The sequence below is a fragment of the Siphonobacter sp. BAB-5405 genome, from assembly GCF_002872335.1.
Classification (GTDB): Bacteria; Bacteroidota; Bacteroidia; order Cytophagales; family Spirosomataceae; genus Siphonobacter.
This window is the reverse complement of record NZ_NJAG01000006.1, coordinates 1-230,686: the sequence shown is the minus strand read 5'-3', so window position 1 is coordinate 230,686 and position 230,686 is coordinate 1. Positions and strand designations below refer to the sequence as shown.

At 48.8% G+C, this 230,686-nt stretch carries 183 protein-coding genes, 1 pseudogene and 1 riboswitch (1 of these 185 cut by a window edge); of the genes and pseudogenes, 78 read left to right on the top strand and 106 right to left on the bottom strand.

Translation table 11 applies throughout. The features are described from left to right. The 5 genes from BWI97_RS06185 to BWI97_RS06165 all read right to left on the bottom strand — a co-directional run. Window positions 1–234 carry the beginning of a thiolase family protein gene (locus tag BWI97_RS06185; RefSeq protein ID WP_158242698.1) on the bottom strand. Its footprint begins 885 nt before the window's first position, so the window shows 234 of its 1,119 coding nt (coding positions 1–234); its start codon is at window positions 232–234; its stop codon lies beyond the left edge, outside the window. A gap of 494 nt (window positions 235–728) precedes the next feature. Next, window positions 729–3,314 carry a response regulator gene (locus BWI97_RS06180; RefSeq protein ID WP_094811459.1) on the bottom strand — a complete coding sequence of 862 codons (2,586 nt, stop codon included), beginning with the start codon at window positions 3,312–3,314 and terminating at the stop codon, window positions 729–731. A gap of 678 nt (window positions 3,315–3,992) precedes the next feature. Then, window positions 3,993–5,423: a circularly permuted type 2 ATP-grasp protein gene (locus tag BWI97_RS06175; protein WP_102200383.1), complete on the bottom strand. Its 1,431-nt coding sequence runs from the start codon at window positions 5,421–5,423 to the stop codon at window positions 3,993–3,995. Between the two features lie 213 nt (window positions 5,424–5,636). Beyond that, window positions 5,637–6,110 carry a peptide-methionine (R)-S-oxide reductase MsrB gene (gene msrB / locus BWI97_RS06170; protein WP_233207764.1) on the bottom strand — a complete coding sequence of 158 codons (474 nt, stop codon included), beginning with the start codon at window positions 6,108–6,110 and terminating at the stop codon, window positions 5,637–5,639. A gap of 157 nt (window positions 6,111–6,267) precedes the next feature. After that, a complete protein-coding gene (locus BWI97_RS06165) occupies window positions 6,268–7,203 on the bottom strand; it encodes a phosphatase (RefSeq protein WP_102200382.1) in 936 nt (311 codons plus the stop codon). Between the two features lie 191 nt (window positions 7,204–7,394). Between BWI97_RS06165 and rpsU the strand changes: the two genes are divergently transcribed. After that, window positions 7,395–7,589, top strand: a complete 195-nt coding sequence (gene rpsU / locus BWI97_RS06160; protein ID WP_094811467.1) for a 30S ribosomal protein S21 — start codon at window positions 7,395–7,397, stop codon at window positions 7,587–7,589. Between the two features lie 77 nt (window positions 7,590–7,666). Here rpsU and BWI97_RS06155 read toward each other — a convergent pair whose 3' ends face one another. The 8 genes from BWI97_RS06155 to BWI97_RS06120 all read right to left on the bottom strand — a co-directional run bounded on the left by BWI97_RS06155 (window position 7,667) and on the right by BWI97_RS06120 (window position 14,935). Next, on the bottom strand, window positions 7,667–8,344 hold the full coding sequence (locus BWI97_RS06155) for a phosphatase PAP2 family protein (RefSeq protein WP_094811469.1): 678 nt from the start codon (window positions 8,342–8,344) through the stop codon (window positions 7,667–7,669). A gap of 122 nt (window positions 8,345–8,466) precedes the next feature. Next, window positions 8,467–9,960 (bottom strand): hypothetical protein, encoded by a 1,494-nt coding sequence (locus BWI97_RS06150; protein WP_102200381.1) that lies wholly within the window; start codon window positions 9,958–9,960, stop codon window positions 8,467–8,469. 36 nt (window positions 9,961–9,996) lie between these two features. Continuing rightward, window positions 9,997–11,523, bottom strand: a complete 1,527-nt coding sequence (locus BWI97_RS06145) for a hypothetical protein (protein WP_102200380.1) — start codon at window positions 11,521–11,523, stop codon at window positions 9,997–9,999. A 25-nt stretch (window positions 11,524–11,548) separates the two neighbouring features. Continuing rightward, window positions 11,549–11,734 (bottom strand): hypothetical protein, encoded by a 186-nt coding sequence (locus tag BWI97_RS06140; RefSeq protein WP_102200379.1) that lies wholly within the window; start codon window positions 11,732–11,734, stop codon window positions 11,549–11,551. Window positions 11,735–11,742: 8 nt separating this feature from the next. After that, complete coding sequence (locus BWI97_RS06135) at window positions 11,743–13,008, bottom strand: hypothetical protein (protein ID WP_102200378.1); 1,266 nt, start codon at window positions 13,006–13,008, stop codon at window positions 11,743–11,745. 5 nt (window positions 13,009–13,013) lie between these two features. Continuing rightward, entirely contained in the window at window positions 13,014–13,883 is an 870-nt protein-coding gene (locus BWI97_RS06130) for a DUF4097 family beta strand repeat-containing protein (RefSeq protein WP_094811479.1), read from the bottom strand. Between the two features lie 4 nt (window positions 13,884–13,887). Then, entirely contained in the window at window positions 13,888–14,409 is a 522-nt protein-coding gene (locus BWI97_RS06125; protein WP_094811481.1) for a hypothetical protein, read from the bottom strand. Between the two features lie 4 nt (window positions 14,410–14,413). Then, complete coding sequence (locus tag BWI97_RS06120; protein ID WP_102200377.1) at window positions 14,414–14,935, bottom strand: RNA polymerase sigma factor; 522 nt, start codon at window positions 14,933–14,935, stop codon at window positions 14,414–14,416. 143 nt (window positions 14,936–15,078) lie between these two features. Between BWI97_RS06120 and asnS the strand changes: the two genes are divergently transcribed. The 10 genes from asnS to BWI97_RS06070 all read left to right on the top strand — a co-directional run bounded on the left by asnS (window position 15,079) and on the right by BWI97_RS06070 (window position 27,382). Next, window positions 15,079–16,533: an asparagine--tRNA ligase gene (gene asnS / locus BWI97_RS06115; protein ID WP_102200376.1), complete on the top strand. Its 1,455-nt coding sequence runs from the start codon at window positions 15,079–15,081 to the stop codon at window positions 16,531–16,533. 216 nt (window positions 16,534–16,749) lie between these two features. Continuing rightward, the gene (locus BWI97_RS06110; protein ID WP_102200375.1) at window positions 16,750–17,364 is read left to right on the top strand and encodes a hypothetical protein; all 615 of its coding nucleotides are present in this window, start codon (window positions 16,750–16,752) and stop codon (window positions 17,362–17,364) included. 150 nt (window positions 17,365–17,514) lie between these two features. Beyond that, window positions 17,515–18,603 (top strand): complex I subunit 1 family protein, encoded by a 1,089-nt coding sequence (locus BWI97_RS06105; RefSeq protein WP_094811486.1) that lies wholly within the window; start codon window positions 17,515–17,517, stop codon window positions 18,601–18,603. Between the two features lie 680 nt (window positions 18,604–19,283). Next, entirely contained in the window at window positions 19,284–20,780 is a 1,497-nt protein-coding gene (locus BWI97_RS06100) for a catalase (RefSeq protein ID WP_102200374.1), read from the top strand. 338 nt (window positions 20,781–21,118) lie between these two features. Next, complete coding sequence (gene hemH / locus BWI97_RS06095; protein ID WP_094808458.1) at window positions 21,119–22,177, top strand: ferrochelatase; 1,059 nt, start codon at window positions 21,119–21,121, stop codon at window positions 22,175–22,177. A 63-nt stretch (window positions 22,178–22,240) separates the two neighbouring features. Then, window positions 22,241–23,383, top strand: coding sequence for a cysteine desulfurase family protein (locus tag BWI97_RS06090; protein ID WP_102200373.1), 1,143 nt, complete (start codon window positions 22,241–22,243; stop codon window positions 23,381–23,383). Between the two features lie 44 nt (window positions 23,384–23,427). Continuing rightward, the gene (locus BWI97_RS06085) at window positions 23,428–23,976 is read left to right on the top strand and encodes an NUDIX domain-containing protein (protein ID WP_102200372.1); all 549 of its coding nucleotides are present in this window, start codon (window positions 23,428–23,430) and stop codon (window positions 23,974–23,976) included. 58 nt (window positions 23,977–24,034) lie between these two features. Continuing rightward, window positions 24,035–24,568, top strand: coding sequence for an AAA family ATPase (locus BWI97_RS06080; protein WP_102200371.1), 534 nt, complete (start codon window positions 24,035–24,037; stop codon window positions 24,566–24,568). 321 nt (window positions 24,569–24,889) lie between these two features. Then, the gene (locus BWI97_RS06075) at window positions 24,890–26,605 is read left to right on the top strand and encodes an FAD/NAD(P)-binding protein (protein WP_102200370.1); all 1,716 of its coding nucleotides are present in this window, start codon (window positions 24,890–24,892) and stop codon (window positions 26,603–26,605) included. A 315-nt stretch (window positions 26,606–26,920) separates the two neighbouring features. After that, on the top strand, window positions 26,921–27,382 hold the full coding sequence (locus tag BWI97_RS06070; protein WP_102200369.1) for a bacteriocin fulvocin C-related protein: 462 nt from the start codon (window positions 26,921–26,923) through the stop codon (window positions 27,380–27,382). Window positions 27,383–27,467: 85 nt separating this feature from the next. Here the strand turns inward: BWI97_RS06070 and BWI97_RS06065 are convergent, their stop codons facing one another. The 3 genes from BWI97_RS06065 to BWI97_RS06055 all read right to left on the bottom strand — a co-directional run bounded on the left by BWI97_RS06065 (window position 27,468) and on the right by BWI97_RS06055 (window position 30,834). After that, window positions 27,468–27,845 carry a DUF779 domain-containing protein gene (locus tag BWI97_RS06065; protein WP_094808457.1) on the bottom strand — a complete coding sequence of 126 codons (378 nt, stop codon included), beginning with the start codon at window positions 27,843–27,845 and terminating at the stop codon, window positions 27,468–27,470. Between the two features lie 120 nt (window positions 27,846–27,965). Beyond that, a complete protein-coding gene (locus BWI97_RS06060; RefSeq protein ID WP_094809068.1) occupies window positions 27,966–29,489 on the bottom strand; it encodes an aldehyde dehydrogenase family protein in 1,524 nt (507 codons plus the stop codon). 421 nt (window positions 29,490–29,910) lie between these two features. After that, a complete protein-coding gene (locus BWI97_RS06055; protein WP_102200368.1) occupies window positions 29,911–30,834 on the bottom strand; it encodes an AraC family transcriptional regulator in 924 nt (307 codons plus the stop codon). A gap of 154 nt (window positions 30,835–30,988) precedes the next feature. Between BWI97_RS06055 and BWI97_RS06050 the strand changes: the two genes are divergently transcribed. Further along, window positions 30,989–33,022, top strand: a complete 2,034-nt coding sequence (locus tag BWI97_RS06050; protein ID WP_102200367.1) for a TonB-dependent receptor — start codon at window positions 30,989–30,991, stop codon at window positions 33,020–33,022. Window positions 33,023–33,066: 44 nt separating this feature from the next. Then, the gene (locus tag BWI97_RS06045; RefSeq protein WP_102200366.1) at window positions 33,067–34,173 is read left to right on the top strand and encodes an XdhC family protein; all 1,107 of its coding nucleotides are present in this window, start codon (window positions 33,067–33,069) and stop codon (window positions 34,171–34,173) included. On the opposite strand, the gene BWI97_RS06040 is transcribed toward BWI97_RS06045, so the two are convergent. The 5 genes from BWI97_RS06040 to murF form a co-directional block, all read right to left on the bottom strand. Continuing rightward, a complete protein-coding gene (locus BWI97_RS06040; RefSeq protein ID WP_102200365.1) occupies window positions 34,174–35,079 on the bottom strand; it encodes an S-adenosyl-l-methionine hydroxide adenosyltransferase family protein in 906 nt (301 codons plus the stop codon). Window positions 35,080–35,130: 51 nt separating this feature from the next. Further along, window positions 35,131–36,003: a hypothetical protein gene (locus BWI97_RS06035; protein WP_102200364.1), complete on the bottom strand. Its 873-nt coding sequence runs from the start codon at window positions 36,001–36,003 to the stop codon at window positions 35,131–35,133. Window positions 36,004–36,021: 18 nt separating this feature from the next. Then, window positions 36,022–37,050 (bottom strand): MBOAT family protein, encoded by a 1,029-nt coding sequence (locus BWI97_RS06030; RefSeq protein ID WP_233207766.1) that lies wholly within the window; start codon window positions 37,048–37,050, stop codon window positions 36,022–36,024. Between the two features lie 554 nt (window positions 37,051–37,604). After that, complete coding sequence (metH, locus tag BWI97_RS06025) at window positions 37,605–41,423, bottom strand: methionine synthase (protein ID WP_102200363.1); 3,819 nt, start codon at window positions 41,421–41,423, stop codon at window positions 37,605–37,607. Between the two features lie 616 nt (window positions 41,424–42,039). Next, window positions 42,040–43,326, bottom strand: coding sequence for a UDP-N-acetylmuramoyl-tripeptide--D-alanyl-D-alanine ligase (gene murF / locus BWI97_RS06020; protein WP_102200362.1), 1,287 nt, complete (start codon window positions 43,324–43,326; stop codon window positions 42,040–42,042). Window positions 43,327–43,442: 116 nt separating this feature from the next. Here murF and BWI97_RS27375 point away from each other — a divergent pair, with 116 nt between their 5' ends. From BWI97_RS27375 to lgt, 3 genes are all read left to right on the top strand, one after another. Continuing rightward, on the top strand, window positions 43,443–45,005 hold the full coding sequence (locus BWI97_RS27375) for a VCBS repeat-containing protein (protein ID WP_146010883.1): 1,563 nt from the start codon (window positions 43,443–43,445) through the stop codon (window positions 45,003–45,005). Then, window positions 45,002–45,688 carry an FG-GAP-like repeat-containing protein gene (locus tag BWI97_RS28260; protein ID WP_233207765.1) on the top strand — a complete coding sequence of 229 codons (687 nt, stop codon included), beginning with the start codon at window positions 45,002–45,004 and terminating at the stop codon, window positions 45,686–45,688. The genes BWI97_RS27375 and BWI97_RS28260 overlap by 4 nt, the downstream gene beginning before the upstream one ends. A gap of 71 nt (window positions 45,689–45,759) precedes the next feature. Then, entirely contained in the window at window positions 45,760–46,626 is an 867-nt protein-coding gene (gene lgt / locus BWI97_RS06010) for a prolipoprotein diacylglyceryl transferase (RefSeq protein ID WP_102200360.1), read from the top strand. Window positions 46,627–46,695: 69 nt separating this feature from the next. Here the strand turns inward: lgt and BWI97_RS06005 are convergent, their stop codons facing one another. Next, window positions 46,696–47,079 carry a DUF4870 domain-containing protein gene (locus tag BWI97_RS06005; RefSeq protein WP_102200359.1) on the bottom strand — a complete coding sequence of 128 codons (384 nt, stop codon included), beginning with the start codon at window positions 47,077–47,079 and terminating at the stop codon, window positions 46,696–46,698. 186 nt (window positions 47,080–47,265) lie between these two features. Between BWI97_RS06005 and BWI97_RS06000 the strand changes: the two genes are divergently transcribed. Beyond that, entirely contained in the window at window positions 47,266–47,730 is a 465-nt protein-coding gene (locus BWI97_RS06000; RefSeq protein ID WP_102200358.1) for a nucleoside deaminase, read from the top strand. Between the two features lie 108 nt (window positions 47,731–47,838). On the opposite strand, the gene BWI97_RS05995 is transcribed toward BWI97_RS06000, so the two are convergent. The 3 genes from BWI97_RS05995 to BWI97_RS05985 form a co-directional block, all read right to left on the bottom strand. After that, a complete protein-coding gene (locus BWI97_RS05995; protein WP_102200357.1) occupies window positions 47,839–48,756 on the bottom strand; it encodes an ROK family protein in 918 nt (305 codons plus the stop codon). 110 nt (window positions 48,757–48,866) lie between these two features. Further along, complete coding sequence (locus BWI97_RS05990) at window positions 48,867–49,139, bottom strand: hypothetical protein (RefSeq protein ID WP_102200356.1); 273 nt, start codon at window positions 49,137–49,139, stop codon at window positions 48,867–48,869. Window positions 49,140–49,287: 148 nt separating this feature from the next. Beyond that, entirely contained in the window at window positions 49,288–50,421 is a 1,134-nt protein-coding gene (locus BWI97_RS05985; RefSeq protein ID WP_102200355.1) for a carboxypeptidase-like regulatory domain-containing protein, read from the bottom strand. A gap of 26 nt (window positions 50,422–50,447) precedes the next feature. Between BWI97_RS05985 and BWI97_RS05980 the strand changes: the two genes are divergently transcribed. From BWI97_RS05980 to BWI97_RS05945, 8 genes are all read left to right on the top strand, one after another. Further along, window positions 50,448–51,482, top strand: a complete 1,035-nt coding sequence (locus BWI97_RS05980; protein ID WP_102200354.1) for a quinone-dependent dihydroorotate dehydrogenase — start codon at window positions 50,448–50,450, stop codon at window positions 51,480–51,482. Window positions 51,483–51,619: 137 nt separating this feature from the next. After that, window positions 51,620–54,259: a DNA translocase FtsK gene (locus BWI97_RS05975; protein WP_102200353.1), complete on the top strand. Its 2,640-nt coding sequence runs from the start codon at window positions 51,620–51,622 to the stop codon at window positions 54,257–54,259. Between the two features lie 426 nt (window positions 54,260–54,685). Beyond that, a complete protein-coding gene (locus BWI97_RS05970) occupies window positions 54,686–55,306 on the top strand; it encodes an outer membrane lipoprotein carrier protein LolA (RefSeq protein ID WP_102200352.1) in 621 nt (206 codons plus the stop codon). A gap of 541 nt (window positions 55,307–55,847) precedes the next feature. Continuing rightward, the gene (locus tag BWI97_RS05965) at window positions 55,848–57,686 is read left to right on the top strand and encodes a histidine kinase dimerization/phospho-acceptor domain-containing protein (RefSeq protein WP_102200351.1); all 1,839 of its coding nucleotides are present in this window, start codon (window positions 55,848–55,850) and stop codon (window positions 57,684–57,686) included. A gap of 61 nt (window positions 57,687–57,747) precedes the next feature. After that, window positions 57,748–59,268, top strand: a complete 1,521-nt coding sequence (locus BWI97_RS05960; RefSeq protein WP_146010882.1) for a response regulator — start codon at window positions 57,748–57,750, stop codon at window positions 59,266–59,268. A gap of 259 nt (window positions 59,269–59,527) precedes the next feature. Continuing rightward, a complete protein-coding gene (locus BWI97_RS05955; RefSeq protein ID WP_102200349.1) occupies window positions 59,528–60,355 on the top strand; it encodes a protein-glutamate O-methyltransferase CheR in 828 nt (275 codons plus the stop codon). Between the two features lie 21 nt (window positions 60,356–60,376). Continuing rightward, window positions 60,377–60,943, top strand: a complete 567-nt coding sequence (locus BWI97_RS05950; RefSeq protein ID WP_102200348.1) for a chemotaxis protein CheB — start codon at window positions 60,377–60,379, stop codon at window positions 60,941–60,943. Between the two features lie 9 nt (window positions 60,944–60,952). Further along, window positions 60,953–62,065, top strand: a complete 1,113-nt coding sequence (locus tag BWI97_RS05945; RefSeq protein WP_102200347.1) for a response regulator — start codon at window positions 60,953–60,955, stop codon at window positions 62,063–62,065. 106 nt (window positions 62,066–62,171) lie between these two features. Here the strand turns inward: BWI97_RS05945 and BWI97_RS05940 are convergent, their stop codons facing one another. From BWI97_RS05940 to ahcY, 3 genes are all read right to left on the bottom strand, one after another. Further along, window positions 62,172–62,678, bottom strand: a complete 507-nt coding sequence (locus tag BWI97_RS05940; protein ID WP_094814624.1) for a pyridoxamine 5'-phosphate oxidase family protein — start codon at window positions 62,676–62,678, stop codon at window positions 62,172–62,174. Window positions 62,679–62,738: 60 nt separating this feature from the next. Beyond that, window positions 62,739–64,355 (bottom strand): M1 family metallopeptidase, encoded by a 1,617-nt coding sequence (locus BWI97_RS05935; RefSeq protein ID WP_102200346.1) that lies wholly within the window; start codon window positions 64,353–64,355, stop codon window positions 62,739–62,741. A 93-nt stretch (window positions 64,356–64,448) separates the two neighbouring features. Beyond that, window positions 64,449–65,762 carry an adenosylhomocysteinase gene (gene ahcY, locus BWI97_RS05930; RefSeq protein ID WP_102200345.1) on the bottom strand — a complete coding sequence of 438 codons (1,314 nt, stop codon included), beginning with the start codon at window positions 65,760–65,762 and terminating at the stop codon, window positions 64,449–64,451. Between the two features lie 315 nt (window positions 65,763–66,077). On the opposite strand from ahcY, the gene BWI97_RS05925 reads away from it, so the two are divergent. Continuing rightward, the gene (locus BWI97_RS05925; RefSeq protein ID WP_102200344.1) at window positions 66,078–66,770 is read left to right on the top strand and encodes a cell division ATP-binding protein FtsE; all 693 of its coding nucleotides are present in this window, start codon (window positions 66,078–66,080) and stop codon (window positions 66,768–66,770) included. Window positions 66,771–66,834: 64 nt separating this feature from the next. On the opposite strand, the gene BWI97_RS05920 is transcribed toward BWI97_RS05925, so the two are convergent. The 4 genes from BWI97_RS05920 to BWI97_RS05905 all read right to left on the bottom strand — a co-directional run bounded on the left by BWI97_RS05920 (window position 66,835) and on the right by BWI97_RS05905 (window position 71,921). Beyond that, entirely contained in the window at window positions 66,835–68,094 is a 1,260-nt protein-coding gene (locus tag BWI97_RS05920; RefSeq protein WP_158242697.1) for a capsule assembly Wzi family protein, read from the bottom strand. A gap of 518 nt (window positions 68,095–68,612) precedes the next feature. Continuing rightward, window positions 68,613–69,845: a capsule assembly Wzi family protein gene (locus BWI97_RS05915; protein WP_102200342.1), complete on the bottom strand. Its 1,233-nt coding sequence runs from the start codon at window positions 69,843–69,845 to the stop codon at window positions 68,613–68,615. After that, entirely contained in the window at window positions 69,842–70,144 is a 303-nt protein-coding gene (locus tag BWI97_RS27370) for a hypothetical protein (protein WP_146010881.1), read from the bottom strand. The genes BWI97_RS05915 and BWI97_RS27370 overlap by 4 nt, the downstream gene beginning before the upstream one ends. A gap of 202 nt (window positions 70,145–70,346) precedes the next feature. Then, entirely contained in the window at window positions 70,347–71,921 is a 1,575-nt protein-coding gene (locus BWI97_RS05905) for a PglZ domain-containing protein (protein WP_094814616.1), read from the bottom strand. A 156-nt stretch (window positions 71,922–72,077) separates the two neighbouring features. Here BWI97_RS05905 and BWI97_RS05900 point away from each other — a divergent pair, with 156 nt between their 5' ends. The 3 genes from BWI97_RS05900 to BWI97_RS05890 all read left to right on the top strand — a co-directional run bounded on the left by BWI97_RS05900 (window position 72,078) and on the right by BWI97_RS05890 (window position 74,157). Continuing rightward, window positions 72,078–72,824, top strand: coding sequence for a DUF4905 domain-containing protein (locus BWI97_RS05900; protein ID WP_102200340.1), 747 nt, complete (start codon window positions 72,078–72,080; stop codon window positions 72,822–72,824). After that, a complete protein-coding gene (locus tag BWI97_RS05895) occupies window positions 72,811–73,842 on the top strand; it encodes a LysM peptidoglycan-binding domain-containing protein (protein WP_158242696.1) in 1,032 nt (343 codons plus the stop codon). Before BWI97_RS05900 ends, BWI97_RS05895 begins: the two co-directional genes overlap by 14 nt. A gap of 135 nt (window positions 73,843–73,977) precedes the next feature. Beyond that, a complete protein-coding gene (locus BWI97_RS05890) occupies window positions 73,978–74,157 on the top strand; it encodes a hypothetical protein (protein ID WP_094814610.1) in 180 nt (59 codons plus the stop codon). 113 nt (window positions 74,158–74,270) lie between these two features. On the opposite strand, the gene BWI97_RS05885 is transcribed toward BWI97_RS05890, so the two are convergent. Continuing rightward, window positions 74,271–77,204 (bottom strand): PAS domain S-box protein, encoded by a 2,934-nt coding sequence (locus tag BWI97_RS05885; protein ID WP_102200339.1) that lies wholly within the window; start codon window positions 77,202–77,204, stop codon window positions 74,271–74,273. 62 nt (window positions 77,205–77,266) lie between these two features. Next, window positions 77,267–77,755, bottom strand: a complete 489-nt coding sequence (locus BWI97_RS05880; RefSeq protein WP_102200338.1) for a methylated-DNA--[protein]-cysteine S-methyltransferase — start codon at window positions 77,753–77,755, stop codon at window positions 77,267–77,269. Window positions 77,756–77,942: 187 nt separating this feature from the next. Here BWI97_RS05880 and rsmA point away from each other — a divergent pair, with 187 nt between their 5' ends. From rsmA to BWI97_RS05840, 8 genes are all read left to right on the top strand, one after another. Beyond that, window positions 77,943–78,716: a 16S rRNA (adenine(1518)-N(6)/adenine(1519)-N(6))-dimethyltransferase RsmA gene (gene rsmA / locus BWI97_RS05875; protein ID WP_094814503.1), complete on the top strand. Its 774-nt coding sequence runs from the start codon at window positions 77,943–77,945 to the stop codon at window positions 78,714–78,716. Between the two features lie 35 nt (window positions 78,717–78,751). Beyond that, the gene (gene mgtE / locus BWI97_RS05870) at window positions 78,752–80,113 is read left to right on the top strand and encodes a magnesium transporter (protein WP_102200337.1); all 1,362 of its coding nucleotides are present in this window, start codon (window positions 78,752–78,754) and stop codon (window positions 80,111–80,113) included. A gap of 39 nt (window positions 80,114–80,152) precedes the next feature. Continuing rightward, window positions 80,153–80,605 (top strand): D-aminoacyl-tRNA deacylase, encoded by a 453-nt coding sequence (gene dtd / locus BWI97_RS05865; protein WP_094814507.1) that lies wholly within the window; start codon window positions 80,153–80,155, stop codon window positions 80,603–80,605. A gap of 4 nt (window positions 80,606–80,609) precedes the next feature. Then, window positions 80,610–80,939: a nucleotide pyrophosphohydrolase gene (locus BWI97_RS05860; protein WP_094814509.1), complete on the top strand. Its 330-nt coding sequence runs from the start codon at window positions 80,610–80,612 to the stop codon at window positions 80,937–80,939. A 254-nt stretch (window positions 80,940–81,193) separates the two neighbouring features. Beyond that, complete coding sequence (locus tag BWI97_RS05855) at window positions 81,194–81,577, top strand: response regulator (RefSeq protein WP_094814511.1); 384 nt, start codon at window positions 81,194–81,196, stop codon at window positions 81,575–81,577. A 78-nt stretch (window positions 81,578–81,655) separates the two neighbouring features. Beyond that, window positions 81,656–82,420 (top strand): MBL fold metallo-hydrolase, encoded by a 765-nt coding sequence (locus BWI97_RS05850; RefSeq protein ID WP_102200336.1) that lies wholly within the window; start codon window positions 81,656–81,658, stop codon window positions 82,418–82,420. Between the two features lie 95 nt (window positions 82,421–82,515). Beyond that, window positions 82,516–83,199, top strand: coding sequence for an HAD family phosphatase (locus tag BWI97_RS05845; protein WP_102200335.1), 684 nt, complete (start codon window positions 82,516–82,518; stop codon window positions 83,197–83,199). Window positions 83,200–83,204: 5 nt separating this feature from the next. Next, window positions 83,205–83,414 carry a hypothetical protein gene (locus tag BWI97_RS05840; protein WP_094814517.1) on the top strand — a complete coding sequence of 70 codons (210 nt, stop codon included), beginning with the start codon at window positions 83,205–83,207 and terminating at the stop codon, window positions 83,412–83,414. A 63-nt stretch (window positions 83,415–83,477) separates the two neighbouring features. On the opposite strand, the gene glmM is transcribed toward BWI97_RS05840, so the two are convergent. Further along, a complete protein-coding gene (gene glmM, locus BWI97_RS05835) occupies window positions 83,478–84,869 on the bottom strand; it encodes a phosphoglucosamine mutase (RefSeq protein ID WP_102200334.1) in 1,392 nt (463 codons plus the stop codon). A 239-nt stretch (window positions 84,870–85,108) separates the two neighbouring features. On the opposite strand from glmM, the gene yidD reads away from it, so the two are divergent. After that, window positions 85,109–85,318 carry a membrane protein insertion efficiency factor YidD gene (gene yidD, locus BWI97_RS05830; protein WP_094814521.1) on the top strand — a complete coding sequence of 70 codons (210 nt, stop codon included), beginning with the start codon at window positions 85,109–85,111 and terminating at the stop codon, window positions 85,316–85,318. A 4-nt stretch (window positions 85,319–85,322) separates the two neighbouring features. Here the strand turns inward: yidD and BWI97_RS05825 are convergent, their stop codons facing one another. From BWI97_RS05825 to BWI97_RS05810, 4 genes are all read right to left on the bottom strand, one after another. Next, a complete protein-coding gene (locus BWI97_RS05825) occupies window positions 85,323–86,897 on the bottom strand; it encodes an ATP-binding protein (protein WP_102200333.1) in 1,575 nt (524 codons plus the stop codon). A gap of 50 nt (window positions 86,898–86,947) precedes the next feature. Continuing rightward, complete coding sequence (locus tag BWI97_RS05820; RefSeq protein ID WP_102200332.1) at window positions 86,948–87,961, bottom strand: glycosyltransferase family 2 protein; 1,014 nt, start codon at window positions 87,959–87,961, stop codon at window positions 86,948–86,950. Between the two features lie 100 nt (window positions 87,962–88,061). After that, window positions 88,062–88,394, bottom strand: a complete 333-nt coding sequence (locus tag BWI97_RS05815) for a YbaB/EbfC family nucleoid-associated protein (protein ID WP_094814529.1) — start codon at window positions 88,392–88,394, stop codon at window positions 88,062–88,064. Between the two features lie 91 nt (window positions 88,395–88,485). Beyond that, window positions 88,486–90,480 carry a T9SS type B sorting domain-containing protein gene (locus tag BWI97_RS05810; protein WP_102200331.1) on the bottom strand — a complete coding sequence of 665 codons (1,995 nt, stop codon included), beginning with the start codon at window positions 90,478–90,480 and terminating at the stop codon, window positions 88,486–88,488. A 230-nt stretch (window positions 90,481–90,710) separates the two neighbouring features. On the opposite strand from BWI97_RS05810, the gene BWI97_RS05805 reads away from it, so the two are divergent. After that, a complete protein-coding gene (locus BWI97_RS05805) occupies window positions 90,711–91,943 on the top strand; it encodes a bifunctional 3,4-dihydroxy-2-butanone-4-phosphate synthase/GTP cyclohydrolase II (protein WP_102200330.1) in 1,233 nt (410 codons plus the stop codon). A 286-nt stretch (window positions 91,944–92,229) separates the two neighbouring features. Further along, a complete protein-coding gene (locus BWI97_RS05800) occupies window positions 92,230–92,817 on the top strand; it encodes a hypothetical protein (RefSeq protein WP_146010880.1) in 588 nt (195 codons plus the stop codon). Between the two features lie 95 nt (window positions 92,818–92,912). Here the strand turns inward: BWI97_RS05800 and BWI97_RS05795 are convergent, their stop codons facing one another. The 8 genes from BWI97_RS05795 to BWI97_RS05760 form a co-directional block, all read right to left on the bottom strand. Beyond that, window positions 92,913–93,818 (bottom strand): DUF4249 domain-containing protein, encoded by a 906-nt coding sequence (locus BWI97_RS05795; RefSeq protein WP_094814535.1) that lies wholly within the window; start codon window positions 93,816–93,818, stop codon window positions 92,913–92,915. A 28-nt stretch (window positions 93,819–93,846) separates the two neighbouring features. After that, the gene (locus tag BWI97_RS05790; RefSeq protein WP_102200328.1) at window positions 93,847–96,207 is read right to left on the bottom strand and encodes a TonB-dependent receptor; all 2,361 of its coding nucleotides are present in this window, start codon (window positions 96,205–96,207) and stop codon (window positions 93,847–93,849) included. A gap of 174 nt (window positions 96,208–96,381) precedes the next feature. Next, window positions 96,382–97,707: a DUF4270 family protein gene (locus BWI97_RS05785; RefSeq protein ID WP_102200327.1), complete on the bottom strand. Its 1,326-nt coding sequence runs from the start codon at window positions 97,705–97,707 to the stop codon at window positions 96,382–96,384. A 60-nt stretch (window positions 97,708–97,767) separates the two neighbouring features. Next, window positions 97,768–98,082 (bottom strand): DUF4907 domain-containing protein, encoded by a 315-nt coding sequence (locus BWI97_RS05780; RefSeq protein WP_094814541.1) that lies wholly within the window; start codon window positions 98,080–98,082, stop codon window positions 97,768–97,770. Between the two features lie 15 nt (window positions 98,083–98,097). Next, window positions 98,098–99,093, bottom strand: a complete 996-nt coding sequence (locus BWI97_RS05775; RefSeq protein WP_233207763.1) for a galactose oxidase — start codon at window positions 99,091–99,093, stop codon at window positions 98,098–98,100. A 582-nt stretch (window positions 99,094–99,675) separates the two neighbouring features. Continuing rightward, the gene (locus BWI97_RS05770; RefSeq protein WP_102200326.1) at window positions 99,676–100,389 is read right to left on the bottom strand and encodes a LytTR family DNA-binding domain-containing protein; all 714 of its coding nucleotides are present in this window, start codon (window positions 100,387–100,389) and stop codon (window positions 99,676–99,678) included. Continuing rightward, entirely contained in the window at window positions 100,386–101,564 is a 1,179-nt protein-coding gene (locus tag BWI97_RS05765; protein ID WP_146010879.1) for a sensor histidine kinase, read from the bottom strand. Before BWI97_RS05765 ends, BWI97_RS05770 begins: the two co-directional genes overlap by 4 nt. 37 nt (window positions 101,565–101,601) lie before the next feature. Beyond that, a complete protein-coding gene (locus tag BWI97_RS05760; protein WP_102200324.1) occupies window positions 101,602–102,309 on the bottom strand; it encodes a head GIN domain-containing protein in 708 nt (235 codons plus the stop codon). Window positions 102,310–102,505: 196 nt separating this feature from the next. On the opposite strand from BWI97_RS05760, the gene BWI97_RS05755 reads away from it, so the two are divergent. Next, window positions 102,506–103,393, top strand: a complete 888-nt coding sequence (locus tag BWI97_RS05755; RefSeq protein WP_094814553.1) for a PorP/SprF family type IX secretion system membrane protein — start codon at window positions 102,506–102,508, stop codon at window positions 103,391–103,393. 96 nt (window positions 103,394–103,489) lie between these two features. Here BWI97_RS05755 and BWI97_RS05750 read toward each other — a convergent pair whose 3' ends face one another. From BWI97_RS05750 to BWI97_RS05735, 4 genes are all read right to left on the bottom strand, one after another. Continuing rightward, entirely contained in the window at window positions 103,490–105,103 is a 1,614-nt protein-coding gene (locus tag BWI97_RS05750; RefSeq protein ID WP_102200323.1) for a Na+/H+ antiporter, read from the bottom strand. A 186-nt stretch (window positions 105,104–105,289) separates the two neighbouring features. Beyond that, window positions 105,290–105,589 (bottom strand): hypothetical protein, encoded by a 300-nt coding sequence (locus BWI97_RS05745; RefSeq protein ID WP_094814557.1) that lies wholly within the window; start codon window positions 105,587–105,589, stop codon window positions 105,290–105,292. Window positions 105,590–105,753: 164 nt separating this feature from the next. Then, complete coding sequence (nagB, locus tag BWI97_RS05740; protein ID WP_094814559.1) at window positions 105,754–107,694, bottom strand: glucosamine-6-phosphate deaminase; 1,941 nt, start codon at window positions 107,692–107,694, stop codon at window positions 105,754–105,756. A 159-nt stretch (window positions 107,695–107,853) separates the two neighbouring features. After that, window positions 107,854–108,684 (bottom strand): Fpg/Nei family DNA glycosylase, encoded by an 831-nt coding sequence (locus tag BWI97_RS05735; protein ID WP_094814561.1) that lies wholly within the window; start codon window positions 108,682–108,684, stop codon window positions 107,854–107,856. Window positions 108,685–108,886: 202 nt separating this feature from the next. Between BWI97_RS05735 and BWI97_RS05730 the strand changes: the two genes are divergently transcribed. After that, entirely contained in the window at window positions 108,887–109,702 is an 816-nt protein-coding gene (locus tag BWI97_RS05730; protein WP_094814563.1) for a TIGR02757 family protein, read from the top strand. A 45-nt stretch (window positions 109,703–109,747) separates the two neighbouring features. Here BWI97_RS05730 and BWI97_RS05725 read toward each other — a convergent pair whose 3' ends face one another. The 4 genes from BWI97_RS05725 to BWI97_RS05710 form a co-directional block, all read right to left on the bottom strand. Further along, window positions 109,748–111,214 carry a lipopolysaccharide assembly protein LapB gene (locus BWI97_RS05725; protein ID WP_146010878.1) on the bottom strand — a complete coding sequence of 489 codons (1,467 nt, stop codon included), beginning with the start codon at window positions 111,212–111,214 and terminating at the stop codon, window positions 109,748–109,750. An 84-nt stretch (window positions 111,215–111,298) separates the two neighbouring features. Then, entirely contained in the window at window positions 111,299–112,054 is a 756-nt protein-coding gene (locus tag BWI97_RS05720; RefSeq protein WP_094814569.1) for a zinc ribbon domain-containing protein, read from the bottom strand. Between the two features lie 85 nt (window positions 112,055–112,139). After that, window positions 112,140–113,240 carry a Nif3-like dinuclear metal center hexameric protein gene (locus BWI97_RS05715; protein WP_102200407.1) on the bottom strand — a complete coding sequence of 367 codons (1,101 nt, stop codon included), beginning with the start codon at window positions 113,238–113,240 and terminating at the stop codon, window positions 112,140–112,142. Window positions 113,241–113,286: 46 nt separating this feature from the next. After that, window positions 113,287–113,811, bottom strand: coding sequence for a DinB family protein (locus BWI97_RS05710; protein WP_094814571.1), 525 nt, complete (start codon window positions 113,809–113,811; stop codon window positions 113,287–113,289). A 218-nt stretch (window positions 113,812–114,029) separates the two neighbouring features. Between BWI97_RS05710 and BWI97_RS05705 the strand changes: the two genes are divergently transcribed. From BWI97_RS05705 to BWI97_RS05695, 3 genes are all read left to right on the top strand, one after another. After that, entirely contained in the window at window positions 114,030–114,455 is a 426-nt protein-coding gene (locus BWI97_RS05705; RefSeq protein ID WP_094814573.1) for a response regulator, read from the top strand. A 485-nt stretch (window positions 114,456–114,940) separates the two neighbouring features. After that, window positions 114,941–116,296, top strand: coding sequence for a glycoside hydrolase family 105 protein (locus tag BWI97_RS05700; RefSeq protein WP_102200321.1), 1,356 nt, complete (start codon window positions 114,941–114,943; stop codon window positions 116,294–116,296). 131 nt (window positions 116,297–116,427) lie between these two features. Then, window positions 116,428–117,381 (top strand): helix-hairpin-helix domain-containing protein, encoded by a 954-nt coding sequence (locus BWI97_RS05695; RefSeq protein WP_102200320.1) that lies wholly within the window; start codon window positions 116,428–116,430, stop codon window positions 117,379–117,381. 55 nt (window positions 117,382–117,436) lie between these two features. On the opposite strand, the gene BWI97_RS05690 is transcribed toward BWI97_RS05695, so the two are convergent. After that, window positions 117,437–118,159, bottom strand: coding sequence for a TIGR00730 family Rossman fold protein (locus tag BWI97_RS05690; protein ID WP_094814605.1), 723 nt, complete (start codon window positions 118,157–118,159; stop codon window positions 117,437–117,439). A gap of 234 nt (window positions 118,160–118,393) precedes the next feature. Here BWI97_RS05690 and rpiB point away from each other — a divergent pair, with 234 nt between their 5' ends. Next, complete coding sequence (gene rpiB / locus BWI97_RS05685; protein WP_102200406.1) at window positions 118,394–118,822, top strand: ribose 5-phosphate isomerase B; 429 nt, start codon at window positions 118,394–118,396, stop codon at window positions 118,820–118,822. Between the two features lie 53 nt (window positions 118,823–118,875). On the opposite strand, the gene BWI97_RS05680 is transcribed toward rpiB, so the two are convergent. Then, window positions 118,876–120,285, bottom strand: coding sequence for a DUF6427 family protein (locus BWI97_RS05680; RefSeq protein ID WP_102200319.1), 1,410 nt, complete (start codon window positions 120,283–120,285; stop codon window positions 118,876–118,878). Between the two features lie 292 nt (window positions 120,286–120,577). Between BWI97_RS05680 and rbfA the strand changes: the two genes are divergently transcribed. Together rbfA and BWI97_RS05670 are read left to right on the top strand one after the other, a co-directional pair. Further along, window positions 120,578–120,955 (top strand): 30S ribosome-binding factor RbfA, encoded by a 378-nt coding sequence (gene rbfA / locus BWI97_RS05675; protein ID WP_102200318.1) that lies wholly within the window; start codon window positions 120,578–120,580, stop codon window positions 120,953–120,955. Between the two features lie 79 nt (window positions 120,956–121,034). Then, window positions 121,035–122,246, top strand: coding sequence for an FtsX-like permease family protein (locus tag BWI97_RS05670; protein WP_102200317.1), 1,212 nt, complete (start codon window positions 121,035–121,037; stop codon window positions 122,244–122,246). Window positions 122,247–122,249: 3 nt separating this feature from the next. Here BWI97_RS05670 and BWI97_RS05665 read toward each other — a convergent pair whose 3' ends face one another. Further along, window positions 122,250–123,011, bottom strand: a complete 762-nt coding sequence (locus BWI97_RS05665; RefSeq protein ID WP_102200316.1) for a biotin--[acetyl-CoA-carboxylase] ligase — start codon at window positions 123,009–123,011, stop codon at window positions 122,250–122,252. 170 nt (window positions 123,012–123,181) lie between these two features. On the opposite strand from BWI97_RS05665, the gene rsfS reads away from it, so the two are divergent. From rsfS to BWI97_RS05650, 3 genes are all read left to right on the top strand, one after another. After that, window positions 123,182–123,574 carry a ribosome silencing factor gene (gene rsfS / locus BWI97_RS05660; RefSeq protein WP_094814587.1) on the top strand — a complete coding sequence of 131 codons (393 nt, stop codon included), beginning with the start codon at window positions 123,182–123,184 and terminating at the stop codon, window positions 123,572–123,574. A gap of 164 nt (window positions 123,575–123,738) precedes the next feature. Next, entirely contained in the window at window positions 123,739–125,784 is a 2,046-nt protein-coding gene (ftsH, locus tag BWI97_RS05655; protein WP_094814589.1) for an ATP-dependent zinc metalloprotease FtsH, read from the top strand. A 291-nt stretch (window positions 125,785–126,075) separates the two neighbouring features. Next, window positions 126,076–126,744, top strand: a complete 669-nt coding sequence (locus BWI97_RS05650; RefSeq protein ID WP_369826543.1) for a UDP-2,3-diacylglucosamine diphosphatase — start codon at window positions 126,076–126,078, stop codon at window positions 126,742–126,744. A gap of 326 nt (window positions 126,745–127,070) precedes the next feature. Here the strand turns inward: BWI97_RS05650 and BWI97_RS05645 are convergent, their stop codons facing one another. The 3 genes from BWI97_RS05645 to fsa form a co-directional block, all read right to left on the bottom strand. Continuing rightward, window positions 127,071–129,518 carry an outer membrane beta-barrel protein gene (locus tag BWI97_RS05645; protein ID WP_094814593.1) on the bottom strand — a complete coding sequence of 816 codons (2,448 nt, stop codon included), beginning with the start codon at window positions 129,516–129,518 and terminating at the stop codon, window positions 127,071–127,073. 277 nt (window positions 129,519–129,795) lie between these two features. Then, on the bottom strand, window positions 129,796–130,143 hold the full coding sequence (locus tag BWI97_RS05640) for a hypothetical protein (protein ID WP_146010877.1): 348 nt from the start codon (window positions 130,141–130,143) through the stop codon (window positions 129,796–129,798). Between the two features lie 143 nt (window positions 130,144–130,286). Next, entirely contained in the window at window positions 130,287–130,943 is a 657-nt protein-coding gene (gene fsa, locus BWI97_RS05635) for a fructose-6-phosphate aldolase (RefSeq protein ID WP_102200314.1), read from the bottom strand. Between the two features lie 324 nt (window positions 130,944–131,267). Here fsa and BWI97_RS05630 point away from each other — a divergent pair, with 324 nt between their 5' ends. Both BWI97_RS05630 and BWI97_RS05625 read left to right on the top strand, forming a co-directional pair. Beyond that, window positions 131,268–132,353, top strand: coding sequence for an efflux RND transporter periplasmic adaptor subunit (locus tag BWI97_RS05630; protein ID WP_158242695.1), 1,086 nt, complete (start codon window positions 131,268–131,270; stop codon window positions 132,351–132,353). A gap of 130 nt (window positions 132,354–132,483) precedes the next feature. Beyond that, the gene (locus tag BWI97_RS05625; protein WP_102200313.1) at window positions 132,484–135,591 is read left to right on the top strand and encodes an efflux RND transporter permease subunit; all 3,108 of its coding nucleotides are present in this window, start codon (window positions 132,484–132,486) and stop codon (window positions 135,589–135,591) included. Between the two features lie 477 nt (window positions 135,592–136,068). On the opposite strand, the pseudogene BWI97_RS05620 reads toward BWI97_RS05625, so the two are convergent. Next, window positions 136,069–137,555 (bottom strand): annotated as a pseudogene (locus BWI97_RS05620) (TonB-dependent receptor). Between the two features lie 189 nt (window positions 137,556–137,744). After that, window positions 137,745–138,200 carry a type I restriction enzyme HsdR N-terminal domain-containing protein gene (locus BWI97_RS05615; protein WP_102200312.1) on the bottom strand — a complete coding sequence of 152 codons (456 nt, stop codon included), beginning with the start codon at window positions 138,198–138,200 and terminating at the stop codon, window positions 137,745–137,747. A gap of 120 nt (window positions 138,201–138,320) precedes the next feature. Between BWI97_RS05615 and BWI97_RS05610 the strand changes: the two genes are divergently transcribed. Next, window positions 138,321–139,094, top strand: coding sequence for an AMP nucleosidase (locus BWI97_RS05610; protein WP_094813906.1), 774 nt, complete (start codon window positions 138,321–138,323; stop codon window positions 139,092–139,094). Between the two features lie 84 nt (window positions 139,095–139,178). Here the strand turns inward: BWI97_RS05610 and BWI97_RS05605 are convergent, their stop codons facing one another. The 3 genes from BWI97_RS05605 to BWI97_RS05595 form a co-directional block, all read right to left on the bottom strand. Next, entirely contained in the window at window positions 139,179–140,504 is a 1,326-nt protein-coding gene (locus tag BWI97_RS05605; protein WP_102200311.1) for a tetratricopeptide repeat protein, read from the bottom strand. Window positions 140,505–140,675: 171 nt separating this feature from the next. Beyond that, the gene (locus tag BWI97_RS05600) at window positions 140,676–141,569 is read right to left on the bottom strand and encodes a 1,4-dihydroxy-2-naphthoate polyprenyltransferase (protein WP_094813902.1); all 894 of its coding nucleotides are present in this window, start codon (window positions 141,567–141,569) and stop codon (window positions 140,676–140,678) included. Between the two features lie 157 nt (window positions 141,570–141,726). Then, window positions 141,727–142,278, bottom strand: coding sequence for a glutathione peroxidase (locus tag BWI97_RS05595; RefSeq protein WP_094813908.1), 552 nt, complete (start codon window positions 142,276–142,278; stop codon window positions 141,727–141,729). A 210-nt stretch (window positions 142,279–142,488) separates the two neighbouring features. Between BWI97_RS05595 and BWI97_RS05590 the strand changes: the two genes are divergently transcribed. Then, window positions 142,489–143,388 (top strand): RluA family pseudouridine synthase, encoded by a 900-nt coding sequence (locus tag BWI97_RS05590; protein ID WP_102200310.1) that lies wholly within the window; start codon window positions 142,489–142,491, stop codon window positions 143,386–143,388. 322 nt (window positions 143,389–143,710) lie between these two features. On the opposite strand, the gene argS is transcribed toward BWI97_RS05590, so the two are convergent. After that, a complete protein-coding gene (argS, locus tag BWI97_RS05585) occupies window positions 143,711–145,492 on the bottom strand; it encodes an arginine--tRNA ligase (protein ID WP_102200309.1) in 1,782 nt (593 codons plus the stop codon). A gap of 355 nt (window positions 145,493–145,847) precedes the next feature. On the opposite strand from argS, the gene BWI97_RS05580 reads away from it, so the two are divergent. Together BWI97_RS05580 and BWI97_RS05575 are read left to right on the top strand one after the other, a co-directional pair. Then, window positions 145,848–147,092 carry a hypothetical protein gene (locus BWI97_RS05580; RefSeq protein WP_146010876.1) on the top strand — a complete coding sequence of 415 codons (1,245 nt, stop codon included), beginning with the start codon at window positions 145,848–145,850 and terminating at the stop codon, window positions 147,090–147,092. A gap of 159 nt (window positions 147,093–147,251) precedes the next feature. Then, window positions 147,252–148,466, top strand: coding sequence for a hypothetical protein (locus BWI97_RS05575; protein WP_146010875.1), 1,215 nt, complete (start codon window positions 147,252–147,254; stop codon window positions 148,464–148,466). Between the two features lie 71 nt (window positions 148,467–148,537). Here BWI97_RS05575 and BWI97_RS05570 read toward each other — a convergent pair whose 3' ends face one another. The 3 genes from BWI97_RS05570 to aroQ are packed head-to-tail and all read right to left on the bottom strand — an operon-like array spanning window position 148,538 to window position 150,630. Further along, window positions 148,538–149,110 (bottom strand): MarC family protein, encoded by a 573-nt coding sequence (locus tag BWI97_RS05570; protein WP_102200306.1) that lies wholly within the window; start codon window positions 149,108–149,110, stop codon window positions 148,538–148,540. A 31-nt stretch (window positions 149,111–149,141) separates the two neighbouring features. Beyond that, complete coding sequence (locus BWI97_RS05565) at window positions 149,142–150,182, bottom strand: aminotransferase class V-fold PLP-dependent enzyme (protein WP_102200305.1); 1,041 nt, start codon at window positions 150,180–150,182, stop codon at window positions 149,142–149,144. Window positions 150,183–150,213: 31 nt separating this feature from the next. Beyond that, window positions 150,214–150,630 (bottom strand): type II 3-dehydroquinate dehydratase, encoded by a 417-nt coding sequence (aroQ, locus tag BWI97_RS05560; RefSeq protein WP_102200304.1) that lies wholly within the window; start codon window positions 150,628–150,630, stop codon window positions 150,214–150,216. A 179-nt stretch (window positions 150,631–150,809) separates the two neighbouring features. Here aroQ and xerD point away from each other — a divergent pair, with 179 nt between their 5' ends. Together xerD and BWI97_RS05550 are read left to right on the top strand one after the other, a co-directional pair. Then, the gene (gene xerD, locus BWI97_RS05555) at window positions 150,810–151,715 is read left to right on the top strand and encodes a site-specific tyrosine recombinase XerD (protein WP_094809185.1); all 906 of its coding nucleotides are present in this window, start codon (window positions 150,810–150,812) and stop codon (window positions 151,713–151,715) included. Between the two features lie 125 nt (window positions 151,716–151,840). Further along, window positions 151,841–152,473, top strand: a complete 633-nt coding sequence (locus BWI97_RS05550; RefSeq protein WP_102200303.1) for an RNA-binding domain-containing protein — start codon at window positions 151,841–151,843, stop codon at window positions 152,471–152,473. Between the two features lie 132 nt (window positions 152,474–152,605). Here BWI97_RS05550 and BWI97_RS05545 read toward each other — a convergent pair whose 3' ends face one another. The 7 genes from BWI97_RS05545 to BWI97_RS05515 all read right to left on the bottom strand — a co-directional run bounded on the left by BWI97_RS05545 (window position 152,606) and on the right by BWI97_RS05515 (window position 160,796). Continuing rightward, entirely contained in the window at window positions 152,606–153,187 is a 582-nt protein-coding gene (locus BWI97_RS05545; protein WP_094809183.1) for a DUF4142 domain-containing protein, read from the bottom strand. Between the two features lie 241 nt (window positions 153,188–153,428). After that, window positions 153,429–155,834, bottom strand: coding sequence for a 3-hydroxyacyl-CoA dehydrogenase/enoyl-CoA hydratase family protein (locus BWI97_RS05540; protein ID WP_102200302.1), 2,406 nt, complete (start codon window positions 155,832–155,834; stop codon window positions 153,429–153,431). Window positions 155,835–155,870: 36 nt separating this feature from the next. Then, window positions 155,871–156,341, bottom strand: coding sequence for a DUF2721 domain-containing protein (locus BWI97_RS05535; protein ID WP_094809181.1), 471 nt, complete (start codon window positions 156,339–156,341; stop codon window positions 155,871–155,873). Between the two features lie 25 nt (window positions 156,342–156,366). Then, on the bottom strand, window positions 156,367–156,846 hold the full coding sequence (locus BWI97_RS05530) for a MarR family winged helix-turn-helix transcriptional regulator (protein ID WP_094809180.1): 480 nt from the start codon (window positions 156,844–156,846) through the stop codon (window positions 156,367–156,369). Between the two features lie 97 nt (window positions 156,847–156,943). Then, window positions 156,944–158,218 carry a cation:dicarboxylate symporter family transporter gene (locus BWI97_RS05525; RefSeq protein WP_102200301.1) on the bottom strand — a complete coding sequence of 425 codons (1,275 nt, stop codon included), beginning with the start codon at window positions 158,216–158,218 and terminating at the stop codon, window positions 156,944–156,946. Window positions 158,219–158,340: 122 nt separating this feature from the next. Further along, a complete protein-coding gene (locus BWI97_RS05520) occupies window positions 158,341–158,973 on the bottom strand; it encodes a hypothetical protein (protein WP_102200300.1) in 633 nt (210 codons plus the stop codon). Between the two features lie 221 nt (window positions 158,974–159,194). Beyond that, a complete protein-coding gene (locus BWI97_RS05515; protein WP_199181990.1) occupies window positions 159,195–160,796 on the bottom strand; it encodes a peptide chain release factor 3 in 1,602 nt (533 codons plus the stop codon). A 233-nt stretch (window positions 160,797–161,029) separates the two neighbouring features. Between BWI97_RS05515 and BWI97_RS05510 the strand changes: the two genes are divergently transcribed. Next, the gene (locus BWI97_RS05510) at window positions 161,030–161,542 is read left to right on the top strand and encodes a histidine phosphatase family protein (protein ID WP_094809178.1); all 513 of its coding nucleotides are present in this window, start codon (window positions 161,030–161,032) and stop codon (window positions 161,540–161,542) included. A gap of 209 nt (window positions 161,543–161,751) precedes the next feature. After that, window positions 161,752–161,913, top strand: coding sequence for a hypothetical protein (locus BWI97_RS28030; protein ID WP_165795930.1), 162 nt, complete (start codon window positions 161,752–161,754; stop codon window positions 161,911–161,913). Between the two features lie 182 nt (window positions 161,914–162,095). Here the strand turns inward: BWI97_RS28030 and BWI97_RS05505 are convergent, their stop codons facing one another. Beyond that, window positions 162,096–164,132 (bottom strand): M13 family metallopeptidase, encoded by a 2,037-nt coding sequence (locus BWI97_RS05505; protein ID WP_102200299.1) that lies wholly within the window; start codon window positions 164,130–164,132, stop codon window positions 162,096–162,098. Between the two features lie 265 nt (window positions 164,133–164,397). Here BWI97_RS05505 and BWI97_RS05500 point away from each other — a divergent pair, with 265 nt between their 5' ends. From BWI97_RS05500 to BWI97_RS05490, 3 genes are all read left to right on the top strand, one after another. Then, window positions 164,398–164,907 carry a (2Fe-2S)-binding protein gene (locus tag BWI97_RS05500; RefSeq protein ID WP_094809176.1) on the top strand — a complete coding sequence of 170 codons (510 nt, stop codon included), beginning with the start codon at window positions 164,398–164,400 and terminating at the stop codon, window positions 164,905–164,907. Between the two features lie 45 nt (window positions 164,908–164,952). Continuing rightward, on the top strand, window positions 164,953–167,112 hold the full coding sequence (locus BWI97_RS05495; RefSeq protein WP_102200298.1) for a molybdopterin cofactor-binding domain-containing protein: 2,160 nt from the start codon (window positions 164,953–164,955) through the stop codon (window positions 167,110–167,112). Between the two features lie 188 nt (window positions 167,113–167,300). Continuing rightward, entirely contained in the window at window positions 167,301–168,305 is a 1,005-nt protein-coding gene (locus BWI97_RS05490; RefSeq protein ID WP_102200297.1) for an NADP-dependent oxidoreductase, read from the top strand. A 209-nt stretch (window positions 168,306–168,514) separates the two neighbouring features. On the opposite strand, the gene BWI97_RS05485 is transcribed toward BWI97_RS05490, so the two are convergent. Further along, window positions 168,515–168,751 (bottom strand): hypothetical protein, encoded by a 237-nt coding sequence (locus BWI97_RS05485; protein WP_094809173.1) that lies wholly within the window; start codon window positions 168,749–168,751, stop codon window positions 168,515–168,517. A gap of 338 nt (window positions 168,752–169,089) precedes the next feature. Next, window positions 169,090–169,190: riboswitch (SAM riboswitch) on the top strand. Window positions 169,191–169,369: 179 nt separating this feature from the next. On the opposite strand from BWI97_RS05485, the gene BWI97_RS05480 reads away from it, so the two are divergent. From BWI97_RS05480 to BWI97_RS05455, 6 genes are all read left to right on the top strand, one after another. Then, window positions 169,370–170,515 carry a cysteine desulfurase family protein gene (locus tag BWI97_RS05480; RefSeq protein ID WP_102200296.1) on the top strand — a complete coding sequence of 382 codons (1,146 nt, stop codon included), beginning with the start codon at window positions 169,370–169,372 and terminating at the stop codon, window positions 170,513–170,515. 149 nt (window positions 170,516–170,664) lie between these two features. Continuing rightward, a complete protein-coding gene (locus BWI97_RS05475) occupies window positions 170,665–171,300 on the top strand; it encodes a DUF6624 domain-containing protein (RefSeq protein ID WP_094809171.1) in 636 nt (211 codons plus the stop codon). A 363-nt stretch (window positions 171,301–171,663) separates the two neighbouring features. Then, on the top strand, window positions 171,664–175,968 hold the full coding sequence (locus BWI97_RS05470) for a T9SS type A sorting domain-containing protein (protein WP_102200295.1): 4,305 nt from the start codon (window positions 171,664–171,666) through the stop codon (window positions 175,966–175,968). Further along, window positions 175,965–180,230 carry a T9SS type A sorting domain-containing protein gene (locus BWI97_RS05465; RefSeq protein WP_102200294.1) on the top strand — a complete coding sequence of 1,422 codons (4,266 nt, stop codon included), beginning with the start codon at window positions 175,965–175,967 and terminating at the stop codon, window positions 180,228–180,230. The genes BWI97_RS05470 and BWI97_RS05465 overlap by 4 nt, the downstream gene beginning before the upstream one ends. A gap of 112 nt (window positions 180,231–180,342) precedes the next feature. Next, window positions 180,343–180,786: a hypothetical protein gene (locus tag BWI97_RS05460; protein WP_102200293.1), complete on the top strand. Its 444-nt coding sequence runs from the start codon at window positions 180,343–180,345 to the stop codon at window positions 180,784–180,786. Window positions 180,787–180,870: 84 nt separating this feature from the next. Next, window positions 180,871–181,674 carry a tryptophan-rich sensory protein gene (locus tag BWI97_RS05455; protein ID WP_158242694.1) on the top strand — a complete coding sequence of 268 codons (804 nt, stop codon included), beginning with the start codon at window positions 180,871–180,873 and terminating at the stop codon, window positions 181,672–181,674. 384 nt (window positions 181,675–182,058) lie between these two features. On the opposite strand, the gene BWI97_RS05450 is transcribed toward BWI97_RS05455, so the two are convergent. The 6 genes from BWI97_RS05450 to BWI97_RS05425 form a co-directional block, all read right to left on the bottom strand. Continuing rightward, the gene (locus BWI97_RS05450) at window positions 182,059–183,069 is read right to left on the bottom strand and encodes a low specificity L-threonine aldolase (protein ID WP_102200292.1); all 1,011 of its coding nucleotides are present in this window, start codon (window positions 183,067–183,069) and stop codon (window positions 182,059–182,061) included. Window positions 183,070–183,083: 14 nt separating this feature from the next. Continuing rightward, complete coding sequence (gene purU, locus BWI97_RS05445; protein ID WP_369826540.1) at window positions 183,084–183,914, bottom strand: formyltetrahydrofolate deformylase; 831 nt, start codon at window positions 183,912–183,914, stop codon at window positions 183,084–183,086. Between the two features lie 97 nt (window positions 183,915–184,011). After that, the gene (locus tag BWI97_RS05440) at window positions 184,012–184,740 is read right to left on the bottom strand and encodes a DUF4476 domain-containing protein (protein WP_102200290.1); all 729 of its coding nucleotides are present in this window, start codon (window positions 184,738–184,740) and stop codon (window positions 184,012–184,014) included. A 73-nt stretch (window positions 184,741–184,813) separates the two neighbouring features. Beyond that, window positions 184,814–185,452, bottom strand: a complete 639-nt coding sequence (locus BWI97_RS05435; RefSeq protein ID WP_158242693.1) for an MgtC/SapB family protein — start codon at window positions 185,450–185,452, stop codon at window positions 184,814–184,816. Window positions 185,453–185,600: 148 nt separating this feature from the next. Beyond that, window positions 185,601–187,034: a SusD/RagB family nutrient-binding outer membrane lipoprotein gene (locus BWI97_RS05430; RefSeq protein ID WP_102200288.1), complete on the bottom strand. Its 1,434-nt coding sequence runs from the start codon at window positions 187,032–187,034 to the stop codon at window positions 185,601–185,603. A 111-nt stretch (window positions 187,035–187,145) separates the two neighbouring features. Beyond that, on the bottom strand, window positions 187,146–190,337 hold the full coding sequence (locus tag BWI97_RS05425) for a SusC/RagA family TonB-linked outer membrane protein (protein WP_102200287.1): 3,192 nt from the start codon (window positions 190,335–190,337) through the stop codon (window positions 187,146–187,148). Window positions 190,338–190,798: 461 nt separating this feature from the next. On the opposite strand from BWI97_RS05425, the gene BWI97_RS05420 reads away from it, so the two are divergent. From BWI97_RS05420 to BWI97_RS05405, 3 genes are all read left to right on the top strand, one after another. Continuing rightward, window positions 190,799–191,212 carry a DoxX family protein gene (locus BWI97_RS05420; RefSeq protein ID WP_094809160.1) on the top strand — a complete coding sequence of 138 codons (414 nt, stop codon included), beginning with the start codon at window positions 190,799–190,801 and terminating at the stop codon, window positions 191,210–191,212. Between the two features lie 245 nt (window positions 191,213–191,457). After that, window positions 191,458–192,561 (top strand): sensor histidine kinase, encoded by a 1,104-nt coding sequence (locus tag BWI97_RS05410; protein ID WP_094809159.1) that lies wholly within the window; start codon window positions 191,458–191,460, stop codon window positions 192,559–192,561. Beyond that, entirely contained in the window at window positions 192,558–193,310 is a 753-nt protein-coding gene (locus BWI97_RS05405) for a LytTR family DNA-binding domain-containing protein (protein ID WP_102200285.1), read from the top strand. Before BWI97_RS05410 ends, BWI97_RS05405 begins: the two co-directional genes overlap by 4 nt. A gap of 468 nt (window positions 193,311–193,778) precedes the next feature. Here the strand turns inward: BWI97_RS05405 and BWI97_RS05395 are convergent, their stop codons facing one another. From BWI97_RS05395 to BWI97_RS05375, 6 genes are all read right to left on the bottom strand, one after another. Beyond that, complete coding sequence (locus BWI97_RS05395; protein WP_094809193.1) at window positions 193,779–195,170, bottom strand: efflux transporter outer membrane subunit; 1,392 nt, start codon at window positions 195,168–195,170, stop codon at window positions 193,779–193,781. A 68-nt stretch (window positions 195,171–195,238) separates the two neighbouring features. Beyond that, window positions 195,239–198,397, bottom strand: a complete 3,159-nt coding sequence (locus tag BWI97_RS05390) for an efflux RND transporter permease subunit (RefSeq protein ID WP_102200283.1) — start codon at window positions 198,395–198,397, stop codon at window positions 195,239–195,241. 65 nt (window positions 198,398–198,462) lie between these two features. Then, window positions 198,463–198,756, bottom strand: coding sequence for a hypothetical protein (locus BWI97_RS28025; RefSeq protein WP_199181989.1), 294 nt, complete (start codon window positions 198,754–198,756; stop codon window positions 198,463–198,465). Next, a complete protein-coding gene (locus BWI97_RS05385; RefSeq protein WP_199181988.1) occupies window positions 198,720–199,616 on the bottom strand; it encodes an efflux RND transporter periplasmic adaptor subunit in 897 nt (298 codons plus the stop codon). Before BWI97_RS05385 ends, BWI97_RS28025 begins: the two co-directional genes overlap by 37 nt. Window positions 199,617–199,871: 255 nt before the next feature. Then, complete coding sequence (locus tag BWI97_RS05380) at window positions 199,872–201,209, bottom strand: HAMP domain-containing sensor histidine kinase (RefSeq protein ID WP_102200282.1); 1,338 nt, start codon at window positions 201,207–201,209, stop codon at window positions 199,872–199,874. Continuing rightward, entirely contained in the window at window positions 201,199–201,885 is a 687-nt protein-coding gene (locus BWI97_RS05375; RefSeq protein ID WP_102200281.1) for a response regulator transcription factor, read from the bottom strand. The genes BWI97_RS05380 and BWI97_RS05375 overlap by 11 nt, the downstream gene beginning before the upstream one ends. Window positions 201,886–202,076: 191 nt before the next feature. Between BWI97_RS05375 and BWI97_RS05370 the strand changes: the two genes are divergently transcribed. Continuing rightward, entirely contained in the window at window positions 202,077–204,689 is a 2,613-nt protein-coding gene (locus BWI97_RS05370) for a TonB-dependent receptor domain-containing protein (RefSeq protein WP_102200280.1), read from the top strand. Window positions 204,690–204,923: 234 nt separating this feature from the next. Further along, window positions 204,924–205,250, top strand: coding sequence for a PH domain-containing protein (locus BWI97_RS05365; RefSeq protein ID WP_158242692.1), 327 nt, complete (start codon window positions 204,924–204,926; stop codon window positions 205,248–205,250). Between the two features lie 66 nt (window positions 205,251–205,316). On the opposite strand, the gene BWI97_RS05360 is transcribed toward BWI97_RS05365, so the two are convergent. From BWI97_RS05360 to BWI97_RS05335, 6 genes are all read right to left on the bottom strand, one after another. Beyond that, window positions 205,317–206,927, bottom strand: a complete 1,611-nt coding sequence (locus BWI97_RS05360) for a Na+/H+ antiporter (RefSeq protein WP_102200278.1) — start codon at window positions 206,925–206,927, stop codon at window positions 205,317–205,319. Between the two features lie 149 nt (window positions 206,928–207,076). Next, on the bottom strand, window positions 207,077–208,480 hold the full coding sequence (locus BWI97_RS05355) for a hypothetical protein (protein ID WP_102200277.1): 1,404 nt from the start codon (window positions 208,478–208,480) through the stop codon (window positions 207,077–207,079). Between the two features lie 115 nt (window positions 208,481–208,595). Then, on the bottom strand, window positions 208,596–210,233 hold the full coding sequence (locus tag BWI97_RS05350) for a M20/M25/M40 family metallo-hydrolase (protein WP_094809148.1): 1,638 nt from the start codon (window positions 210,231–210,233) through the stop codon (window positions 208,596–208,598). A 93-nt stretch (window positions 210,234–210,326) separates the two neighbouring features. Further along, entirely contained in the window at window positions 210,327–210,665 is a 339-nt protein-coding gene (locus BWI97_RS05345; protein ID WP_102200276.1) for a DUF805 domain-containing protein, read from the bottom strand. 268 nt (window positions 210,666–210,933) lie between these two features. Next, the gene (locus BWI97_RS05340; protein WP_158242691.1) at window positions 210,934–214,479 is read right to left on the bottom strand and encodes a M43 family zinc metalloprotease; all 3,546 of its coding nucleotides are present in this window, start codon (window positions 214,477–214,479) and stop codon (window positions 210,934–210,936) included. A 482-nt stretch (window positions 214,480–214,961) separates the two neighbouring features. Then, the gene (locus BWI97_RS05335; protein ID WP_094809146.1) at window positions 214,962–215,771 is read right to left on the bottom strand and encodes a glycogen/starch synthase; all 810 of its coding nucleotides are present in this window, start codon (window positions 215,769–215,771) and stop codon (window positions 214,962–214,964) included. A 211-nt stretch (window positions 215,772–215,982) separates the two neighbouring features. Here BWI97_RS05335 and panC point away from each other — a divergent pair, with 211 nt between their 5' ends. After that, complete coding sequence (gene panC, locus BWI97_RS05330; RefSeq protein ID WP_102200274.1) at window positions 215,983–216,822, top strand: pantoate--beta-alanine ligase; 840 nt, start codon at window positions 215,983–215,985, stop codon at window positions 216,820–216,822. A gap of 88 nt (window positions 216,823–216,910) precedes the next feature. Here the strand turns inward: panC and BWI97_RS05325 are convergent, their stop codons facing one another. From BWI97_RS05325 to BWI97_RS05305, 5 genes are all read right to left on the bottom strand, one after another. After that, window positions 216,911–218,371 carry a SusD/RagB family nutrient-binding outer membrane lipoprotein gene (locus tag BWI97_RS05325; RefSeq protein ID WP_102200273.1) on the bottom strand — a complete coding sequence of 487 codons (1,461 nt, stop codon included), beginning with the start codon at window positions 218,369–218,371 and terminating at the stop codon, window positions 216,911–216,913. Between the two features lie 11 nt (window positions 218,372–218,382). Continuing rightward, on the bottom strand, window positions 218,383–221,463 hold the full coding sequence (locus BWI97_RS05320; RefSeq protein ID WP_102200272.1) for a SusC/RagA family TonB-linked outer membrane protein: 3,081 nt from the start codon (window positions 221,461–221,463) through the stop codon (window positions 218,383–218,385). A 704-nt stretch (window positions 221,464–222,167) separates the two neighbouring features. Continuing rightward, entirely contained in the window at window positions 222,168–223,403 is a 1,236-nt protein-coding gene (locus BWI97_RS05315; protein ID WP_102200271.1) for an MFS transporter, read from the bottom strand. Further along, window positions 223,397–223,768 carry a DMT family protein gene (locus tag BWI97_RS05310; protein ID WP_094809134.1) on the bottom strand — a complete coding sequence of 124 codons (372 nt, stop codon included), beginning with the start codon at window positions 223,766–223,768 and terminating at the stop codon, window positions 223,397–223,399. Before BWI97_RS05310 ends, BWI97_RS05315 begins: the two co-directional genes overlap by 7 nt. A 246-nt stretch (window positions 223,769–224,014) precedes the next feature. Continuing rightward, on the bottom strand, window positions 224,015–224,722 hold the full coding sequence (locus BWI97_RS05305; RefSeq protein ID WP_102200270.1) for an ATP-binding cassette domain-containing protein: 708 nt from the start codon (window positions 224,720–224,722) through the stop codon (window positions 224,015–224,017). Window positions 224,723–225,019: 297 nt separating this feature from the next. On the opposite strand from BWI97_RS05305, the gene BWI97_RS05295 reads away from it, so the two are divergent. Next, window positions 225,020–226,615 carry an amino acid permease gene (locus tag BWI97_RS05295; RefSeq protein ID WP_102200268.1) on the top strand — a complete coding sequence of 532 codons (1,596 nt, stop codon included), beginning with the start codon at window positions 225,020–225,022 and terminating at the stop codon, window positions 226,613–226,615. Window positions 226,616–226,626: 11 nt separating this feature from the next. After that, window positions 226,627–227,067 (top strand): Rid family detoxifying hydrolase, encoded by a 441-nt coding sequence (locus BWI97_RS05290; protein WP_102200267.1) that lies wholly within the window; start codon window positions 226,627–226,629, stop codon window positions 227,065–227,067. A 410-nt stretch (window positions 227,068–227,477) separates the two neighbouring features. Here BWI97_RS05290 and BWI97_RS05285 read toward each other — a convergent pair whose 3' ends face one another. From BWI97_RS05285 to panD, 4 genes are all read right to left on the bottom strand, one after another. Continuing rightward, window positions 227,478–228,164, bottom strand: coding sequence for a zinc metallopeptidase (locus BWI97_RS05285; RefSeq protein WP_094809139.1), 687 nt, complete (start codon window positions 228,162–228,164; stop codon window positions 227,478–227,480). 171 nt (window positions 228,165–228,335) lie between these two features. Beyond that, complete coding sequence (gene rfaE2 / locus BWI97_RS05280) at window positions 228,336–228,818, bottom strand: D-glycero-beta-D-manno-heptose 1-phosphate adenylyltransferase (protein WP_094809140.1); 483 nt, start codon at window positions 228,816–228,818, stop codon at window positions 228,336–228,338. A gap of 85 nt (window positions 228,819–228,903) precedes the next feature. After that, window positions 228,904–229,908, bottom strand: coding sequence for a lysylphosphatidylglycerol synthase transmembrane domain-containing protein (locus BWI97_RS05275; RefSeq protein ID WP_102200266.1), 1,005 nt, complete (start codon window positions 229,906–229,908; stop codon window positions 228,904–228,906). 113 nt (window positions 229,909–230,021) lie between these two features. Then, window positions 230,022–230,372, bottom strand: coding sequence for an aspartate 1-decarboxylase (gene panD, locus BWI97_RS05270; protein WP_094809142.1), 351 nt, complete (start codon window positions 230,370–230,372; stop codon window positions 230,022–230,024). Between the last annotated feature and the right edge of the window lie 314 nt (window positions 230,373–230,686).

Sequence of the window (230,686 nt, the reverse complement as noted above, 5' to 3'; positions counted from 1 at the left end):
AGTCGATGGAATCTCGGGTGAAAAACCGGCTTCCAGTAACGCATAGCGAGCCATGTTGCCTCCCGTACCGAGGGCATTTCCAACGATCAATTCATCAAAAGCCAGGTTGGAATACCTGCGTCGAAAGTCCCGCAAGACCTCCGCCATGAGTTGCTCAGGGAGTACATTTTTGTAGTAGCCCTGGGCCTTTCCGGTGGGAAGCCGTAATCCATCCACGATGTACGCTTGTAACATAACTGCGAACCTAGACATTATATGTCAAATTGCACCGACGTCAGTGCAATCATCATTGAAAGAAAGGCCGTATCAATCCTCTGGAAATACTGTTGCAATTCGTCTGTACGTGATGCGGGAAGATGTCTTTGGGGAGTCAATCAGATTCTTAAGACCGAAATGCGAGTGAAGGTGAAATTTTGTGGCAGGCCAACCTACCCGCTCTAACGGATACGAGGCCTTTTCGAATACACGAAGCTGCATTCACCGATCAACTAAATGTAGTTTGACCCGCCCATGGCTGAATTCGTAGAGCCCCTATTCGTTTTCGGGTATCCCCAGCGTATCGCCCTATGTATGAGCCCATTATTGTACCGCTGTTACCGAAGAAAACCTGTAAATCCATTCGTTCGCCTCCCCGCACCAGTAAGTAATCAGGCATTGGGGATGGCAGGAGTAACCCTGGAGTTACTCCCTGTCTTGAACAGACCTGAAAACGCTGGTCCAGGCCCTGCTTACACCGTTGGCAAGAACTCTTTGCGGGCTTCTTCGACCACGGGCAACAGGGTTTCCATTCGCTGGATGACCTCTGTAACAATGGTCTGTACCGTAAATAAATCACCGTTTTTAGCAGCCAGCTCCTGTAGTTTTATGAAAGCAGGAACGACTTCGGTGACTCCAATCATTTGTACGGGCGATTTCAGAGCGTGAGCAATTTTTCCTACTTCAACAATGTCCTGTTGTTGTAAAGCTTCGCTCATTCGTTTAAGCTGTACGGGCGTTTCTTCCAGGAAAACCGTCAATAAGTCGGCCATCGATTCATGATCGCCGCCCGTTACTTCGTGCAGGTAATCCAGATTTATTGTCATTGCATTGGTTTGGCTATTCATTTCAGTTGTGGCGGGAATAAATGCGGGTGTTTGTACTTGTAATTGTTTACGGACGACCTTGTATAAATCACTCATTTGAAAAGGTTTGGAGATGAAGTCATTCATGCCGACCTGCAGACAGTGCTCGCGTTCACCCACCAGGGCGTGAGCGGTCATGGCTACAATCGGGACATCTATTTGCAGCACATTACGAATCTGACGTGTGGTTTCGTACCCATCCATTTCCGGCATTTGAATATCCATCAAAATCAGATCATAGCTCTTTGCCCGGAGCTTTTTCAACGCTTTCACGCCGTTCTCAGCAATTTCGGCCGAGTAGCCCATGCGGCCGAGTACAGCCGTTGCCAGTTTCTGATTCATGGGGTTATCCTCGACTACCAACACGGATATTTTTTTCAACCCATCGTACGACGCGGAATGATAAGAGCCGAAATCTTCCAGCGAGGCAGGTTCAGCAATTTCGTAGGGAATTTCAACGGTAAAAAGTGATCCCCGACCCGGCGTACTTTCCACTTCAATCCGACCGCCCTGCATGTCTACCAGCGAATTGACAATATTCAGGCCCAGTCCGGAACCGCCGTATTGCCGCGTGGTGAACGAGCTTTCCTGACGGAATCGTTCGAAAATATGCGGTAGTACGTCCGCCGCAATACCAATGCCCGAATCTTTCACCGATAAAACCACCCATACGTGCTGGTCTTCGATTTGCTTGCAGCGAATGTTGATTTCAATGCGACCTTTTTCGGTGAATTTAATGGCATTGGAAGCCAGATTCAGCAAAATTTGGGTTAAACGCGTCGGATCTCCCAGGACAACCGGCGGTAGCGTCTGATCGAGTTTTACGTCAAGTTCAAGCTGTTTGTCCAGGGCAGCTGGCTGCAACATGATCCTGATTGACTGAACCAGCGAAATGATACTGAACGGAATTTTTTCAAATTGTAGCATTCCTGCTTCAATTTTCGAAATATCCAGAATATCATTGACGATGGTAAGGAGGTTACGGCTGGCTGTATTTACCGCTTTCAGGTATTCATTCTGCTCGGTCGTCAGCGGCGTGGTTTCCAGCAGGTTCGTAAAGCCGATGATGGAGTTCAGCGGCGTACGGATTTCGTGGCTCATATTGGCCAGGAAATTTTCCTTCATCAACGCCGCTTTTTCAGCCAGTTCCTTGGCTTCATTGAGGCGGGAATGCGATAACAGGCGATCGGTAATATCGACGTAACTGGACACTACATATTGCAAATGCTGCTCCAGATCGAAAATGGGTACTGCCGAACTGAGTAACAGGGTACGCTCGTCGCCAATTCGTAGTTCCAGATCATCAATCTGTGCAGGCTGGCCTTTGCGGGCTTTCCAGTAGGGTCTTTTTTCGGTGGGATACGGCGTTCCGGCAGGAAACTGGAACACGGGCAGCGTATTCAGCAGATCTTCGTACGAATTAAACTCCGAGTGCTGTTTCAGAAGTGTTCGGGTTACCTGATTGGTGTAATAAACCTTCCCGGCTTCGTCATACACCACCACCGCCGCCGGGACGGCATCCAGAATTTCGCGAAGCCGTTTTTCATTGGCCTGTAATTCCATATTAAGATTCGTACGGCTTTGCAGCAGTCGGATCAGCAGATACACCGCTCCCAGAATGATCACTACGGCTACCAGTGTACCGATGATGATACTAAGCAGAGCCTCATTAGCCGAGCGTTCGCTTTCTTCGACCCGATGAGCCAGTGAGGTTTGCTCATCCTCCTGAATCTGAACCAGCAGGTTTCTGATTTCATAGGTCTGATCAAGATACACGCGACCGGAATCCAGTCGGGTCGTTCCGTTTTCGATTTGAGCCTGTAGAAAAAGCTTCCGACCCAGCGTGAGTTTATGCTGTAATTTCTGATTTAGCTCCCGGATTCTTTGCTGCTGATCGACGGTTTTGGCAAAGTCGTTGAGGTCTTTTGACTGATCAATCAGTTCGCGGGCATTTCGGTTAAAATCGGCCAGAAAGTAGGGATTACCGCTCAGGATATGCCCGCGTAAGTCGTTGTCGATATGCGTTAAACGCGTATCAATTTGCTCGGCTTTTTCCAGAATGACGTGGGTATGGGTAATCCAGTTGTTGGTAATGACGAGCCGCCGGATGGTACGGTGCCCGTTAATACCAATCAGAATTTCAATCAGGATCCCTCCGCCCAACATCAACAATATCCAGAATTTCAACCGCATCTGAGTCTAATCAATGGTGTGGTAAATGAGTGCTATCTGGTATAAGACAAACGGAACGATACGTCAGGCGTACCGGTGTTCGGAATTTTTCCCGAATCTATACGAAGCAGAACGATCCACAAGCTATAAAACCATTCCACAATCTGAAATGGCATTGCATCAGGCACTTGTCTAAAAAAGGGGATTGGCTGAGAAGGAACATGTGCCCGTAAAACAGGCCATGTAATCCGATGAAGTATAGAAGTAATTGTGGGCATGTTTATGTGGGCGGCACAAACGCTTTAGTATCTACCAGTAAATTTACTCATTAAAGCTGACTCCGCAAAAGCGTAAAGAGAGCCTACCCGCCTGACAAACGTTAAGTTCTTGTAAATGACGCCTGTATTAGCCGGGTAATCCTTGCAGGGTTAGTACTCAACTAAAGTAACCTGGAAGCAGTTCCCGGGCCACTGAAAAGCTTTCGTAGAGCGTTCGGAGCTTCCTTCGAACGTTTTGATGCATTCTGCTATACGTTACTTTCACCGTAGTTTGCTTTTAAAACTACGGTGAAAGTTTATTCAAAATAAGCTTTGCCTGATGTAATGAAGTAAGGCCCTCACCGTATTTTCGCCTCGCAGCATCCCCAAAAGGTTATACGGGCTTATCTGCACAGGTAAAGGTTCGTATCTGAAAATCCTTTTACCACATCACCCAGGTATCCTTACTGCCGCCTCCCTGTGAGGAGTTTACCACGAGGGAGCCTTTGTTAAGAGCTACCCGCGTCAGGCCTCCGGGAATTACGTTAATTTCATCGCCATACAGGATATACGGACGCAAATCAACGTGGCGACCCTCGATGGCTCCGTCGATCAGACAAGGTACCCGCGACAGGGAAATCGTGGGTTGAGCAATGTAATTACGCGGATTAGCCATGATTTTCTGCCGGAACAGTTCGTGCTCCTCCTTCGTCGCCTTGGGCCCGATCAGCATCCCGTAGCCACCCGCCTCATTCGCTTCTTTCACCACGAGTTGTTCAATGTTCTCCAGCACGTATTTACGGTCTTCTTCTTCCCGGCAGATGTAGGTACGCACGTTCGGAATGATCGGTTCTTCGTCGAGATAGTACTTGATGATGCGAGGTACGTAGGCGTAAATTACTTTATCGTCGGCCACGCCCGTACCCGGAGCATTGGCCAGAGCTACGCGACCTTTCTTGTACGCATCGAAAATGCCCGGAATGCCAATCAGCGAATCCGGATTAAACGCATGAGGATCCAGGAAAGTATCATCGATACGCCGATAAATCACATCGACGACCTGAAAGCCCTTGGTGGTTCGCATTTTCACGTATCCGTCGTGTACGACCAGGTCGCGGGCATCCACCAGCTCCACCCCCATTTGCTGGGCCAGGTAGGAATGTTCGAAGTACGCCGAATTATAAATTCCAGGCGTTAGAACGCATACCGTTGGATCGGGACGCCCGGAGATATGTTGCAGCATCTGCAACAAACGGCTGGGGTAGTCGGATACGGGCCGCACATCGGTACGGGCAAATACTTCCGGAAAGGTCTGCTTAAGTAATTCCCGGTTTTCGAGCATGTACGATACCCCCGAGGGACAGCGAAGGTTGTCTTCCAGCACCATGTATTCACCGTCATCCCCCTTGATAAGATCGGTGCCGGTAATATGGCACCAGATACCCTTGGGCGGTTTTAATCCAATACAGGCCTTGAGAAAGCTCTTGGAAGATTCAATCAAATCCCGGGGCACGACGCCATCATTCAGGATTCGCTGTTCATTATAGACATCGTCGATGAACAAATTAATAGCCTTGATTCGCTGGATGAGGCCTTTTTCAAGCTTATCCCAGTCCTGACTCGGAATGATACGCGGAATGATGTCTACCGGCATGATCCGCTCGGTTCCTTCATTTTCGGAATATACGTTGAACGTAATGCCCATCGCCATCAGAGCCCGCTCAGCGGCCTGATGACGACGCGTCATTTCTTCCATACTGAGCTGTTCACTACGTTGTTTGAAGGCGTCGTATCCTAGCCGCACCTTTCCCTGGGCGTCGAACATTTCATCATAAAACCCTTCGGTCTGGTAGTCATCGTAAGAAAACTGCATAAGTGTTAATCAATATTTTTAAACGCAGGAAAAAAAGGCCAGCTTTAGTAGTATTCATCTACAGAATGGGAAACTTAACAAATATCCTGTAAGAAGTCAAAATGTATACCAAATAATCTTTCGACTACAGCCCATAATACTATATTTAATCCGTAAGGCTTCATCTAAAATTAGTACAAAAAGACCGACTCTGAGGGGAGTCGGTCTTCAGCCTCATCTTCCTTTTTCAAAGGTCAGAGCAGCTGAATTAATTGTGTACTTCGACTTGCCCGGTGCCGGACCGTCGTTGGTTAAATGCCCCAGGTGAGCCCCGCAGCGACTGCAGGCAATCTCTTTGCGTACCATTCCGTAACTCGTATCGGTGCTTTCTTCCAGATTACGGGAATTGACGCCCCGGGAAAACGTCGGCCAGCCGCTGCCGGTATCAAACTGAGCGTCCGTTCTGAAAAGCTCGACTCCGCAGCAGATGCAGCGATAGGTTCCTTTCTCCCGATTATTCCAATACTTCCCCGAAAAGGCCCGTTCCGTACCTTTCTGACGGGTTACAAAATATTGCTCCGGGGTTAACAACCGCTTCCATTCCGCTTCCGTTTTCTCTACCGGATACCGTTTGACGGGATCCTGTCTATCCATAATGAACCACAGCGGCATGGCTGCTAAACCCTTAATCACACGTCGTCTTTTCATTCTGAAAATAATCCTTCAATCCGTTCAAGGTTTGGGAGATTCAAGGGGTATTTCCGGTTAAACCCGGTTTGTAGTTGTTCCGGAAAACCCACCTTGTGTAAGAAAGATACGCAAAACGCGGGCGATTCGTACCGCATTCAGTTTTTTTAACGAATGCTTACTGCCCCTGGCTCATTCGTGACAACATGCCCTCTTTCATGGCGTACAGCGAAACCCGAATTTGCTTGAGTTGATACTTGCGTAACAGAAAAGCAATCAGACAGGATGCTATGACAATCATGTCTACACGGTATTCTTTCATTCCAGGGATCTGCAAACGAGCTTCCCGGTCAAGCGTCAGAAATTTTTCGTAGGAGTCGATGAATGAAGCCATCGGCAACTCAAAACTTACCTGTTCCGTATCCGGCCAATGACCCGTACTCTGCATGGATTCTATATCAATCAACGTTTCAAACGTCCCCGCTGAACCAATGATTTCTTTCGGCTCGTATTGGTGCACCGCGTTGGTAAGGGGTACTAGCTGTTGTTCCAGGTATTCGTAGAGTTTGCTAACGGAATCGGGCAGAATGGGGTCGGCTTGCTGAAAACGGTCCATCAGCCGTTGCCCACCGATTTCGAAGCTCTGTTTCCAGAAAACTTTTTTGGCGTTACAAAGAATGAATTCGACGCTGCCGCCGCCAATATCCACAATGAGTGAGGTTTGCTCATTCAGTACGGTACCGGCCTTCACTCCTTCGTAAATCAGACTGGCTTCCTCTTCGCCCGGTATAATGGTTACGGTAATGCCCGTAGCATTCAGCACCCGTTCGCAGAATTCTTCCTGATTAGCGGCATTGCGAACCGCACTCGTACCCAGGGCTACGATTTTTTCGGGAGCGATGTCGTACTGGTTGGTAATCTGACGGAATTCCCGCAGTACAGCCACGGCCCGATCTATGGCGGCTTCGGTAATTTTTCCCGAAGAAATTCCTCCTTCGCCAATTTTGGCGGGCATGCTGGAGTCATGCAAAACAGTAAAACCGGCCGCCTGCGTTTCGGCAATCAGCAGTTGAAAGGTATTGGTACCCAGATCAATAATGGCAAGACGAGTCATGATAAAAAGCGGTAAGCTCTGGAAAAGGAGCCTGTGGGACGACACAGATCATACAACAATTCGAAAGATATACTTTTCCGAATCGCAATTGTTCGCCAAAGTTGCCAATAAACTCTTGAAAATATAAAATAGAACCGTATATTTGCAATCCTGTTTTGGAGTTGAACCTTTCAAATTGCCGAATAACACACATGATTATCGTTCAAGTTAAAGAAAACGAAAGCATTGACAAGGCCCTCAAACGTTTCAAGAAGAAATTCGAGAAAACGGGCGTAATGCGTGAACTCCGTTCACGTATGGCGTTTACGAAGCCGTCAATCACTCGCCGTCACCAAGTCATCAAGGCAGCTTACCGCCAGAAGATGCAGGAAAGCGAGCAACAATAGTTTGCACGTTAAAGCACGCCTGTGCTTTATGACCGGCATTGTAGCCATCCTTTTGATCGGGGATGGCTTTTTTGCATTTAGACCAGATCGAGTTGCCAGAAGGTATAAAAGGTAGTTCCGCAGATGAACGCTCCCAGCAGTAAGCCCGCCAGAATTTGCCGCGGGGTATGAGCATTGAGTTGCAGGCGGGCACTCATCACCAGGCCCGTCAATACAATGAATATGACCAGCGGAGCCAGTAAAGAGGTTGTACCGAAACGAGCCGTAAGGGCAATCAGTCCTCCGATAACGCCACCCATTCCGGTAGCATGAGCGGAAATTTGCCAGTATAGACTAATGAATGATACGCAGGAAACGGAAAATGTAACACTGGCCATCACCACTGTCAGTTGAGGCAACAGGACCAGATAGCGGAAAGAAGCAAAGGAAAAAATCGTATACAGCAGGACAATGATCAGGTACGGTCCCCGCCGATCTTCGAGCCGCTCCATCGTCAGGCTGCGAATGATTCGTAGTCGATATAACACGTACAGTAAATATCCGGGAATCAGGAACGTAAAGAAAAAGACCAGGAGCAACAGGCCAAACCTGAAACTGAGCTTTACGCCGAAAAAGTCGATGGTTTCCTGTCCATTAAAACTTTCCAGATTAGCAACGGTGAACGGTGCCGTGTAGAAAAGGATTCCACACAATACGGTCGGAATGAGCAAAGGGTGCAGTACAAACGAAAGTAAGCGGGCCAGACCTGTCTTCAAAATTGGTTAAGAGCTAGTGATGATCAATACTAACAAAAGTAAGTACCGAAAAAGCCTTCACCAAAACGCAGGCCCCCGCAAGCCCCGGCGTTCCTGATAATTTAATCCAATTCTTACAATTATTACTTGCGTTTAGCCCAGGCCAGTCCAACCTTCAGATCCACGAAGCCGTAGGCCTTGGAACGAATCGAGTAAGCCCGCTCGTGGTACACCTCGTTCGAATGACGACTTACTTCTTCCTGTTCCCCGGATTGATACCAGCGTTTTTCCTGGTAGGTATTATGGGCGTAAGTAGACAGCGGCAGGCGAACACCGGCTTTCAGTTCGAAAAAACCATTGGAAAACAGGCGACGTTGCGTACCCCAGGCCAGGTACCCATCACGCAAGGTCTGGCGGATGTGGTGATTACTCCAAACCCATTGTTCCCCCTCCCGTAAGCTAAACTCCCTTTGTTCAATTCGATTGCCCAAGCGTTCACTTGAAATACCCAGCGTAATAAAACTTCCCGACAGGTTATCCGACTGCTTCCCCCGAATAATACGTGATTTTAAGTTATAGTAGTACCGGGACTCCAGAGCCACGCTTCCCTGTAACAAACGATCATGAAAAGTATACGGATAGTCCCCGTTGTACGTGCGTTCGAGTTGCTGGTATTTTCCATAAATGCTCAACTCCCCTTGTACGGAAAAGGGCGAGGCTCCGAGTTTGTACTCATACGCAACCGTCGTACGCAGGTGACCAGCATTAGGCGACCAGCGAATGGGATTATTTAAATCCAGTTTCCAGATGGAACGAACGGGTTCAAAGCAGTGAAACAGTTCACAACGGGAAGAAATCGCCTGCGACTGGCCCGCAAAAGCAAAACCTATCAGCGAACGGGTTTCAATGAAAGGTTCCCAGCTACTGGCCCGTAAATAGCGACTGTACAGCTGACTGGACGCCACTCCAGCCCGAATGGTAAAATCAGCGAATCCGCGTTTACCAAACCGTCGCTGCAAGCCATACACCAGAGCCACTTCCTGCGTATGCGAGGGCCGAGAAGCCTGGGGATTAATTGGCAGTTCGGTTTGAATCGGTATCTGGCGTTCCAGCGACAGTCCCAGGTAGTTATCTGAAACGTTATTTACGCTTTTTCCTTCCCGGATACGTCGATTCATGCGATAATACCAGCGAGGTTGCAGCAGTACCCGCAAATTAAGTGGATAAAGGGTTGAGTACAAGCCACCACGTTCACCCCGATTGTACGAAATGCCTCGGGTACTATTCCAGGTCAATGCTGCTTCGGCATTGATCGACCAGGCCGTACTGAGTTTTTGTTCATAGCCTACCCGAACTATATCGGATAACTGCTGAATCGGACTCTGTCCACTTTGCCGGGGAATACTCATCTGGGCACCGTTCAGCGTACGCAGCAAATCAACCGGCACCATGATTTTGAATACGCTCCGGACGGGTACCTGCGTCTGGAAAACGTCTCCGTAGGTATCCAGCAGTTTCTTCTTCGTGCTTCCTACCGTATCCATCTCCGTGGTAAACTGAACGGTTTGCGTAGAATTCTGAGCAAAAAGCGGGTTTATACACGTTCCCAGTAGTAAGAGAAGTAGAAGCTTTTTCATAACAGCGGCGAAAGGGTTGGACAGAGGCGGAATGATTTACTTGCGTTTGGCCCAGGCCAGACCGATTTTCAGATCAACAAAACCATAAGGGTAAAGCGTAGTAAAATCCAATTCTTTCCGACTATAAGGCACAGAAGTGCTTTGCGAAACCAGCTCTTTTACTTCCATCGAACGATAGACTTGCCGTTGTTTAAGACGATTTTCTTTTCGATCGTAGAAAGGCAATCGTAACCCTGTTTTCAGCTCCCAGTAACCGTTGGTAAATAAGCGTCGCTGCATGCCCCACCCTACGTATAGATCGGCAAAGGTTACTGAAATATCTCTGGTGTATGTTCCACTACCTTTCTGATTGGCTACCAGCATTGCCGGTTCGAAGCCTTTGGTTCGCTCTTGTAAATGTTCTGTAGATATCCCCAGATGAAGGAAATTACCAGAAAGATTATCGCCCTGTTTTCCCTGCCGGATGCGTTTGTTCATGTTGTAGTAATAGCGGGATTCCAGGGACAAGCTTGCCTGTATCAACCCGTTTCGGTACCGAAGTTTTTCGCCTAACACGTCACGTACGGTATCCAGCCAGCCGGGCGTTTCATAAAACGTTAGTTTTCGGGAAAATAAACGGGCATGTACGCTCAATTCCGCCTGAATTGAAAAGGGACTCTTACCCAGTTTACGTTCGTACGCCATGGAGCCTCTTACGTTGTGCCCCGTAGAAGATAGGCGAATGGGGTTGTTCAAATCAACTTTCAATAAGGAACGAACCGGTTCAAAACAGTTTAATATTTCGCACTGGGAAGAAGTAGTCTGAGAATTCCTGGTTAGAGCAAAGCCTCCCAATGTACGGGTTTCGATAAACCAGCTCCATTGCTTTTCGAAAGGCGTATCAAAACCCTGATAGAGGACATCTCGTGGAAACCGTTCATGAATGACTCCGGCCCGAATGGAAAAATCGGCAAAGCCATGTTTTTGAAAACGCCGTTGCAAGCCATAGACCAGACTTAGTTCCTGAGAAGCAAAGCCGAGTCCCTGCGTATTATTTAACCAGACATCATCGGCCAGCACGTTCCAGGTCGTTTCCAGCGATACCCCCAGATAGTTATCGGAAACATTAGCTACGCTCTTCCCTTCCTGTATTCGCTGCCCCATTCGGTAATACCAGCGGGGTTGAACCAGTAACCGCACATTATACGGATACAATACGGAACTGGCCTCAGACTGAGCGATGGCCACTTCTGCGTTGATGGACCAATCGGCCCGTATTTTTCGTTCGTAGCCTAAACGCAAAATATCCGTAATCTGCCGGGCCGCGTTCATGTGAAAAGCTTTAGGGACATTCAATTGAGCCGGAACCAAATACTTAGGCAAGCCAAAAGGCACCATAATTTTAAATACGCTCCGGACGGGTACCTGCGTCTGGAAAACGTCTCCGTAGGTGTCCAGCAATCGTTTTCTGGATCTCACTAACGTATCGGTTTCGGTTGAAAACAGAATCACCTGTGTACTATCCTGAGCCAGGAGCGGATGTACACACATCCATAATAGCAGAAGGGATACCAGTTTTTTCATAGCGGCGTGAAGGGATTAAAAGGGGTCATTTGCGTTTGGCCCAGGCCAGACCGATTTTCAGATCGAAGAAGAAGTGAACACTTCCGGGGGCCATCTTCTGACGTTGAGCGTACAGTCGATGATTCGTTTCCACTCGCTCTAGTGCACCTCCTGACGTCGTAGATACGTACCTTTCCTGATTGGATGCGTAAGTGGTCAGCGGTACTTTCAACCCGGTTTTCAGTTCCAGAAAGCCATTGGTAAATAGCCGTCGTTGCAGACCCCAGGCAGATAAGCGTCTGTAAAATGTTGATTATACGTGGAGCGTTGCTTCCATTCCACTACTACGCCCTTCTCTATTCCCGCTCCGTAGTTACGGACGCGTCCCAGCCAGTGCTCCCGCTGCATACCTAGGGTCAGGAAGTTACCCGATAAGTTATCCGACTGTTTCCCCCGCCGGATTCGCCTGTTCAGGTTGTAGTAATAACGGCTTTCCAGAGCTAGGTTTCCCTGAAATTCCTGATGATTCGAATGGCTCCCCTGGGATAATAATGGGCTGGAAGGTTCGAGGTGGTACCGAAACGTCCGTCCGTAAAGCCCTGCCTCTGCCTGTACCGAAAAAGGACTGCTTCCCAGTTTCCGTTCGTAGCCTAGGGACGTTCGTACAAAACTGGCGTCATTCGACACACGAATAGGATTATTCAGATCCAGCTTCCACAAGGAGCGAACGGGTTCGAAACAATGCAAAATTTCGCACTGGGAAGAAGAAGGCTGTGAGAATTTCGTAAAACCTAGCCCAATCAATGTTCTGGTTTCGATGAACCAGGTGATGGGTCTGGCATTGTTGGAACTTAGGCTGAGGGGATTGCGAATCCGGTCGATGCTGATTCCGCCACGCAGTGAAAAATCAACCAGTCCCCGTTTTTTGAAGCGTCGCTGAATTCCGTACACCAGAGCGATGTCCTGATTGCTGTATCCCCCCTGCGACGATCCGTAGTAAGAATCCAGTTTAAAGAGGAAGGTGGATTCCAGCGAAAGACCGATATAATTTTCCGATACATTGTTCACGCTCTTTCCCGTTCGGATTCGCTCGTTCATGCGGTAATACCAGCGGGGCTGAAGCATGAATCGAGCGGAATTTATTAGATACAGACCTACACCCGGTGGGATGGCTACTTCCGCATTGATTGACCATTCTGGTGCCAGTTTTCGCTCGTACCCAATTCTTACTAACCCTACTCGTTCCTGAAAAGTATTGTTAAAGCCCTTCGGAACAATCATCTGGGGATCCAGAGCCGTTTTAGCCGTTCCCAAGGGAACAATAACCTTGAATATGCCGCGAGCCGGAACCTGCGTCTGAAATACATCGCCATACGTATCCAGAAGCCGGTGTTTCGGAGCGGAAGTAGTATCAATGTCTACGGTATACGCTACCTGTGTACTATCCTGAGCAAACAAAACGTGGGTAACGGCAAGCCACAGGAGGGTTAGTAAACGTTTTTTCATCGTAATTAACGGAGGCTGATCGTAGCGAAAGTGGTCTGAACATCAATAAGCCCTCCTTTGCGGGCATGTAAAACCACTTTGCGTAGCGTAGGTGTATTGGTTTGCCAGGTAAAGTTGGCATTACGGGGCAGTTCAATCTGGCCGTATTCGGCCTGCAATTGATAGGTAAAAGGCGTTTGTTCGAGATTCAGTAAGCGGATATTCGTTTTCTGAGCTTTCACTTCGAGCTTTACCAGTTGCCGATCAGCCCGTATCTCGGCTTCCCCACCCTGCGAACGAACGGTACAGCTTCCCTGGACATCGCTTAGTTTCAGATTGGTATACTCCGTATTCAGCCTTACTTTTCCCGACAGATTACTGGCTTCCAGATCACCGTAGTGGCTTTCCAGTTGTACCTCTCCCTGCATCGCTTTCAGACTTATTTTGGAGAACTCCGTACTAGCCTGAAAGTCAGCCTGTAGTCCAGTAACTTTCAATGAACCAAAATTTTGTTTCACCACCAGCGGACACCTCGCGGGCAGCCAGATAACCATACTGGTTTTGAACGAAGAGGTCAGTTTCCCGGAAGCCGGTGCAATCAGGAAGTTTCTCAAAAACAGTCGCTTCCCGGACTTTTCACCCGTAAACTGAAGTGATTCGAGTTCCTTACGAGCTACCGCCCGGTCGGGGTGCCGAGCCGAAAGATTCACGTTGATTTGAATCGTTTCCTTGTCCCAGACCCGAATGTCAATATCGGCCCGTTCGCCCGTAATCGTCAGATTACGAACGGATTCGTAATGCTGTTCAATCGTTCGGGTCGCTACCTGAAGCGTGGTCTGGCCCTGAGCATGCCAGGCCAGGAGTCCGATCAATCCTAGTAATCGCCTTAATTTCATAGCGTTAAATCAGTTCGGCCAGGCGTTTGAGTAATTCGGCCCGCTTTTCGTCCAGTTGGGTCTCCCAGGCCACCACCTGCGGATCATTGTGGTACAGACCCGCCTGCTCATGCAATCGCTCGCTGGCTTGTTTTAATTCCGTTAGTTCCGTACGAATCATCTGAATTTCAGGTTGCTGACAAGTAACTTGTTGTACTTCGCACAGCGTTTCCAGTCGGTTCTGCTGTTGATCCAGACTGGTATTTTTCGAGTCGATCCACTGAGCCGTCTCACTTTGTACAGCAATGCGGGTTTCCTGAGGCTGGTACCAGAGCGTGATTCCCAAAACCAGCACAATACCGGCGGCCAGTGCAGCCATCTGCCAGCCGATGCGACGCGTTTTCCCCGGTAACGCAGGCTCTATACGCTCCCATAAGAATTCGGCAGGCTCGTACTCGGGCAATTCCCGCTGGTAGTCGAGCCGACTTTCAATGGTATTCCAGACCCGTTCATCGGGTTCATATTCGGGTAATACCGGCCATTCCATACGTTTAACTGAGTAAGGCGGGTGATTGTAATAGTTTCCGTAATTTCTGCTTGGCCGCGTGTAGTTGTGATTTGGAAGTACCTTCCGTCACGCCCAGCACCTCCGCCACTTCACGGTGCGAGTAGCCCTCCACTTCAATCATCAGAAACACGGTTCGGCAACCTTCCGGTAAACTCAGCAGAGCCTTTTCGAGGTGAGCGGCCTCAACGCCCGCGTATCCCGTATCGGATACCAGTTCTTCCGGGATTTCCGTACTCCAGAGCTTGCGGTTTTCAATGTGGCGATAGGCTTTTCGAATCACGATTGTCTTGAACCAGCGACCGAACGTTGCCTCTCCCCGAAAATCCGATAGGTGCCGGAACATATCGATGAACGCTTCCTGTAACACATCCTGAGCCATATCAAAGTCGCCCGTCATGCGGTACGCCAGCGAGTACATAGGTTTCTTATACCGATCGTACAGCATCCGCTGGGCGATGCGATCGTGCTGGAGACAGGCTTGAATCAGGTCAGGAAGGTGGTCCATACGGGCATTTTCTGCACAAAAGAGGTCCGGTTTTACAGAAAGGTTGGTTGTGTTCCGGATTTTTTTTCGGCGAGTACGCGGAAGTAGCTAATTTCGCGAATCTATTCTATCGACGGATTTGCCGTCACTCATCGTAGTTTATCATGAAATATCAAATTAAAGATTACCTCCGTCACCACGGTTTTGTGGATCAGACGCTTACGGTTCAGGGATGGGTTCGCACCAAACGGGAAAGCAAGAATGTCAATTTTATTGCTCTGAACGACGGCTCGACCATTAATAACCTGCAGGTCGTAGCGGAAGCGGGCGTGATTCCGGAAGATATTCTTAAACTCGTAACCACGGGTGCCGCCATTGCTGCTACGGGTATTCTCGTCGATTCGCAGGGAGCGGGCCAGACGGTAGAATTGAAAGTTACGTCCATCGAGGTATACGGTACCGCTGATCCGGACGCGTACCCGCTGCAACCCAAACGTCACTCGCTGGAATTTTTGCGGGAAATTGCTCATTTACGTCCCCGTACCAATACGTTTTCGGCAGTATTCCGCGTGCGGCATGCCCTGGCCTTTGCGGTACATAAGTTTTTCAGCGACAACGGATTTTTTTACTGGAACTCTCCCATCATCACGGGTTCTGACGCCGAAGGTGCCGGTGAAATGTTCCGCGTATCAACGCTTGACCCCAAGAATCCGCCCCTGAACGAGGACGGTTCGATCAACTATAAAGAAGATTTCTTCGGTAAAGAGACCAATCTGACGGTATCGGGTCAGTTGGAAGGCGAGCTGGCCGCTCTGGCTCTGGGTAAAATTTATACGTTTGGCCCGACTTTCCGGGCCGAAAACTCCAACACGACACGTCACCTGGCGGAGTTCTGGATGATTGAGCCCGAAATGGCTTTCTTCGATCTGTATGATAACATGGATCTGGCGGAAGATTTCGTTCAATACGTCATCAAGTACGCCCTCGCTAACTGTGTCGAAGATCTGGCTTTCCTGGAAAAACGTTTACTCGAAGAAGAGAAAAACAAACCCCAAAACGAGCGTAGCCCGATGCCCTTGCTGGAAAAACTCCAGTTTGTCATCGATAACGATTTCGAGCGTCTGACGTATACACAGGCTATCGAGATCCTGCTTCAGTCAAAACCGCACAAGGAGAAGAAATTCCAATATCCGGTGGAATGGGGCATCGACCTGCAAAGCGAGCACGAGCGTTATCTGGTCGAAAAACATTTCAAAAAACCGGTAATCCTGACGCATTATCCCCGGGCAATCAAGGCCTTTTACATGAAGCAGGAAGTGGATCGTCCCGAAGACAAAGGACCTACGGTACGGGCCATGGACGTATTGTTCCCCGGTATCGGCGAGATGATCGGCGGTAGCCAGCGGGAAGACAACCTGGAAAAACTCGTAGCCCGGATGAAAGAAGTCGGTATCGAGCCTGAAAGCATGGACTGGTTCCTGGATACGCGTCGCTTCGGTTCGGCTCCGCACTCGGGCTTTGGCCTGGGCTTCGAGCGACTGATTCAGTTTGTAACGGGTATGGGCAACATTCGGGATGTGATTCCTTTCCCCCGGTATCCGAAATCAGCTGAGTTTTAGTCTGAGCCAATCTTTAAAAAAAGGCCGTTTCTTCGCAGAGACGGCCTTTTTTGTTAACGGATCTCTTTTCGAGCGGAATACTACCCGCAGTACCTTCATTATCAAATTGTTAATTTAACAATTCTTAAGTTTTGACCTGCTTTCACTACGTGGCTTTGGGCTATTTTTGAGCCGCCTGCTCTCTGGAACTGGCATAAACCTTCTAACACTACGTACATGAAAAAATTATATCTGCTTGCCCTGTCCTGCCTACTGTTAACACAGTGTAAAAAGGATGAAAACGTGGCTCAGGATGAAACTCGTCCTGGAGAAGAGATTCCGGCCAAAATTGATATTGAAAAGCGAACGGTGGAGATCATGAAGGAAACCGCTCCGCAAGCGATCGGTACCTGGGTACTTCAGGAGGTTCACATCAACGCAACGAAACTTTACGGAGCCCAGCCCTTAGGCATCCAGAAAGACACGGTTTTCAAAGATTTTGCCACGCTCAAGCTCTACCCGGCTACCAGGGCCCGGTACAAGCCCGTCCAGGCTAAGCACCCCGAATTTGAGGGAACCATTACCCTGAAGAACAAAACTTATCCGGTTTACTTTAGCTTACTGGTTAACCCTGACTATCTTTTTCGCTCGGAGGGACCTCAGGCTTTCTTCCTTTTCGACTTTAACTTTCCAGACGGTACTCGAATCCCTGAGGAAGAAGATAAATTGTTGAAAGACCTGGGCGTTGTCGGAGACAACTTTTCTTTCCAGATACAGCCGAAGGCTCCCTTGATGGTCTGGAAAGGCCTCAACAGGGGCGTGAAAGAAATTATATTCAAAAAAGTACAGTAAGCCTCGCTTTACCGATTCCATTGACAGGCCACTTCTCACAAGAAAGTGGCCTTTTTTAGTTTCATTCTAAATATTAAATGAACGCGAGGAAGTAGATTTGCGGACGAAGGCGACCCATTCGGTCGCTGTATACCCAAAATTTGTACCGTTTTGCTTCCTGCATTACTGATCTGTCTTGCCCTTACTCTGGCTACGGTAGTCGTGGGCGTATATGCCGAGCGTAAAATTTCCGGCTTCATTCAGGACCGGCTCGGCCCTACCGAAGTAGGCCCTTACGGATTGCTGCAATTATTCGCCGATTTGCTGAAGCTTTTACAGAAAGAAGATATTGTTCCGAAACTAGCCGACCGCTGGTTGTATCTGGTGGCTCCCTGCCTGATTTACCTGGCTGCGTATCTGGGCTATGCGGTCTTACCGCTCAGTCCCGACTGGATTGGCTCGGCTACGTCGGTGGGTGTTTTCTGGTTACTGGCCATCGTTTCGCTGGATGTATTGGGTATTCTGATGGCGGGCTGGGCTTCCAACAATAAGTATTCCTTATTCGGAGCCATTCGTTCGGTTGCTCAGATTGTCAGTTACGAAATTCCGCTAGGCTTATCCATCCTCTGCGTGGTGATGATCAATCAGACGCTGGATTTACAGGAAATGAGCTTTCAGCAGGGCATTTACTCCCCGGAACCCGTGTATTTTCTGGGTATCAAGAGCTGGGGAATGGACGTAACCACCAACGGTGGTTTTCTGAGCTGGAACATTTTTCGGATGCCTTTATTCTTCGTTGTTTTCATCATTTATTTCATTGCTTCACTGGCCGAATGTAACCGGGCTCCCTTCGATTTACCCGAAGCGGAATCGGAACTCGTCGGCGGTTTCCACACGGAATATTCCGGGTTCCGCTGGGCACTGGTTTTCCTGAGTGAGTACGCCATGATGATGCTGGTGAGTATACTGGGAGCCGTGCTATTTCTGGGCAGCTGGAATACGCCCCTACCCAACATCGGTCCGGTACGACTGGCCGACTGGACCTCCGGCCAGCCCGGCACCTTCTGGGGAAATTGTACGGGGATGTTCTGGATTCTGACCAAAGCCGCCGTACTGATTCTGGTTCAGATCTGGGTACGCTGGACTTACCCTCGCCTCCGGGTCGATCAACTCATGTACCTGGGCTGGAAAGTACTGACGCCTGCGGCTTTGATTTTGGTCGTTTTATCGGGTATCTGGCGACTGTGGATGGTTAGCTAAGAGTATTGATTCTTCTTTTATTGTGATTATTTGATGCTCCATTTCCTATCATACGGCTAGTCTTTTAGGTCGTATGCATTCCACACTGAAGTTTATTAACAATTCACTAGTATTCTAGGGTCACTATTTCGTCCCATAGGCATGCTTGTCTTTTAGTCCGTATGCATTCCATGCCGGCACGAACGCCGCTTACTTCCTCTTGCTCAAAGCCACCGCATTGCCGAGGAAGCAGGCGGCTTTTCGCGATAGGACGGGGCCCGGTTTTTATGCCGTCCACTATACTAACTCGCTAAAACCAGTAACCAATCCCTATTAATAGATGAAAATCCCTCCCGCCCGTAAGCAGCGGAACGACCTACAACAGCCGCAATGCGGTAGCCTTGAGTAGGCTGTTGTTAGTCGTGGAGAGGCTTACAAGCTACCGAACAGCCATGTTTAATGGACCAAGTCCAGTCTAGGTGAATAATGAAGTTCCCTGAATGCAACATGACGAAACGATCGCTTCTCAAATAAGCAAACCTTTTATTCCAATTCATTGATAATGAACAACTACCAACCATAACATAAATTTTAATTATAACTTATCAAAAACATTGATTTTACTTATGTAAATCAGATTTCTACTTTTGTTCCGGTTCTACGAAAGAGCAACTCTTTCTTACTAAGCAACCTTTATCCCCATGGAACAAAACAAGCTAACTACTGCATCCGGCCGTCCTTACGCCGAACACGAAAATAGCCAAAGTGTAGGTCCTCGTGGCCCGCTGTTATTGCAGGATTACATTCTGCACGAAAAAATGGCTCACTTCAATCGGGAGCGTATTCCCGAACGCGTGGTACACGCCAAAGGCTCCGGAGCATTCGGTACCTTCACTGTTACAAACGATATTACAAAATATACCCGGGCCAAACTGTTCAGTGAAATCGGTAAGCAAACGCATTTGTTCTTGCGTTTCTCGACCGTAGGTGGCGAAAAAGGCTCAGCGGATACGGAACGCGATCCGCGTGGCTTTGCCCTGAAATTCTATACCGAAGATGGCAACTGGGATTTAGTCGGTAATAATACGCCCGTATTCTTCATCAAGGATCCCAAGAAATTCAGTGATTTCATTCATACGCAGAAACGCGATCCGTATACCAACATGAAATCGGCCACGATGATGTGGGATTTCTGGTCACTCAATCCGGAGTCGTTGCATCAAGTGATGATCCTGATGTCCGATCGCGGAACGCCTTACGGATACCGCCACATGCATGGCTTTGGTAGCCATACGTTTTCGTTCATCAACCAGGAGAATGAGCGTTTCTACGTCAAATTCCACTTCATCACGCAACAGGGCATCAAGAACTTCACGGCGGCCGAAGCAGATGCCATGAAGGCGAAAGATATGGATTTTGCCCAGCGTGATTTGCTAGAACACATCGATAAAGGTGATTTTCCGAAGTGGAAAATGATGGTACAGATTATGCCCGAAGCGGAGTCGAAAACGTACCACTGGAATCCCTTTGATCTGACGAAAGTGTGGCCTCACGCCGATTATCCGCTTATCGAAGTCGGTGAAATTGAACTGAATCAAAACCCTAATAATTACTTCCAGGACGTAGAACAGGCCGCTTTTGCTCCCGCTCACGTGATTGACGGTATTGGCTATTCGCCCGACAAAATGTTACAGGGCCGTTTGCTCTCGTACCCGGACGCCCAACGGTACCGTTTGGGTGGCAACTACGAGCAAATTCCGGTCAACCGTTGTCCCTATGCCACCAATAATTACCAACGCGATGGTCAGATGCGGGTGGATGGTAATGGCGGACGTAACCCCAACTACTTCCCCAATTCGTTCGATAACACCGTAGCTGATCAATCCTACCGCGAACCCGCCTGGGAACTGGATTCCAACGTGGCTGACTGGTACGACCGCAACGCCGAAGGTGAAAACGATCACTACACACAGCCGGGCAACCTGTACCGCAACGTATTGGACGAGGAGCAGAAAGCTCATTTGGTAGAAACGATTATTGGTGCCCTCGGTAGTGTAGACGGTCCTCGGCGGGACGAAATCATCAACCGCCAGTTGTGCCATTTCTTCCGGGCCGACATCGGGCTGGGTATGCGAATTGCTCAGGGACTGGGCGTAAACGTAGAAGCTGCCATGCCCCGTAAGCACGAGACGGCGTAGTTGGTTTGAGTTGGGTTTGTTCGTTTTAGGTTTGAAAAGGTTTGATGTTTTTCAAGTTTAAGTGTTTAAAGGTTCAAATTTAAGATTTGAGAATGTTTGAATGGTTTCAGGTTTGATACAGGTACATCTTTGACAACCCGTAGTCTCTCCGATGCTCAACTTTAAACAATCAAACTTAAAACCTTAAACGATCAAACACTCAGACTTAAAACCCCTCAAACTAACCCAATTCATTCCCACGCTTTGAGAAACATTTCCGACCTTTGTTGGGTTGAAAGCTTACGAGCAAACGTCATCCGTTTTATTTTACAGATTGACTTAATAGTCGATCCTCAGCCATGCAAGTGTTAGAAGTAACGTCCGTCCCCACTACTCAGAAACTTAAAACCGGTATCCTGCTGGTCAACCTCGGCACGCCCGATAGCCCCAGTGTACCCGATGTGCGGAAATACCTGCGTGAGTTTTTGATGGATGGCCGGGTTATTGATATTCCGACTGCCAATCGCTGGGCTTTAGTCAATTTGATCATTGCCCCGTTTCGGGCACCGAAATCGGCTAAAGTGTACCAGGAATTATGGGAAGAACGGGGTTCACCGCTGAAGTTCTACGGCGAAGATGTGAAAGCCCTCTTGCAGCAACGACTTGGCTCTGATTACGTGGTCGAACTGGCCATGCGGTACCAAAACCCCAGCATTCAGGCCGGACTGGATTCGTTTCAGAAAGCGGGTTTACGCAAAATTATCGTCATTCCCTTTTTCCCACAGTACGCCTCCGCCACTACGGGCTCGGTGTACGAAAAAGTAATGGACATTGTGGGTAAATGGCAGGTGATTCCGGAAATCTCATTTACCAATACGTTCTTCGATCACCCGAAATTCGTCGAGTTTTTTGCCGGAGCCGCCCGAAAGTACATGCAGGAACGGGAATATGATTTCTTCCTGTTCAGCTATCACGGTGTACCGGAGCGGCAGATCCTGAAAGGAGATGCGACGGGTACGACCTGCCAGTTGAATAACTGCTGCGACCGTCTTCATTCCGGTAATCAATACTGTTACCGGGCTCAGTGCTTCGCTACGACGCGATTGCTGGTGCAGGAACTGGGACTGAAAGAAGGCACCTACGCGACCAGCTTCCAGAGCCGCCTCGGCAAAACGCCCTGGATTCAGCCGTATACGGAAGATATGGTCGTGAAACTGGCGAAAGAAGGGAAGAAAAATGTACTGGCTTTTAGCCCCGCATTCGTAGCCGACTGTCTGGAAACGACGATTGAAGTCGGTGAGGAATACAAAGAAGTTTTCGAGAAAAACGGTGGTCAGCACTGGCAACTGGTGGAAAGTCTTAATAACAGTCCCCAGTACATTGATTTGCTCGCCGATTTAGTCGAAAAACAAGTTTAAAACACCCCTTAACCAACGCATCGCCCCGGTACTGCTGGGGCGATTTTTTTGGTAACAATTGCTATGAACCGTCCGATTTACCTCGACTATAACGCGACTACGCCGGTTGATTCCCGGGTGCTGCAAACGATGCTTCCCTGGTTCACCGAGCAATTTGGCAATGCTGCCAGCCGTACGCACCTCTATGGTTGGGAAGCCGCTGAAGCCGTCGAAATCGCTCGCCGTCAGGTAGCCCGCATCCTGGGAGCTACGGAAAAGGAAATCGTTTTCACGAGCGGAGCTACTGAATCAAATAATCTGGCTCTGACGGGCGTATTCGAGGCCTCTTCGAAGAAACATTTCATCACGGTACAAACCGAACATAAAGCAATACTGGATGTCTGTACGCATCTGGAAAAATTAGGTGGCGAAGTTACGTACCTCGCTCCGGATACTGACGGACTGATCACGGCACAGCAAGTCAGCGACGCCTTACGCCCTGACACCGCTCTGGTATCGGTCATGTGGGCCAATAATGAAACGGGGGTCATTCAGTCCATCCGCGAACTGGCCCGTATCTGTAACGAACGCGGTGTACTCTTTCATAGCGATGCGACGCAGGCCGTGGGTAAACTACCCGTATCGGTTGAAGGCATCGATTTACTCAGTCTGTCGGCTCATAAGTTGTACGGTCCCAAAGGTATCGGGGCCTTATACGTTCGGAAAGGTACACCCCTGAGTATTCAGATGCACGGTGGTGGACACGAACGGGGCCGCCGCTCCGGCACGCTGAACGTACCGGGCATTGTCGGCCTGGGTAAAGCCGCTGAACTGGCTCAGCAGACGCTAACCCAGGAAGCGGAACGACTGGCCGCCTTACGGGATCAGCTCGAAACTCAACTGCTGCAACAGATTCCGGGTACGCGGGTGAACGGTTCCCAAACCTCTCGTCTGCCTCAGGTAAGTAATTTAGCTTTTGAAGCAGTCGATGGCGAAGCGTTGTTGATTAATCTCACTCGTATCGCCGTATCGAATGGTTCGGCCTGTACCTCGGCTTCGGTGCTTCCCTCCCACGTACTGAAAGCCATGGGTCTGAGTGATGACCTGGCTCACGCCTCCGTTCGGTTTAGTCTGGGACGCTATACTACTGAAGAAGACATTGCCGAAGCCATTTCGCACGTGGTAGCGATGGTCGCTAAAACTCGAACGGATTTTCTGGTGATGTAAGCCAGATTTTTCCGAATATTGGGGGAGTCTTCTATCCCCAAACCATGGAATATTTTGAACTTTATACGGAGCAGAATTTGCCCCGCTGGCAAACGAAAGCCCGGTCCGACGTACACCGCGAAGGAGACTGGCACCGTAGCACCGAAGTATGGGTGATTAATAATCAGCGGGAACTCTTACTCAATCTTCGCCATCCCGATAAAGACCTTTTCGCAAACCTTTGGGACGTATCCATTGCTGGTCATCTGCAACCGGGCGAAAACTACCGAACGGCTGCCCTCCGGGAAGTACGCGAGGAGCTTTCGTATCCCGTTCCTTCTTCGGAATTACACTTCATTGACGTCTGGAAGATAGACGGCTTCGATGCCCATACCCAATTGTACGATCGGGAGTTCGCGGGTGTCTTTGTCTGGAAAACGCAACTTCCCATTACCGCCTTCATACCCCAGCCGGAAGAAATCAGCGAGCTGCGTTTCGTACCCATCCATCAGGTTCGACAGGCCTTGGAAAACCCAGGTACGGGCCTGAATTTCATTCCGCTGGAAACCATTTTCCTAGAGATTTTAAGCCGGATTGAATCCACTGCGTTGTAACGTTTCCAGCAAAAGTCCATCGAATCGCTACAAACGCTCACTTCATTCGTTTTTTGCTATGGATCTTTCAGAACTCGGAGATCGTATCTGCATTTTGGGGCCTTCCAACAGTGGTAAGTCTACGCTTGCTCAGGCCATTGGTCAGAAGTGTAACCTGGAAGTCATCCATCTCGATCAGTTTTATCATTGGCCCCATACCAACTGGGACGTACGCCCACGCGACGAATTTGTTGCCTTACACGATGCAGCTATCGCGGGTGATCGCTGGGTGATGGATGGGAACTATACCGTTTGTATGCCACAGCGGTTTAAACGAGCAACCGGCCTGATCCTATTAGATGTCTCTACCTTAACCAGCCTGGTCCGCTACTTCTACCGTACTCTTTTTCAATCCAACAGACCTGGCAATCTAGCAGGTGGGCAGGATAGTATTAAGTGGGCAATGCTTCACCATATTTTGGTTGTTACGCCTAAAAATCGGAAGCGATACACGCAATTATTCAATCAGGCGGAACTTCCTAAAATTCGGCTCACCTCCCGCCGGGAAATCAATCAATGTTACCTGGACTGGAGTCTGCAACGGCCCTTGTAGGGTCTTCCAGATAGCAGAAAAGAAGCCTCGTTTCAGTACGCACCCTTTCTGGTGCCCGATTCGGCAGACTTTTTTAAAATTCCGATCCTTCCCTGGTAACGTTTTAACACAAATCAATTTTAAACGTTTATACCATACCGTTCCATTTAATCACTAGAGATTCCTTTAGTATCTTAGCCAAAACGGATTCGTAATTATCCTATTATCTTTCTATTACTACTGTTTATTCCCTGATTATCAGCTAAATTTTATTATTCAGAACACTAGGCGTTGAAATTTGTTAATAACGTATAGAATAGATCTAACTCATTTGTTGAAGCTGTGAAAAAACACATCGCCATTCTGGGGGCTGGACCCAGTGGACTATACGTTTACAAACAATTGGTCGAAAGACACCCCACAGATGTAACGATTGACATCTTTGAAAGCAAACAGCAGTTGGGGGCTGGTATGCCTTATAGTTCAGAAGGGGCGAATGTTGAACATATTACCAATGTTTCCGGTAACGAAATTCCACCGTTGGTCACTTCCGTGCGAGAGTGGATTCAAACCTTACCCGAAGAAACCCTGCAAAGGTTTGGGATTGATCGCCAGAACTTTCACTCCTATCGCGTATTGCCACGATTACTGTTTGGACAGTACCTTTCCGACCAGTTTTCCCTATTGCAGGAGAAGGCACAGCAACTGGGTATCATCACCAACGTTCATCTGGGAAGTTCAGTCACGGATATTATCGATGAGCCCGATCAGCAACGCGTATCGGTGGAAGTCAATGAAAAGGATCGCTTTTCGTTCGATGCGGTGATTATTTGTACGGGTCACGACTGGCCTAAATCGTACGAAGGGAAAATTCCGGGGTACTTCGATTCACCCTATCCGCCCGCTAAACTTCGGGGCGTGTACAACCAGACGATTGCCTTACGCGGGGCTTCGCTCACGGCTATTGATGCCCTCCGTACCCTGGCCCGTGCCAATGGTACCTTCCGTCGTAACGAAGCAGGTAAAGTCGTTTTTGAAAGTGATGCTCCTGATTTTCGGATGGTGCTTCATTCCCGGGATGGGTTCTTACCAGCCATTCGCTTCCACCTGGAAGAGCCGCTGGTAACCCGCGATGCATTGATGGACGAAGCAGCGATTGCTACCAATCGGGCCAGCAACGAGGGCTTTTTGTCGCTGGATTTTGTCTTTGATGAAAACTTCAAGCAATCCTTTAAAACCAAAGACCCCGACTTTTACGACCAAATCAAGGATATGAAGCTGGAAGCGTTCGTGGAAACCATGATGGCCCAATGCGAACAAACCGATCCGTTTGATTTATTCCGGGCGGAATATCAGGAAGCGGCTCAATCCATTCGGCATCGCGAGTCGATCTATTGGAAGGAGATGCTGGCGGCTCTGAGTTTCTCGCTAAACTATCCCGCCAAGTATTTCTCGGCGGAAGATATGCATCGGCTGACGAAAGTACTGATGCCGTTGATTTCGCTGGTGATTGCCTTCGTGCCCCAAAGCTCGGCTGAAGAATTACTGGCGTTGCACGCCGCAGGTCGGCTTAGTCTGATTGCCGTAGGTTCAGACAGTGAAGTAGAGCCTCAACCCGAAGGAGGCATTCGTTACCAGTACACGGACGAAGCCGGGAAGGCCCAATCACAGACCTACACAACGTACGTTGATTGTGTCGGACAACCGCACTTGAACGTGGATTCGTTTCCTTTTGAAAGTTTGAAGCAGGCGAAGTGTGTCAGTCAGGCCCGGCTGGCCTTTCAATCGGCTCAGGCGGGGAAAGAAGCAATGGATGAAAATCCGAAAACCGTCAGTCAGGATAGCCAGGGCACCTACTATATGCAAGTGCCCGGCATTACCATCACCGATGATTTTCAGATCGTCGATCCGCAGGGCGTAGCTAGCGATCGTATCTTCAATATGGCCGTTCCGTACATGGGTGGGTACAATCCCGATTATTCTGGACTTGATTTCGCCCAGGAAGCTTCGGCCCGGATCATCGGACACATTCTGGCTCTTGAACCTGCTTCGGTGTAGGGTTCAATTAATTGGTGCTTAAACAATACAAAAGGCTCAGGATAGGTAACCCTGAGCCTTTTGTATTTATCTTCCATACACAATCGATTCTCACCTATAGAGTTAGCTTTATTTACTGTGATTCTTTTATTATTATCTAATATCTTTATTTGAATCTGTTCGTTCGTTAGAATGAAAGTAAAACCCTGAAGATTATTCAACAAGCTAAATCGCTATTAAAAAGTAACAAAAAAATATTATAAACTTTTGATTAAATTAAGTAAAATTGTTCAAAATAGATAGAAGCAATTGCAAGCTCATCCCCTGATCTCTCTTATGAAAAAAGGTTTTTATATCCTCCTCTCTTCACTTACGCTACTACCATTAGGCTGTTCTCAGTACAACTCTAAGATCTCATTCAAAAATACGCTTCATGAAGAAACTTCTGATCAGTATATAACTCATCTTCAGTCGACTATCGATGAATCGAAACTCAATCAGATGCTATCGCTGAGAAGCCTTCCAGCTAGAAAGAAGTTTTATCTCACTACCTTAAATTCGGCAGAACGCTATTACTTCTGGGTTCGAAAGTTCAATCATTACGCGACTCTGCCCGAAGCTACTACTGAGCAGAAAGCCTTACTCAAAGAATTGGTCGGTCATTTAAAGCCTGAGTTTTTTTCCACGCCATCACAGGCTAACGAGTTCAATGAAGCATACATGGCCCAATGGAACAAAAAGGCATTGTCTGCCTTTGATAAAAGTCATCTGGCAACGCTCACGGGTACGCTGGAGTAAACGTACTGGCTTTTATTCATCAATTCAACATAAAAAAAGAGCTCCGGGTTTTCACCCGAAGCTCTAGCGGACGTTGATGAAGCACTTATACCGCTCCACCAACGGAAACAGGTTCCAGATTTTGCAACTCCTCTTCCGTAAAAAGTCGCGAACGAATCAGAAACCTTACGCCTAACGGAATTTCCGCCGAAAAACTAGCCCCGCGTCCCGGTACTACGTCCAGCGTTAATTGCGTGTGTTGCCAGTATTCAAACTGAAAGTCACTCATGTAAAAATCGCAGCCGTGTACGCGTCCCAGTAATACATCGTGACTGCCAATCTTGAAATCGTTTATTGGAAAACACATCGGCGACGATCCATCACAACAGCCGCCGCTCTGGTGAAACAATAGCTCACCATGCTCTTCCCGCAGTTGATCAATAATGGCTTTCGCCGCATCGGTAATTAAAACGCGAGCAACCATGATAGTTTTCAGTTTGCGATTTTCAGTTTGCAGTTCTATACGTACTACCCTATTTTACTTCGCAAGATTTCTGCGACTAGTAGCCAGCTGAAAACAGAAAACCGCAAACTGAAAACTCGGTTAAAAGAATCCCAACTTATTCTTATCGTAGGAAATCAGCATGTTTTTGGTTTGGCGGTAGTGGCTCAGCATCATTTTGTGCGTTTCCCGACCGAAACCTGATTTCTTGTATCCACCAAACGGAGCGTGAGCCGGATACGCGTGATAGCAGTTAACCCATACGCGGCCCGCCTGAATGGCTCGGGGTACCGTATATAGTTCGTGAGCATCGCGGGTCCAGACGCCAGCACCGAGACCGTATAACGTGTCGTTGGCAATGGCGATAGCTTCTTCCGTATCCTTAAAGGTGGTTACGGACAAGACCGGGCCGAAGATTTCTTCCTGGAAAATCCGCATTTTGTTGTGCCCTTTCAGAATCGTCGGCTGAATGTAGTAGCCGTTTTCCAGTCCGCTATTCTGATGGAACGCTGCTCCACCCGTCAGTACTTCAGCTCCTTCCTGCTTCCCAATTTCAATGTACGACAGAATCTTTTCGTACTGATCTTTCGAAGCCTGGGCTCCCAGCATGGTATCCGGGGCAAGCGGACTACCCATTTTGATCGCTTTGGTTCGGGCGATGACTTTCTCAATAAACTTCTCGTAAATCGACTCGTGTACCAGCAAACGCGAAGGACAGGTACAGATTTCACCCTGGTTGAGAGCGAACAGTACGGCTCCTTCCACGGCTTTATCCAGAAACTCATCGTCCTTGTCCATCACACTCGGGAAAATGATGTTGGGCGATTTCCCTCCCAGTTCCATCGTAGCCGGAATCAGGTTTTCAGCGGCGTATTGCAGGATGAGGCGGCCCGTGGTCGTTTCACCCGTAAAGGCAACCTTTGCCACCCGATTCGACGAAGCCAGCGGTTTGCCCGCTTCCAGTCCAAATCCGTTTACTACGTTTAGTACGCCTTCGGGTAATAAGTCACCCACCAGTTCCATCAAAATCAGAATACTGGTCGGCGTTTGTTCGGCGGGTTTCAGTACGATGGTACAGCCCGCCGCCAGAGCCGGAGCCACTTTCCAGGTAGCCATCAGCAGCGGGAAATTCCAGGGAATGATCTGTCCGACTACGCCAATGGGTTCGTGGATATTCAATGAAACGGTTGTGGAATCGAGTTCAGCCACCGAGCTTTCCTCCGCCCGGATGACCCCTGCATAGTACCGGAAATGATCGACGACCAGCGGTAAATCGGCCGCCAGGGTTTCCCGCAGGGGTTTGCCGTTATCAATGGTTTCTATTTTCGCCAGATACTCCAGATTCTGTTCAATCCGGTCGGCAATTTTCAGCAGCACATTACTACGGGCGGCTACCGACGTTTTGGACCAGATCGGAAAAGCCGCATGAGCCGCGTCCAGAGCCTTTTCTATATCTTCGGCAGTCGAACGGGCTACCTGACAGAACACCTTACCATCAACGGGAGAAATATTATCGAAGTACTGACCACGAGCCGGAGCTACCCATTTGCCACCAATGAAATTTTCGTATCGTTCTTTAAAAGTCGGATGATCCGTCCGAACCGGAGCCTCGAGTGTCGCTTCCATATTAATCGTGTTTAAGAGGTTTACTACCACAAAGTTCGGGTAATACACCATTTTTTGTTGGAATGATCCTATCAAAGCAAGAGAACGATTCTATCAAATTGAGGGGAAGAGGGTTTGAGCAGGTTTCAAGTTTGAGTAGTTTGATAAAGTTTAAGGCTTGAACACGTTTGGGGTGTGAGATAGGTTCATGGGTTTGAAAGAGTTGCCATAGTTTGAAAAAAGTTTGATCAGGTTTGAAGCAGTTTGCAATTGCTTCAAACCTGATCAAATGGTTTAAGTACCAACTCAGAACTATAGCTAATCAAAATGTAAACCTCACGAAACCCACTAAGCCTGATTATAGCACTCAAGCGACTACAACCCTTTCAAACTTTAAACTGCTTCAAACCTGATCAAACCTATTCAAACTACCCAAACACTATCAAACCAACCCCGAAGCTCGATACTGCAACGGCGTCAGCTGGTTGTACCGTTTAAAAAGTTTCAGGAAGTGGTTGAGGTTATTGAATCCGCAGGTTACGCTGATGTCACTGACGCTGCGGCTGGTAGTCTTCAGTAATTGCTGAGCCAGCCGGATGCGTTGCTGATTGATAAATTCCAGCGGCGACAGGCCAAACTGAGCCTTAAACTGCCGGTAGAAATTAGGTTCGCTCATGCATGCCTTATCTGCCAGTTGACGTATGTTGAAGGCCGTGTGCAGGTTTTCCTGGATGTACTGCGTGATATAGGCCCAGCGATTGGTACTGGTCTGCTTTTGTCCCTGATCCAGCAGCAGACGACGGGCCTGCGTCTGGATGAGCCGAATGGTCAGTTCCTTCAGTACCAGATCGGCGAAGAATTCTTTAGCTGGATTGTTTTCGGTGAAAATGTCGATGAGCCGGGCAATCAGTGCGTTGATCGTTGAGGTATTAGAAAAATAAAAACTGCTTTCCGACCACCGCCAACCCGAAGCCGAATCAATCAACGGTACCGTTTCGTTGAGCTGGTTCGTAAATTTTGTAATCTCATCCTGAGCAATCGCCAGAGCCAGACACTGCGTCGGACGCTGAAACGTAGCTTCCGGAAAATCGATTCGCATGGTTTTTTCACTCGGTACCAGTACCGACTCACCGGGGTGATAATCAAAGTCCGGCGTATCATCCAGGTGCATGACTTTTTTACCGCGAATCATGCTGGTCAGTACCGGGTTATGGAAGGTTAGTTCAACGGCCTCGGCCTGAGCATGGGTTTCGTAGATCGTAAGTTCCGCCGTATCCAGCGTATAGGCCGTTCGGTTTTCAACCACCTGATCGAGCCGGCGATTTTTTAAATGACTTCTGAGATCAAACAGTGAATCCGATTTCATAGCATTAAAATCTTAAGGGTGAGAGCTTTATCTCTAATGCCGAAAGATAACGACAATATCCAATTTATTCTATTTATAAGATAAAACGATTTGCATTGATTGAAAGTTATTCCTGTATCAAAATCTATTCACACGGATTGCCCTCCGTCCTCTTATGCGTCTTGCTTTACTTTTTGTTGGTATACCCTTCTTTACGTGGGCTCAATCGGACAGCCTTCGTACGCGAAATCTGAACCCCGTTGAAATCCAGTCCACGCGACTGAATGTGGCCGAAAACCGTAGCCCCTTTGCCGTATCGGTGCTGAGTCAGTATCGCTTGCAGGTGGGACAGCCGCAGCTTTCGTTATTCGATGCCATGGGTGCTATCCCCGGCGTATTTGCCCAGAATCCAGACAACTTCGCTCAGGATTTACGCATTTCCATCCGGGGTTTCGGAGCCCGCTCTTCTTTCGGCATTCGGGGCCTGAAAGTTCTGCTCGACGGCATTCCCGAATCCACGCCCGACGGTCAGGCGAAAGTCAATAATTTCGACGTGGGCAGTCTGGGCCAGCTGGAAGTCATTCGGGGAGCGTCCTCGGCCTTGTACGGAAATGCATCGGGAGGTATCCTTTCCTACACCACTGAAACGCCGACCAGCAACTTCGCCGAGGCTCAGGCCGTTGCGGGCAGTTACGGATTTCAGCGGTACCAGATCAAGGTCGGTCAGAAATGGCAGCGTTCGTCCCTGCTCATCAATGCCAGTCGCAATCAGCAGGACGGGTATCGCGAGTACGCCGCCATGAACAACTGGCTTTTCAACGTAAAATTCCAGCATGAACTCAGTGCTACGGCCAAACTAACCCTTCTGTACAACTTTGCGAAAAACACCGCTCAGGACCCCGGTGGGCTGACGATGCCGCAGGTGGAACAGAACCGTCGGATGGCTCGTCCGCAAAATGTACAGTTCCAGGCGTTCTCGGGAGCCACGCAACACCGCACCGCCGTGGTGTATGATCAGTCGCTGGGTACGAAACACCAGGTACAGGCACGGGCCTTCTGGACCAACCGCGATTTCGAAAATCGGCTTGCTTTTCAGGCGGGTGGCAATGTGCAGTTCGTCCGAAACTTTACGGGCGGCGGAGCCAGCTATCAGTATACCGATCAGTTTGGTTCGGTTTCGTACCGTTTGAAAGCGGGTGTTGATCTTGAAAATCAGCAGGATAATCGCAAACGAAACGACAATCAGGAGGGCCGCAGTGGTGCTGAAACGCTCAATCAGGTGGAAACCTTTCGCAACATCGGAGCGTATCTGTTGCAGGAATTTGGCTTCGGTAAAAACGTAGCCCTGACGGTAGGTACCCGTTACGATGATATTCAATTGAAAGTAAAAGACCGTTTCCTGAATGATGCCGATCAGTCGGGTCGTCGCACCTACCAGCGTTTTAGCCCTACGGCGGGCCTAAACTGGGAATATCAGCCGCAACGCAGCGTGTACGCCAATTTTTCAACCAGCTTTGAAACGCCCGCCTTGACGGAACTCGGCAATAATCCGAGTAACCTGGGCGGTTTCAATCCGGAGTTGGGACCCATGCGGGCTTACAATTACGAGTTGGGTACGAAAGCTACGTTTGGCTGGCTGAAAGTAGACGCCGCCGTTTTTCAGGTCAATGTTCGCGGTGAAATTGTACCGTATCAGCTGACTGAGTTTCCGGGCCGTACCTTCTACCGAAACGCTGGAAATTCCCGCCGGCGGGGTGTGGAACTGGGACTGACGGCAGAGGTTACCGAAGGGCTAACGGCTTTCATTAACTATACGTATTCCAATTTTAAATACCTCAATTATAGTACCACTTCGGGTACGTTCGATAATAATCAGTTGCCGGGTATTCCGCCGCATTCTGGGTACGCCGAAGTACGGTATTTCCGACCCGCCGGTTTCTACGGCATTGTGCAGTTTCGCCGGAACGGTACCTTCTACGCCGACGATGCCAATGCCGTTCGGACGGATGCGTATTCCTTACTCAACCTGCGACTGGGCTGGCAGATCAAGCGAAACAACTGGTCACTGGAACCGTTCGTGGGCATCAACAATCTTCTGAATCAACGCTATTTTGCCAACATACAGATCAATGCCGCCGGAGGTCGCTATTTTGAACCGGCGATGGATCGTACTTTCTTTGGAGGCGTAAAAGTACGCCTGGGGAAATAAGTCGGATGCCCGCCTAGTCCCTAAGTAAGCGGGTCCCTATTGCTATGAAAGAAATAAGAGCCATTCTCGACCACTATAAAAAGATTGATTTTACGACCACAAAGGCCGCTCTGGCGACGGTCGTTCGGGTGGAGGGTTCCTCCTACCGACGGGTGGGTGCCCGTATGCTGGTTACCGAAGACGGCCAGTGGGTGGGTGGCATTTCGGGCGGTTGTCTGGAAGGCGATGCCCTGAAACGGGCCCGTTTGGCCATGTCTACCGGAAAAGCTGCCATGGTCACCTACGATACCACCGACGACGATCCATACCAGATCGGCGTGGGGCTGGGTTGTAATGGTATTATTGACGTACTGCTGAGTCCATTGAATGCGGATGATCCGTCGAATGCGGTGTTACAGCTGGAACCGTTGATTCATCGCCGCAGTCCTTCCGTAGTCGTAACCGTTACGGAAAGTCAGTCGGACACCTTACCGCTGGGTTCGGTTTACCGGTTTGAAGACGCTGATTCGTTCGCTGCCCTTTTCACGGTTCAGGAACTGTTGCCTGCGTTGAGCGAATCGATTCGGACGGCCCTGCATAGTCAGAAGTCGCATACGCGGGAATTTTCGGGCTCTTTTGGCTCGGTCTGCGTATTGCTGGAGGTGATTTTACCGCCCATTCACCTGTTTATTCACGGCGGCAATTATGACATTTACCCGCTGGTACGACAGGCCCGTGAATTGGGCTGGCTAACGACAGTTTTCTGTAATCCGCAGAAAATCAACAAAGTACTTTTTCAGTGGGCGGATGCCGTAGTAGCCAAAGATACCGAAGTACAGCCCGACGACTATACCGCCGTGATCCTCATGGCTCACGACCTAGAGACGGATTACCGGAATTACCATCGCTACGTAACGACCACGACGGTTCCGTACATCGGCCTCTTGGGTCCCCGCAAGCGGTTTGAAAAGATGATTCAGCGGATGGAAGAAGCCGCACAACCCCTGTCGGATCCTCAGCTCCAGCGAACCTACAGCCCCGCCGGACTGGATACGGGAGCAGCGACTCCCGAAGAAATCGACCTTTCCATTCTCGCCGAAATCCGGACCGTATTTTCAAATCGGGAAGGAGGCTTATTGCGGCGACGGAGTCGACCCATTTACAGCGAATAGTTACCGGGAAAGCTCCACGCTCCACTCGCCGCCACTACCGATGTGATGGGTTTCGGCGAAGTTTCCCTGATTCAGGGCAAAGGCAACCTGCAAGAGACTGTTCAGGTACACGAGCGGTTTGCCTTCGGCCACTCCCCCAAACGTTTCCACATAAGGCAGCGTGTCCTCATACACTTTTTGATTTCGATGGAAGATCCGGACGCGTACGGACTGCCCAGCCGTAACGCCCAGTTGTTGAAACAAGTCAGACGGAATATTGGTCCAGACGTTGCCGTATTGTACGTCCAGAATGGGAATGGTCCCTTTCAGCGATTGCCCCTCCCGGCTCGCTTTTTGATACGGTAGCGATACCACCTGCTTCGGTAACAAAGGCCCTACCTGCGGGAAGGAAATCACGCCAGCGGCCAGACGGGCGGCGGTGTAGGCGTATACATCGCGACCGTGAAAAGTATAGGATTTCCCCGAATCTTTCCGTCGGTTGACGGCCTCATTGATTTCCCGTAGTTCCGCAATACCCGCCGATTCAGCCAGAAGCGTCAGTGTTCCGTTATCTGGCGTGACAATGAAATGGCCCGATTTCGTCTTCAGTACGACCGACTTCCGCTCCGTTCCTACCCCCGGATCTACGACGGATACGAACACGGTACCGATGGGCCAGTACCCCACGGTTTGTTCGAGGCGGTACGCAGCTTCCCAGATGTTATAAGCGGGTATTTCGTGGGTTAGATCAAATAGCTTTAACTCGGTGGAAACGCCCATCGCGACCCCTTTCATGGCCGAAACAGCTCCATCCTTCAAGCCAAAATCAGACTGAAAAACGACGATCTTCTGCTGAGCCCAACTAAGATTCACCCAAACAATCAGAGCCCACAGGCATAGCCCCTTCTTTAACAACAATCGTTTCATGCTTCAAACGTTATTCCACGATTGCTAAACTACGCGGTTTTGGGCCGGTAATCAATTCACTTTGGAATACTGAACCGTTTGTAGTTTTGTCATGTGCTCGCGTATATACCGGGTATAGCGGCGGGCTTCCGCTCCGGCCAGGTGCAGGCCATCGGTCGTCTGATACACTTCCTGGGGCAGCGAAATATAGCCGTACTCATGCGGCGGGAAATTTCTCAGGAAGTTGGCCCGAATCAACCTTGGAATCTTCAGCTGACTGGCTTTGCTATACACGGGCATTTCGAAAAAGACTACCTTAATCCCCTTGGCTCTCAGCTCCCGAATTTCCTTTTTCAGGATAGAAAATCTGTTTTGAAAGTGCGTTAAATAGTGCGTAGACGAAAAGTCTGCCATGATGTTTCGAACTTCCCGCTCGTATATTTCCTTAGGCAACGTAAATAAGGCTGTATCCGTTACCGACTGCGTTTGATCGCGATACAATGCTTTTAATACACCTAAGGGCTGATATTTTTTACGAAGTACGGGAACATATTGACGCAACGAATAAAGGGCTGGATGAAATACATCTTCTGTAAAACCAGTATTCGCATCCCGTAACACGATATTCATTTCAATAAGCACTGTCTTGGGTTTTTTAGCCGCCTTTTTTAAAAGATTTAAGCCATCATAAACACTCAGTCCAGACATACCCAGATTGTAATAAGTATGGGGTAAGCTATCCATTAAAAGCCGGGTACTAAGCGACGAACCCAGAATTAAGGTATTCGCCCGCTGCCCCTTTTCGTACAGGTATTCCTCCGCACTAACTAGATTCCGTGCGTATTGATTCTGACCCGTACGTTTGATTCGATCCGTATTAAGATAAATAAAGAGGCTGTATAAAACCAGTAAGAAGGCCGTCGTAAGAATAGAAGTTCTAATCATAGAGGTTCTACGTATGGTTTAGAATTGAAAATAGATAAAGTCTGTACTGGAACCGCTGTTCGTAATAATCATAAAAAGCATACAGCCTAACACATAAGGCTCAACCTGTAGGAGTCGTTTTTGTACCCAAATACGTTCCATCGATTGTTCGCCCCATACATACCAGATATGGTAGGCTATCACAGGCATTGAAAACAGAAGTATTAACGCTACCGGTAATGTATTCAGGGGTCGATTATAATTTGTTGTTAATGCTTTAAAAAAGGCAACGACGTGGGAAAACTCCGGCAATTTAAACAAGAGCCAGCCTAATGTTACCAGACTGAATACAAGCCCTCCTTTAAAAATTTGACTGATACGGGTTTCCCTGATTTTTAGATGAGTCGTTATATAGCGTTCCAGAAGTAACGCTAAACCGTGAAAAGCTCCCCAAACGGCGTAACTCCAGGCGGCTCCGTGCCATAATCCGCCTAATACCATGGTTAGAAATAAATTCAGGCAGGTACGTGCCTCTCCCTTTCGATTGCCGCCCAAGGGAATGTACAGATACTCCCGCAGGAAACTGGACAACGAAATATGCCATCGCCGCCAAAACTCTGAAAATGAGGTACTGATATAAGGAAAGTTGAAGTTGATGGGAAACTGATACCCAAACAGAGCGGCCAGTCCAAGAGCGATGAGTGAGTAACCCGCAAAGTCAGCAAAAATCTGCATGGAGTAGCCAAATAACGCAATCAGCAAGGTAAGCGTAGATTCGGCCTCGAAATAGGGGTACGTAATGATGGATGTATGATCTTTCAGGTTATCGGCGATTACCATTTTGAAAAAATACCCCAGCGTCAGGTTTTTGAAAACGTATTCCCAACGAATCGAATGCAGAAATTTTTCTTCAATCTGCGGCAGAAAAAAATGAGCTTTAACGATGGGTCCAGAAACCAGTTGAGGAAAGAAGGCCTTAAAGAATAAAACGCGTTTGCTATGCTCCACAATCGATTTAGGAATTAGCTGACGGTATGCTGCATTATTCCGGTTCCGGTAGGTATCCACAATCAAACTAATTCCCTGAAAAGTAAAGAAAGAAATACCGATCGGTAAAGGTAAGTTTAGTAAAAAAGATCCTATTTCACTTTGAACTGGCAAAAATGTATGAGCAAATAAGGAACTATATTTAAAGAAAATAAGGATGGATAAATTAGCGACTACGCCCCAAACGCTATGTAAAAGATGGCAATAGGCTGCTCCATGAATAATGAGATAACTGGATATAATATTAATCGTTACTGATCCCAGTAAAAGAAGCACTAATAGCGGCTGATAATAGCCATAAAAGAACAGGCTGGAAAGAATTAAGATGCTAAGTTGCCAGGCAGCTCTTGTGCGTACGGGCAGGTAATACAACCCGAACGTAAGCAAAACCAATAGCACAAAACTGTAACTATTGAATAACATTGGATAGGCGGTGAAGGTGAATTGGTAAGCGAATGTAAAACTTTCTTTGAAATGATCAACAATAGTTACTACTAATTTTAACCATAAACAAAAAGCTCCCTTCTTAGCGATGAAGAAAGGAGCTTTTTTGTGATTAAGATATCCGCGTAAACTTAATAGGCTAACGCCGGAGCTAACCATTTTTCGGCCTCTTCCAGCGTCATTCCTTTGCGTTTAGCGTAATCCTCCACCTGATCTTTCTGAATTTTACCCACGGTGAAATAACGGCTGTCGGGATGACTGAAATACCAGCCACTGACGGAGCTGGCCGGATACATGGCGTAGCTTTCCGTGAGCGTAATACCCAGTTGTTCGGCACCCAGTAAATCAAATAGCGTCCGCTTCTCGGTATGTTCGGGACAGGCCGGGTAACCAGGAGCCGGACGAATGCCCTGGTACTTCTCTTCAATCAAATCCTGGTTTTCCAGTGTTTCGTTCGCAGCGTAACCCCAGAATTCCTTCCGAACGCGTTGGTGCATCAATTCGGCAAAAGCCTCGGCGAGCCGGTCAGCAATGGCTTTCACCATGATGCTGCCGTAATCGTCGTGGTCTTTTTCGTATTTTTCCAACAGGGCTTCGATACCGATTCCGGTTGTTACGGCAAAACCACCGATATAATCTGTATGCACGCTTTCCAGCGGAGCAATGAAATCGGCTAGTGAGTAGTTGGGCAGATTGGCTGCTTTCTGACTTTGCTGACGCAGATGATGTAACGTAGCTAAAGCAGGCGTAGTAATAACTTCTTCGCCCGATCGGTTGGCCCGGCTGATCTGATACTCCAGATGCGTATGCGAGCCGTGGCGTTCGCAGGATACTTCCCGGCTTACGGTCTCGTACGGATGCAGAATAATATCATCCTCGTGACTATTGGCGGGCCAGAAACCCACAACAGCTCTTGCTTTTAGTGACTGGTCATGAATGATTTCCAGCAGGAGATTATTAGCATCTTCAAATAATTTCTTCGCCTCCGCTCCTACGACCTGATCTTCCAGAATAGCGGGGTACTTGCCATGCAATTGCCAGGTCTGAAAGAAAGGCGTCCAGTCAATGTACGGGGCAATTTCCGACAGGGAATAGTCTTCAAACACCCGCGTACCCAGGAATCGGGGTTTGGTAGCCTGGAAGCTCTCCCAGTCGATGTTTACCTTATTCTGACGAGCCGCTTCAATGTTGACAAAATTCTTGTCCGATTTGCGTTTGGCGTGATCTTCGCGAAGCTTGGCGTATTCGGCTTTGATGCTCGAAAGTACCGCCGCTCTTGATTCGTCGCTCTGCGTCAGACGTCCGGCTACGGGTACTGAACGGGAAGCGTCGAGTACGTGAATAACGGGTCCGGAGTACTGCGGATCAATTTTTACGGCCGTATGAATTCGGGACGTCGTTGCTCCGCCAATGAGCAGGGGTACGTTAAAACCCTGCCGTTCCATTTCTTTGGCCACGCCCACCATTTCATCCAGACTCGGCGTAATCAGGCCCGACAATCCAATAATATCTACGTTGTGCGTCTTGGCCGCTTCCAGAATTTTATCCGTTGGCACCATCACGCCCAAATCGATGATCTCGTAATTGTTACAGCCTAGTACTACGCCCACGATGTTCTTGCCAATATCGTGTACGTCGCCTTTCACCGTTGCCAGCAAAATACGTCCGGCTGTAGATCCGGCTTCTTTACTGGCTTCAATGAAGGGTTGGAGGTAGGCTACGGCTTTTTTCATGACCCGGGCCGATTTAACGACCTGCGGCAGGAACATTTTTCCGGCTCCGAACAGATCCCCTACTACGTTCATCCCGTCCATCAGCGGACCTTCAATCACCTCAATCGGGCGAGCGTATGCCTGACGACATTCTTCGGTATCTTCATCAATGAAATCGGCGATGCCTTTCACCAGAGCATGGGCCAACCGCTCTTTCACGGGCAGTTGCCGCCAGGAGTTATCCGGTCCCGTTTCTGTTTTCCCCTTGGCTTTCACCGTTTCCGCAAACGTTACGAGGCGTTCGGTGGAGTCGGGACGGCGGTTGAGCAAAACGTCTTCCACCAGTTCCAGAAAGTCTTTCGGAATTTCATCGTAGATCGTTAGCTGACCAGCGTTCACAATGCCCATATCCATACCGGCTTTGATGGCATGGTACAGGAAGGCCGAGTGAATGGCTTCGCGGACGGGTTCGTTCCCCCGGAAGCTAAACGATACGTTGGAGACCCCACCCGAAACTTTCGCGTGCGGCAGGTTTTCTTTGATCCAGCGGGTTGCGTTGATAAAATCGACGGCGTAGTTGTTGTGCTCATCGATTCCCGTAGCAACGGTCAGAATGTTGGGGTCGAAGATGATGTCTTCGGCGGGGAAGCCGACTTCGTCCACCAGAATCCGGTACGCCCGTTCGCAAATTTCAATCCGGCGTTCGTAGCTGTCGGCCTGACCATTTTCGTCAAAAGCCATCACTACAGCGGCGGCTCCGTACCGTTGCACCGTGCGGGCGTATTCTTTAAACTTCTCTTCGCCTTCTTTCAGGGAGATGGAGTTCACAATTGCTTTTCCCTGTACGCATTTCAAACCCGCCTCGATCACTTCCCACTTGGAAGAATCGACCATGACGGGTACCCGGGCAATGTCGGGTTCGGCAGCGAGCAGATTCAGGAAGGTGGTCATGGCGGCCGCTCCGTCAATCATCCCTTCATCCATGTTTACGTCGATGACCTGGGCTCCGGTTTCTACCTGTTCCCGGGCAATACTCAGGGCTTCGTCGTACTTGTTTTCCCGAATCAGACGGGCAAATTTCTTCGAACCAGTTACGTTACAACGCTCTCCGATGTTCAGAAACAGTACCTTTTCCTTCGTTACCTCAATCGGTTCCAGACCGGATAGTTTCAGTACGGGTTCTTCGACGGGAATGGGTCGGGGCTGGTGCGTAGCAGCAATTTCCGCAATGCGGCGAATGTGGCCGGGCGTCGTACCGCAGCATCCACCGATAATATTCAGTAGTCCGTCGTTCAGGAAGCCATTGATCGTTTCACCCATTTGCTCGGGCGTCTCGTCGTATTCACCCATTTCATTCGGCAAACCCGCGTTGGGGTGGGCCGAGGTAAAAAAGGGTGATTTATCGGCCAGGGTCTGTACATACGGCCGCATCAGATCGGCTCCCAAGGCACAGTTTAGCCCTACGGAAAGCAGCGGCAAATGCGATACGGAGGTAAGAAACGCTTCCGTCGTTTGTCCGGAAAGCGTACGACCCGAGGCATCGGTAATGGTACCGGATACCATGATCGGTACTTCAAATTTGGGTCCTTGCGGGATATGTTCGGGCCAGGGCGACTTTCCATGGGTCACGTCCTGATAGTAGGTATCAATGGCAAACAGAGCCGCCTTGGCATTGAGCGTATCGAAGATGGTTTCGACCAGCAGAATATCACTGCCGCCTTCGATCAGGGCCTTGGTTTGTTCGTAATACGCACCCACCAGCTGATCGAAAGTGATGGCCCGGTAACCAGGGTTGTTCACATCGGGCGAGAGGCTGGCGGTACGGTTCGTAGGTCCCATCGAACCAGCTACGTACCGGGGTTTGTCCGGATTGCGAGCCGTAAATTCATCGGCAACTTCACGGGCGATACGGGCCGACTCGTAATTGAGTTCGTAGACCAGCTCTTCCATGCCGTAATCGGCCATGGCAATCCAGGTACCGGAAAAAGAGTTGGTTTCCACGATGTCTGCTCCGGCTTCGTAATACTCGGCGTGAATCGTTTTGATAATGTCGGGTCGGGTCAGTACGAGCAAGTCGTTATTTCCCTTCAGGGGATGGGGCCAGTCGGCAAAGCGAGAGCCCCGATAGTCTTCTTCTTCCAGCTTATACCGCTGAATCATCGTACCCATGGCTCCATCGAGCACGAGAATACGATTGTTAAGAAGGCTGCGAATGTCGGGTTTTTGAATCGTTGTCATCGGTTGCGAAACGATGCCGGATCGGAGTCGGCGTTGTGTCCAGAAAGTATGAAAAGATAAACGTGCAAAGATAGGTAGAGTTTACCGTTGTGCGTTTTGAGTTTTGAGTTTTGGGTAGCAGCTACCGATAGCGAATTGATTTATAGTGCTCCGGGTCATTACAAAGTTTCGTCGCAGGTTTCCTTTTCATGGTTTTTAACCCCGTTTTCCCAACAAGCTGTTCCAAATTTGCGACCCGAAAGATCAACGCACTTCGCGTCACCGACGTTAAACCATTCCACCCCGATCATTCCATGACGGTTTAAATCGGGGTGAGCGAGTCAAATATTACTTTATAAACCGCCAGCTAACCCCGAAGGGGTTCACTTTGATTAGCCCCGTATGCAATACGGGGAATCGTCCCGCCCGGTAGGCACAGCCTACCAACTTTTGCGTCCGTAGCAAATGCTACGGACAACCCGTCCCGCTATCTTTGCCGGTTTTACTCTAGAAAAACTGAAAACTGAAAACTGAAAACTGAAAACTGAAAACTGAAAACTGAAAACTGAAAACTCAAAACTCAAAACTCAAAACTCAAAACTCAAAACTGAAAACGGCTGCGGCCGCCGCTCAAAACTCAAAGCCCTCCCCCAATCATCCCCAGCGTACTTTCCAGCCCCATACCGCGGGAACCTTTGATGAGGAAATGCGTATCCGTCATGGGATGTTCCTCCAGCCAGACGTGTAGGCCGAATTTATCGGGGAAGTAATACGCCCGGGGCAAATATTTCAGGGCGTTCTGCATGAGCGGTCCCGCCAGAAGTACGTAGTCAAAGTGGCATTCGGCAATCAATTTTCCCATCAGCTCGTGCTCGTGGGGCCCTTCTTCGCCCAGTTCGAACATGTCGCCCAGAATGACCAGTTTTTTCTTCGCATCCAGGGCTTCGAAATTTTTCAACGCAGCGGCCATTGAACTTGGGTTGGCGTTGTACGCATCCAGCCAGATGGTATTCGAACCTTTCTGTAAAATCTGGGAGCGGTTATTTTCGGCCACGTAGCCCGCAATGGCCGCGTGCATGTCTGCTTCCGCTACGCCAAAGTATTTCCCCAGCGTTAGAGCAGCCCGCATATTGATGAAGTTGTAGTCCCCCATCAGGTGCGTTTCCACGCGTTGTTCGCCTATTTCATATACTACGTTCGGATTGGTTTCCAGCAACTGAACGTCGTCGCGGTAAGGAATCAGGTTGAACTTCTTTGCTCCCCGTTCTTCCAGCATACTCGCAAGCGTTTCATCCTGAGCATGAAAAAAGATCAGGCCGTTGGTCTGTACCAGAAAATCGTAGAGTTCTCCCTCTCCTTCGCGTACGCCCTGCAAGCCACCGAAACCCTCCAGGTGCGACTTTCCAATATTGGTGATGAGGCCGAGACCGGGTTCGCAGATGTTCACCAATTCTTCAATATCGCCTTTCTGGTTGGCTCCCAGTTCTACGATAAGCACTTCTGTACCCACCGGCATGGAAAGCAGGGTAAGCGGCACGCCGATGTAGTTATTGTAATTACCGGGCGTAGCGAATGTCCGGAATCGTTTCGCCAATACACGGTGGGTCAGCTCTTTAGTTGTCGTCTTGCCGTTTGAACCACCAATGCCGATGACGGGAATGGTCAGCGTACGCCGATGATACAGAGCCAGCCGTTGCAGAGTCTGAAGCGTATTCGGCACGACCAGACAACGTTCATCGGTCGCATATTCGGCATTATCCATCACTACATAGGCGGCTCCGTTGGCCAGGGCCTGGGCGGCAAAGGTATTCGCGTCAAATTTTTCCCCTTTTAACGCGAAAAACATCGCTCCGGGCTCAATTTTGCGGGTATCAATCGAAACACTGCTGCAAGTCAGGTACTTTTGATAAAGGTCTGCAATCATGTATAGATCGTTTAAGGTGTCAGGTTGGGAATTCGTAGCTCTCCCGGCTAAAACTCTCCACCCGAAACGCTAAATGTATTTTCCATTCGTTGTTGAACTGATGTGACAAAGATGCAATGAAAAACCGTTACCTGCTGACGGGCCTGGGGCTGCTCGTTTCATTTCTTTCTTTTGAGGCCCATGCTCAGAAGTTTTCCTTTGAACTGGATACTGCGGTGCAGGTTTCCGTACAGGGTCGAATCCTGCCCAATGCCTGGGCCGGAGGGCTGAATGCTCCGCAGTTTTCCAAGATGCATTTAAATCAGGATCAGGTCGAGGATTTAGTAATTTTTGATCGAACCAGTCGAAAAGTTTCCACCTTTCTGGCCCAGCCCACGGGTAATGGCTCCTACACCTGGCGACACGCTCCCCTTTACGAGGCGTACTTCCCCGAACTAGACAGCTGGATGCTCCTCCGCGATCTCGATGGCGATGGACGCAAGGATTTGTTTGCCCACACACCGTCGGGAATTAAAGTGTATCAGAATCTAGCGGCTCCTTCCGGTTTTCGCTGGCAGTTGCTGTTCGATCCGTTATACACCGAAGGATTTTCGGGTCAGGTAAATATGCAGGTGCCTTCCACGGACGTCCCTGGAATTGATGATGTGGACGGGGACGGCGATCTGGATCTGGTCATCTTTGACATTGCGGGCGACTTTGCGGAATACCACCAGAACATGAGCATGGAACGAACGGGCAAGGCCGGTTTGACTTTCAAGAAAATCGGGTTTTGCTGGGGAAACTTCATCAAGCGACAGTACGGCGATGCCTGCTTCAATATGAATTGCGAAACTGGCGAAGGCGATTGTCCGGCCGTCCAGAACAATCCGGGGGGTCGCCCGCTGCACGCAGGCAACAGCATTTTACTCTGGGATTACAACGGAGATGGCGTAAAAGATTTCTTCTACAGTTACATCGAAGATTCCCACGTAGCGTACATGCCCAATGCCGGTACGCGGGAGAAGGCTCGATTCACGCAGGCTGACTATTTGTTTCCTTCGGTGAAACCGATTGATATGGGCGTATTTCCGGCCACGTTTCTGGAAGACGTCACATTTGATGGGAAACCCGATCTGCTGGCTGCTCCGAATGTCTACTCCAACGATCAGCTCAAGGCCAATGACTTTCGCCGGACCGCCTGGCTTTACGAAAATACGGGTTCGGGACTGATCTTCCGGAAAGAGCATTTTTTACAGGAAGATATGGTGGACCTGGGCGAAAATACGACTACTGCTCTGGCCGACCTGGATGGTGACGGCGACGCCGATTTGCTGGTGGGATACGCCGGGTTTCGCTCCGGACCAACGTACCGGGGTGGCATCGCTCTGTTCCGGAACGTTGGTACCCCTCAACAGGCCAAATTCCAGCTTGAAACGGATGATTACCTGGGGTTGGCCACGCAGCTACAGAACCGCCAGAATCAGTTGGTTACCAATGTCAACGTTTTTTCAGTGACGTCACCGGCGATGGTATACCCGATCTGGGTTTTATGGCTCAGACGCCAGCCGGCTCTATCGTTCGGTACATTCCCAACCGAGGTGGTAAGACCGGAGCTTTTCAGCTCAACCCGGACGAGCTTACGGCCTTACCCCTCCCGAATGACCTTTACGCGGGTTCGGTTCCTCTGTACATTGATGTGAACCGGGACGGACGCATTGACCTGCTGATCGGCACCTACTACGGTGGCATTCAGTATTACCGCAATACGGGTACGTCTACCCAGCCCACGTATCAGCTTGAAACGAAGTCGTACGGTGGCCAGACCGATGATTTTAACAACCGGGGGTTCTCACTAATCGCGGCGGATGTCAACGGCGACGAACGACTGGACCTGCTGACGGCCTATGACAATGGTTCACTGAAAGTTTTCCATGATTTCCTTAATCAAACGACCCTTTCGGCGGATTCCAGTTCGGTAAAATCGCCCGCCAATGCGGTTACAAGCCTTAAAATCGGCAGTGTCCCTTCGCTGGCCGTAGCGGACCTCAATCAGGATGGCTTACCCGACATTGTGGCTGGTACGAATACCGGTGGCCTGCGGTTGCTACTGAATCGTTCGGAGAAGTTGCTGCCTTCGCCCGATACGGGCACGGAGACTGTACGGGTCGGACCCAATCCCACGGATCGTTACGTAACGGTGACTACACCTTCCGAAGCAGAAGTAAACCTGTATAGCCTGCTCGGTCAGTGGCTGGGCAAAGCCCGTTCTAACGGTACCAATCGTTATGAACTTGATTTTAGAGGATTGCCTACTGGCGTGTATCTGGTTCAGATTCAAACGGCGAGTTCCGGAAAAATTACCCGAAAGATCATCCTTCGCTAGTGAATAATTCACTAAAGCCAACTCATCCTCAGAAATAGGCTCTATTTTTACCGCCTGAAACTAACTTTTACATGTTCAACTATATTGTTTGGAACGTAAACCCAGAGATTTTCCACATCGGCTCATTTTCGGTTCGGTGGTATGGATTACTGTTTGCTCTGGGTTTCCTGGTCGGTCAGCGAATTATTCTGCACATTTTTCGGAAAGAAGGTTTACCCGACGACTGGGTTGATACCCTGACCCTGTACATGGTACTGGCTACGGTGGTTGGAGCCCGGGTTGGACATTACGTTTTCTACGAGTATCCCATGTTTTTTGCCAATCCCTGGAAGTGGTTCAAGGAAATGCTGTTGCCACCGTACGCGGGTCTGGCCAGTCACGGAGCCATGGTGGGTATTATCACGGGACTTTACCTATTCGCCCGTTCCAAAAAAATCAATTTCTTCTGGATTTCTGACCGGATTGTCATTACCGTGGCCCTGGCAGGTTGTTTCATTCGTCTGGGCAACCTGATGAATTCGGAAATTGTAGGAAAGGTTACGGATATACCCTGGGCCTTTATCTTCCTAAACAACACCGAATTTTCGCAGGAACCCCGACACCCGGCTCAGTTGTACGAAGCCATTTCCTGCCTGATTCTTTGTGTTGCCTTGTATTCCATCTGGAATCGCTATAAAACCAGTCTTCCGCAGGGTATACTCACGGGACTTTTCATGGTCGTCGTATTCGTGCTGCGTTTCGTGTACGAATTTTACAAAGAGAACCAGGTAACGTTTGAAGACCAGATGACCTACAACCTCGGTCAGATACTCAGTATTCCGGCTGTGTTGTTTGGTTTGCTTGGGATCTGGTGGGCCATTCGTCGTCGCGAAACCCGAATTTTCACCAATGAAGCCTCCGCAGCCCAGGCTCGTCAGGAGTTTTCTAAACCCAAGTAAGAGGGTTTTCTTAACAAGAAGAGCCATCAACCGACGGTTGATGGCTCTTCTTGTTTAAACTGATGGCTACTACTTTACGATCCGCCAGTTGAAAGGATATTGATAATACTCACCGTTGTTTGCTTTGATTGCCGCAATGACTACAAAGACAATGTCCAGCACCGCAAAGACGGGTAAAATGATTAGCCCAACACCGCAGGTAAGTATCCCCAGAATGATACAACCGACAAAGGCGATTGACATGAGAATCTGAAAATTCAGGGCTTCTTTGCCGTGGTAGTCCACGTACGTAGAACGTTCCCGGTAGATTAACCAAACGATTAGAGGCCCAAGAAACGAAAGTCCACCCAGGAAACTAGCCACGATGCTACTCAGGTGAGCCAGCATGGCCCAGGTACGAGCATCGGAATCACTCATGGGTGGTTGCGAAGGAGGCAGGGGTTGATAGTCCATTGTCGTATTTAATAGATAGGATAAAAGTTGAATTACAGGCAATTCTAGGTATTTTCTAAAGAAGCCCCAAATCCTGTACCATCCATACGCGTTGAAGAACGGATGAATGGATTTTAACTTTCATCAATGGTCTGAAAACCGTCTGTATTTATTTTAGTTGTATAAACTGTTTACAAATTTTTAGCCATGAATCAGTATATTCAAGAAGCCGTTAAGCTTTCCTTTCAGGGCCAACGGGCCGGCCTGGGTGGTCCCTTTGGTGCCGTTATTGTAAAAGATGGGGTAATCATTGGACGCGGACACAACCGCGTGACCTCCAGCCATGACCCCACGGCCCACGCCGAGATTGTTGCCATTCGGGAAGCCTGTGCGTATTTGGGCACGCACCAGTTGTCGGGTTGTGAGCTATACACTTCCTGCGAACCGTGCCCCATGTGCCTGGGAGCCATTTTCTGGGCTCGCCCCGATCGCGTGTATTACGCCTGCACGCATGAACAAGCCAGCGATGCTGGTTTTGATGACTCTTTTATTTATGAGCAGGTAGCCCTGCCGCCATCCGAACGTAGTCTACCTATGATTCACCTCCCTACGGAAGGTGCTCAGGAAGCCTTTGATGAATGGAAAATGAACGAAGCGAAAATTCACTATTAGGAGCATCCGAACGTATCGAACTGACTCCCTACGCCGTGGCATGAACATGGAGGATCAGCCAGAAGTACAGTCACAAAAAAGGCCAGAACGCGGGTTCTGGCCTTTTTTTTATAAATAACTATTCTGCCGGGCTACGAGCAGGGCTCCTCTCACCACGGCTTCGTCCTGCAATTGAGCCAGGGCTATTTTGGGTAAGGGAAGAAAGGCTTCCATGACGTACGTAGAAAGCTTTTGGTCGATCACCTGACTTAATTTTTCCGTCAATTCAGGAACACCTCCACTAAGTACAATTAAATCGGGGTGAAACAGGTGCACGACGTGAGACAGAGCAAAGGCCAGTTGGTCCGCCGTTTCATTGAGCATTTGCTCGGCCAGCGAATCGCCGTTTGCCAGGGCCTGAATCAGGTAAGAAACGCCCTGTCCGGCTGCCACCGCCTGAGCCAGCGGACTATCGGGTTGTTTAGCGACTTCTTCTTCGATGCGTTGAATAATGGCTCGTACGGAAGCGACAGATTCCAGCGTAGTACCGGAGCGATCAAGCCGGATCTTACCGATTTCTGATTCACCGGGTCGGGCTCCGTGATAAATCTGTCCTTTCTGAATCAGGCCGCCCCCGATGCCATGCCCAAGTTTCAGATAAAATACGGTAGCGTAGTTTTTACCCGCTCCCTGAATAGCCTCGGCTAAAGCAGCCAGGTTGGCGTCGTTCTCTACCCAGGACGGACAATGCAGGTGATCTTCCAGCCAATCGGATAAATCAAAATTTTTCCAACCTTCAATGCGGTACGACTGGATGGTTTTCCCCTGCCGCCAATCTACCGGCCCCCCAAAACCTACGCACATGGAAGAAAACCGATAACGGGTCTGCAAATCATCAATGACTTCCTCGATCTGGGTTCTCAGATCTTCCGCGGTATTCCCCGGCACTACATCCCGGCGTATGTGTTCAGTAATGGTGTGTGTTTCATCTGCTACGGCTAAATGAATCTTGCCCGAGCCAATTTCAATCCCCAGAAAATACTTCATACGTCGATAATAAATGCTAAGCAGGGCACGAAACCTTGGCGGCCCGTACCCCTTCGATGCGTTCTAATAGGAACGTCTAAATTAAAGTGCTTTTTTTGAAAAGCACCTATTTATCGACTACAACGCATACCGAGCACCTCTTCGTAGTCCTCGTAACCGGGAAAAAATACGTTGTTTAAGCTAATGATCTGGCTCAGGGGAATCTCTACACCCGTGGCCAGTTCCAGGAATTCCCCGGTTTCATTTTTTACAACGTTTTTAAAGGGAGCTCCGGTAGCCTTGTACTCCCGGTATTCGTTGAAATACTCGAGCTTGTTTTTATGACCTACGGCTTTGGTTAACAATTCTACGTAGGCTGGTGCTAAGGTTTGATACGTTTCCATAAGACAATTGGTTTTCAATGAAGTCTGAGCAAAAGACTCTTGTTTCTACCGTGTAAAAAGCTCGACCAGGAGATCGGTGAAGGCTTCCATTCATATAACATTTGCGTTCTTAAAAACATTCAGGTCTGTAGCGATTCCCACCTTACGTCTACGGATACGGCTGAAAATCAAAGGGCAACGAATCGCCTGTTTTTTCGTAAACAAAATAACCGGATACGAGCAGATCAAGCGACGGGAAATACTGCCCATTTGCCTGAATGCGGACCATCTGGCTCAGTAATTCAATGACACTCGTCTGCGGACGCTGCCTCATTCCGGGCAGAATATTCAGATCCATTTCCTTCGTGTACGTTACCTGGATAGCTCCCGGAAAAGTCATGATACTTTGCTCAGGGGTGTGCAATCGTTTTACCAGCACATCCTCGCTTCGCAAAGGCTCGTCCAGCACCTGAAGGCCATTATAGCGAAGCACTTCGCATCGGCTTAGCTTTTTACCCGCCAGGGCCAGAGCGTTCATGGGAGATTGGGCGGGATTCACAATTCGCTGTACGATAAATCCTTCGGAAGCCAGCGTACCGCTATGCAGACTTCGCAAAAAATGCGTGAGTGATCCGTAATAGGCCCGATTGCGGTTTCGTTTCCAGCGGGTCATTGTTTCGGAGCTCGTCGTGGGCAATTCTTCGTACACCGGATAGCCCAGGTATGAAACGTACCCCTGCGTGTGGTGATAGGAGAAACCTTCAAGCTGGTATTTAATGCGGTAACCCAGAGCCTGATTTTCAATAATCAAAGGTTCGCGGGCTCCGGCCGTCAGCCATTGCTTGGTGGAATCTTCGGTAATCCAGAGTACGTCGGAATTCACAATGGTACACTGCCGGGCGTTTTCGGTTGCCCCCAGAAACATACTCACAAAGCGTTCGTATCGTTGTTTCCAGTGCTTATCGCGTTTCGTTTTTACCTTTACCTCAGCCAGTAATTCGGGATTGGCTTTAAGTAGAATCTCCAGCGAAGTCGACCGGTTATCGGTTGGAATCGTTTGCGTCCGGGTTTGGTAGCCCACGTACGAGACGACCAGTTCGAGCGTACCCCCTGGCAGTTGCGTCAGCGTAAATTCGCCCTGCTCATTCGTGGTGGTACCCCGGGTGGTATTGGCCAGAAAAACGTTCGCAAAAGGTAAGGGTTTACGGTCGTCGGCGTTCAGTACGCGACCGCTCAGGGTTTGCTGAGCCCCGGCCGTAAAGGAAAAAGTCAAGAAAAGGATCAACCCAAGCAGCGGTTTCATAGCTGCAAAGTGCGTATTTTTGTCCCATGTACCAAGCTCTGATTCGCCCGTTGCTCTTCTGTTTCGATCCTGAACAGATTCACCACTTTTCGTTTAACTTCCTGAAGTTTAGCTTTAAAATACCGTTTGTTCCTGCATTAAGCCGGAAAATCTTTACGGTAACGGACCCGCGACTGGAACGGGAGGTATTTGGTATCCGCTTCCCCAATCCCGTAGGTCTGGCGGCTGGTTTCGACAAAAATGCCGAATTAGTAGACGAGCTTTCCTGCCTTGGTTTCGGTTTTGTGGAGATCGGTACGGTAACGCCCCGCCCCCAGCCCGGCAACGACCGTCCGCGACTGTTTCGCCTGAAGGCCGATCAGGGCCTGATTAACCGCATGGGTTTCAACAATAAAGGAGCCCGAACTGCCGCCGAAAAACTCCGCCGACGCAAAAGTCGCGTACTTATTGGTGGAAACATTGGTAAGAATAAGGTGACGCCCAACGAAAAAGCCGTAGACGATTACCTGACCTGCTTCCATGAACTGAACGATACGGTTGATTACTTTGTCGTGAACGTGAGTTCGCCCAATACGCCGAACCTTCGGGCTTTGCAGGAGAAGGAACCGCTGACCGAGCTGTTACTGACGCTGCAAGCCGAAAACCTGAAACAGAGTCGGCCCAAGCCCATTTTGCTCAAGATCGCTCCGGATTTGACGAATAGTCAGCTCGACGACATCATCGACATTGTACAAACCAGCCGGATTGCAGGGGTCATCGCGACGAACACCACCATTTCCCGCGAGAATTTGCAAACGCCGCCTCAAACGATCGAAGCCATTGGAGCGGGTGGACTTTCGGGCAAACCCGTACGGGAGCGTTCGACAGAAGTGATTCGCTATCTGCATCAGCAGTCGAAAGGCAGTTTCCCGATCATCGGCGTAGGTGGAATTCATTCCCCCGAAGATGCTCTGGAGAAGCTACAGGCCGGGGCCAGCCTGATACAAGTGTATACAGGATTCATTTACGAAGGTCCTGCTCAGGCCAAGCGTATTTGCAATTATTTGCTTGACAATCAGTAATAAATAAAATATTATAGAACAGAAGTGGATTTCAACAGTTTACTTTTGTAAATTTTGGAACCTAAACGGACGTACCTTTTCTGGGTATACGCCAATCTGGCTCTGGGCTTGCATTCTGATTTATTGTTTCGTGATACATGGCAAAAAAGGTAGATTCTTCTAAACAACCTCTCCGCAAACCCGCCAGTAAGCCTTCAAAAAGCCTTCGGGCAACGATTGCCGGCCCGAGTACGCGGCTGGTCATCGGAGGACTCACGGTGTTACTGGCGGTGCTGCTCTTTCTGGCTTTCTTTTCTTACCTGATTTCGGGCGAAGCCGATCAAAGTGTAGTGGGAGCTGCGTTTAAAACACCCCTGAAAGATTCGGGTCAGAAAGTACAAAACTGGCTGGGACTAACGGGAGCTATCGTGGGTCACTTTTTTGTATTCCAGTGGTTTGGCCTTGCTTCCTTTCTCATTATTCCCGTGCTATTGGTAGCGGGAATCAAGCTTACGTTTTCCCGCGAGATTTTTCCGCTCAAACGGCTTACCTATCAGGCCATTTTTTACATGATCTGGGTAAGTGCCGTATTGGGTTTTGTCGTACTATGGTCCGATTCACAGAGTAATCTCAGTACACTTTCGGGCGGTATTGGACTCTTAATCAATCAGTTACTGTACAATTTGATCGGATGGGGTTCTATCGCAGTAATTGCGGCGGCCTTGTTTGTGTTCGTCATTTACTTTTACCGGGTTGATTCCCTGGAGCACGTTGCCGAAAAAGTAGAAGGCATGAAAGTACCCCGCCCGACGGTGAGCAATCCATTCAAGAACTTATTCAAGGAAATAGAAGAGCTGGATGAGGACGAAGAAGAGGAAAAACCCGTCGAGAAACCGGCTCCGGTGAAAGAAGAGCCCAAACCGATACTTCGGAAACCCATTCCGGTGATTACCGAACCCGATGAGCCGGAGGAAGAAGCGGATGAAGAAGAGCAGGAATATCTGCAATTACAGAAAGTAAACCGACTCGCCGAAGACGCTCGCCGCGTACTCGAAACGCCAATTCCACTGCCCGTAGAGGCCATTCCCGTGGAAGAACCGGTCCTGGAGGAAGTCGTAGCGTATACACCTCCCGCCCCCGTGGCCAAAGTGAGCCGGGAAGTACCGAAAGAGAAAACCTCGGAACCTGACTTTATCATTGAGACGGCTCCGGCTGAAGAGATTTTGCCTCCGAAAAAAATAGAAAAATTAGATACGCAACCCAACGAAAACCTAATTAAAGAGCTGGGTCTGTACGATCCTACGCTCGATCTGGCCCGGTACCAGTACCCCAGCGTTGAGTTGTTGCGGGAGTATACGACCGATAAAGCTCAGGTTTCGGAAGAAGAATTAAAAACGAAGAAGGATACCATTTTACGTACCCTCAGCGATTACGGCATCAGCATTGCCAGCATCAAGGCTACGCCGGGGCCAACCGTAACGCTGTACGAAATTGTTCCTTCGGCGGGGGTCAAGATTTCCCGGATTAAATCGCTGGAAGATGACATTGCCCTCTCACTGGCAGCTTTGGGCATTCGGATTATTGCTCCCATGCCGGGGAAAGGAACCATCGGGATTGAAGTACCGAATAAAAACCGCGAAATGGTGAGTATTCGGGCGGTGGTAGCCAGCGAGAAATTCCAGAAATCCACGGCTGAACTCCCGGTTGTACTAGGCAAGACCATCTCCAACGAAATCTTCGTTACGGACCTAGCCAAAATGCCTCACCTGCTCATTGCCGGGGCCACGGGTCAGGGTAAGTCGGTGGGGATGAACGTGATTCTGGCTTCGCTGCTGTACAAAAAACACCCGGCCCAGCTCAAGTTCGTACTGGTCGATCCCAAGAAAGTGGAGTTGAGTCTGTTCAGTAAGATTGAGCGGCACTTCCTGGCGAAACTCCCCGGTACTGAAGACGCTATTATTACCGATACCAAGAAGGTAATTTACACGCTCAATTCGTTGTGCGTGGAGATGGATTCGCGGTATGAACTGCTGAAAAACGCCGGTTGCCGCAACCTGAAGGAATACAATCAGAAGTTCATCGAACGTCGCCTAAATCCGGAGAAAGGTCACCGCTTCCTGCCGTATATCGTGCTGGTCATTGATGAGTTGGCCGATTTGATGATGACGGCTGGTAAAGAAGTAGAAACGCCCATTGCCCGTCTGGCTCAGTTGGCCCGGGCCATTGGTATTCACCTGATTGTGGCGACGCAACGGCCTTCCGTGGATATTATTACGGGTAAAATCAAAGCCAACTTCCCGGCTCGTTTATCGTTCAAAGTAACCCAGAAAGTCGATTCCCGTACCATTCTGGATACGAACGGAGCCGATCAGCTGGTGGGTCAGGGCGACATGCTTTTCCTGCAGGGTTCAGACATGACGCGTTTGCAGTGTGCCTTCGTCGATACGCCGGAAGTGGATGCCGTCTGCGACTTCATTGGCGAACAACAGGGCTATTCTGATGCTTATCTGTTGCCCGAATTCGAAGGTGATGAAGCCGGTAACGACGAAAAAGACGTGGATCTGGCCCAGCTTGATCCGATGTTTAAAGACGCCGCTCGCCTGATCGTCATTCATCAGCAGGGCTCTACTTCGCTGATTCAACGAAAAATGAAACTGGGATACAACAGGGCCGGTCGGATCATGGACCAGCTTGAAGCCACCGGTGTAGTAGGTCCGTTTGAAGGGTCCAAAGCCCGGGAGGTACTCATTCAGAGTGAAGAACGCCTGGACGAACTCTTCAAGGAACTGCGGTTGTGAGATACCCTCGAATCGTTTTGAAAGCGTGGCTGGTAGAAATACCGGTCACGCTTTTTTGAGAACATTTTCCTTCGCTAAGCTACTACCCGGGCCACCCCTTCTCTTTGGCTTCTGCATCTAACTTTCGAATACTTTTTCGCAGGAAGAGGATCAGTAAGTACAGCACGTACAGACCTATTCCGGCCAAACAGACATTAAATAGTAACACAAGCCAGGTAATCATACCGAATGAAGAATGGAATACACTCATGAGGTGTCTGTTGAAAAATTGAAGTTCGAATGAAACTAATTATAAATCAGGAAAACACAAGCGACATTTCTTCAAACTAGAACATGTCTCGCTGGTTCACAATTTTTAACAGGGACTGCCCCCCTTCTCCGGCAGGGTTCTTTTATCTTTGAAGAAGTCTATGAACGCATCAAGCCATGAAAATTCTTAAAACCGTACTTATACACGCATTTCTTTTCAGTACTTTCTTTACCCAGGCTCAGGACCCCAAAGCGGCCACCATTCTTGATGGCGTAAGCAAAAAATACAAAGCTTTGAATTCGTTTAATGTAGGCTTTACGTACGGAGCAGCGGGCGAATCGCACAAAGGCGATCTGACGACCAAGGGCGGCAAATACTATTTAAAACTGGCCGGGCAGGAAGTATACAACGATGGAAAAACCGTGGCGACTTACGTGAAAGAAGCCAACGAGGTCAATTTATCCACGAATGATCCGGCCAGCAACGAATTTAGCCCGGCTACTATTTACAACATTTATAAGAACGGTTATCAGTATAAGCTGGTCGAAGAACGGAAAGACGGAAACGCTGTCATTGACCTGACGCCTACCAATAAATCAGCTCACATAGCGAAAGTACGGATGACCGTTCATAAAAACGACTCGTCCATCAAAGGCTGGCAGCTGACCGATAAATCGGGTAAAGTCCAAACCTTTAAGATTACAAAGTTCACGCCCAATGTCGCCGTGAACGATCAGACGTTTAGCTTCAACAAGAGTAAGTACCCGGGCGTAGAAGTGATTGACTTACGCGATTAATGCTTCCCGTCTATTGCAAAACATCGGCTGACCCTGCGGTTAGCCGATGTTTTTTTTAGGATCAGTCTGATTGAATGATTAAAACAAGTCCAGGAAGCCGAATTCCCGAGGCTATTACTACGAATCCGTGGGGGTTTGTTAGGTGCTTGTCAAATCCAGTTTAACTTCTTCGAGGGGTTCCAGAGCTTGCCTGCTGGCCGAAGTAGTAGGAATGATAGACTATTTCTGGTTCAAAGAGTACGTCATCATTTTCAGGGTGAGCGGCCCCTCTTCCGCCACTGGTATGGAATGATGGATCAGGCCTCTATTTCTGAAACAACCTTATCTTTAGTATCGACGGAAATCCCTCAGTTAAACTCAATCTAATCTTTACTGGCTTCTGTTTTCTTTCAAATCCAGGAATTGGTCACTGGTTTATGCCATTTTTATTGAGTTTTTGTTAAAATACCTGATTGTGCCCCTGTGAGAAAAGGCGGCTGAAGGCGTAATTTGCCCCTGCTAAGCAATCCGCCGTCTTCACCCTTACCGCTTGGCTCCTAGTATGCTTAAACTAACCGCCCGAAGCCGCGTCAACCTTATGTTTGTCGTAGGCCTCGCCCTTTTGATTACTGCCGGTTTTGTCACGTACAGCACCTTCCTCAAGCAGGCCAACGATTCAGATTGGGTAAGTCATACCTATCGAAATCTGAATCAACTGGAGAAAAGCCGCGACCTCATTCAAAAAATGCAGGTAGCCCAGCGGGATCACCGACTCAATAAAGAAAATACGCACGCCCTTTCGGATTTTAGTGCAGCCCGAACCGAGATCGAGTCGAATCTGAAGACGCTTAATCAGCTCATGGCCGATAATCCGGCCCAGGTGATGCGATTGGCGACTGTAGAAGATCAGCTTAAACAATTGTATACATTCTGGACTTTGCCGGAAAATGCCATTCACAGCATTCAGACCGTCAACAGAGAGAGTAACCAGATCAATGCCGTCCGTACCAATCTTGATCATCTCGTTACTGTAGAGCAGAATCTGCTTACAAACCGCGAAAATCAGCGGGAGTCTGCATTCCGCACCGCCGGTACTACCATTCTGGTAGCCATGACGCTGGCTATTCTCATCGCCACTTTACTGATTCTTGTGGTCTTTCGGGAACTGAAACAACGCGAGCAGGCTCAGCTTGAACTCAACTCCCGCCTGAACGATCTTTCGCAGCTTAACGAAGAAACGGCTCAGAAAAACTGGCTCCTCACGGGTGTTTCCAAAATCAACGATAGCTTACAGGCCACCCACGATCTGGATTCGCTGGCTCAGTGCATCGTGAAGGAAGTAGTAGCGTATCTGGAAATTCCAGCCGGGGCCCTATACGTACTCAACGAACAAAGTCTGATTCAAAAAGCGGCGGTAGGTCTGCCGCTCCACACTCCCACCGAATGGCCGCTGGGTTCGGGGCTATTGGGAAAAGCGGCGGCTTCAAAACACCTCCAGCGTATACAGAATGTTCCACCGCAATTCTGGCAACTCCAGTCCAGTACGGGAGCTTCGCTACCCGGTGAAGTGCTTTTTCTGCCCCTCTGGAATGGTTCCAACCTCAAAGGTATACTTGAACTGGCTAGCTTCGGTACGTTCAGTGCGTCCAGCCTGTTGCTACTGGAAACGGCGGGCGATAACATTGCCGTCGCCCTGGATGCCAGTATGACCCAGGCATTTAATGGCAAGCTGCTAAGTCAGGTCCAGTTGCAGGCGGATACGTTGCTGGAGCAACAGGAAACGCTGAAACAGGCCAACGAGGAGCTAACCCGACAGGCAGAAGTACTACAGGCTTCAGAGGAAGAACTGAAAGTACAGGAAGAAGAACTTCGGCAGATCAATGTTGAACTGGAGGAACGAAACGAAGCCATCGAATCAACCCGCCAGGCTCTGACTATCAAGGCCCGCGAACTGGAGCAATCCAGTCAATACAAATCCGAGTTTCTGGCTAATATGTCGCACGAGCTGCGTACGCCCCTCAATAGCGTATTGATTCTGGCTCGCCTGCTGGCCGACAATAAATCCGGAAATCTTACCGAAAAACAGATCGAACACGCTCAGGTCATCTTCCGGTCCGGAACGGATTTACTTAATCTCATCAATGATATTCTGGATCTGTCGAAAATTGAAGCCGGTAAAATCGATATCCTGGTCGAAGAAGTGAAGACCGCCCGTATTCTGCGGAATATGCAGGATTTGTTTTCCGTACTGGCCGACGACAAGGGCATCAACTTCCGAATTACGACGGGTGATCTGGCTCCCGACTCCTTTTTCAGCGATTACCAGCGAATCGAACAGATTCTTAAAAATTTACTGTCTAACGCCTTCAAGTTCACGCCCGGGCGGTTCCATACAGCTTGACGTTCAACTGATTCAGCCACAACCAGACTTTTTCAGTCAAAAATTAAGTGAGGCTCGTGAAGTGCTGGCCTTCAGCGTAGAAGACTCGGGCATTGGTATTCCGCTCGAAAAACAGCAACTTATTTTTGAGGCCTTCCAACAGGCGGATGGCTCGACCAATCGAAAGTTTGGGGGTACAGGGCTGGGCTTGTCTATTTGCCGGGAGCTCTCCCGGCTGCTGGGCGGCGAAATCCGCGTAAATAGTGAAACGGGTCGGGGGAGTACCTTCACGCTGTATCTCCCTGCTCAGGGCATGATCATGCCCAAAGACCGCACCCGTACGGTCGTAGCCGAGACCAAACCTGCGTTGTTTAGTCTTGAAAAACCGCAGGAACAAACGCAGGTTACCGATGATCGGCAGGATTTGGTTCAGGGTGATCATCCCTTGCTCATCATCGAAGACGATGCCGTGTATGCCGAACGTTTACGCGACTTATCGCAGGCCCGGGGCTATAAAACTGTAGTGGCTTTAACGGGTGCGGAAGGTCTCTATTACGCTCAGACATACCGCCCTACCGCTATTCTACTTGATATATTCCTGCCGGATACCGACGGGTGGAGTTTACTCAAAAGCCTGAAAAATGATCCGGTCCTTCAATCGATTCCGGTGCATATCATTTCGGCTGGCGATGAACCCCGTCATAACCTGCAGGGAGCGGTGTCTTTCCTCAATAAAGCGGCTTCACGGGAGGACTTTGAAGCCATCTTCGCCCGAATTGCTGAACATTTACCCAGCAGTGAAAAAAAAATCCTGGTACTGACGGGCACCCAGCTTCGCAGCCAATCGCTAACGGGCTGGTTAGCCGAACGGAATTTCCAGATCAATACCCAGTTCGTTACGAGTCTTCCGGAGGCTCTGTTACGCTTGCAGCACCAGGAATTCCACTGCCTCCTCATGGACGCCGGCGAAGCTTCCGAGGCCGTACTCGCTACCCTCGACCAGTTGCATGGGGCCTTGGGTACGCATCAGATCCCTTTCATTCTCTTTTTGGATCAGGACTTGTCACCCACGGATGAATCGCGGTTCAAAAAAGTTTCCGATGTCATTATCCGGAATTCGCCGCTGGCCAAGGATCGATTGCTGGACGAACTGGAACTGTTTTTGTTTAAAGTAGAAAGCCAGCCCGTAGTACCTAAAGCGAACGTTGTAATGGCGGAAAAGGCTCTAAAGGGCAAGAAGATCCTTTTGGTAGACGATGATATGCGAAATGTTTTTTCCCTGAGTACACTTCTGGAAGAATATGAGATGGATACTATTACTGCCGGAGACGGCCGTGAATCCCTGGAAGTACTCCAGAACAACCCGGATACGGACCTGATTCTGATGGATGTGATGATGCCCGAAATGGATGGTTATGAAGCCATCCAACATATTCGGGCCAACCCCCAGTTTCAGGAATTGCCTATCATTGCCCTAACGGCCAAAGCCATGCAGGGGGACCGGGAGAAAAGCATACAGGCCGGAGCTTCGGATTACATTAGCAAGCCTGTAGACACTAAACAACTGCTATCGCTGTTACGGGTCTGGCTGTCGCGGGGTTAGGCTTGGCGACGATTTTTTATACTACAACAGATCTGTTTTTTGTCCCGTAGATGCGAAAATAGTCCTGTGGTACGCTATCAACTACTAACCAATACCTATCTACAATAGCCACTACTCGGTGACCCGGAGCAGGCTCTCGTTAATCGTGGTGAGGTTCCGCTGGGCTACCTGCCAGCCGTACTTACGGGAACAAACTAAACCTATTTAGGGCAACGACATCAGTAAAGATTCGTTTTACGTTAGCAATCGATGATTAGGTATGAGTGACGGGATTGACATTTTACCCCACGAAATTGACGAGATCATCCAGGTGATTCGGGAACAATATGGCTACGACTTTATGGATTATTCCCGGGCATCCTTTACCCGGCGAGTCAAACACTGCATGCAGCGAGCGGGCCTCAAAACCATGTACGAATTACGTTATCACCTCATCAACGAACCCTCTTTTTTCGTTTGGTTCCTGCAAACCCTGACGGTCAACGTCACTGAAATGTTTCGCGACCCGGCTTTTTACCGGCAACTTCGCGACACCGTGATTCCCCGGCTGGCCTCCTACCCGATCATCAAAATCTGGCACGCGGGTTGTGCGACGGGCGAAGAAGTCTATTCGATGGCCATTATTTTAAAAGAAGCTGGCCTGCTCGACCGCACGCGTATTTATGCGACGGACATTAACCCGGCGAATCTGGAAAAAGCCCGCAAAGGCATCGTTCCGCTTAGTGCGATGAAAGAGTATACGGCCAACTACATTCGTTCGGGTGGCACCGAGGATTTTTCGTCGTATTACGAAGCTCATCCTGATCACGTGGTTATTCGGCCTGATTTGTTACAGAAGGTACTTTTTTCCCAGCATAATCTGGTAACCGATCAGGTATTCAATGAATTTCAGCTGATCTGCTGTCGAAATGTGCTCATTTACTTTAACAAAAACCTGCAAAACCGAGTCCTGCATCTGCTCTACGACAGTCTGGTTCCACTAGGATATTTGGCCCTGGGCATGAAAGAATCATTACTGTTCATGGAAATACGACCTGAATTTGAGGGCGTTAGCGAAGCCAGTAAAATTTTTCGCCGAAAACATTAATTGATTCGCTCACGACCAAACATGAATTCCCTTGCTCCCGAAATTGTTGTCGTTGGCGGCTCAGCCGGTAGCGTGTCGATCATCATTCAACTGCTTGAGCAGCTTCCTGAGACTTTTCCCTTTGCGTTGGTGCTGGTCATTCATCGGCAGAAATCCGTACCCAGCGAAATGGATAAAGTTTTCGGGTTTTCCAGCAAGATGCGAGTCATCGAACCTAACGATAAAGATTTTGTAGTACCCAATCGGGTTTATCTGGCTCCGCAGAATTATCATTTGCTGCTTGAACAGGATCGTACCTTCAGCCTTGATTATTCGGAAGCCATTCATTACAGTCGCCCCGCCCTCGATCCGGCCTTTGAAAGTGCCGCCGATGTATACGGGCCACGAGCCGTAGGCATTTTACTGAGCGGAGCCAATCAGGATGGATCTCAGGGACTCGCCTATCTGGTTCAACGGGGTGGCCGGGCTCTAATCCAGGATCCGCAAAGCTGCGAGTTTCCTGCCATGCCCCTGGCCGCTCTGCAAGTTGTCTCCCAGGCTGAAGTCGTAAAGCCTGCTGACCTTAATAACCGTCTTTTTTCTCTATAAATTTATTCTATGACCGACGTTCAAACTGACTTCACCATCCTTTTAGTCGATGATCGGGAAGAAAACCTGATTTCGCTGGAAGAAATGCTGGCCCAGGAAAATCGGGTATTCTTACGGGCACTTTCGGGTAATGAAGCCCTTAAGCTGATCCTGCGAAATCCGCAGATCGGACTGATTTTACTGGATGTACAAATGCCGGAAATGGATGGCTTTGAAGTAGCCCGTATTTTAAAATCGAATCCCAAAACCCGCGATGTATCCATCATTTTCGTGACGGCTCTTAATAAGGAGCAACAGTACGTCTTGAAAGGATACGATGAAGGAGCGGTAGACTATCTGCAAAAACCCCTCGACATTCAGGTAACGCAGGCCAAAGTCAGCGTTTTTGAAAAGCTGTACCGGTATCAGACGCAGCTTAAGCAAACCGCTGATGCTCTCCGAAAAACCAATAAGCAGCTCGAAAACTTCGTCTACATCGTTGCTCACGACTTAAAATCGCCCCTTAACGGAGTCATCGGAATGCTTTCGCTGATGGAAATGCAAAACGAGGAGGAAGGTTTAACACAGGAAGAACTTCGCGAATATCTCGGACTCTCTCAGAAAGCTTCGTATCACCTGTCAGGCATGATTTCTGAGATTTTGGATTATTCCCGGAAGAGTCTTTCCGAACAAACCATCGAGGAGGTAAATGTACAGGAAATGGTAATGCAGATTTTCCAATTACTCTTTCCTCCGAAAACGATTCGTACGGTCATTGCCGGTACTATGCCGCGTTTCCAGACCCGGAAACTGAAACTTCAGCAGGTGTTTCAGAATCTGATCAGTAATGCGATTAAGTACAATGATAAACCTCAGGGACTGGTTGAAGTGGGCTATACGGAAAAATCGGACTTCTATGAATTTTACGTTCGTGACAACGGTCCAGGAATCAGTTTGAAAGATCAGTCCAATTTGTTTGAACTCTTTGGAGTCAGTCAGGCCCCCACGCAAACCCGCGATGACAAAACGGGTGTTGGGCTAAATATTCTGAAAGTGCTCGTGGAGGAACAGGGTGGTAAATTCCGCATCGACTCTACCGTGGGTGAGGGCAGTACTTTCTTTTTTGACTGGTATAAATCCTAAACTAAGTACCGTGCAGAAACACGGTTTATTGCGTTTCTACACGGTACCTGTTTAGTTTTTCTATAATCTACTACTACTCGTTTATAGAAATAAAAAGCTTTGTGCTTTACAAAGTTACCTTACCGTGTGATCCGTCGTTATAAGGTGTTCCGGTAATGGCGGCTTTCAGCATTTTGAAGCCATTGACCAGTTTATTCGAGGAACTATCCCAGAATTCAGCTTCATCAATACTAATTTTCAGCAAGGACAGTTCTGGATCGTCGATCCCATCCGGAAACCAGGCTTTCAGAACGGGCGTATAAAGCTCCTCCATCTTGGCCTTGTCGGTTACCAGTTTGGCCCGACCCTGTACGCTTACGTACGTATTTTCTTCCGGATTGGCGTAGGCTACGCAGACGCGATGCTCCTGTTCAACTTCATCGGTTTTACGGGAATGCTCCCGGGTGAAAAACCACAGCGTACCGTCGTCTTCCAATGCAGTCGTAGCCATCGGACGACTTCGTAGGCCGTCATTTTCGGTGTAGGTAGTCAACATCGCTACCCGTACGTCTTTGATTTTATCTTTGAGCAGCTTGATTTGCTCTTCGTGCGTGAGTTCTTTTACATCAGACATGGCTAAAATCTCTATTAGTACATGGAAATTAAGCAGAAAATCCCGTACCAAGACCCTGCATTATTCCAATGGTAAATGACTGCCGAAGATGTAAAAACGATCCGTATCCAGCCGGAACTGCTGACCATCTTCCTTTTTCAGATACACCGTTTGCCACTCGTTCGTGGGGTGTAGCGTTTCGTAGCGGTCCCCAAAGGTTACCCGAACGGGCATTGTAAAACCGGGTACTTTCGTACGCCAGCGGTAGGTCAGTTTAAAGCGTTTGGGATTATCAACCGACGTAAATTCAAAAACGGGTGGATCAGCATGAAACAGGTACTGATTGAAAAAAGCGGTACAGTCAATCGCCAGCTCCTGATTGAAAAAACGCACCAATTCCTCAGTTGTAATAGCCTGATAAGCAAAACGTTCGGGGATTTTCCGCAGGGTACGGTACCACAGGGAATCGTTATTAACCACCTTTCGTAGCGTATGTAAAACCCAGGCCCCCTTATACGCTTGATCCTGGGTTCCGGGTAACCATTCTACACCTGAAGGCCCAATCAAGGGTTCGGTATTCTTGATCAGTTTTCGATACTCTTTGAGCCGTTCGAGTGCCGTTCGATAATCTTTCGTTCGTTCCAGATAGAGAATTTCCGCGTACGTAGCGAAAGCTTCCGAAATCCAGGCGTCGGCCTGATCCCGGTAGGAAACGCTGTTTCCGAAATAATGATGGGCACTTTCGTGGACAATCGTATAATCGAAATCATACGTTGGTACATTCCGGTAAAAGTTCGCGTAGGGAATTACTCCCTGCGGAGCCATTCCCTGAAAAGGCGTTTCCACCAGTCGGTATCCATCCCGCCAGAACGGGTACTTCCCGAAAATCTTTTCGTAGGTACTCAGCATGGTTTTTACCTGCTGAAAATGCGTACGGGCCTTTTCTACGCGGTCCGGCATAACGTAGTACTCCAGTGAAAGTCGAGATCCATCCAAAGCTTCGTATTCATCCTGAATGCGTTGAAAATTACTAACGTGCAACGTGACGCCAGCCGGCTGAATGGGATAGCTCACTCGCCAGTTGTACGACCAGTACCCATCCGGTCGATTTTTGTACACGCTCTCCAGGCGTCCGTTCGATACACCAGTCAACTCTTTGGGTACCACCACGTGAATTCGCATGGAATCTGCTTTATCCGAAAAGTCATCCTTGCAGGGCCACCACAGCCGTCCGCCCGTCTGTTGGGTCGAAGCGGTGATCCAGCTTTTACCGGACAAGTTTTCCCGCCAGTCAAAACCGCCCACCTGACCGGCACCGGCAATAGCCTGAGGCTTGCCCCGGTACGTTACCTGAATGGTGGTGATTTTTCCTTTTCGCAGCGGCTCGGGAAAATCCACCCAGACCACCGATTCATTCCGCAGGAATTTCAGCGTTTGAGCATCCTGCGTTACCTCTACTATTTCCAGATTCGGTACCAGATCCAACTGAATCCGAAACAGATTCTCCAGAGCTTTGAACCGAATGGTTACAGTTCCCTGAATGGATTCCGTCACTGGATTCACTTTCACATTCAGGTCATAAAAGCCCACGTCGTAATTCGTTCGAAACCGATTCAGCCCATTGCTGACTTGCGGCGTTGGTTGACCAGACGCCAGACCATATCCGAAAAGCAAGAGTCCGAAGAATACCTTTTTCATAATGTCGGTAGAAGGGTTCCGCTGACTGCAAATAAAAAACAAAAGCCGGGCGTTTGTGCAAACGCCCGGCTTTTCCGTGTACTGAACGGCTAATTAGTAGCGATACAGATCCGATTTGAACGGACCTTCTACCGTTACACCAATGTAATCAGCCTGCTCCACGTCGAGTTTTTCGAGTTGAGCTCCAATGTGATCCAGGTGCAGAGCCGCCACTTTCTCATCGAGGTGCTTCGGCAGTACGTATACTTTTTTCTCGTATTTGTCCGTATTGGTCCAGAGTTCAAGCTGAGCCAGCGTTTGGTTCGAGAACGAGTTCGACATTACGAAGGAAGGGTGACCCATCGCTACGCCCAGGTTTACCAGACGTCCTTCGGCGAGTACGATCACTTCTTTGCCATCGATCGTATACAGATCGACCTGAGGCTTGATTTGTGATTTCGTTGAGCCGTAGTTCGCGTTCAGCCAGGCCATATCGATTTCGTTGTCGAAGTGACCGATGTTACAAACAACCGCCTTATCTTTCATCGCCTTGAAGTGACGATCTTTGATAATATTGATGTTACCCGTAGCCGTTACGAAGATGTTCGCCCGTGGGGCGGCGTTATCCATCGTTACTACTTCGTAACCGTCCATAGCAGCCTGAAGGGCACAGATCGGGTCGATTTCCGTCACCAGTACGCGGCAACCCGCTCCCCGGAGTGATTCCGCAGAACCTTTCCCTACATCACCATATCCAGCTACTACGGCCACTTTACCGGCCAGCATCAGGTCCGTACCGCGACGAATCGCGTCTACGAGTGATTCCTTACAGCCGTATTTGTTATCGAATTTCGATTTCGTAACCGAGTCGTTTACGTTGATTGCGGGGAGGTACAACGTTCCTTTGCGGAAACGTTCGTACAGACGATGTACACCCGTCGTGGTTTCTTCCGACAGACCTTTGATACCGTCGATCAGCTCGGGATAGTTGTCGAAAACCATGTTGGTTAAATCGCCACCATCGTCAAGAATCATGTTCAGGGGCGTACGCTCGGCTCCAAAGAACAACGTTTGCTCGATGCACCAGTTGAATTCTTCTTCGTTCAGGCCTTTCCAGGCGTATACCGATACACCTGCGGCAGCGATGGCCGCAGCGGCGTGATCCTGCGTAGAGAAGATGTTGCAGGAAGACCAGGTTACTTCAGCACCCAGTTCAACCAGCGTTTCAATCAAAACGGCCGTTTGGATAGTCATGTGCAGACAACCCGCGATGCGAGCACCTGCCAGGGGTTTCTGCGGGCCGTATTCTTTCCGGATGGCCATCAGACCGGGCATTTCGGCCTCAGCCAGGCGAATTTCTTTGCGACCCCATTCGGCCAGGGAAATGTCTTTTACTTTGTAAGGGATGTACGTTTGCGTAGCTTCCATATGTTAGATCAACGATCTGGGATAGGTAATGTAAAGTTGGATTAAAACCGCGAAAATCCGTACGAACGAAGCATCAATCACTATTTAACTTTCTGACGATCAGCTCCGTGTTCCGTTCTCTTCGCAGTGGGCTGCTTACATTACGGTCATTATCTGAGTAAGAACTCAATTTCGTACAAAATTAGTCCCTATTGATCGGCTTTCCAAAGTAGTTTCCTAATATTGACCCTCATTCCCTGCATACCTGATTTTGGGGGTATATTTAAACTATCGGACCGAGTCGGTCGTTTTACAAGACAAAAGTTCAGATTTATAATGATTCCGTTTGTCAACCAGCCTGTGGTACAGGTTTTAAATACAGATGTTTACCAGTTCGGTGAAAAACAAGTACTGGAAAATATCAATTTTGCCATTCAGAAGGGCGAGTTTGTGTACCTCATTGGCCGGACCGGCAGTGGGAAAAGTTCATTGCTCAAGACCCTCTATGCCGATCTTTCCCTGGTGAAAGGCTCGGTACAGATCGCAGGCTACGAACTCAATTCCATTCGTCGGAAAGACATTCCTTTTCTTCGTCGGAAGCTGGGCATTGTTTTTCAGGATTTCCAGCTGTTCATGGATCGTAACATTGCTCAAAACCTGGAGTTTGTGCTTAAAGCAACGGGCTGGACGGATTCCATGAAGATGAAAACCCGGATTGCCGAAGTTCTGATACGCGTTGGGTTGAGCGGAGAGATGAATAAAATGCCTCACCAGCTTTCGGGTGGCGAGCAGCAACGCGTCGTCATTGCCCGGGCCCTGTTGAATGATCCGGAAATACTACTGGCTGATGAGCCGACGGGAAACCTCGATCCTGAAGTGTCGGAAGACATTATGCGTCTCTTTCTCAGCATTAATAAATCGGGGATGTCCGTACTGATGGCTACCCACGATTTTGATCTGATCCGCAAGTTTCCCCAGCGGATGTTACGCTGCGAAAACGGTAAAGTTGTCGAACGCGATTATCTATAGGAAGTATCTTCAAAAAAAGAGAGCGAATCCTCTGGGATTCGCTCTCTTTTTTTGAAGATACGATTTATAAAAATCCTGACTTCCGTAGGCTTATGTAAGCTCCCAGCGTATTTTCATAGAGCTCGCCCCTATCGTAAGCTATCGCCCCACTCAGTTCGCCACCTTTCAGCCACGGTAATCGCGTACCTACTCGCAGTAGGCCGGAGAACTGTTGCAGGGATTTATCGAAAGGCAATACATACGAACCGCGGTTTCGACTAAAGGAAAGTTTCATTTCCCAGGAAGTGTTCCGTTTAAATGTTCCGGCTAAGCCCGTGTGAAAAACCTCTACCCGATTGTTTGAAAAACCTAACGCATACCGACGAACGCCGGGCTTTAAGTCGGCATCGGGCGTCACAAAGGGAGTACCTATGCCCCGGCCAAAGTACGTCCAGCCATCCTGGTACTGGCTGTTGTTGAAGTAATTGTCTTTCCCACGCTTTCTGGGATCGTTATCCACAAATTGATCACCACCCTGATTGATCGTACTTAACCATTCAACCGTCACCTGCTTGATTGAGAAGGCTGCGTAACTAGGCATTTTGCTTTTCCAGCGAATTCCATTGAAGCTATCCGCGGTGGATAATTCATAAAACAGCGACCCATCTTCAAACATAATCTGCCGGTACAGGAAGACGTCAAAAGCAGCAGGCCTCCATTGCAGAGCCATATCAATCGTTCCCAAGTGGTTACCAATTCGATTCTGGTCGAATACAATCACTTTTCCAGGGTTAGCGACGGCATAGTTAGCCATGCTTTGTCCGGAAAACACACCCCAATAACCTAACCATGATTTTTCGAAATGTCCATAACGGGCCATGTCTCCGGGATCGTTTATAAAGGCCGGGGCATAGCCAGCCCATTGTACGGAGTGGTTAACCCCCGCGTGCAGGACGATGGGCCAGTTTTTCGTACCCAAACGCACATAGAGGCCCTTCTGGTGCAAATAAGCGTTTTGAACAAACGGGCGACTATTCTCAAACCAACCGTGAGTTAGGTAAGCTTTCATGTGCAACCATCGGCCGATTACGGGAATAAAGTCGTATGTACCAATACGAATCTGCGGAATAGGCAGGGCGTTTGTAGAAGAAACCATGGAACCCATGCCCAGCAGGGTATCAGACAAACCAACGTATTCACGTTTCCGCCCACCGTAAAGTTCCCATTTTTTGTATTTCAGTCGTAAATACCCTTCGTTAACAATCCCTTTAAATTCGGGATTATTGGTCTGCCCCATGACTTCAATGGCTCCCTCCAGCCACCAGCGATCGGAGCGTCGGGACAAAGGTATCTCATACTGTACCCCAGCCGAAGCCAGCATTCCCTGCGGTTTGGTAGGAATTACTCCGTATTGGTTCGCATGCAGCCAAAAAGCGGTTCGATCCGACGTAGATAAAGCCGTTGTCGCTAGTTGTACAAAATAAGTTCCTCCATGCCGACGAGTACTGTCCTGAGCATAAAGTAGGTTGCAGGTAAAGGCTGTTAAAAGAAAGCTAAGGCCAAAAAACTTATACATTAAGATAGGTTAATTCTACAAAGCGTCAGATCTATTCTCCGTACTTTTTCTAAAAAGTACTACTAAAAATGTCCAAGAATACTGTGGATTTAACGCCAAATATCTATTAATAATTATATAAATCAAAATAATTAAAGCGGGTATCGCTTTGACTAATCACCCTCGAAGTAGATTTTTCTATCTATTTATTGAAGTATTCCTTTTTTGTAACGCAGAAATCTGCCCATACCTAATAAAACCGCCAAAGCGATTGCTTTGGGCGGTTTTATTATTTTTTCATTAATCATTTATCGGCCGAATATCCCTGACTTCCGAATACTTAAATAACCACCCAACGTATTATCATATATTTCACCCCGGTCGTAAGCAACAGATCCGGAAATTTCACTTCCTTTCAACCAGGGCATTTTTACCCCCACTCGAATTAAGCCAGAAAATTGCTTCAGTGGACCATTGTAGTAGGGACTCGTATCGTAAGTGATGTTGTTGTACGTACCAAAGTTTAAACTATAAGACGTACGAATCTCCCAGGTGGTACGTCGCTTGTATTGACCGGCCAAAGTCATATTGATTACCTGTACCCGGTTGTTAGGCATTCCACGTACATTCGTTCGTACCTCTTTTTTCAACTCACTATCAGGTTGTATGAAAGGTACGCCAATGGAACGGTCAAAATAAGTCCAGCCATCCTGGTACTGACTGTGATTAAAGTAGTTATCAATGCCTCGTTTCTGTGCATCATCAATAATAAATTCATCTCCACCCTGGCTTACCGTGCTTAACCATTCGAGCGTTACGCGTTTCAAGTGGAAATCAGAGGCCTGCTGTACTTTATTCAAATAGCGTACGCCGTTCAATCCATCATCGATATTAACCAAATAGAAAAGAGATCCATCGTCAAACATACTTTGCCGATAAAAGAATAGGTTATAGTTACAATTTTTAACTTCCATTCCTACATCAACTGTTCCTAAATGGTTACCAATCCGATTTACATCAATGGAAATAAAATCGTCTATAGGATATCCTTTATAACCGTAATGTACCTGCATACTTTTCGCCAATACCACGCCATTCCAGTAAGCAAAGGCTGATTGATTGAATTTTCCATGCTTGGACAACAAACCTGGGTCGTCGGCCAAACTGGGAGCGTACCCACCCCACTGTGCAAAATGACTTAAGCCTCCATATAAATTGATGGCCCAGTCTTCCTTCCCAAATTTAAGATACAGACCCTTTTGATGAAGAAAAGCGTCCTTCGTAAAGGAGTTATAGTTTTCAAACCAGCCGTGCGTATAGTAAGCTTTGAATTTGAGCCATTTTCCTACGAGCGGTACGGGGATGAATGTTTTCGTCCCAAAGTGAATCTGGGGAATCGGCAAAGCATTGCCTGACCAATTCAGGGAACCCATACCCGTTAGCGTATCCGACAAACCCACAAACTCCCGCTTTCGTCCTCCGTACAACTCCCAGTTCTTGAAATTCAACCGTAAGTAACCTTCGGTGAGAACCCCATTCAATTTGGGTTTTGAGTCTGAGCGATGCCTTCCAGACCAGCGTCAATGGACCAGCGATTGGCTCGCCGTGAAAGTGGAATTCGGTAATATACCCCTGCAGATAATAAACCGCCTTGGGGTGTGGTTGGGATCGTTCCGTATTGGTTCGTTTGAAGCCAGAAAGCCGTTCGATCTGAACTTGATAATGCCGTAGTTGCTGCCTGCACAAAGTACGTACCGAAACTACGCGTACTATCTTGAGCAATGACAGGGTTCCATCCGATACAAAGGCATAGGATACTTAGGAAGGTAAAACAACGCATAGATTTCTGAGGGTGGTATATATATTCGTTAATAAGCTGGGGGTTTATGACATCTTATTAAACTGTGCAAAGTAAGATAAATTTGTCAGTGTATTTAAAGTTATATGCTTACTATACATAAATAATTTTTACGGAAAAGTCTTAAAAAGCAATAAAAGCCACCTGAGTTAACGGGTGGCTTTTATTGCTTTTTAAAGGTAATCTACTTTGCTTTCAATTGTACAACCGGTACAATCACTTCTTCCAAGGAAACGCCTCCGTGCTGGAACGTATCCTTGTAGTAATTGACGTAGTAGTTGTAATTATTGGGATACGCGAAGAAGTAATCCTCTAGTGTGAAAACATACGCTGACGAAACATTGTATTTCGGCAGACCAAAGGCTTCGGGGCGACGGCATACGAGCACGTGATCTTCATCGAAATTCAGGTTTTTCCCCTGTTTATACCGCAAATTCGTATTGACAGAACGGTCACCAATGATCCGTACGGGCTTTTGTACGCGAATCATACCGTGGTCGGTCGTCAGTACCACCCGGCCGCCTTTCTCGGCGATTTTCTTGAGAAATTCCAGCAAAGGCGAATGCTGGAACCAGGAGTTGGTTAGACTGCGATAGGCAGATTCGTCCGCCGCCAGCTCTTTAATCATGGCTGAGTCTGTACGAGCGTGCGAAAGCATATCCACGAAGTTGTACACGACGGCAACTAAATCATTCGTGGCGATATTATTAAAGTTTTCAACGAGTGCTTTTCCCTGATTAACGTTCAGAATTTTGTGATACGACATTTTGATGTTGCTCAGGCGGCTTTTCTGCAACTGCATTTGTAGAAATTCTTCCTCATGCACGTTGAGTCCTTCTTCATCGTTTTTCTGATCTCCTTCAATATCGTGTACCCACAAACGCGGATACTGTTTCTCAATCTCGCTGGGCAGCAAACCCGAAAAAATCGAGTTACGGGCAAAGGAAGTCGTCGTTGGCAAAATGGAATAGTAATGGCTTTCCTCCTCCACCGTGAAATACTCCGTCAACTCACGTTCGATCAGTTTCCACTGATCGTAGCGGAAATTGTCAATCAGAATGAAGTAGAGCGGATTGCCGGGTTGCAAATGCGGAAACACCTTTTTCCGCAGGAGCATGTTCGACAAAATGGGCTTATCGGCTTTGGGCTCGTTAATCCAGTCTTCGTAATTGTCTTCGATGAACCGGCAGAAGTTTGCATTAGCTTCTGATTTCTGCATGTTCATCACCTCTTCCATGCTCTTATTCGGCGTGGCGTCGATTTCCAGTTCCCAGTACACGAGCTTCTTGTAGATATCGGCCCATTCTTCGTGACCGATCCGGTCCTGATACTGCATGGAAAGCTGCCGAAACTCCTGCTGGTAGCTCAGATTGGTTTTTTCTTCCACCAATCTTCTCGATTCCAGAATTTTACGAACGGAAAGCAGAATCTGATTGGGATTCAGCGGTTTAATCAGGTAATCAGCAATTTTAGATCCGATGGCCCCTTCCATGATGTGCTCCTCCTCGGATTTCGTAATCATCACCACGGGCAGGTTCGGCCACTGCTGCTTCAACTGGGCAAGGGTTTCGAGACCCGTCAAACCCGGCATCATTTCATCCAGAAAGACAACATCGAAGGTATTATTTTCCAATTGTTCCAACGCATCCGCTCCGGAATTGACGGGGGTTACATCGTACCCTTTCTGGGTAAGGAAAAGAATATATGGTTTAAGAAGATCAATTTCGTCGTCGGCCCACAGGATGGAATACTTTTGCATACGTATAATCGAAGATTTATAATCAGTTGAAAGAAAAACAAAAGACAGTTGGTGATTTACCAGCAAGATAGGTAAGGTGACTTATTTTTTACCCTACTTCTGTAACGGATGGCAAAACCATAAGATTGTAAAATCAAAATTTTTATTCCAAGTCGTATGACTTCTCTGAACGTTGAGCATTCCATTTATAAAATTCTACCGGACTATTCGCAGCCCATGCTTGGTATTGAACTGCGGGATGCGGATCGTAAAACCGCTTTTGTACAGGCTTTGCAGGTACAGAATGAGGATTTTTCCACTTTAGTACGCATTGAAATTCCCTGGTGGACGAACGTACTGGGATGCTTTCAGGGAATTTTTCTCCTTCATACCTTCGGAGAGCCCAGCGTACCGAAACCTACTCACCTCGAAGCTTTCGACGCTCGTACGGGGCAACAACTCTGGTCCAGTACTGAAACCGTTTGGCTGGAAACCTTAGGATCAACGCTTCGGGTAAAAATTTCGGCCGAAGAAGAACGGTTTCTGGACTTGCGAACGGGCCAGTCCGTACCTATCTTTCCGAATAAGATCAGGGAAGAAACGGCTCGCTTTCCGGTTCACTACGCCGAGGGCAGTTCACACCTGTTTCCGTTACAAAAACTTATTCGGCATCTGACCGGTCAACAACCCATCGGTGCGTGCGATTACCTCGAATTTCAGGATTCGATCATTTTTTCTTACTATTTTTACGAATCCGAAAAGCTAAAAAATGATCTTTTGGTCGTTAGTAAAGCTGGAAACGTACTCTTTCACGAGTCGCTTCAGACCGGTGAAGGCCTGGGTCATACCACCTTTATCGTTTGGCGTAACCAACTCGTATTCATTAAAGATCAAGTTTATCTCTGCTGGCATGCGGTATCTTAATTGTTTCTTCCTTGGATTTTTTGGTCTGATTTCGCTAGACAGCTCAGCCCTTACTACCCCTGTCGACTCCATTGGTACCGAATGGAAAAACGGTAAAACCCTGATTGTTTACAAAGTGACATCGGGACAAACGCTGTATAGTTTATTAAAAAAATACAACGTTACGCTCGACGAGTTTAAAGCAGTCAATCCGGATTTTTCCGGTAATCTGCGTTCGCAGGAAACGGTATACATTCCCCGCAACTGGAAGCGTCGCGAAGAACCGACTGTTGTATCCTCTACTTCCGGTAAAACCCACAAGGTAGAACCGGGCCAGACGCTATTCAGTATTGCCCGCAAATACGACGTAGGTACGGCTGACCTCAAACGCTGGAACAACCTGTCGGCGGATGGTACGGTCAAACTCGATCAGGTCTTGTACGTGAGCGAACCTACAAAAACGGAAGTGGCACCAGCTACTAAACCCGAGGTTCGTAAGCCGGAAGAACCCCGCAAACCCGAGCCTACCAAGGACAAGCCCGAGGTGGCCAAAGCTCCCGTAATGGTTACGAAACCGGAGGCACGCGAAGAACCCCGCAAGCCCGAAGAGCCCAGAAAAGAAGAACCGAAAAAGCCCGATTCAACCAAGGCAAAGCCTGAACCCACCGCCACCAAACCCGTAACGGTGCCCAAGCCTGAAACCGAAGTACTGACGCCCGTTCGTACGGAAAACGAGCCCGTGCCGAATGCCGGTACCGGAGCGAAGAAAGTAGTAGAAATGGGTCTGTGCGAATTGATTGACGCTCAGGATAAAACGGGAAAATACCTGGCTCTCCACCGGTCCGCTCCCATAGGAACCATGCTGACCGTACGGAACGAAGCCAATAACCAAAGTGTGATTGTAAAAGTAATTGGTAAACTGCCCGATACGGGTTTGGCGGATCGCGTGGTCGTTCGGCTTTCGGCCCGGGCCTTCGAGAAACTCATGCCTACGGATCGACGAATTCGGGCTGAAGTTAGTTACCTGGCCGTGCAGTAGTTTTCAGGATTTGATTTCGCTGGAATAAGTTACCCCTTTACAGCTTATTCAGTCTTCGGACCCATTGAAAACTAGGCCATTCGTGGAACCTTTTCAAAATTTTGTCGTTACTACACATATTCTAAACTCACGTGTATGATCAAAAGACCCGAACGTTCGAAATACGTAACTCCCGGTGCCATTGTGTTCAATATCATTTTCATTCTGGCGTATCCGATTATTGCGGCTTTCTATCTTGTATTTAATATACTTGTGTGGGTTCTTTCCATTCCTTCGCGGATGTGGGCCTACGTAGCCAAGCGAATTCGTAGTTAGTTCGGAATAAAGCATTCAATAAAAAGGCGTTAGTTAATCAGCTAACGCCTTTTTTATTGAATCTCCCTGCAGATTATGTACTACAGCATGCGGATTCATTTCTGAATAGCCCATCACTTCAGACCTTGTAGCACCTGGGCGTATGTTTCTTTAAAATGCGTAAACTCGGTTTCAATGGGCGGAAAATCCGTCGTAAACGTACTGAAATTGCCCACCTTGGTTTTTAACTCCAGCGTTTTTACCACTTCATGCAAGCGTGTGATGCCCAGCGTACCCGCATTGCCTTTCAGCGTATGAAGATTGGATTCAACCATTTGAAAATCTTCACTCGCAAAGCCTTCCTTGGCCGCAGCAATCTGTTCCGTTGCTTCCTGTTCGAATTCCGCAAATACCTGTTCAACCATTTCCTTACCCGCCAGTTCGGCCAATTGATTCACTACGCCAAAATCGTACAAGTCACTGAGTTCATTCGTAACGGGCGGTTCAGGCACTACGGGTTCAGACACGGCATTCGTAGCATTCGTTTTCGCTTTCTCGATTCCAACCCGATCTACCCATTCCTTGACCTTGAGCACCAGGATTTCAGCCCGGATGGGTTTGGATACGTAATCGTTCATACCCTGACTCAGGAAACGTTCCCGGTCTTCCTTCATCGAATAGGCCGTCATGGCGAGAATAGGCGGCAATGCTTCGGCAAATTGCTTCCGTAAGGCCTGCGTTGTTTCCAGACCATCCATATCCGGCATCTGAATATCCATCAAAATCAGGCTGTACGGATCTGTTCCAATTGTTTGTTCCACCAGTTGAATGGCTTTCCGGCCAGAATCGGCCGTTTCTACCCGACAACCCGCTTTTAGTAGAATTTCGCTCGCCACTTTACGGTTCACGGCGTTGTCATCCACCAGTAAGATATGAGGCTGTTCTTTGGCCAGATAGCCCACAATCTGGAACTCGTCGGCGTATTTTTTCTCCTGCAAGGGAGCAATCATTGTTTCCTTGAGTTCCACCGTAAACCAGAACGTACTGCCCTGCCCTACTTCCGATTCGACTCCCATCTCTCCTTTCATCAGGCGGGATAATTCCCGGGAAATCGCCAACCCAAGACCCGTACCACCGAAGGATTTCCGGGTTGTATTGTCTAATTGCTGGAAAGCTCCGAAAAGCTGTTTCAGACCGTCCTCTGAAATACCAATTCCACTATCCTCAACCTCCACACGTATTTTGTGCCATTTGCCGTGCGTAGCCAGATTCATAACCCGAACCTTCACGGAGCCCTGTTCCGTAAACTTGAGGGCGTTGGAAGTCAGGTTGGAAAGAATCTGTAACAACCGGGTTTCATCAGCGATGATGTACTGTGGCAAGTCCGATCCCAGCTCGTACGTAAGCGTATTATTCCGGTTTTTGGCCGTTTGTCCGAACAGACTGATTAATTTATCGAAGACGCTACGGAACTCAAACGGTGCTTCGTGCAGGACCATTTTTCCGGCTTCGATTTTGGACAAATCCAGAATGTCGTTCAGAATATTCAGCAGTGTTTCCGAGGACTTCTTAATCGTATGCACGTATTCCCGCTGCTCCTCTTCCAGTTTGGTCGTACCCAGCAGGTCAATCATTCCGATCACCCCATTCATGGGTGTACGGATTTCGTGCGACATATTCGCCAGAAAACGCTCTTTTACTTTGAGTGAACGTTCGGCTTCTTCCTTCGCTTTGAGCAATTCGCGGGCGGAACGTTTCAGGGGCGTAATATCCCGGGCAATGCCCGCTACTTCCTCAATCGTCCCATCGGCCAGCAAAATCGGATTCAGGTATACTTCCAGCCAGATGTCATCGCCGTGCCGGATATGCTCCATGTGCACTTCGTACGACTCGGCTTTACCCCGAAAAGCAATTTTGTACTTTTCTTCCATGATCTTTCGGTTGGAAGAATCCATCAGTCGCCAGGCAAACTGGTCAGTCGTAACATTAACCTGCGGGGGCATATTGAGCTGACTTTGAATCAGCTTCATGTAATTGTCATTGAACGAAGTCAGCTGCAACCTGCGATTGACCGTCCACATCAGGTGACTCGACGACTCGAAAATGGCGTGTAACCGGGCCGTTTGTTTCCCCAGTTCGGCCTCCGCCTGTTTGCGTTCGATGGCAACGGCTACCTGACCCGAAATAAATTCGAGCAGTTCCAAATCCCGGATGTCGTACTTGTTGGCCCGCTCGTAGGATTTCACCCCAATAATTCCCGTAATCCGGTCACCAATCCGAAGCGGTACGCATAACATGACCTTCGGAATTTCGCCGTAGATGTACAACACCCGTTGCCGGGCCAGATCGAGAATTTCATTTTCCGTAAGCATCAGGGGCCGATTGGCCACAATGGCGTACTCCGTAAGTCCATTACCCAGTTTACGCTTCGTAAACCGAATATTTTTGTTGAAATATTCATCGACGTAATACGGAAAGTACAGGTAACTTTTGGTCGGATCGTATAGTGAAATGAAGAAGTTCTTGGTATCAATAACTTTTCCTAGTTCTTCGTGGATGAAATGATACAAATCATCCAAACTTCGCGTACTCAGCGTGGAATTGGCAATCTGGTAGTACAGATTCTGGGCATTCTCCGCCCGGTTTTTGGCCGTCGCGTCGTGAAAGATGCACCGAAATACAATCGGCTTTCCCTGCTCGTCGTACCGGCAGTTGACCGATCCCGACAGGTACACCCGCCGGCCGTCTTTACGCCGGTATACCGCTTCAAAATCCGGAATCTGTTCGCCGTTTTTGACGCGTTCAAACTTACTGAGCGTTTCTTCCATGAACTCCGGGTGAATGACATCCCGTAAATTCATCTGATTCAACTCGGCGGACCGATAGCCGATCGTATCTTTCCAGGCTTTGTTGACGTACAGAAAACGACCCTGTAAATCAATCATCTGGATCAAATCCGTCGTATTCCGGATCAAATCCTGTAACTCCGAGGAAGCCGAACTCAACGGCAATCCCGGCGAGGTTTGGCGAAGCGAAGGTCCCGCTTCCGTACTCAAGGTTTTACTCATTCTGTATCGATGCCTTGGACTTTCGTACCGACGTAGCGGTCAGAAAATCAATTCTTTCCCTATTAAAATAGCCAGAGCTGTCCCGTACCCGAACACTGTTGCTCATGCTGCAACAGCCAGCGTTTTCGCCAGATTTCCCAGGCGTACCCTACGGGCTTGCCGTCCGTACCGATTACGCGGTGGCAGGGTACGATGAGAGCAATCTGATTTTTGGCATTTGCCGCCGCAACGGCCCGCGTTGCTTTTTCATCCCCAATTTCGCGGGCCAGGTTGATGTAAGAGACCGTCTCGGCGTAAGGTAATTCCCGCAGGCGTTGCCACACCGTTTGCTGAAACGCCGTACCGGTCCATTGTAAGGGCAGGTCAAAATCCCGGCGTTTACCCGAAAAATATTCGGTCAATTGATGCTGTGTTTCCTCAAGCAGAGTCGTAAAAACCTGACGCCCCTTTTCAGGAACGAAGCGAACCACCTGCAAAGCTTCTGCCGAGGAACCTAGTTCCATCCAGCCCAGCGGTGATTCGTAATAAGCCACATACGCCGAGGATGCCATCGCATTTACGGATTATAACGTGCTTTTTTCGATAAAACTACAAAAAATCAGGGTAATTTTGAGCCATTGATTCAGCCGATTTGCCCGACCTTTCGAAAAATGGAAAGCGTTTTCGGAATAGTCACTACCTGAATACAAAGACGCCCGAGCGAGCCCTGAGCCCTACGGGCGGTTAACTGCCTTTTGAATGAAAGTAAAAGCAAAAAAGCACTTAGGACAACATTTTCTCCGCGATTTACACGCTTGCGAGCGGATTGCTGATTTGCTGTCGGGATACCAGGATTACCGGACCGTACTCGAAATTGGTCCCGGAATGGGTGTGCTTACGCAGTTTCTTTTGCGTAAACCCCAATTTGAAGTACACGTGGTAGAAATTGACCGGGAATCGGTGGATTATCTGCACGAACATTTTCCGGACCTTTCCCCCCGCGTTCATAACTACGATTTTTTGCGATGGGATTTGCGGACGTTCTCTCCTGAGTCTTTTGGACTGATTGGAAATTTTCCGTACAACATCTCCAGCCAGATCTTTTTCCGCGTACTCGAATACCGCAATCAGATTCCGGAAGTAGTTTGTATGCTGCAGAAGGAAGTGGCTCAACGCATTGCTTCGCCGCCGGGTAGCCGTGATTACGGCATCCTGAGCGTATTGCTTCAGGCTTTTTACGACATCAAGTACCACTTCACGGTGCCGCCAGGAGCCTTCGATCCGCCACCAAAAGTACAATCAGGCGTTATTCGTCTGCAACGTAATGCAGTAACCCAGCTCGACTGCGATGAGAAGCTGTTTTTCAACGTAGTCAAAACGGCCTTTAACCAGCGTCGTAAAACCCTACGAAACGCTCTCAAACCCATTGGCGTGATCTTCGATCATCCACTTCTGGAGAAACGGGCTGAACAGTTGGGCGTGGCTGAGTTTGTTGACATTACGCAAACCATCGAACGGGCTAAAAAGGCCTAGCTTTCCGCTTTTATTCGTCTTTTGGATCTGATTGTATGGCTTTTGAGCTTACCAAAGAGTACGTAGAACGACTAAGCCAGGCCGTGGAGCTTCGCGATGAATCGACCATCCGGCTGGAACTGAGTGACCTCTTTGCCGCTGATATTTCCGTTTTACTCGACGAGCTGGAAGGCCCGGAAGCTCATTATATCCTTACGTTACTGGATACCGAAACCGGAGCCGAAATTCTGGCTGAATACGATTCGGATTCCCGTCGGGAGCTTTTGAAATACTTTGACTCGGCCGAGATTGCCCGTTACGTCAATATTCTGGATTCGGACGATGCGGTGGATTTGCTCAAAGAACAGTCCGTACGGATTCGGGAGGAAGTCATTGCCCTGATTGAAGACCGCGAACAGGCCCGTTTTATCCTCGATCTGCTGCCCTACGAACCCGATACGGCGGGCGGTCTGATGCAGAAGGAGCTGGTGAAAATCAACGTACGCCAAACAGTAACCGAGTGCGTAGAGGAAATTCGTCGGCAGGCGGAAGACGTGGAAAAGGTATACACCGTCTACGTAGTGGATGACGATCAGATTCTATTGGGGATTGTTTCACTGAAAGACATCATTCTGGCTAAACGGGGCAGTAAGATTGAGCAAATCTACGACGACGATGTCATTTATGCCTCTACGTACGACTCCGCCGAAGACGTCGCCGAATTGATGTCCCGGTACGATTTGGATGCTCTCCCCGTCGTAAACGTACAGAAACGGCTGCTGGGGCAAATTACCATTGATGACGTGGTGGACGTAATTACGGAACAGGCTCAGGAAGACATCGCCGCTATTACGGGGGTCTCCGAAGAAGTCGAAGAGGATGATTCCGTCTGGAAGATTACGCGTTCGCGTTTACCCTGGCTGGGTATCGGCATGATTGGTAGTTTGCTGGCAGCCAAGTTTCTGGGCATCTTCGAGCACGACCTGCTGATGATGGTACCGGCTCTGGCGTTGTTCATTCCCATTATCGGTTCAACGGGTGGAAACGTAGGTATTCAGTCCTCCTCGTTCATGGTTCAGATTCTGAGTGATAAATCGGCCCTGAGCGGTGAGTTCTGGCCGCGTATGCTCAAAATTCTGACGGTTGCCGTTTTGAAGGGAGTACTGATTGCGGCCTTTGTTTTTCTCATCACTTACCTGATTCTTTCGCACTCCCTTAAACTTTCGATGGTCGTATCCATTTCGCTGATGGCGGTAGTACTGCTGTCTTCGTTTACGGGAACGGTAACCCCGATTATTCTCAATCGGTACGGAATCAATCCTTCCGTAGCTTCGGGACCCTTTATTACTACGGCCAATGATTTTCTGGGGTATAGCGTGTATTTCGGCATTGCCTACTTGCTGTATCATTACTGGTAAGTATCGTCCACTGCTTCCATTAAAAACGTACTATTTATCATGATTGCCGTTCTTCAACGCGTTTCGCAGGCTTCCGTCACGATTGATTCCCGCATCAAGGGAGAAATTGCTCAGGGCTTACTGATTTTACTGGGCATCACCCATACCGATACGGAAGAAGACCTGGAATGGCTGGCCCGCAAGATTGTGGGCATGCGAATTTTCGGCGATGAAGAGGGCAAAATGAACCTCGACCTGAAAGCGGTACAGGGAAGTATTCTGCTCATCAGTCAGTTTACGCTGTTTGCCAGTACGAAAAAAGGCAATCGTCCGAGTTATATCGACGCCGCCCGTCCGGAAGTGGCTATTCCTTTGTACGAAAAGATGATCGTTCAGCTGGAAAAAGAACTGGGTCAGCCCATTGCGACGGGCGAATTTGGGGCCGACATGAACGTCTCCCTGCTCAACGACGGTCCCGTCACTATCATTATTGACTCTAAAAACCGCATCTAATTCCATGACGCTGGAAGAAGCCCAAAAAACCGTAGATCAGTGGATTACCACCGTGGGAGTACGCTACTTTAACGAACTGACCAACACGGCCCTGCTGATGGAAGAAGTAGGTGAAGTCGCCCGAATCATGGCCCGCCGATACGGGGAACAGTCGGAGAAGGAGTCTGACAAAAACAAGGACCTGGGCGACGAACTGGCGGATGTACTCTGGCTGGTGATTTGCTTGGCGAATCAAACGGGTGTAAATCTGACGGAGGCTTTCGAAAAAAACCTCGACAAGAAGAACATCCGTGACGCGACCCGTCACCTCAATAATCCTAAATTACAGGAATAGATTTTCGCTTTTCCAGGGTATCATTCCCGTAGAAAAGTCCTATAAGAAAGAACGTTGCTTTGGTGAATGATTTTTTTCGTACGTTTCAGCGTTCCCTGTAGCGGACAAGCCATTGTCTGTCACCTCTTTATCCCAGATCGATTCGGAGAGCGACATACAGTACAGGATAATTCCTTAAGGATTTCTTAAGCTTGTACCGGAATTAACCGTTATTTCGCTTTATCAATTCGTATAGAAACCCAATTTTTCCGACAATGGCCTTCAAACGCGTCCTGATTGCTGAAGATAGCTCCGTCATTCAAAACCTCGCTAAGAAAATTCTGGAATTCCAGAACTTTGAAATCACTTCCGTTAAAAATGGGGAGCAGGTATTGCAATTGCTTGATAAAGAATCTTTTGACATTGTCCTGCTGGACATCAACATGCCCGTAATGGACGGCATGGAGTGTGCCCGTCAGATTCGCCAACTACCCGATGCCCAAAAGGCACAAACCCCGCTGGTGGCCATCACCGGTAATGCCCGTAACTACTCTCCGGAAGAGTTCAAGTCTGCTGGCTTCAACGACATTCTGATTAAGCCCCTCAACTTTGATGCCCTCGTTGCCAAAGTTCGCGAGTTTACGGGCGGCGAAGTATAATTTTTTTAGCGTGATTGGCTAACATCGTTCTTGAACAGAAGGGAATTCATCATTCTCTTCTGTTCAATAGTATTGGGTATGCAGGTAACTTTTCTCGGTACGGGTACTTCGCAGGGCGTTCCGGTCATTGGCTGTGACTGTCCGGTTTGCCGTTCGCTTGATTTTCGGGATAAACGCCTTCGGGTGTCCATGCACGTGGAAGCTGAAGGTCGTAGTCTGGTTATTGATACCGGCCCGGATTTCCGTACGCAGGCCCTCCGTGAACGTATCATGCATTTGGATGCCGTTGTCTTTACCCACGCTCATAAAGACCATACGGCGGGTCTGGACGATGTACGTCCCTTCAATTTCCGGCAAAATTCCGATATTCCGCTGTACGGACAGGCGGCTGTCCTGGAGCAAATCAAAGTAGAGTTCGCCTACGCCTTTGCCGAGCATAAATACCCCGGTACGCCCCGCTTACAATTGCATCCGATTGAAAACAAACCTTTTGAGATTCTGGGTTTGCAACTGACTCCCATCGAGGTGATGCATCACAAATTACCCGTGTTTGGTTACCGGATCGGGGATTTTTCATACATCACGGATGCAAATTTTATTGCTGAATCAGAACTGGACAAGCTTCGCAACAGCAAGGTTCTGGTGATTAATGCCCTGCATAAAGGTCCCCGACACCTCTCCCACTTTGTTCTGCCGGAGGCTCTGGAGATCATTGAAAAGTTAAAGCCGGAAGTCGCCTATCTCACGCACATTAGCCATTCAATGGGCCTTCATGCTCAGGTCGAAGCCGAATTACCTCCGCACGTGCATCTGGCCTATGATGGGCTGAAAATCAACCTTTAAGAACTTTTTTCGGATCTGGAAAAGGCTTTCTCCCGCGGTTTGACTACTTGGTTGGTACTACTTTTTTGCCGTTTTTGTCAAAAAATTCTGTTTGTATGAGTATTCAACAACCTGATCCAACCTTACGGGCTGCTTTATTTGATATGGATGGCGTCATCGTGGATAATATGGCCTACCATGAAACAGCCTGGCGTTTGTTCTGCGAAAACCACGGATTTCCCTTTAGCCGGGAAATGTATTATACCAACCTGAACGGAAAAAACTCCTTCGATTCGTTTGCGTATTTGCTCGGCCGCGACCCCTCGCCGGAAGAAGTACGGCAGATGTCTGACGAGAAGGAAGAAATGTACCGCAATAGCTACGGTCCAGTACTTGAACCAGCCGAAGGACTCATCAGCTTTCTGAATATTCTTCATGAATACGGCGTGAAATGTGCCGTAGCAACGTCAGCCCCCATCGAAAATGTGCAGTTTACCCTGGACGGCACGGGCCTTCGTCCGCTTTTTGATGTGGTCGTGGATGCTTCAATGGTACAGAATGGCAAACCCGCTCCGGATATTTATCTGAAAGCCGCCGAATTAGTGGAAGTTCACCCGAGTAATTGTGTCGTATTTGAAGATGCCTTACTGGGCATTCAGGCCGGAAAAGCAGCGGGAATGAAAGTAGTGGGCGTTTCGACCAGCCACAGTAAGGATGAACTGGCCCCACTCACTAGTGCAGTCATTGCTGACTTCCGGGAAATCAACTGGGAACAGTTTGAATTCGTACTCGCTCATTAATCCCTATGAAGCCTTCTGAGACGTATCTGGCATTCATTCATGATGTACTCATTACCGTGCACAGCGGCATTCACGAACTACAGGGTCGGCTAGCCTTCTGCGACCCCGCTGAACGGGATTACATCGAAGGCCGGATTTTCAGTTATAACGAGTTTTTGCAAACGCTCCAGACCAGTGCCCGGGAGTTTGGCCTGTCCGAAGAGATTGGTTTGTAAACACAAGGGACGATGCTTAGTAAGCATCGTCCCTTTCTATTAGCAGTGACTAACGTCCGCGATTTACAGCGTGGCTACTACTTCTTTAATATCCTGAATGATCTTCTTGGCCAGGTTTTCGGCCTTGGTCATAAAGTCAGATTCCGAATAAATGCGGATGATGGGCTCGGTATTCGACTTGCGAAGATGTACCCATTCATTGCCAAATTCAATTTTCACACCGTCTTCCGTATTGATGGGCTGACGGGTATACTTCTGCTGAATTCGCTCCAGTACAACGTCTACGTTCAGCTCCGGCGTTAATTCAATCTTGTTTTTCGAGATGTAATAATTCGGGTACGCCCGCCGCAGAATCGATACAGACTTGCCGAATTTGGCCAGATGCGTCAGGAATAGAGCGATACCAACCAGGGCATCACGACCATAATGCAACTCGGGATAGATAATGCCTCCATTGCCTTCGCCACCGATCACCGCTTCTACCTCTTTCATTTTCGTTACCACGTTTACTTCGCCGACCGCCGCGGAATGGTGCGTACCACCAGCTTTCTGGGTTACGTCCCGCAGAGCAATGGTTGAAGAAAGATTGGAAACGGTATTGCCAACCTGGTTTTTCAGAATGTAGTCCGCTACGGCTACCAGCGTGTACTCTTCGCCGAAAGGCTCACCATCTTCCGAAACAAACGCCAGTCGATCTACGTCCGGATCTACAGCAATCCCCAGATCGTATTTGCCCGTCCGCATTTCCTTGCGAATATCCGTCAGGTGTTCGGGCAGAGGCTCGGGGTTGTGAGCAAAGTAGCCGGTAGGTTCGCAGTGAAGTTTAAGAATATCTTTAACTCCCAGGGCTTCCAGCAGCATGGGTACGGCGATGCCCCCCGAGGAGTTTACCGCATCAACAGCAATGCTGAAATCGGCAGCTTCGATGGCAGCTTTGTCTACCAGCGGCAGGGCCAGAATGGCTTCGATGTGCTTTTTCAGGTACGAATCGTCTACGCGATAGCTACCTAATTTTTTCACTTCTACAAAAGAAAACGCTTCAGCTTCAGCCAGTGCCAGTACTTCGGCTCCGTCTTCAGCGGAAATGAACTCACCTTTTGCATTAAGCAATTTCAACGCATTCCACTGAATGGGATTGTGGCTGGCCGTTAGAATGATTCCACCGGCAGCTGATTCCAGAGGGACTGCTATTTCAACGGTGGGCGTGGTAGATAAACCTAAGTCGACTACGTGTAAGCCAAGTCCCTGTAAAGTAGCTGATACTAAACGAACCGCCATTTCTCCGGAAAGACGAGCGTCCCGGCCAATGACAATCTTTTGATTTTCAGGAAATTTACGCTTTAGCCAAGTTCCGAAGGCGGCGGAAAACTTAACAATGTCAACGGGAGTAAGGGCTTCACCCACGTTTCCACCAATGGTTCCCCGGATTCCGGAGATAGATTTAATCAACGTCACGATGCTCTCAATTTTGAGGAAGAACTGTTGGGGATATAAAGCAAAAGTAACAAATTAATTCCTTCTGCTAGCCATTTTCTACGATAGAATCCAATTATAAATCGAACGGATTTTTGCCTTTTCGTATTACGTAAATGGGCGGATTTCTACGACCCACAATACTCGGTGGCATCCGTAAAACTATTCTCCATCCAGCGGATTTACTCGTAAACCCGGGATTATTTTAATAAATAAAATTGATGCGACGTTTTTTTATTGTTTTGATCCGGATTTACCAGGGAGCTTTGTCCCCGTATCTGGGCAACTCGTGTCGGTATACGCCGACCTGCTCGCAGTACGCCATTCAGGCTATTGAAAAACACGGCCCCTGGAAAGGTGGCTGGCTGGCTCTGCGGCGAATCTCCCGTTGTCACCCCTGGGGCGGCCACGGGCATGATCCGGTACCATGACACGCTAGGAAGCACTGGGAAGATAAAAAGTGAACCGAGCCCCTTCACCGGGCTGACTTTCCGCGAGGATTGTCCCCCCCTCGTGCTCTACGATTTTCTTACACAAAGCGAGGCCAATACCGGTTCCCTCGAACTCCGAACGACCGTTGAGTCGCTGAAAAACCTGGAAGATTCGATCTTTGTATTCGGGATCAAAGCCAATTCCGTTATCCTGTAAAGTAATCTCAACCCATTTACGGGCCGTAGATAATCCCTTTTGCCGGACCTGCGTAAGGGATAACGACTGAGCGGCAATCCGAATGATCGGTGGCCGCATCGTATCGGTAAACTTGAGCGAATTGCCAATCAGATTGGAAAACAACTGCCGCATTTGTACGGGTACACCGTAAATTTCAGGGAGTTCATCCCATTCGATAGTCGCTCCTTTTTCAGCAATCTGGGCATCGAAGTCCTCCAGGATTTCCTCTACGATGGGATTGAGTGGCACTATTTCGCGATTTTGCCCCTGTCGTGTTACCCGGGACAAAATCAGCAGGGCGTCAATCAAACTTCGCATCCGATCAATGGCCTGAAGCGTACGCCGCATATAATTCTCCACCTCTTCGTCCTGTTGCGTACCTAATCGTTGTTTTAGGCGGGAAATGAATGCTGAAATCTTTCGCAGCGGCTCCTGAAGATCATGGGAAGCGGCGTAGGCAAACTGTTCCAGCTCGCCATTCGATCGTTGTAGTTCTTCAATTTTCTGTCGCAGGGCTGATTCGTACTGTCGTAACAGCGTGATATCGGCAATACTGCCGACCAGATGCGTCACCTTCTCTTTTTCATTGACTACGGGGCGACCTACCACCATCAATACTTTCTCCTGCCCTTCCTGCGTCATCACGCGGTGTTCGAGGCGGAAGGCCTGCCTGGTATCAATGGCTTCCTGCACGGTACGCACTACTAAGTCGTCATCGCGATGGTCCAGAAACGTAAAAAATGAGGTATAGTCCGCACAATCTTTCTGAAAGGTTTCCCGGGTATGCCCCATCACTTCGTACAAACCATCCGAACAGATCAGCTCGCCCGTCACCAGGTTTTTTTCCCAGCTGCCAAAGTGAAAAGCCTGCTCGGTGATCCGGTGCATTTCCTGTTGCTGGAGCAGCCGGGTATAGGCCAGATGCGTTTCCGTAATATCTTCCGAAACGCCAATGGTTTCCAGGGGGTTGCCCTGGGCGTCACTCCGGAAAATGGTTACGCGGGTTCTAAACAGCCGTTCCGTCTGATTTTTATGCAGTACCAGCGTTTCATATTCCACAAACTGTTTTTTCCGCGTAATCAATTCTTCGATCCGGGCGGCCCGCTGGTTAAACAGACTTTCCGACAGAATGATGGCGTGTAAATCCCCACCCCGATCAGCCAGGTCTTTTTTACTGTAACCCAACAGTTCCGTAAAGCGATCATTGATGTAAATGATCTTTTGCGTGGTCAGGTCCTGTACATGAACGATATCGGGAAACAGCAGATCCAGTTTCTCCAGCATCTGAATTTGCTCGGGAAACTCGGAAGGATACTGATATAAGGCCGATTCGCTGTGCATGGACGTTAAAGAAGAATATAGAAACTTTCAGCGTCAGCCATGTATCGCTTTCACGGAAGTTCTGAATAGTTCTTTATCCCTTGAAAAAAGTATGCCCTTATGATACTCTTCTCATACAGGCGTACGGGCTTGTTCTGCTTGCGTAGTCCATCGAGAGCCCGTCTTTTGCGGTGCCAGATTCGACCCTGTCCGTAAAAAGCAAAATGGGCACGAATAATGGCCCAGCAGAGAGCAAAGTGTCCGCTCAGCACGTACCGAACGCCCGCCAGTCCGTCAAGTATCAGCCGCAGCAGAATGATTCCGTACAGATTTCGGGCGGGCCGGTTTTTATACAACATCGCCAGACTGTTCCGGAAATTGAGAAAGGTTTTGCGGGGATTCAGGTAGTCCAGCGTTCCCCCACCCACGTGATACACCGTCGAACCGGCCGTAGCCCAAACCTCATACCCCGCCAGCTGCATTCGCCAGCAAAGGTCGATTTCTTCCATGTGGGCGAAGAAATCGGCATCAAATCCACCTAATTCCCGGTACACCGCTGCCCGTACGAACATGCAGGCACCGCAGGCCCAGAAACAGGGTTCATCGGTATCGTACTGGCCCTGATCGCGTTCACGGGTCTCAAACAAACGGCCCCGGGTAAAAGGATAACCCAGAAAATCCAGATGTCCGCCCACGCCGCCGCCGTGCTCGAAATGTTCCCGGTAGTTGTAATCGCGAATTTTGGGCTGTACTGCCGCCACCTGCGGATGCTGCTGCAGAAGACGCAAGGGTGCCACGAGCCAGCCCGACGTCACTTCAACATCGGAATTAAGCAGACAATAGTACTCGGCCGGAATCTGTCGGAGGGCTTCGTTGTACCCTCCGGCAAAGCCGTGATTGACGGTATTGCGAATGAGCCGAACTTCCGGAAAGTGCGTTTGTAACCAGGTTACGGAGTCGTCCGTGGATGCGTTATCAGCGACGTATACGGCATGACCATCCGCGTAAGCCAGTACGGTAGGAAGAAATTTTTCCAGGTAGGATTTCCCGTTGTAATTCAGGATAACAATGGCCAGAAGGTCCATACAGGTTTGCCCAGCCAGGCAATGGATACAAAATGGGGAAAGAATAAAAAGAGAAAAGACCAGAACGTCTTTTCTCTTCCTTGACTCGGATAAGACCGGATTATTTACCGAATAAGCCTTCCATACCGGGAATATTGGGCAGCAAACCATCGGTAGCCTGCTTGAGGTGATCCGCCACGCGGGCTTCTACCGCTTCGAGGGCTTTGTTAGTAGCGGCCACGATCAGGTCACGGAGCATTTCCGTTTCTTCGGGTTTCACCAGATCCGGATCAATCTCCAAATGAACGAGTTGTTTGCGTCCATTCACGGTTGCTTTTACCAGCCCCGCCCCGGCTTCAGCCGTTTCGGTGATGGAAGGAAGGGTTTCCTGAGCGTCTTTCATGCGGGCCTGCATTTCTTTCATCTTGCCCATCATGCCTAGCATATCAAACATGTGTAGTCGTTCGGTTTGAATGTAACTGATTACAAAGGTAGAGAAAACGGGTACAAAATCGTGCCCAACACCCGCGACGCCCCGATTCCCCTTAACGAATGAGGCGGAAAACGCCCCGTTTGGTAAACGAATCGCCTAGCTCATTCCGAACATCCAGGCGGTACGAATAGCTGCCCTGCGGAGCGGGTTTCCCGTTGATGGACCCATCCCAGCCTTCGCTTTCGTCTTCCGTAGAAAAAATAGAATTACCCCACCGGTCGAATACCGTCAATTTTAAAGCGTTGACGTGTAATACTTTCGGCAGGAAAACGTCATTCTGGGAGTCCCCATTGGGTGTAAAAGCATCAGGTACGTAGACCTGAAAAAACTCCTGAATGGGAATTGAATTGGACCAGCTGATGTGGCCGGATGCCGAGGTGGACTGAATCCGATATTCGTAATCGGGCGAAATAGGAAAGCCGAGACTGCTTACACTAATGCTTGTGGCTTTGGCGACGTTACTGGAAGCCACCACATTCCCCTGAGCATCCAGAGCCTGTACGGTGTACTCGCTAAGGTCTTCAGTAAAGGGGTTATTGCTTGTCCAGAAAAGCTCGCCGCCTTTTTGACTCAGGTAAATAGTACAGACAGCAGCCGACGGATTTGACCAGGTTTTACAGGCACTTTCGTACGAAATCTGATAACAGTATGAGCGTTGCAAGGGATTGATCTGCCTGTCTTTATACGGATTAACAATCGTTGTATCTGGTTCAATTTTCTCCAGCTTACTTCCAGCTTCGGCTCGTAAAATTTCATAGTCCAGAATCTTACCTCCCGGCGACTCCCAGGTCAATACAGCGGCCTTTCCGGCCAGTGTGGCATACGCCTGGGTGATGGGATCTGGCTTTACGGTAGACTCGATTTCCTCGCAAACCTCGTTGGATATGGAATTGATGTTATTGACCCGGGCCGTTACGCGGTAGCAATACGAGGTGCCGCATTCCAGTTCGGATTGATCAATGAGCTGGGTTTGGGTGCGATCTGTAATGACCGGAAAAGTCGTTGTACCATTACTTACCGTATACGATTCGAAAGCAGCCGTGGCTTGTGGATAGGCCGACCAGTTTACCTCCATCTGCTTTGCTTTTGCTACTACCGTGATGGGTAAAGTACAAATTTCATCCGAACCGCTGGAACTCGCACAGCCCCCTACCGAACGGACCTGAAAACAGTACTGTTTTGTGGGGTTAAGATTGGTAATCCGTTCTGAGGTTAGATTATTTTGAATCTGAATGCCTGTGCTAACGTAAGTACCACCCACTTCCTTCTGAAAAATTTCCTGCGTTGTAGAAACGGGTCCGGCAAACTGAATGGTCGCTACGGTTTTGGTTGCTGACAGCTCCAGTAAGGTTACGATGGGTTTGGGTGACTGGTTGAGCTTGCCGGGGTCAATGAACTTGCTGACTTTAGAACTACTGCATATATTCCCTTCATATGTACCCTGAACCGAAATTGCAACGCCTGTACCGGCATTTTTGTAGATATGCACTTTCGTTAGGGGCAAATCTTTCTTTAGTACTTTTTCTGTATTTCCATCCCCCCACTCTACTGTAAATTCGTCGTAAGGATTTCTGGAACTATCTTTAGGAATCACCAGGGTAACTTGCTCAATTTCACAGGCATCGACTTCGAAGTTAGGATCAGGATTACCCAGCACCTGTACCGTCTGACAAGCATACGATCCCGTACCCGACGCACTTCCGACCATAATCAATCCGTACGTACCCGCCTTTGCATACGTATATGATTTATTAACCTTGTCGAAGAGTGGAGCACTTAAGTCTACTTCTGCTGATTGGTAATTAAAATTATAAGCGGTAAGACTCGGGTTGTTATTGGCGGTAACATCTTCCACTTGAATCGTAGTACCCTTGCAGATTTTCAGTATCCGGTCCGAAGTTCCTTCCGCAATCATGGTAGTTCCCTGGCTGCTAGATACCTGTAATCTGCCTTTGTAATCTTGCGTGCCATTTACCAGTTTGGTCGGACACTGAGCCCAGCCTTCCCATACAATTCCTAAAAGCAGTAAAAGTATACGTATCCGCATCTGAAGTTTCTGGTCTTTCTATGAGCTATTGGTCAAATTTCAATGAATCCTGCCATCATTCCAAAATAGGACTGTAGTTTTGAGCATTCATTCACATTTCTCGAAGAAACCTAACACCCAAAAAGGGTGTTGACTGTGGTCAGAACGTAAGAAAGATTCTCAGACGTATAATTTAGGCAGAATTTGCCAAACTTCTGATTTCACAGATTCCCATACATTGCCAAGCAGCCATGGAAGAAAGTCCCATCGTATTAGACAGCATCGAAGAGGCCATTGAAGACATTCGGGCCGGTAAAATTATCGTCGTCGTCGATGACGAAGACCGTGAAAATGAAGGGGATATGATTTGTGCCTCGGAGCTAATCACGCCCGAAATCATCAACTTCATGACCAAGGAGGCCCGCGGGCTGATTTGCGTACCCCTCACGGAAGCCCGCTGTCAGGAATTACAACTGGATATGATGGTGGGCCAGAATACGTCCAACCATGAAACGGCCTTTACTGTCTCCGTCGACTTGCTGGGCAACGGCTGTACCACGGGTATTTCAGCTTCCGACCGGGCCAAAACGATTCGGGCCCTGGTAGACTCGGACACGAAACCCGAAGATCTGGGTCGTCCGGGCCATATTTTTCCCCTGAAAGCCAAAGCCGAAGGCGTACTCCGCCGCCCCGGCCACACCGAAGCAGCCGTCGATTTTGCCGTACTGGCGGGCTTGAAACCTTCGGGCACCCTGATTGAAATTCTGAACGAAGACGGTACCATGGCCCGCCTCCCCGAGCTACGGAAAATTGCCGATCGTTTTGGAATGAAGCTGGTGAGTATCAAAGACCTGATCGCCTACCGTCTGCGAACCGAAACACTGATCAAACGCGAAATTGGCGTGGATATGCCCACCGAATGGGGCCATTTTAGCCTGATTGCGTATACGCAGGTCGCTACCGGCGATACGCACCTGGCTCTGGTAAAAGGCGAATGGGAAGAAGGTGAAGCCGTACTGACACGGGTGCACAGCTCCTGCGTTACGGGCGATATTTTTGGCTCCTGCCGCTGCGATTGCGGGGAGCAGTTACACCGGGCCATGCAGATGGTCGAGAAAGAAGGGAAAGGTGTCGTGCTGTACATGTTTCAGGAAGGTCGTGGCATTGGACTATTGAACAAACTCCGGGCGTATAAATTGCAGGAAATGGGTCGGGATACGGTGGAAGCCAATCTGGAGCTGGGCTTTCAAATGGACCAACGCGACTACGGCATCGGGGCTCAGATTCTGCGGGATTTAGGTATTACCAAATTGCGACTGATGTCCAACAATCCGAAAAAACGGACGGCTCTGTCGGGTTACGGCGTTGAAATTGTAGAAACCATCCCCATTGAGATTCCTTCCAATCCTTATAACGAGCGTTACCTGACGACGAAACGCGACAAAATGGGTCATTTGCTGAATGGGCTCAAACCGCTGATTTAAGCTTAATTCTTCACTTGCTTACAAAAGCCTTTCTTTAAGCGGAAAGGCTTTTTTTTATGGCTTTCCTGCCCTTACCAACTCTTTAGTTCGACTCATGCTTAAATCGCTGATTTCTAGCGAAAAAACAGAGTATTTATTTAGATGAATCCAAAATATTTCCACACATTTGTTGGATTAATTCAAAAAAAACTTCAAACAGTACAAAATCAAAACAAAGATTATTGGGTGAAACCACTGAAGTACGCGTTAAAATTTTCTTCAATCCGAATACTTAAAAATGATTGCCATGAAAACCTTTACCTCATTAAAATTTACTTTGGTTTTTTTTTGTAGCCTTTTTGTTCATTCTGTTCTTGCCAGGCAGCAGCCCAACTGGTATTCCGGTAAAGTTGAACTACAATCGGGCGAATGGCTAACGGGCGAGCTACACTTCAATACTGACCTGGGTTTGCTGGAATTTAGTATGGATGGCGTAACCAACGTTCTTTCCGCTCAGAAAGTAGCCTCGTTTTATTACTACGACGAAGAAGCCAATCGGATGCGGACGTTTATCGTCGAATCCTTCGCTCACCGGGACCGCATGGTACCGACCTTTTTTGAAGTACTGGTCGATGGGCGGATTCGGTTACTGGGTCGCGAGCAAGTACTGAAGGTGCCGTTTCACGACGAAAAACAGAAGAAGAATGTATACTACTTTCAGCACCCCAACGGACAGATTGTGAAATACAAAGGCCGGCTCCGGCAGATTTACAAAACGCTGCCTAACCAGCAGGACGAAGTTAGCTTTTTTGTGAATCGGGTAAAATGGTACCGCTACGACGAAGAAAAACCCATCGTTGAGCTGTTCCGGTACTGCAATTCGCTTTCCGAATAGTCTTTGCATCAACCGTCTATCCAACCCAAAAGAAAAAGCTTTCCAGCGAAACTGGAAAGCTTTTTCTTTTCGTAGCAACGGGTACCTGTACCGACTTAAGGTTTCGGACGGGCATTTTCCTTGCGGAATACCGTACTAAACCGGCTAATCGACGAACCACCGAACCAACCCAGTGCTCTGGGACCATCCGTACGCGTATTAAGAATATTAGTCGGTACGTTTGACGGGGCCGTAGCAAACAGCCCCTGGTTACTGGACTCTTCCCGTACCGCCCGGATGAAGCTGTACGTAGACTGGGTGATACTGAGCAACTCTACCCGAATGGAATCATTTTCCTGGAAGAGTCGGTCGGAGTTGATCGAACGCCGAACGGGTAACAGAAAGATAAGCCCATCCGTAGCCGCTCCGGGACTAAATCCGGCGTCGTAGGCAATCGACAGGTCGCGGGCCGATCGGTCGTACCGCTGGCCATTTTTGTAGGTTTTGATCCAGTAACAATCACCGGCTCCGGTAAAGTCGCGGGCGTAAAATTCCGCTACATAGCCTTCTTTCGGACTGTCATCCGCTACAAACGTTGGCTTATCGTAGTAATAGGTCAGCGAATCGATGGTCGGTACCCGTTTAATTTCCGTTTCGGCCTGATAGGTTTCGCTGGCGTAAGCAACGTTCAACGTATATTTTCCGCCCAATCGGCCCATCTTCTCGGAAGCCGCTGGTTTCCAGACGTAGTTACCGTCCTGTTTTTCATCCACAAAACGGTAGGTCTTTCCCAGATCATCGGAAACAGTTACCGTCGCTCCCGTCGCGGGCAAAGCCCGGTTGTTGTTAAAATAATTTTGGGAAAGCGTCAGCCGAATGGTTTGTGGCGTAGCGTCATCGTTAATCCAGCCTTCGACCACCAGACGGGTGGGACCCGTTTGCGTACGCAGGTCAATCACATCCTCGCAGGACATGAGCAAGCTGCTCAGGGCGAGTAAAAGGTATAAGGGAAAGGATTTCATACGTTTATAGCGAATACTTCGAATGCGTTTAAAACTTTACGTTGTAGGTGATCGATGGCACCAGCGAACCCAGCACGGCAAAACGAATAGCTTCGGTTTGCAAGCTGTTGTCCCCATTTTGCCGGGCATACACGGAGAATGGATTTCGCCGTCCGTAAACGTTATAAATCGAGTACACCCACTCGGCTTCTCCTTTGCCAAACAGCTTTTTACGAATTTTCTGTGTTACCGCTAAATCCAGGCGATGGTACCAGGGAATCCGGTTGGCGTTCCGGGTATCGAAATAATTATCACCCACGGCAATACCATCAATCTCAAAACGGTCCGTTGGATATGTGGCAGGCGTTCCCGAAGAAGCCGCGAAGTTGGCCGAGAAGGACCATCGCTGGTTAAGCTGATAAAGACCAACCGCCGTCAGGTTGTGCGTTTTATCGAAGCGGGTGGGAAACCAATTGTTCTTGTTGATGCCTTCCACCTGCCGCTCCGTACGAGCCAGCGTATAGCTGATCCAGCCCGTGAGTTTACCCTGATTTTTCTTCAGGTAAAATTCCGCTCCGTATGCCCGACCTTTTCCGTAGAGCAAATCCCCTTCCAGAAAACGATTGAGCAGCAGATCGGAACGCCGCACGTAATCGATCTGGTTTTCCAGGTTTTTGTAATAGCCTTCAATACTAAACTCGTACGCGTTGTTTTTGAAGTTCTGGAACCAGCCTAACGCAACCTGATCGGCTAATTCGGGCTTGATATTGCTCGACGATAAGGTCCATACGTCGAGCGGTGAAGAAGCAGCCGTATTCGAGAGCAGGTGCAGGTACTGAGCCATCCGGTTATAACTCAGCTTAATTGAAGAGCGGGGCGAAACTTCAATTTTAGCCGAAAAACGCGGTTCCCAGTTACCGTAAGTTTTCAGTACGCCACTTTCAACGCGACGACCGGGCAATTGCGGTTCCAGCCGCTCCCCGGGTTCTGTAGGTTCGTAGGTAATCACATCACCGGGAGCCAGACTCCGGAACAACGAATACCGCAGACCATACTGTAATGTAACCCGACTGCCCAGCCGCTGTTCGTTCGCCACGTACAGGGCCGATTCGTCCCCGTACCGCCCTTCCAGACTAATATCCGTCCGCTGACCCGCTGAAATACCAAAGGCTTTTCCGGGAGCAGAATTATAATAAATATACTGCCCACCGAATGTAATCTGATTGTCGGGCGTGAGGAAGTACGTAAAATCTGCTTTCCCACTCAGGTTTTTAATTTGAGAATTCCATTGAAAAGCGTCTTTGGGATCGTCGCCAGTACCAAGGGAGTACTTGTAATTGGAGTAGTAACCCGTAAGATTCAGGAACAGGCGGTTACTGAAGATGTGATTCCACCGTCCCGAAACCGTTCCGTTGCCCCAGTTGAATCCAAACTGTTTACTACCAAAATTATCCCGTCCGAAATATCCCGACAGATACACCGTGTTGTTGGCATTAATCTGGTAATTGGCCTTCGCCGTGAGATCGTAAAAGTTGAAGATCGTTCCTTTCAAATCGCCCGTCAGGAACGGTTTGGCGAGTACATCGGCGTAGGACCGTCGGCCCGCGACGATAAATGAACCTTTGCCCTTAAATACGGGTCGCTCGTACGAAAGCCGACTGAAGATCAACCCAATACCTGCATTAATCTCCTCTTTCTTTGCATTCCCCTCCTTCATTCGAACGTCGAGAATGGAAGAAATACGTCCGCCGTAATTAGCCGGGATTCCTCCCTTCACGAGCTTGACGTCTTTAACGGCATCGGGATTAAAAACGGAGAAGAAGCCGAATAAGTGCGAAGCATTGTAAACGGGTGCCTCATCCAGCAGGATCAGGTTTTGGCCCACGTCGCCGCCCCGTACATTGAACCCGGAAGCTCCCTCGCCCACGGTCGATACGCCGGGCAGCAACTGAATACTGCGAACCAGATCGACTTCACCGAGTAAGGCAGGCATTTGACGAATCGTTTTGATGTCCACCTTATTGACGGACATTTCAACCGACTTTACGTTCTCGTCTTCGCCCTGACTTCGGATGACGACGTCCTGCAACTGCACGCCCTCGTCTTTGAGTTCAAGGTCCAGTTTCACGTCCTGCGTGGTCAGGTCCACCTGCTTTTCCTGACGCTGATAACCAACGTACGTGTAAACCAGCGTGTACTTGCCTTTCGGCAGCGTAATGGAGTAAAAACCGTAGGTGTTGGTAGTGGTACCGGTACTCTTTTCTTTCACAAATACCGAAACGCCGATGAGTCCTTCGCCGTTGGCAGCATCTTTAATGTAACCGGAAATGGTTGCTTTTTCATTGGATTGCCCCCGGGCGTTCGGTAGCAGCAGGACGCCCAGCAGCCAGATAAGAAGAAAATGTTTCATAGGGTAGAATTGAAGACCTGTCGTTTATGGCTTAAAAACGACAAACTGTATTCAAGGCTTGTTTAACGCTGCAAAGATGCTCGGGAAATGGCTGAATTTGCCCTTTTTGTGATAACCGGGGCATAAGTCCTACCGTTGGAAAACAAAAATCCCCAGCTGAAGCCGGGGATTTTCTTAGTTGGATTGCGTAAAGTATAAACGAAGCCTTACCCGATCCGACGTATAATTTCGATTCCCTAAAGCCGTTCGGGAGAAATTCAGGTATTGCTGAGCTCCTACGGGCGGCGTCAGAACCAGGGGTGCATTCTGGACTTTTCTTTTCAAAATTAGATTAAAGTAGTTAGTCACATTAAAGGTATAGTGATCCTTCAGTGCCCAGCCGCTATTGTCGCTCACATACGTAGCCGATACAGGCGTTCCGATGCCCTGCACATTTTCCACGGGCTGATTGGTTAGAATGTCGTTAACGGCATTCGTCTTATACAGCACCAGCGTAGAAGGCGGGTTTGTGTTATCGCGAACATCCGTACGAATAGGATCGAATACCAATTCCGCCCGGTTTACACCCAGTAAGGTAAAGTACGGTTCCAGGGTTTCGGTCAAATAGGGAAATTCAACGCGGGTACGGAGCGGACCACTCTGCGTGATATACGCCATGTTATTGGTCAGGGTGCTATTCACAGACGTCGGTCCCGGTTTTAAGTTAGCCAGCGGCGTTCCGGTGAAATTGCTCGAATAACGGCTATAATGCATGAACGTAAAAGGAATATCAACGGATTCAGCCGTGGGCGTCAACAGGTTATCATCGTGAAAGTACACCCGTAAATAGCTTCGGGGTACGCTAAGTCCTACGATCACGTTTCCCTTCGAAGATCCTTTCAAAGCCACACCTGGCAACAGATTATGCAAGGTCTCGCTGCTGTTAATCGTATTGTTTTGTAAGGCATTAAACAACTGGACGCCTAAGGTATCCGAAAAACGCTGCCGAACACTGGGTGTTGTCCCCCGCCCCGGAGCAAAACTTGCCTGAGCCAACGGCTTGGATTGGTACTGAACCGAAGTGTTGGTATTGTAATAGGCAAGGGTCGATACTAGTGGTGTAGTGGTTTGATGCGTACTAATCTTGAACGTCTGTACACTATCTCCGTAGGACAAAGACAAGGGCAGTACCAGCACCAGCGAATCGTACCGGGCTCCCGACCGCGTATTCAGCGTACTACTAACATAGGTAGGACTCATAAACGCGACGAAGTCCTGCGTACCGGTATTGGCATCTGTCCAGCGACCTACATATACACTGGAATCAGCCGAAGTAACAGCTGAATCGCTTACCGCTACCGTAGATAGTTTTACCGTAAAGGTATCGACCATGACTACGGACAGGTTTTCATTCGGAATGATTTCGGAGCCCAGTGTCAGATCTCCCTTCTGGCATCCGCCTAACGAATAAAGCCCGCTTGCTATAAAGCCTAACGAAAGCCAGGTTTTCCAATTCTTCATTGAATAGTTATATCGAATAAACAGGGAGCGGGCATTTGATCCCGCTCCCGTTCTAATTCCTTAAGGTACTTCTACGCCAATGCCTTTTAATTCTTCGACCGTAAGTGAAGGAGGTAATTGGCGGTTGCTGATTTTTTCAACCACCAGATCTCCCGCCTTTCGGGCCTGCTCAGCGTTGGCAAAACCCTTCTCTCCCACGATACCCGGAATCATTGGCTGGTGAATAAAGGGCTTTCCTCCCTGTTCGATCTGATACCCCCATCCTTTTGCGGTTTCAAACACGCGTACTTCATAGGCATACGTCATTCGCCAATAGTATACGCCTGCCACCAAAAGGAGTATTCCCAACAACCACCAGATACGTTTGTTACGCATAGCTTTACTTTAGTCCTACTCAACTACTTCGCGAGCAGCAGCAGGATTAAAGGAATAGATATCGTCTAATCGGGTTGTAGAAGCAGCACCCGTCGCAATGTATCCTAAGTTTTTCATGCTGAAGCTTACCGCCCGTGAACGGCCACTGGGAGCAGCTCTAAACTTATTGTTCGTGTTGGTGTACTCATAGTCTGATGCCCAAGTATCCGTAGCCGCATCATAAGTCCATACTTTCGAATCGCCATTTACACCCATTAACAAATAACCCCGGTTATTGATAACAAAGGAGCTGGCATAACTACGCATGATGGCTGACTGGTCCGTCGTGAAATCTTTCTTCTGGGTCCAGATTCCATTGGAGGGATTGAATTCCCACCAGTCACGTAACGTCTGAGCATTACCCGTACCCGTACCCACGTAAACCAGGTTGTTGATTACCATGGCTACCGCACCTTCACGTTTGGCACCCGGGAAACTGTTTTCCTTCGTCCAGGTTGCCGAAGTGGGATTGTAAGAATACAAGTCGTTCAGGTTATTACCGTCGAAACCCGTTCCTACGTAGCCTTTGTTATTGACACTAAAGGAAACCGTTCCTACACGGCCCGTTCCCATATAATCCGCAATCTTGGTCCATTTATTGGCCGTTGGATCATACGAATAGAAATCCTTCACATATACACCACCCTGCAGCTGGCCTAAGCCTACGTAACCTTTGCCCGCAACGGCAAAGCCACTAGCACCCGTCCGACCGGCACCGGGGAAATTAGCTTTCTGGGTCCAGGTACGTCCATTGTACTCCCATAAATCAGCCAAGCGGTTATTATTGTTATCCGAACCTGTTGAAATGTAAGCGGCTGTATCAATTACAAAGCTGGCAGCACCACTACGGGCTACGCCTTCGAAAGGAGATTCAGCCTTCCAGTTGCCCATCACGCTTTCATCGTTGTTGCTATCCTTGCAGGAAAAGCCCAGGACAGCCAGACCGGCAATGGCAATTAAGGAACGGTTCATTGACCGGAATCCGCGAGAAGTACTACGCACAGAGGTGGGATTTGAAAAAAGAGACATCATAGAAAATTCAAACCGTTTCATGAATGATTAGCGGTATGAGAATAAAGTTTGATTAATGAATCCGTGGAGGTCTGTTTGTCGTCCGTATTCAAAATGACCTTCCATGTTCTGATCCGGAATTATTTAAAATGACTGCTTACGTCTGATTCTTGTTGGGGTAGTTTCGGTTGGCGTACCAGCTTTTCTGCCCAATAAAAACGCAAAAATAGAGGTCTATTTCTAGGAAATAAAATGGCTAGTCGAAAAGCTGAACCAAACGCGAAGCTTTTTCACCGTTCTCGTTCAGGTGCTTTTTCCAAAAAACCCTGATTTCAACGATAAAAACCGCAGTCTTCGCGATTCAAAGCCGTATTTCCCTTCCTATTTCCCAATTATTTAAATCCTGAAATCATTCCGATTTTTCGCTTTATTTTTCGGAAAATCACCCGAAAAGCCGCTGTTCGTTTAAAAGAACTTCATTACTAACGGCCTGTCGCCCGCCTATCGTGTATGCCCGAAACGAATCTTAGCAATATTTTCTGGCTACGCGTGTTTACTCACCTGCAAGGTTTCGTAAATCTGTGGTACGTACTGTTCACTCATGGGTATACTGTTTCCAGCAACGGTGAGTTTCAGTTTACGTATGGCATCAACCCGCTCGGTAGCCACAATGTACGAGCGATGTACCCGCAGAAAAGCCGGCGACGGCAGTAGCTCTTCCAGATTCTTGAGCGTCATCCGGGTAATGACCGGGCGGGCGTGTACAGTCGTATGAATCTTTACGTAATCTTTCAGTCCTTCAATGTACAGAATGGTAGGAATCTGAATTTTCACCAGTGAATAATCGGCGTGTACGAAAAAATGTTCCTCCTGCGACGGCCCTGTACTGGGGGTGCGGGCGAAATAATCCTTGGCCTTTTCGGCCGCCTGCAAAAATCGCGTCAGCGGTACCGGTTTAAGCAAATAGTCCAGCACGCTGAGGTTGAAACCTTCTAGGGCGTACTGTTCATAGGCCGTTACAAAAATGACCTGTGGCCGCTGTTGCAGCGATTTCAAAAACTGGGTCCCCGTCAATCCGGGCATCTGAATGTCCATAAACACCAGATCGACGGCCTCTTTCTGGAGTACTTCCAGCGTTTCCAGGGCATCTTCACACGTGGCTACCAGTTCCAGATAGGGCACTTTCCGAATGTTATCGGCCAGTAATTCCAGAGCCAGCGGTTCGTCGTCTACGGCTACGCAGCGGATTTTATTCATGACAATTCAAGGGTTAACTGAACGGCGTACCAACCCTCGTTTTCCCGAATCTGAAGGTCATGATTGGGATACAGCAGGTTGAGCCGACGTTCAACGTTTTTCAACCCGATACCCGAATGATGATCTTTAGGGTCGTCGGGTTGCATACTGACTTTATTTTTTACCAGAAAATACAGCATTCGCTCGCGAACGTGCAGCTGTAACTGAATGGCCGGGCGGGAAATCATTCCAATTCCGTGCTTGAACGCATTTTCCACGAAGGGAATCAGTAACATGGGCTCGATGGAATAATTACCGGCAACGGCTCCCAGATCCAGGTCAATCTGTACTTTCTTTCCCAGTCGCAAGGTTTGCAGATCGATGTAACTCCGCAGGTACCGAATTTCCTGATCCATCGGCACTTTGGCTTCGTCCGATTCGTACAGCATGTACCGCATCAGTTCCGCCAGCTGAATGGTAGCGGGCTCTACGGACTCAGGTTTGAAACGGGCCAGCGAGACGATGCTATTAAGGATATTAAACAGAAAATGCGGACTGATCTGCGAACGCAGGAAACTCAGTTCGGACTTCAGTCGCTCGTTTTCCCGTTCCTTTTCCAGCTGCTGCCGCCGATGAAAATCATTCAGGACCTTGTACGTGGTGCTTAGCGAAAAAATGAATAGTACGGGAAAGATCGTCCCGGTGATGAAGCGGACGTCGGTCAAATCGGCCCTGAACGCCAGTGAACGCAGTTCCAGCGAAAGCAGGACCATCACCAGTCCACATGCCGCCACCACCAGCAGATACATACTCAGCCCTTTTTTCTCCAGAAACCGGGGAATCAGAATGCGGGTATTCAGGTAAAAGAAGAGTACGGCCAGTCCGTTTAAAGCTGCCATGTACACGGGGTCGGGCGGTTGATGAAACCGGGGTACGTGGACGGTATGCGAACGGAAAAGCAGCGGCCAAAACACAAACAGGCACCAGAATACGGCCTGTAGCAGCATTCGTCGGGCTTCTGAAATTCGTATCGTAAACGGAGTGGTCATGTCCTCAATACCGCCAGTGATTTTGTCATAATCCTGTTTTCGGAGGCCGAAAACCCAGATCCAGCGATGAGTCCGCTGGTTTTCTCGACGTTTGAAAAGCCGAAGCCTTTGCAACCCAATACCGCATAAGTGGGCACTGCGTTGCAAAGGCTTCGTATAAATTTTAAATTTTTGTTTTGAAGGACTATTTATCCTGCGAAACCGTACTGCCCCCGGACAGATCCAGATTAGTACGAGGATTACCCCGATAGCGTAACGAACTGGCTCCACTGGCTTTACCTATGAGCTGTTCCGTTACCGAAAGCTGGGCTTCACTGGCTCCGGACAAATCAATTTTGGCCTGTTTGCTGGGGTACTGATAGGCTCGAAGTTTAGAGGCTCCGGAGCATTCAACGTCGAGTTGTTCGGTAGTACCTTCCAGATCGAGGCGACTGGCTCCCGAAAGATCGGCCTGCAGGCGTTCGGTATTCCCGGTAAAGGCTAGGTCCGAAGCTCCCGAAAGCTCGAATTCCAAATCCTCTTCGTCCTCAAAACCCCAGATGCGGGCGTTGACAGCTCCCGAAAATTCGGCTTTCTTCAGTTCCGGCATCGTGATTTCAATTTCCATCGGATGTTTCCGGCTGCGGCTCCAGTGGTTGTAACTAATCTCCAGATTGTCATTCACCTTCTTCACGCTCAGATCCTGAACGTCGCTGCGATGACCTCGGGCGACAATTCGGTACGTGTTTCCCCGTACGACCCGTACCTTAAAGGCGTTACCCATCCGAAGACGATCGAAATTCGTTAGGCCGTATTCCGCGGTGGTTTCGTCATACGGGCCGACGTCCTCCCAGCGACTACAGGAGAACAGAGTAGTTACAAACAAAAACAGTACAAATGCATACGATTTCATGGCATGAATTGATTGAGCGTTGAAGCAGCAAAATTTCTCTTCTCGCTGTTTCTTTACCACCTTATTCGGATGAATCCGCACATTCGGTGCACCAACGGGAATAAAGTACGCCTGCGTTGTCTACTTCTTCGAAAGACGATTCTGTATTTCTCGCTTGCCTTCCTTACTTTCGCTTTCCATACTCACCTAACCAACGATGCGATCACTTCTATTTTTGATCTTCCTGCTGGTCTGTCAGATGGCTTCGGCCCAAATGGAAGGCACCTACAGTAGCTATCCCTTCAGTCAACTAGCCATTAATCCAGCATACGCGGGTACGCGTGATGTAACCAGCATGACCTTTCTCAACCGACGTCGTTCGGTACAGTTCCAAAACACGTATAGTTCGCAGTATTTCACGGTGGATAGTCCGGTGGGTGAAAACTGGGCTCTTGGTTTCCAGGCCTTCCGTGATCCGTATTCGGTAGCTTCCGTGGGCTTCTACGGGACGGCCGCGTATCGGCACCGGATCTCCGAAAACGAAATTCTTTCGGCGGGCGTACAAATGGGGATTACGCAAGTCGTACTCCCTAACAATTTTGTGGGCAATAATGCGTATCCCTTCACTTTGGGCTTCGGTGTTCAGTACAAAACGCCCGTGTACTACGTGGGGCTGTCGACTCAGAATTTAGTAAATCAAACGCACTATTACTCTACGGCTAAACCAATCTTCCTGACGGCTGGCTACGTATTCTCGCTGACGGAAGAATGGAAATTAAAAGCGGCCACGCTGGTACGCGGCCAGAATCCCGGCCTTGGCTTTCAAACGAAAGCGGATGTCAATGCGACGTTCTGGTATAAAAACGTAGGGGTTGGCGTCTGGTACCAGAGTACACTTCAGACCCTGGGCGGCAGAGATGGCATTTTAGGAACGGCGGAAGTACAACTCGGCGATCGTTTCCGGGTCGGAGCCAGTTACGATTTTAACGCTCCTCACAGCGGCGATTTCAGTTTCAGTACGCAGGAAAGTACGATCTGGCAGTTTTTTCTACGGTACGAACTTGATAAGGGTACGGGAAAGGTGGGCCAAATGCGGTACTTCTGATGCCCTGATCCAGGCGAGCCTTTGCGGGGTTCAAAGGTAAGAAGCCAGGGCGAAAACCCTGGCTTCTTACCTTTGCAATTGATTGGAATCCCTAAGCTATTTCACCAACTCAATTTGAAGACGGGTTTCTTCAATATCCAGTTCCGATTCGATTTTCCGGAGTACCTCTTCGTTGCTTTTACCCTCGCGGTGTAATTGCTGAAGAATACTACGCTCTACCTCGATCACTTCTAATTGTACCCGGGAAAACAGGTTAAAAATCCGCAAAGCCGGCGTTTCAGCAAATTTCTGCTCTTTCTCAGGTAGGGGAAGCTCCGTATGTTGCAAGCGTTCAAACCGATTTTGGTAGCTGCTCTTGATGCGTTTGAGCACCACGTCATCCACGTCACTCATGTTCTCCTCAATATGCGTCATAACCGCACTTAGTACCCGACTGCGTACTTCGTATTCCTCGGCCAGAATGGAGTATCGGGGCATTTTCAGTTTACGGATCACCCAGGGTAAAGTTAGGCCCTGAGCCACCAGTGTTACAATAATCACGCAGAACGTCAGAAAAATAATCAGATTCCGGTTAGGGAACAGATCTCCATTAGGCAACGTAAGGGGAATGGACAAAGCAATAGCCATCGATACGACTCCCCGCATGCCCGACCAGCCAATCACGACCAGATTACGCCGATCAAAAAGTTCGCGTTGGTTATTCCGGTTAAAAAGCTGGCGGGGCAAAATGGCGGCGGGCGTGAGCCAGATAAATCGCACCAGAATCACCACTATACTCACCACCAGACCATAGCCAATCAGTACCCAGATTCCATGCGTAGTCAGTGATTCCAGCTCTGCCAGTACCATCTTCATTTGTAAGCCCAATAGAATGAAAATTAATCCATTCAGAATAAAACCCACAAATTCCCAGACAGCATAGGTTTGTACCCGAGAATCGGTCGTAAACATATCCGCCGAACGGTACGATAAATACAGACCCGTGGTTACCACGGCCAGTACGCCTGAACCATGAAAGTGCTCAGCCAATAGATATGAAGCAAAGGGCGTTAAAAAGGTAAGAGCTACATCGGCCAGTGCTTCCGTTACGAATTTTCTGTGAATCAGGTACAGCGTATAACCAATGCCCAATCCAACCCCTACCCCGATACCGACTACCAGCAGGAATTGGTAGCCGGCTTCCCAAATATTGAACGCCCCGGTAAGAATGGCCGCCAACGCGTAACGATATACAATCAATCCGCTGGCATCATTGAGCAAACTTTCTCCTTCGAGAATACTGATAATCCTCGGACTCAGGCCCAATCCTTTCGTAACCGAGGTAGCGGCTACAGCATCGGGCGGTGACACGATAGCACCCAGTAAGAACGCTTCGGCCCAGCTAATCCCATCGATGAGGCTGTGTACGGCCCAGCCGACGCACAAGGTTGTAAAGACGACCAGACCAACGGCAGCCATGGTGATGGGTCGAATATTGGCTTTGAATTCGTGCCAGCTGGCCTTCCAGGCGGCTTCGTAAAGTAGCGGCGGCAGAAAGACAAAAAAGACCAGTTCAGGATCCAGAATAATGACGGGTAGGCCCGGAATAAAGCTAATCAGTAAACCCACAATGATCAGAGCAATCGGAAGCGGAAAATTCCTACGAGCACTCACGACCGTCAGGAACGTCACGCCAAATAGTAGTAAGACAATGATTTCTATATTTTCCATGCATTCAAATGGTTAGATTACCCATTAACAGGCCCAGCGGAAGAGATATAAAGGTACAGAAAGGTCGAAGAATCCGCTTCGATTGACTGCTAGCCCGTAAATTAGGAAGCTATGCAGTATTTACGAAAAAGCGGCAAGCCTTTTTGGTGGAAAGGCTTGCCGCTTTTTATATACGCAGAACATATTTTACATACTGGTGACGGGGGCCGAAGTCGACCGACGCGTTTTCATTCGTACGGGTTCATTGTCGGGGACACTTTCAAACAGGTAGAACGTGGACGAACAGTGGCGGCACCGGTAATATTTTAAGGCAATAAAACCCGCTAGCTTTTTTACTACCTCCGGACGATTGGTTCGTTCGATATGGATAGATGTTTTGCAGTCACGGCATTCGCACTTACGCTTGGTTTTAGTCAATACCCAGGTCAGAAAAATCAGGTAACTGACGACAAAAAAAATGGCGGCAACAATAAAAATTCCGGTCATAGCTTACAGTGGATCGATATGTAATGGCGGTACAAAAATTAAACTACTGTCGTAGTTTCTTACGAAATAACCGCTCCACTGGTTTTACGACCTTGGACCAAACCAATAAAAAACGCGACGAAACCCCTAAGGGTGTCGTCGCGTTGATTTTTGGTAAGCTTAACTTAGAACTTCCAGCGTACAAAAGCTTCCACAGCCTGGTACTCCGCAAGCCCCAATTTGTTGTATAAATTCGCCGTTGCCTGGTTCCGCTCTTCGGCCCGTTGCCAGAACTCACGCGAGTCGGTACCCTGGTATACCACACCGTCTTTTTGGGACTGATGTTTAAAGATTCCCTGACGCTTTTTCATCACCTGATCCGGCGACATGGGTACGGCCATTTCGATCAGGTCAATTGCCCATTCATCCCAGGCACCTTTGTACAGCCAAACCCAGCAATCTTTCATGAAGGCTTCGTCTTTCAGACGGCGAACGGCTTCCATGACCGCATCCAGACACACTTTGTGCGTACCATGCGGATCGGCCAGATCACCCGCGGCGTAAATTTGATGCGGTTTGATTTCCCGAATCAAATCCATTACAATCTGGATGTCTTCTTCGCCCAGTGGGTTCTTTTGTACTTTACCCGTCTCGTAGAAAGGCATTTTCATGAAGTGAGCATTCTCCACACCATTGCCCACAAAGCGGCACGTTGCTTTAGCTTCACCTTCCCGAATCAGTCCCTTTACGTGACGAACTTCAGGGGTATCCACATCCGAATCCTTCTTGGTACGCAGGTATTCGGCAGCATCTTTGAAAATTCGCTCAGCTTCGGGGCTTTCAATACCAAAGTGACGGTTGTAATCGACTACGAAGTCAATAAAACGCAGGGCTTCGTCATCAGCTACGGCAATGTTGCCCGACGTCTGATAACCCACGTGTACATCGTGTCCCTGATCCACGAGTCGCTGGAACGTACCACCCATCGAGATAATATCGTCGTCGGGGTGCGGACTGAAGATCAGACAACGTTTGCGAGCCGGTTCAGCCCGTTCCGGACGATTCGTATCGTCGGCGTTGGGTTTTCCACCCGGCCAGCCCGTAATGGTATGTTGTAACTGATTGAATACATCGATATTCAGATCGTACGCCTGTCCTACCTGAGCCAGCAAATCCGAAAGACCGTTGTCGTTGTAATCACGGTTGGTCAGTTTCAGAATGGGTTTATTCAGGGCAAGAGCCAGGTGCGTAACGGCCTTTTTGATCATGGTTTTATTCCAGATCACCTCTTCTACCAGCCAGGGCATTTTGCGGCGGGTCAGTTCAGCGGCAGCCGATTCATCAAGAACGAACTGTACGTTGGGATGTCCCTGCAGATAACTCGCCGGTACCTGATCCGTCACGGGGCCTTCGATTGCCTCATGAATCATGGGAGCTTTGTGCTCACCCCAGGCCAGCAGAATTACCCGCTTGGCTTTCATGATCTGGTTAATACCCAGCGTAATAGCTTTTTTAGGAACGTTAGCCAGACCGCCGAAATCCAGAGCCGCATCAATACGGGTCGTTAAATCGAGCGTCATCAGGCGAGTGCGGGAATTCACGTGTGAACCCGGCTCGTTGAAACCGACGTGACCATTCCGGCCAATTCCTAATAATTGAAAATCCAGACCGCCTAGTTCATCAATCCGGCGTTCGTATTCCTGACAGAAAGCCGGAATCTGAGCCGGTGACAGGGTGCCATCGGGAATAAAATAATTGTCTTTAGGGATGTCAATGTGGTTAAACAGCTGCTCCTGCATGAACCGAACGTAGCTCTGTAAGCCGTCGGGCTGCATGGGATAGTATTCATCCAGGTTGAACGTAATGACGTTGTAAAAGCTGAGCCGCTCTTCCCGGTGAATACGGATAAGCTCCGCATACACTTTTTTAGGCGATGATCCCGTAGCCAAACCTAATACAGCAGGTTTTCCCTGTAATTGTTTGGAACGAATGATTTCGGCGATTTCACGGGCAACCGCCGCTGATGCGTCATTGGAATCAGCATAAATCTGCGTAGGAATCCGTTCGAAGGCGATGGGCTGGTTCAGCGTCGGCGTAGCTAACAACGTGTCTGTTTCGGGCAGCATGTTATAGAAGGAGGCTTAGTTAACGCAACAAAAATATAGCTTTTCCCTGACAAGCTTGTACTCCCCACCTGACAAAACCCGTATTTTTTAAAAAAATTTAATAAATTAACCAGACAGTGGCCCTAGTTGCTGGAAATCAGACCTTACACAAGCCAAATTTCAACCCAAAGCGACGGGAACAGGGGGCTGATCTACGGGACAGAAGTAAGTAGTACGCCCTCCCACCCGTTTGATCTGGAGCATTTGCTGACAGCGTGGGCAAAGCAGATGCTGCCCTTGATCCGGGTACGGCGATAAGGCCCATTCGCGGGCATGAATGATGAAATCCTGCGGAAACAGGGCGTAGTTCGCTTCGTATTGAATAGCGGTTAATAATACTTTCTGAATAGCTCCGTGTAAGGCCTGTACTTCCAAGCTCGTCAGCGAGGAAGCCAGCCGTTCGGGATGAATCCTAGCCTGAAACAATACTTCATCGACAATCCAGTTGCCAATCCCCGCCACTACCGACTGATCCAGCAGTACGGGTTTAATCAGGGCTTTTTTACGGGCCAGTGTCTGACCCAGCTCTTCTGGCGTAATAGCCAGTGCATCCGCCGCAATTCGCTTTTTCAGCAGGTATGCTTTTACATCGTCCACTAACCCAATTCGCTCAAATTTTCGGGGACAGATGAACGCAAGCCGATAACCATTTTGAAAGTAAAAGATGATTCGGGCAAAGCGGGGTTGCTCCTGATCGTACTGATAGTAGGCCAGATCACCCGTCATCCCAAAATGAAAGTGCACAAAGAAACCGCCGTCCGTTTCAACGAACAGGTTTTTACCGACGCGTTGCGTTGCGATGAACTGCCTGCCGCGTAAGGCTGCTACCAGCACATCGTAATCAGTCGTCAGGAGTTTGGTATCTTCTACCTGAATATCAGCCAGTGGCTGGAAGAGGCAGGTTGCTTCGAAATAACGTCGGTAGGTTTCGACTTCGGGTAATTCAGGCATAGCGGCGTAATGAATGTGGGTTGTCTAGTTTTGGATTGACGGTTGCGTAAGGGAATGTTTTCGATAAAGACTGTCCGCTAGTGAACGACGCATGATTGAAATTATACTGTCGCTCCTCCTCGACTGATCAAGTTTCAAAGCTTCTCCTTACTCTTCCTAGCAAACGGTATGGAATCAGCGATTGTTTGCTGACCTTTGCAGTATGGCACTTTTTGAAAAAACCCATTCCGCAGACTGGTTATACGACTTACTCGAAAGCAAAGTACAGCAATACAACCAACCGAATTTTATACCGAACGATCCCATCAGTATTCCGCATCAGTTTTCGCAGCAACAGGATATTGAAATTATGGGATTCTGGGCGGCGGTACTGGCCTGGGGTCAGCGGAAGACGATTATCAACAAGTGTAACGAGCTGATTCGGCTCATGGACGGGGCTCCGTATGATTTCGTCCGGAATCATCAACCCCTTGATCTGAAGCCTTTTCTACACTTCAAACACCGTACATTTAACGCTACGGATACCCTCTACTTCCTGCACTTTTTCCAGCAGTTTTACGCAGAACACGCGTCCCTGGAAGAGGCTTTCGTACCCGCATCGCTTGCCCTACCCCAGCCCGAGCGGCACCCGGCCTTCCCAGCCGAACAGGCTTTGGTCCGTTTTCATGAAGTGTTTTTTGGTCTGGAAGATGCTCCGGCCCGTACGCGTAAACACGTGGCCACGCCCGCCCGCAAATCGTCGTGCAAACGCCTCAATATGTTTCTCCGCTGGATGGTCCGGAAAGATGCGAATGGCGTAGACTTCGGAATCTGGAATCGTTTGTCACCGGCAGCACTCGTCTGTCCCTGCGATGTACACGTAGAACGGGTAGCTCGAAAGCTAGGCTTATTGCAGCGACCCAATACCGACTGGCAGGCCGCTCTGGAGTTAACGGATCACCTGCGTCGCTTCGATCCGAGCGATCCGGTGAAGTATGATTTTGCTCTGTTCGGTCTGGGTGTAGAGGGTGAGATGTAAACCATTTCCCTGGCAACTGCCTGCAAAAGGAATTCCTTATACCTGTTAGTACCCCATTTCGGTGAGAGCCGCCTTGGCTTTCCCGTCTACCGAGTTTTTGTATTCGTGTTTTTTGTAGCTAATGGCTTTCTCGAAGTAACTCTTGGCTTTGGCCTTATCGTTGCGTAACTGAAAAATGTATCCTAATTGCAGACAGGAGGACGGAGCAAAATGCCAGTTTTGTCCTTCGCCCAGAGCAATAGCCCGTTCATATAAAGGAATAGCCGTTACGAAATCATTCATCTTGTGGTAAATACGGGCTTTGCGATAATTGTACTCCGTTTGGTCGTAGGGCTGCGAAAACTGAGCTTCTGAGGTGTTCTTGAGGTTTTGTAAAGCCGTTTCATAATAGCCGCCGTCACCGGCAAAACGAGCTTTGAGTACCAGTTTTTGCGTATCGATCAAAGGCTGGTACGCGGCATTACAAGCTTTTTGAGCCGATTTGTCGGCTTCATTATGGGCCTGCCCTATCGTTTTCACCCGCTCATACTGGGTTCGGGCTTTGGCTTCATCACCCGCCAGAGCGTAGCAGAGGTACTGTTTATAGGTCGCGTCTTTAACGAAATTTCCGGCAGGATGCTGTTTCAGGAATTGCTGAAAAGCGGCAATTGCGTGAGCGTACTGGCCTTTTTGTAAGAGGATCTCACCGATATGGTAGTCGAAAAAAGGTATATCCAAGTATTCCGGTGAGTTGGGACGATTTTGAGCCAGGGCCAATGCGGCTTCCCCGTGTCCTTCTTTCATCAGAATGGAATTGCCAAAAAACTGAATCAGTAAGTTATCACTGTTCTGAGTCAGGTATTTCTGGAAATCCGTCACTTCGCGACCACTCAATCGCAGTATATACCCCTGCATGAGGTATTCAATCAGTTGAGCCTCTGTCCGAAACAAGGGTTCTTTCTGCGTCACGGCGTGAATTTCCTGCAACCCCTGCTGAATATTTCCCCGTAATCCCAGTAGTTTGGTTACCCAGCGATAGCTCTCGGGCGTCGATCCGATCAGCACGTGCAGCATCCCCAGGGCTTTTTTATTGTACGTAAACTGCGGGAATTTTCGGGCGTTTTCATCCAGCAGCTTGTACGCTTTGATAATATCCCAGGCTCCCGGCACTTCCTTGCCGAATTTGATTTTTACAAAGGCCCAGTGTAAGCGAATTTCGGCCCGCAGGCAGCGATTCCAGGGTGAATCTTCGTCCATATCCTCCAGCTGTTGCAGGCGTTTCTCACCGTTTTTTTCCATGCTTTCGTACGCCTTCCGATCTTCCGTGAGCAGCAGCGACAACATATCGGCATAATCATCCAAATACAGGGCTACCCCGTTCGTTTTCAGTTCGGGAGCCAGTTCCTGCCGACCTTTGTTCAGTTTGAGTTTGAAAATGTCCAGATAAGCCTGCTGTACACGGGGCGTCCATTCAAAATCGGCTGCCTGACTAAAGCCTGGAAGGAAAAGTAGAAGAAATAAGATTCGTTTCATGGGAGAATGGGCTGAAGCTGGTACAAAAAAACCCGTCGAAAATTCGACGGGTTCGTTCAAATTGGTGTTGCTGTAAAAGTAAAATTACCGCCGTGAAGTTGTAGCAACCGTAACAGGAGCGTCTTCGACGTCCGCCAGAATGCGACCGCAATGTTCACAGATGATGATTTTCTTCTGCTCCCGAATGTCGGCCTGACGTTGAGGAGGTACGACGTTGAAACAACCGCTACACGCCGCCCGACGAACCGTTACAACGGCCAGTCCGTTCGAAGAGTTGTCTCGGATACGCTGATAAGCCAGACGTAAACGATCCTCCACTTTCAGTGCCTGTTTGTCGCGTTGGTCGTTTAGTTTCTTTTCATCTTCCTGGCTTTCTCCCAGAATGATGTCCAGTTCTTTACGTTTCGCGTCAAGATCTTTGCGACGTTCTTCCAGTAATTGTTGCGTATGACGAATTTCTTCTTCTTTCAGACGCACTTTTTCGCTGGCTTCAGCCGTACGCTTATCCGCCAGTTTCATTTCCAGTTCCTGAAATTCGATCTCTTTGTTGATGGCATCGAATTCCCGGTTATTGCGGACGTTATTTTGCTGATCTTTATACTTAACAATCAGTTTTTCAGCGTCACGCTTGGCCTGACGATAGCCGTGAATTTCGGAATCAAGCGTGTCGATGGTATCTTTATGACGTTTGATACGGGTTTCAAACCCGGCGATATCATCCTCAAGATCCCGAACTTCTTCAGGCAAATCCCCGCGAATTTTTTTGATTTCGTCTAACTGAGAATCTATGGCCTGTAATTGGAGGAGAAAATCGAGTTTTTGAGCTACCGTTGCTTCCATGAATGAGAGTTTCGAATCTATCGTTTCCAGCTTTTACTTAACAACCGGGCTGACATTCAGCCCATTTAAGAAAAAACTGTAGAACTTACACGAAATAGTGAACCGGATTGGTGTCAGTTTTAGATAAAAGTGTCGCAAAATTAGGAAAATTTTCCGTTAGACGCTCACTTAATAGCTCTTTCGTGAAAACTTCGCTTTCGTAATGCCCAATATCACAAATCATTAGCTGCTTTTCGGCATCGAAGAACTCGTGGTATTTGAAATCAGCGGTTACGAAAACGTCCGCCTGTTGCCGTAACGCATCTTTCAGCAGAAAACTGCCCGATCCACCACAGATAGCAATTTTTTGTACGGTTTTGTTCCGCGGTTCCGTATGACGAATCACTTTCAGGTTCATCCGGCTTTTCAGATACGCTAGCCAATCGTTTTCAGAGAGGGGTTCGGGCAGTGTACCGATCGCTCCGGAACCCACTTCCTGATTACTGTTTTCGAGCTGGTGCAGATAGTACGCCACTTCTTCGTAGGGATGGGCCTGCCGCAGAGCCTGTAACACCCGCCCTTCCAGAGGAGCCGGAAAAATCACTTCAATCCGGTACTCCTCTACTTCTTCGGGCTGATTTAGTTTTCCCAGAAAAGGGTCTGCGGCTCCCGTTGGCGTGAAGGTGCCCGTACCCAGCGTCCGGAACGAGCAGTTTTTATACTCCCCGATCTGACCCGCTCCGGCGGCATAGAGAGCCTCCAGAACCTGCGAGGTTTGTTCCACGGGAACGAAGGTGGTAAGCTTTTCGAGCGTCTGCCGTTTGGGAGCCAGAATACGCACTGACGACAGGCCGAGTTGTTGAGCGATCCGATCGTTTACGCCTCCTTTTACGCTATCCAGATTGGTATGAATGGCGTAGAGAGCAATGTCGTTTTTCAAGGCTTTGATGACGGTCCGTTCGACGTAATTTTTCCCATTCAGCTGTTTCAATCCCTTGAAAACGATGGGATGATGGGCAATGATCAGGTTACAGTCTCGCTGCAGGGCTTCCTCTACGATGGCTTCCGTGCAGTCCAGGGTTACCAGAATATTTTTTACTTCCTGCTGTGGATCGCCAACGATCAGACCCGCATTGTCGTAGCTTTCCTGATAAGCCAGGGGAGCCCATTTTTCCAGAAAAGAAGTAACGTGTTGAATTGTACTCATGGCCAGGGTATACGTCAATTTTTAACAGGTTTCTTTCCGTAGAAAACTATCCCAATTGATAACGTTCGGTTAAAATATTCAAATGGTGCCGTTCGTGCCCGGCAATCATAAAAATCAGGGCTCGGCTCGACAAAGGGGAACCACTGCTGGTACCCATTCGGGATAGATCCTCCTCACTGAAACTACGGAATAGCAGCAGATTGCTTTTGCGTAAAAATTGATACTGCTGCAGTAAATCTTCCAGAGGCTGTCTGCTAAACTGAGCTACGGCCATGTATTCATCCTGTTCAAAACCCGGTAGTTTCTGGGTTTCTCCCCGAGCAATTACCAGAGCCCGGTAAGAAAAAATACGCTCGGTATCAATCAGGTGGCCCAACACTTCTTTGATACTCCATTTCTCTTCGGCATAGCGAAAGTCTGCCTGCTCCGGTACCAGCAACGATTCATAGCGGTGCCGAACTTCTTCGTACTGACGGTGTAATACCTCCAGTACCTTAGATTCGGGTACTAGTGAGATGTAATGAGCCATCTGGCTCGAAGCAGGATACTCAGTGGATGAAGGCCGGTTCATGCTAGTCAAACGAGTGATTATACAGGACTTTACAGAAATGGTTGGGAAATCCCTTCCACTAAATCCGTAGTCAGTCTGAAAGCTTCGCTTCGAAATAGTGAAAAAAATCTTACTTCGTTCCCAGCTTTACTCAGTTTTTATCAAGGAATGTTTTTTTTGCTTCTAGTCCTTTAGAAAAGGTATTCGTATGCCTGAATACTACTAAGTGCGTTGGTGTCATGAATGAGACTTCTATCTTACATATCCTATTAGCAGACGACGATGCAGATGACCGATTCCTGGTGCAGGAAGCCTTTGAAGAAGCGGGAGCCAGGGTTCAATGGGAAAATGTAAGTACAGAATCTGAATTGCTCCATCGGCTTGATACCAAGCAGAAGTTGCCTGACTTGCTCTTACTCGACTGGAATCTCCGTCCTGGCGGTGGGCCTGAGCTTTTGCAATATATTCGGAAACACGCTCACGCCTGTTTTCTGCCGGTTATTGTCATGAGTACCTCTTCTGTTCCCGAAGACATTAAAAATGCGTATCGTTTCGGGGCAAATTCCTACATCGTAAAGCCATCGAGTTACAACGACTTAGTCAATACGTTCAAGAGCCTATACGAGTTCTGGGGCCAGATTGTACGTCTGCCACCGGAACAATGATTCGCTTTTCCCCAATTATTTCTAATAAGATGTAATTGTCTACTCAACGTATATATACTTACTTACGACATCATTATCAACTAAATTTTGCCGAAAAACAGGTATTTACTACTATTTACCGCTCTAAATATCCCTTTCACCGAAAACTCAGTTCGGCTCGTTTTAGAGGCAGTAGTTTTGTTTCATCAATCTAATCAAGTGGCGGCTTGAAAGATTGATTTTAGAAGCAGAATAGCTTCATGACGGTGTAGCTAGTTCTGAGTAGTAAAACCCCTCTCATCTTTTAGATTTGAGGGGTTTTCTTAAGAACAAATCGATTTCGACGTTCAACCATAACCTGTCTGTTCAGTACATCCAACCTTCAATCTACCCATTTACAGCGTTTATATCCAACCCCTCCCAAAGCCCTATCTAAGGGCTTTTTTTTTGTTTATCCGTCTTTGATTTGCGTATCTTACTCTATCCTATTCTATACAATCGCTTCCATGAAAAAATGTATCTTCACTAGTCTTGTTTTAGTGGTGCTGTGTCAGATAACTTTTGCTCAACGCAATGAGACCCGGGCTACCGACGCTGATACGCCTTTGCACTTGTTACAACCCGACTATCCGGTCCCTTATGGTAAAGTTTCAGCAGAAGCGGCAACCCAGGTATTAGACCGGGTTTATGCGTACTTGAATGCTGTAACGCCTACCCAACTTGCTGATAAACAAAGCAATAAGATTCTGACGGATTTTTCTTCCATTGATGCGAATACCACCTTTGCTAAGGCTGACTTCCGCCTTACCAGCTATGAATGGGGCGTTACGTACGCGGCTCTGTTACAGGCCAGCGAAGCAACGGGTGATCCCAAATACAAAGCTTATACGGATGAACGACTGAAATTTCTGGCTGAAATCGCTCCGCATTTTCAGAAACTGCTTAAAGAAGATCCTCAGAACCGGCTTGCCATGCGTTCGTTTCTCAATCCGCACGCATTGGATGATGGGGGAGCCCTTACGGCAGCTATGATCAAATCCGTCCGAGGTGGGAATACGGCGACACTGCGTCCACTAATCGATCATTTCATTACGTATATTCTTACCAAAGAATACCGTTTATCGGATGGGACGCTGGCCCGTAATCGTCCGCAACCCAATACGCTTTGGCTGGATGATTTATTCATGGGCGTGCCAGCCCTTGCTCAGATGGGTAAGCTTACGGGCGAGGCAAAATATTACACGGAAGCGACCCGACAGGTTATGCAGTTTTCGAAGCGGATGTTTAACCCCCAGAAAGGTCTGTACATGCACGGATGGGTCGAAGGAATGAATGTCCATCCTGAATTTCACTGGGCCCGGGCCAATGGCTGGGCTATTCTGACTAAAGTGGAGCTACTCGACGTATTACCGGAGAATCACCCGCAACGGGCTAAAATTCTGGAATTATTACAGGCTCATGTGAAAGGCCTGACCGCCTGCCAGTCGGGCTCAGGTTTCTGGCACCAGCTCCTCGACCGCAATGATTCCTACCTGGAAACTTCCGCTACGGCTATTTACGCCTATTGTCTGGCCCGTGCGATCAACAAAGGCTGGATTGATAAGGTGGCTTATGCCCCCGCCTGTTTGCTAGCCTGGAATGCCGTTTCTACGAAAGTGAACGCCAAAGGGCAGGTGGAAGGTACCTGCGTGGGAACGGGTATGGGCTTCGATCCGGCTTTTTATTACCACCGCCCCATCAGCCCCTACGCGGCTCATGGCTACGGTCCGGTCATTCTGGCGGCTTCGGAAGTCATTCAGTTATTGAAAAAACAACCTTTTGAGATCAACGACAGTTCGTTGCAGGCTCTTCAACGGAAATAGTATTGTATTAGGTTTTCGGAATCCGTACGGGCTTACCTGTGCGGATTTTATTTTTAGATCCCTCCATTTAGTAAACGGTTGACTTTGCGAAAGGAAGCTACTCGTAATTTGAAGCATTAATCGCTTCACTTATGCCTTCCAAGCTCACCCAATGGATACGGAATTATTTTGGTTTCAGTCGCACCGAATCACGGGGCTTTCTGGTTCTGCTGTGTCTGCTGATTATACTGCTTATCTCTCCTTTTGTACTGGATTTCTTTCCTGATTCTGTACAGGATTCGCAGGATGCACAAAAGCTTGACACGCTGATGGCCCAGTTGGAGGTGCAGTCTGAAACGCAAAAAGCGTACTCCGAACACGATTCCCGCGATTACAACCATTACCCCGACAAGCGTCTAAGTAAACCTACGCGTTTGTTCGCCTTTGACCCGAACACCATCACCTCCGAACAGTGGCAGGAATTGGGCGTGGCCCGCTGGATGGCCGAGCGAATTGTCAAGTACCGATCCAAAGGGGGCGTATTCCGTAAAAAAGAAGATTTACTACGCATCTATGATTTCCCGGAAGAGCAGTATCGGCAACTGGAAGCGTACATTCGTCTGCCCGCTACCCCTACTTCCTTTTCCAATCCAACCCTTAAGTCTAGTACTGAAACTCGTTCTACGCCATCGAAAGCGGACCGTACTACATTTACCTTTCAACTAAATGAAGCGGATACGACCGATTTCAAGAAGGTCTACGGCATTGGCTCGAAACTGGCTCTTCGCATCATTAAATTCCGGGAAAGTCTGGGTGGTTTTGTAAACGAAAATCAACTACGGGAAGTCTGGGGACTCGATTCGACGGTAGTACAGGAATTGCTCAAACACGGGCGTCTGACGGGCCCGGGTTCCGTACGGAAAATTAAAATCAATGAAGTAAGTCTGGAACAGTTCCGCCACCCCTACTTGAAGCCCTACGTAGCCAAAGCTATTCTAGCCTATCGCCAGCAACACGGTGATTTTCAGTCCGCCGCTGATTTGAAAGCCGTAAAGCTCTTGGACGAAGGTACGCTGAAGAAACTGGAACCGTACCTCGCCTTTTAATTTTTACGGTCTGGTACTAGATCCAGTAACAGGATCTAGTACAGACCGATTTATTTTAGAAATTAGGCTTCAGCATATACCGGGAATAGAATTTCTCGATGACTCCCACGGCTTCATCCGCCGTATCGACTACACTAAACAAATTCAGGTCGTTTAACTTGATGTAGCCGTTTTCTTCGCCCATTACATTCCGGAGCCAGTCAACCAGCCCACCCCAGTATTCGCGACCCACCAGTACAATCGGGAAACGGCCAATTTTCTGGGTCTGAATGAGCGTGAGTGATTCAAACAATTCATCCATCGTACCAAAGCCGCCGGGCAGGGCAATGAAGCCCTGGGCGTATTTGACAAACATTACTTTCCGTACGAAGAAAAAGTCAAAATTGATACTTTTATCGTGGTCAATGTAAATGTTTGGCTGCTGTTCAAAAGGTAGTTTGATATTTAACCCAACGGATTTACCGCCATTTTCCTTTGCTCCCTTGTTACCGGCTTCCATGATACCGGGACCGCCCCCCGTAATCACACCGTAACCGAGTTTCACGAGTTTTCCCGCGATTTCTTCGGCCAATTTGTAGTGGGGGTGATCGGGTAAGGTACGAGCCGAGCCGAAGATGGAGACACAGGGACCGATTTTGGCCATTCGGTCAAACCCTTCCACAAACTCCGCCATTACTTTAAACACAACCCAGGAATCGGCACTCTTGATTTCGGCCCAGTCTCGGTTTTCGAAGGCTTCGCGAATACGGGCTTCGTCTTCAATGACCGCCGGATTCATTAAGGAAACATCAGTTAAGGGTCGGATATTTTCATCGCTTCCGGGTACCGGTGGTAATCCCGTAGGCTTTATTTCTTGATTATTTTCTGACATCGTAATAAGTGGTTTACTTGAACATTTTCCCGCTGGAGCAGGGCTTTTGATAGAAGGCTCCTACTTTTGTAAAACGGGAAGGATATAACTGTTTTCCGCTCCGTAATGTTGCAGTTTTTACTTAAACTTCCGAATACTCGCATGAAAATTGCCATCGGCTCCGATCACGCCGGATTTGATTACAAAAAACGCCTGGCCGATTACCTTACCCTGCAAGGTCATCACGTCACGGACTTTGGCACGTACTCCCTTGATTCCGTCGACTATCCGGACTTTGCTCATCCCGTGGCCTCAGCGGTCGAGACGCTGGAAGCGGACTTTGGCGTATTGTGTTGCGGCAGTGGTCAGGGCGTTTGCATTACGGCGAATAAACATCAGGACGTTCGGGCAGCCCTGGTCTGGGGTCGGGAATTAGCCGAACTTTCCCGTCAGCATAACAACGCAAATGTCATTTGCATTCCCGCCCGTTTCATTGCGTATGAAATTGCGGAAACCTGCGTACAAACGTTTCTGGACACGCCTTTCGAAGCCGGTAGACACGCTACCCGCGTTGGTAAAATCAGTTGCTAAAGGTGTTCCATAACGAAACAAGGCCCGACTCAGAAGTCGGGCCTCGTTTCGTTTTAAGCGTGTATTTTGCGGTAGATTCCCTTATCGATTTGCTCGTACTGCCGGGCCAGAGCGGGAATGCGTTTGAAAAGCGTTGGAGCGAGATTACGGCGGTCAATCAGGTACTCCGGCGGGTCTTTCTCAAAGTTTCGGAGGATATTGATGACGTTGTTGTAATTGTTCAGATTTTCCAGATCGAAACGGGCCAGATTCCAGTTCAGATAAGCCGTTGCCGGGTAATTTTCGAGGTATTCACCCATGCCATCGCCCAATACCAGAATTCGTTTGTTTTTAATCTCACTGGGTAAGCGTACAGGTTGTACGGTCAGATTTTCCAGTTTCAGAATCGTATTGGAAAAGGCCGGTAACAGGGTCAAATAAAACAAAATCCCGACTCCTCCTACAAAGATTACAAACATCATTTCTGGAATCCATCTGCGGCGAGTATAGGTCTCAAAGAAGTAGACACTAAAAAAGGCCAGACCGGGCGTGAAAATGACAAACTGCATGGGAGCCAGATAAGCCATCAGCCCCACCGAGAGCAGACAGGCTCCCAGGTACAAAGCCATCACCTGTTGTACCCGCGATTGGAAATTCGTATAGCGTCCGTGTTTGAGAATTTGTAGAAAGCCCAATCCAGCCAGTATGACGGGTAAAATGAGTACTGTAATCAGGGTTTGAAAATCATTTAGATCGTATTGGCGGATCTGGAAAATGATACTGAGAAAATTCCGGGTAAAAGCATCGTACCGACCATCCAGATAAAAATAGAGGTTCACAATGACCAGCGGAAAGAGAAACCCGAGGATATTCATGATGTGCTGGCGGAAGCTCGCACCGCTATACAGGAGTAAGGCTAGTACTGCCCATAGAATAAACACCATACAGGGTGGGTAAAACAGCGTAGCTATGCCAATGTAGAAGCCCACTTCCAGTAATTCATCCCGAATTCCCTCCCGATCCAGCTGCTTAAGCATCGTACCCAGGGCGAGCAAGAGGAAGGTCGTGGCCAGCAGGGCCGGTGAAAGCGTGGTATAATCGAACGACAGATTCATCAGAACCAGATAGATAAAACCTGGCACATAATTTCGATCCGAAAAGACGCTTTGGCGACTCATAATCAGATTGAAATAAATCATCTGAAAAGCGGCTATCGCGTAAGCCACAAAGTGATACATGATTTCGGAGCGGCCAAAAATCCAGTGTAAACCCGCATAGACTGCTGCTGCCATGGGAGCCGTACTGTCCCAGATGCCATCGTAAAGGCCGTGCCCCTTGCTGAGTTGCTCGCCCAGCAACGTCCATTGCATTTCAGGAATCAACAGTGGAGTGGTTCCCATCAGGACCGGAAGGCGGACCAGGAACAGAATTACTAAAAGTACGAAGAGCTGATAGGCCGCGTTGACCCGGAAAAAACTAAGCAAGATTGTAAAGCGTTTTATATCTGAACGAACCGGCCATTGGCCTGATTCTTTGATTCACCTCATACAGAAGATTGGGGTTGGACGTAACAGGTTCGCCCAGGAAAATGGAACAGACTCGCGTTCGATTATGCTCCATCAATCCCTTTCTTCATCAGGAATTCTATGGTAAAATTAACCACTCTATTCCGAAACCTCTGCGATCCTTCCTAAACTCACGGGGAAAATTCGGATATTTGCGGGGTTCGGGATGAGTTTAACCCCGGAGAGGCCCTCCTCTCCCTAGACGAATGGTATGGAATCGAAACGACAACAAAAATTTGCCCGGCAAATACAGAAAGACCTGGGAGATATTTTTCAACGGGAAATGCAGAGTCAGTTTGGGAATGCGTTTATCACCGTTACGGACGTGAAAGTAAGCCCCGACTTGGGCATTGCCCGAGCGTATCTGAGTTTTCTGTTAACCGAAGACAAAGATCAACTGCTGAAAAGTATCCAGGACAAAACGAAACACATCCGGCAGATTCTGGCCAATAAGATCCGGAATCAGGTACGGATTATTCCAGAGTTACAGTTCTTTCTGGATGACACCTCCGAGTACGCGGCTAAAATGGATGCCCTGTTTGCGGGAATCACCATTCCACCCGCTACTGACGAGTCCGAAGAAAAATAAGTACGGGTCTGATCCGGTTTTATCCGTGGATAAAACCGGATCTTTTTATATTTCTTCCCTACCCTTTTGAAGTTCAGGCATGAATCTGGCCTTTCTAGTTGCCCGCCGTTATTTTCTTACCAAGAAAAAAACCTCGTTTATCAACCTTATCGCCATTATCTCCATGCTGGGTGTATGCATTGGTACGATGGCTTTAGTGGTGGTTCTGTCCGTGTTTAATGGACTGGAAGACTTTAACCGGCAGCTTTTTAAAACCTTTGATGCTGATTTACGGATCGTACCCGCCAGTGGCAAGAATTTTCGGGTAACGGATTCGCTCTGGACGGAGCTTAAGAAAATTCAGGGTATCAAGCACATCACACAGGTATACGAAGAAAATGCCCTGGTTCAGTACGGAGATCAGCGAACAGTAGTAACCATCAAGGCGATGGACGATAATTTACAGTCGCATCCGGAAATGGATACCGCCCGTATCGCCGGAAGTCTGATCCTCCAACAACAACAGCAAAATTTTGCCGTACTCGGCATTGGCGTGGCCCGTATGCTGGGTTTAAGACCGGAAGATCCGCTGACGCCGCTGGAAATCTGGTACCCTCGCAGAAACGCTAACCTGGCGGCTCCCGGCCTGGATGCCTTCAATCAGGCGAACATTCAGCCGGGGGGAATTTTCAGTATTGAGCAAACCTTTGACGATCAGTACGTTTTTGTCCCCCTGCGATTTGCGGAAGATTTATTCGAAACGGATGGTAAACGTACGGCTCTGGAATTACAATTACAACCAGGCGTAGCCGTCGAATCAATACAGAAGCAGGTGAAAACGGCTTTAGGTTCGACGTTCAAGGTACAAAACCCCGACGAGCAACACGCCAGTTTGTTCCGAGCTATTCAGATTGAAAAGCTTTTTGTGTTTATAACCCTGACGCTCATTGTCGCCATCGCTTCCTTTAATATCTATTTCTCTCTATCGATGCTGGCCATCGAGAAAAAATCCGATGTGGCAACCTTGCTGGCTTTAGGAGCCTGGCCCGGACTGATTCGGCGGATTTTCCTGACTGAAGGAGCCCTGGTGGGCTTCAGTGGGGCTTTGGTAGGTTTGCTGGCGGGTATTGGCATTTGCTGGTTACAGCAGGAATACGGCCTGGTAAAAATGGAGCTGGTCGGTTCACTGGTCGATGCGTATCCCGTCCGGATGCAGATGTTCGATCTGGTTGGCGTCACCGTCGCCATTATCATCATTACGCTGGCGGCCTCCTGGATGCCCGCCCAGAAAGCCGCCAAGCAGGAACTTTAGGAATTACTGCTGAAGAAAACTGATTTCCTTTATACCGAAATACCGGATGCCGCTTTCCGTTTCGACCTCGAGTTGCCCGTTGTCAGCAATGCCGCTGATTTTACCCGCAAAGACTTTACCCGTTGTATCCTGATACGGATGCCAGGTTTGATACCGATACAGGCGTTGCAGGTATTCCTGGCGTTGCTGTAAATGATCGCCTTTTCTTAACTGTAGATAGCGGGTTTCCAGGTTCACACAGAGCTGGTTCAGGAGTTTTTCAAGCTGAAACTCCCGACCCGTAATCTGTCGGACTGACGTGGCCGTAGGCATACTGAACTGCAGTTGATTGATGTTTACACCAATTCCTACGACAGCCCCGGTCAACGTACTTCCCATCAGGGAATTTTCGATCAGAATACCCGTCAGTTTTTGATCCCTGTAATACAAATCGTTGGGCCATTTTATGCGTACGCCTTCTCCCAGCAAATGGGACAGAAAGTCGTGCACCCCCAGGGCAATGGCAATACTCAGCCGAAACTGCTGCGGAGCCTGCAGAAAAACGGGTCTGAGGATAAAAGAAAAGGTCAAATTTTCGCCCACATTGGCAACCCAGCTACTGCCGCGTTGTCCTCGCCCGCCAGTCTGTTCATCCGTAATGATCAGAAGGCCCTCGGGAGCTTCTTCGCGTAAATAATCGGCGGCTAGGTCATTGGTAGAATGACAACTTGGCAGATATATAATTTTTTGACCTATAAATTCGGTGTTTGGATAAGATTTGTACAATTATTTTTAGTTTTAAGGGAGGAAATTTACGAATCTAGCGTTATATACGTGTCAGATGAAGTACAAGTCCTAATTTTAAGCGTACTTCGTAATCTTAATATTAAACTCTTCGATTCGTTATGCTGAACACAGATTTATTCTGTCAGCCGCTAACGGTAATCTTTTAACGAATGATTGAAACGGCTCAACGCGTCAAAGAAAATGACATCCCGGCGGATGAACTCTGCCAACTCGTGGTGAAGGGCATGCAGGAGAAAAAAGCCCAGAATATTGTGGTTTTAAATTTAAAAGGCGTCAAAAATGCCATTGCGGATTACTTTGTCATCTGCTCTGGTAAATCAGACACGCAAATTGACGCTATTGCTGATTCCATTGACGAAGAGGTGCACAAGAATACGGGTGTGAACCCCTGGCATCGTGAAGGAAAAAGCCAGAAAGAATGGATCCTGATCGATTATGTCGATGTAGTGGCACACGTCTTTAAACAGGAAAGACGAGATTTTTATCGTCTGGAAGAGCTTTGGGGCGATGCTGAATTTACGGTTATCGAAGACGAAGCCTGATTTTAGCCGTTCACCCTGATTTTTCTGCCATTCGACCCAAGCTGAATCGTCTGACGAAACCATTCATTCATCTTGTGGATTACACTTTTACTAATTAACTGGTTTTACCGCCAGAGTGATCATCGCCGGGTTCCGATTCGGCATCCAAGCAAGAAAGACAGAATATGGCTGAAGAAACCCCAAATAAACCCAAATTACCTAAACCTCCCCGCCGACCAGGTTTTCAGGGCTGGCTTGTAGCGGGATTGGTGGTTGCGATCATTGCGATTATGTTCGTAAGTAAGAGCAGTGCAGTGCAAAGAATTAAGATGAAACAATTCTTTGAAATGGCTGCGAAAGGTGAAGTAGAACAAACCGTGGTTGTCAATGACAAACTGGTGGAAGTTACCCTGACCCGGGAAGCCTTGCAGAAACCTGAATACCGAGGTCTGACCAATCAGAAATCGTATTTTCCTTCGACGCCAGGACCCCATTTTGCTTTTCCCATTCCGTCGACCGAAATTTTTAATGACGATGTAAAGGAGTTTAACAAAGCACACCCGACTGCCCCCATTGACTATACCGTGGATGAGCGGGCCGGACTCGTGGAATTTTTCTCCAGCTGGGGTTTCCTGATTCTGATCGTCGTTACGATGTACTTTATGATGAGTCGCATGGCTGGCGGTGCTGGTCCGGGTGGACAAATCTTCAATATCGGTCGTTCGCGGGCAACGCTTTTCGATGCGGAAAACAAAGTCAAAATTACATTTGACGATGTAGCAGGTCTCGACGAAGCTAAAGAAGAGATTAAGGAAATTGTTGAATTCCTTAAAAATCCGAAGAAGTTTACGGACCTCGGGGGTAAGATTCCTAAAGGAGCCCTATTGATTGGCCCTCCAGGTACGGGTAAAACCTTGTTGGCAAAGGCTGTTGCAGGTGAAGCGGGTGTACCTTTCTTCTCCCTGTCAGGTTCTGACTTCGTGGAAATGTTCGTAGGGGTAGGTGCCGCTCGGGTACGTGACCTCTTCAAACAAGCGAAAGAAAAAGCTCCCTGTATTATCTTTATCGATGAGATTGATGCGGTAGGTCGGTCACGGGGCCGGGGTGCCATGCCCGGAGCTAATGACGAACGGGAAAATACCCTGAACTCGTTATTAGTAGAGATGGATGGTTTTGCTACGGATTCCGGTATTATTATCCTGGCTGCTACCAACCGTCCGGATGTATTGGATTCTGCCTTGATGCGTCCCGGTCGTTTTGATCGTCAAATCTCGATTGACAAACCCGATATTATTGGTCGGGAGGCTATCTTCAAAGTACACATGTCGAGCCTGAAACTGGCTCCGGATGTAGTTGCCAACAAGCTGGCCGCTCAAACCCCTGGTTTTGCTGGTGCTGAAATCATGAACGTTTGTAACGAGGCGGCTCTGATCGCTGCTCGGAAAAACAAACAGGCCATTGATATGCAGGATTTCCAGGATGCAATGGACCGGGTGATTGGTGGTATGGAGAAGAAAAACAAGATTATTTCTCCGCACGAAAAGAAAATTGTGGCCTATCACGAAGCGGGTCACGCCGTTGCAGGCTGGTTCCTTGAACACGCCGATCCGCTGGTAAAAGTGACGATTGTGCCCCGTGGTGTGGCTGCTTTAGGTTACGCTCAGTATTTACCAAAGGAACAATTCCTGTACCGTACCGAACAGCTCCTCGACGAAATGTGTATGACGTTAGGTGGACGGGCGGCCGAGGAAGTAGTTTTCGGTAAAATTTCCACGGGTGCTTTAAGTGATCTGGAGCGTGTGACGAAAATGGCCTACTCGATTGTTACCGTATACGGTATGAACGAGAAACTGGGTAACATTTCGTTTTACGATTCAAAAGGCAATAACGAATACTCGTTTAACAAGCCTTACTCGGAAGAAACGTCTCGTATCATTGACGAAGAAGTACGGATGATCGTAGACGCAGCTTACGAACGCACGAAAGGACTGTTACGCGATAACATTCAAGCTTTAGAAGTAATCTCTCAGCAACTGTTGACGAAAGAAGTACTCTTCCAGTCTGACTTAGAAGAACTGATTGGCAAACGTCCGTTTGAGCAGGAAACTTCTTACCAAGCGTATATGAAGGGCAAAAACGGTACGCCAGCTGATAAAGAATCAGCTCCTACCGAGATTCCTCAGGATGCTGCTCCTGACAACTCAGAAGTAGTTCCAACGGAACAAGCCTAAGTTTCTCAGTAAAAAACGTCTCTCTGATCACTCGGAGAGACGTTTTTTTATGCTTTCAAGGTTCGTTGTACGAATTCACTAATGGCCTTCTATCTTTGTAGCTTCATTTAGCAGCAGCCCGTTGCTGCTGTTTCCTGTTCTAATGAACGATATTCAACTCCTTCCCGGAAAGAAAATTTTCTTTGCTTCCGACTTTCATTTGGGCAGTGCCCCCTTTCTCAAAGTGCCGAACGTGAACGTGCCCTAGTACGCTGGCTTGAACACATTCGTTCGGAAGCTCAGGTGCTATTTTTGGCAGGTGACATTTTTGATTTCTGGCATGAATATCGCGAAGCCGTACCGAAGGGCTACGTTCGTTTTTTAGGAAAACTGGCTCAATTGCGGGACGAAGGTGTGGAAATTCACCTGTTCACGGGTAATCACGATTTATGGATGCGAGACTATTTTCCGAAGGAATTGAATATCCCTGTTCACCGTAATCCGATTGCTTTTCAGATCATTAGTAACCAAACGACGAAGCGTTTTTTGGTGGGTCACGGGGATGGTTTGGGTCCCGGCGACTGGGCCTACAAGCGGATTTTAAAACCGGTTTTTACCAATTCGTTTCTCCAGTTTTTGTTTCGCTGGTTACATCCAGACGTAGGGATTACGCTGGCTTACCGTTGGGCCCGACATTCGCGGGCGTCTAAAGCAGGGGAACCTGAAGAGTTTTTCCGCAGTGAAGAGGCCGAGTGGATTTTTCAATACTGCCGTGAAGTCGAATCTCAATCCCATCATGACTATTACATTTTTGGCCATCGGCATCTGATTCTGGATATGGATGTATCAGCTACCAGCCGATATATTAACATTGGAGAATGGATTTATACGCAGTCGTATGGCTGTTATGATGGGGAAACATTTGTAATGAAAATATTCGAGAATGATCCGGCCCTATTAGTCCCGGCAAACAAGAAATAGTTGATAGTTGATAGTTGATAGTTGATAGTTGATAGTTGATAGTTGATAGTTGATAGTTGATAGTTGATAGTTGATAGTTTTACAAACTATATTTCTTTTCAACAAATCAACTTCTTCTTTTTCAGTCGATTATCGATTTCGTAATAGCATCCCGGAGGTTAGAAACTTTCGGGATGTTTGCTTTTCGGGGTAGTGTACCATTAGCCCGCTTGTAATGCGGAGAATTGCGGAATGCCAATGGATACGGTGCATTACATACACTTTGACTTAACGAAAAAACCAGCGAAGTTTCGCTGGTTTCCCTATTCATTTATTAAAACTATTTACTAATTACTGCCCTGATTCACCCGTCCAGCTTCACTTTCCAGACCGGTACTGCGGCGACGGGAAGCCTGAATTTTAGAGTTTCCGAAGCGATACGAGAAGGTTAAGTTTGCTACCCGGTTCTCCCACTTATTCCGAATTTGCATGTCTACGTTGCCAAACACGAAACTTCCCCGGAATTGTTGCGACCAGAAAATATCGCGTACATTCAGCTTTAAGCTAGCTTTCTTATCCCAGAATTGTTTCTGTACCCCCACGGAAACCTGCCACATCGGCTCTCCCTTGATCGTACCTTCCAGAAACCCGCTCATGTAGAAACCGCTGATTTCTGCCGACCAGTTTTTAGGAAGCGTAAACTGGTTTTGTGTATTAAAGGTCGTCGTTACGATGCGTCCGTCAAATTCACCTCCATTAAGCAAGCCAACGAAGCGATTCCGGTTCACATTAAGGTAGTTGATGCTCATCCATTTTTTCGTGATAGGGATATTGGCCGAGATCGCTACGCCGTAGTTTTCGCGGAAACCAAAGTTTTCTTTGTTGATAAAGGTGGTACGAGCGGCATCGTCCTGACGTAAAACTTCGGTAATGATTCCATTCGAACGTCCGTAGTTTAAGGTGGTCGTTACGGCTCCCATAAACGTGTGCGTCACTTCAGCTACGTGCGAGAATTGGGGTCTCAGGTACGGATTTCCCTGCTGATACGTGTACAAATCAAGGAAGTACAGAAAGGGATTTAAATCCTCGTAATCAGGGCGATCGATGCGATAGCTATACGAAAAGCCTACGGTATTCTTCTTATTCAATTCCTGACGCACGAACACACTCGGGAACAGGTTCAGATAGTTCCGGCGAAAGCTCGTGTCTGACGTCACCTGATTCCCCTTCATCACCGTTTGCTCGCCACGCAGACCGAGTTGAACCGAGGTTTTCTTGATTTGCGTACTGTAGTTCAGATACGCGGCATTAATGTTTTCTCTGTAAATAAACTGGTTCGTACGACCGGGATCCACACGGGGTGCTTCTCCCTGCTGAATGGTGAATTTCATGTTGTTATCTGTCGTAACGAAAGCCGTTTTCAGACCTGCTTCCATTTTCGAATTTTTACTGAACGGATGCGTATAATCTACCTTTGCTGAATAAATATCCACGATGCCTTTGGTATTACCCACGTCGAAGCGGGGGATTTCCAAATCTACTCCGGCGGGATTCACCGTCGTAATTTTGTACCGCTGATCCGAGCGATTATCGTACCGGGCGTAGTCAACATCGGCCGTAAATTCCTTACCCGTTGAATCAATGGTATGTTTCAAATTCAGGTTGGTCGTCAGGCTTTTCCAGGTATTATCAAAGTCCTGACCCGTCGTTGTGGTTTTTTCCAGTACGCTGGTGCCTCTGTAAATTTTGGTGACGTTATCGCCTATACTACCCCAGCTTCCGGCATTTACATTCATTAAGACCCCAATCGTCGTCTTTTTCGAAGCAAAATAATCGGCCCCCAGTTTTACGTTGTTGTTGTGATTTCGGGTCGTATTCTCGGCAAACTGATCGTACAAAGCCGTCACCTCATCGCCCGAACGGAACTTGCGAACAATCGACTGATCCCGCCAGTTTTTACGAGCCCCGCCCGAATAATTACCAAAGACATTCCATTTGTTCTGACGATAGTTCAGGTTCAGACTACCATTTGCTTTGGGGTTCAATCCGTATCCGAAACCTAAGCTAGCCGAGCCATTCAAACCCGCGTTCTGGTTTTTCTTTGTCCGGATATTGATAATCCCGGCATTACCAGCCGCATCGTATTTGGAGGATGGATTGGTCATAATCTCAATTTTCTCCAGTTGATTCGCCTGCGTATTGCGGAGTAAATTAGCCAGATCTTCGTTGGACAGGTACGTAGGCTTCCCATCAATCATCACCCGTACCTGAGCTTTGCCTTTCAGCGAAATGTTACCGTCGCGGTCTACGGTTACGCCCGGAGCACGTTCGAGTACTTCCAGAGCGGTATTTCCAGCCGCCACAATGCTGTTTTCGACGTTGACAACCGTCTTATCGATTTGCTGTTCAATAAAAGGTTTGGCCGCAGCTACTCGTACCTCCTTCAGATCCTGCGAAGCAGGCTCCATTACTAAAGCAGCCAGTTTCACACTCGGCGATTCCGCATTCAGTACGAACGGCGGCGTTGTCTTTTTAGCAAATCCTACCTGCGTAAGCGTCACCAGGTAACGGCCTTCCGCCAAGCCTTCAATTTCAAAGGTACCATTGGCATCGGCTACTCCCCCCTTAGCCAAAGTCGAATCTTTGGCCTTGAGTACCATGATGGTAGCGAATTCAACGGCCTTTCCTGATACATCCGTAATCTTGCCCGATATGCTTCCCTGGAAGGGTTTCTGGGCAAATCCCAAGCCTATACCGGCTAGTAGAAAGGTTAGGATACATAGAATAGTTTTCATGGCTTTGATGGTAAGGAGACAGATAGAATTGGATGTTTTAATCTCGTTGATGACCCAAAGATGCGAGTCGAATGAAGTACTATGCAATACAAGCTACTATGAATTGCACAATAATCGGATGAACGGTAAAAAAGAGGGGATCAATTGAAGAACTAGAGGGGATAACTAATGGATGCAAAAGCCCCGGATGACGTTGCACGCCCCATCAAATATTTCGAAAAAAGAAAAGTCCGGTAGTCGTTCTAGCGACTACCGGACTCGGATCGTATCGGAATGATTATTCTTCCTTACGGGGAGCTTTTTCTTTTTCTACGGAGATATTCAACTGCGTGGGGTCGTCCATGACCTTACCCACATCCCGAATGAAGCGAATCACTTTGCCAAATCCACTTCTGGGTTTCTCCCGGGGTGGTACTTCTTCCTCTACTTCAATTCGCAGCTTGGTGGGATTGTCAATGACCTTACCCGCATTTTTGATAAACGTTACTACCTTGGAAAGTCCACCTTCGGACTCTTCCTGTAGAACTGATTTAGAAGCTTTTTTACGCTCAGACGCTTTGCTTTGACCCATAGCGGTCAATCCAAAGCCAAACACAAAAGACAAAAGAAGTATGCGTTTCAACATGAGCGGGTACTTTCGAAAATACAAACTTAAAATTCAGTCCTTACAAATACGTCACCATTCATCACTTTTAGCAAGTTTTATTTTAATTTTTTACAAAAAAAGCCTGTTTCGAACAGGCTTTTTTTGTAAAAACAAATAATCTTTTATTCGGTGAAGGTAGCGGCATCGGCCAGAAACTTCTTCAATCCACTATCCGTGAGCGGATGATTCAGTAAGGACGTGATGACGGACAGTGGGCAGGTAGCCACGTCAGCCCCAATCTCAGCACACTTGAGAATATGTACCGGATGACGAATCGATGCCGCCAGTACCTGCGTCAGGAAGCCATAGTTTTCGTAGATGGATACAATGGATTCGATCAGATCGATACCGTCCATGGAAATATCGTCCAGTCGGCCTACGAAGGGAGAAACGTACGTAGCTCCGGCTTTGGCTGCTAACAGGGCCTGCCCCACCGAAAATACCAGTGTACAGTTCGTCTTGATTTCCTTGTCAGCAAAATATTTGATTGCTTTTACGCCATCCCGAATCATGGGTACTTTCACCACGATTTTTTCGTCGATTTCCGCCAGCTCCTCTCCTTCCCGAATAATTCCCTTGAAGTCGGTGCTGATTACTTCCGCACTCACGTCCCCGTCTACAATATCACAAATGCTCTTGTAGTGCTTGAAAATGTTGTTTTTACCCTTGATTCCCACTTTGGCCATCAGCGAAGGATTGGTCGTTACGCCATCCAGTACGCCTAACTCGTGGGCTTCCCGAATTTCATCGAGATTGGCCGTATCAATGAAAAATTTCATACGCTACTCTTGGTTATACAGTTTAAAAAGAGGTCCGTTTACTACATTGATCCTGGGTACTCATTTCTTTAAAAGAGGGTTCAGGTGAAGGAAGTCCCTCTCTCTTTCTGGGTAAATGAGTAAAAAATTACGTCGCAAAACTACGGGAGTTTTTCATACTCCTCCCCTGCTTGGTCTTTGGATTTTGGAAAACCGGAACTCCCTCTCCGGCTTCCCCCATCAATACGCCTAAAAATCTGTTATTTTCGTACAATATTTAATAGTTAACCTCCCATTCTTCTTCCGACTTCTTTCCGAAGCTGGATGTATTTGTTTACAAACCTTATGAAATCATCAAGCCTTGTTCGCTGGTTACTCGTGGTTGTCATTGTTGGCGGCATTGGGTATCTGGTTTATGGCAAATTGAATCGTACTGAACAGAAAAAAGCCGGAAATGAGCGTGCAGGAGGAGGCGGTGGTCCAGCCCGGCCACTTTCGGTGGATGGATACGTAGTTAGTACCGAAAAATTAAGTAACAGTATTGAAACGACAGGTACGCTACAAAGCAACGAAGAGCTTTCGCTACAGCCGGAAATCAACGCCCGGGTCGTGAAAATCTACTTCAAAGAAGGCCAGCCCGTACCCAAAGGAGCCCTATTGATTAAACTCTTCGATGCCGATCTTTCTGCTCAGGTACTGAAAGTAAAAACCCAGCGGAAACTGGCTCAGAAATCGCTCGAACGTCTGCAGTACCTGCTCGAACGCGAAGGCGTCAGTAAGCAGGAAGTGGACGTGGCCCAATCCCAGGTTGAAGCCTACGACGCGGATCTGGCCGTAGCCAACGCTCAATTACAACGTACGGAAATCCGGGCTCCCTTTGCGGGCAAGATTGGTCTGCGGTACGTGAGTGAAGGAGCCATCGTTTCGCCCACCACGGTCATCGCCAGTTTTCAGCAAACCAATCCCCTGAAAGTTGATTTCTCGATTCCCGAAAAATATTCGGATGTCGTCCACATTGGCGACGGCGTTCGTTTCAACGTAGCGAGCGAGCGTACGGAATTTCAGGGAAAGGTTTACGCCATCGAACCCAAAATCGACCTGACCACCCGTACCATCAAACTGCGGGCACTGGTACCTAATGCCAACAATCAGCTCCGTCCCGGCCAGTTTGCCAAAGTGAACCTCCAGCTCGGCGAAACACCTGAAGCCTTACTGGTACCCTCACAGGCAATTATTCCAGGTACCAAAGATAAACAGGTGGTCGTTTCCCGCGGGGGCAAGGCTTCGTTCGTAACGGTAGAAACTGGCATCCGCACCGACACTAAAGTACAGGTGGTCAACGGCATTCAGGCCGGAGATACGGTGGTGATCAGCGGTATTCTTCAGATTAAACCGGATGCTCCGCTGAAGATCAGAAATGTAAAAAAGTAGCAGTACGCATTCCTATCTAAACGCACGGAAGAGTGGCACACGTATTTCATAGATCTCTGTGTTTCAGCGGCCTAAATATCTTCCCGTACTACTGATCTATTGAACTGGTTATAGTGTAAAAGATCCACGTATGAGCTTACCCTCTTTGTCCCTAAGTCGCCCCGTACTGGCCATCGTGATGAACATCATCATTGTGTTGTTCGGCTACGTCGGCTTTACGTTTCTGGGCGTTCGGGATTTCCCGGCGATTGACCCGCCCATTATCAACGTGCGTACCAGTTACGCCGGGGCTAACGCCGATATTATTGAATCACAGATTACCGAACCACTGGAAAAAGCCATCAACGGGATTGCCGGGGTACGCTCGATTTCTTCGTCCAGCAGCCAGGGAACGAGTAATATTACCGTTGAATTTAACCTGGAAGCCAACCTCGAAGCGGCCGCTAATGACGTACGTGATAAAGTAGCCCAGGCCCAGCGGCAGTTACCGAATGACCTTGATGCCCCGCCCGTTGTGAACAAGGCGGATGCCAACTCGGACGCCATCATTACGATGACCGTTCAAAGTACGACGCGGAACATTCTGGAAATTAACGATTACGGTACTAACGTTTTGCAGGAACGCCTGCAAACGATTCCAGGCGTCAGTAGCATTCAGATTTGGGGCGAGAAACGCTACGCCATGCGGTTGTGGCTCGATCCGGCTAAAATGGCTGCCTACAACATTACCGGCGTTGATGTACTAAATGCTTTGAATCGGGAAAACGTCGAACTTCCCTCCGGTAAAATTGCTGGTAATGCGACGGAATTAAGTATCCGTACGTTTGGTCGATTGACGACGGAAGAAGAGTTCAACAACATCATTCTTCGCAACCAGAATAGTCAGGTAGTTCGCTTTTCGGACATTGGTGAAGCCGTACTCGGTCCGGAAAACGAAGAAACCGCCATGCGGGGCAACGGCGTCGCCATGATCGGTATGGCGATTGTGCCGCAACCGGGTTCGAACTACGTAGCCATTGCCGACGATTTCTACAAGCGTCTGGAGGAAATCAAAAAGGATTTGCCGAAAGACATCCACCTGGATATTGCTCTGGACAATACGCGTTTCATCAAACGCTCCATTGAAGAAGTTGAAGAAACGCTCTTAATCTCGCTGGTACTGGTTGTTATTATTATCTACCTGTTCTTCCGGGACTGGGCCATCGCCTTCCGCCCCCTGATTGACATTCCGGTATCGCTGGTGGGAGCCTTTTTCATCATGTACATTTTCGGCTTTACGATCAACATTCTGACGATGCTGGCGATTGTACTGGCCACGGGTCTGGTCGTCGATGACGGGATTGTCGTAACGGAAAACATTTTCAAGAAACTCGAAGCCGGTATGCCCCGGATGCAGGCCGCCAAGGAAGGTTCGGAAGAAATCTTTTTCGCCGTTATTTCGACCTCGATTACGCTGGCCTTCGTATTCCTGCCCATTATCTTCCTGGAAGGGTTCGTCGGTCGTTTGTTCCGGGAATTCGGGATTGTCGTAGCCGGAGCCGTATTGATTTCGGCCTTCGTATCCCTGACGCTGACGCCAGTACTGAACGTGATCATGTCACGGAAGCAGCACAAAAACTCCTGGTTCTACGATAAAACGGAGCCTTTCTTCCAGTGGATGGATAAAGGTTATCACGATACACTGGCCAGTTTCATGAAGGTAAAATGGCTCGCCTGGGGAATCATCGCAGCCTGTTTTGGTCTGACGTACGTCTTGTTCAATACTATTCAGTCGGAGCTGGCTCCGCTGGAAGATCGTAGTCAGTTCCGTCTGTCCGTTACGGCTCCCGAAGGTACAGCTTACGATTATATGGATGACTACATGAGTCGCCTGACCCAGTTTGTAATCGATTCCGTACCCGAAAAACGAATTGTCATGAGCATTACGGCTCCCGGCTTCTCCGGAGCGGGCTCGGTCAACTCGGGTACCATTCGGATTGGTTTGAAGGAAATCAACGAACGCGAGCGGAGTCAGCAGCAGATTGTGGAGATGATCAACCGGAACACGAAGAATTTCCCCGAAGGAAAAGCTTTCGCCGTTCAGGAACAGACTATTGCGGTAAACCGTCGTGGTGGTCTACCCGTATCCTTCGTTATTCAGCACAATGATTTTGAAAAGCTGAAAGCCATGCTACCGAAATTTCTGGAAGCGGCCAATCAGCATCCTTCCTTGCAAGGGGTAGATATTGACCTGAAATTCAACAAGCCCGAGTTACGCGTGGAAATCGACCGGGCCAAAGCCAGTGAGCTGGGTGTATCGGTAGCCGATATTTCCGAAACCATGCAACTCGCCTACAGTAACCGTCGCTACGGCTACTTCACGCGGAATGGCAAGCAGTATCAGGTCATGGGTGAAGTATACCGCAAGGACCGTTCGCAACCCGTTGACTTACAGACCTTATACGTTAAAAATAGTCGCGGTGAGGCCATTCAGCTGGATAACCTCGTACACATCACCGAATCCACGACGCCTCCGCAATTGTACCACTACAACCGGTACAAGTCCGCGACCATCTCGGCCGGTCTGGCTCCGGGTATGACCATTGCCGATGGGATCAAAGCCATGCAGGCGGTGGCCCAGCAATTGAAGCTGAGTGAGCAGGGGTTTGCTACGGCTTTGACGGGTGCTTCGCGGGATTTTGCTGAAAGTTCGTCGAATACATCTTTCGCTTTCTTACTGGCCCTGGTCTTGATTTACCTGATTCTGGCGGCTCAGTTCGAAAGTTTTCTTGATCCGATTATCATCATGATTACCGTACCGCTGGCCCTGGCCGGAGCTTTGCTTTCACTCTGGCTGTTTGATCAGACGCTGAATATTTTCTCGCAGATCGGTATGATCATGCTGGTGGGTCTGGTTACGAAAAACGGTATTTTGATTGTGGAATTTGCCAACGAGCAACGGAAAGAGGGCCTGAGTAAAGTAGAAGCCGCCATCACCGCCGCTACCATGCGTTTACGCCCGATTTTGATGACCAGCTTAGCCATGGCACTGGGAGCCTTGCCGATTGCCTTGTCGCTGGGAGCCGCAGCCACAAGCCGTATTCCACTCGGGATTGTGATTGTCGGTGGTATCATGTTCTCTTTGATGCTGACGCTGTACGTCATTCCTGCCGTATACGCGATGATGTCCCGCCGGAAAGACGTAACCCCTACCAAGCAAAATGGCAAGGTAACGGAACCGGAAATGACGTTAGTGTAATTTGAATTTTATTCAGTAAAGATTTTAATAGATGCGTTGTTCGTCCTGTTGAGACGGCTGATCTTTTAGTCCGTATCGCGAACGCCACTCACTTCCTCTTGCTCCAGGCCACCGCATTGCTGAGGGAGCCACCATGGAATGGCAGGTGGCTTATCGCGATAGGACGGGGTTCGGGTTTATGCCGTCGACGATACCAATTCGATAATAACCAACAACTATGTTAGCGGAGGAAAACTCTCCCGCCATTGAGCCATTCCATAGGGGCAACTGAACGACCTGCGATAGCTGCAACGCAGTGGCCCATAGCAAGCTATCGTTAGGTGTGGAATGGCCGGGCATGGAATGCTGATAGGCTACTAACCAGCCAGCAAGGAGTACCGAACCCGGTCTGTTCAAAACGACATAATTAAACCATCATAAAGCGAGAAGGCCCGGAAGTTTGACTTCCGGGCCTTCTCGCTTTGTAGGAAAACTACCTTATTGCGTATCTTCTTTTTCCGAAGTGAAAAAGGTGTTGGCACTCTCCACGGGTTCTTCCTCTTTCGGGTACACGACGCATGGGAAACCAAACAGGCATTTATCCTTGATCATCGCCGCAACTTCGGTGGGTACGTACTGTTCCCAGCCTTCTTCGGCAGCCTTGATCATCGATAGTACGCGATCGGACTGAATGTGTAGGTTGAGTTTGTTGAAGCTTCGAATGTCTTCAATTTTATTATTGGAAATCAGATAACTAAATAAATCCCGGAGCTGGAAGGGCAACTGGAATTTGAAGCAGTTGGCCAGCGTACCGTCGGGCCGCAAGGCCGGGTACACATACAACTTGACTTTCCGGCTAAAGAGCGTCGCAAAGGCTTCCAGAATTCCCCCCGGCAGGTTGGCGTAATGCTGTTCGTCGAAGATGAATTCCAGGTTGGTATACCACTAATCAGACCGATTTTCAGCTTGGTCAGCTTCGCCAAATAGGAAATCAGCTTGTAATATTCGGTATAGTTGGAAACCATGACCGTCAGGCCCAGTTTCCCCAGAATGTCAACCCGGTCCAGGAAGTCTTTTTCGTTGATATCGTCACCGTCCCGCAGGTTTTGCAGGGTTAGCTCCGTTAGTACGACCACCCGGTTAGGATCTACTTCAGGGTCTTCCAGAAACTGGGCTACGCCGTTCTGTAACATATCCTGATGCACCAATGCAAAGGGCCGAAACCGTCCCCGAATCACCGCAATATGCTTTTTATATAGCGTATCGGCGGGTTGCAAATTTTGTCCGTTCGGTCCAAAAAGTGCCGCGTTGGTAAAACCATTTTTCACCAGATACAGACTCATCAACCGGTTATCGACTTTCTTAAAATCCGGGCCGTTGAAGCGAATCATGTCAATTTCAATCCGTTCGGTCGTCAGGTCATCCATGAGCGAACGGAGCAGAATTTCGGGCATCTGGTGGTAGTAATAACACCCGTAAATCAGGTTTACCCCGATGATACCCAATGCCTGCTGTTGCAGAATAGCGTCGTTGTCGAGCATCCGAACGTGAATAATTACATCATTGGGCTCCGACTGCGGCGAGAGCTGAAACCGTAAGCCAACCCAGCCGTGCGACTCGTTGGTCTTGTGGTAATTCAACGCGACTACTGTATCAGCAAACGAAAAAAAGCAGGTGTCTGCTCCCCGCTTTTGATCCAATCGTTCGATCAGCAGATCGTATTCATGCCGAAGCATTTTCATGAGTCGGCTTTCGACGACATACCGGCCACTTTCTTCAAGGCCATAAATGGCGTTGGAAAAGGTCATATCGTAGGCCGACATCGTTTTGGCAATCGTACCCGAAGCACCACCGGCCTTAAAGAAATTCGCGGCGACTTCCTGTCCAGCTCCAATCTCGGCGTACGAACCATAAATTCGCTTGTCGAGGTTGATTTTAAGAGCTTTTTGCTTGGTACCTAAATATTCGTACGTTGATGATGGCATAATCAAAACCGATAGATTCCTGCGGGTATGGGGTACTCGCAAAACTCGTTGTCGTTTGTTTCAGCAACTAAGTTAGGCCCTGAGGCTTTAACCTGTCAATAATAAAAACGTATTCTTGCTAAACAGTATAGATACGTTGCCGGTCCTCTGCACAGGTATGCTTAAAGTACCATACTTTCCCGCAAAGGTTCAGTCCGTATCCTTTTTCCCGAACGTGGGCAAATCCGTCAGGCGACTCAACTTCCCTGCCGGATCCAGTTGAAATACGAAATGTTCCATGCCGTTACTCAGGGCTACATAAGGAGCCTTGATGACGTGATTGTACCGCAGGGCCTGTTCCAGCACGGGAGTGGTGATTTTCACTTCCGGAGCTTTGCATTCTACGAGTAAAAAAGGCAGACCATCCCGGTCGTACATCACCAGATCGGAACGCTTGGCGGTCTTGTATACACTCAGGCCACCTTCAATTTTCAATAAACTTTTCGGGTACGCGTACGTCCCGACGAGCAAGGCCACAAAATGCTGACGCACCCATTCTTCGGGCGTCAGTACCAGCCATTTTTTCCGCAATCCACAGAAAATCTGCGTCAGCCCTTCCCACTCCCGAAGCTGATATTCGTAGGCGGGCAAGTTCAAGTTAACCATAATCGACTTGAATAATTTAACAGATTCAGATTTTTTTAGTACTTTTGCCAAATTTTACTATTTCTTAATACCCCAATCAATCGTATGACTTATACTTGTCCGATTGACTCATTATAGCTTATGAAAACGAAAGAAGAAATTGTCGGCAACTGGCTGCCTCGTTATACAGGAACTCCCTTAGAAGAATTTCGTCCGTATATTCTACTAACTAATTTCCACAATTACGTTGAAATGTTCGCGGAACGCTACGGCGTAGAAATCCGTGGGGTTGGCAAAGCCATGCAAACGGCTTCGGCGGGCCAAATTACTATCATTAACTTCGGTATGGGTAGCCCGGTAGCGGCAACCATCATGGATTTACTTTCGGCGATTCATCCCAAAGCCGTACTTTTCCTGGGAAAATGTGGCGGCCTTAAGAAACATACGCAATTAGGTGACCTGGTATTGCCCATTGCCGCCATTCGTGGCGAAGGTACGAGTAATGACTACATGCCCCCCGAAATTCCGGCTCTCCCCTCCTTCCGGTTACAACGGGCCGTATCATCCATGATTGTGAAGAACGGGATGGATTACTGGACAGGCACCGTGTATACGACCAACCGTCGGGTCTGGGAACACGACGAAAAATTCAAAGAGTACCTCCGACAGACCCGTGCGATGGCCGTAGACATGGAAACGGCTACGATTTTCGCAGTAGGTTTCGTTAATCAGATTCCTCACGGAGCCTTACTACTCGTATCCGATAACCCCATGATTCCCGAGGGCGTTAAGACGGAAGAAAGCGATAAGAAGGTAACGTCTCAGTTCGTCGAAAAGCACCTGCAAATTGGCATTGATTCACTGGAAGAACTGGCTCAGTCAGGTGGTTCCGTGAAACACTTACGGTTTGAGTAGTCGCTTATAAAAAAACAGAAAGTCGCAGGTAAGTCCCGAATCATATCCGGGGTCTACCTGCGACTTTCTGTTTTAACCGGTTTGCTATTTGCAGTATTGCTTGCGAGCGGGAGCCGCGGCTTTGTAGCCTAGTTCACTGGCCCGGCTTAAATCCATACATCCCTTGCTTTCATCGCCCTGGCTGTGCCGAATCAGGCCCCGCAGGTAATACGCCTCGGCATAAGCGGCATTGAAACGGATGGCATTGGAACAATCCTGGATGGCCCCTGCTTGTTCATTCATAGCTGAGCGAGCCAAGGCCCGGTGAAAGTACGCTTCCGGATAAATCGGATTCAATTCAATCGCTTTCGATAAGTCCAGAATAGCGGCTCGGGCGTCGCCCATTTTGTACTTGCTCATTCCCCGCACTTCGTACGCTTCAGCCCGTTCGTTCGAAAATTCCTGCATCCGACTGTTATCCACGATAGCATTCCGCAGGTTATCCAGCACGTTCTTGGAAATCGCTCCTCCGTATACGGGCTTAGCTTCCAGCATATTATCTACTTCAATGGCCCGGGTCAAATCCTCGATGGCCTCTTTCGAAGCTCCGGTCCGGGTTTTGGCCAGCCCCCGGCCGTAAAACGCCATGGCATTTTCCGGATCCATCGATAAGGCTTTTTCAAAATCAGCCAGGGCTCCTTTGTAATCATATACCTGATACTTTCCAAAACCCCGCTGACAATACGAATCCACGTTTTCAGGATCCAGGGTAATGGCCGTATTATAGTCGGCTACGGCAGCTTTAGGGTTCGAAAGTTTGGTATAGGTAAAGGCCCGGGCCAGGTATACCTGCGGTAGTCGCGAGTTGAGCTGACTTACGTGGGTTAAATCTTTCAAGGCTGCCTGATATTCACCCAGCCTGTTTTTGCACAAGCCGCGAGCATAATAAGCCTGAATGTTTTCCGGTTGCAGTTCAATTACGTTCGTAAAGTCCTGAATCGCTGCCTGGTAGTACTCCAGCTTACTCCGAATCATCCCCCGGTTGAGGTACGCCCGGCTATCCGTCGCGTCCATTTCTACGGCTTTGTTCAGGTCCGTGAGAGCCGCCTGATACTCATTTTGTTTGTAACGACTATCACCACGAGCCAGCAAAGCGTCGTAATAATTGGCTTTCAGGGAAATGGCCCGATCATAATCCTGAATGGCTCCCGGATGATCATCCAGCAGGGCTTTGCACAAGCCTCGATTGTAGTACGCCTGCGGGTTTTCGGGCGTCATACTGATGACCTGACTAAAATCCGCCAGGGCACCTTTGTAATCATTCGTTTTACTCTTTTGCAACCCGCGACTGAAAAACTCGGTCGGGGTTTGGGCTTGCAGTTCTGACGCCCAGAAAAGCGTCAGAAGAATAGCAAGGAAATGTCTTTTCATCAAGCAGATTTAAATGTGTACGCTATAGGTATCTTCATTAGCTAGGTAGTGCTGACTGTTTTGGTATGGGTATACAAAGGTATATTCTTCGGATGAAAAAAAGGAAGCAAACCATTTTCCAACGCCTTTTACTCAACCCCTAGTCAGCTTGATTTTAGCCATCTTCAGACATTAAAGCAACTGCCCGATTCCGAAGAGAATGACAAACAAAAGCGTAGAAAGCGACATTCGTTTCAGATACGGATCAATTTCTTCGGGTCGTTGTCCTTTCTGTACGCCACTGGCTATTTTCCAGAATAGCGGAAGTGTGAGCAGAAACAGGTAACTGCTCCAGTTGGGATGCTCCAGAATGACATAGGCCGCCGCACATACCAGTCCTGTACTCAGCAACAGCCAGTGATAGGTTTTCGCCCGAGCGGCTCCCAGCCGTACAGGAATCGAATTTTTTCCGTTCCGACGGTCGTTATCCAGGTCCCGGATATTATTAATATTCAGTACCCCTACCGCAAATACGCCGCAACTGGTGGCGGGCAGCAGAATACTCCAGTCGAGCGAACGGGTATGCAGGTAATACGTACCCAGCACACCTACCCAACCAAAAAACATCAGTACCGACAAATCACCCAGACCGGCATACCCGTACGGTCGTTTTCCAACCGTGTACGTAATCGCCGCAATGATGCAGAGAATGCCGAGGCCCAGAAAGTACCAGAACTCCTGGCCCGTACCGCCTTCGAGGGCGATATACAGCAGCCATAGGCCCGACGCTAGCGTCAGTACCGAAAAAGAAAGGATGGCCGTACGCATCTGTTCTTTGGTGATGGCACCGGTTTGTACGGCCCGCGTAGCTACTTTTCGCTCATCGTTGTCGAGACCCGAAACGCTGTCTCCGTAATCGTTAGCAAAATTGGAAAGTACCTGCAACAGAACGGTCGTCAGGACGGCCAGACCAAAAACGGACCAGCGAAAACCACCCTGAGCGGCGGCCAGAAAACTGCCCATCAGGATGCAGGAAAGGGACAGAGGCAGGGTACGGGGGCGGGCTGCCGAAATCCAGGAACGCATATGCTTGCGGAGTTTAATAAAAGTGTCTCGGTATAGACGCTCTGTTGGTGTTCAGGAAACAAAGGGGATACAAAAGTAAGCGTTCACCGGACTTGCCCAAAATGCGTGCTGCCAGCAAAAGAGCTGGCAGCGGCAGAACGTTCGTTCAAAGCAATGATTACTTGATCGCTTCCAGAAACTCCGGACTATCGGGTTTCACTTTAGAAGCAAAGAAGTGCGTTAGTTCGCCTTTTTCGTTGATAACGTACTTGCAGAAATTCCAGGTCGGCACTTTATCGTTCCAGCCGTTCAGGTCTTTCGTAGACAACCATTTGTACAGCGGAGCCTGTTCGGCCCCTTTCGTGGCTACTTTGGAGAACATGGGGAACGTTACGCCATAGTTTTTCTGGCAGAAAGCTCCAATTTCCTCTTCAGAACCGGGTTCCTGACCACCAAAATCATTGGAAGGGAAACCGAGTACCTCTACCTTACCTTTGTTGGCTTCGTAGAATTTTTCCCAATCGGCGTACTGCGGAGTGAAACCACACTTGGAAGCCGTATTCAGAATGATCACTTTCTTGCCTTTGTACTTAGACAAGTCTACTTCTTTGCCATCCAGTGACTTCACCTTGAAATCGTACAGGGTTTGTTTAGCCGGCACCATGTTTTCCGGACGGGTCACTGCCTCGTTTTTATCGGCAAATAAGCCCGTTAGTAAGGTTCCTAACATAAGCATGAGTTTTACCATGATCAAATGCGATAAGGAGTTTGATTAGTTCGACTAGTAAACGAAAAGTTTATCCATAAGGTTGCCTCACTGGCCAAATCGGCGAGTCAGCCAATTCTGTGCAATATACAAGAAGTTCAGTGCTTCGCTGCTGAAACGCAGGCGGTTCTTTCTTCTTACCTTTGTTGCTCGTTTTTTTGAGAATTCGAATTCATGCAGAAGAAAAATCCATACGAAAAAAAAGAAGATACCCGCTTTGCTGTTGCTGAGCCGGCAGAACTGATGACGTTCCTACTGAAGCAGTTTCCTTCCAAGAATCGCAATAACGTCAAGTCCCTGTTGCGGGACAAGCAGGTACTGGTAGATGGGAAAGTTACGTTTCAGTACAACTACGTTTTACAACCGGGACAGGAAGTAAAAGTCCGCTGGGCAAAAGCTCCCGAGGAGCGAAAGTATGACGGTCTGAAAATCGTTTTCGAAGACGAACACCTGATCGTCATTGAGAAAGAAGCTGGCCTACTTTCCATGGCGACGGAGAAGGAAAAACGCCGGACGGCCTACCACTTACTGAGCGAGCACGTAAAAGCCAAGAAGCCCGGCAACAAGATTTTCATCATTCACCGCCTGGACCGTGAAACTTCAGGCCTGATGATGTTCGCCAAGAGTGAAGCCATTCAGAAGAAAGTACAGGAATCCTGGCAGTCTACCACGAAAGAACGAATTTATCTGGCTCTGGTGGCGGGTGTACTGCGTCAGCCGGCGGGTGTCATTAATACCAATCTGGTGGAAAGTGAAAAGTCCATGATGGTGTACGTGACCCAAAATCCGGAACGCGGTCAAACGGCCGTGACGCATTACGAAACTCTGCAGAAAAACGCTCGTTTTTCCCTCTTGAAAGTACAACTGGAAACGGGTCGCAAGAACCAGATTCGCGTACACCTCCAGAGTATTGGTCACCCCATCGTTGGCGACAAAAAGTACGAGTCAAGACACGATCCGATCCATCGACTGGGCCTACACGCCTGGGTACTGGCCTTTCAGCATCCGGTTACGGGCGAGCAACTTCGTTTTGAAACGGCCATTCCGCGGAAGTTTCTGGATGTGGTGAAGTAGGGCTTTTGACAATCGTCGGGACTGTTACAAATACTTGTACGAGGGCTACATTACCAGTGGCTTCTCTATTCAGTCAAGGTCAACCCCGGAGGGGTTCAATGTGCATAGCCCCGTAATGCGGAGAACTCGGTACAGCCCGGTAGGCACAGCCTACCAACTAAAAAGTCCGTAGCGGATGCTACGGACAACTCGCCTCCCGGAGAGGTCGCTTTGAAAGCTTTTTTCTGAATTAGTACAAATAAAAAACCGGCCGAAAGTCTTGAGACTTTCGGCCGGTTCACGAAAACATCCGTTGTTGCAACGGCTGTTGTGACGCTCCTACTTACATCCGCTCCGGTACCGTGACGCCCAGCAGGTTCATAGACTTCCGAATCACTTCTGCGACGGACTTCGATAAAGCCACCCGGAATTGTTTCTTCTCCAGATTTTCTTCCGCAAAAATGGGTACTTCACTAAAGAACTGGCTGTACGTTTTGGCCAGATCGTACACATACTGGGCAATCAGAGCCGGACTGTACAGACTGGCCGCATCGTCCACCCGTTGCGGGAACTGACTCAGCGTAAAGATCAGATCACGTTCACTCGATTGCAGGTCAATGCTCTGTGGTGCGGTAGGCGTCAGTTGCAATTGATCGGCCTTGCGTAAGATCGAGCAGATCCGGGCGTGGTTGTACTGAATGTACGGACCCGTATTTCCCTGAAAATCTACACTTTCCTGCGGATTAAACAGCATCCGTTTTTTCGGATCAACTTTCAACAGGAAATATTTCAGGGCTCCCATCGCCAGTGTATGGTACAGCGACTGGGCTTCTTCTTCCGTAAAACCGTCGATTTTGCCCAGTTCTTTCGTCATGGCTTCGGCGGTTTCCTTCATTTCCTTCATCAAATCGTCGGCATCCACTACCGTACCCTCGCGGGACTTCATTTTTCCACTCGGCAGATCCACCATGCCGTAGCTCAGGTGGTAGAGTCCGGCCGCGTAGGGTCGTCCCAGTTTCTGCATGATCAGGAACAGTACTTTGAAGTGGTAATCCTGCTCGTTACCAACCACGTATACGGATTTCTGCATCGGAAAATCCTTGGCCTTTAAATCAGCCAATCCCAAGTCCTGGGTAATGTATACTGAAGTACCGTTCGAACGCAGCACCAGCTTTTCATCCAATCCATCGGCCGTCAGATCAATCCATACCGAGTTATCCGGACGGCGGTAGAATACTCCTTTTTCCAGCCCTTCCTCGATGATGTCTTTCCCTAGCAGGTACGTATCCGATTCGTAGTAAATCTTGTCGAAATTCACGCCCATTTTCTGGTACGTTTCGTCAAAACCGGCGTATACCCAGCTGTTCATCATTTCCCACAAGCCGATCGTAGCCGGATCGCCTTCTTCCCACTTCAGCAACATGGCTTCGGCCTGCTTCAGCAAGGGGGCTTCCTTCTCGGCCTTTTCCTTTTCCATGCCACCGGCTACGAGTTCTTCGATCTGAGCTTTGTAAGCCTTATCGAAAGCCACGTAGTATTTACCAACCAAATGATCGCCTTTGATGTCGCTGGTAGCGGGTGTCTCGCCGTGACCAAATAACTGGTACGCCAGCATGGACTTACAGATGTGAATACCCCGGTTGTTTACCACGTTGGTTTTCATCACCTCATAGCCGCTCATTTTCAAGATTTCAGCGATAGAGTAGCCCAGAAAATTATTCCGCAGGTGCCCCAGGTGCAGGGGTTTATTCGTATTGGGTGACGAATATTCTACCATTACCTTTTCGCCCTTCGCGGGTAGCTGGCCGTAGTGCTCATTCGCGTGGATCGTTCCGAAGAGTTCCAGCCATACCTGATCGGCAATGCTCAGGTTCAGAAAACCCTGTACAACGTTGAAGGCAGAAACCACTCCGCCCTGAGCCAGCACGTACTCGCCCAGTTTGGTACCGATTTCAACGGGACTTTTTTTCAGCTGCTTCGCGTAAGGAAAGCAAACGAAGGTATAGAAGCCTTCAAATTCTTTTTTGGTCGGTTGCAGCTGTAATTCCGAAGGAGCCACCTCCAGGTCAAACTCCTGCCGGAGAGCCGCGGCCAGACTGGCCTGTATTTGTTCGGTGAGATTCATAGTCAGTCAAAAACCCTGCAAAATTATACGAATTGCGGCACCGAGCTAATCCCAAGGTTGACAAAGTACAGGATTCATGCCTTCCCCTCCCGCTCAACTAACCATAAATCCCCCCTTACCCGCTGACGTTCTGGTTTTTATTAGCTAAGATTTTGCAGCTTCTCAAATCTTTTGTTTCGTCGTTTTTTTCAAAGATTAATACCTGATCAAGAATCAATTAATAAGTTTTATTGAGGAGAAATAAGCATCCCCTTTAGCTTTATCCATGAACGTTATAAACTGTTAAATAGTGTTAATTACATTCCTCAGTTAAGAACTGTTTATACCTTCACGGAAATCATATCAATCTACGCTTATGAAGTTTTATCTTTTACTCCTATCTCTTTTCTGTATTCATCTAACACCAGCTTCTGCTCAGCTCCCTGCCGGAACCAAACTCCGGGGAATACGACCAACGCTTACTACACAGAATGTATTTTTAAAAAATCCTTCAACTACCCATCATACTTCCGACATTTCGCTTGAATTAATGTATGGTAAATTTATTCGGGAAAATGTGGCTCATGGTTGGAGTATTACACCAGGATTTGGGATTAATTCGGAAGTAATGAGTTGGCTACCACAATTGAAAATCAATTACTTTAATCGCCGTTATGTTCCAATTACTTCTGGAATTTACGCGTTTGCGGAAGGTACGGTTGGCGTACAAAGCCAGTTGGGATTATCCTCGGGCAATTACTACAAAAACCCGTTTCTGCAATCCTACACAGCTTTTGCAGCGTTGAATGCCGGACTCACTTATTTCTACAAAAATGACTGGACTCTGGAAGCCAAAGCAAACCTGGGAACACTTTCGGTGAGTCACCTACGCAGCAAACCTGAATCTCACTCTACCGCCGTTTCGCTGGAATCTTCTTTGTCTGCTCAGCTTTTTACCCTGGGGATTACCCGCTATATCCGCAGTGGCAATTCCAAATCTACAATCTTTGAAACAGACCAGAATACGCCCTACACGGCAGGCCAACGCTATTGGGAAGGTCGCCTTAGTTCCAATTTTAATTTCATTAAGCCCTCCGCAATTAACTCTTCGAATAGTCAATCCATAAACATTGGTTTTTCGACGGCCCGGTTTGTTTCAGACAAACAAGCGAGAGGATTTGGTTTATCCGCTATTTTCTCCAATCTAAACGCTAAATCAGAGTTATATCCTCCATCTTCTATGAAATTTGGCGGAGCTACTGCGTTTATTTTCCGGGAACATTACCTTCCGTTAGGCAAAAAATTATCTTTAATTGGCAGTGTATATTTAACGGGTTTTTACACAATGAATCGGACTAAACATCTGGAGCAAAATACTACGGAACACTCCTTAGACATTAACCCATCGATCAGACCTGCCATTCAATATCAACTCACGGATCGATGGGCCGTTACGGCTCATATTGGTACATTGAGTATAGCCTCTGCCAACTTGACTTTGGATAAACAGAAAGATTACAGCAATGAACCCGTCAATCGTTTTCAAACGGGTCTTAGTTTTTCGCCTGCCTATACCATCGGCAACTCAGGTATTTCGTTCCGTTATTTTCCAGGTCGATAGTAACGTAAGAAAATTATAACTTTCTCCCTACCAGACCCGTTCTAGCCTAGAGCGGGTCTTTTGGCTTTCTAGGTCTTTTCTAGCGATAAACCTCTACTTTTGACAAGAGCCGGCTCACGATTTTTGCTGTCTTCCGAGCGTATCACTCGATAACTATCTATGAAACAACTTCTTACGGTAATCTTCTTCTGTTTATGCTCCGTTTCGCTATTTGCACAAACCACCCAGGGCAACCGCTTTATGAGTTTTACGGGCGATTTGAATTTGCGATTCGATAATACATCCTCCAGCTTAACGCCCGAAACCAAACGCCAGACGTACGGCCTTAACCTGCAGATGACCCGCGGGAAATTCACCCGTGACAACATCGCTCAGGGCTGGAGCATTGGTCTAGGGGCCACGCACGAACGCATCAATCAGATTGATTACGCCGAAACGACGCCTTCCCTATCTGCTCACTACGTATACCGTCGTTACATTGTTCCTTCCGAACGCGTCCGGCTCTTCGCTCAGGGAAAGGCCGGAGGTTTGTATTCACCTACGTTCAACGACGGTGAAACGACGCAAAACACTTTTTCAATCGGAGCTTCGCTGGATCTGGGCCTAACTTATTTCTACAAGAAAAACTGGGCCTGGGAAGCAACCGCCAGTCTGGCCAACATAGGCGTATCACACGCATCGGCCCGGGGTGAAAAAGTGTATACCGATGTGAAAGTCAATGGATCGCTCGGATTCAATACCTTCCGAATTGGGCTGGCTCACTATTTCGGGGAGACCTCCTCGCCCTTTGAGCCCGCTCCGCAACAGTCTTTGTACGAAGTAGGGCAAACGTATCTGGCGGGTGATCTTTCAGTTCAGCAGGTATCGGCTCGTTCAAATACCACCAACCTTGGAATCGGATTTGCGGCCGGAAAATTTGTAACGCCCCGCCGATTACTGGGAATTAGCGTGAGCGGTTCCTACGGTACAGGTGTCGATCAGGGGAATGCGGACTATACCAACTGGGGAGCCAGTGTACGCCCCTACGCGGAACAATACTGGCCCGTAGCGGGCAAGTGGACGGTATTGCTGGATGGTGGGATAGCCCTGGGATACGTTCAGATGAAGACCGAACTCAACTCCGTACAATCCAACACGCAGACGACTTATTACGCCAAACCCACCTTCCGCCCCGGCATTCAGTATCAGCTTACGCAACGCTGGGCCCTGGCTGCTTTGGTTGGGATTCTGGATCTGAACGGCTTTACGGCTACGCAGCAGGAAGTAACTACGGGGAATACGGTTTCAAAGAGCACGATTTATGCCTTTACGATTGATCCTTCGTACCAGATCAGTAACGCTTCCCTTTCCTTACGGTATTTCCCCGGACGATAAGGTTGTCGGGGAAGGATATAAAAAAGGCGGTGGAATAAAATTCCACCGCCTTTTCTTGTTTTAAAATTTGCTTAAACGCCCAAATTCGTCCGGAATAGTTTAATGGCGATCGCTAGCAGAATAACCCCGAATATTTTCTCCAGGATGCCGGTACCCGTGGCCCCAATCTTCTTTTCAATCCAGGTAGAAGATTTCAGTACCAGGAAAATCAGCCCAAGGTTGACAAAAATCCCCACCAAAATATTGATCTCGGCGTACTGGGCTTTGAGCGAAAGAATGGTGGTCATGGTACCTGCTCCGGCAATGATGGGAAAGGCCAATGGCACAATGGATGCCGCTCGGGGCTGAACATCCGTACTTTTAAAAATGCTTCGTCCCAAGGTCATTTCCAGACCGATCAGAAAAATGATCAGGGCACCCGCGACGGCAAAGGACTGCACATCCACGCCAAAAAGATTCAGAATGGATTTTCCGATGTATAGAAAGGCAATCATAATTCCGCCCGAAACCAGGGTTGTAGTAGCCGCGTGAATGTCGCCAATTTTCTTCCGTATATCCAGAATAATGGGAATGGCTCCCAGAATGTCGATGACCGAAAATAAGACTAAGGTTACTGATAAAACTTCCTTAAAGTTGAAATGCATACATCAGATGGTTTCGGTGTTAGAATCGGTACTACGCTTCGGTTAGAAAGGCCCGTAGGGTCGTAAAATCAGCATCGCTGATGGCCGGGAAATTGGCAATACGGAAGGTCGTTTCTTTCCAGTCGCCGTAGCCGTTTCCCAGGGTAATCTGTCGGGTTTTGGCGGTCTGCTTGATCTGTTCAATCTGCGGAATCGTTCCCGTAATCGCCAGGACGGTGTCCGAACGTACTGCAGCGTTGGCGACGAGCAGTTGCCAAGAAGTTTCTTTCTCGAAAAAGGTAGCCAGACGCTGAGCCCGTTTCTGCAAGGCAGCCGCTACCGTCTGAATGGGTGGCACCTGTTCGAGTACCCGCTTGAGCAGATAGATGTTCAGCACATTCGGCGTATAATGCGTTTGAAATTTCCGCACATTTTCGTCGATAAACAAGAGGCTGTTGTAATGATTTCGCTCGTTGATTGACCGTGCCCGCTCCACAGCCCGGGGTCCGTAGACGAGCAAACCCATGCCCGCTGGCAACCCGAAGCATTTCTGTACGGAAGCAAACCACACGTCGGCCGCAGTCCAGTCGAACGCTACACCCGCCATGGATGACGTCGCATCAACGGCCAACAGGGCATTCGGTACCGCTTCCCGGATTTTCCGCAGGGTGCTGTTCGTCACCTGCGTACCGTTAGACGTTTCATTCTGCGTCAGACAAATGGTTTCTGCCTCAGTCGTCAGTGAAAGTACTTCATTCAAACCAAAAGGCTGATGGACTACGTTCAGACCTAACTTCTGCGTGTACTCGGCCCACTTCTGCCCAAAGGCTCCATTGTACGCGTGCAGCGATTGCCGGGTCGTGAGGGATTGAGCAATGATTTCCCAGCATTCCGTGGCGGAGGATACGAACGCAATAGCGTAGTCCGCAGGAATATCCAGCTTTTCGTGCAGGAGTCGATAGGTCTCTCTGACCAGTTCCATGGCGGCTGCACTGCGGTGATTCACGCTCAGAATGCCGGAATCGAAGGCGTCCTGTAGGTACTGAGCCACCTGTGGATAGACTTGGGAAGGACCGGGATAAAAGGAAATCATGGTAACCGACGATTGAAGTGAATAGAATCAATTACAGAAACGACCGCAACGCCAGCTCGTAGCCTTTGAGTCCGAAACCAACGATGATACCAGCCGCTTTCGGACTGATAAAACTGTGATGCCGAAAAGCCTCGCGGGCGTGGACGTTGGAAATATGCACTTCAATGACGGGGGTCGTAATGCCCGAAATGGCATCAGCAATGGCTACACTGGTATGCGTGTAGGCTCCAGCGTTGAGCACGATGCCGTCGTACGAAAAACCGACTTCGTGTAGTTTATCCAGAATGGCTCCTTCGTGATTGGACTGAAAATACGCCAGATCCAGTTCCGGGAAAAGAGCGATAAGCGTTTCAAAATACGTTTCAAAAGTCTGCGAGCCGTATACTTCGGGCTCGCGACGTCCGAGTAAATTCAGATTAGGTCCGTTGAGAATCAGGATGCGTTTCAAGGAAGAATGAAGTTTAAGGATGTAACGGGAATCGTTTAGGTTTACAGGTGGTCATCGCCCGAATCGCAAGTTCTTTACCCACGGCGACGGAAACCGTCCTTCAGTGGTGTATCTTTCAGAAAAATACTATCCATACGCGGATTTCTCATTCGGAACCTCCGCCGATTTATCAGTACGCAATGCAGTGGCAAAGCTATCTTAAAAACTTTAAATCTTACCTGACGCTCGAACGTTCGCTGTCCGAAAACTCGGTGGAAGCCTATTTACACGACGCCGAAAAACTGGTGCAGTACCTGTCGCTCTCCGGACAGGACAAACTGCCGCCGGGTTCCATTACGGATGCTCACCTACTCGATTTTCTGTATTACCTGGGTGAACTGGGCATTGCCTCTACCTCACAGGCCCGGATGTTATCGGGACTCAAGGCTTTTTTCCGTTTTCTATTGCTGGAGCAGGTCATTCCTACGGATCCGGCTTCGCTCATTGAGTCGCCGAAGTTGGGTCGTAAACTGCCCGATACCCTGAGTTTCCCCGAAGTGGAAGCCCTGCTGGCGGCCATCGACCTGTCGACACCCGAAGGTACCCGAAACCGGGCCATTCTGGAGATTCTGTACGGGTGTGGCCTACGCGTTTCGGAATTGATCGCTTTGAAAGTCAGTGAATTGTACTTCGACATTGGCTTCATTCGCGTTTTTGGTAAGGGAGGCAAAACCCGCCTGATTCCCGTGGGTCGTGATGCCATCAAGTACACGCAGATTTATCTGGACGAAATACGCCGTCACCAGAATATTCAAAAGGGTTCGGAGGATATTGTATTCCTGAATCGCCGGGGTAAGTATTTAACCCGAATCATGGTTTTTATTATTATCAAAGACCTGGCGGCTAAAATTGGTCTGCAAAAGAATATTTCGCCGCACACCTTCCGCCATAGTTTTGCTACGCACTTGATTGAAGGCGGAGCCGACTTGCGGGCAGTACAGGAAATGCTCGGGCATGAATCCATCACGACGACCGAAATCTATACGCACCTGGATCGGGATTATCTCAAAACGGTTATCACGGAATATCATCCTCGGGGCCGTTGAGGCGGCGATTTTTTAGGCTTTCCCGTATAAAAATGTAGAACGGAAGTCGTATCTTAACTGTTAAATAAACGAGAGCAAACGGGCGTACTTTTTCCCCGACACTTATCCACTCTATCAATTTCTGAATGGCATTTCCGACCCTAAACGATTTACTTAGTCAAACTGAAAGCTCCACGCTTGAATTCAAACGCACGATTGAGGCTCCCGGCCGTATCGCTAAAACCCTGGCCGCTTTTGCCAATACCTCGGGTGGCTGGCTGGTAATCGGAATCGATGATGATCGCACGGTCAAAGGCGTTGATTCGGAGAAAGATGTCGTACAAAAACTGGAAGCTGCTTCTGATTTATTTGTCCAGCCGGGCGTACTGGTTCGTTACCAAATGGTACAGCACGACGAACGCCTGGTGCTGATTGCCCGCGTAGATGAAAGCGAAGATAAGCCTCATCAAGCCAAAGATCCGCAGGGACAGTGGCAGGTGTACGTACGGGCCCGCGATAAATCCGTACCGGCCAGCAAACAGATGGAGAAATGGTTACAGGAAACGCACGACATTTCGCCGGAGTTACTACAACAACACAATGTTAAACGACTGCTGGCCCACCTGAAAAAGAACGAGCAGATTGCCGCCAAGCAATTTGCCCAACTCGTCAATATCTCGGAATACCGGGCCGATAAACTATTACAACAACTTACCCGCGAAGGCTTACTGCTGGTACTGGATAAACAACATCCGAAGACGTATACCATTCGCAAATAGATGCCAGTTGCGACGACTCCTTGAAAAACAATGAGTTTATGCGTTAAGGATCAAAACTTTATGAAAATACAAAAAGCGGGTACGAACGTGTTTCGTACCCGCTTTTTGTATTTTCATCCTAGTCAAGCTGAATTATTTCATGCTTTCACTAATCTGTTTGATATGGTTCAGGTGCTGCTGAATGACGCCCGAAGTTTTCGTGGCAAATTCTTTCAGCTCGGCATCTTTTCCTTCAGTAGCCTGCGTATTAAATAACGATTGATCTTTATCATGATCGTCTTTCATCAGTTCTACGTATTTCTTATCGAAATCTTTACCCGAAAGTTTTTTCAGATCATTATAATGCTTCTGATGGTCTTCATCCATCGTTGCGGGTAAGGTGATGCCTTTGGCTGAAGCCAGTGACATCAGTTCTTCGTTTGCTTTACCGTGATCTTTGATCATCATCGCGGCAAATTCTTTTACTTTAGCGTTACTGGCTTTCTGCTCGGCCAGTTTAGCCACTTCTACTTCGTACATACCACCACCGGCGGCTTTCATCGCAAATTGAGCGTCTTTTTCGTCAACCGTTTGCAGGCTGTCGTTCATTTCTTTTGCTTGATCAGTCGCTGCTTCTGCGTGCTCTTCTGAAGCCTTATCTGATTTCGATTCATTACAAGCCTGGAATGCCAGTGCACTAGCCGCCAGCATACATAACATAGTTACCTTTTTCATAGTCGTGTAGCAATTTTTGAGGAAGTTTCCTCCGGTTGATTGTTTGAATGCTTAAAAACTTCTAAAAATCTTGTACCCGACTTGGGATAGTACAAACAAAAGACCCTTAGTTACTAAACAAACTAGAATCAAGAGGAATTTTTTCCGCACTTTCTTAGCAGGCCCTTTTCAGTGTATAAAAAATAATGCAGCCTTTCCCCAAAACTATTCTTGGGGAAAGGTGCATGAATAGAGCACTTAGCTAGTTGCGGGGTGGTTTGCCTCCGGTTAGTAAGCCTTGCATCCGCTCTAACGTTTTACGTTCGCCACAAAGACTCAGGAACGCTTCCCGTTCCAAATCCAGCAGGTACTGTTCCGTCACCAGTTGCGGATAACTCAGGTCGCCTCCACAGATAACGTAGGCCAGCTTTTGAGCAATCTTTTTGTCGTGGTCGGAGATGTAATTAGCCATTCGCATCTGGGCAATCCCTGCTTCAAAAAGGGCAATTCCCGCCCGGCCCTGTACTTTGATGTCACTGCGTTGCGGAGCCTGCGTATAGCCGGCATTCGCTAATTCCAAAGCGGCTTCTTTGGCTTCGGCGATCAATCGCGAACGGTTGAGTACAATCTGATCACCCGGCCGCAGGTAATTCATTTCCAACGCTTCCTGAGCGGAGGTAGATACTTTCGCCGTAGCGATGTTCATGAATGCGTTCTGAAGAATATTGAGTTCAGGATCGCCCGACTGGTATAAATCCGAACAGCGGAGGGCCATTTCCTTGGTACCGCCACCCGCTGGAATCACGCCAACGCCTACTTCTACCAGTCCCATATACGTTTCAGCTGCGGCTACTACGCGGTCGGCATGGAGGTTGATTTCGCAACCACCACCCAGGGCCAGCGTATGCGGAGCCACTACGACCGGCACGGAGGAGTACCGGACCCGCATCATGGCTTTCTGGAACTGGGCAATCATCAGGTTGACTTCGTCCCACTCCTGCTGAATACTGTACATGAAAAGCATGGCCAGATTCGCCCCTGCGGAAAAAGCCTCGTGCGAGTCGTTCCCAATCACCAGGCCCTGATAGCTCTGTTCAGCCAGTGAAATCGCCTTTGACAGGGCTTCGATTACGTGAGGACCAAACGTATTCATCTTCGAACGGGCTTCCAGACCCAGAATGCCATCGCCCAGATCGAAAATGGTCGCTTCCGGATTACTCCATACTTCCTGGCTACCCCGTAAGTTATTCAGGATAATAAAACCTTCTTGTCCCGGAATAACCTGATACTTTTGACTAGATAAGTCGTAATAATAACGGCGACCCTTTTCAATTGTATAAAACTGCGTATGCCCGGCATCCCGCATGGCATACACCCAGTCGGCCGGTTTTTGCCCCTGACTTTCGATCAGCTCAATGCCTTTCGCCAGTCCAATCGCGTCCCAAGTCTCAAACAGGCCCAGTTGCCAGCCAAAACCGGCTTTGATTGCCTCGTCAATTTTATAGAGTTCGTCAGCAATTTCGGGAATCCGATACGTGACGTAACGAAACGTATCGGCGAAGGTCGTCCGGTAAAAGTCACCGGCTTTACTGCTATCGGCCAGAGCGGCGGGAAAGCGTTCGGCCAGCGTAGGAAGCTTCTTGAGCGTATCAATGATGCCCAACTTGATTTTCTGCGAAGGCTGATACTCGAACGTTTTCAGATCTAGAGCGAGAATAACCGATTTCCCCTGCTCATCTTTGATTTTTTTATAGAAACCCTGACCCGTCTTATCGCCCAGCCACTTATTTTCCATCAGCTTCTGAATCGAATCGGGCAGTAGAAAGGCTTCTCTCGATTCGTCTTCCGTAAGTGTCTGGTACAAATTAGTGGCGACGTGAACGGTCGTATCCAATCCCACGACATCGGACAAACGGAAGGTACCGGACTTCGGACGACCGATAATATCTGCCGTCAGCTTGTCTACTTCTTCGATACTCAATCCCAGTTTTTCCGTCGCCCGAATACTCTGGATGAGGGCATAAATTCCGACGCGGTTGGCAATAAAGGCCGGTGTATCCTTGGCGAGAACGGTCGTTTTCCCCAGGTACAAATCGCCGTAGTGCAACAGGAAATCAACCACTTCCGGGTCCGTTTCGGGCGTAGGAATGATTTCCAGCAGCTTGAGATAGCGGGGTGGATTGAAAAAGTGCGTACCGCAGAAATTCTTCCGGAAGTCTTCACTCCGCCCTTCGGCCATCAGGTGAATGGGAATACCCGAGGTGTTTGAAGTAACCAGGGTACCGGGCTTACGCAAGGTATCTACTTTCTCGAAAATGCTTTTTTTGACATCCAGGCGTTCGACTACTACTTCAATCACCCAGTCGTACTCTTTGATTTTAACAAAATCATCCTCGAAGTTTCCCAGCGTAATCCGGCTGGCAAAAGATTTACTATAAAGTGGGGCCGGATTGGCTTTGAGTGTGTTTTGGAACGCTTCGCTAACCAGCCGGTTTCGAACGACTTTGGAATCTAGGGTAAGGCCTTTGGCTGCTTCAGCCGCAGTAATTTCTTTGGGTACGATGTCGAGTAGAAGCACCTGACAACCCACATTAGCAAAGTGGCAGGCAATACGGGAACCCATAATACCTGAACCCAGTACGGCAACTTTTTTTATCGAACGATTCATGGTCTGAGGTAAGTGATTAGGTTTTTAGCAGATGAATCAGCGTTTCTTCCGATTGATCCAGCGGAGTACATCGCGTAATCGTCGTACAGTTGACTGCTGACCGAGGACGTGTTCCATATCCGAAAGTTCAATCTTGAGGGCTTCGATGGAAATGGTAATCTCGAAGACAGAAATCGCCAAGGCTCCCGCCTGTAAAAACAGGGCAATACCAAAAATCCAGCCCGCCGCTACCTGATATTCGAGATAAATAAAAATCATACATAAAATACTCAGGAACAGGCTACTAACACCTAGAAATTGCATATTCCGAATCAGTAAAACCCGGAACTGCAGCGAGCGAATCTGTTCGATGAGAATAATGTTATTCATGGACTTGGGATCCACGCGGTACTCGGCGTGCAAATCCCGAATGACTTTAGCCGTAGCGGTAAAACGATTCGTAAATCCGAGCAGCAGCAGCGATGCCGTTGAAAACAAAAGTGCTGGCGTGGATAAGGTTAATTCCATAAAACGGCTGAACGATCAGAATGAGTTAGAGTGTAGTATCGCCAAATACCTTGTTTTTGAGAGCTTCCGCCCGCATGCTGATATTTTCAGCGTCGACGACCCGCTGAATCTCCCGCATCACTTCAAAGAAAACCTGTAATTTCTCTTCCCCTACCCGCTGATGAATGGCTTCGTTGAACTCCAAAACCCCTTCGCGGGCAAAGTCCCGTTTTTTCTTCCCTTCTTCGGTCAGAAACACATTCACGACGCGTTTATCCTCGGCGTCGGTCTGGCGGTAAATCCAGCCCTTCTCCTCGAGCGTCTTTAGCATACGCGTCAACGAACGCGGTTCAAGGCCCAGGAGCGGAGCAATTTTGGTTGCGGGTGTACCATTTTTGTCTACGTTCAATAACACATACCCCACCGCCATACTCATATCCACTTTGGCAGCACTGGAATTGTACATCCGGCTGATTGCGTACCAGGCAGTCTTGATGTGGAAGTCTACGGTTTTTTCAGCTTTCATAACGTGCTCCGGTTTTCTTCAAAGTTGAAAAAAAAGCATTTATTATGCAAGCATACGAAATTTCCTTTTGAGGATTTACAGCTTAAATAAGTAGCCCTTACGATTCAATTTTCATCGCGGCTTCCATTTTCAGACGGTCGAATTCTTTCTCATTATTGGCAATCCATACGGTCGCTACGCCATTGCCAATGATATTCGTAATAGCCCGGGCTTCCGACATGAAGCGGTCAACGCCCAGCAACAGGGCCAGTCCTTCCACCGGAATTACCTTCACCGCCGTCAGCGTGGAGGCTAGCACGACAAAGCCACTTCCTGTAACGCCAGCGGCTCCTTTAGAAGTGACCATCAGAATGCCAATGATGGTCAGAATCTGTTCCCAGCTCAGGTGTACATGAAAGACCTGAGCCAGAAAAATGGTCGCCATCGATAGATAAATCGTTGTACCGTCGAGATTGAATGAGTAACCCGCCGGTACTACCAACCCTACGACGGGTTTGGAACAACCCATCCGTTCGAGTTTTTCCATGATGGAAGGCAGGGCTGCTTCGGAAGAAGACGTACCGAGTACGATGAGTAGTTCTTCTTTAATGTACTTGAGAAACTGCCAGATGCTGAGCTTGTAGGTACGCAGAATGAGGCCGAGTACGCCAAAGACGAAACAGGCCATCGTCAGGTACACCGTTAGCATCAGCTTACCCAAGGGCAAGAGGGTGTGAATTCCGTATTTGCTAATGGTATACGCCATCCCGCCAAAAGCCCCTACCGGAGCCAGCAGCATGACTTTGTGTAAACCCCAGAACACGTATTTGGAAACAAACGCCAGGGCTTTGACCACCCGTTCGCGACCCGAGTAATTACTGAGCAGAGATCCCAGTATCAACGCCACGAGTAATACCTGCAAGGTTACATTGTCGCCGAAAAACTTCCACCAGCTAAAATCGGTGGCGGTATTGGTGTATTTGGAGATATCACCGCCCTTCACCTGATTGGTCACGACCCCGTCGCCGGGCCGTAAGATCTGAGCCAGGGCTACGCCGATAATCAGGGCGAAAGTGGTAACTACTTCGAAGTAAATCAGGGCTTTGGCTCCTACTTTACCGACTTTTTTCAAATCGCCCATGCTGATAATTCCCAGCGTAATGGTGATGAAAATAATAGGATTGATGAATAGTTTGACGGTACTGATAAAAATGCCGCTCAGGAATTCACTCACGGTACTGCCGATGCTAAGTTCCTGGCCCATAAAATGGCCTTTCAATGGTTCATCCAAAATGGGGTAAAGGGCAATCTCGGGGGCAAAGTGGCCGAGTAAAATACCTAAGGTAATGGCGGTTAGGACCCAGAAGGTTAAGTTGGTAAAAAGGCGTTTCATACTCAATAAATAAGGCTTAGGGCGAAAGATACCGAATAATTAGCCGTTAAAAGCCTTATAAAGCAAAAACCACAGCCCGAGAGCTGTGGTTTGAGATCAATGGTTCGAAAGATTCGATTCGATTACCACCAGGCTAATTCCAGACCCAGACCATATACGGTTAGGACTACGCCGGCTAACCATGCCAGGTAAGAGAGAATCCATAAGCCTGAGTTCCATACAACAGCGGCACCAATGATCGAAAGGATCAAGGCACCAGCCAGAAGGATCACCCCGATACGGAGATACTTATTCCACTCAGAAAAAGGCTTATTACCTTTCGCCTGAGCTTTTTCAGCTTTAACAATCTGTTTGTTTACTTTCTTAACTACAAGTTTTTCAACCGCAGTTAATTTCTTTCCAGCCTGAGCTACCACGTTCACATGACCTTGTTCGTTTTTCTGAAACGAGATCTTGCTCATCAATTTCGCCGCTCTCTTGTTGACAACGACTGCCTTTTTCGTAGAAGCTACGGCTACCGGTGCTTCCGCTACGGGAGCTTTTTCTTCAGCTACGGCATCCATCAGCGAAGGCTGAGCAACTACTGGTGCCTGAGCAACAGGAGCGGGTAATTGAGCAGCTTGAGGAGCTTGAGCTACGTGCTCAACGGCAGGTGCAGTAGACTTTTGGAACGTCGTGTACTGGGTACGCTGGCAAGAAGTAAGGGAAAGTGCCATCAGGCCGACGGCAGACGCAAGTAAATGAAACTTTTTCATCTGAAATAAATTTTTAGGTTGAACTCCATGGCATAATTAGAGATTTCTCCCTGTTTTTCCAATGGTGACCGCAAAATTATTAATTAAATCTATTTCTGTCAACCCCATCCAACACGCTTTACGTCCGTTCAAGCCCTGAAATCATACAAAAAGCGGATTTCTGATTCAGAAACCCGCTTTTCGCAATTATATAGTATCCCTAGAATTAAGTACTAACCCGATCAGACTTCCATGGCTAACTTAAATTCTGACGTCAGGTGGAATTTAATATCCGGATTATTCTGAATGTTCATCCGCAGCATCCATTCCGACTCGGCCAGGAACACCGGGTGTTCATCCTTATCGTAGCCAATCTGCGGACCTTTCAGTCGAATATACTCCTGCAACTTCAACGGATTCTCGCTCGTAATCCAGCAAGCCTTTGAAATCGGCATGTTATCGAAGCGGCACTTGGCCCCATATTCGTGCTCCAGACGATACTGAATCACCTCAAACTGGAGTTCTCCTACGGTTCCTACGACCTTCCGGTTACCGGGCTGGATCAGGAACAACTGGGCTACGCCTTCGTCAGTCAGCTGCTGAATACCTTTTTCAAGTTGCTTGGATTTCAGCGGATCCATGTTGATGAGTTCCTTGAAAATTTCCGGTGAAAAACTTGGAATACCCTGGAAGAATAAATCCTCGCCTTCGGTGAGCGTATCCCCGATTTTAAAGTTTCCGGTATCGTACAAACCTACTACATCCCCCGGAAAGGCTTCGTCGATGACGTCTTTCGACTGGGCCATGAAGTTGTACGGATTCGAGAACCGTACGCCTTTGTCCAGCCGTACGTGGTGATAAAATTTATTCCGCTCGAAAGTACCCGAACATACGCGAAGGAAGGCAATCCGGTCGCGGTGCTTGGGGTCGAGGTTGGCGTGAATCTTAAATACGAATCCACTGAATTTTTTCTCGGTGGGCTCGATGATGCGTACGTCCGTCTGGCGTTCCTGCGTGGCCGGAGCAATTTCGCAGAACGTATCCAGCAATTCCTGTACCCCGAAGTTATTGACCGCCGATCCGAAGAATACGGGAGCCACTTCCGCCCGCAGGTACGCATCGCGGTCGAAGGTATCGTATACGCCTTCGATGAGCTCCACATCTTCCCGCAGTTGATTGGCATCCCGCTCGCCTACCTGTTCGTCGAGCTGGGGCGAACTCAGATCATCAATCGCTACAATATCCCGTTCGATCCGGGTTTTGTTTACGCTAAACAGGTTCAGCGATTTATCGTACAGATTATACACCCCTTTGAAATTCTGACCAATGTTAATCGGCCAGGTTAGCGGGCGTACTTTAATCAATAGTTTCTGTTCCAGTTCGTCGAGCAAATCGAAGGGATTCTGTCCTTCCCGGTCCATTTTATTGACGAAAATGATCACGGGTGTATTCCGCATGCGGCATACTTCCATCAACCGTTCCGTCTGCTCCTCGACGCCCTTTACGCAGTCAATCACCAGAATTACCGAGTCTACGGCCGTTAGGGTACGGTAGGTATCTTCAGCAAAGTCTTTGTGACCCGGCGTATCGAGAATGTTAATTTTCAGTCCTTCGTATTCAAACGTCATGACTGACGTAGCCACCGAAATCCCCCGCTGCTTTTCAATTTCCATGAAATCGGAGGTGGCTGTTTTCTTAATTTTATTGGACTTCACCGCCCCTGCCGTCTGGATGGCCCCTCCGAACAGCAGCAGCTTTTCGGTCAGGGTCGTTTTCCCGGCATCGGGGTGAGAGATGATGCCAAACGTACGGCGTTTGGCAATTTCTTGTTCGATGGTGCTCATAATCAAAATATCGACTCCGCTACGGGAAAAATTAAAACGAATTTTCTTTCCTGCGGTCTACGTTTCCCTGGTTTTGGAAACGGAAAACGGCTCTTGCTGAGCCGTTCTACAAAATTAGCCAATTTCCCGCGTTTATTCGCGATTCTGCCGCTTTCCCCACGATTTTATCCAACGGCCACTCTGTTTCTTCCATAAATATCGTAGGTTTGGATACATTGCTATCTACTTCCTCAATGACTAAACTACTTTATCTGGTTCGCCACGCCGAAGCCGAACAGCCCGCAGGTACATCTTACGATTTTCAGCGTTCGTTGACGCCCCAGGGTTTGATTGATGCCGCTCGCATGGGCCGCCTACTGAACGAAAAACCCATTCAACTCGACGTTCTTATCAGTAGTCCATCGGAGCGTACGCGAATGACGGCTCAGGTACTGGCTGAACAGTTGGGTTTTGATTTTGCAAAAACACAGTTCATCGAAGATTTATACGAAGGAGCCCCGCGATACTATCTGGCGGCTATCAATGCCATTCCGGAAACGGTTCATTCGGCTGTAATTGTTGGGCATAATCCTTCCATTACGTATTTATCGGAGTATCTCTGTCATGAAATTCTGGGTACGGTGCCTCCCTGCGGTGTAGTAGCCATTGCTTTCGAGCAGCTGAATTGGGCGGAAGTTTCCAGTCGTACGGGTCGCCTGCTCTTTTACGATTCACCGGAAAAACTGGCGGGATTTGATATTTCGTAAGGGTATAAAAGCACCGGGTCTGACCTGATTGGTCAGACCCGGTTGTTTCGGTTAAGGGAATAGTAGTTTCTTGTATGGCCTAAATCTATACGTTTCTTTGCGAAAAAGCGTAACAGCCGTCAAAATTTTTATAAACGATTCCTTCCCGAAACGTTCATTTTTTAATTCAGCGAACAGTGTTCTGGCATTTGTCGTACCTTTGCCGGGCTATGAGTCGTCAGAAAAAAATATTCTTCCTTGGCTTTCTGGTTTTCACCCTGATTGTCATTCTGCTTACCATCGACATGGCCCGCCGGACCACCGCTCCCTGGAATCGTAAGAAAGGAATCGACCGCGTCCTGCCCATTACGCCGGATAGTACCAAATCGTAAATTACTCCGCCCTTCGGCATTATTGGTGTTTAGCGTAGCGTCACCAACAGCCTGTTTGCAAGTATCTTTCCCATGGGTTCACCGTCATCACCAACAATCGCAGCTACCTTCAATACTCCTACAAACAAAAACGGAGCTAACCATACGTCAGCCCCGTTTCGCTCAGGTAAATTGTATAAATCTTACCAGATTTTTGCCCGAATGTCATCCGGACGGTACATTTTATCGCCGGGTTTCACACCGAAGGCTTCGTAAAAAGGTTCGAAGTTCGACAGCGGACCATTCGTACGGAATTCACCGGGTGAGTGCGGGTCCGTATTTACGCGAAGACGCAGAGCTTCATCGCGGGTTTTCGTACGCCAGATTTGGGCAAAGGCCAGGAAGAAACGCTGATCGGGCGTGAAACCGTCAATTTTCTCGTTGGACTTGCCTTGTTTCGTATACGTCTTGAACGCCGCGTACGATACCGACAGACCACCCAAATCAGCCAGGTTTTCACCCAGCGTCAACTGACCTTTTACGTGCAGGTTGTCGAGTACGGTATAACCATCAAACTGGTCGATTACCAACTGAGCCCGTTGCTTGAACTGGTCGGCGTCTTCTTTCTTCCACCAGTTTTTCAGCATGCCCATGTAGTTGTATTGACGGCCCTGATCGTCGAAACCGTGCGTCATTTCGTGACCGATGACGGCTCCGATGGCTCCGTAGTTAAAGGCATCATCCGCATTGGGGTCGAAGAAGGGCCATTGTAGAATACCCGCCGGGAAGGCGATTTCGTTACGTACGGGGCTGTAGTAAGCGTTTACGGTGGGCGGCGTCATGCCCCATTCCGTTTTATCAACGGGTTTACCCAGCCGGTTGATCATCTCTTCGTACCGCCACTTGCTCAGGGCTTTCAGGTTTCCGAAGTAATCATCGCGTTTCACTACTACACCGTCGTAGTTTTTCCACTTCGTCGGGTACCCGATTTTCGGCGTGAAGGAATGTAACTTCTTCAGGGCTTCCTGCTTGGTTTCTTCCGTCATCCACTCCAGGCCTTTGATGCGGGTTTCGAATACCTTTTGCAGGTTTGCAACCAGCTCGTCCATGCGTTTCTTGGATTCGGGCTTGAAGTATTTCGCGACGTATAGTTGTCCCAGTAAGTCGCCCAGCATCCCGTCGGTCTGGCTTGACAGACGCTTCCAGCGGTCCTGCTGTACTTTTTGTCCGTTCAGCGTCTTGCCTACGTATTCAAAATTGGCGTTTACGAAAGGGCTGCTCAGGTTCGCCGATGCTCCGCTTATGACCGAAAACTTCATCTTTGCCTTCAGCGTTTCGATGTTTTCGTTGGGCAGCATGGTATTCAGGTATTCGTAGTATTTGGGTTGACCGACGATGATCGTATCGGTTTTCATCCGCAGCGTCGTCAATAAGGCACTCAGATCCAGGTTGGGAACTTTTGCTGCGAAATCCTTCGTCGCGAATTTGTTGTACTGAGCGATGGGATTCCGCATTTCGATCCGGCCCAGGTGCGAAGCGGCAATTTTCGTTTCCAGAGCCAGAATATCCTCGGCTAGTTTCTGAGCCTGAGCGGCTTCCGTACCCGTCAGCGTAAAGAGCGTGCTGATGTATTTTTTGTAGGCCTCACGGACTTTCTGAGTCGCGGCGTCGTCCTTCGTATAGTAATCTTTTTCGGGAAGACCCGTACCCGTTTGCCGCATACTGACAATGTACGCATCGGGGTTTTTCGCATCCGCTCCTACGCCAATGCCCAGGAACGTTCCGCCCCCTTCCAGCGGATGAGCCGCCGAGTACGCCAGCAGTGATTTGTAATCCTTGATCCGGTCAATCTCGGCCAAAATAGGCTTGATGGGTTCGTAACCGCGTTTTTCGATGGCTACCGTATCCATGCCGGATGCATAAAAATCGCCGACGCGTTGCTCGATACTGCCTTTCTTGGCCTTGCTTTTCGCCGCCGCTTCCAGAATATCGTGGATGTGACGGTTGTTTTCATCCCGCAGAATATTGAACGAACCCCAACCCGTCTCCGAAGCTGGAATTTCCGTATTCTTCAGCCAGGCTCCGTTTGCGTACAGGAAGAAATCTTCGCGGGGACTTACCGACAGGTCCATGCCTGACAAGTCCAGTCCCTTTCGTTTGGGATCGTCACTGGGTTTGCCTACGAAGGCGGCTGTACTCAAAGCCACCAGCCCTAGTACCAGAGCGTTGTATTTTTTCATATGTGTTGATAAAATGTGGTAATCAAATTTTCAAATTTCGCACATTTTCAGGGATTAATAAGGCTTTTGCGACTATTTGGAGAATTTTATCTACCTGAACTTTCCTTTCGGTTTCCTGCTTTATGGGGATTGTGCATTCTGCTGTTACTAGCTACGAAGCAGTGAAAATTCCATCAGTCCGGGTTTATTTTCAATGGATGTAGCGAGCAATTAATCCGTATCTTTGAAACACTTCTGCGAGCAAATCCCTATTTACCATTTCATCATGGCACAAACGAAACTGACCGTCAACGGCAAAGCCTATACGATTGACGTAGACCCTGAGATGCCCCTACTCTGGGCCATCCGGGATGTAGTGGGTCTGAAAGGCACCAAATTTGGCTGTGGCATGGCTCAGTGCGGAGCCTGTACGGTTCACCTCAATGGTTCACCCATCCGTTCCTGCTCCACACCGGTATCGGTCGTGAAAGGACAGAAAATTACGACTATCGAAGGCATCGGCACGCCCGATCATCTGCACGTCGTACAACAAGCCTGGATCGACGAACAGGTGACGCAGTGCGGTTACTGCCAGTCAGGGCAAATCATGAGTGCAGTAGCCCTGCTGAAAGAAAAGCCCAAGCCTACCGACGAGGACATTGACCTGTACATGCAGGGAAACATTTGCCGCTGCGGAACCTACCAGCGGGTTCGGAAAGCGATTCATCGGGCGGCGGATTCCATTCAGGAAGCCAAGCCCGCCGCTGCGAAAAAGACGGCAAGTCTGGATCGTTAATGTTCCTTTTTCCCCGGTTCGGTTTTACTCTTTACGCCTCAGGCAATGAAAACATCCAACATCAATCGCCGGAATTTCCTCAAAACGAGTGGCTCCGCCGGAGCTTTGCTCGCCCTGGGTTTTTCGATTCCGGCTCAGTCGGAAGACGTCGTTCTTCATAAAATCCCTCAGACTACGCTCGGTCTGGAATTCAGCCCCTATATCCTCATTGACGATACGGGAAAGATTACCTTACTAAACCCCCGCCCCGACATGGGGCAGGGTACGTACCAGTCGCTGCCCGCTTTGATTGCGGAAGAACTGGAAGTATCACTTGATCAGATTCATATCAGCCAGACCAACGGTCAGGGTAAATACGGCTCCCAGCTTTCGGGCGGTAGTTCTTCCGTTCGTACCCGCTGGATGCCCCTTCGGAAAGCCGGTGCGGCGGTGAAGGAAATGCTCGTACAGGCCGCAGCCAACAAATGGCAGGTACCCGTCAGCGAGTGTTATGCCCAGGAGGCGAAGGTTTATCACAAACCTTCGGGAAAATCTTTTACCTACGCTGAACTCGTAGGTGATGCTTCCCAACTGCCCGTACCTAAAGACCCCAAACTGAAAGATCCCAAGGACTTCAAATTACTCGGCAAGAACATTCCCAAGCCAGATGTACCGCTGAAGGTAACGGGTCAGGCACAGTTTGGCATCGATGTAGAAGTACCCGGCATGTTGTACGCCAGCATCGAACGCTGTCCGGCTATCCATGGCAAAGTGGCTTCGTTTGATACCACGGCGACGATGAAAGTACCCGGCGTGAAAAAAGTGCTGAAAGCCGAACGGGCGATGCCCCATACTACCGTTGAAACCGTAGCGGTACTGGCCACGAACTACTGGGCAGCGGTACAGGGACGGAAAAAACTGAAGGTCAAGTGGGCACCAGTAAACGAGGCGGCTTTATCGACGGAAAAGTTCTCGGCTCAAATGCACGAGCTGGCTAAGAAAGACGGCAGCGATTTCGCAGGCAATACGGGCGATTTTGCCAAAGCCTACGGTGAAGCGTCCAAGAAAGTTCAGGCCACCTATGAAACGCCCTTTGCCGCTCACGCCGCGATGGAACCCGTCAACGCAACGGCCTGGTTTAAGGGTGATTCAGTGGAAATCTGGGCTCCCGTACAGGGTCCCGACGGTGCCATTGGCGAAGTGGCTCAGTACCTGGGCCTTAAACCCGAACAGGTGAAAGTCAACGTGACGTTTCTGGGCGGAGCTTTTGGCCGGAAAGCGTATCTGGACTTCGTAAAAGAAGCTGTGTTTTTATCCAAACAGGTCAACGCTCCCGTGAAGCTCATCTGGACGCGGGAAGATGATATGAGTCAGGGTCCGTACCGTCCCGCCATGTTGAGTGTACTCGAAGGTGGTATCGACGAGAAAGGCAACGTGACGGCTTTTCACCATAAAATCATTTCGGAATCAATTCAGAAGCAGGTGTTCAAAGCCGACCTGAAGGGTAAAGCCGACGGCTGGGCTGAAGAAGGCATCGGTCCGAAGGACAGTCCGCTTCAAATTCCGAATATTCGCCGTAGCTACCACAATGCGAGTACCGACCTGCCCATTCTCTGGTGGCGTTCAGTGTATGCTTCGACGAACGTATTTGGTCACGAATCCTTCGTGGACGAGCTGGCTCACGCGGCGGGCAAAGATCCGCTGGATTTGCGACTGGAGTTACTGAAAGATTCCCCCCGTTTTGTGAAAGTACTGGAAACGGCGGCGGAAAAATCCGGTTACCGGGAAAAGCTGCCCGCCGGAAAAGCTCGCGGAATAGCCATTGCCCGTTCGTTTAGTACGATCTGTGCTCACGTGTTTACAGTAGCGAAAACGACGGATGGCGTGAAGATCGAAAAAGTAGTGTCAGTGATTGACTGCGGCATGACCGTAAACCCCGATAACATCAAAGCCCAGACCGAAAGTAACATCATTTACGGTCTGACGGCGGCGATCAAAAGCCCGATTACGTTTGCCAACGGAGCCGTGGAACAAACGAACTTCCATAATTATCCGGTGCTCCGCATCAACGAAACGCCGGTTATGGAAGTCCACATCATCGACAATCAGGAAGCTCCCGGCGGCGTGGGCGAACCGGGTTTACCGCCCATCGCTCCGGCCCTCGCCAACGCCCTGTTTAACCTGACGGGGATACGGCAACGGAAGTATCCGCTGGAATTGGTGTAATCAAGTAATTGAAAAAACGGGTCTTAGGGCCCGTTTTTTCTAGCTGAATCCCATTTTTCAAACGCTCATTCGAGATAAAGGTCTCGAAGAGCGTTTTTTTATTGAATCAAGTTTAGCAGATTTATTAGAGCATCTAGCAAGAAAAATACCTGACACAATTGATCCTTTACACGTTAGCTAAAACAGTTATGATGAAAGCCATTGTCCTGAAAAAGTTGGGAGGAGTTGAAAATTTTACGCTGGCAGAACTAGAAAAGCCCTCCCCAGGTGCGGGCGAGGTTCTGATTCGTATTCGAGCGACGGCCTTCAATCCCATTGATTATCAAATGAGACAGGGAGGTACTGAAAGTAAACTGTTAAAATCAAGCATTCTCGGTAGAGAATTGTCTGGTGAAATTGTACAGATGGATGAAGACGTGACCGACTTTACCGTAGGTGATCAAGTGACTGCCTATGTAGGCAGTCTGGCTTCCAATGGTACCTACGCCGAATACATCAGCGTTCCGCGTGAGCTTATTGCCAAAAACCCTGAACGGCTAACGTTTGAAGAAGCGGCTGCCTTGCCCATGACGGGCATGACCGCTTACCAATGCTTTACAAGGATTTCCATACCGGAAGACGCGGCTCTTTTTATTGCAGGCGGGGCGGGCGGTGTAGGAACCGTCCTGATCAAACTTCTGCTGGCGGCTGGAAGTCAACGTGTTTATACAACCGCCGGAAATGAAGAAAGCTTTTCACATTTAGTTGGGCTGGGTTTACCCGAGGATCACATCATCAACTATCGTCAGGCGGATCTACTATCTACACTCCGTAAGAAGACGACCAGCGAAACGTTTGACTATGTGGTGGATTTGGTAGGCGGCTATTTATCCGAAATTTGTGCTGAACTGATTAACGTTTATGGTACGTATGTGGATGTAACATCTCTCACCACAGAAAAAGCCAGAGAATTACTGTTTGATAAGGCAACCACTGTGATTCACGTTGCTAATTACGCACACGCGTTCAGGAAAGATTGTCTTCATTACTACGGCAAAACCTTGAAAGAATTGTTTGACCGAATTGAACGTCATGAGCTTACTCCTCCTGCCATCCACATCCTGGGTAATCTAAGCGTAGAAACCGTTCAAAAGGCTCATCTTCTCATGGAGTCTAATCAAACCAGAGGAAGGAAGTTGATTATGCAGGTTTAAAGTAGTTATAAGTTACTTTTTCATCTAGCTACGCTTTTCATTAAATGTTACCAATAACTTAACCAATAAGATACTTCTTTGTAAGCCATGTGAAATGATAGTTATACAACTGCTTAGCTACTTACTCTTCGTAAAGGAAGCTATACTATCCTCTACTGCTAGGGTCATTCACAACTTTCTACAGAAGCCATCACGCTAGCAATAAAATCTCATCGATTTAAATAAAATAGCAACATGGATAAAATGATCAACAGTCCAGCGACAGTTGCCAGTATCTGTTGACTTTTATTGGTCTTTTGCTCTTTCATCCTGAGATAGTAGATCACGCATGCTAGGGGTAAACCTATACCAGCCAGATACTGCCATTGAATGCCAAAGCCATAAAAAGCAATTAGCACCAGGATAGGCAAACAAAAAGCAAAAAAGTCGAGCGGGTATTTTTCCATTTTATACCAGGTTTATAGAGTCGCTAAAGTAGAAAAACATTTCAGATTCCTAAGTATTGTTAACTAAAATCTGTTTCTCCCGCCGTTGTCGGTGTTTTGTTAAACACTAACCATTACATGGATGGCAGCGAGATATTCGCACACAAGTTGTTGGTTACGCTACGCTAAATACCAACAACGGCAGAGCAACATTCCACACAATACACTATTATTCAACACTTTAAACGTCAAACAATCTCATACTTATTTATTAATCTATAATTTCTATAGATTTTATTTGTTTACTACTTTTTCTCAACTGTATCTTTGCAACGTCTTCAATTACTACGGGTAGTTGGGGCTTATACAGAAAGGAGGAGAGACAGGCTCTGCGAATCCTTAGCAACTTTCCGACATGGAATCAGTGCTAACCTGCCTAACACATTAGGAACTATAAACCCAATACCGCATGGCACTCCACCCGACTCAAAATGGACCGGCCTGCTTCGTCCTCCGAAGCTAAGCACTGTTTTCTCGTTTGTCACGAACGTGATTTTCCGTCACGTCTGGTCGCTCCTGGATTCACTACGGGTTTGACCGTTTCATCTGATCATTCACCTTCATCAGCTTTTTCATCGCATGTCTATTTATTTCGATAACTCCGCTACTACGTCTTTATCGCCAGCCGTTCTGGAAACGATTTTACCCTATTTTACGCAACATTTCGGGAATCCATCCTCCAATCACCGGGCAGGGCGTGAGGCGAAACGTGTGCTTCAGTCCAGTCGTCATCAAATCGCTGATTTACTGGCCCTTTCTCCCGAAGAAATCATCTTCACTTCCGGGGGTACCGAGGCCGATAATTTTGCCCTCAAGAGCAGCATTCAGCAGTATGGGATTCGTCATGTCCTGACCTCAAAAATTGAACATAAAGCCGTTCTTTTACCATTACGGCAGTTGGAGCAGGCGGGGCAAATTCAGCTTGATTACGTTGCACTCGACGAACAGGGACGGATTTCGATTCCCGACCTGACCCGCTGGCTGGAAAAGCACCCCAAAGGACTCGTCAGCCTCATGCACGCCAATAATGAGCTCGGTAACTTACTGAATCTGGAAGAAGTGGGTGCCTTAACCCAGCACTACGGAGCCTATTTTCATACCGATACCGTTCAAAGCCTGGGCAAAGTCCATGTAGCCCTCAACGCCATTGATTTCGCCACGGCTTCAGCTCATAAATTTCGTGGTCCGAAAGGCGTTGGCTTTCTGGTCGCCCGTCGGGGTCATCGCTTACCGGCCCTACTCAGTGGCGGTGGACAGGAAGGCGGCCAACGCGGGGGCACCGAAAACGTACCAGGTATTGTGGGTCTGACCAAAGCATTGGAGCTGGCCATCACCCAGCAACAGCAGAACATCGCTCACCTGGATTCGCTGAAACGTCAGTTCATTGGTGGGTTACGGAATCATATTCCTGGTGTTACGTTCAATGGTCGATGTCAAAGTATCGACGAGACCTTACCCGGACTGATTAATGTCGCCTTCCCCATTCTGGATGCTCCCTGTTCGCTGGTCGAAGCCCTGGATGCTCGCGGAATTGCCGTTTCTGGCGGCAGTGCCTGTTCCAATCTGGCGGGCGGCTCGCACGTACTTCAGGAAATCCCCTCCAGCTTTGGGAAAGAAAACGTACGGTTTTCCTTCGGATCGGATAATACCCGGCAGGAAATCGATACCGCATTAACCATTCTTACGGAATTGTACCAAACGGAGGAAGTTAGTTTAGTGTCTTAACGATTTGGGAATTGTATTTACCAGGTTACAAAAAGTAGGCTTTTTAAGTTTTCGCTCTTATACTTAAAGCATTCGTCGCTTGAACTTTTGATTCCATTTTTATGAATGGAAAAAGGGTATTTGATTTGTAAATCAAATACCCTTTTTCCATGAAATTTCTATTCTTTTTTCTTCTTATTTCTGCCTATAGTTACGGCCAGACTACCGACTATACTTCCATCAAAAATCGCCTGCTTGCCATTCGACAGGAGGATCAGCAGTTGAGGGAAGAGCATTTTCCAATTGCTGAACAATACGGGTATAACTCACCACAAGCTACTTACTTCTGGAAAAAAGTAGCTACCAGAGACAGTATTCATGCACAAGAGGTAGGCGACATCTTGACCCGGTATGGATGGCTAAGTGCCAGGCAGATTGGAAGAGAAGCGAACCAAACCCTATTTCTGGTTATTCAGCACGCTAATCTGCCGACTATGCAACGTTACTTACCTTTCATGCAGCAAGCGGTGAGAGAACAAAAGGCCGAATCCGTTGATCTGGCTTATCTGGAAGACCGGGTCGGTTTGGAAAGCAACGGAAAACAGTTGTACGGTACTCAGATTGGTCAGGATACGCTTACTAAAGAATTTTACGTAGAACCCCTGGTCGATCCTGACCGTGTAGACGAACGAAGAGCTCTTATGGGCTTACCTGCATTAGATGTATATACGAAAGCCTGGGGCTTTGACTGGGATGTTGATAAACATAAGAAGCGAAACGATTCGTTAAAAAAGGCAGGCCACTAAAGTAACCGATCTACTTTTCTTAAATTCTGGCTAAATAGTACATAAAATACATATTATCAATCTATTAATTTCTCAAAAGCTTAAAAGTACTCAGAAGAATAAAAAACATTTATGCACTTATTACTCTTCATTAAGCTATCTGGAATAGCTTCTACTATCTGTACAATTATACGTCTATTTAGCTTCAATTAGAGCCTTTTAATTAATGATTAAGATGTTGTATCACGAATATGTTTATAAAGAAATAACACAAGACGAATCTTCTTCGTATCTTTCTAAAAAATTCATTTATTTCTCTGTTTAAAGAGTAGATTTGTAAGTCTAAGTATCCCCATCGCCTATCCGTTGTCCTTTACTTGATTTATGAAATTTTTGTGGGTAGTATGGCTATGTCTGCTTGGTTACCAGGCTGTAGCTCAGCATGAACGTATCATCATTGGTGATAAACCGAATTCCTACTTTTGCGTAGGATCCTTCGTTGAGTATCCGGTCTCTCTAGAAGGTAATTTTCCAGTTTCGGCTTCTTTTAGTGTTGAGTTCGGTGATTCTTACTATCGAACCCCCTATCACCAGATTCCGGCGACGTACGCCAATGGTAAAATCCGCTTTCAGGTAAGCTTTCCGGCAGGACTTCATGAAAACCAGCTTTCTTCAGCTACGATTTTACGGGTAAAGAGCACGAACCCTTCGGTCGTGAGCGACTGGAGCAATGATTACTTTTACGCCTCTTTTTTACCCGTCGTTACCCTAACTTCCCGGTCGTATCAGGCGAACCCTAATAGTACTATCCCGCTCGAATTTTCTTCATTCGGAAGCAGCACGATTACTGCTCTTTTGAGGGATGAATTAACGGCAGACAGCTTGCGGGTGACGGTAACGACCACCTCCGCTCTGAGGGATAAACGCAGTGAGCCCATTTTGGTCGATAAAAACCGATCGTACGTGCTGCAATCCGTTTCCAACCGGTGCGGAACGGGCTCGGGAACGGGGAGCGTTTCCATCAAGGTCAATCCTTTTTCCATCCGTACCACGTCCGTTAGTCCGGCTGAATCCTGTACGGGTAATGAGGCGGTTGTGAATGTTTCGACGGCTGGCGGAAACCTGTCAGCCAGCGGAAGCTTTAAAATCCGGCTAACACGACTGAGTTACGACGGTGAAGAAGAACTTGATACCTACAAGGACGTTCCGGCCTCGTATTCCGGTAACGCTCTGCGTTTTATCGTTCCTGAAAATATCGGGGATTGGGAGCGAACGTATTCCGTCCGAATCATTCAGGAAAACCCTTACCTGATGAGTTCAAGCGATCAGGTACGTTTAAAAATACTCAACCCGGCCACCGCCCGTTTTTCATCGGGCAATCAAACGATTAAACTGGGTCAGAAACCGAATTTTTATTTCGATCTGCAAGGCACGTATCCTAGGATCGTCCACTTAAGCGACCAGTCCACGTATCGTCACGACGGCGATAGTCCTAAACATAACCTTTCATTTCCTACGCAGACCACCCTCTATACCATTCAGAGCTATAGCACGGGGTGTGGAGCCGGGCAGGTAGACAAAACGCCCGTTACGGTAACGGTTCAGGCGGGATTCAAGGTAGATTCCATACCCAACCAAATTTTTTGCGAAGGACAAAGCGTAACCCTGTCTTTAACATCCAATGTACCCTTACCCGAAACAGCTACGGTTCAGATTCGGGACTATTCGAATGGATACCGAGGTACGCCTGTTGAGGCCACGATTCGTTCAAATCAGCTTCGCTTTACCCTTCCTATTTTATCGAACAATGAAATGGTACGCGTTCACGATTTTAACCTTTTCATCACGGCTGGAGCGTACGTTGCTGAAACGGCTAAAATTAGAATTTCGACGAAGCCTTCCGCCGTATTTAATGAATGGTATCGTAATTACAGCATCAACGAAGTACAGGATATCGATTTACCCATTCAGCTCATGGGTGGCGGTCCTTATGACTTACAACTAAGCGACGGCAGGAAATTACGCGTCACTGAATCGGCCAGTTTTTATACGCTTTATTCGTATCCCAACCTGAGAATACGTCCCACCCAGGCCCAGTCTACCTATCGGTTGGAAAAGGTTAGTAATACCTGTCAGACAACGGATTTAACGAATACGCCGGGTAATACTTCAATCATTACGCTGACGAAACCGGCTTCCCACGGTATCTCTCTAACGCTTCCCGCCAGGGCTTACTGCGTAGGCGATTCCATACCCCTTTCCTTCCAGACTACGGGTACGTTTGGCTCCGATAATGAATTTAGAATTCAGCGGATTATCGATAATAACCAGGTTACGGATCTCCGTACCATCAAGGGCACGAGTGGCCGCTCCGTCCCTATTCCGATTGCGGAAGTCAAAAATTTCTCCGTTCGTATCGTCTCCACGAACCCCGTTACGCAAAGCGAAGCCTTCCCCTTACGCATCGACAAAAAGCCAACGCTATCCTTGCGTACCTACGAACGAACTTTAAATGATTTGTTACCGGGCGATTCGATTCCTATTGACCTATCAGAGTCTATGACCTATGTGACCAGTCTAACCAGGCTGGTACTCACCAATGGCAAGCAGGACTGGACGTATTACCCGGCAGCCTCCGGCAATGACTACGGTGGTTTCTTTGTTAATTTTTACCCACCCGAGTCCGGTGCGTATCGCATCAAATCCGCAACGAACGTTTGTGGTACAACGTCCGGCTCGGGCGTACTGAACGTCGATCTGAAACCGTACCGCATTTTCTTTCCTACGGCTTATGCCAGTCAGAAACTCGTATTTTGCACCAAAGGCTCTTACCAGCTTCCCTATGGTATAGCCGGTTCCATGCCTGGGAACGTTACACTGGTGCTGGAAGTCGCCGCTGCCAAAGACAGCGTGTTCCGGGAAATTACCAGTTCTATAAGTACCAATCAGGCCGCGTTCCAAATCCCTGACACCTACACCGCAGGTGCGTACCTGATCCGCTTGCGGGCGGGAGAGATCCGTAGTACGGCTTTGCCTTTTGAATTGGGAACGCTCCCTACAGCAACGCTATCGGCTGATGGGCCTACGCAGGTTGACTACAGCCTACCCATGAAAATTACCTTTACGGGTCAGGGCCCCTGGAATGTAACGTGGACGGACGGTACGATCCGGGAATTTCCGTTTAATCCCGGTACGATTAGCGAACACATCAGTAAAACCACCACTTTTGAATTAAAAGGAGTGACCAATGGCTGTGGCTACGGCAGTGTTTCGGGGAAGGTGACGGGTACCGTCAAGCCCCGACTAACCGTTAGTAGCTCGACGAATGCTATTTGTAGCGGTAGTTCACTCCTGGTTCGGTACTATCTCAATGGCGAATTCAGTACCTCCAATAAAATACGGGTGGGTCTGTATACGGCCCGAAAAGGGTTCATCCCGCTGGATTCGGTGACGACTACGGTCTCGGGAACGATTACTATAAAAATCCCGGCCCAGTTAGAGGGTTCAGACTTCTACGAACTGCGGGTCATGACCACCTCGCCACAACTCAGTGAAAGCCGTCAGCTGTACCTTTCTTTCCCGCCTTCCTACCGATTGATTGGTTCGAATACCATTAATCCCGGCCAGTATTCAACGTTGCGGCTGATCAATCAAAACGCAGCCTCGAACATTCAAACCACGATCAATTACGAACTATCGACGGGTCAGAAAGGCGTTTTTTACAGCGATTCCAAAGAGCAAAACCTATCCGTTGCCCCTACGCAAACCACCACGTACACCATTACCAGTATTTCCAACGGTTGTGGGAAAGGAACGGTATCGGGTTCGGCTACGGTCATGGTTAATCCACCGGCCGAGCGGATGATTAATACGCAGTTTGTGAGTACGAAGTCAGGCTATGGTTACCTCTGTAAAGGCGATACGATTTTTGTCAGTTACGAAACCAAAGGTTCCTTTAGTGCTACGAATCAGATGAGCGTTCAACTGTCAGATTCGTTAGGTCAGCAGTTTACTTCACTGCCCACCCTACCGGGTAAGCGTGATCAGGAGCTGGCGGGCATCCTGCCCACCACCCTGAAGAAAGGCTCCGGCTACCGGATTCGGGTGGTGGCCTCCGATCCGTCCAGCATGAGTAGTGCCAGTGCCACTTTTTATACTACGGCGGAGAAAGCAAGCGTGAAATTCGGCGTAGCCCAACTACCTATGCAGGCGAATGGAAGCGTCTACAAATTACCGCTGGAGTTTACCGGTGATGCTCCCTTTAGCGTAAGCTGGGGCGTGGACCCCCATTACGCCTCGTTTTTTACAAACAACCTGCGGGATAGCCTTCGCATCGAAGCCCTGTCGCCGAGTTTGACCTACAAAATCCGGCAGGTTACCAATGTTTGTGGCATCGGTACCGTACTGGACCCCAGTACGCTGAAAGTGGAGCTGATTACGGCTACTGAACCGACGGCCTCGCACGCGATTAAGGCCTTTCCCAATCCAACGACCGATCAGATTCGCGTGGAAGGCCTTCAGCCCGGAAGTACCATGCAATTAATGACTCTCATTGGTCAGATCATTCAGCAAACCGAAGCCAAGGCTACTCAGGAAGACCTTAGTCTGCGTGCAGTACCCCCAGGCATTTACCTCTTACACATTCAAAACGCCACCGTTGCCCTCACGTTCCGTATCCAGAAATTATGATGTACCGTTTATTGTTACTGCTTTGTTTGGGCTTGAGCTATTTTCCGTTAAACGCTCAATCCATTACGATTGAAAAGGCCCCGGCCACGCTTTGTTTTGAAACCGACGTAGACATTCCTGTTCAGATCACGGGGACGTTCGCTGCTACCAATCAGTTCGCCATCGGAATTGAATACGATGGTTATCAGTATTCAGAGTTTCCGGCTCAATGGGTTTTAGGGAATAAACTACGCATTCGCCTGGGTCAACATACGTTTAACTACCTGAGGCCTTATGGTCGCTATCGGATGAAGGTCGTTGCTACGTCTCCGGCCTTTACCAGTAACTGGTCGGATTACAACAGCGTGGGGGCGTACCCTATTCTAAATTTAGGGGAACACTCCTTTCAATTGAATAAGTATTCGCAAGCCAAAGTCCCGTTTACGGCTAGTAGTGACATGACAATTACCCTACAGGATAGTAGTAGTCGTGATACCCTACAGTTTAAATTTTACACCTCCGACAACCTGTTTAAAGCGTCAGGTGAGCAAACGTTTACGTTTGACAAACCGGTTAGTTACTACGTAAAAAGTATTCAGAATAGCTGCGGCACGAATACCGGAACTGGTTTCATCCGCGTCAAAACGAATCCCGTTAGCATTCAGGCCACGCTGGTTACGCCCTTTGCCACCTGCGAAGGAAACCCTGCTTACGTAAACTTCAGTACGGAAGGGGGAAATTGGGTAAATGGCAACACCTTTAAAATCCGCCTGATTCCTCAATTAAATCCGGGTCAGGAAACACCTAACCAGTACGTGGATACGGATGCTACACTTGAAAACGGATCTTTGAAATTCACGGTTCCGTCGGTACTAAGCCGATACAATACCAACCGCTTTTCGGTACGAATTGTGAGTAGTAACCCGAAGACGGTTAGCCCGTATAACAATTTGTGGATGGTCATTGCTTCTGCTCCAACGGCCGAGCTTTTCACCAATGAGCCAACCCGTGTACCTTATGGTTCTGCTGTTTCGATAAACGTTAAGGTAAAAGGCATTTCACCTTATCACGCCATCCTTTCTGACGGTACGCAGACCAGCGGAGAAGGAGGATATAACGACCCAACCGAAGGCTCATTTTCGGTAAAATATACGAACCCGCTTCTGCAGAACCAGACTTATACGTTATCCTCGGTTCAAACGGGTTGCGGACCGGCAAAAATTACAGGGAATCCCATCAGCATAGCCCTTACCAAAGGCTTGTTAGTGGACTCCCTTCCTACGAAAGATGCGTGTGATGGGCAGGTATTTCGTTTCCGTATCCAATCGAATCAAAACCTGAACGGTCCGGTTAAAGTACGTTTCAATGCAAACCTTTCAACGGGTACTGCCCCCCATGAGATTCAGGGAACGATTGCTCAAAACTGGGTCAGCTTTGTGGCGAGTCCGTACGTAAACGATTCCGATCAAGAAGTAAGAACCGTAAACGTATCCCTGGATTTTGGAGATTATCAGACGAACAATCTCTTCTACATTGATCTACACGGCAAACCAACCGCCCGCTTTCGGGAGTATTACAAAAATATTACGATTGACGCCCCTCAATCCTACGAGCTTGCCTTTATGACAACGGGTAGTTATCGAAACATCGTAACCTTTTCAGATGGTTCTCAATCTACGTATGATAATCCCTGGTATAAAGCCTTTTATATACAACGATCAGAAACGTATTCCATCGTAAAAGTTTCTAATCTTTGCTACAGTACGGATTTAAAGGACGATTGTGTCGTAACGGTAAGAAATCCCAATAACCAGGGAATTCTTCTTAAAAAACCCGCTTCTGTGGCCTGCCGTGATCAGAAATTAGCAATTAATTTCGATACGTATGGGGAGTTTCAGCCGGGGAATACGTTTAAAATCCAGTATTCTGACTCGTACTCGAATTACAAAGATTTCGAATCAGGCGTAGTCAATCAAAAGGGCTCCTACTCACTTACGCTTCCGGAAGAAACCCGGAAATATGGTAGTATCTACGTTCGGATTATTTCTACAGCTCCGGAAAAAATCAGCGAATCCTTTTATATTAACCTGGCAGGAGAGGCCCGGTTAAGATACCAAAACTATACCCGGGAAATTAAAGCCGGCTCAACGTCTTCCTATTTTGCCGAATTCGACAATAATTATCCGCCCCTGGCCATGGTCGTTTCGGACGGCACCAGAGAGTGGACCCTAAGTTCCCCAAGTGAACGTAGCCTTCAGGCAAATTTTAGTCCCACCCAGACTACTTATTATAAAATTCGCTCCATCAGTAATGTCTGCGGTACGGTTAACCTTCCCAATACTTCATTCAAGATTACAGTCATTACGAATGACTCCCTGCGAGTAAGCTGGCCCGCAAGTGCCCGTTTGGAGAACCCCTGCCTTCAGGGAAAAATTAAACTTCCCTTTGTGGTTAGAGGAAAGCCAAATGCTAACACAACCTATACGCTTCAGGTAAGTACCCGAACGGATTACAATGCCCCGCTAACGTTTGTCGATCTGGTCCAAACGAAACAAGCTGGTTTTTTTGAGTTTGAATGGCCGGCCAGTAATCCTGTCAGATCATTCGCTTTCCGGATTATGACTTCCAACCCGGCGACCCATTCGGATACGCTGTGGATTAATGCTGTCATTCCTCCGCAGGTCGTACTCTCCTCGCCTAATCAAATGGTTGAAGGCGGACAAAGTGTGTCTTTAAACGCAGAATTCAAAAACGGATCGTACGGCACGATTTACTGGTCAGATGGGTTCGTCAGTTCGTACTCACGTTCGGTAACGGTTCAGAAAAAGACTACGTACACCATCAGGTCCGTTTCGAACCAGTGCGGTTATGGAACGGCTACGGGTGAAGTTACCGTTCGGGTGAAGCCCGTTTTGAATCTAACCACCGTTAGCCATTATGAACTATGCCGGGGAGCTACGGTAACAGCAGGGTTTTCGTTCTCGGGCGATTACGATGAGTCTAATTATTTCGTCCTTTCACTGATCAATACCAAAACCCGGAAAGCCATTCGGATGGATTCCACCCGGACGGGTACCGGACCTTTTTCACTGAAGATTCCCGCCAATTTTACGCCGGGGCTATATACGCTGGAGCTGGCTTCTACCAGTCCGGTCATTCGTACTTCGCGATCGTTAAGAATTCTCTCGGTCCCGGAGTACCGGCTTCTGGGCAGCACCATCATCAATCCGGGCCAATCGACTACCCTACAATTTGTCACCCCGCATCAAACCGGCGAATTTGTTTCGTATACCTTATCCGATAATTCTACGGGTACTTTCTACGCCGACGGGTATGCGTTTATCAACGTAAAGCCTACCCAAACGACCACGTATACCGTTCGGGAGCTAGTCAACACGTGTGGCAAAACCGCAGGAACCGGTTCTGCAACCGTTACGGTTAATCCACCCAGCGAACGGACCGTTTCAGTAATTGATGCAGTCAATGCTAACTACTACTCCCGGATTTGTGCAGGAGATACGCTTTACGTTTCCTACGCGACTACCGGTACTTTTTCGGCTAACAATCGGTTTTCCATCCAAATCTCCGATTCAACGGGTACGAATTTCAAAACAATCAATACCCTTCCCTGGGGTCAACAACGACTCAAAGCACTCGTTCCCGAAACCTTGCCCAGAGCTTCCGGCTACCGGGTGATGGTCGTAGCTTCCGATCCGAATACAGCCAGTGCGGCCTCGGGTGTTCCGATGACCGTTGCGATCAAACCTACGGCCCGGCTACTTACGCAAACGGCGTATGCGTTACCCGGACAGAAGCTTTCCGTTCCCATTGAATTAACGGGCGATCCTAACTGGCAAGTTGAATTGAAAAATGAATTTTCAAGCCTCTCTTTTTCGCTGACGCTCCCCATTGATACGCTGACGTTCGATCGTCAGGAGAACATCTCGGTCTATAAACTCGCCAGCGTAGTCAATGGCTGTGGTGTAGGGCGGGTGATTGAACCTTCGCAGCTACGCGTCGAATTGGTTACGTCTGTTGAGTTGCCAACTGTATCGGCTATTGAAGTCTTCCCGAATCCGGCTACTGAAAAAATACGAATCAACGTAGGGCGGCCCGGTACCCATCAGGTACGGCTCTATTCCCTTACCGGAACCCTTCTTTCTGAATCGAATTTCAGTGACACGTATATTGATCTGGATGTAAGTGATTTACCCATGGGAACGTACCTGCTCCGTTTTCTGGAAAAAGGAAATACGCAAACGTTCCGAATAATCAAGCATTAGTAAGAACGCCTGTTCTATTTGATAGAAGAGGCGTTCTTCGTTTTATCCCTACTCGAAAGGTATCCGTGTACAATCAACAGTCCAATTAGAACTCACTACCTCTTACCAACCTATGGAAAACACTCGTAAACAAGCCAGAAAAAGAGTGATCAAAGTACTGACGATCGTTTCAGGAAGTACTTTTCTTTTTCTGTTTTTGGTACTGGGATGGCTGGCGAATCTGTTCAACCAACATACCTGGCAGTATACCTTTGGAGCCGATCGGTTTCCTGATGCAATCACGATTCACAATGGCTTTGATCCGGTTGTAGCCATCGTTAGCATTACGGGTGAACTGAAGCAACCCGTCAAACTCTATTGTAATGTCAATTACAACCGTCAGGATTCCACTTCCATCGGTGAATTAATTAATGGCGTATTATTACCTAAAGGAAAAGTAAATTATACCTCTGGCAGAAGAGATTACTATGGTCGGGAATTGAATGTCATCTGCGTTCCGGTGGATTCCAACGCTTCCTATGGCCGGCGATTAAATCTTAAAGTGGAAATCTATTAAACCCGGCTCTAGAGTCTTCTGCCCACCAAACTGGCACTGAGTTTTTGCTTACTGATGCTGAGTGTAACCCCTTATCACCAGCGTATGAAAACCAGTTCATTGCAACGGATTGGCACTGCCATTGCCGTCGTCGGCAGTATCGTCGGCACCTATTTCTACACCCGCTCCCGTACGCAACGCCGCAGTACCTTCAGCAAACAGCGAAAGGAAATTGACGAAAACCTGCTGACGCCTTCCAACGAAACGTTTGGCATCATGTGGCCGACCATTTATACCGGCACCACCGCTCTGGCCATTCACCAGGCCCTACCCGACCAGCTCGACAATCCCCGCTATCAAAAAGCCGTCCCCTGGTTACTGAGTAGTTATGCTCTGAATAACGTATTCACTTATTTCTTTTCCCGGGATGATAAAGCCAGTCGGCGGGCCTCAGCCCTGACGACCATTGCCTTACTACCCAACGCTCTGATGCTACATAAGGCCCTTGAAATTGGTCAGACGGAAGTACCGCAACCGGAACGCACTTTTCAGAAATCAATCAGTCTGTATGCAGGCTGGCTGACGGCGGCTTCAGTGATTAGTGCCGGAAATCTGCTGTTGCAGTCGGGCATCAAAATTCCGGAATCGTTAAAAGGCAAAGTGACCTGCGGAGCGTTATCTGCGACCGCCACGCTGGGTATCGGTATGGCGAAGAAGCTGAATGATCCGTACTACCTGCTTCCCTTCATTGCCGCTTTCGTAGGCATCGCCAGCAAGCAGTACGGCGAACGCGACGACGTAGCCCTGTGTGCAGGAACGCTGGCTTTAACGGTGGCCGGAGCTTTCGTAACGCAACTTCAGGAAGCGAAACCATCGCAGGAATTGGCTGAAACAAACCCTGCCGAGTAGAGCCTTGTACCTGCATACGCCCCCCGTTCGTTGCGTAAAACGGGGGGCGTATCGTAAAAAAAAGCTTCTATTCTTCCAAAAATGAATGCAGGTTTTCCAGCACTGTACGGGATAATCACTGACGGGCTTCGGTGGTCATGCCTGATGTACGGATTCGATCCGTCCGGGAGAATGCTTTCAGGGCCGATCCCACCCCGTCGACGTCGAAAATTTCGTCAATCCACACCGATCAATCAGTGTTATTTTTTCGAATAGCTTCATTCGTGCAAATGGTTTTAGTATGGGACTAGAAACCTCCAGTTCACTAAAACTAAAACATCCCGAAGGCGATAAACCTCCGGGATGCACTATCTAATAACCAACAACAATCAACTAACAACCCGTTTAAACCAGCCGTTTCTCCAGCTCCGTCAGGTGATCGTCGTTGAAATCCAGGTGCGTCACCATCCGTACTTTGTCTTTGCCAAATGGAGCACAACGGATTCCTTTTTCATTCAGTTTCTGGACGTAATCGGTGGCCAGTAAGCCTTCCGCCAATTGGAAAATCACGATGTTGGTATACACCGGCAGAACGTCAATCACTTCCGGAACTCGGCGTACGATGCCTTCGATAGTCTTGGCCCGCTGATGATCTTCTTTCAAGCGATCCACGTGGTGATCCAGGGCATAAATTCCGGCAGCGGCCAAATACCCCGCCTGCCGCCAGCCCCCGCCGAAGCGTTTGCGTACGCGACGGGCTTTTTTGATGAAATCTTTCGTACCTAACAGCAGCGAACCTACGGGTGCTCCCAGCCCTTTCGACAGGCAAATCGAAACCGAATCAAATACCTGTCCGTACTGGTCCGGACGTTCGCCGGTCTCTACGAGGGCATTGAACAAGCGGGCTCCATCCAGGTGCAGACTTAATCCGTGGGCTTCGCAAACGGCTTTAATCTGCTGAATTTCGGCTAAATCATAGTAGCATCCTCCCCCTTTGTTCACCGTATTTTCGAGCGATACCAGCCGCGAAATCGGGGCGTGAATGTCATCGGCTTTGATGCTGTCGCGTACCTGTTCCGCGTTGAGGCGACCGTAATCGCCCGTCAGTAAGGTGGCCGATACCAGCGAATTGCTCATCATGCCGCCGCCTTCGTAGAGATAAATGTGTGACAACGCGTCGCAGATCACTTCGTCGCCCGGCGTGGTGTGTACTTTGATGGCAATCTGGTTGGTCATCGTACCCGAAGGACAGTACAGGGCCGATTCATAGCCAAACAATGCCGCCGATTTGGCTTCGAGAGCGTTGACGGTCGGGTCGTCCTGAAAGACATCGTCGCCTACTTCGGCCGCAAACATGGCCTCCAGCATGGCTTTCGTCGGGCGGGTTACCGTATCAGAACGTAAGTCAATGATCATGGTTTTCAAGGGAATTACTCAAATACAACGGTCTTATTATTTTTCACAAATACCCGGTCTTCCAGCACCAGCTTCAGGGCTTTGGCCAGGGCAATCTTTTCGACATCGCGACCCGCTGCTGCCAGCTCCTGCCAGGTTTTGGTGTGATTCACCGGAATCACTTCCTGCGTAATGATGGGACCTTCGTCGAGGTGTTCGTTCACAAAGTGGGCCGTTGCACCAATGATTTTCACGCCGCGTTCGAAAGCCTGCCGGTACGGGTTGGCTCCCACAAAAGCGGGTAAAAAGGAGTGATGAATATTGATGATCCGGTTTGAATACCGTTGCTGAAACTCCGCCGAAAGAATCCGCATGTACTTAGCCAGTACCAGATAATCGGCGTCGTACGATTCGACTGCCGCCAATATCGCCGCTTCGTGGGCTTCCCGCTCCATCCCCTCGTGCGAAACCAGATGGAAGGGCAGCTTGAATTTCTCCACCAGCGGTCGCAGTACGTCGTGATTGGCGACGACGGCCAGAATGTTAAGATTCAGGTCGCGGTACGCATTTCGGATCAGCAGATCGCTCAGACAGTGGTGTTCTTTAGTGGCCAGTACAACGACGTTTTTTGGCCGCTGGGTCGTCAGCGAAATCGTGACGGCATCGGGTAAAATTCCGCGTAAGGCATTCAGTATTTTTTCCTCCTGACACTCTCCCGAGAATTCCGTACGCATGTAAAAATGCCCGTGGGTACGGTCCACAAATTCATCATTACGAATCAAATTCAGCTCGTGGTGGTACAGTACACCGGAAACTTTATGAACGAGTCCTTTCTCGTCAGGACAATCAATACGAAGAATATACAAGGACAGTAACGATTAGGGGGTGAATAACGTTTTACAAAAAACGTCATTCTCGGCGGGCCTTCCAAGTCAGCGGCAGCTTAGTTACGGGGAATCACCGTTAGCGGTGACTGTCGCAGTACGCCCGCAATTCATTCTTTTCGGAGAGAAAGGAAAACTGCTCGTAAATGAGGTCAAAATTGTACCGGTCGGCTACAGACTCCCAACCCAGTTTGGCGATCTCCATTTTCTCTTTGGTAAACGCAAATTTCTGCATGATCTCCACCAGCTGAGTCGTTTTGAAGCGTTGTCGGGGCAAGGTCTGCCGAATAAAATCCATCCGTTTGAGCAATGACGTACGCTCCAGAGCTTTAAGGTATTCGTCCATCTCTCCCGCACTCATGACGTCATGGTTCGAACCATACGAATCACGGGGCGGGATATTTGACTCGTCCCCCGGAAAAGGCTGTGTATCATCCCGTTGATCGTCCCACGAAGGAATCGCTTGATCTCTTCCCGGTAATTCGTCGAACAGATTACCTCTTACCCGTTGCGTACCCCGAATGCGGAAGCCATACTGGGGGTGTAACATCGCCATCGTACGCGTTTCGGGTGACAGGAGCACCCATTGTCGGGTCAACAGCATCCGGCCCCGGTATACCAGCACCTGAGCCCGTCCCGGATTCAAGTCAAAAAAGCGGAAACGCCCCGTGGCATTCGTCATGGACTGGTCGTTGACAACCACCGTCAGGGAGGTACCCACGGCGGTTTCAAGGAAAAATTCTACGTCAGCCAGGGCTTTGAGCGATGGACTTAGGAATAGTGTAAGGAGGAGTACAAAAGGTTTCATGGCTATAACGTCTTCAGAAGTTCAAACGAACGAAAACTTGCGTATTTGCCCAAATCACAGACGTTAAAATAGCCTAAAAATCAAGTTCTTTCAGCTCCGGATTTTTCATTAGTTCCTGTACCAGTTGTTCGTGATTTTTGAGCGATCCGTGCACGGTCCAGTGACTAAGCAAGCTGTTCTGATGGATCGTTTGCTTCTTTCGGCTGGCTCTGAGATTGAACTGCCTGAACAGCGTCGGCAATTTCGCGTAGGCCCGGGAAGAATCTTCGTACACGAGTCGGTAATGCCGCGTATGAAAATGGACGGAGATCCAGCGTTCCACGAATTGAAATACAAAGAGTACGGCCAGTAACAGAAACGCTCCCACGAAGGCGAGTACTGCATCGCCCTGCCCGATTGCCATGCCCAGTGAAGACGTCGCCCAGATGGCGGCTGCCGTAGTTAAGCCCGCCACGCGATCCTGTTCTTTGAAAATGACCCCCGCTCCCAGAAAGCCAATCCCGGTCACAATGTTGGAAGCCACACGATCCATGGAGTCGGGAGCCCCCAGCCGACGGGATAAAATGGTAAAAATGGTCGAACCCAGGCAAATCAGCGTAAACGTACGTACCCCGGCGGGCTTGCCCTGATACTCGCGTTCCAGTCCAATAATTACGCCAATGACGAGCGAAAGGATCATCTGAACGATGGGCTGATCGAGCAACGATTCCATGAATTTTCTTACGGTTGATTGAACGTATGCCCCAGGCACGAAAAACCCCGTTCCTACCGATAAGGTAAGAACGGGGCTTAAAAATAGATTATTTAAGGAGTTAAACCAGTGAATAAGTACGAACCGATTCACTAAAAACATCTTCCCTCTAGTTTACATCAAACCACAACTTCGTCGTCAGTAAATCAGCTCCCTGATTGGCGACGGCTGCTTTGTAGTTGGCGTTGTTAAGTGCCTGTTCGCCCGTGGGATAGGTCAGGCGTACGGGCATCCGTCCATTCAGTACTCCGGCATACGCGGGCTTCAGTTGCGGATAATCCAGTCGCCGCCACTCGGCAAAGGATTCCTGACTTTCGCCGAATAAGGCCAGCCATTTCTGTTCTCCAATCGATTTTTTGTAGTTGGCTGCGTCATAGGCTACCGAAGGCTGAGCCAAGTATTTGCTGATCTCGTCGGCAGTCACCCGATACTGTTGCAGAGAAGCGGTGACGGCCTGTTTGTACAGCGTAGCAGCGTCATCCGAAGTGAAGCCCCGCTGAGCCGCCTCGGCCAGGTTGAACAATACTTCAGCGTAGTTCACGAATACCGCCGGAGCCGAAGCCGCCGTGAAGTAATCGCCCAGTTTCGATGTTTTCGTAAAGCCCAGACGAGCCGCTGAATCCGCCGGTAAGCCGTTGGTAACCCCAATGTAGCCCTGCGGGGTGTAGTCGGCGGTTTTGTTGACGTAAACGCTCAATCGGGGATCCTTTAATTGAACGAGCTTATCTACGATGGTCTTACTGACGCGGTAATCGTCACGGGTTTCGCGATCCCGGTTGACGGGGTTTTGGTTGGGCGACGTGAGGTAGGTAAACTGAGCTGTTTCCTCGTTGCCGGCGATCAGGTCCGTTTTGCTTAAGCTGGAAATAACCGTTTTCGCCGTAGCGGCATCGCGATCCGCAATTCGCAGGGCAATCCGTAACCGCAGCGACTGAGCAAATTTCCGCCAGAGCTTCATGTTGCCTTTGTAGACTACATCGCCCGAAATCGGACTAGCTCCCGTATCATCAATCAGCGTGACTGCTTTTTGTAAATCATTCAACAAACCCGTATATACGTCTTTTTGAGCGTCGTACTTCGGCGTTAAGTACTGGTCGATATTTAAAGCCTGCGAGTAAGGAATATCCCCGTACAAATCCGTCAGTACCTGAAAAGACCAGGAACGCATGATTAGTCCTACGGCCTGATAATTCGGATTTTTAGCCTGTTCGCCCAGGCGGATCACTTCCGCGTAATCGTTCAGTCCCTGCGTATACGTGTTCGTCCAGATGTTCTGTACGTTGGTCGGACTCGTCGTGTATTTATCGACGTCGGTATACTGAATTTTCGCCCAATACTGCACAAACAGTACGGTCGTTTCCATCGACGCATCCGAACCCATCACCAGATCGGCACTGGATTTCAAAGCGTTCGTTAATACGTAATCAGGTTGGCCCTGTGTGGCCTCGTTGGGGTTCTTGTTAATGTCTTCCAGCTCACTCTGGCAGGCCGAAAGCCCCAAAGCCAGCGTCAGCGGAAGCAATAATTGGGAAATACGTTTCATGGGAGTATGAGTTGAGTTTTGAGTTTTGGGTTTAGAGTTTTGAGTTAATCTTGTTGACTTATTACCTAAGATCTGTTCACTCAAAACCCTAAACTCCAAACGCCAAACTGATTAGAAGCTGATGTTTAAATTCACCCCGTAACTCCGGGTGGTGGGTAGTTGCAGGGATTCGAGGCCCTGGCCATTACCCGTATTGAAGGCCGTTTCCGGATCGATGTTCGGAGCCTTTTTCTGGAGGAAGGCCAGGTTCCGGCCAATGAGCGAAATGTTTACCCCCTGTAACGACAACCGCTTCACCAGATTTTGGGGCAGTGCATAACTCAGACGAACTTCCCGCAGTTTGATGAAAGAAGCATCGAATACGCTGGCCTCGTTCACCCCGGCACTGTTGCTGTAAATGTTTTTGTAGTACCGTTCGGCGGGGACGATGGTCTTGTTTGCCTGACCATCCGCCGTTACGCCGTTGAAAATGATTCCGTCGGAATAGATCCGCTCGCCATTGGGAGCTTTCGCGTCGGGTCCAGCGACCTGTACGGGCGTGGACGACGTGTTATTTCCGGCATAGTAGTACGATAGTCCGCCGTGTTCCGCGTCGCGGCCCGGCAGCGTCGATTCCAGTACCCCCGTGTAGCGTCCGGTAGCGTTGGTCGCCGAGTAAATCTGTCCGCCCTGCTTGGTATCGATCAGGACGCTCAGGTTCCAGCCTTTGTAGCTGAAGGCGTTGGTAATCCCGCCAATCCACTTCGGCGTGTAATAGCCCAGCGTTTGCAGGTTCGCATTTTTCAGCGGGAAGCCATTTGCTCCTACCACTACATTACCACTGGCATCGCGTTGGAAAGCCGATCCGTACAAGGCTCCGTACCGTTGACCTACGCCCGCCAGTACCTGCGTGGTACCATTGCTGCCGAGAATATACTGATTCAGTAAACCCTGATCGTCCAGTGAAACAACCTTGCTGATGTTTCGCGAGAAGTTCACGATCACGTTCCATTTGAAACCACCCGAAGTCTGAACCGGTGTACCACTCAACTGAGCCTCAAAACCGTGGTTATTGATGTGTCCGGCGTTGAGGAGCTTTTGCTTGTAGCCCGTCGTTGGACTCACGTCGGCTCGCAGAATCTGGTTGTAACTGTCGGAATTGTAATAGCTGAAATCCGCCCGAACGCGACTCTTGAACAAGGCCAGTTCTAAGCCAATTTCACTCGACTGCGTAATTTCCGGCTTCAGGTTCCGATTTAGCAATACATCCGAAACCGTCAGCAAAGGATTACTACCAAAGGGTTGATTGAATGGATACGTGTTTGTCAACTGGTACGGGTCCGTATCGTTTCCTACTTCAGCCCAGCCCCCACGAATCTTGGCAAACGAGAGCCAGTTGGTACGAATGTTGAAAGCATCCGTCAGGACCACGCTGGCGTTCACTGAAGGATAGAAGTACGAATTACTACCGGGCGGCAGGGTCGAGGACCAGTCGTTACGGGCCGTCAGGTTCAGGAACGCATAATTCCGGAAACCCAACTGAGCCGACGCGTAGGCACTGTACACTCGCCGACGTCTGAATACGTTGTTCGATACCAACGGATCGCGGGAGTTGTTGAGCGTATACAGTCCGGCTACGGCCAGACGCGGAGCCTGCTGATAGTTTTGTTCGTAGAAGTTACTGCGAATATTTCCACCGACGAGCCCTTCCAGATCGAAATCATCGCTGAGCTTGCGGTTGAAATTCAGGGCAAAATCCGTGTTATTTTCGTTGACTACATAAGCATCTTCCGCGTACGAACCGAAGGGCGTACCATTCGTTCCGTACGAAATTTTCGACTTGCGTCGGTCGGTATAAAAGTCATTACCGGTCCGGACCATCGCCAACAGCCAGTCGTTGATCTTATAGTTCAGATTCACATTCCCGAAGAACCGATCCCGCCGCTGGGCATTCGTGTTTTCGTACAGCAGCAAATAGGGGTTGCTGTAGTAACTGTGGTTCCAGTTGAAATCATTCTCGCCATTGGCCCGGTAATCCCGCAGTAAACCCGTATCGACCTGACGGCCAAACCACAGGAATTGCAGCATCACACTCGAACCCCGGCCACCCAGAGCCGAGAGGTTATCCGACTCCGAACGAATGAAGTTGGCACTCGTATTGATGGTCAGTCGGTCGTTGAGGTGGTACGTACCGTTTACCGAAAAGTTGTTTTTCGTAATATCCGTATTCGGAACTACGCCTGTCTGACGCGTATTGTTGAACGAGAAACGGTAATCGAATTTTGCATCCGAACCCGCAATCGACACACCAATGTTGTTGGTATGACCTGTTTTGAAGAAATTCTTCACGTTGTCGGGATGCGGTACAAAAGGCACTGCCTCACCCCTGGAGAAGAATTGCGGTAACAGCCGACCATCCATTTTCGGGCCCCAGCTTTCGTCGGTACCGTCGTTCAGTCCACCGCCTTTTCCGTCTTTATACGAGAATAGTCCGCCTGTCCCTTGTCCATATACGTTTTGGTAATCAGGCAGTACCAGCAGGTTTTCAAAAGTATGAGCCGCATTGAGCGTTACACCCAATCCCTTGTTCCCTTTGCCCCCTTTTGTTTTGATGAGAATTACCCCATTCGCTGCCCGCGAACCGTACAGAGCCGCCGCGTTGGGGCCTTTCAGTACGCTAATGGTTTCGATGTTATCGGGGTTGATGTCGGCAATGGCGTTGGGATAATCCCGGTTGGTACCCGTGCTGCCAAACTGCGAGTTATCGACGGGAATCCCATCGACGACAAACAAGGGCTGGTTATTACCCGCGATGGAGGTTTCCCCACGAATGACGATCCGGGAAGAACCCATGTTTCCCTGACTGTTGGTAATGTTTACCCCGGCAATTTTACCCGATAAGGCATTGACCAGGTTCGTTTCGCGAGCCTGTGAGATTTCCGTACTTTTCAATTCCTGTACCGAATAGCCCAGCGACTTTTTCTCTTTGGCAATCCCCAGGGCCGTTACTACGACTTCCTGTAACGCCGATTCTTCGTTATTCAGATTAACGTTCAATACGCCATTTTCGGGTACTGCCAATTCTTCGGCCTTGTAACCAATGAATGAAAAACGAAGCGTTTCACCGGGCTGAGCCGTTACGGTATAGGTACCTTCTGCATTCGTTACGGTTCCTCGGGTGGTGCCTTTGATCTGCACCGTAACGCCCGCCAGCGGTTGCTGATCGGCCGTGGAACGAACCACACCCGTCACCTGCTGAGCCAGAGCGGCCTGCACCTGTACCCATAGCAGTACCGGCAACAGAACTTTTAAAAGTAGTTGCATAAAGTTGATATAATTAAAATAAAGGAGTTAGGGAAATGCTACCCCCGCCAGACTTTTAGAAGACCCGCCAAACGCCTGAACTAGCGATGGCCTAAGCTGCTAGGAACCGTGACAAAGACCAAATGAAAAGGGGGAACGTAGATGTATTTTCATGACCAAAGCAATAAACTACCATTTCTATAGACAAAGTAAAAAGACTAAAATTAAGAAAACAAGCCTTTCTTAAAAAATTACAAATCAATTATGGTACAAATCAACATTCAAGCCATTATCATATTGATAATCAGTGATCAATTATTTATCTCTTGGAGTTGAGTACTATTTTTAACTCATTTAGAAGATCAGGCTGTATATTAGCTTTATGATTTTAGGAGTAGGACTTGTCTGGACGCCCCGAACAAATACCGAATCGATTGGTTAACTAGCCGAACCCCTCTTTCATTCAACCAAACTGATCTGACATGCGAAAATTATTTTCTATTTCGTACACGCTCTCTTCCATTAACTGGGCCACGCTCGTTTTACGGGTATGCACCGGTTTACTGATGCTGCCGCACGGGTACCAGAAGCTGAGCAACTACGCTGAAAAGAAGAACGAATTCATGAGTCTGTTCGGCCTCGGTAGCCCTACCTCGATGGCACTGGCCATTTTTGCCGAATTTTTCTGCTCTATCCTATTGGTTTTGGGCTTGTTTACCCGGGTGGCTACTATTCCGCTGATCATTACGATGCTCATAGCGGTCTTTATGGCCCACGGCGGGGAGATTTTCGGAGAGGCCGAACTGGCTACGCATTATCTGGTTGCTTATGTAACCATTCTGATTCTGGGCCCCGGTGACTATAGCCTGGATAAGGTGCTGAATAAAAAGATTTAAGTTGATAGCTAACGGAATTTTCAGTTTCGACGATAATTCGTTACAGCCAGCCGCTTTTTGCTCCTTCATCCCTGACCTCATTCGTCAGGGATTTTTTTTGTCTATCCCCGGCTTTCGTCGGGCATTTCCGCGATTCGTCGGCCCCGATTCGGCATTCATCCGCATTGATTTTCAAATATTCGTTTGGAAACTGACTTTTGCATCAGACTTGGTACAAACCAAGCCCCTTTTGCACCCTAACCTGTATGGCCAATAGTTTGACTTCCCGGCAACGGTGGCAGTTATCCCTGACGCTCGCGTTCATCTACTCGATGACCGTGCTGTATGCCATCGTTCCTGATCCAATCCGTAGTTGGGAAGGACTGCTGCGATTATCAAATTTTGCCATCCCGCTGTGCCTGATTTCCTTCGGGCTTTTTGTGATCTGGCTGCGGATGGCGGACGGGATTCAGCAGAAAATTTTTCAGTATTTCGGTGAAAACTACCTGCTGGAATTTAGATTTCCCGCTCAGTTGGTTGCCCTGCTGGCTTCACTGGTACTGGCCGTCGTCTTTAACTGGACCCTGCACAAGTGCATTGGTTTTTTCATGGACTTTCGGTTTTGGCTGTTTCCTCCGCATCATACGCCGCCCCCGAAACGATCCCAGGAAGTATGGGGTTACGTCAGTCGGGCCAATAATGGCTTTTCTATCATGATTATGCTCGCGGCGTTCTACCTGATGGCAGCCATTCGGGCCACGCAACGCGTGCAGGAAATTCAGATTCGCTCGGAACGACTCGAAAAAGAGAATGTACAGGCTCAGTTTGCGGCCTTAAAGAATCAGGTCAATCCGCATTTTCTGTTCAATAGTCTGAGTATTCTTTCTTCAGTAGTGCACGTGGACGCGAATCTTTCCGAAAAATTCATCGCTCAGCTTTCCAAATCGTATCGGTATATTCTCGAACAGAAAGACAATGACCTGGTATCGCTGAAAACGGAAATTGAGTTTATCCAGTCGTACGCGTTTTTGCTGGGCATTCGGTTTCGGGAAAAATTCGAGGTACAGATTGACGTACCCGAAACCTCGCAACAGCGGTATAAAATTGCTCCATTGACGCTGCAATTGCTGGTCGAAAACGCCGTGAAGCATACCCGTATGTCGAGTAAGGAACCGCTAAGTGTACAGATCTATACGGAAGACGAAACTCTAATCGTCGAAAACGGACTCAAGCCCCGCCTGCAACCCGAAGTATCTACGGGGGTAGGTTTGAAAAATATTACGGCCCGGTACAGCCTGCTCACCGAACGTCCGGTGTGGTACGGTCCGGAACAGGACGCCTTTGTTGTTAAAATTCCTTTGCTGGTATGAACGTAGTCATCATTGAAGACGAATACCTGACGGCCGAACGGCTGGAAAATCTACTGCGTAAATACGACGCTTCGATTCAGGTACTGACGAAACTGCCTTCCGTATCCGAGGCCGTCGAATGGTTTCAGGAACACCCCGCTCCCGATTTGGCTTTCATGGATATTCACCTGGAAGACGGACTGGCCTTTGCCATTTTCGATCAGATTTCGCTAACGGTTCCGGTCATTTTCACCACGGCTTACGACGAATATACGATTCGGGCGTTCAAGGTAAATAGCGTCGATTATTTATTGAAACCGATTGATTATGAAGAATTAACGGCGGCTCTGGATAAATTCAAGTCCTTGCGTCAGCCCCTGCCGGATCTGAAAAATATTCTTCAGCTGATGCAGAAACCGCAGGAAACGGAGTACAAAAGTCGCTTCATGATTTCCATCGGTACGAAAATCCGGAGTGTTGAAACGGCTGATATTGCGTACTTCTTTTCGGAGGATAAAAGTACTTTTCTGGTCACGCAGGATGGTCAGAAGTTACCCGTAGAGTATAGTCTGGACAAGCTGAATCAGGTGACGGATCCGAAACGCTTTTTCCGGGTGAACCGGCAGTTTCTGGTGGCCTTTCCAGCTATTGAAACGATTCATACATACTCCGCTGGAAAACTGAAAGTAGACCTGGACCCGGAACCGAGAGCCGAAGTATTCGTGAGCGGCGACCGGATTACGGACTTTAAGGTGTGGCTGGGAAGGTGAGTGTAGTTTTCAGTTTGCCCCGTATTGCATACGGGGTTATGCACGTTGAACCCCTTCGGGGTTGGAGTATTCGGTTAAAGAGGGACGAATGGTGCAAGTTCCCAAACTTGTATCCACCCTCTGGCAGTTTCCAACAGCCACCTTCCATTTCGAGTTTATTTATAGAAATCCAGTAAAGTAGGCAGGACGCGTTGTCCGTAGCATCCGATACGGACATAAAAGTTGGCAGGCTATGCCTACCGGGTGGGCCAAGTGCCCCTGAAGGCTTGCAAAACCTTTCGCTCATTCCAATTCTTTCTAATTTCCTGTAAACGAGCAGATATACTTCGAACCTTCATCATCCTGGCAAAGCATTTCTGTTCACAAACACGGTTTCAGCTCCTGAACCAATCCAAGTACTTTTCGTCCAAAAACGAACAAGGTCTGGTAGTTTTGCCGGACCTTGTTGGTTTTTAATCTGTATATTCTTTACTGCCAGCCCCCACCTAAAGCCCGGTACAGGTTTACGACTGACTGCAACTGCTGCAATCGGTCGGATACGCTGTTTAGCTCGGCGGAAAGTAAGCTTTGCTGGGCTACGAGTACTTCCGTATAGTTCGCTGAACTGTACTTCAATAATTCTTTCGTGTAGTCAACGGAGCGGTTCAGGGCATTGAGCTGACGTCCGCGAATCATGGCTCGTTCCGTAGCCGTCTGGTACGCAAACAAGGCATCCGAAACTTCCTGTCCTGCCGTCAGCAGCGTCCGCTGAAAGCTCAGTAAAGCCTGTTCCTGATCGGCTTTGGCAATCCGTAAGCGGGCCACGTTAGCACCCCGGGCGAAGATCGGCTGAGCGATACCCGCCGCTATGTTTCCGAACATGGAAGCCGTCGAAAACAGATTTCCCAACGAAAGAGCGGAAAGACCGCCGTTACCCGTCAGGGTAAGTGAGGGATAAAAATACGTTCGGGCTGCGTTTGTCAATTCAAAAGTGCTCCGGTACGATAGCTCCGCTTCCTGCACATCCGGACGATTGCTGAGTAACTGAGCGGGTACCCCTACCTGTAAGCTCTCCATGGTCTGCTGCTCCTGCAACGTAGTACGCTTGATTGCACCGGGTGCACGGCCCAGCAATACGCTCAGGGCGTTTTCCGTTTCCCGAACCGTTTGCTTCAGCGAGGGAATCGTTACTTCAGCGGCATACTGACTCGCTTCGCTTTGTACGACGGCGGCTCCGGTTACGACGGCGGCCTCTTTCAAGGCCTGCATGGTCTCTACGTTCTGCTGCCAGATCTCCACGTTTTTCTGCGTAATGGCGAGCTGAGCATCCAAAGCCAGCAGGGAGTAGTAACTGTTGGCAATATCAGAAATCAGCTGGGTTTGAATAGCCCGACGCGTGGCTTCGCTCCGCAGTACCTGAGCTAGATTAGCCTTTCGGGTACTCCGCAGACGTCCCCAGATATCAGCTTCCCAACTGGCATTCACGTACAACTGAAATTGTTGTCTGGCAAAACCCGTCGCGGCACTGGGTACCTGAGGTACTTTAGCCGTTACTCCTGTTCCATTACCCGTTACGTTCGGAAAAAAAGCCATCCGACTCTGGTACAGATTGGCTTCGGCCACTTCGATTCGCGTCAGGGCGGCCTTCAAATCCAGGTTATTGTTCAGCCCTTCCTGAATCAATGCCTGCAGAGTCGTATCGGAAAACATGTTCCGCCAGGGCATATCTGCCAGCGTTGCGGTATCGGTCGCGGCCTGATCCCGGTACAAGCCCTCCGTCTTTCCCTTCGGACCTTCGTAGGGTTTTGTTATTCGACAGGCGGCAAGCACTTGCAGCAGTACCAGCACTGCGAACGCCTGCCACAAAAGTTTTCGATTCATAAATTTACTGGTCAATGGTAAGGGTACGGAAGGGTTCATCCAACATTTATCCTTCCGTACCATTTATATTAGTTTCCGGCCATCAGGTCGGCGTGTGATTTTTCCTCCGTTTTCAGTTGATCCGGCGTTCCACTGATGCGTTCCTGCAAAGACTGGAAGATGATGAACAGAACCGGAATCACGAAGACGCCAAACAGAGTACCAATCAACATCCCGCCGACGGCTCCCGTACCAATGGAACGGTTTCCTAAAGCTCCGGCCCCAGTAGAAACCGCCAGGGGTACCAGACCCAGAATGAAGGCAAAGGATGTCATCAGAATCGGGCGTAAACGGGCCTGGGCACCCTCTACGGCGGCCTGCACGATGCTCATGCCGTGTCGTCGTCGTTCGACGGCGTACTCCACAATCAAAATCGCATTCTTCGCCAACAGACCAATCAACATAATGAGCGTGATCTGGAGGTAAATGTTATTATTGATGTCGAAGAGGTTGGCGAAAATGAACGTTCCGGCCAGACCAACGGGCAGTGAAAGCAGTACCGCCAGGGGCAGAATGTAGCTTTCGTACTGAGCACTCAGCAGGAAGTACACGAAGACCAGACACAGGATAAAGATGTAAATGGTCTGTCCACCGCTGGTTAACTCTTCCCGGGTCATCCCCGAAAATTCGTAGCCGTATCCTTGGGGCAGCGTAGTCGCAGCCACTTCCTGAATCGCTTTAATGGCATCCCCGGAACTGTAACCCGGCTTCGGCGTACCCGTAATGGATACCGACGTGAAGAGGTTAAACCGGGTGATCGTTTCCGGTCCGTACACCCGCTCCATCGTCACGAATTCGGAAATGGGAGCCATCGTACCGCTCGTATTACGGATGTATACGGAATTCAGGTTCTGGGGACTGGCCCGGTACGCCGGATCAGCCTGAATCATCACCCGATATTGTTTACCAAACTGGTTAAAGTTGGAAGCGTACACCCCACCAAAATACCCTTGTAAGGCACTCAGTACGGCGTTGACCGTTAATCCGGCTTCTTTGGTACGGGCCACATTTACGTTGACCTGATACTGCGGGAACGTCGGGTTAAAGGTGGTCGTGGCAAATTGAATTTCCGGACGTTTCAACAAAGCGGCCATGAAATCTTTCTCGACCTGGAACAGCTTTTCGATGGTTCCACCTGCCCGGTCCTGCAACTGTAACTCAAACCCGTTGCTGGTACCAAAACCCTGAATGGTCGGTGGCGAGAAGAACACGATTTCAGCCCCGCGAATGTGAGCCGTTTTGGCAAACAGATCCCGGATTACGGCATTGTTATCCTTATCCGGGCGTTCTTTCCAGTCTTTCAACCCAATAATGACCATCCCGTATGAACTACCGTTCCCACTAATGATACTCCGTCCGGCCAGACGCGTCGTGAACCGTACGGCGGGCATTTCGCGGGCAATGCGGTCTACTTCATCCCCAATGGCCGTGGTACGCTCTACGGAAGAAGCCGGAGGTAGCGTAATGTTGGCGAAGATGGTTCCCTGATCTTCATTAGGAACGAAGCCCGAGGGCGTTGATCGAAGCAACCAGACGAAGATTCCAGCAAACACGGCAATACTGCCTAAGGCAATCCATTTTTTCGCTGAAAGGAAGGTTACTGAACGCTTGTACTTTTCCGTAACGGCATCAAAACCGGTATTGAACGCCGTGTAAAAACGCTGCATGAATCCTTTCTTGTGGTGCTCCTTGTTGTGCGGTTTCAGCAGCAGGGCACACAGGGCCGGACTCAGCGTCAGGGCGTTGATGGCCGAAAGAATAATCGAAATCGCCAGCGTTAACCCGAACTGTTTGTAGAATACCCCCGTCGAGCCACCGATAAAACTTACCGGTACGAATACGGCCGCCATCACCAGCGTAATGGAGATGATAGCTCCGCTGATTTCGCTCATGGCGTCGATGGAAGCCTTGCGGGCTGACTGATACCCTTCGTCGAGCTTGGCGTGCACGGCCTCCACTACGACAATGGCATCATCCACTACGATACCAATGGCCAGTACCAAAGCAAAGAGTGTCAACAAGTTAATCGTGAATCCAAACAGGTTCAGGAAGAAGAACGTACCAACAATCGCGACGGGTACAGCAATGGCTGGAATGAGCGTCGAACGGAAATCCTGCAGGAAGATAAATACCACGATAAATACAAGGATGAAGGCCTCGATCAGCGTGTGAATTACCTTTTCAATGGAAGCATCCAGGAAGTTGTTGGCGTTGAGTAGCTCGGCGTAGTGAACCCCGGAAGGGAATGATTTTTCCGCTTCCTTGATTACTTTCAGGGAGTTTTCGATGACTTCCTGAGCATTCGAACCCGCCGTCTGGTTAACCGCCAGAGCTACTGAAGGATACCCCTGCGACGTCGAAATACTGGCGTAGCTCTGGGCTCCCAATTCCACCCGGGCAATATCCCGTAATCGCAGTACCTGTCCACCCGGCGTCGAGCGAATAATCATGTTTTCAAACTGACCGGGGTCTTTCAGACGGCCCGGGTATTTGATGACGTACTGGAACGACTGGTCACTGCTTTCCCCGAACTGACCCGGAGCCGCTTCCACGTTTTGTTCCGCCAAAGCCGCTGATACGTCATCGGGGATAAGGCCGTACGTAGCCATCACGTCCGGTTTCAGCCAGATCCGCATGGCGTAATCCCGCAAACCGAACGCACTCGCATCCCCTACCCCGGTTACCCGTTTGAGCTGGGGTACGATGTTGATGTTGGCGTAGTTTTGCAAAAACGTAGCATCGTAGGCCTTGTTTTTACTGTACAGGGTAAAGATCAGTACGTTACTACTTTGCCGCTTGCTGGTGATTACCCCCGACCGCGTTACTTCCTGCGGTAGCAAACTCGTCGCCCGGGATACCCGGTTCTGCACGTTTACTGCAGCCAAATCAGGGTTCGTACCCAGTTTGAAGTAAATGGTAATGGTGGCGGTACCGTCGTTGGCTGCCGTAGAAGTCATATACATCATGTCTTCTACCCCGTTGATCTGTTCTTCCAGCGGTACAATCACACTGGACAGTACCACGCTGGCGTTGGCCCCCGTATACGTCGCCTGCACCTGTACGGTCGGCGGAGCAATTTCGGGGTACTGGGAAACGGGCAGGGTAATTAACCCCAGCACGCCCAGCATGACAATAATGATGGAGATAACGGTGGATAATACCGGCCGTTCAATGAATTTTCTAAACATATTAAATGAGGTTGTGCGTGGAAGGCTCCGGCGTCTGCCGCTAAGCCGTCTGCTCTAAACCGCTCTTACTTTCGCGTCGTATCGGCAGCAGTGGCCGTAGAATCCGCCTGCGGAGCCGCTGGCTTGATTTCCACGTCATCCCGTAAGGCGGTAATGCCCTCCGTAACTACCCGATCACCCGCTTTTAGTCCCTGTTGCACAATGAACGATTGTCCGTCGGTCGTGGGTCGTACCTGAATTTCCACACTCTTCACTTTATTACCCTCAACCACCTGATACACCAGACGTTTGCCCTGCAATTCGTACGTAGCTTTCTGGGGAATCAGCAGAGCGTTATCAATGTGGGAAGAAACCCGCACCTGACCCGTACTCCCACTCCGCAGGAACCTTCGGGGTTGGGGAACGTCGCCCGGAAGTTGGCCGAACCCGTTTCGGTACTGATCAGACCGCTGGCCGTTTCGACACGACCTTTGTGCGAGTATACCGTTCCATCAGCCAGTACTAGCGATACCGCCGGTAAAGTGGCCAACCGTTGCTGGAGCGTATTTCCTTTTACGTCGCGGAAGAAGTCCAGTAATTGTTTCTCATTGAGGGAAAAGTAGGCGTACACGTTGCCCGTATTGGCTACGGTTGTTAGCGGCGTCGTTGTGGTGGGGCTTACTAAACTACCCAACTTGAGGGGCAGCAGACCAATGACACCATCCACCGGACTCACCACTTTCGTGTAACTCAGGTTCGTATTGGCATTCGCCAGCGTAGCCTTGGCCTGAGCCAGAGCTGCCTGCCGGGATTGCAGGGTGTACTCCGCCGACTCCAGCTCGTAGTGACTAATGATGTCTTTCTCCACGAGAGGTTTCACTTTGTTCACCTGCATCTGAGCCGCATTCACGTCGGCCTGAGCAATTTTGATGCTGGCCTGAGCCGTGCGTACTTCCTGCTCGTACTGGGGAGCACTGATGCGGAAGAGTACCTGTCCTTTACGAACCAGGGCTCCTTCGTCTACGTAAATGTGATCAATATAGCCGTCGATTTTCGGTCGGATTTCTACGTTTTGCTGGCCCTGCATGGTTGCCGGATAGTCGGTATACACATCCGTGGGTTGAGCGGCTACCGTAATAACGGGATATTCTTTAGGAGCTGCCGGGGCTTGTTGTGCCCCCTGCTTCTGTTCATCTTTTTTTCCGCAAGCCACGGCCAGTACCAATAGGCAGAGACCCATTTTTCCAGCGAGCCTGGTTCGGAAAGACGACGATTGAGATGGGATGAAATGCATTACTCTCAGCTATTAAAACTTGTATTATACCAGGAATGACAACCAACCATTTGAAAAATTTGTTTCCTCTCCTTTCTCACAACCATCGATTGTCCGATTCCGACACCCAAAAGAAGCCCCAAAATCTGTCGAAAATCTGACGGATTGCCCAATTTGTCAACCTTATTGACCAATTTGTCGATTATTAAAAAATTGTAATTTTTATTTTTGCCAGTGAATCCGAATCACGTGTTGCGAGTGCTGGTAGGCATACGCACAATGAAAGTCGAGCGTTTCACAAATCGCTTCTACAATGGCGAGTCCCAACCCCAGTCGGCCATTATCCGTAGACTTGGTATGATACCGGGCAAATAAATCCTCGGTCCTCCCCTCCACGACTGATCCGGTATTACTCATCTCAAAGCCACGGCTCGTCAGACTGATGGTAATTTCTCCCTGATTTACATTGTGTTGCACGGCATTTCGCAGCAGATTATCTACTAAAATCCGTACCAGTTCTTCGTTGGTGCTGAGCAATACGGGCGTATCTGCCTGCAAGGTCACGGTGAGGTTGCGGTACTCGATGAGTTCTTCGTAGGTTTCCAGGCTTTCCCGGACTAGTTCATTGAGATTGATTTCCTTTTTTTCAATGTTGCCAGCGTACTGAATGCTGCGGATTCGGGATAGTAGATTGAGTCCTTTATGGATACCCGACAGCCGGACAATCGTCTTTTTAATGTCCAGCAGCTCCTTCCGGTTTTCCGACTCCAGACTGGTTCGCTTCAGAATCAGTTCGACTTTAGCCAGCAGAATACTCAGGGGTGTTTGCAGCTCGTGAGCCGTATTTTCGGTAAACTCCCGCAATTGATTGTAAGCACTCTGGGTCTTGGTCGTGAAATCCAGAATGGCCTGATTGAACAATTCAAACTCCCGGATGTGCGTATCTTTCAGTTGCAGCGGCTCCTTGTTGCGAATGTGATACGAGTTAATCCGTCGGAGATTCTGATAAAAAGGCCGCCAGAGATTGTACGAAACCCGGTTGAGATTAAACTGGAAAAAGCCCCAGTTCAGCAGGAAGAATAAGATCAGTGAGAAGGCCACCGCAAACCAAACCGCCTCATTTTCAGGACCACCCGGTTCATTTAGCTCGATTTTGGTAATCTTCAGTTCGTACCAGCGATTTTTGATTTTGGCCGTCGTCGTGAATTCCTTGATCCGCTTGTTGTTCAGGTGCTGATTAAAAAAAAGGATCGACCAGAAATCGCTGTCCACGGTCACGACGTCGAAGAAATGGTATTCGAAGTAGGAATACGGTTTGGTATCCGGTGGAAGGGGCCGGTAAGAAACGCCCTCTGTTTTGGGAAACGAACCCGTCAGTTCCACGTACGAAACCACCTCCTCGGCCTGAGCCTTGAACCGGTTTCGATAAATGACTTTATAGTAAAAATCAATGACCAGGTTGTTGAATAAAATCGTCAGGACGAGCAGAATGGGCAGGGCTACAACGTAGACCTTCTTGATCTTCGTAATGAAGCGTTTACTGTACTGATTAATTGCCATCGGATTTCTTTAAGGTATAGCCCATGCCGTACATCGTCACGATGCTGACTTCACAACCTTCTTTCTTGAGTTTCTGCCGGAGGTTTTTGATATGGGTGTAGATGTAATCGAAAGAATCAACCATATCAATATCGTCCTTCAGGACGTAGTCGGACAGCGACTCTTTGGAAACCGTCCGGTTTTTATTCACCAGCAAATAATACAGAATCCGTAACTGACTGTGCGTCAGCTTTAGTTCCTGCCCGTTTACGCGTACCTGATTCGTAGCCAGATCGTACGAGAGGTTGTGATACACCAGCTCTTCGGAGTCCTGGGGGTAGCGGCGGCGAATGATACTGCGGATCCGGGCCAGTAGTTCATCGAGGTGAAAAGGCTTTACCAGATAATCATCGGCCCCGAGGTTAAGGCCGCGTAATTTGTCGTCCAGGCTATTCCGTACCGAGATGATCAGTACACCCGGATGCGAGTCCATACTCTGGATATCGCCGAAAAGATCGAAACCCAGTCCACCGGGCAAATTGATGTCCAATACGACAATATCATAGATTTTATCCGCCAGTTTTTCGCGGGCTTCCTGAAACGATAATGCCGTTTCGCAGGAAAAACCTTCCTGCACCAACGCCGAACGAATGCTGTCGGATAACAACGTTTCGTCTTCTACCAGTAGAATCTTCATAGGTCATTTCCAAAGTTCTGATCCCTAAATAACGCATCAATTCTGTCTAAAATCTGTGCATCCCCTCGTCCCCGCTTTCTTCCGGCGGAAATGGGCATTCGTCCGTTCGAAGGCGGCACTCGGTAAGATTCATTTCCTGGCCCCAGGGATTGGTATCACTTTTGTATCGTTCCTTTCCTGGACCAAAAGCAATGAAACGATACGTATTTACCCTATCCTTTGGAGCCCTATTCGGTTTGAGTCACGGTTACGCACAAGTACCCATCGACTCCCTTTCTGTACAGCCGGTCGCTGCCGACTCCACGCAGCCCGCTGCTCCTAAAAATCCCGTGGTGACGGGATTCCTGGTTGACTCTACCGGCGGCAAACCCGTAGAATTTGCCAGCGTTGCCTTATTCAACCGATCGACCAACCAACTGGTAACGGGCACGGTGGCCGATGGTAAGGGTCAGTTTACGATCAGTAACGTGACCCCCGGTAACTACCGCCTGCAAATTTCATTTGTGGGATACGAAACCAAATCGATTGAGCCGCTGAACGTTATTCAGGATGTAACGCTGGGTGTCATCAAACTAACAGGCGATTCCAAAACGCTTCAGGAAGTTACCGTAACGGGTCAGAAAGCCTTGATTGAGGAAAAGGTAGACCGCCTGGTTTATAACGCCGAAAAAGACATCTCCTCCAAAGGGGGTGACGCTTCCGATATTTTACGCAAAGTACCCATGCTTTCGGTCGATCTGGACGGAAACGTTTCGATGCGGGGTAGCAGTAACATTCGCGTACTGATCAATAACAAACCTTCCACGATTGTCGCCAGTAGTGTAGCGGATGCTCTCAAGCAGATTCCCGCCGACCAGATTGCTACGGTGGAAGTCATCACTTCACCTTCGGCCAAATACGACGCGGAAGGTTCCGGCGGGATCATCAACATCATCACGAAGAAAAATAACTTACAGGGTTTCAACCTGAACCTGGATACGGGCGTGGGTAACCGGGGAGCGAACCTGGGCCTGAACGGTAACTATCGGCAGGGAAAAATGGGCTTCACGCTGGGCGGCTTTGGCCGGGCGGAGTACAACGTCAAAACGCTCTCTACGCTCGATCAAACCAGTCAGGTGGGTGGTAATACCCTCCTGTCGCGTCAGACGGGCGAAGGCATGACCCGCGGTTTGATGGGCCGCTACAACCTGGGCTGGGATTACGATATTTCCAAAAACCAGAGCATTACGGCCGGTATTCGCTACGGCCTGCGGAACCGGAATGTCGATCAGGATTACCTGACGGAACTGTTTACCAACGGAACTATGACGGGTACGCAAAACCGGAACGTCACGACGAAAAACAATTCGGGTACCATTGATGCCAACATTGACTACCTGCACATTTTCAAGCCTCAGCAGGAATGGAGTGTATCGGCGTTGTACAGCCGTAACGACATGGTGAACAACTTCGACGCTGATCTGCTCTCGGGAGAATCCCTGACGGGTCGTCAGCGAAATCTGAATGATAACGTCAATCAGGAGTTTACCCTGCAAACCGATTACCAGACGCCCATCCAGAAAAACCAGATGCTGGAATTTGGTTTGAAAGGTATCATGCGGAAAGTGAACAGTGATTACGAGTACCTGCTGGCTGGACCTACGGGCAACTATTTCCCGCAGGAAAATAATCCCAAAGGTTTCCTGGATTACAACCAGAACATTGCCGCGGGTTACGCCTCCTACACGTATACGACGAAAAACAAGTACACCTTCAAAGTTGGTACGCGGTACGAGTACACGGCTATCGACGCCCGCTCGAATACCGATGCGTCCATCGCCATTCCGAATTACAGCAATTTCGTACCAAGCCTTAACATCTCCAAAGCCTTAAAAACGGGGATGGTGAAACTGGCCTACAACCGCCGGATTCAGCGTCCGGGGATTCAGCAGCTGAACCCTAACTTCAACGCCGCCAACCCCCAGAACGTAACGATGGGAAATCCCTTGTTACGCCCGGAGTTGACGGACAACGTGGAGCTGGGCTACAGCAATACTTTCAACAAAGCCTTCTTCAATGCGGCGGTGTTTGGTCGGTTTACCAACAACTCGATTACGCAGGTTCGGACGCCCCTCGATACACTGGCCGGAGCCATCCTGACGACGTTCGAAAACATTGGTTCAGAACATGCTTTAGGGGTCAACCTGTTTTTCAAGTATGACCTCTCGTCCAAGTTCAGCCTCGACTTCTTTACGAACAGTTACTATACCAAACTTCAGGGTACGACTACAGGACTGGACGGTTTGTCGATTAACATTGAAAATTCGGGCGTCAACGTCGATTTTGGTAGCCGTATCCAGGCGACCCTGGGTAAGGGATGGGGTATTCAGGGCTTCGGTATGATGCGGGGACCGCAGGTACAATTACAGGGTCGGATGGCCGGTTTTGGGTTCTATAACTTAGGTATCCGGAAAGATTTCGCCAACAAGAAAGGCAGTATTGGTATTGCGGCCGAGAACTTCCTGTCGTCCAACATTCGGATGAAAACGGAGCTGACGTCGCCACAGTTTACGCAGGTCAACAACATGTACATGTACAACCGGGGTGTACGGCTGACTTTCAGTTACAAGATTGGCAAAATGAGTATGCAGGCTCCCCGCCGCCGGGCAAAATCCATCCAGAACGACGACGTGAAAGATGGGGGTGGAAATGATACTGGAGCAGGCATGCAGAACGGTAGTGGCGGCCAGTCTTCGGGCGGTAGTACACCTTCCGGCGGAGCACCCGCTGGCGGTGGTAAACCAACGACCAGCCCGAAAAAATAAAATTCGTTTTTTTTTAATACATAGAGTTCATCGTCAAAAGCCTCCGGTTGTACTGGGGGCTTTTACTGTTTATTAGCTGTTTTTGGCTAATTCACTTGAAGTATGTATCTTGTCTAAAGTCAGGTATTGTGCGAATTTTCATATTTTACTAAAGCTATGATTATTTATTCCTCTAAAATAGGCTTTGAACTCGTCTTTCCGATTTCGATTCTCTGTCTTGGCCTAGCAAGCTTTATGGCTTACCAGGGAATCTGGGTTGGATTGGGAATCATCCTGCTTTGCTCGCTCTTTATCATTTATACTTTTTCTACGACTGTCTACCAGATGGATACCGATACACTCAGGATTAGCTCTGGCTTTTTCTTTCAGGAATGCATTGAAATTAAGTCCATTCGAAAAGTCTCCAGATCCGGAAATATCATCCAGTCTCCCGCCCTATCGCTGGACCGGATTGAGCTGATTTACAATCGCTTTGACAGTATTCTTCTTTCGCCCAGGGATAAAGCAGGTTTCGTGGCGGAGCTTTTGAAACGGAATCCCAGTATTGAAGTCCAACTATAAAAACATTGCGAGTAGCCAGATCTTACGTACAGGATCCTGCCTACTCGCAATGAATGGAAAACTTCGCTACTTAATAATTTTCAACCGGCTCTGCACCGCCACATTCCAGACGTCCAGTTCCCCCTCTACTTTCCGAATCATTTCTTCGGGGTAATTATCATGCTTGAGTAGTTTAATAATCTCCTGTCGCTGGAAATTGATTACTTCCAGTTCACTAAAAATATACTGCTTGAATTGATCATTACGGGTTTTTAAAGACGGCTGTATGCCATCCGTAGGAAGCGAGCCGTTCAGGTAACGGATCTGTTGTTCAAAACGATTTTTCAGTCCATTGTGAATGAATTCGTTTCCACCCAACACTGGTAGTTCCTTCTCAATAAACGTCATCGCCTGACGAGCCATGTGCAGACGCAGTTTCCGTTCAAGAGCCGCTTCTTTTTCGGTATCTTCTTTCACATTAAAATGACGAACGAAGAACGGCAACGTTAAGCCCTGTAACACCAGCGTGACCAGAATCACAATAAAGGCCAGAAAGAGAACCACATCCCGATTAGGAAAGGCATTGCCGTTTTGCAAGGTCAGCGGCAGGGCTAAAGCCGTGGCCAGTGATACCACGCCCCGCATACCCGCCCAGCCGATGATGAAGAGTTCGCCCTTGCTCTTGATGGTAGCTTCGTTGGCAAAGCCGAATCGCATGGAAAATTTGGAGATTACAAACAGCCAGGCCATTCGAATGAATATAGCCGCCGCACTCACGAGTAATCCATAGAGGATGAGGTGCGTCATCGAATACTCGGTGATGCCTTCCAGCAGCCAGGGTAGCTGTAAGCCAATGAGAATGAAGACAAAACCGTTGAGCAGAAAGCCCAGCAGTTCCCAGAAATTGTTACTCAGCATGCGGCCCTGGTACGAAAACACTTCCGACGAACGCCAAGAAACGTACAGCCCCGTAGCCACGACCGACAATACCCCCGATACCTTGATGTGTTCGGCAAAAAGATAGGAAACAAAGGGAATCATCAGGTTCAAACTGGCTTCAACGGTTGCATTGCCCTGTACCTTTCGCAAGGCCCACACAAAGGCGTACCCGATGGCCAGTCCGGCCAGTACGCCTCCAATTGCCAAGATCACAAACTGAATGCTAGCCTGCCACAAAATGAAACTGCCACTGGCGACGGCTGCGACGGCGTACCGGTATGCAATCAGAGCTGAAGCATCGTTCACGAGGCTTTCGCCTTCGAGAATGACGGTCGTACGACGGGGCATTCCCAATCCCTTGGTCGCACTGGTTGCGGCAACAGCATCGGGCGGCGATACAATAGCTCCGAGCACAAAGGCCAGCGGCCAGTCGAAGCCCGGAATGCAGTAATGAGCGACGACGGCTACTACGGTGGTCGTCAGAAAAACCAAACCAATCGCCAGACGACTGATGGGTTTACGATACGTTTTTAAATCATGCCAGGAGATTTTCCAGCTGGCTTCGTATAGCAAGGGGGGAAGAAAAATCAGGAATACCACTTCGGGGTCCAGCCGGACGTTCGGCAAACTGGGCGTAATTCCAACGAATAGACCGCCTAACACCAGTAGTACCGGATAGGGCAGCTTCATTTTGGGAGCCAAAGCCGCCAGCCCCGCCAGTATGGCCATTAAAATGAGTATAGGTTCGAGTATTTCCATGGGGATTTGAAGGGTAGTAGTACTAAGTAATCTATTAATACAAGAAAGCCCACCCCCGGAAAGTTCCGTTGAGCGGGCTAATTATAGACAGAAAATTGAACCATACAACCTATACGTCAATAGATTAATAGGGCTTTTTTCTAGAAGCATTACAAAGCTACGGTACCGGCCACTACCTGGTGATAAGCCAGATCCATTTTCCAAACCTTCGACCCATATCGACAGAGGATGCTTTGCGTTTTTCCGGCTTCCAAGCTCGGACGGGCGGCAGCAACTACTACGAGTTTATTTCCCAGCAAAGCTCCCCGGACCCCTATGGGATTGGGATTGGTGTACATCCACTGAAATTGACGAAGGCCCAGATCGTAGGCTTTCTCTTTCCAGGTACGGGAATCGTCCGTCCAGCTTTCGCCGTCGTCGAGCGAAAATTCAATCTTGAGGTTATACTGTGTCTTCGGATTTTCCCAGAATTCGTTAAACTGCGAAGCCCGCCACTTGCCCGCCTCAAAAGCAAAATCAGCGGCATTGAGTGGCTCGCCCGGATTCCAGCTGCAAATGCCCCCACCGGATTTACCGGCTCCGCTCACCAGAAACCACAGGGGCAGCGACTCGCAGACGTGCGGGGCAATCATCTCCAGATTGCCACCCTCGTAACGGGTCATCACCCAGCTAAAACCCTTGTAATTTTTTCCGGTAAAGGCGGCTCGCTCGTCGAGCCATTTCAGGCATTGCCGCATATGTAAACTACTCCGGGCGGCGTAATCTTCAAAGCTGGCATATGCTTTATCGGGGCCAATCAAAGCCTCTTCGTAGTGAGCATAAGGCATCATTTCAAAGAAGGTAAAACCGGCTTCTTTGTAAAGCTGATGTCGGGTTTCACCCCCTACTATTTCATACGGCTGGTCGGGACCGCCCTTGCCTTCGGGGTACAAATTGGCTTTTCCCGACGCATACATGGCAAACTCCACATTCGGATGCTGTTGTCGAACCAGCCGAACTCCCTCCGCCAGCACCTGATTATTTTTCCAGGCGGCCGGAAAACCTTCCAGATCCAGATCGAAAAACACCCGGGCGTTACCCCAGCCAAAGCGATAGGCTCTCGACCACCACCAGCCCGTCAGGAAATCGCGTACCTGCTCGGGACTTACGGTCACCGGATTGGTCCACAAGCCATGTAAAGGGCCTGATTTCTTACACATGTCATCGTCGCCCAGCATTTCGTACAGGCCCGTCCCCGGCGGCAGGGTTTGCAGAAATGCTTTAGCCTGTTCTACGGTAATTTGCTGGGTATCTGCCTGACCCACCACGGACCGGATTGGGAAATAGGTATTGCCCTTCCGGACAAAATCTCGCTCTTTTTCCAGTTCGGGAAGCAACATCGCCATCCAGAACGATCCTTTGGGCATCCGGAAATTTGGTATCTCGGAAAGGTCCAGCTGTGTGATTTTCAACGGATCAACCGCCTGGAATGGTACGGATGTGCGTTCTGCTGCGTTCGAGCAGGCCTGCAAAACTAAGGCCAGCGTTAGTAAAAACGGGAAAGAAAATTTCATACAGGGAAGGTTATTCATGAATCCGAACGCTCAAAGCTACGTACTTCGTATACAACAGAAGCGGATGGCAGGGCTTCTTTTCCTACCATCCGCTTCTGTATCAAGAACAAAATAACTACTGGGTTACTTCGAAGAAATCGCCTTTGTTCCAGCTCGGCCGTACCGGATTCTGGGCAATCAGGTAGCTGATGAGGAAATTCACCTGCACGTATTTCCGTCCCGCCGACCATACGAAGGAATCGTTCAGGTTATCGGAAACCTTATGGTAATTCGCATCCCGCCAGATTTTTACTTTTTCAGCCAGATTCAAAGCCGGATTCGCTTTCGCGTACCCGTACTTGATGTGCAGGGCCGGAATGCCCGCTTTCACGAAATTGTACTGGTCACTTCGGACAAAGCGGCCTTCGCTCGGATCAGGATCGGGTTCAACCTGCAGGTTCACGGCTTTAGCGGCTTCTTCGACCACTTTCTGCAAACTACTATGTTCAGCTCCTAGCGGGGCTACGGATTCCAGCGGAGCCAGCAATGTGGGCATGTCGGTGTTAATATCCGCTACGATCTGTCGTTTGGGAACGGTCGGAAAAGCGGTGAAGTAACCCGAGCCCAATAAGCCCATTTCTTCGGCCGTCACCATCAGAAACAGCAGGGAACGTTTGGGCTTTTCTTTGAGATTGGCGTAAGTACGGGCCATTTCCAGAGCACAGGCCACGCCGGAAGCATTATCGTGGGCTCCGTTGTAAATCGAGTCTCCGTTAACGGGCTTACCCGTACCCAGGTGATCCAGGTGAGCGGAATGAATGACGTACTCTTTCTTCAGTTTTGAATCGGAGCCTTCGATTTTGCCAATGACGTTGTAACTGAGCATGTTGGTGAACGTGCTTTCGTAGTGACCACTGATTTTGCTTTTCAGGGGCTGACTTACGTACTCACCCCGCTCGAGTTTCAGCCAGAGTGCGTCCAGGGCAATACCTTCGGCCTGCATCAATTGTTGCAGGGCTTGTACCGACAGTCCTCCAGCGACCTGAATTTTTCCACCCAGAGCCGCAGCCGAACTCACGCGTTCCCCCGATTTGGATACAGAAGCATTGATCCCGTTCAGGCTATAATTGGTAGCGGAAGATCGGAACAGAATGGGACTATTGGTGTAATTACAAACCAGTACGCCGATCGCTCCGTGCTTGGCCGCGAAGGTCTGAGCCGTAGCCGGATACCCCAGGTGTAACTTCACATTAGCGGGTACATTTTCGGGAATTTTCCGTAGTACCACCACGATTTTACCCTTCACATTTACATTCCGGTAATCGTCAAAATTGATCTGTGGCGTATCAAAACCGGCCCCAACGAATACCAGCGGAGCGTTGAAATCAACGGTAGTTTTTTCGGGATGAGGCGTGAAGACGAAGTCTACCCCCCATTTCAGGGACTTTTGTTCGCCCGACGGCAAGGTCAGCGTCAGGGAAGCCGTCTCGGGTTTGATTTTGGAATTTCGCAGGTATACTTCCTGCAGATAACCACCTTTTTCGCCAGCGGGCTGTAAACCCATTTTCTTATACTGTTCTACGATATAATCGGCGGCCATTTTGTAACCCGGTGCACCCGCCTTTCGGCCCAGCAACTTGTCATCGGCCAGATACGCCACGTGGGCTTTGATGCGATTGGAATCAATGGTATTGATTTCGGTCAGAATCGACTGGGGAATCTGGGCGGAGGCGGTTAGGGAAACGAGAAACAGCCCAAGGAATTTTTTAATCATGCCTGATAGAGTGCTCAAGTGGAAATCGTGCGATGAAGCGAACATGCAAGATACAAAAATTTAACGTTAGCAGCAGCTCCTCATTCAGGGGTGTTAGGATAAAATCTGTTCATGCTTTGGGTCCTCACCGTAGGCGTTGGGTCCGGGATCGCCTTCCGCAAAGAGCATCCACAGGCCATAGAACGGAATGAGCTGAAACCAGCCACTGTTTCCCCGGTCGTGGCATCGTTTCGCCCCCTGAGCAAACCAGAACCAGGCAATGGGCAGGACGATACTCAGCCACATTACGCCCTTCAGGGTCATTAAATCATACAGAGACATTTTTCCAAACAGGGCATTCAGCCCCATCGTTATGAGCCAGTGGAACAGTACGGTTAGGCCATACTCCAGGCGGCGAATACGCCCTTCGAAGGAAAACGGATGTTTGAACATAACAATAGGTTGATTGATAAGAGGTTGAGCTAAATTATGAAATAGATGAATGTCTGGAAACATCGGTTTTATAAAGGGTAATTTAATGATCTTATTGTCGTTTTCTGGCTTGTTTCAGGTAACAGTTAGTAGGAAATATTTTGTCCCGCTAAAACAGCTGGTCTTCTAGTCTCTATGTATTTCATGGAATCAATTGACGTAGCGAGGTCAGCCGTGAACTACTCAGAAACGAGTAGCCACTCTACATAAGGACCTTGATTCAGTCTGCTCAAGACAAATACGATCCAACTTCAGCCCTGTTCGTTAGTATGACGGGCAGGGCTGAAGTTGGATCGTGTGGATTAGGGATTAACGATGAGTTATACATTAACTGCTCGTCCGCTGTTGTAATACGAACCAGGTACAGGCCCGCCGGTAGGGATCGAACGGTCAAGCGGCCCTGGTAAGCCTCATTCAGATACGTTAAAGGCTGTTCGGCGGTCACGGCTTTCCCCAGCGAATTGTACAGCACGTAGGTGGGTGTACGCAGAGCAGGTTTTAGTTGTACCTGCAACAACACTTCATCCCGAGCCGGGTTGGGTGCCAGGGTTACGGATGTAGTCGCACGGGGTTCTACCGAAGTAATAATCAGTTGGAAGGAATCCGATGTCTGTACCGACTGGCAACTGGCATCCGGATTGTACGCCAGCACCCGGTACGCACCCGGACGGGTAACCCGGATTTTCTGCTGCGTTTCATTACTCAGCGTATCGTTGCCCAGTAGCCATAGATTCCGGTACGGGCTGGACGATACCAATGTAAGACTGTTTTCCGCCGTAATGGTGGGCTTTTCAGGATTAACGCAGAAGGTCTGGCTCAGCTCCGGAGCGGCCAGGTGTTTATCATCGCCCGGCTGGCTGGCTACTACAGTTACTTTTCCGTAATCCGTAAAACTCAGCGTTGCCCCAGCAACCGTAGCCGGACCACTAACAACCCGATACTGGATGGGCAACTGCGTGTTACTGAGCGTCGGCAGGCTGTAGGTTCCCTTGCCGAACGCAAGCGAAGCGACCGTTTCCCACGGAATGAGCTGCCGGGCTTTCTGTACGGTAAACGTCCGTACGATGGGCTGGGCCGTTTCATGGTTGGCATCCCCCGTCTGTAGAGCCGTTATTTTCACTTCACCAATCCCCGTTAGTTGTAAACGATTGCTTTCCAGTAGCTGAGCGGGACCTTGCACCTGGTACTGCACTGGTAAGGTGGCGTTACTTTGGGCCTGTAACGCAAAGGGCGTACTGGAATAGTCCCGCGTTGCCAGCTCCGGGAACGTTAGGACCAGCTGTCGTTTCACAATAGTAAATTCGCGACTCACCTCCGGGGCTGCTTCGTGATTGGCGTCACCGGGTTGGGTTAGGGTAATCCGAGCCACGCCCGCACCGGTAATTCGGACTTTCGTCCCGGTAAGAGCCACGGGTCCCGTACTACTGATTTGCAGCCCTAAGCCGGAGTTGATGCGAGCGGAAAGATCGAAATCCGCATCTCCGTACGTACGATTGGCTAGTTCATCAAACGAAATTTGCTGTTTGAGTTTATGCACGGTAAACGTTTGGGTAACCGATGCAGCTGGATCATAGCTATCGTCCCCCCCCTGAGCAATGGTAACCGTTATGGTACCCGCTCCGGTAATCTTCAGCGAACCGTCGGCTACCCTGGCGGGTCCCGTCACCGTAATGGCTACGGGTAAGCCCGAGCTGGCTGAGGCCCCGACCGTAATATCGCCATCCCCGTAGGTACGATCGGCTATGGGTTGTATACGAATCGTCTGCTTGCCTTTGGCTACGGTAAATCGCTGGCTCACGGAAACGGCCGTGGGCAGGTAGTTTTCATTGCCGGGCTGACTGGCAGTGATCGTTACCGGACCCGCTCCTTTCAGCCTCACTGTTGTACCCCCCACTTCGGCGGGGCCGCTAACGGTCAGTACTGCCGGTAAGCCCGAAGACGTTTGTACCTCCAGTTGAAAATCCGGATCGCCCATGGTTTTATCCGGAATGGCCGCCAGCGAAAGGGTTTGTTCGGCTTTGGCAATGCTGAGTTTTTGCAGGACCTCTGGGGCGGCGTTGTAGTTCTCGTTGCCCGTCTGTTTCGCCAGAATTGTTGCTTCCCCGGCTCCGGTCAGCGTGACCTGATTGCCCGAAATCTGTACCGGTCCACTTCCTTCAAACGTTACGGGTAAGCCCGTAGAAGCACGAGCTGATAGCGTAAAGGGAGCGTCGCCGTAGGTTTTCGAATTGATTGCATCAAACTGTACGCTCTGATTGGCTTTGGCTACCGTAATGTATTGCCGGGCTTCGGCTGACATATAGTTTGCATTTCCCTGCTGATACGCACTGATCAGAATTTGACCGGCTCCAGTGATCGTCACGCGGTTGCCCGATAGGGTGGCAGGACCCGCCACTGCATACATTACGGGCAGACCGGAACTCGCTATAGCTGTAATTTCAAAAGGGGGATCGCCAAAGGTTTTCGGGGTAATCGTACTCAGGTCGATTTGTTGAACTGCTTTCGATACCTGCATGGCATAGCTGACCCAATATGGTTCCCATTCATCATTGCCTTTTTGAGCAATTTCAATATTGATCCAGCCGGGTCCATGTATTTTCAATAATCCCTGTTCACTGAGTTCTGCATTCCCCGCAAGCAACCGATACGTTACGGGTAAACCCGAACTCGCCCGTACTTTGAATTGCAACGAAAGGTTGTCACGAAAAACCTGATCGCTGGGAATAGAATCGAAATACAACTCCTGGGGTTTTCCGGGGGTGTACTTGGCTACATTGGAGTAATAAGGCGAGGATAAGGGTCTTACCCGAACGTAGTGTGTTTTCTTCGGATCTAAAGCATAGTTCACATCAGAAAATACGGTAACGATTGGATCAATCTGCCAAGGACCATTTTCACTATCGGCATACTCAACCAGGAAACCCAGGTTATCCTCCGTTTGCTGCGTCTCGAAAACGAGGGCCAAATTGGTTGCATCAGCCCGTCGAAGTTTTAGATTATAAGCAGAGCCTTTGGGACTGGCTGAAAGATTGTATTGATCATCACCGTACCCCGGGTTGTTCATTCGAAACCAATAGCCATTATACGCCCGGTCAAACTGCCCCGCTGAAAAATGATCGGTCTGACAGCCATACGAATGCCAGTAGCTCATCAGGTTTTTCGTATCGGGCTTATATAACATACCTTTCGCATCCACAGGAGTACCCGTATACACGCAATTACTGATTGATATGCCGGCTACACCTGTTATATCGGCGGGCGTATCACAAACCATATCTCCGGCCGTTGCACAGTTGGAACCATCCACTAATTCGCTCCCCCCTACGGCGTCAAAAGTGTGATAAAGATTCAGGTAATGGCCTATTTCGTGGGGTAATAAGTTATCCTGATATTTATAACTATTTTCATTTAAAACAATCAGGTTTGAGCCTTGACCGCTGGAAGATGGATAATAAGCGTATCCTGCATAACCAACATAAATACCATTTCTCATAGAAGATATGATGACGTTAGCCGCATTTTTTTCCAGTTGATTCACGTACGTGAGTGGATCAACCTCTCCTTCATGATAGGCCGTGTTTGCAAGTATTTTTACAGAAGTAATGTAAAAGCTGATATTACTGCCCCGGTAAAATTTTTCCAGCCAGTACATGTTTTGAGCGATGTAATTCTTTTCATCGGCATTCACCGCCCGGCCAGCTTCGGCCGATGGTCGGAGAATGGTAAAAGCAAGGGGTATCGTAACGGGTGTAGTAGCTACTCTTCCACCAGCCATTTTGGAACGTTTGATCCACTCTCTAAATTCAATATTGTTTTGGGGAGTGGGTGTTCCGCAGCTCAACGGTACGGTTTGTGCTTGCGAGAAAAGACTGATGAAGAGAAAAAACCAGGCTAAAGTAAACCCTTGAATACGTCTTTTTATAGTGAAAAAATGTAGACGTATAAAGTGAGCTGAAAGGATACGAATAGGTAAAGGTAAAATCATTTCAATGAAGGTAAAATGGACAATTTTTAAAGGGGGTTGGTAAAGATACGCTTCCGCTTTATCGCTTTATATTACCTTTTATTAATACTTTTAAATATCTCAAAGAAGCGTAAACACATTCTTCTAATTGCTAATTCATTGCACAGAAAAATGCCTGTCTTTACGTATCACTTTACTTCATAAAAGCTTATCATTTCCTGCGAAAAAGATACAAAAAAAGCCGCCTGTCTTGCGACGGCGGCTAGCCTGTTTTAGGAGATCATCCCTTCTTCCTAACTCATCAACTCCGTGTAAAGGGAGTAAAATTTATCGGACATTTCTTCCTGTTCTTCAGGTAATTCCACCTTCTTATCAGGAATGTCATTCAGGATTTGATTGACGCTTTCGCTGTAATCTTCCTCTGCTTTTACCACGACATCGGCGTACTGGGCACCAATTTTAATAAAGCCATCGTAATCGAGCGAACTCAGGCTGGAAAGCATGTCATCTTCAATGTCCATGGCTTTCACCTTATCGAGCAGCTCTTCGGTAAACTTGTAACTAAAGGGGTTGTTGTAGACTGAAAATACCGACTTCGTGTCCTTAAACATGGGATCATTGCGGTAGGTCGTTTTCAGGTACAGCGGAATCAAAGCCGTCATCCAGTCGTTACAGTGCACGATATCGGGTGACCAGCCTAATTTCCGAACGGTTTCAATCACGCCTTTGCAAAAGAAAATGGCCCGTTCGTCGTTATCATCGTAGAATTTCTCGTCTTTATCGAAGAATACTGATTTCCGGTGGAAATAGTCTTCGTTGTCAATAAAGTAGACCTGCAGTTTGGCACTGGGAACGGACGCCACTTTAATGACTAATGGCTTTTCGTCGTCGCCGACTGAAATATTGATTCCGGAAAGGCGGACGACTTCATGAAGGCGATTTTTGCGTTCGTTAATCAGTCCAAACCGGGGAACCAGTATCCGGATTTCCATGCCCCGCTCTTGCATCGCCTGGGGAAGTTTTCGCACGTATTCGGCAACGTCTGTGATTTGAAGAAAGGGATTGATCTCACTGGCAACGTACAAAATCCGGAGTTTACTCATGGGGCTTCAAGAGTTTACGAAATGGGTAAGGATATTCCAAATTCGCTTGCAAAAATATAAAAAAAATGGCTAAAATCCATGAATTAATTTCAGAAAAACTATACTTGCAAGTTTTTAGCTTCCTGAACTTTTTACCCGTTCGACTTAGTTTACCGCTTTACTAACGCTGATTACCAGTACTTCATACACGCTTTTCTTTCTGAAATATCCCATGCAGCTGATTTTTACCCAGGCTGAATTACGAACCTACCTGACCCGCTCCACGGAATCCATTGGCTTTGTTCCGACGATGGGGGCCTTACACGAAGGACACCTGCAGTTGATCCGCCGGGCCCGACAGGAAAATGCGGTGGTGGTTTGCAGTATTTTCGTCAATCCGATTCAATTTAATAACGCCGACGACCTAGCCCGTTACCCGCGTACACTCGAACAGGATTGTGCCCTGCTGGAAGCCGCCGGTTGTGATGTGGTATTTGCTCCCTCCGCGGCAGAAATGTACCCCAGTCAGCCCGTGCTGACCTTTGATTTCGGTACCCTCGAACGCGTACTGGAAGGAGCCTTCCGACCGGGTCATTTCAATGGCGTGGGTATCGTGGTTTCCAAACTGTTTCATCTGGTACAACCCACGCGGGCGTATTTCGGACAGAAAGATTTGCAACAGTGTCTGATTGTGCGGCGATTGATTCAGGATCTGAGTTTTCCGATTGAGCTGGTGATTGCCCCTACCGTACGCGAAACCGACGGACTGGCGATGTCGTCGCGGAACCGTAACCTGACTGCCGACGAACGGGCCCTGGCTCCTTTTATTCAGGCGGAGCTTCAAGGGGCGAAAACGGCTCTGGAACAGGGTACGTCGCCTGCCGAAGTGAAAGCTCAGGTACGCGAAGCCTTCGCGGCCCAGCCCGCTTTCCAACTGGAATACTTTGAAATTGCGGATATTGAAACCCTACTCCCTCTGGAAGATCATCAGTCGGGACAGCCCGCAGCTCTGTGTATTGCGGTGCATCTGGGTAAGGTTCGACTAATTGATAACCTTTTGTTGACGGCTTAAACAAAGAGTCCGGCCAGCTGGCCGGACTCTTTGTTACCCTCCTCTATTCAGGTTTTCTCTCCCAGTACTCACCTGAATGATTCCTATACTAGTTAGCAAACCATAACTTCAGTTTTTTGTCGTTCTGGCCGCCCTGGCGTTTCAGAGCTTCGCTGAAATTGGTATAGTTCAGCGATTCCTCCGAACCCGGATAGGGCAAACGCGTGGGTACTACCCCTCCATTCGTATTCAGCGTCGGAGGCGTTAGTACGGGAATGCCCGTGCGGCGGTACTCCGTCCAGGCTTCCACGCCCTGTCCGTACAGAGCAATCCATTTCTGCTCAATCAGTTGCGTATAGCCCGCCGTACTACTTTTGAAGGCATTGGCCGTCAGGTACGCATCCGACGCCGTGAGTCCATACTGAGCGTGCGAAGCTTTAATGGCATCCGTGTAAAGGGTAGCCGCTTCGCCAGCCGAGGTAATTCCCTTATACGCAAATTCGGCTTTAATAAACAGCAATTCAGCATAGGTCATGATTACGCCTGGGGCCGTAGCCGACACGAAGTAATCCCCCACTTTCGACGTTTTTGACAAACCCAGAGCGTTGGCATCCGACGCCGACAGACCGTTGGGTACGCCCTTGTAATCACCCCCATCGGCGGGCAGGTTGGCGTATACTTTCAGGCGGGCATCTTCCATTCCTTTCAGTTTATTCACCAACGTCGCACTCACCCGGTGGTCATCCCGCGTTTTGCGGTTTTCGTTGACTGGGTTATTACTCGGAGCTGCATTGAGGTACGTCAACTGCACGTTATCGGCATTGGAAGTCAGTACCGGATACTTCGTCGGATCTTTCAGGATGCGTTCGATCTCGGCTTTCACATCGATCGGAGCATCCGCTTTTCCCAGCATTCGGTTCAGAATCCGCAGGCTTTGCGAGTTGGCGAATTTTTTCCATTTCGTCAGATCGCCATTGAACAGAATATCCCCTGCAATCGCTTTGCTTTTATCCGTAGTATTGATGAGTTCCGCAGCCGTTTTCAGTTCCGCTACCAGACCGGCGTAGACGTCTTTCTGAGTATCATACTTCGGCTGTAAGGTTCCTTCCATGCCTTTGATGGCGTCCGAATACGGAATATCGCCGTATACGTCCGTAAGCAGGGTAAATACCCAGCTCCGCAGAATGGTGGCGACGGCCTGGTAATTCGTATTTCCCGTCTCCTGACCAATCTTGTAAATACGCTGGTAATCGGCCAGTGACTCAATGTAGAAATTACTCCAGCCCGCGTTCGCGACGTCGTTGGAAGTCGTATACTGATCGACATCGGTATACTGAATCCGAGCCCAATGCTGAGAAACCAGATTTCCCACGTCCATGCCCAGCGAACCTCCCCAATACGCATTCACGGCGGTCTGGATTCCGTTCGGCATGAATAAATCGGCCGTAGCCGTCGTGGGATTGTTCGGGTTCGTATTTATTTGGTCGAACTCACCCGTACAGGCGGATAACCCAACCAGTACAAACGCCAATGCGGCTTTATATCGGAATGAATGAAAAATGCGTATCATGTCAGAAACTGTTACAGATTTAAGCTGATGTTGAAACCAACGGAACGAGTGGTCGGAATCTGTCCGTTTTCAATCCCCTGCACATTCGTATCGCCGTAATAGCTGGTCTCCGGATCAATGTGCGGAATGTTGCTGTGCAGCAGAGCCAGATTCCGGCCTACCGCTGAAATCGTGATGTCACGGAAGGGCAAACGCTTGAATACTTTTCCGGGGAAAACGTAGGTCAGGCGTACCTCGCGAAGCTTCACGTAGCTACCGTCGAAAATGGTCTCTTCGTTGTTCGTTAGCAGGTAGTACTTATGGTGCCATTCTTCCGAAGAAATGTTTTTGGTATTCGGCACGTACTCCGGATTAGCTGCCGTCCCCACATTCACGACGCCGTCGCCCACAATACCCGTTTCCCGACCTACGGTCGTTTCTTTCAACACGCCGGTATAGCGACCGATATTAATGGTTTGCGAGAAAATATCGCCGCCCTGCTTCATGTCAATCAGCGTCGTCAGGGACAGGTTTTTGTAGGCAAACGTGTTTTGCAAGCCGCCAATCCATCGCGGTGTGAAGTTGCCTAATACGCGACGAACCGGATCGATGACGGGGTAGCCACTCTGGTCATAGACAATCTTTCCTTCCGGATTCCGCAGAAAACCCTGTCCGAAGAACGTACCGTAGGGCTGTCCGACGCGGGCTTCGATGCCCATGCCCCGCATGGTCCCGAGGGTGTAGGTGGTCAGGTTATCAACTAATTCCTTGACTTTGTTCTGGTTACGGGCCCAGTTCAACGTAATATCCCATTTGAAACTGTTCGTTTTCACGGCAGTACCCGTCAACTGAATTTCGACACCCCGGTTTTGTAACAGTCCGGCGTTGAGCCATTTAGACGAAAAGCCTGAAGCATTCGAAACGTCTACCTTCAGAATCTGGTTGTACGACTGCTTATCGTAATAGGTTACGTCCAGACCAATCCGGTTTTGCCAGAATTTTAATTCCGTACCGATTTCGTATGAACTGGTGATTTCTGGTTTCAGCTCGGCATTCAGTAATTCATTGCTTTCTTTCAGCGAAGCCTGACTACCCCAGGCGTTGGCGTAATCAAAGGCCTGAAGCAGGCGGTACGGATCGGTGTCGTTTCCTACGCGGGCAATACCACCCCGAATTTTGGCGAATGAAAGGAACGAGGACTGCACACTAAACATATCCGTCAGTACCGCACTGACCGCCGCCGACGGATAGAAGTACGAGCGATTGCTGGCTGGCAGGGCACTCGACCAGTCGTTACGGGCCGTCAGATCAAGGAAGAGGTAGTTACGGAAGCCGAGGTTCGCCGACGCATACAAACTATTCACGACTTTCTTACTGTACGAATTTTCCGTAACTGGACGCAGCCGCGAGTTACCCATATTCCAGACGCGGGGAATCGCCAGCTCAGCCGCCGACATGTAATCCCGCTGGTAGAAGTTTTTGCGGTGGTTGCCCCCGACGTTGGCCGTTACGTCAAACTCTCCGAATTTGTGCGTAGCGTTCAGCAGGAAGTCAGAGTTTGATTCCTGAACGAAAATTTGTTCTTCGTTATAACCATCGAACAGGTTGGACGTGCGGGCGGCGTTTTTCGTTTTACGACGATCGGTATAAAAGTCGGTTCCCGTACGAGCCATCAGCGATAGCCAGTCGGTGAACTTATACGTAGCCGAAATATTTCCGAATAAGCGGTCTTTTTCGTTTTCCCGTTTGCTGTTCGCCAGCTGGTAGTACGGGTTCGTCCAGTAGTTGTAGTTCCAGTTATTCTGGTAAATGCTACCCGGAGCGGTGTAGTTTTGCAGGTTTTCCATATCCACCTGCCGACCGAACCAGATGAAGTATAGTCCCCAGTTGGTACGGTTATCACTGCCGTCTTTCACGTAATTACCCGTAGCCCGAATGTTCAGTTTGGGTGTCAAGTTCCAACCAGCATTTAGCGAAACCGTTTGGCGTTTGTAGTTCGTGAAAGGCAGAATTCCTGACTGATTTAAATCGGTAAGCGACAGACGGAAATCGCCTTTGTCAATACCACCCGTTAAGGAGATGTTATTTGTATAGGTTTTACCCGTTTTAAAGAACTGATTGACGTTATCCGGATGAGCCACCCAGGGCGTAGGCGTACGCACGCCATTGACAACCGGCGAATCAAACTGCTCGATCAGGCGACCATCCAGTCTGGGCCCCCAGCTTTCGTCTACGCCATCGTTCACGCCGCCGCCGCGACCGTCCACAAAGCGGAACTGCCCCTTGGCTCCCTGACCGTACTCATTCTGCCATTCGGGTAAACGAAAAGGCGTATCAAACGTCGTATTAGAGTTTACCGACACGCCAATGCCTCGCGATCCTTTACCGCTTTTCAGGGTAATGAGTACTACGCCATTCGCTCCGCGTGACCCATACAGAGCCGCCGCTGCAGGACCCTTCAGTACACTCATCGACTCAATATCATCGGGGTTGAGCGAAGCAGCTCCGTTTCCGTAATCGACTGCCGTGGGGTTATTATTGTAATTGCCATTGTCAATGGGTACACCATCCACCACAAACAGCGGCTGGTTATTATTTCCAATCGAGCTGGACCCCCGAATCAGCATTCGCGACGAAGCTCCCGGTGATCCATTGGAGTTGGTTACCTGTACCCCGGCAATTTTACCCGACAGGGCATTCACCAGGTTGGTCTCCCGAGCCTGTGTTAGTTGTTTTCCTCCGATTTCCTGTACCGAATACCCCAGGGCTTTCTTTTCCCGCGTAATACCCAGGGCCGTTACCACGACTTCGCTCAGGCTACTCGCGTTCATCTGTAGCTGAATGTTCAGCGTACTTTCATCCCCCAGCACTACTTCCTTACTCGTAAAACCTACATAACTGAATACCAGTGTATTGCCCGAAGATACGGCCAGTTGATACGCCCCGTCGGCGTTGGTGGTAGCACCCTTGGCCGTGCCTTTGATCGAAATTGATACGCCCGGCAACGGCTGCCCATCTTCCGAAGAAGTAATCACGCCCGTCAGCTGCCGATCCTGAGCGGTTGCCCAGAGACTACTCAGCAGCAATAGCAGAATAGATAAACGTTTGTTCATGAGATGTGTACGCGTTTTGTGAATGAAATACAGTCCCATCCCGACCTGACAGCCAGGTCGGAAAAGCAATTACGGAGTCGATCAGAGCTTAGCTCAGGGGAATGGTAGAGCGTGAAGAAAGAGCATTCATGTTTGGTTAAGATTAATGGGAAGAAGCCAATTTTTATAGAATCTGGAACCAATATTACAAAAACGTATATCTAATTCAAATAATATTCTGATTTTTTATTAGTTACTTATTTTTTATGATGCTATACACAAATATATCAGTAGTATATTTTATTAAATTATGTTATATTAATATATAGTTTTAAATTTTTCAATTAACTCAATTAAACATCAAATTCATAATTTAAGACAATATCAAACATAATTTTTCTATTTTTCATATATATATTTCAAATAAATCATATAAATCACTAATTATCCGTAAAACGTTATCTCTCCAAATTCATCAACTAATCTAAAAATTTGTATGAATGGGCGAGTGTAAAAACTTCAACTGGTTGTTCTGTCGAGGAAGGTAGATGAACAAGCCACTGTTAACGTGCTAAGAACTCAAGCGTAGAAAGTCATTCACCTCAGCAGAGCTGTGTGAAAAGAAGTGAAATCTGGAGAAGAGAGAAGAACCCTTCCAAGCAAGAGTGTCGGGAAGGAAAAACAACTGCCCAGGCCTGATAGGTCCCCGAGCAGTTGTTCAAAATTTACTGTATTGACTCGTCCGCTGCTTTTGTTTCGGGGACGCCCCACCACACCAGAAGCAAAGCGACTAACGCAATACCGGCCAAAACCAGAAATACAGTTTGAAAATTACTACGCTGGAGCAGAAACCCCGCAAACGCATTACTCAGCGAAGCACCTAGCCCAACGGCGGTGGCAATGGCCCCCTGCGTAGTATTGAACAGTCCGGTACCCTTCGTTAAATCGGATACAATCAGGATCGATAAAACTCCGAAAATGCCAGCTCCCAGTCCGTCAAGTACCTGAATGCATACCAGTAAAATCTCGTCGTTGGTTAGCGTATACAGTACCCCACGAATGGGCAAAACCAGAAAGGCGACCAATAAGATACGTTTACGACCCTTGGAAGCATGTTTTCCAACCCAGGCACTGACGGGGATCATGACAATCTGAGCGACAACGATACAGGCCGACATGTAGACGGAGGCTTCGCCCGCCTGGGCTTTTAACGAGAGCCGTTGCCCTAACAGGGGCAGCATGGCCGCATTCGCAAAGTGAAATAGGACACAAGCCAAAGCAAAAAGCAACAGGGAGGGCGTACGTAGCAGCGACCGCCAGGGACTTTCATCCGTCTTGTGATCACTCTCCCCACTGCCGCGAGCCAGTTCGTGGTTGATTTCCCCGTCTTTGATTTGCCAGATGCTGATGCTACTCAGCAGAGACATGACGGCAAGCAGGACGAAAATACCTTTGCTACTGAGAAAATGGCCAATCAGTCCCGCCAGCAGAGCAGCGATTACATTCCCGGCGTGATTAAAGGTTTCATTACGACCGATCCGGGCGTCGAGTGCCTGATGTCCGACCAAGCCCAGCGTAATGGCTGCCACTGCGGGACCGAACCAGGCTGCCGAAATGCCCATCAGTGCCTGACCCGCCATAATGACCGGATACGTTGGAATCGTAATGGTGAGTAAGGCGGCTCCTGCCATTAACAGGGAAGCCAGCACCGTAAACCACTTTTTACGCGTGGTACGATCCACCAGTATTCCGGCGGGCGTCTGCATAACAACGGTCGTGATTCCCATAACGGACATGGCAATGCCAATGTCCTGGGGTTGCCACCGTAACGTCACCATCAAATAAATGGCTAAATAGGGCCCCATCCCATCGCGAACGTCGGCTAGCAGGAAATTCGCTTTGTCCAGTGCGGATAGACTCTGTCGGGAAGGCTGCGGTACCAGGGAAGAAGTGTTTACCATTTCTTGAAAATGAAAAACACCGCAATGATCAGGAAGACAAACCCGACGGCGTGGTTCCAGGCCAGGTGATCGGTTTTAAACAGGTAAACGGTCATGAGCGTAAAGACCGTCAGCGATACGACTTCCTGGATAATCTTGAGCTGAAAGAGCGTAAACGGCCCTCCCGTTTCCTCGGAACCGATTCGGTTGGCGGGCACCTGGAAGACGTATTCGAAAAAGGCGAGTCCCCAACTCAGGGCAATGACGCCGAATAGCGAAAGTTTGGCCAGCTGGGGCCATTGTTTGACCTGCAGGTGTCCGTACCAGGCCAATGTCATAAACGCGTTTGAAACTACTAATAGAGCTACACAAGCTAATCCTTTCATGGTTCAAGTTTTGAGTTCCTAGTAAAAACTATCTTCTCAGGATCTTGGCTCACCGAAGGAAGGATTTTAATTCGTTTTTAAGACAAATGAAGCTCGACAGACCGAACTCAAAACATTGATTACCAACCCAACCACATATACATTATTACTAAAATTTCCTGAACCGAGTACGTAAGGTACGAACCAAGTTCAGGAGATTGATTTGTAAGGGTATACGATTGAAGACCGGAAGGTCTAAGTCCTACGCTAGGCCGTCAGTTCACGGAACAGGGTTTCCAGTGATTTGCCCGATTGCCGAAAGGATGCTATGGATTCATCCGCCACCAGCTTACCCCGTTTCAGGATGATGGCCCGGTCGCAGATGGCTTCGACTTCCTGCATGATGTGGGTAGAAAACAGTACCGTCTTCTCCTGACCGATGTTTTTGATGACCGACCGAATTTCAGCCAGCTGGTTAGGGTCCAGACCCGTGGTGGGTTCGTCGAGAATGAGTACCTGAGGGTTATGTACCAGGGCCTGAGCCAGTCCAACGCGTTGCCGATACCCTTTCGAGAGTTGTCCAATGCGTTTGTGTTGCTCCAGCCCCAGCCCTACCTGCTCAATGACTTCGTTCACCCGTCGGCTGAGCGTTTCACCTTTCAGTCCGTACAACGCTCCCATGGAACGCAGAAACTCTTTCACGTACAGATCCAGGTACAGGGGATTGTGTTCCGGCAGGTAGCCCAGATGTTGCCGAACTTCCATCGAGTGTTTCGTTACGTCGAAACCGGCGACTTCAACCGTACCGCTGGAAGGCCGTAGGTACCCCGTCGCAATTTTCATGGTCGTGGATTTACCCGCCCCGTTCGGTCCGAGAAAACCGACAATTTCCCCCGGCTTCACTTCAAAACTAATCTGATCTACCGCTTTCTGCGGCCCGTATATTTTGGAAAGCTCCTTGACAATTATGGACACGTTTCGGTACGAAAAAGGTGATTGAAAACTTTAGGCAAAGGTAGAGTTTCACCGGCAAATGTACATGCCCGCTGGCCCGCTCCCTTTAAACGTATAGCTTGGCTCAGGTGGTATATCTACTGATTTCCTGCCGCTTGAATCTTGTCAACTTCCGATGATTCCCTATTTTTACCTGATTATTCACTTCATCCGGGCATATTTTTACTTTTCTTTGAAAGAATACGTTCATTTCGCGACTTCTTTTTCCCGAGATCAGCAGAGTGCCCCTAATTACGTTCACGAAACACCATTGCATCCGTGGCCAACGACTCCTTTTTTCGTAAGAAATCCATTCAACAAGTACTAAACACTGACGCTACCGGTGAGTCGCATGGCTTATCGAAAGTGTTGGGTGTTCGCGATTTGACCTCTCTAGGGATTGCGGCCATCATTGGAGCCGGTATTTTCAGTACCATTGGTCGGGCCAGTTTTGATGGCGGACCTGCCGTATCCTTACTTTTTGTTTTCACCGCCATTGCCTGCGTATTTACGGCGTTGAGTTACGCTCAGTTTGCTTCGACCGTACCCGTTTCGGGCAGTGCGTATACGTACGCGTACGTATCCTTCGGCGAATTATTTGCCTGGATTATCGGCTGGGCCCTGATCCTGGAATACGCCGTTTCCAACATGGTAGTAGCCATTTCCTGGTCGGAATATTTTTCTTCCATGCTGGCGGGTTTTGGGCTTCATCTGCCCGGGTGGCTCACCGTCGATCCCTCCTCCGCCAGCGAAGCGGTTCGGGCCTCGGCTCCTTCCATTGGCGGGATCAAGCTCATCTGTGATTTACCCGCAGGACTTATCACGGTACTGGTAACGGCTCTGGTATACATCGGAATCAAGGAGTCCAAAAACGTCAGTAACATGCTGGTGGCTTTGAAGCTGGCCGTTATTCTGCTGGTGATTGTTGCCGGCGTATTTTACGTGAAACCCGAAAACTGGTCGCCCTTTGCTCCCAACGGCGTGAGCGGCGTACTGAGTGGCGTAGCCGCGGTATTCTTCGCGTTCATCGGTTTCGATTCGATCTCTACGACCGCCGAAGAATGTAAAAATCCCCAGCAGGACATGCCCAAGGCCATGATTTACTGTCTCATTATCTGTACGGTACTCTACGTCTTGATTACGTTAATTCTGACGGGTATGGTTCACTACAAGGAATTGAACGTGGATGATCCGCTGGCGTATGTCTTTCACAAAGTAGGATTTGATTTTGTAGCGGGGGTTATTTCGGTCTCGGCTGTCATCGCCATTACGAGCGCCCTGCTGGTGTATCAGCTCGGTCAGCCCCGTATCTGGATGACCATGAGTCGTGATGGTTTGCTTTGGCCCAAGTTTTCGAAAGTACACCCGAAGTATCATACGCCTTCGTTTGCGACGATCGTTACGGGCGTAGTCGTAGCGATTCCTTCCATGTTCTTTGACATGGGTTTCTTCGTCGATTTAACCAGCGTAGGAACCTTCTTTGCCTTTATTCTGGTCTGCTGCGGGGTGCTGTACCTCGATTACCAGGGACTGACGAAATACTCTAAATTCCGGGTTCCATACATCAATGGTCAATATGTAGTAGGCATCGGCTTCGTTATCGCGATTGCTTTCGCCATTTATTCCAATCACTTTGTATTGGCCATGGAAGAAAAGCCGCTATTGTTTGTGTTCTGGATTGTGTGGGCTGTTCTATCGGTACTAAGTTACCGCCTCAAATTTTCTTTGCTCCCGGTTTTAGGAATCCTTACGAATCTCTATCTGATGACGGAACTGGGCTTTTGGAATTGGGGAGCTTTTGTGGCCTGGCTACTGATTGGACTCGTTATATACTTCAGCTACGGACGTAAACACTCCAAACTGGCTAAAGCCTAAATTCACTTGCTATGGTACGTCTCCTTACCCTCTCGCTAATGCTGGTAGCTTCTACCGTTGCGTTTGCTCAGAAAAAAGTCCATCAAACGGATGCCGCCCCCGCTCCCATTGGTCCGTATAGTCAGGCCGTGGAAGCCAACGGTTTGGTTTTCGTTGCGGGGCAGGTCGGTATTAATCCGGATACGAAAAAACTGGTTGCGGGAGGCGTAGATGGGGAAGTTCCCCAAATCATGCAAAATATTCAGCAAATCCTCAAAGCGGCTGGGCTGAATTGGTCGGATGTAGTCAACACCACTATCTACGTGAAAGACTTAGCGAACTTTCAAAAAATCAATACGCTATACGCCAAATACTTTGAAAAGGATTATCCGGCCCGTACCACCGTGGGCGTAGCAGATTTGCCCGGAGGAGCTAGTGTAGAGATTACGGTTATTGCCGCTCGACGGAAATAAGCTCATCCTTACGAAAGCAAAAAGGCCGGATCAATTCCGGCCTTTTTACATATACATTTCAATAAGCTCTTTACGCGAGCCATTTATCCGTTTAAAAGTTTCCAATCGTTAAAGAATTTGTCTCCTGACACGCTCATAGGTAACGTCGTTTTGCGAACGGCGTTGGTTGAGCGGCTAGGTTTCCAAATCAAACCGAGCTTTACTAAAAGGCGACGGGTAGCGAAGGAATAATTCATGGCTTTTACGGTATTAAATGGTTCTCTATCTATCAAGGAACGTCGGCCCTTTTTAAATCGTGCCTTAATCATTTAAAAATACCGTGCCATATGGCTCGATCTTTGAAATTCATATAAAAAAAAGCCTGACTTTCTGAAAAAGTCAGGCTAAGTATTTGGTTTAGCTATAAAAAACTAGTCACTTCTACGGCCACCCATCAATAAACTTACATAGTACAACAACGTAGCCAGCGAACCAAGGGCGGCAACCACGTACGTACGAGCGGCCCATTTAAGAGCATCCGAGGCCATTTCATGTTCCCGGGCTGTTGCTACGCCCGTTCTCTCAATCCAGGCCAAAGCCCGATTGGATGCATCGTACTCTACCGGCAGCGTGATAAAGCTAAACAGCGTCGTTGCCGCAAATAGAGCCACGCCAATCGCCAGCGGAATGGGTGTGGTATTGAGTAAAAGGATACCCCCCAGAATGATCCATTGCATCCAACTTGACGCAATGCTCAGAAAAGGTACCATCGAACTACGGAACTGTAACCAGCTATACGCCGTAGCGTGCTGTACGGCGTGTCCGCATTCGTGAGCAGCAACGGCGGCGGCGGCTACGCTGCGGCCGTAGTATACATCATTACTGAGGTTTACGGTTTTATCCGCCGGGTTATAGTGGTCGGTAAGCTGACCTTCTACGGACAACACCCGTACGTCATAAATCCCGTTGTCGCGTAACATTTTCTCAGCGATTTCTTTTCCGGAGAGGCCAACCGCCAGCCCTACCTGTGAGTATTCAGCAAATTTGCTACGTAATCGCCAGCTGACCAGCATGCTGATCACCATGAAGATTATACCAATTAAATATGCTCCTGCCATAGTTATAGTGGTTTATTAGACTAGGACGTATTCTAAGTTTGAGATTTCAGGTTTAATGGTTTAAGGTTTAATTTCGTACAGGTTTTTGTAATTTTTATAAGCGTTGTTCAAACGTTAAACCTAGTTCCTCAAACTTCAAACCTCCTCAAACCTTAGACTACCTTCAAACTATCAAAAACTAGTCTTTATTTTCTCAATTAACGCTGAAGTTGAAAAACCTTGTACTAAGGGTACCGTTTTCACCTCGCCACCATTACCTAATACAAAATCCGAACCAACAATGGTTTCGACGGTGTAGTCATCCCCTTTGACCAAAATGTCAGGATTAATGGACTCAATCAGCTCTTTTGGCGTGGGTTCATCGAACAAAATGACAGTATCCACAAAGGCCAGCGAAGCCATCAAACGGGCTCGGGCGTACTCATTGACGACGGGGCGAAGCGGTCCTTTGATCCGGGATACTGAAGCGTCCGTATTCAGGCCAAGTACCAGTCGATCGCCCAGATTACGGGCTTTTTCGAGGTAGTCGACATGACCTAAGTGTACAATATCAAAGCAGCCATTGGTAAAGACAATTCGCTGACCGCTGGTTTTCCATTCTACCAACTGAGGAATCGCTTCGGCGAGGGTTTTAATTTTTGAAGCTGTGTGCATGGGTTCTCGTCATGAATTGCGTAGGCGAAGCCTACAAATTGGGGCATCCGTGCATCAATGATGCGGACCACACGGGCGGTAAAACCTACGATTGACTGACGACCGCCTTGCGGCTGGGCCGACTAATCACAGAAATTACTAAGAAAACCAGGCCAATGGCCAGCGTACTGAGCATTTGCGAGCTTTGAATGAAGGTAGCCAGCGTACCACTATCGGCCTCGGGCAACTCGTAAATGGAGTGCAGGGCAAAGGCTACAAAGGCATTATACGACCCTACGCCACCGGGTGTCGGTAAAATCATGGCTAGTGCTCCGGTGGTCATAATCGTCAGAGCCACCAGCGGCGACAAGTCCGCAAACTTGGGTATTGCAAAGAAAAGCACGTAGCCCATCACGTAGTACATGCCCCAGATCATCACCGTATAAAACAGAAACAGACCGGGTTGGCGTAATTTCCGAATACTCAGTAAACCCGCCAGTAGCCCCTGCCCCGCCTTCGCTAGCTTTTTTACGATAGCCAATTCAAGCAAACGTTCCCAGAGAAAGAAGACCGTCAATCCACCCGCGATCAGCAGTCCCAGTACAATCCAGATTAGTACGGGCACCCCGCTTTCGGAGTCGGGTGTAGCTGAAGTAGACCGCTGGATAAAGGCCAGTAGCCGATCAAAATCCAGCAATAAGTTGATTCCCAAGAGGATAAATAGGGAGAGCACGTCGAAAATCCGCTCCGTAACGACCGTACCCAGGGATTTTTCGATGGGAATTTCATCGCTTTTATACAAAGCACTGCAACGGGTTACTTCGCCCAGTCGGGGTACGAGGTTGTTGGCAAAGTAGCCCAGCCAGACGGCGGTATTCGTTCGCAGAAACGACGGATGATAGCCCAGCGGTTCCAGCAAAATTCGCCAGCGGGCGGCCCGGCTTCCGTGAGCCACGAAGGTCAGCAGCATCATAACCCCTACCCAGCGGAAATCAGCCTGCGAGACATCGGCCCACAATTGTTCTGGATTGATGGTACCCGAGTGGATGGCGTACCAGGTCAGGCCCGCCGCCAGACCCAGAAAGACAAGATATTGTAATACGTTTTTCATGCGATGATTCGCTGTAAGCAGACCGGTTTCCGGCAAAAATAAAAGAGGTGACCCGTTTCCGAATCACCTCCCGGCAAAAACCATCATCTTCTACTACTAATCGGTGGTCCTTTTTATTTCACCAGATGATTATTGGCATCCGGAAAAACGACCATGGGCTTGTGCTCTTTCGCCTCTTCGGGAGTCATCATGGCGTAAGCGATGATGATGATGATGTCCCCAACCTGAGCCCGGCGAGCCGCGGCTCCGTTCAGACAAATCGTCCCGCTTCCCCGTTCACCTTTAATAACGTACGTTTCAAAACGCTCGCCATTGTTATTATTGACAATCTGAACCTTCTCATTCTCAAGCAGGTTCGCTGCTTCCATCAAATCCTCGTCGATGGTAATACTACCTACGTAATTGAGCTCCGCCTGCGTTACCCGAACGCGGTGAAGCTTTGATTTCATAATAGTCAGGAACATCAGTGTGTATTGTTTCCAAATCCCCGAACGTGTAAGGGGCGGGCAAAGTTCGGGAAAGTTTCTTCAGAAATGACCATTCGGGTTAAGAAAAGGCGTTCTGAACGCTTATTCAGAGCTGGCTTTTTCCAATGAATTCGATGCTTCTGCTAGCCTGTACCAACGATCCTATGGCAAAAAATCGACTCAGCAATGAACCGGTTCCCGTAAATTACTTTTCACCGAATAAATTATTAGTTTTTGCACAAACGGTTGTTCATCCCGTAGCAACAGTTTGCACATGTTTTCAGGCCCAATTTCCGCCCTCCCAGGCCCTG

What these genes read in the sequence shown, in the direction of transcription:
- BWI97_RS06180 (WP_094811459.1), bottom strand. Translation starts at nt 3,314, where the DNA reads ATGCGGTTGAAATTCTGGATATTGTTGATGTTGGGCGGAGGGATCCTG.
- BWI97_RS06175 (WP_102200383.1), bottom strand. Translation starts at nt 5,423, where the DNA reads ATGCAGTTTTCTTACGATGACTACCAGACCGAAGGGTTTTATGATGAA.
- msrB (WP_233207764.1), bottom strand. Translation starts at nt 6,110, where the DNA reads ATGAAAAGACGACGTGTGATTAAGGGTTTAGCAGCCATGCCGCTGTGG.
- BWI97_RS06165 (WP_102200382.1), bottom strand. Translation starts at nt 7,203, where the DNA reads ATGACTCGTCTTGCCATTATTGATCTGGGTACCAATACCTTTCAACTG.
- rpsU (WP_094811467.1), top strand. Translation starts at nt 7,395, where the DNA reads ATGATTATCGTTCAAGTTAAAGAAAACGAAAGCATTGACAAGGCCCTC.
- BWI97_RS06150 (WP_102200381.1), bottom strand. Translation starts at nt 9,960, where the DNA reads ATGAAAAAGCTTCTACTTCTCTTACTACTGGGAACGTGTATAAACCCG.
- BWI97_RS06145 (WP_102200380.1), bottom strand. Translation starts at nt 11,523, where the DNA reads ATGAAAAAACTGGTATCCCTTCTGCTATTATGGATGTGTGTACATCCG.
- BWI97_RS06135 (WP_102200378.1), bottom strand. Translation starts at nt 13,008, where the DNA reads ATGAAAAAACGTTTACTAACCCTCCTGTGGCTTGCCGTTACCCACGTT.
- BWI97_RS06130 (WP_094811479.1), bottom strand. Translation starts at nt 13,883, where the DNA reads ATGAAATTAAGGCGATTACTAGGATTGATCGGACTCCTGGCCTGGCAT.
- BWI97_RS06125 (WP_094811481.1), bottom strand. Translation starts at nt 14,409, where the DNA reads ATGGAATGGCCGGTATTACCCGAATATGAACCCGATGAACGGGTCTGG.
- BWI97_RS06120 (WP_102200377.1), bottom strand. Translation starts at nt 14,935, where the DNA reads ATGGACCACCTTCCTGACCTGATTCAAGCCTGTCTCCAGCACGATCGC.
- asnS (WP_102200376.1), top strand. Translation starts at nt 15,079, where the DNA reads ATGAAATATCAAATTAAAGATTACCTCCGTCACCACGGTTTTGTGGAT.
- BWI97_RS06110 (WP_102200375.1), top strand. Translation starts at nt 16,750, where the DNA reads ATGAAAAAATTATATCTGCTTGCCCTGTCCTGCCTACTGTTAACACAG.
- BWI97_RS06100 (WP_102200374.1), top strand. Translation starts at nt 19,284, where the DNA reads ATGGAACAAAACAAGCTAACTACTGCATCCGGCCGTCCTTACGCCGAA.
- hemH (WP_094808458.1), top strand. Translation starts at nt 21,119, where the DNA reads ATGCAAGTGTTAGAAGTAACGTCCGTCCCCACTACTCAGAAACTTAAA.
- BWI97_RS06090 (WP_102200373.1), top strand. Translation starts at nt 22,241, where the DNA reads ATGAACCGTCCGATTTACCTCGACTATAACGCGACTACGCCGGTTGAT.
- BWI97_RS06085 (WP_102200372.1), top strand. Translation starts at nt 23,428, where the DNA reads ATGGAATATTTTGAACTTTATACGGAGCAGAATTTGCCCCGCTGGCAA.
- BWI97_RS06080 (WP_102200371.1), top strand. Translation starts at nt 24,035, where the DNA reads ATGGATCTTTCAGAACTCGGAGATCGTATCTGCATTTTGGGGCCTTCC.
- BWI97_RS06070 (WP_102200369.1), top strand. Translation starts at nt 26,921, where the DNA reads ATGAAAAAAGGTTTTTATATCCTCCTCTCTTCACTTACGCTACTACCA.
- BWI97_RS06065 (WP_094808457.1), bottom strand. Translation starts at nt 27,845, where the DNA reads ATGGTTGCTCGCGTTTTAATTACCGATGCGGCGAAAGCCATTATTGAT.
- BWI97_RS06060 (WP_094809068.1), bottom strand. Translation starts at nt 29,489, where the DNA reads ATGGAAGCGACACTCGAGGCTCCGGTTCGGACGGATCATCCGACTTTT.
- BWI97_RS06055 (WP_102200368.1), bottom strand. Translation starts at nt 30,834, where the DNA reads ATGAAATCGGATTCACTGTTTGATCTCAGAAGTCATTTAAAAAATCGC.
- BWI97_RS06050 (WP_102200367.1), top strand. Translation starts at nt 30,989, where the DNA reads ATGCGTCTTGCTTTACTTTTTGTTGGTATACCCTTCTTTACGTGGGCT.
- BWI97_RS06045 (WP_102200366.1), top strand. Translation starts at nt 33,067, where the DNA reads ATGAAAGAAATAAGAGCCATTCTCGACCACTATAAAAAGATTGATTTT.
- BWI97_RS06040 (WP_102200365.1), bottom strand. Translation starts at nt 35,079, where the DNA reads ATGAAACGATTGTTGTTAAAGAAGGGGCTATGCCTGTGGGCTCTGATT.
- BWI97_RS06035 (WP_102200364.1), bottom strand. Translation starts at nt 36,003, where the DNA reads ATGATTAGAACTTCTATTCTTACGACGGCCTTCTTACTGGTTTTATAC.
- metH (WP_102200363.1), bottom strand. Translation starts at nt 41,423, where the DNA reads ATGACAACGATTCAAAAACCCGACATTCGCAGCCTTCTTAACAATCGT.
- murF (WP_102200362.1), bottom strand. Translation starts at nt 43,326, where the DNA reads ATGATTGCAGACCTTTATCAAAAGTACCTGACTTGCAGCAGTGTTTCG.
- BWI97_RS27375 (WP_146010883.1), top strand. Translation starts at nt 43,443, where the DNA reads ATGAAAAACCGTTACCTGCTGACGGGCCTGGGGCTGCTCGTTTCATTT.
- lgt (WP_102200360.1), top strand. Translation starts at nt 45,760, where the DNA reads ATGTTCAACTATATTGTTTGGAACGTAAACCCAGAGATTTTCCACATC.
- BWI97_RS06005 (WP_102200359.1), bottom strand. Translation starts at nt 47,079, where the DNA reads ATGGACTATCAACCCCTGCCTCCTTCGCAACCACCCATGAGTGATTCC.
- BWI97_RS06000 (WP_102200358.1), top strand. Translation starts at nt 47,266, where the DNA reads ATGAATCAGTATATTCAAGAAGCCGTTAAGCTTTCCTTTCAGGGCCAA.
- BWI97_RS05995 (WP_102200357.1), bottom strand. Translation starts at nt 48,756, where the DNA reads ATGAAGTATTTTCTGGGGATTGAAATTGGCTCGGGCAAGATTCATTTA.
- BWI97_RS05990 (WP_102200356.1), bottom strand. Translation starts at nt 49,139, where the DNA reads ATGGAAACGTATCAAACCTTAGCACCAGCCTACGTAGAATTGTTAACC.
- BWI97_RS05985 (WP_102200355.1), bottom strand. Translation starts at nt 50,421, where the DNA reads ATGAAACCGCTGCTTGGGTTGATCCTTTTCTTGACTTTTTCCTTTACG.
- BWI97_RS05980 (WP_102200354.1), top strand. Translation starts at nt 50,448, where the DNA reads ATGTACCAAGCTCTGATTCGCCCGTTGCTCTTCTGTTTCGATCCTGAA.
- BWI97_RS05975 (WP_102200353.1), top strand. Translation starts at nt 51,620, where the DNA reads ATGGCAAAAAAGGTAGATTCTTCTAAACAACCTCTCCGCAAACCCGCC.
- BWI97_RS05970 (WP_102200352.1), top strand. Translation starts at nt 54,686, where the DNA reads ATGAAAATTCTTAAAACCGTACTTATACACGCATTTCTTTTCAGTACT.
- BWI97_RS05965 (WP_102200351.1), top strand. Translation starts at nt 55,848, where the DNA reads ATGCTTAAACTAACCGCCCGAAGCCGCGTCAACCTTATGTTTGTCGTA.
- BWI97_RS05955 (WP_102200349.1), top strand. Translation starts at nt 59,528, where the DNA reads ATGAGTGACGGGATTGACATTTTACCCCACGAAATTGACGAGATCATC.
- BWI97_RS05950 (WP_102200348.1), top strand. Translation starts at nt 60,377, where the DNA reads ATGAATTCCCTTGCTCCCGAAATTGTTGTCGTTGGCGGCTCAGCCGGT.
- BWI97_RS05945 (WP_102200347.1), top strand. Translation starts at nt 60,953, where the DNA reads ATGACCGACGTTCAAACTGACTTCACCATCCTTTTAGTCGATGATCGG.
- BWI97_RS05940 (WP_094814624.1), bottom strand. Translation starts at nt 62,678, where the DNA reads ATGTCTGATGTAAAAGAACTCACGCACGAAGAGCAAATCAAGCTGCTC.
- BWI97_RS05935 (WP_102200346.1), bottom strand. Translation starts at nt 64,355, where the DNA reads ATGAAAAAGGTATTCTTCGGACTCTTGCTTTTCGGATATGGTCTGGCG.
- ahcY (WP_102200345.1), bottom strand. Translation starts at nt 65,762, where the DNA reads ATGGAAGCTACGCAAACGTACATCCCTTACAAAGTAAAAGACATTTCC.
- BWI97_RS05925 (WP_102200344.1), top strand. Translation starts at nt 66,078, where the DNA reads ATGATTCCGTTTGTCAACCAGCCTGTGGTACAGGTTTTAAATACAGAT.
- BWI97_RS27370 (WP_146010881.1), bottom strand. Translation starts at nt 70,144, where the DNA reads ATGCGTTGTTTTACCTTCCTAAGTATCCTATGCCTTTGTATCGGATGG.
- BWI97_RS05905 (WP_094814616.1), bottom strand. Translation starts at nt 71,921, where the DNA reads ATGCAAAAGTATTCCATCCTGTGGGCCGACGACGAAATTGATCTTCTT.
- BWI97_RS05900 (WP_102200340.1), top strand. Translation starts at nt 72,078, where the DNA reads ATGACTTCTCTGAACGTTGAGCATTCCATTTATAAAATTCTACCGGAC.
- BWI97_RS05895 (WP_158242696.1), top strand. Translation starts at nt 72,811, where the DNA reads ATGCGGTATCTTAATTGTTTCTTCCTTGGATTTTTTGGTCTGATTTCG.
- BWI97_RS05890 (WP_094814610.1), top strand. Translation starts at nt 73,978, where the DNA reads ATGATCAAAAGACCCGAACGTTCGAAATACGTAACTCCCGGTGCCATT.
- BWI97_RS05885 (WP_102200339.1), bottom strand. Translation starts at nt 77,204, where the DNA reads ATGAGTAAAACCTTGAGTACGGAAGCGGGACCTTCGCTTCGCCAAACC.
- BWI97_RS05880 (WP_102200338.1), bottom strand. Translation starts at nt 77,755, where the DNA reads ATGGCATCCTCGGCGTATGTGGCTTATTACGAATCACCGCTGGGCTGG.
- rsmA (WP_094814503.1), top strand. Translation starts at nt 77,943, where the DNA reads ATGAAAGTAAAAGCAAAAAAGCACTTAGGACAACATTTTCTCCGCGAT.
- mgtE (WP_102200337.1), top strand. Translation starts at nt 78,752, where the DNA reads ATGGCTTTTGAGCTTACCAAAGAGTACGTAGAACGACTAAGCCAGGCC.
- dtd (WP_094814507.1), top strand. Translation starts at nt 80,153, where the DNA reads ATGATTGCCGTTCTTCAACGCGTTTCGCAGGCTTCCGTCACGATTGAT.
- BWI97_RS05860 (WP_094814509.1), top strand. Translation starts at nt 80,610, where the DNA reads ATGACGCTGGAAGAAGCCCAAAAAACCGTAGATCAGTGGATTACCACC.
- BWI97_RS05855 (WP_094814511.1), top strand. Translation starts at nt 81,194, where the DNA reads ATGGCCTTCAAACGCGTCCTGATTGCTGAAGATAGCTCCGTCATTCAA.
- BWI97_RS05850 (WP_102200336.1), top strand. Translation starts at nt 81,656, where the DNA reads ATGCAGGTAACTTTTCTCGGTACGGGTACTTCGCAGGGCGTTCCGGTC.
- BWI97_RS05845 (WP_102200335.1), top strand. Translation starts at nt 82,516, where the DNA reads ATGAGTATTCAACAACCTGATCCAACCTTACGGGCTGCTTTATTTGAT.
- BWI97_RS05840 (WP_094814517.1), top strand. Translation starts at nt 83,205, where the DNA reads ATGAAGCCTTCTGAGACGTATCTGGCATTCATTCATGATGTACTCATT.
- yidD (WP_094814521.1), top strand. Translation starts at nt 85,109, where the DNA reads ATGCGACGTTTTTTTATTGTTTTGATCCGGATTTACCAGGGAGCTTTG.
- BWI97_RS05825 (WP_102200333.1), bottom strand. Translation starts at nt 86,897, where the DNA reads ATGCACAGCGAATCGGCCTTATATCAGTATCCTTCCGAGTTTCCCGAG.
- BWI97_RS05820 (WP_102200332.1), bottom strand. Translation starts at nt 87,961, where the DNA reads ATGGACCTTCTGGCCATTGTTATCCTGAATTACAACGGGAAATCCTAC.
- BWI97_RS05815 (WP_094814529.1), bottom strand. Translation starts at nt 88,394, where the DNA reads ATGTTTGATATGCTAGGCATGATGGGCAAGATGAAAGAAATGCAGGCC.
- BWI97_RS05810 (WP_102200331.1), bottom strand. Translation starts at nt 90,480, where the DNA reads ATGCGGATACGTATACTTTTACTGCTTTTAGGAATTGTATGGGAAGGC.
- BWI97_RS05805 (WP_102200330.1), top strand. Translation starts at nt 90,711, where the DNA reads ATGGAAGAAAGTCCCATCGTATTAGACAGCATCGAAGAGGCCATTGAA.
- BWI97_RS05800 (WP_146010880.1), top strand. Translation starts at nt 92,230, where the DNA reads ATGAAAACCTTTACCTCATTAAAATTTACTTTGGTTTTTTTTTGTAGC.
- BWI97_RS05795 (WP_094814535.1), bottom strand. Translation starts at nt 93,818, where the DNA reads ATGAAATCCTTTCCCTTATACCTTTTACTCGCCCTGAGCAGCTTGCTC.
- BWI97_RS05790 (WP_102200328.1), bottom strand. Translation starts at nt 96,207, where the DNA reads ATGAAACATTTTCTTCTTATCTGGCTGCTGGGCGTCCTGCTGCTACCG.
- BWI97_RS05785 (WP_102200327.1), bottom strand. Translation starts at nt 97,707, where the DNA reads ATGAAGAATTGGAAAACCTGGCTTTCGTTAGGCTTTATAGCAAGCGGG.
- BWI97_RS05780 (WP_094814541.1), bottom strand. Translation starts at nt 98,082, where the DNA reads ATGCGTAACAAACGTATCTGGTGGTTGTTGGGAATACTCCTTTTGGTG.
- BWI97_RS05775 (WP_233207763.1), bottom strand. Translation starts at nt 99,093, where the DNA reads ATGAACCGTTCCTTAATTGCCATTGCCGGTCTGGCTGTCCTGGGCTTT.
- BWI97_RS05770 (WP_102200326.1), bottom strand. Translation starts at nt 100,389, where the DNA reads ATGAATAAAATCCGCTGCGTAGCCGTAGACGACGAACCGCTGGCTCTG.
- BWI97_RS05760 (WP_102200324.1), bottom strand. Translation starts at nt 102,309, where the DNA reads ATGAAATCGTATGCATTTGTACTGTTTTTGTTTGTAACTACTCTGTTC.
- BWI97_RS05755 (WP_094814553.1), top strand. Translation starts at nt 102,506, where the DNA reads ATGCGATCACTTCTATTTTTGATCTTCCTGCTGGTCTGTCAGATGGCT.
- BWI97_RS05750 (WP_102200323.1), bottom strand. Translation starts at nt 105,103, where the DNA reads ATGGAAAATATAGAAATCATTGTCTTACTACTATTTGGCGTGACGTTC.
- BWI97_RS05745 (WP_094814557.1), bottom strand. Translation starts at nt 105,589, where the DNA reads ATGACCGGAATTTTTATTGTTGCCGCCATTTTTTTTGTCGTCAGTTAC.
- nagB (WP_094814559.1), bottom strand. Translation starts at nt 107,694, where the DNA reads ATGCTGCCCGAAACAGACACGTTGTTAGCTACGCCGACGCTGAACCAG.
- BWI97_RS05735 (WP_094814561.1), bottom strand. Translation starts at nt 108,684, where the DNA reads ATGCCTGAATTACCCGAAGTCGAAACCTACCGACGTTATTTCGAAGCA.
- BWI97_RS05730 (WP_094814563.1), top strand. Translation starts at nt 108,887, where the DNA reads ATGGCACTTTTTGAAAAAACCCATTCCGCAGACTGGTTATACGACTTA.
- BWI97_RS05725 (WP_146010878.1), bottom strand. Translation starts at nt 111,214, where the DNA reads ATGAAACGAATCTTATTTCTTCTACTTTTCCTTCCAGGCTTTAGTCAG.
- BWI97_RS05720 (WP_094814569.1), bottom strand. Translation starts at nt 112,054, where the DNA reads ATGGAAGCAACGGTAGCTCAAAAACTCGATTTTCTCCTCCAATTACAG.
- BWI97_RS05715 (WP_102200407.1), bottom strand. Translation starts at nt 113,240, where the DNA reads ATGAGTACAATTCAACACGTTACTTCTTTTCTGGAAAAATGGGCTCCC.
- BWI97_RS05710 (WP_094814571.1), bottom strand. Translation starts at nt 113,811, where the DNA reads ATGAACCGGCCTTCATCCACTGAGTATCCTGCTTCGAGCCAGATGGCT.
- BWI97_RS05705 (WP_094814573.1), top strand. Translation starts at nt 114,030, where the DNA reads ATGAATGAGACTTCTATCTTACATATCCTATTAGCAGACGACGATGCA.
- BWI97_RS05700 (WP_102200321.1), top strand. Translation starts at nt 114,941, where the DNA reads ATGAAAAAATGTATCTTCACTAGTCTTGTTTTAGTGGTGCTGTGTCAG.
- BWI97_RS05695 (WP_102200320.1), top strand. Translation starts at nt 116,428, where the DNA reads ATGCCTTCCAAGCTCACCCAATGGATACGGAATTATTTTGGTTTCAGT.
- BWI97_RS05690 (WP_094814605.1), bottom strand. Translation starts at nt 118,159, where the DNA reads ATGAATCCGGCGGTCATTGAAGACGAAGCCCGTATTCGCGAAGCCTTC.
- rpiB (WP_102200406.1), top strand. Translation starts at nt 118,394, where the DNA reads ATGAAAATTGCCATCGGCTCCGATCACGCCGGATTTGATTACAAAAAA.
- rbfA (WP_102200318.1), top strand. Translation starts at nt 120,578, where the DNA reads ATGGAATCGAAACGACAACAAAAATTTGCCCGGCAAATACAGAAAGAC.
- BWI97_RS05670 (WP_102200317.1), top strand. Translation starts at nt 121,035, where the DNA reads ATGAATCTGGCCTTTCTAGTTGCCCGCCGTTATTTTCTTACCAAGAAA.
- rsfS (WP_094814587.1), top strand. Translation starts at nt 123,182, where the DNA reads ATGATTGAAACGGCTCAACGCGTCAAAGAAAATGACATCCCGGCGGAT.
- ftsH (WP_094814589.1), top strand. Translation starts at nt 123,739, where the DNA reads ATGGCTGAAGAAACCCCAAATAAACCCAAATTACCTAAACCTCCCCGC.
- BWI97_RS05645 (WP_094814593.1), bottom strand. Translation starts at nt 129,518, where the DNA reads ATGAAAACTATTCTATGTATCCTAACCTTTCTACTAGCCGGTATAGGC.
- BWI97_RS05640 (WP_146010877.1), bottom strand. Translation starts at nt 130,143, where the DNA reads ATGTTGAAACGCATACTTCTTTTGTCTTTTGTGTTTGGCTTTGGATTG.
- fsa (WP_102200314.1), bottom strand. Translation starts at nt 130,943, where the DNA reads ATGAAATTTTTCATTGATACGGCCAATCTCGATGAAATTCGGGAAGCC.
- BWI97_RS05630 (WP_158242695.1), top strand. Translation starts at nt 131,268, where the DNA reads ATGAAATCATCAAGCCTTGTTCGCTGGTTACTCGTGGTTGTCATTGTT.
- BWI97_RS05625 (WP_102200313.1), top strand. Translation starts at nt 132,484, where the DNA reads ATGAGCTTACCCTCTTTGTCCCTAAGTCGCCCCGTACTGGCCATCGTG.
- BWI97_RS05615 (WP_102200312.1), bottom strand. Translation starts at nt 138,200, where the DNA reads ATGGTTAACTTGAACTTGCCCGCCTACGAATATCAGCTTCGGGAGTGG.
- BWI97_RS05610 (WP_094813906.1), top strand. Translation starts at nt 138,321, where the DNA reads ATGAAAACGAAAGAAGAAATTGTCGGCAACTGGCTGCCTCGTTATACA.
- BWI97_RS05605 (WP_102200311.1), bottom strand. Translation starts at nt 140,504, where the DNA reads ATGAAAAGACATTTCCTTGCTATTCTTCTGACGCTTTTCTGGGCGTCA.
- BWI97_RS05600 (WP_094813902.1), bottom strand. Translation starts at nt 141,569, where the DNA reads ATGCGTTCCTGGATTTCGGCAGCCCGCCCCCGTACCCTGCCTCTGTCC.
- BWI97_RS05595 (WP_094813908.1), bottom strand. Translation starts at nt 142,278, where the DNA reads ATGTTAGGAACCTTACTAACGGGCTTATTTGCCGATAAAAACGAGGCA.
- BWI97_RS05590 (WP_102200310.1), top strand. Translation starts at nt 142,489, where the DNA reads ATGCAGAAGAAAAATCCATACGAAAAAAAAGAAGATACCCGCTTTGCT.
- argS (WP_102200309.1), bottom strand. Translation starts at nt 145,492, where the DNA reads ATGAATCTCACCGAACAAATACAGGCCAGTCTGGCCGCGGCTCTCCGG.
- BWI97_RS05580 (WP_146010876.1), top strand. Translation starts at nt 145,848, where the DNA reads ATGAAGTTTTATCTTTTACTCCTATCTCTTTTCTGTATTCATCTAACA.
- BWI97_RS05575 (WP_146010875.1), top strand. Translation starts at nt 147,252, where the DNA reads ATGAAACAACTTCTTACGGTAATCTTCTTCTGTTTATGCTCCGTTTCG.
- BWI97_RS05570 (WP_102200306.1), bottom strand. Translation starts at nt 149,110, where the DNA reads ATGCATTTCAACTTTAAGGAAGTTTTATCAGTAACCTTAGTCTTATTT.
- BWI97_RS05565 (WP_102200305.1), bottom strand. Translation starts at nt 150,182, where the DNA reads ATGATTTCCTTTTATCCCGGTCCTTCCCAAGTCTATCCACAGGTGGCT.
- xerD (WP_094809185.1), top strand. Translation starts at nt 150,810, where the DNA reads ATGCAGTGGCAAAGCTATCTTAAAAACTTTAAATCTTACCTGACGCTC.
- BWI97_RS05550 (WP_102200303.1), top strand. Translation starts at nt 151,841, where the DNA reads ATGGCATTTCCGACCCTAAACGATTTACTTAGTCAAACTGAAAGCTCC.
- BWI97_RS05545 (WP_094809183.1), bottom strand. Translation starts at nt 153,187, where the DNA reads ATGAAAAAGGTAACTATGTTATGTATGCTGGCGGCTAGTGCACTGGCA.
- BWI97_RS05540 (WP_102200302.1), bottom strand. Translation starts at nt 155,834, where the DNA reads ATGAATCGTTCGATAAAAAAAGTTGCCGTACTGGGTTCAGGTATTATG.
- BWI97_RS05535 (WP_094809181.1), bottom strand. Translation starts at nt 156,341, where the DNA reads ATGGAATTAACCTTATCCACGCCAGCACTTTTGTTTTCAACGGCATCG.
- BWI97_RS05530 (WP_094809180.1), bottom strand. Translation starts at nt 156,846, where the DNA reads ATGAAAGCTGAAAAAACCGTAGACTTCCACATCAAGACTGCCTGGTAC.
- BWI97_RS05525 (WP_102200301.1), bottom strand. Translation starts at nt 158,218, where the DNA reads ATGAAACGCCTTTTTACCAACTTAACCTTCTGGGTCCTAACCGCCATT.
- BWI97_RS05520 (WP_102200300.1), bottom strand. Translation starts at nt 158,973, where the DNA reads ATGAAAAAGTTTCATTTACTTGCGTCTGCCGTCGGCCTGATGGCACTT.
- BWI97_RS05515 (WP_199181990.1), bottom strand. Translation starts at nt 160,796, where the DNA reads ATGAGCACCATCGAACAAGAAATTGCCAAACGCCGTACGTTTGGCATC.
- BWI97_RS05510 (WP_094809178.1), top strand. Translation starts at nt 161,030, where the DNA reads ATGACTAAACTACTTTATCTGGTTCGCCACGCCGAAGCCGAACAGCCC.
- BWI97_RS28030 (WP_165795930.1), top strand. Translation starts at nt 161,752, where the DNA reads ATGAGTCGTCAGAAAAAAATATTCTTCCTTGGCTTTCTGGTTTTCACC.
- BWI97_RS05505 (WP_102200299.1), bottom strand. Translation starts at nt 164,132, where the DNA reads ATGAAAAAATACAACGCTCTGGTACTAGGGCTGGTGGCTTTGAGTACA.
- BWI97_RS05500 (WP_094809176.1), top strand. Translation starts at nt 164,398, where the DNA reads ATGGCACAAACGAAACTGACCGTCAACGGCAAAGCCTATACGATTGAC.
- BWI97_RS05495 (WP_102200298.1), top strand. Translation starts at nt 164,953, where the DNA reads ATGAAAACATCCAACATCAATCGCCGGAATTTCCTCAAAACGAGTGGC.
- BWI97_RS05490 (WP_102200297.1), top strand. Translation starts at nt 167,301, where the DNA reads ATGATGAAAGCCATTGTCCTGAAAAAGTTGGGAGGAGTTGAAAATTTT.
- BWI97_RS05485 (WP_094809173.1), bottom strand. Translation starts at nt 168,751, where the DNA reads ATGGAAAAATACCCGCTCGACTTTTTTGCTTTTTGTTTGCCTATCCTG.
- BWI97_RS05480 (WP_102200296.1), top strand. Translation starts at nt 169,370, where the DNA reads ATGTCTATTTATTTCGATAACTCCGCTACTACGTCTTTATCGCCAGCC.
- BWI97_RS05475 (WP_094809171.1), top strand. Translation starts at nt 170,665, where the DNA reads ATGAAATTTCTATTCTTTTTTCTTCTTATTTCTGCCTATAGTTACGGC.
- BWI97_RS05470 (WP_102200295.1), top strand. Translation starts at nt 171,664, where the DNA reads ATGAAATTTTTGTGGGTAGTATGGCTATGTCTGCTTGGTTACCAGGCT.
- BWI97_RS05465 (WP_102200294.1), top strand. Translation starts at nt 175,965, where the DNA reads ATGATGTACCGTTTATTGTTACTGCTTTGTTTGGGCTTGAGCTATTTT.
- BWI97_RS05460 (WP_102200293.1), top strand. Translation starts at nt 180,343, where the DNA reads ATGGAAAACACTCGTAAACAAGCCAGAAAAAGAGTGATCAAAGTACTG.
- BWI97_RS05455 (WP_158242694.1), top strand. Translation starts at nt 180,871, where the DNA reads ATGAAAACCAGTTCATTGCAACGGATTGGCACTGCCATTGCCGTCGTC.
- BWI97_RS05450 (WP_102200292.1), bottom strand. Translation starts at nt 183,069, where the DNA reads ATGATCATTGACTTACGTTCTGATACGGTAACCCGCCCGACGAAAGCC.
- BWI97_RS05440 (WP_102200290.1), bottom strand. Translation starts at nt 184,740, where the DNA reads ATGAAACCTTTTGTACTCCTCCTTACACTATTCCTAAGTCCATCGCTC.
- BWI97_RS05435 (WP_158242693.1), bottom strand. Translation starts at nt 185,452, where the DNA reads ATGGAATCGTTGCTCGATCAGCCCATCGTTCAGATGATCCTTTCGCTC.
- BWI97_RS05430 (WP_102200288.1), bottom strand. Translation starts at nt 187,034, where the DNA reads ATGAAACGTATTTCCCAATTATTGCTTCCGCTGACGCTGGCTTTGGGG.
- BWI97_RS05425 (WP_102200287.1), bottom strand. Translation starts at nt 190,337, where the DNA reads ATGCAACTACTTTTAAAAGTTCTGTTGCCGGTACTGCTATGGGTACAG.
- BWI97_RS05420 (WP_094809160.1), top strand. Translation starts at nt 190,799, where the DNA reads ATGCGAAAATTATTTTCTATTTCGTACACGCTCTCTTCCATTAACTGG.
- BWI97_RS05410 (WP_094809159.1), top strand. Translation starts at nt 191,458, where the DNA reads ATGGCCAATAGTTTGACTTCCCGGCAACGGTGGCAGTTATCCCTGACG.
- BWI97_RS05405 (WP_102200285.1), top strand. Translation starts at nt 192,558, where the DNA reads ATGAACGTAGTCATCATTGAAGACGAATACCTGACGGCCGAACGGCTG.
- BWI97_RS05395 (WP_094809193.1), bottom strand. Translation starts at nt 195,170, where the DNA reads ATGAATCGAAAACTTTTGTGGCAGGCGTTCGCAGTGCTGGTACTGCTG.
- BWI97_RS05390 (WP_102200283.1), bottom strand. Translation starts at nt 198,397, where the DNA reads ATGTTTAGAAAATTCATTGAACGGCCGGTATTATCCACCGTTATCTCC.
- BWI97_RS05385 (WP_199181988.1), bottom strand. Translation starts at nt 199,616, where the DNA reads ATGGGTCTCTGCCTATTGGTACTGGCCGTGGCTTGCGGAAAAAAAGAT.
- BWI97_RS05380 (WP_102200282.1), bottom strand. Translation starts at nt 201,209, where the DNA reads ATGGCAATTAATCAGTACAGTAAACGCTTCATTACGAAGATCAAGAAG.
- BWI97_RS05375 (WP_102200281.1), bottom strand. Translation starts at nt 201,885, where the DNA reads ATGAAGATTCTACTGGTAGAAGACGAAACGTTGTTATCCGACAGCATT.
- BWI97_RS05370 (WP_102200280.1), top strand. Translation starts at nt 202,077, where the DNA reads ATGAAACGATACGTATTTACCCTATCCTTTGGAGCCCTATTCGGTTTG.
- BWI97_RS05365 (WP_158242692.1), top strand. Translation starts at nt 204,924, where the DNA reads ATGGCTTACCAGGGAATCTGGGTTGGATTGGGAATCATCCTGCTTTGC.
- BWI97_RS05360 (WP_102200278.1), bottom strand. Translation starts at nt 206,927, where the DNA reads ATGGAAATACTCGAACCTATACTCATTTTAATGGCCATACTGGCGGGG.
- BWI97_RS05355 (WP_102200277.1), bottom strand. Translation starts at nt 208,480, where the DNA reads ATGAAATTTTCTTTCCCGTTTTTACTAACGCTGGCCTTAGTTTTGCAG.
- BWI97_RS05350 (WP_094809148.1), bottom strand. Translation starts at nt 210,233, where the DNA reads ATGATTAAAAAATTCCTTGGGCTGTTTCTCGTTTCCCTAACCGCCTCC.
- BWI97_RS05345 (WP_102200276.1), bottom strand. Translation starts at nt 210,665, where the DNA reads ATGTTCAAACATCCGTTTTCCTTCGAAGGGCGTATTCGCCGCCTGGAG.
- BWI97_RS05340 (WP_158242691.1), bottom strand. Translation starts at nt 214,479, where the DNA reads ATGGCTGGTGGAAGAGTAGCTACTACACCCGTTACGATACCCCTTGCT.
- BWI97_RS05335 (WP_094809146.1), bottom strand. Translation starts at nt 215,771, where the DNA reads ATGAGTAAACTCCGGATTTTGTACGTTGCCAGTGAGATCAATCCCTTT.
- panC (WP_102200274.1), top strand. Translation starts at nt 215,983, where the DNA reads ATGCAGCTGATTTTTACCCAGGCTGAATTACGAACCTACCTGACCCGC.
- BWI97_RS05325 (WP_102200273.1), bottom strand. Translation starts at nt 218,371, where the DNA reads ATGATACGCATTTTTCATTCATTCCGATATAAAGCCGCATTGGCGTTT.
- BWI97_RS05320 (WP_102200272.1), bottom strand. Translation starts at nt 221,463, where the DNA reads ATGAACAAACGTTTATCTATTCTGCTATTGCTGCTGAGTAGTCTCTGG.
- BWI97_RS05315 (WP_102200271.1), bottom strand. Translation starts at nt 223,403, where the DNA reads ATGGTAAACACTTCTTCCCTGGTACCGCAGCCTTCCCGACAGAGTCTA.
- BWI97_RS05310 (WP_094809134.1), bottom strand. Translation starts at nt 223,768, where the DNA reads ATGAAAGGATTAGCTTGTGTAGCTCTATTAGTAGTTTCAAACGCGTTT.
- BWI97_RS05290 (WP_102200267.1), top strand. Translation starts at nt 226,627, where the DNA reads ATGGTACGTCTCCTTACCCTCTCGCTAATGCTGGTAGCTTCTACCGTT.
- BWI97_RS05285 (WP_094809139.1), bottom strand. Translation starts at nt 228,164, where the DNA reads ATGGCAGGAGCATATTTAATTGGTATAATCTTCATGGTGATCAGCATG.
- rfaE2 (WP_094809140.1), bottom strand. Translation starts at nt 228,818, where the DNA reads ATGCACACAGCTTCAAAAATTAAAACCCTCGCCGAAGCGATTCCTCAG.
- BWI97_RS05275 (WP_102200266.1), bottom strand. Translation starts at nt 229,908, where the DNA reads ATGAAAAACGTATTACAATATCTTGTCTTTCTGGGTCTGGCGGCGGGC.
- panD (WP_094809142.1), bottom strand. Translation starts at nt 230,372, where the DNA reads ATGTTCCTGACTATTATGAAATCAAAGCTTCACCGCGTTCGGGTAACG.